Here is a 212,482-nt window from a genome sequence, read left to right as displayed (position 1 = left end):
ACCGGAAGGCCCTCACCTGTTCAAGATCCTTCAGCCGAGACCTGGCTCACCCGTCCACAACCTCCCCGGACAGAACAGCTAGTGCCACCGGTCGTCGGTAAACCGGGTGCGACGGCGGATCGGCTCCCGGCACACTGCCCGGATGAGATCGGACACCCTGGACACCGCGCGGGAACAGGCCCTTCGGCACGTGGGGGAGCTCTCGTCCGGTCCGCCACTGGATCCGGCGCTGCGGGTGACCCTCAACTTCCACCCGGACCGTGCGGCACAGGGCAAGCCCGTCCTGGACGCGTTGTCGGAGTCCGGCGTCTACCTCTCACAGTTCGTCACCGGGACGAGCAACGGGGGCCTGACCGCCTTTCCCGGCGGTGACCGGTGGCGGTGGGAGAGCCGGATCTTCGGTGGTGTGTACGACGAGGCGGCCGCTCGGGACCGGCCCGTCTACGGGGCGCTGAACTTCCGCCGCAAGCCGGTCGGCGCGGCGCCGCGGTTCGGCTCCGCCCACTTCCGCCTTGCGGCGCACACATCGGCGCGGACCACGTTCTGCTACCCGGACAGCTTTCTCGAACCCTCGGACTTCGGCGTGGTGGACCGCATGGGGCTCATCGAGCTCGCCCTCGCCGACCGCCAGGACGCTCTGGACGACTACATCGAGGCGCAGGTGCACGGGCCGGTCCGGCTGGACCGCGATGTGGAGGCGCTGGTCCTCGACCCCTGCTACCGGGGGACGGACGTCGAGGAGGCCGCCCGGTGCCTGCCGTGCCCCGTGGAGTGGCATCCCGGCTTCCGTCTCACGGTCGGAGAGCTGCGCCGCCATCCGTCCTACCGGGGCCAGGAGTACGTCGACCTGGGCGCGCGTATCGCGGTGGGCGGCCTCCTCGATCCGCGCATCGTCGGAGACGCCGTACGCACCGGCCGTCACGACCCGCAAGCGGTCAAGAAGGTGTGGCACTGCCTCGCCCGCTTCGGGGCGCCCCCGCAGTCCGCCGGCGCATCCGCGCCTTCCTCGCACAGCGAGGAACCCGTGCTCGACGGCCTGCACTGAGCGGGCCGGCCCCGGACACGACAAGGGCCCCGGTCCGAAGACCGGGGCCCTTGATCGATCAGGGTGAGTAACGGGACTCGAACCCGCGACATCCTGGACCACAACCAGGTGCTCTACCAGCTGAGCTATACCCACCACGACCGGTCTTTCTCCCGACCGGCCGAGAAAAAGTGTACAGGGTCCGAGCGGGTGCTCGCGCCAGGGTTTCGCGCCGGCGGGGAGCGCCCGTCGTTCCGGCGGCGACGGCCCGTCGTTACTGCGCGGGCATCACGTATTTGGCCGCGATGGTCTTCGCCGTCTCCGTGTCCGGGCCGGGCTGCGGGACGAAGACCGCCTCGCGGTAGTAGCGGAGCTCGGCGATGGACTCGCGGATGTCGGCCAGTGCCCGGTGGTTGCCGCTCTTCTCCGGGCTGTTGAAGTACGCCCGCGGGTACCAGCGGCGGGCCAGCTCCTTGATCGAGGAGACGTCGACGATCCGGTAGTGGAGAAAGGCCTCCAGCGTCGGCATGTCGCGCAGCAGGAAGCCGCGGTCGGTGCCGACCGAGTTGCCGCACAGCGGGGCCTTGCCGGGCTCCTTGACGTGCTGGCGGATGTAGGAGAGGACCTGCTCCTCCGCGTCCGCGAGGGTCTTTCCGTCCGCCAGGACGTCGAGGAGACCCGAGGCGGTGTGCATCTGGCGCACCACTTCCGGCATCGTCTCGAGCGCCGCGTCCGGCGGGCGGATCACGATGTCCACCCCTTCGCCGAGTACGTTCAGTTCCGAGTCGGTGACCAGTGCGGCCACCTCGATGAGTGCGTCGTCCGTCAGCGAGAGCCCGGTCATCTCGCAGTCGATCCACACCATGCGATCGTTCATGCGCCCTACCTTACGGTGGCGGCTGCGCTGCGTAACCGGCCTGGGGAAAGCCGGCTGCCCCGAGGGGACCGCCGTCGGACCCGGTGCCCGGACGGCGTCCGGCCCGGTCGGGGACGGCACCCCGTGGGGCGCCGTCCCCGACCGGGCCGGTGTCGAACTGTCCGCGGACGCCGCGTTACGGCACGCTCCGCTGGCCCGGCAGGCTCGGCCTGCCGTGACCCGCCGCATACGCCTCCGGAACCGGTTTGCCCAGCTCGGCGGCGGGCGCCATGGCGGAGGGCCCGCCGGGTCCCGCCTGAGGGCGTCTGGCGCCCGGCCCCGCCTGGGCGGGGACGACGGACTCCAGGATCGACGTCCGGTCAGGGTCGCTCTGCGGACGACGGGCCCGGTAGGCGGCCCGGTAGGCGGCCGGGGAGGACCCCAGCTGCCGCCGGAAGTGGCCGCGCAGCGCCACCGGGGACCGGAAACCGCAGCGGCCCGCGACCTCGTCGACCGAGTAGTCGGAGGTCTCGAGCAGCCGCTGGGCCTGAAGCACCCGCTGGGTGATCAGCCACTGCAGCGGGGCGGACCCCGTCAGCGAGCGGAACCGGCGGTCGAACGTACGCCTGCTCATGTAGGCACGCGCGGCCAGCGTCTCCACGTCGAACTGCTCGTGGAGGTGCTCCAGCGCCCAGGACACGACCTCGGCCAGTGGGTCCGAGCCGATTTCCTCTGGTAAAGACCTGTCGAGATAGCGCTCCTGACCGCCGGTGCGACGGGGTGGGACGACGAGCCTGCGGGCGAGCGCTCCGGCCGCCTCCGTGCCGTGGTCGGTGCGCACTATGTGGAGGCAGAGGTCGATTCCGGCCGCTGTTCCCGCGGACGTGAGCACATCTCCGTCGTCGACGAACAGCTCACGCGGATCCACGTGCACGGACGGGTAGCGCTTCGCCAGGGTCGGCGCGTACATCCAGTGGGTGGTGGCGGGGCGCCCGTCGAGCAGGCCGGCGGCGGCCAGGACGAACGCCCCGGTGCACAGGCCGACGATGCGGGCGCCCTCCTCGTGTGCCCGGCGCAGCGCGTCGAGCGCCTCGGGCGGTGGCGGCGAGGTGATCGAGCGCCAGGCCGGCACCACGACGGTGCCCGCTCTGCTGATCGCCTCGAGGCCGTATGGCGTGGTCAGTTCCAGGCCGCCGGTGGTCCTCAGCGGTCCGTCCTCGCCGCCGCACACGAGCAGGCGGTAGCGGGGAACTCCGGCGTCCTGACGGTCAATTCCGAACACCGAGAGCGGGATGGAACTTTCGAATATAGGGCCGCCGCTGAACAGCAGCACGGCGACGACTTCCCGGCGCCGGCGCCCGGACAGCTTCCGTGCCGTCTCCGGCGCGGCGGAGTCCTGACTCATGACGCTAAACCCCCCTCGAAGTACGCGTCTCCCCGTTCGTTTCGGGCCTTTCGCTCCTGCACGTTTCCCCTCGGTTCTGCACGAGTCCCCCGGCCTTCGATACTCATGATCGAATCTACTGCGTCCCGTGGCGCCGGCGTGACAAGTTCGGGATGCCCCGCTATGTCGACATGGCAACTTGGCGCGATGCATTCGATCACGAAGCGTTCCACTCGGGGGGCCCACAGGGAAGTGCGCATCGCAGGCATGGCCCGTCCCCGTAGGGTGCCAGAGGGGCCTTCAGCCCTTTCTTCCCTGGTGACAAGGGGGTTGGCAGGCCATTTCGACAAGGATCGGCCTGCGTAGTGAAGTTGGCTGAAAACATACGGGTGCGGGCGTGTAAAACCGTCAGCCGCCCGGTGTGCCTCTCGACCCGCGCCGCGCACCGCGCCGCGCACCGCGCCGCGCACCGCGCCGCGCACCGGGGACGGTACCGGAGTGCCGGCCTCCGGCCGGCCGCGCGTCCCCGGCGGCGCGACCCCGTGCGGCCGTCCGTTCCGAGTGGCGCAGCAGCACCCGGCACGCCGCCGTCACCGCGGCGAGCCCGAGGGCCGCGGCGGCCGCGCCACCGACGGAGGTGCCGTAAACGACGAGCACGACGGGGACCAGGAGGCAGCTGAAGGCGCCCCAGCGGACGACGTCACCGGCGGGGCTCGCGGAGCCCGCCGGGTCGTCCGGACGGGAGCGGGCGGTCGGGGCCGGTGCGGAGGGGGAAGTGGCGGGGCGGCGGCGGGACGGGGGGCCGGGGGAGCGGTGGGGGCCGGGCGGTGGTGCTGGCACAGAGGCTCCTGGGGGCGGCGGGGTGACCCACTGGCCAACGAGGACCGTGGTGGTCCGGTCACCCGGTGGCGCGCAGACGGCTGTAGTGGCCAAGCGGCATTGCGATCCTGGGCGCGCTCGGGCATGCTCCCTGGAACGTCGCGCATGGGGGCAGCAGGCCCTGGGCAGGAGAGGAGTGTCGCCGTACCCTTTGGGTATGGGGCGGGGAAGACGATTCCCGGACACAGCTCCACCGCCCCTCCAGCCGACGCGCTTTCCTCAATCGATCACTCCGAAGAGGACCTCCTTCGCCGAGACACCGATGGCCGGTCACGAAATCCCCGAACCCGCGGACCGCAAGCAGGTAGCCGATCCCCTGTCGGACCTGCGGGCGGCTGAAGAAGCACGCCATTCATGCGATCCCGCCTTCCGGCACGGAGTCGTCGTCGGTTTCGACGGATCGACGTCCAGTGAGCGAGCGCTCGCCTACGCCATCGGCATGGCGAGGCGGACCGGATCCGGTCTGATCATCGTCCATGTCGCCAACCGGCTGCCGACGACCGTCTGGGCCGGCTGCGAGCCGCCCGTCTTCGTCGACGTGCCCGATCACCGCACCGAGGTCCTGGGCCTCGAGCTGGCGTGCGCGGACTACCTCGCCGAGGTCCCGTGGATCCTGGTCGAGCGCGGCGGCGACATCTGTCATGAACTGGAAGAGGTCGGCCGCGAGTATTCGGCCGACGCGATCGTGGTCGGCTCCACGCACGGCATCGTCGGCCGGCTCTTCGGGTCGGTCGCGGGGCGGCTCGCGAAGCGCGCGCAGCGCCCGGTCGTCGTGATCCCCTGACGCGGACGTCCTGAACCGGGCCTGGACCGGATCCTCCGAACCGGATCTCCTGCACCGGATCTTCAGTGCGCCTTCCCGGATGACCGGCTCCGGGACCCGACTTCCCTGCCGCCCCGGTGGTCCGTTTCCTCCCCTCTTTCCCCGCCTGTCGGGTGAGGCTCCGTCAACTCCCCTGCACGCCAGGCATGTACGGAAATCTACCCATGCGTAAAGGTGGATTGTGCGCTTGTGAAGGGTAGATATCCGGTCGCTGGGATTGCAGCACATGGCGCAGCACAACTGCACAGGACAGGAAGGGAGCCCGCCGTGGACAACGGAGTCTCTGCGGGAACTGGTTCTACTTCGACTCTCGGCAACCTCGCCCTCGGGCTGACGCTGCTGGCCTTCGGTGTGGGCAACACCGGAGTGATCGACAACGTCTCCGCCGCCGATGCCGCCGCGCTCGCGACATGGGTCGGCGGAGTGGCGCTCTTCGTCGTCGGCCTGCTCGAGTTCCGCGCGGGCAACGGCGGTTCGGGAACCGCCTTCGCCGGTCTCGGCGCCTTCTGGTTCACCTGGGGGACCGCCGTGGGAGGCGAGACCTCGGCCGAGGCGGCGGGCCTGTTCATGCTGCTGTGGGCGCTGCTCGCCCTGACGCTGACCGCCGCCGCCTCCGGCAGCGGCGTCCTCGGCCAAGGGGTGTACGGGCTGCTGACCCTCGCACTGCTGCTGGGCGGTATAGCCGCCTTCGCGGGCAACGAGGGCCTGGCCAAGGCCGGCGGCTGGGTCGGCGCGGTCGCGGGCCTCGTGGCCTGGTACGGCGCGACGGCGGCGCTCGCCAAGTGGCCGACGTTCACGGGGCGTGCTGCCGGCCGGCGGGTGACGGCCACCGGCTGAGGCCCGCGGGCCTCACGGCAGCTCCACGGGCGGGCGCTCCGGGTGGCGCCCGCCCGGTGAAAGGGGAACGCCCCCTGTGTGCACGGTGGCACACACAGGGGGCGTTCCTCATGAACCGGTCCCGCGGCCGTCGCCTACTCGACGGTGACGGACTTGGCGAGGTTACGCGGCTTGTCGATGTCCCGGCCCAGCGCCAGCGCCGTGTGGTAGGCGAGGAGCTGGAGCGGGATGCCCATCAGGATCGGGTCCAGCTCGTCCTCGTTCTTCGGCACCACGATGGTGTGGTCGGCCTTCTCCTGCTCGCGGTGGGCGACGGCGAGGATGCGGCCGCTGCGCGCCTTGATCTCCTCGAGCGCGGCCCGGTTCTTCTCCAGCAGCTCGTCGTCCGGAACGATCGCCACGGTGGGCAGCGCGGGCTCGATGAGTGCGAGGGGGCCGTGCTTGAGCTCGGAGGCCGGGTAGGCCTCGGCGTGGATGTAGGAGATCTCCTTGAGCTTCAGGGAGGCCTCGAGCGCCACCGGGTAGCCGCGGACCCGGCCGATGAACATCATCGACTTGGCGTCCGCGTACTCCGCGGCCAGCTTCTTGATCTCGTCCTCGGACTCGAGGATCTCGCTGATCTGCGCGGGCAGCTTGCGCAGGCCCTCGATGATCCGCTTGCCCTCGGCGACGGACAGGTCGCGGATGCGGCCCAGGTGCAGGGCGAGCAGGGCGAAGGCGACGACCGTGTTGGTGAAGCACTTCGTGGAGACGACGCACACCTCGGGGCCGGCGTGGACGTAGGTGCCGCCGTCGGCCTCGCGGGCGATGGCGGAACCGACGACGTTGACCACGCCGAGGACGCGGGCGCCCTTGCGCTTGAGCTCCTGGACGGCCGCGAGGACGTCGTAGGTCTCGCCGGACTGGGAGACGGCGATGTACAGGGTGTCGGGGTCCACGACCGGGTTGCGGTAGCGGAATTCGGAGGCCGGCTCGGCGTCGGCGGGGATACGGGCGAGGGACTCGATGAGTCCGGCGCCGATGAGTCCCGCGTGGTAGGAGGTACCGCAGCCGAGGATCTTCACGCGGCGGATACCGCGGGCCTCGCGGGCGTCCAGGTTCAGGCCGCCCAGGTGCACGGTGTTGAACCGGTCGTCGATCCGGCCGCGCAGCACACGGTCGACCGCGTCGGGCTGCTCGGAGATCTCCTTGTGCATGTACGTGTCGTGGCCGCCCATGTCGTAGGAGGCGGCCTCCCACTCGACGGTCTCGGGGGTGGCGGTGGTGGACGCGCCCGTGGTCGTGTAGGTCCGGAAGTCGTCGGCCTTCAGGGTGGCCATCTCGCCGTCGTCGAGGGTGACGATCTGGCGGGTGTGGGCGACCAGCGCGGCGACGTCGGAGGCGACGAACATCTCCTTCTCGCCGATGCCGAGGACGACGGGGGAGCCGTTGCGGGCCACCACGATGCGGTCGGCGAAGTCGGCGTGCATCACGGCGATGCCGTAGGTGCCCTCGATCACCTTGAGGGCCTCGCGGACCTTCTCCTCCAGGGTGGTGGCCTGGGAGCGGGCGATCAGGTGGGTGATGACCTCGGTGTCGGTCTCGGAGGCGAAGACCACACCGTCCGCCTCGAGCTTGACGCGCAGCTCGGCGGCGTTGTCCACGATGCCGTTGTGGACGACGGCGACCTTGTTCTCCGGGTCCAGGTGGGGATGCGAGTTGATGTCGCTGGGGGCGCCGTGGGTGGCCCACCGGGTGTGGGCGATGCCGGTGGTGCCGGCGAAGCGCTTGGGGACGCGGGCCTCGAGGTCGCGGACCCGGCCCTTGGCCTTGACCATCTTCAGCCCGGGGGACTTGGGGCTGCTGATGACCACGCCCGCGGAGTCGTAGCCGCGGTACTCCAGCCGCTGCAGACCCTCCAGCAGCAGCGGAGCAACGTCACGCTTGCCGATGTATCCGACAATTCCACACATATATTTTCTGCCCCTCCATAGATCAGAAGTGTGCCCGGCCCCGGTGGGGCTGCTCAGCCGTAGACCATGCGGCGCAGCTGGCGGAGCGAGAGCTCCGGCGGCGCCACGGCGCGGTGCGGCAGTTCGGCCGCGATCCGCTCGAAGATCTCGGTGTTCACCGCGCCGCCGGACTTGAGTTCGCGATGGCGGCGGCGGACGAACTCCTCGGTCGTCTCGTCGAAGTACGCCAGTACATCGAGCACCACCCGGGCGGCTTCACCGCGCTGGAGCGCGGTGCTGCGCACCAGGTGGTCGATGAGATCGTCGTGCGACAGGCGCACAGACTGGCGAGGTTCGAGCACCCGTAGATATTGGAGGGCGGGCGCTGCTCTTCGCAAGAATCCTGCCCGATTCCGGGCAGGAGATAGCTCACACCCTCCCCGGAGCGGTCCGCTCCGCCGTGCCGCACCCGTCCTCGCCCGGTGAATCGGCGTCCGGCGCCGGCGCTACCGAGGCGATCGGGACGGGCGGCCCGTCCGTATGATTTCCGGCGACGGGGGATTTCTTCGCCGGTGGAACGAGTAAGTGGTCTACACCTTGACCGCCGTTGAGGTGCACGGTACGCATGTGTGATCGAGTGGTTGCTCTGCGCACAGACGAGAACCCCGTCGAAGGGACCCAGCCTGTGAGTCAGCCCAGACCGATTCCCCGCCTCCTCGGCTCGCTGTTGCTTGTGACGGCGGCCGCCCTCTCCGGAAGCGTCGCCTCGGGCCCGGCCGTGGCCTCCGGCGGCGAAAGCGCCGCCACCGTCCGGCCGCTCGGCCAGATCGTCCCCGCACCCGCGTCCGCCGAGCCGGGCGGCGCCCCCTACACCCTGACCGCCGGCACCAGGATCCGCACCGACGCCTCACCCGAGGCGCGCGCCGTCGCGGAGCGCCTCGCCGAGGTGCTGCGCCCCTCGACCGGTTACGCCCTGCCGATCACCACCCGGCCTGCGGCCAGGTCGATCAACCTGCGGCTCAGCGCCGGGGAGAGTGCCCTGGGCGACGAGGGCTACCGCCTGAAGTCCTCCCCCGGCGGGGTCACCATCACCGCGCACCGGCCCGCCGGCCTCTTCCACGGTGTGCAGACGCTGCGTCAGCTGCTGCCCGCCGAGATCGAGGCGGACTCTCCCCGCGGCGGCCCGTGGCAGGTCGCCGGCGGCACGATCACCGACGTCCCGCGCTATGCGCACCGGGGCGCGATGCTCGACGTCTCGCGGCACTTCCTCACCGTCGAGCAGGTCAAGCGCTACATCGACCACCTCGCCCTCTACAAGATCAACACGCTGCATCTCCACCTCTCCGACGACCAGGGCTGGCGCATCGCCATCGACTCGTGGCCGCGGCTGGCCACATACGGCGGCTCCACCCAGGTCGGCGGCGGCCCCGGCGGTCACTACACCAAGGCCCAGTACAAGGAGATCCTCCGGTACGCCTCCTCCCGCTATCTGGAGGTCGTGCCGGAGATCGACATGCCGGGGCACACCAACGCCGCCCTGGCCTCGTACGCCGAGCTCAACTGCAACGGCGTGGCCCCGCCGCTCTACACGGGCACGGCCGTCGGCTTCAGCTCGCTGTGCGTGCGCAAGGAGCTGACGTACGACTTCGTGGACGATGTGATCCGGGAGGTGGCCGCGCTCACGCCGGGCAGGTACATCCACATCGGCGGTGACGAGGCGCACTCCACCAGCCACGAGGACTACGTGGCGTTCATGAACAGGGTGCAGCCGATCGTCGCCAAATACGGCAAGACCGTCATCGGCTGGCACCAGTTGACCGGCGCGACCCCGCAGAAGGGCGCGCTGGCCCAGTACTGGGGCCTCGACGGCACCAGCCAGGCGGAGAAGGCACAGGTCGCGGAGGCCGCGAAGAACGGCACCGGGCTGATCCTGTCGCCGGCCGACCGGGTCTACCTGGACATGAAGTACAACAAGGAGACCAAGCTGGGCCTCGCCTGGGCCGGGTACGTCGAAGTGCAGCGGTCCTACGACTGGGATCCGGCGAACTACCTGCCGGGCGTACCCGCGAGCGCCGTCAAGGGGGTGGAGGCGCCGCTGTGGACGGAGACCATCTCCACCGACGCGCACATCGACCAGATGGCGTTCCCGCGTCTGCCGGGTGTCGCGGAGCTGGGCTGGTCACCGGCGTCCACGCACGACTGGGACACCTACAAGGTGCGGCTCGCGGCGCAGGGGCCGCGGCTGTCGGCGCTCGGCATCGACTTCTACCGCTCGCCGCAGGTGCCCTGGCCCGCGCAGTGAGCGGCGGGTGAGGAACCGGCGCCCGGCGGGAGGGACCGTATCCCGCCGGGCGCCGGCCGTTCTCGGGCGCCGACCCTGGGCGTTCCTAGGAGGCGAACCGTGCGATCGGGTTCGTCAGTGTGCCGACGAACTGGAGCGCGGCCGACGGGTCGGCCAGGTCCACCATCTGCCGGTTGTTGCGCAGCTGGAGCCGGTTCAGGCAGGACAGCGCGAACTCGTCCGCGAACATGTCGTACTGCGCGAACTTGTCCGTCAGTTCCGGCACCGACCGCTGGTACGCGCGGACGCACTCGGCGACCGTGCGCCAGAAGTCGTCCTCGGCGAGCACCTCCTCCTCGGCGAGCGTCGCGCCGAGGAAGCGGAAGAAGCAGTCGAAGACGTCGGTGAAGATCGAGAGGATCTTCGTCTCCTCCGGCACCTCCACCCGGATCCGGTCGACGGACGGCGGCAGCACCGCGTCCGGGTCCATCACCGCGATCTCCTCCGCGATGTCCTTGAAGATCGCCCGCCGGACGGTGCCGTTCTCGCCGAGCACCAGGATGACGTTCTCGCCGTGCGGCATGAAGACCAGGTCGTACGCGTAGAAGCTGTGCAGCACCGGCAGCAGATAGGCGTCCAGGTAGCCGCGCAACCACTCGGTGGGGGCCAGGCCCGACTCGGTGATCAGCGCGCCCGCGAACGACGCGCCCTCGTGGTCGACGTGCAGCAGGGACGCCATGGTGGCGAGCCGCTCGCCGTCCTCCAGGGACGACACCGGGCTCTCGCGCCACAGGGCGGCGAGCATCTTGCGGTAGGGGGAGTACCGGTCCGTCGCGGCCTCGTACTCGAGGTGGCGGTAGCCCACGGCCGCACGCTCGCGGATGATCGAGAAGCGGGCGGCCTTCAGCACGTCGTCGCCGTCGATCAGCCCGGCCAGCCAGTCGTTGATGGCCGGCGTCGCCTCCATGTACGCGGCGGAAAGGCCGCGCATGAAGCCCATGTTGAGGACGGAAAGGGCCGTCTTCACATAGTGCTTGGCCGGGGCGTCGGTGTTGAAGAACGTCCGGATGGACTGCTGCGCCAGGTAGCGGTCGTCGCCCTCGCCCAGGTACACCAGCCGCTGCTGGGCGATCTCGGCGGCGAAGGTCACGGACAGCTTGTTCCACCACTGCCAGGGGTGGGCCGGGATCAGCAGGTGGTCGGCGAGATCGAGGCCCTGGTCCGCGAGGGTCTTGGCGAAGCGGTCCACGGCGTCGTCGCCGAGCTCGGCCCGGATGAAGCTCTCGTAGTCGATGCCGTCGCCGGCGGTGAACGCGGCGCGGTCGCGGCGGGCGGCCAGCCACACCAGCCGGAGGGGGTTCGCGGCCTCCGGGGCGTAGGCGTGGTACTCGTCGATACCGAAGCCGAGCCGGCCGTTGTTGGCGACGAAGCAGGGGTGCCCCTCCGTCATGCCGGTCTCGACCGCCTGGAAGTCCGCCTTGGCCAGCTCGGCGGCCGCGACCCGCGGCTTCGCCGACTTGTACGCCGTGCCGGAGAGGGTGGAGGAGATCTCCTCCAGATACACGGGAAGGATCTCGTCGCTGAGGCCCAGGGAGCCCCGCATCTCGATGACGAACTCCAGCGCGTCCAGCGGCAGCTGCGCACCGTCGCGGTGACGGCTGATGGAGTCGGCGGCCACCTGCCAGTGGTCGAGGGCGAACCGGCGGGCGGTGAAGCGGTACTCGGTCGCACCGTCGTCCGCGACGAGGCGGTAGGCGCCGTCGCCGAGGTGCTCGGGCGTGAGCAGCCGCTCGTGGGTGAACTCGGCGAGGGCCTTGCGGACGAGGAGCCGGTTGGCGTGCGCCCAGCGGTCGGGCGTGAGGTGGGACACGGGGTTCATCGGGTCACCGCCGTGGCCGCCTCGAACTGCTCGCGGGTGCAGAAGCTCAGCAGAGCCTCTTTCTCGGGCTTCGCTATCTTCTCGGCGGCGACGAAGCCGACGGCCTCGTTGAGCCGGTGCACGGCCGAGTTGCCGACGTCCGGCTCGACCACGACCCGCTTCGTCGCCGGATCGGCGAACAGCTCCCGCATCACGGCGGTGATCACGGCGAGGGTGAAGCCGTGCACGGGCCGGTCGGTCGGCGCGACGAGGAAGTGCATGCCGACGTCGCCGGGCTCCGGGTCGTACAGCCCGACGAGCTCCACGTACCGCGGGTCGTAGCTCTCCATCAGGAAGGCGGGCTCGCCGTCGTGGAGGCCCATGAACGCGTGGTGGTGCTCGTGCGCCGCTATGCGCATGTACTCGCGCTCGACGTCCTGGAGTTTCGCGTCCTGCATCATCCAGAACGCGGCCTTCGGGTGGGTGACCCAGCTGTGCAGCAGCTCGGCGTCCGCCAAGGGGTCGAGGGGCCGGAACGTGAGGGAACCGACGGCGGTGGTGGTGCTCATACAGCGAACTCCTGGAACGCGATGGACTTCTCTACGGCGTAGTACTCGCTGCCCAGCAGCTCGCCGATGATGTAGGCGTTTCGGTAGGCGCCCATGCCCAGGTCGGGCGAGGTGATCGAGTGGGTGTGCACGCCCGCGTTCTGCAGGAAGATCTCCCGGCCGGCCGTGTCGATGGAGTAGTTGCGGGCGACGTCGAAGCGGCCGTGGCCGTCGAGCCGGATCCGGTCGGCGACGGGCTCCAGGAAGGCGGGGGTGACGTACCGGTAGCCGGTGGCCAGGATCAGGCCCTCGGTCCGCAGCTCGTAGTCCTTGCCCTGCTCCTCCTGGCGCAGTCCCAGGGTGTAGGTCCCGTCCTCGTACGAGGCGGTCCGCAGCGCCGAGTTGGTCAGCAGCCGGGTGGGGACCGGGCCCTTCAGGTTCTTCTGGTAGAGCAGGTCGAAGATCGCGTCGATCAGCTCCGAGTCGATGCCCTTGAACAGACCCTTCTGCTGGGACTCGAGTCTGTAGCGGGTCTCCTCCGGCAGTGCGTGGAAGTAGTCGATGTACTCCGGGGAGGTCATCTCGAGCGTCAGCTTGGTGTACTCCAGCGGGAAGAAGCGCGGGGAGCGCGTCACCCAGTTGAGCCGGTAGCCGTGCACGTCGATCTCGGACAGCAGGTCGTAGTAGATCTCCGCCGCGCTCTGGCCGCTGCCGACGAGAGTGATCGACTCCTTCTTCCGCAGCGCCTCCTTGTGGTCCAGGTAGCGGGAGTTGTGCAGCAGGTCCCCGCCGAGGCCCTGGCAGGCCTCGGGGATGTACGGCGGGGTGCCGGTGCCCAGGACGAGACGGCGGGCCGTGAATGCGTCGTCGGCGGTGCGCACCACGTACACCTCGCCCTCTTCGTCGTACGACACCGAGGTGACGGTCGTGTTGAAGCGGATGCTGCTCAGCCGGGCGGCGGCCCAGCGGCAGTAGTCGTTGTACTCGGTCCGCAGCGGGTAGAAGTTCTCCCGGATGTAGAAGGAGTACAGCCTGCCCTGGTCCTTGAGGTAGTTCAGGAACGAGTAGGGCGAGGTCGGGTCGGCGAGGGTGACCAGGTCCGACATGAACGGCGTCTGGAGATGGGCGCCTTCCAGGAACATCCCGGAGTGCCATTCGAAGTCCGGCTTGGACTCCAGGAACAGGCCGTTCAGCTCGTCGATCGGCTCGGTCAGGCAGGCGAGACCGAGGTTGAACGGACCCAGTCCGATACCGATGAAATCAAGAGGCGTGGACAAGGTTCTCTCCAAGGAACTGCTCGGCGTGGCCGGCGATCAGGTCGAGGACGGCGGCGATGTCTTCGGTCGTCGTCTCGGGATTGAGCAGGGTGAACTTCAGGTACTGGCGCCCGTCGACCTTGGTTCCGGCGACCACGGCCTCGCCCGACGCGAACAGCGCCTTACGGGCGTGAAGGTTGGCCCGGTCGATCAGGGCGGGGTCGGTGACGGACCGCGGGATGTAGCGGTAGACCAGGGTGGACAGCTGCGGCTGCACGACCACGTCGTAGCGCGGGTCGGCGGCGAGCAGCTCCCAGCCGGCCGCGGCGAGGTCGCACACCTCGTCGAAGAGCTGCCCCACACCGTCGGCGCCCATCACCCGCAGCGTCATCCACAGCTTCAGCGCGTCGAAGCGGCGTGTGGTCTGCAAGGACTTGTCGACCTGGTTCGGTATCCTCCCCCGCAGTCCTCCGGACGCGGGAGGTGCCCCCACGTCCACAGCGGGCCGCGGGTTGAGGTAGTCGGCGTGGTACGTGGCGTGGCGCAGTGTGGCCGCGTCCCGTACCAGGACCGCCGACGAACTCACCGGCTGGAAGAAGGACTTGTGGTAGTCGACGGTGACGGAGTCGGCGTGCTCGATGCCGTCGAGCAGGTGGCGGCGGGCGGGCGAGACCAGCAGTCCGCAACCGTACGCCGCGTCGACATGCATCCAGGTCTCGTACAGCCCCGCGAGCTCGGCGATCTCCGGCAGCGGGTCGATGGAACCGAAGTCCGTGGTGCCCGCGGTCGCGACGACGGCCATCGGGACAAGGCCCTCGGCGCGGCAGCGCTCCAGCTCCGCGGCGAGCGCCACGGTCTGCATCCGCTTGTCGCGGTCGACGGGTATCGAGACGACGGCCTCGGGGCCGAGCCCGAGGAGGGTGGCCGACTTCTGGACGCTGAAGTGGCTGCACTCGGAGCTGAAGATGCGCAGTTTCGCCAGGTCGGTGGTCTTGGCCTCCTGGCGGGCCAGCAACAGGGCCTGGAGGTTGGACTGGGTGCCGCCGCTGGTGAACACGCCGTCGGCGGCCGGGCCGAGACCGATCCGCTGGGCGGTCCAGTCGATCAGGCGGCGCTCGATGAGGGTGCCGCCGGCGCTCTGGTCCCAGGTGTCCAGGGAGGAGTTGACCGCGGAGAGGACCGCTTCGCCGAGCACGGCCGGGATGACGACCGGGCAGTTGAGGTGGGCGAGGTAGCGGGGGGAGTGGAAGTAGACGGCGTCCCGGAGGTACACGTCCTCCAGCTCGTCCAGGGCGGCGGAGGCGTCTCCGAGCGGCCGGTCGAGGTCGATCGCGGAGACGACCGGCGCGAGCTGGTCGGGGGTGACTCCGGTGAACGGCCGTCGGGTCGTGGCGAGTCGGTTCGCCACCCGCTCGACTCCTTCGGTCACGGAGCGCCGGTAACGCTCCGCCGTCATGTCATTGAGCAGGTGCGAGCGCATGCAATGTCCTCCCGTGGCGGGGACCTGGTCGCGCCTCAGGGGACAGGAAGAAGGGGGCGAGGGCGACGCCTTAAGTAAGGTAAGCCTAACCTAACTCAAGCCTCGAGAGTCCCTCGCCCCCCTTGGGGCACAACCGTTATGCTGTTGATCACACAATGACCGCGCACAGACGGTCGGTTGAGGCCGCGGCGCGGGTCACTCGGCCTCTTCGGCCGGCTCCTCGCGGAGCCCGTCCTCGCTCACGCCGCGCTTCCAGTAGCCGACGAAGGTGACCTTCCGGCGGTCGAACTCCCGGTCGTTCACCAGATGGCGCCGCAGCGCCTTGATGCTGCCGGACTCGCCCGCGATCCAGGCGTAGCCGACGCCCTCGGGCAACTCGGCGGCGGCGACGGCCTCCACGGCCGATGGCGCGCCCTCGTCCCGGACGAGCCAGGTGATGTCGGCGTCCGCGTCGGTCTTGAGCGGCAGCCGGTCACCGGCGTGCGGCACCTCCAGCCAGACCTTGGCCTTCCGGCCGGCGGGCAGCCACTCCAGGATCGCCGAGGTGGCGGGCAGCGCCGTCTCGTCCGCCCAGATCAGCACCCAGTCGGTGTCCTCGGGCGGCCGGCAGCGCACGCCGGTGTTGTCGGCGACCGCGGGGCCGAGCACCATCACCCGGTGACCGGGCTCGGCGGCCAGCGCCCAGCGACAGGCCGGGCCGCCGTCCTCGTGCACGGCGAAGTCGATGTCCACCTCGCCGTCCTCGACGCGCTGCTCCCGCACCGTGTACGAGCGCATCACGGCCCGCACGTCGTCGGGCAGCGCGCGCCACGCGGCGAAGATGGCGCCGCCGTCACCCGCGTCGACGGGGACGACGGGGGCCGGCTGGCCCGGGTGCGGAAGGAACAGCGACAGGGACTGGTCGCGGCCGCCGGCCACGAAGTCCCGCAGGCCGTCCTCGCTCTGCCCGGTGAAGGTGACGCGGACGAGCGACGGGCCGAGCCGCCTTGTCCGCGCAACCTGCAGGTCGAAGAAACGGAACGGGGCGATCTCGGCCTCGGTCGTCATGGTCAGGAGACCTTCTTCGCGTTCTCGATGGCCTTCGCGAGATCCTCGAGGATCGGCGCGCACTTGTCGTACGAGTAGATCGGCTCGGTGACACGCGGGACGACCTGACCGGCCTTCACCGCGGGGAGACCGGCCCAGGTGGGCTTGGCCTTCAGGGTGTCGGGCTGGAGGGTGCCGGTGCGGTTGTCCAGCATGATGATGTCGGCCCCGTACTTGCCGGCGTTCTCCCAGCTGAGCTCCTCGAAGAAGCCCTGGGCGTTCGGCTTGGGCTCGACGAACTTCACGCCGAGCTCCTGGAAGTAGAGCGTGTCCGCCGACATCTTGGGGACGGAGACGTAGAAGAGGTCCTGGCTGCCGGAGCCGATGAGAACCTTCAGGTTCGGCTTGGCCTTTGCGGCCTGGCGCAGCCGCTCCGCGGCCTTCTCGAAGCGGGCCTTGGCGTCGGTGACCTTCTTGGCCTTCATGTCGGCGCCCAGGGACTGTGCGAGGTCCGCGCGACGCTGGAGGGCGCCCGGCATGTTGATCTGGGCGGCCCACAGGGCGACGCTCGGGGCCAGCTTGAGGATCTTGTCCTTGGACTGGTCCGGCACGTACCAGAGGGCGTCCTTCTCCCACATGTCCGTCACCAGCAGCTCCGGCGCGAGCGCCGCGTACTTCTCGACGTTGAACTCGCCCCAGACGTTGCCCAGGATCTCGACCTTGCTGATGTCCATGTCGCCGGCCTGGACGTCGGCCTTGCCGTCGGCGGTCTTGGTCGGACCGAACACGCCGGTGACCTCGACCCCGTAGTCGTACAGGGCGGCGGCGGTGCCGGTGAAGGCGACGATGTTCTTCGGGGCGGCCTTCGACTCGGACTTCTGACCGCGGTCGTCGGTGAAGGACCAAGGGCCGGACTTCGCGGCGGCCTTGTCGGAGTCACCCGTTTTGCCCTTCGTCTCCTGGCCGCACGCGGCGAGCGCCACGCCGAGCCCGAGGGCGCCGCCGGCGGAGAGCAGGCCTCGTCGAGTGAGATGGGAAGCTCGGGCGTTGGGCATGGTGGTGTCCGCTTTCGTACGTGCCGAATAGGCCACTGGCAGGTTTTGAAGGTAGGTTAGCCTAACCTCAGAAGTTGTCCAGGGCTGGTCAGGCGCCCGGCGCGCGAGCGGAGCGTGACCTTGAACACGCGGCGGCGCGCGGCCCCGTCAGGGTGCCGCGCGCCGCGATGAGCCCCAGGTCAGCCGGTGAGGCCCAACTCCCTTGCGATCAGCATTCGCTGGACCTCGCTCGTGCCCTCGCCGATCTCCAGGATCTTCGAGTCGCGCCACATGCGGGCCACCGGATACTCGTTCATGAAGCCGTAGCCGCCGTGGATCTGGGTCGCCTCACGGGCGTTGTCCACCGCCACCGTCGACGAGTACAGCTTGGCGACGGCCGCCTCCTTCTTGAACGGCTCGCCGTGCACCAGCCGCGACGCCGCGTCCCGCCAGCCGACGCGCGCCATATGAGCCTTCATCTCCATGTCCGCGATCTTGAACTGGATGGCCTGGTTCGACCCGATCGGCCTGCCGAACGCGTGCCGCTCCCGCGCGTACTTCACCGACTCGTCCACACAGCCCTGCGCGAGACCGGTCGCCAGCGCCGAGATGGCGATACGGCCCTCGTCGAGGATGCGCAGGAACTGCGCGTACCCGCGCCCTTCTTCGCCGAGCAGGTTGGCGACCGGGACACGGACGTCGGCGAAGGACAGCTCGCGGGTGTCGGAGGCGTTCCACCCGACCTTGGAGTAGGGGGCGGCCACCGTGAATCCCGGCGTCCCGGAGGGGACGATGATCGCGGAGATCTCCGGACGCCCGTCCTCCTTGCGGCCCGTCACCGCGGTCACGGTGACCAGACCGGTGATGTCGGTGCCCGAGTTGGTGATGAAGCACTTGGAGCCGTTGATGACCCACTCGTCGCCGTCCCGTACGGCGGTGGTCCTGGTGCCGCCGGCGTCGGACCCGCCGTCCGGCTCCGTCAGGCCGAACGCGCCCAGCAGCTCACCGGAGCACAGCCGCGGCAGCCACTGCCGCTTCTGCTCCTCGGTGCCGAACAGGTGGATCGGCATCGCGCCCAGCGAGACGCCCGCCTCCAGCGTGATGGCCACGGAGGAGTCGACACGGGCCAGCTCCTCCAGGGCGATCCCGAGAGCCAGGTAGTCGCCGCCCATGCCCCCGTACTCCTCGGGGAAGGGCAGCCCGAACAGGCCCATACGACCCATCTCACGGACGATCTCGTAGGGGAACTCGTGCCGCTCGTAGAAGTCGCCGATCTTCGGGGCTATCACGTCGTGGGCGAACTGCTCGACCGTACGGCGGAGTTCCTCGTGCTCGGCTGACAGCCGGTGATCCAGGGACATCAGGGGTCACTCCTTGTGGGAGAGGGCGCGGACGGTACGGGAAGGGCTGGGGCGGCCCAGCTGTTCGGCCATCCACACGCTCGTGGCGGTGAGCCGGCCGAGATCGACCCCGGTTTCGATGCCGAGGCCGTGAAGCATCCACACGAGGTCCTCGGTGGCGAGGTTTCCGGTCGCGCTCTTCGCGTACGGGCAGCCGCCGAGGCCGCCCGCGGACGAGTCGACGACGCTGACGCCGTGCTGGAGCGCGGCGAAGGTGTTGGCGAGAGCCTGGCCGTACGTGTCGTGGAAGTGCACGGCGAGCCGGTCGGCCGGGACCCCGGCGCCGGCCAGCTCGGTGAGCAGGGCGGCGACATGGCCGGGTGTGGCGACACCGATCGTGTCGCCGAGGCTCAGCTCGTCGCAGCCCATGTCGGCCAGCCTGCGGCAGACGCGGACGACCTGGGCGAGGGGCACGGGGCCCTCCCACGGGTCGCCGAAGCACATGCTCAGATAGCCGCGCACCCGCAGACCGTGCTCCACGGCCCTGGTCACGACCGGCTCGAACATGGCGAGTGCCTCGTCGACCGTGCGGTTGAGATTGGCCTTGGCGAACGACTCCGTGGCGCTGGCGAACACGGCCACCTCGCGGGCGCCGAGGCCGAGCGCCCGGTCCAGGCCGCGGTCGTTGGGGACCAGGACCGGCAGCCGCACGCCGGCGAGGGAGCTCACCAGCGGGAACAGTTTCTCCGCGTCGGCCAGTTGGGGCACCCACCTGGGGTGGACGAAGCTCGTCGCCTCGATGGTGGTCAGCCCCGATCCGGCGAGGCGGCGGATGAACTCCGCCTTGACCTCCGTGGGCACCACCGACTTCTCGTTCTGCAGGCCGTCGCGGGGACCGACCTCATGGATGCGCACACGGTCGGGAAGTCCCTGGCCGCGGACGGCCATCGGCAGTCCTTCGGTGCCGGTCATGCGGTGACCTCCCCGTCGGTCGTTCCGGTCGTGCCGGTCTCACCGGTCTCTTCAGGGGTGACCACGGCGAGCACCTGGTCCATGGCGACGGTCGAGCCCGCGATGACGTCGAGCTCCGTGACGGTCCCCGCGTGCGGGGCCGAGATCACGTGCTCCATCTTCATCGCCTCCACCACGAGCAGGCTCTGCCCGGCGGCCACCACGTCACCCACGGCGACCTTGACCACGGTGACCGTGCCCGGCATCGGCGCCGCGAGGGTGTCCACCCCGGAACGGGCGGCGCCGCTCAGGGACGCCTCGACGGGGTCGTGGTCCATGACGTGCCAGGAGTCGCCGTCCCGGCCGAGCCAGTCGCCCGCCCGGTGGAAGGTGTGCGTGACGCCGTGCATCTCCACGGAGACCGTGTGCGCCTCCACCCGGGGTGTCGCCTGCCGGCGGACGGCGTGGTCGACCGGGTCCGAGCCCGGCACGCGCAACGGGAAGGCCAGGGAGGCCGGTTCGCCGCCCATCCGCCAGCCGGTCGGCACGGAGAACGGGTCGGTCCAGCCGGCGCCGTCCGGGCGCGGTGCCAGCGCGGCGGCGCGGACCGCCGCCGCGGCCTCGTACACCTCGTCCGGCACGCCGGCCGGGACCAGGCCCTCCGCCTCGCGCTCCACCAGGCCGGTGTCCATCTCGCCGGAGACGACAGCCGGGTGGGCCAGCAGCCGGCGCAGGAAGCCGGCGTTCGTCGGGACGCCGAGCGTCACCGTGTCGGCCAGGGCCGCGCGCAGCTTGCGCAGTGCGGCGGGGCGGTCGGGGCCGTAGGCGATGACCTTCGAGAGCATCGGGTCGTACAGGCTGCCGACCTCCGAGCCCTCGCTGAGGCCGGAGTCGGTGCGCACTCCGTCGCCCTGCGGCTCCTGGAGCCTCAGGACCGTGCCGCCGGAGGGAAGGAACCCGCGGGAGGGGTCCTCGGCGCAGATCCGGGCCTCGATCGCGTGGCCCGTGAGGGTGATGTCGTCCTGCGTGAACGTCAGCCGCTCGCCGGCCGCGACCCGCAGCTGCCACTCCACCAGGTCCAGTCCCGTGATCAGCTCGGTGACCGGGTGCTCGACCTGGAGGCGGGTGTTCATCTCCATGAAGTAGTACTGGGAGGGGTCCGTGCCCGGCACGATGAACTCCACCGTGCCCGCGCCGCGGTAGCCGCAGGAGCGGGCGGCCTGCACGGCGGCCTCGCCCATCGCGGCGCGCGTCGCCTCGTCCAGCAGGACGGACGGCGCCTCCTCGATGATCTTCTGGTGGCGGCGCTGGAGCGAGCACTCGCGCTCGCCGAGGTGGACCACATTGCCGTGGCCGTCGGCCAGCACCTGGATCTCGATGTGCCGAGGGCGGTCGATCCAGCGCTCGACGAGCAGCGTGTCGTCGCCGAAGGAGGCGCGTGCCTCACGCCGGGCCGCCGCGATCTCGTCCATAAGGGCGGACTCCACGCGGGTGAGGCGCATGCCCTTGCCGCCGCCGCCCGCCGAGGGCTTGAGCAGCACCGGCATGCCGATCTCGCGTGCGGCGGCGGCCAGTTCCTCGTCGCTCAGTCCGCTGCCGGACGATCCGGGCACGACCGGGACACCGGCCGCCCGCACCGTCTCCTTGGCGCGGATCTTGTCCCCCATGAGGGAGATCGCGGACGGCGGCGGTCCGATGAAGACCAGCCCCGCCTCCGCGCAGGCCTGGGCGAAGCCCGCGTTCTCCGCGAGGAAGCCGTAGCCCGGGTGCACGGCCTGCGCGCCGGTACGGGTCGCGGCGTCGAGCAGCCTCTCGATGGAGAGATAGCTCTCGGCGGCCGGCGCCGGGCCGATGCGAACGGCCGTGTCCGCCTCGCGCACATGGCGTGCCCCGGCGTCGGCGTCGCTGAAGACGGCCACGGAGCGTACGCCGAGGGACCGCAGGGTGCGGATGACCCGTACGGCGATCTCGCCCCTGTTGGCCACCAGAACGGTGTCGAACATCGTCATCGTGGAAGGTCCCTCACATCCGGAAGACGCCGAAGCCGGCGTCTCCCAACGGGGCGTTGGCACAGGCGGTCAGAGCGAGCCCCAGCACCTGCCGGGTCTCCATCGGGTCGATCACGCCGTCGTCCCACAGGCGGGCCGTCGCGTAGTACGCGTTGCCCTGCTGTTCGTACTGGGCGCGGATCGGGTCCTTGAAGGTCTCTTCCTCCTCGGCGGACCACTGCTCGCCGCGGCCCTCGAGCTGGTCCCGCTTGACGGTGGCCAGCACGGACGCGGCCTGTTCGCCGCCCATCACCGAGATCTTGGCGTTGGGCCACATCCACAGGAAACGGGGGCTGTACGCCCGGCCGCACATCGAGTAGTTGCCCGCGCCGTACGAACCGCCGACGACCACGGTCAGCTTCGGCACCCTGGTGCAGGCCACCGCGGTGACCATCTTGGCGCCGTGCTTGGCGATGCCGCCCGCCTCGTAGTCCTTGCCGACCATGAAGCCGGAGATGTTCTGCAGGAAGAGGAGCGGGATGCCGCGCTGGTCGCAGAGCTCGATGAAGTGCGCGCCCTTCTGGGCGGACTCGGCGAACAGGATGCCGTTGTTGGCGACGATGCCGACCGGATGGCCGTGGATCCGGGCGAAACCGGTGACCAGCGTCTGGCCGAACTCGGCCTTGAACTCCTGGAAGCGGGACGCGTCCACGACGCGGGCGATGATCTCGCGGGCGTCGTAGGGCGTGCGGGAGTCGACCGGCACCGCCCCGTACAGCCCCCCAGGGTCGACCTTCGGCTCCTCAGTTGGCTCGACCTGCCAGGGCAGCGGTCCGCGCGGGGGGAGTGTCGCCACGATGTTCCTGACGATCCGCAGGGCGTGCGCGTCGTCCTCGGCGAGGTGGTCGGTGACACCGGAGACGCGGGAGTGGACCTCACCGCCGCCGAGCTCCTCCGCCGTGACGACCTCGCCGGTCGCGGCCTTCACCAGCGGCGGACCGCCCAGGAAGATGGTGCCCTGGTTGCGGACGATCACGGCCTCGTCGCTCATCGCCGGGACGTACGCGCCGCCCGCCGTGCACGAGCCGAGCACCGCCGCGATCTGCGGGATCCCGGCGCCGGACATCCGGGCCTGGTTGTAGAAGATCCGCCCGAAGTGGTCGCGGTCGGGGAACACCTCGTCCTGCATCGGCAGGAAAGCGCCGCCGGAGTCCACCAGATAGACACAGGGGAGGCGGTTCTCCAGCGCCACCTCCTGGGCCCGCAGGTGCTTCTTCACCGTCATCGGGTAGTACGTCCCGCCCTTGACCGTGGCGTCGTTGGCGACGACAACGACCTCACGGCCGCTGACCCTGCCGATCCCGGCGATCACGCCGGCGGCCGGGGCCTGCCCTCCGTACATCCCCTCGGCCGCGAGGGGGGCCAGCTCGAGGAACGGCGACCCCGGGTCGAGCAGGGTGTCGACCCGCTCCCGGGGCAGCAGCTTGCCGCGCGCCGTGTGGCGGGCGCGCGCCTTCTCGCCGCCGCCGAGGCGGGCCGCCGCGAGACGGGACCGCAGACCGTCGGCGAGCTCCTGATGTGCCGCCTCATTGGCCTGCCAGGCCTCGGAGGCCGGGTCCGCGGCGCTCGCCAGCACTGGTGCCTGCTGCATTGATCGAGCTCCCTTGCTCGGTTAATGAGCGTTAACGTGTTGCGTCAAGGTTAACGACCGCTAACCGCCCTGTCTAGAATGAATGTTCATGAGCACCAGGACCGCGGCCCCGACCCGCCGCGAGCAGATCCTCAAGGAGGCCGCCCGCCTCTTCGCAGAGCGCGGCTTCCACGGCGTGGGCGTCGACGAGATAGGAGCCGCGGTCGGCATCAGTGGCCCCGGTCTGTACCGCCACTTCGCAGGCAAGGACGCCATGCTGGCGGAGCTGCTGGTCGGCATCAGTGAGCGCCTCCTGGACGGGGGGCGGCTGCGGGTCGAGGAGGCGGGCACCGGGCCGGAGTCGGTGCTCGCGTCCCTCATCGACGGTCACATCGACTTCGCCCTCGACGACCGCCCCCTGATCACCCTGCACGACCGGGAGCTGGATCGCCTCCGGGACAGTGACCGCAAGCGGGTGCGCCAGCTCCAGCGCCAGTACGTGGAGCTGTGGGTGACCGTGGTCCGAGAGCTCCACCCCGAAGTCGCGGAGTCCGAGGCGCGGGCGGCCGTGCACGCGGTCTTCGGTCTGCTGAACTCCACCCCGCACCTCGGGGCGAACGGCGGCGGCCCCCTGGGCCGCGCGGCGACGGAGGGCCTGCTGCGCCGTCTGGCACACGGGGCGCTGGCGTCGCTCGCGGGCTGACGGACGCACCGGCGCGCGGCGGACCCGCGGCGGACGGCGCAGGGCGGTCCGCCGGGGCCGGAGCTGCGACGGCGAGGGGGCGGGTCCGCAGGCCGCGAAGGAGCACCCACGCACCGGCTCACGGCGCGGGGCTGTGGGCACGTCCCAGCGGGCAATACGGTCGACACGCTCCGCTCACCCCACGGCACAATGGGTCCATGCCGATACCCAGCCGTGCCGCTCTCGTCGACCACCTCGTCCGCACACGTATCGCCGGAGACGTCGCCACTCCGCGCGACAACAACCTCTCCCACTACCGCAAGCTCGCCAACGGTGACCGGCACTACTGGCTCGGCCTCGAACTCGGGGACCGCTGGAGCGACGAGCAGGACGTGCTCGCCGTCATGGCGGAGCGCTGCGGAGTCAGCGACGATCCCGGACACCGGCAGGGACAGGACACCATCGACCCCGAGCTGACCGTCGACGCGCTCGAACGCATGGCCGCGCGACTGCGCAAGGCGGCCGACGCGAAGGAGCGGGTCCTGTTCGCGACCGGTCACCCCGGCGGGCTGCTGGACGTGCACCGGGCCACGGCTGCCGCGCTGCGGGCGGCCGGCTGCGAGATCGTGCGGATCCCGGGCGGGCTGATCGCGGACGAAGGCATGGTCTTCCAGTTCGCCGACGTCGCCATGCTCGAGCGCGGCGCGACCCTGTGGCACACCCACTCACCGGCCCCGATGGCCGCGATCCTGGACGCCATGGCGCACGAGGGCAGGCCGCTGCCCGATCTCGTGGTGGCCGATCACGGCTGGGCGGGCTGTGCGGGACAGCGCGGGCTGGACTCCATCGGATACGCGGACTGCAACGACCCGGCGCTGTTCATCGGCGAGGCGGAGGGCACGCTCCAGGTGACCGTCCCCCTCGACGACCACGTCACCGACCCGCGTTTCTACGACCCCATGACGGCGTACCTGCTCGACGCGGCGGGCCTCACCCACGAGCTGTGAAACCGGCGGTGGCCCCCTGCGGCCACCGCCGGCATCACGTCCCGGAACTCGCCGCGGCCCCCACCGCGGCCCCCCGCCGGGGTCAGCGGCGCCAGAGGCCCCGCACCACGCAGTACGTCCCGCCGAGCAGCAGCAGGGAGAGCGAGCCCCGCAGGCCCAGCGCCAGGACGTACCGCCATCCGGTCCCGAGGTCGATCAGCCGCTCACGCAGGATCAGGAACAGCACCACCGAGCCGACGATCAGTACCGCGCCGCCGGCGGTCCACACCGCCCGGACGCCGGGCGACGCCTTCGCCCAGGCCGCGGTGCCGGCCGCGTCGTTCGCCGGCTCATCGGCGTACGACGGTTCCTCCTCGGCCTGCGGCACCGCACTCACGGATCCCTCCCGGCAACGGTCCGGCGGCCCGGGCAGCGTGGTCCCGGGGGTTGGTCCAGCCCCCGGGGATCCGGACGGGCGCTTGTGGCGTCCTAGGATCTGCATCCAGGCTCGCAGCCGCAGGCACGCCATCGCTCAGACCACAGGACGACCTTTGCACTACGACTTGAGGCCGCCGGTGCGTGTGCTCGTCGTCGACGACGAGGAACTGGTACGCGCCGCGCTGCAACGGCTCCTCGACTCGGCCGACGACATCACCGTCGCCGCCACCTGCGACGGCCCCGACGCCCTCGAAACGGCCCGGCGGCTCGCCCCCGACGTGGTCCTGCTGGACATCGACATGCCGGGAGCCTCCGGCCTCGACGTGCTGCACGCCGTGCGGGCACTGCCCGCCCCGCCCGTGGTGGCCATGCTCACCGCCCTCGACCGCGCCGACCACGTCGAGCGCGCCCTGCGGGAGGGCGCGTCCGGGTTCCTGCTCAAGACCACGGAACCGCGCCTGTTCGTCGACGCGGTTCGCCTCCTCGCCGCCGGCGGGGTGATCTGCACACCGCCGGGCAGCGCCGCCGTACTGGCCCGGTACACGGCCGGTGCCCCCGCCCCCGCGCCGCCCCGGGCGTCCGACGACCTCGCGGGCCTCACCCGGCGTGAGCACGAGGTCCTCACCCTGATCGCGGCGGGACTGTCCAACACCGACATCGCCACCCACCTCGGTATGGGGGTGACCACGGTCAAGACACACATCGGCGCGCTGAAGCGGAAGCTCTCCGTCACCAGCCGGGTCGGCCTGGCCGCGGTCGTCCACCGCGCCACGGGCGGACAGGGAACGGGATGAGCGCCCGGTACTGGGCCGGTCAAGCCCTCGTCGTCGCCGCCGCCGTCGCGGAGGCGCTGGCCACCCGGGTCTGGCTGGAGGACTGGATGGCCGTCGGCGCGCTCGCCGCGGCCGGCCTGCTCGTCCTGCGCGGGCGCTTCCCCCGTACCGTCTTCGCCCTCACGCTGCCGACACTGGCCACCGGCGTGCTGTGGCTGCCCGCCATGTGCGCGCTGCACGCCCTCGCCGCGTCCCCGCGCCGTCGCGCCGAAGTGGCCGCCGCCTCGGCCGCCGTCGCCGTCGTGGCGTTCGTGCCCTGGCGGGACCTGGACGGATACGCCTGGTCGCTGCCGGAGACCACCCTCGGCGTCCTGCTCGCCGGGCTGCTCGCCGTCGCCCCCGCCGCCCTCGGCCTGCTCGGCCGGGCCCGCGCCGAACTCGCCGCCCGCCTCGCCGAACTGGCGCTCTCCCGCGAACGCGAGCGCCGGTACGCCGCCGAACAGGCCGCGCTACGGGAACGCGAACGGCTGGCCCGGGACGTCCACGACACGGCCGCCCACCACCTGAGCCTGATCAGCCTGCGGTGCAGCGGGCTCGCCGCGGCCGCCGACTCGGCCCCGTACCGGGAGGAGGCCGCCGCCCTGGGCGAGCTCAGCCGCCGCGCCGCGGCCGACCTGCGCCGGGCCATCCGCCACGACGGCCCGGGCCTCGCGCAGCTCCCGGAGCTCCTCGATGCGGCGCGCGACCTCGTCGAGGCGGTGCACCTGGACGCCGGCGACTGTCCTCCGGCGGTCGAGCACGCCGCCTACCGCATCGTCCAGGAGGGCCTGACCAACATCCGCCGCCACGCCCCGGGCGCCGCCGCCCGCGTGACGGTGCGCCGCAGTGGGCACACCCTGCTCGTCGCCGTCCACAACGCTCCGCCGCCGGGACCCTGCCCGCCCCCCGACCCCGGCGGCCACGGCCTCTCCGGCCTCCGCACCCGCACAGCGGCCCTCGGCGGCACCCTCACGGCCGGCCCGACACCCGCCGGCGGCTTCGCCCTGGCCGCGACACTGCCGGTGCCGACGACGCCCGGCCAGGGGGCGGAGTTTCCGGTGCGCGGAGAGACGTAGTCAACTGAGGGGCCGGTTTCACCCGGTTGGTGGACTTCCGCCGTCGAGATCGAACCCGAGGTCAGGCGGTGGCTCGCCAACCTCCCGGACCGCGACTACCTCATCGTCGTGCGCCTCGCCTGCAACGCGACGACGCTCGGTGAGCCGTACTCCCGGCATCTGGGCGGCCGCGTGCGCGAGTTGCGCTTCGACCTTGGGCACAATCGTGACGCCGTACGGCTGCCTTACTGGCTTGCGCCAGGGCGTCGGATCGTCCTGCTGACCGTGTTCCGCAAGAACCGGCAGCGGGAGGATGCCGAAGTTGCCCGCGCCCGGCGTGCTCAGGCTGTATGTCAGGCCGAACACGAACCGGCGCACGAGGAATTCACCCGCGTCATCACGGAGGGACGGTCTCGATGACAAGCCGCGCACGATGGAAACTTGCCCGCGACAAGGAGATCGCCAAGGGCATCAGCGAGAGCCCCGAGGTCGCGAGGCGGCGCGAGGAGATCCGCCTGGCATTCGATCTCGGGCAGGCCGTCTACGACCGGCGGACCGAGCTCGGGATCTCCCAGACCGAGCTCGCCAAGCGCGCCGAGATGACCCAGCCCCAGGTCTCCAAGCTGGAGCTCGGCGGCACCATGCCCACCCTGCCGCTGCTCGCCCGGCTCGCCCGCGCGCTCGACGCGACGCTCAGTCTGGAGCTCGACGGTGACACGTCGAAAGTGGTGTTCGCGGCGCACACCCCGGCCGCCTGACCGCCGGCCGGGGCGCGCGCCGCGCGTGGTCAGCGCGGGACGCGGACCACGCCTTCCTGGATGACCGAGATCGCCAGCTGCCCGTCCTGGGTGTAGATACGGGCCTGGCCCAGGCCCCGGCCGCCGGAGGCGGAGGGTGACTGCTGGTCGTACAGGAGCCATTCGTCCGCGCGGAAGGGCCGGTGGAACCACATCGCGTGGTCCAGCGACGCTCCCACGACGTCCCCGACCGCCCAGCCGCCCCGGCCGTGGGCGAGCAGGACCGAGTCGAGCAGCGTCATGTCGGAGACGTACGTCGCGAGGCAGACGTGCAGCAGGGAGTCGTCGGCGAGCTTGCCGTTCGCGCGGAACCAGACCTGGGAGCGCGGCTCGCGCGGCCGGCCCGCCGTGGCGTACGGCGGCTCGTCCACGTAACGGAGGTCGACCGCCGCCCGTGCCTCGAGGAGCCGGTCCACCACGCCGGGGTCGACGAAGCGGTCCGCGTAGCGCGGCAGCATCTCGGCGGCCGTCGGCAGCGATTCCGGGTCCGGCGCGTCAGGCATCTCCGCCTGGTGCTCCAAACCCTCCTCCGGCGTCTGGAACGACGCCGAGAGGTGGAAGATCGGCTGGCCGTGCTGGACCGCGACCACCCGCCGGGTCGTGAACGACCGGCCGTCGCGGATGCGGTCGACCGTGTAGACGATCGGGGCGCCCGGGTCGCCCATGCGCAGGAAGTACGAGTGCAGCGAGTGCGCCGTGCGGTCCGCCGGGGCCGTCCGGCCCGCGGCGACCAGCGCCTGAGCGGCGACCTGCCCGCCGAAGACGCGTGGGACCACGGCCGAACGGGAGCTTCCCCGGAAGATGTTCTGCTCGATCTGCTCCAGGTCGAGCAGATCGAGCAGTTCGTCGAGCGCTTGGTTCACGTCAGGGAACCTACAGGCCCATCGACTTGGCGATGATGGACTTCATGACCTCGCTGGTGCCGCCGTAGATGCGGTTGACGCGGTTGTCGGCGTACAGGCGGGCGATCGGGTACTCGTTCATGTAGCCGTAGCCGCCGTGCAGCTGGAGGCAGCGGTCGATCACACGGTGGGCGACCTCGGTGCAGAACAGCTTCGCGGAAGCGGCCTCCGCGGCGGTCAGCTCGCCGGCGTCGAGCGCTTCCAGCGCGCGGTCGGCGACGGCCTCCGCCGCGTCCACCTCGGCCTGGCAGGCGGCCAGCTCGAACTTGGTGTTCTGGAACGAGGCGACCGGCTTGCCGAAGACCGTACGGTCGGTCACGTACTGCTGGGCGAACCGGACGGCGGCCTTGGCCTGGGCGTACGCGCCGAACGCGATGCCCCAGCGCTCGGACGGCAGGTTCTGGCCGAGGTAGTAGAAGCCCTTGTTCTCCTCGCCGAGCAGGTCCTCGACGGGGACCTTGACGTCGACGAAGGCCAGCTCGGCGGTGTCGGAGGTGCGCAGGCCCAGCTTGTCCAGCTTGCGGCCGACGGAGTAGCCCTCGGACTTGGTGTCCACGGCGAACAGGGAGATGCCGAAGCGGCGGTCGTCCTCGCGCGGGGCGGACGTACGGGCGCAGACGATCACACGGTCGGCGTGCACGCCGCCGGTGATGAAGGTCTTGGCGCCGTTGAGGACGTAGTGCGTGCCGTCCTCGGAGAGCTTGGCGGTGGTCTTCATGCCCGCGACGTCGGAGCCGGTGCCCGGCTCGGTCATCGCCAGCGCCCACATCTCCTCGCCGGTGACGAACTTCGTCAGGTAGCGCTTCTTCTGCTCGTCGGTGGCGAGCAGCTTGATGTAGGGGAGGGCGAGCAGCACGTGCACACCGGAGCCGCCGAACTGGACGCCCGCACGGGAGGTCTCCTCGTAGAGGACGGCCTCGAACTTGTGCGTGTCCAGGCCCGCGCCGCCGAACTCCTCGGGCACGTTGATGCCGAAGATGCCCAGCTCGCCGAGCTTGTAGTAGAAGTCGCGCGGCGCCTGGCCTGCAGCGAACCACTCGTCGTAGACGGGGACGACCTCGGCCTCGATGAAGGCGCGGATGGTGTCCCGGAACGCCTCGTGGTCCTCGTTGAATACGGTCCGGCGCACGGACGCCTCCTCGGTGACTGTGACTGTGTGGGCACGCTGGCACATGGCTAAGCGCTTGCTCAGGCTAAGTTACCGGGGGGTTGTTGAAAGTGTCCATAGTGATGCTGAGCACGTACGGGCGTGACGACGCCCCCGTCGCGTGGACGGAGGCGTTGTCGATGGGCGGGCTGTGGGCGGTCTCAGCAGGCGATTCCCTGCGAGCGCAGCCACTCGCACTGCGTCTCGCCGGATGTCTTGCCGCCGTCGTAGGCGCGGGGGTCCTTGTACGCGGGGCCGACGGGCTCGTTGTCCTCGAACACGCCGTCTCCGTCGATGTCCCCGCCGTCGGGGTCGATCGTGCCGCCGGGGTTACGGCAGTTCTGGCGGTCGGCCGGGTCCGTGGTGCACTGCTCCTTCGCCGCGGCCTCCTCCGCCGCTGCGCTCTGGGCCGTGGCCTGGGTCGCCAGGGCCTTCCCCAACGGGGCGGTCCCGACCTGCAGGGAGACCTTGGGGAGGTCGGCCGGTGGTCGGGGCGCGGAGGCCTCGGCCCCGCAGGCGGAAAGCGTCGAGAGCAGGCAGGCTGCCAGAACGGTGGTGCCGGCGAGCGTGCCGGTCCTGCGGCGGGTTATGTGCATGGGCCCACACTCCGACCAATGAGCGATTTGTCCGCTTGTGCGACGAACGGTACGGCGGTTCCCCCCGACCGGTCAACGTTTCGGAGCCCGCCGTTCCGACCGCCCGGAGTGCGTCGGATCATGACGAACGTGGCCGGACCCGCTCACGCCGCAGGCGCCGCCGTGTTCATCCGAGACGCTCTCAAGGTCTACGCGGAGGAGCATCTGACCGACTGAGGAAACCGTGCCCGACGGCCTGCACCGGCAGCCTCTCGCAGGTGGCCCTGAACCGGCGGCAGAGGCGGGCTCAGCCAGGCAGTGCCGGCGGCGGGCCCGGTTGGGGGTCCTCCGCGTCGTAGGCGGAGAGCGCCGCCTGGCGGTGGTCGAGGAGTTCGGCGAGATCCTCCGGGGACAGGTTCTCGCGTGCCAGTTTCACCGTGGCTCGGCCTTCCAGGGCCGCCCACGCGTGGCGGGCGCGCTTGTTGGCGCGGCAGCGGGTGTCGCTGCGGAGGAAGCCGGCGCCCGCCGCGAAGCCGGCGGAGGCGAGGGCGAGCAGGGCGGCGGGGACGCGGGCGTCCGCCGTGGCGAGGCCCGCGGCTCCGGCGGTGCCGGCGAGGAGGGCGGCGGGGAAGCCGAGGGCGATATGGGCCTTGGTCCAGAACTCGGCACGGCGGTGGGCGAGTCCCTTCTGGTGCGCCGCCTCGTCCCGTAACCGCTCGATCTCGGCGCGCAGGCGGCGCGCCGGCCCGTCCGGGTCCGCGACCCTGGTTCCGTCAGCAGGAGTGACCATGCGGGAATTCCAACACACTTGCCGGGCAAGGGAATTGGTGCGAGGTGACAGCTTTCTGTGGCGTCGGTCGTGGGCTTGTCACGGAACCGTGGACGTCGGACCACCTACCCGTGCCGCAGTGCGAACCACAGCTCCATCCGGACGTCCACGTCGTCCAGGTCGGCGTCCAGCAGGGTCGCGCAGCGGCCGATGCGCTGACGGACCGTGTTGCGGTGGATGCCCATGGCGGCGGCGGTGCGGTCCCAACTGCCGTGCAGGGAGAGCCAGGTCCGCAGCGTCTCGACGAGCGCGGGGGAGTCGGCGAGCGGCGCCAGGCGTGCGCGGGCGTTGTCGGGGGTGAGCGGGCCGGACTCGCGGTGGCGCACCAGCGGTCTGCCCGTCGTGAGTGCACGGCGCAGGGCGCGTGCCGCGTGCGTGTCGGCGAGGGCGAGGTCCCGCGCCTCTGCGGGGGCGCTGACTCCGAGCGTCCAACCAGGCTGGACCTCGACGGCCGTACTCGCGGGCAGCAGCAGGCGTACCGCCGTGCCGTCGGGTGTCTCGACCAGGGAGGTGCCCAGCGCCGCCGCCAGCGCGGCCGTCGCGAACGGGGTCCCGTCGCCGCCCTGGGCGTGGACCACCGTCCAGGGGCCCGGGTCCAGGGAGCGCGCCGCCTCGGCCGGGGTCTCGCCGAGGAGCAGGCGGACCAGGGCCGCGTCGCGTACCGCGGAATCCGCGCCCCGTCGCGGGGCCGTGAGCAGGGAGAGCAGGACGACCGCCACCCCGGCGATGGTGTGGTTCCCCGGCTCGTGGTGCTCGGACGCGACGGCGAGCGTGAGTCCGTCGGCGCCGCCGAGCGCGTACGCGGCGAGCCGAAGCCCCCCGCCGTCCCCGCTCGCCGTCGCCGGTCCGCCAGGGCGTGGGCCCACCACCCCCGCCAGATCGGCGAGTGCACGGCTCGCCGCGTCGGGGATCGGGCGGCCCGCCGCCGCCGACTCCGTACCGTCCGGGGCGAAGAGCACCGCGCGTCCGCCGAGCCGCGAGGCCAGTGCGCCGAGCACCGCGGGGACAGGGGCCGGCCGGGCAGCCGCCGTCGCCAGCGACTGCTGCGCCTCGGTCACCCGACGCAACTCCTGGAGGCGGGCCTGGGCCATCAGTCGCCACAGCGCCCGGGCCACGGCCGTGAACGGCGTCTGCGGCGGCACCTCGACCAGCGGTAGGCCGTGGCGTGTGCACGCCGCGACGAGCTCCGCGGGCACGGTGTCGTACACCGGAGCCACACCGAAGCCGAGCGCCGCCGCACCCGCCTCGACCACACGTTCCACGTACCGCGACGGGTCGCTGAGCTGCACGCCCGCCGTCATCAGCAGTTCACCGCCGAGGAGGTACGGATAGGGGTCCGCCATCTCGGAGGTGTGCACCCAGTGGAGGGCGGCGTCCTCGGAGCCGGTGAGCAGGCGCAGCCCGAGGTCCCGGCGGGCGAGCAGGGCGGCGAGCGGGACGGCCGGCGCCGGTGGCGTGGATGCGGGCTCCTGAGCGGACATGACGGTGGACCCTTCGTACATCCATCGTGGGGCCGATGGATGAAACGTACACTTCAGCGTCGCTTTGCGGCCACCTACTGTCATGCCATCCAGCGGCAGCGGGTACGGGCGGATGTCCCCGCGATCGGCCCTGGCACTTTCCCCGCACGACACGCCACTGAGGTGAGCAGAGGAGGGCCCATGGCCGTCGACTACGCAGTCATCGTCCTGTACCTGGCCAGCATGCTGGCGATGGGCTGGTGGGGCATGCGCCGCGCCAGGTCCAAGAGCGAGTTCCTGGTCGCGGGCCGCAGGCTCGGCCCCTGGATGTACTCGGGAACCATGGCCGCGATCGTGCTCGGCGGCGCGTCCACCATCGGCGGCGTCGGACTCGGCTACAAGTACGGACTCTCGGGCGCCTGGATGGTCTTCACCATCGGCCTCGGCCTGCTCGCGCTGTCCGTCTTCTTCTCCGCGCGGATCGCCCGGCTCAAGGTCTACACCGTCTCCGAGATGCTCGACCTGCGCTACGGCGGCAAGGCCGGCGTGATCTCGGGCGTCGTCATGTGGGCGTACACCCTGATGCTGGCCGTCACCTCGACCATCGCCTACGCGACGATCTTCGACGTCCTCTTCGACCTGCCCCGGACCGCCGCGATCATCCTCGGCGGCACGATCGTCGTCGCCTACTCGACCCTCGGCGGAATGTGGTCCATCACGATCACCGACATGGTGCAGTTCGTGGTGAAGACCATCGGCGTGCTGCTTCTGCTCCTGCCCATCGCCGTCGTCAAGGCCGGCGGCTTCGCCGAGATGAAGGCGGCCCTGCCGACCGCGTACTTCGAGCCGCTCGGCATCGGCGGCGAGACGATCTTCACGTACGTGCTGATCTACACGTTCGGCATGCTCATCGGCCAGGACATCTGGCAGCGGGTCTTCACGGCCCGCACCGACAAGGTAGCCAAGTGGGGCGGCACCGTCGCCGGTACGTACTGCCTCGCCTACGCCCTCGCCGGCGCCGTCATCGGCACGGCCGCCAAGGTGATCTACCCCAAGCTGCCCAGCGCCGACGACGCGTTCGCCACCATCGTCAAGGACGAGCTGCCGATGGGCGTGCGGGGCCTGGTGCTGGCCGCCGCGCTCGCCGCCGTCATGTCCACCTCCTCCGGCGCGCTCATCGCCTGCGCCACCGTCGCCAACAACGACATCTGGTCCCGGCTGCGCGGCCTCACCGCCAAGGCCGAGGGCGAACACGACGAGGTCAAGGGCAACCGCGCCTTCATCCTGATCATGGGCGTCGGCGTCATCCTCATCGCCATCGCCCTGAACGACGTCGTCCAGGCCCTCACCGTCGCCTACAACCTGCTCGTCGGCGGCCTGCTCGTGCCCATCCTCGGCGGTCTGCTGTGGAAGCGCGGCACCGTGCAGGGCGCGCTCGCCGCGGTGACCGTCGGCGGCCTCTCGGTCATCGGCCTCATGGCGGCATACGGCATCCTGGCCAACCAGCCCGTCTACTACGGCCTGCTCGCCTCCCTCGCCGCGTACGTGGCCGTCAGCCTGGCCACCCGGCCCACCGACCCGGCCGTGCTCGCCGCCTGGCGTGAGCGGCTGGCCGGCCGCGGCGGCGACGAGACCGAACCGGAGGCCCCGGCCGCCGAGGCCGCACCGGCCCGCAGTTAAAGTCGTACAAACGCCATCAAAAGGCTGAATGCGCAACGAAGCGCAAGAAGGAAGGCATGTCACATGAGCAGCAACGAGCAGCCGCGCGGCCCCGTCGACTCCTCCCGCATCCCGCGGTACGCCGGACCCGCCACGTTCGCCCGGCTGCCCCGGCTCGACGAGGTCGGCCGTGCCGACGTCGCCGTGGTCGGCGTCCCCTTCGACTCCGGGGTCTCCTACCGTCCCGGTGCGCGCTTCGGCGGCAACGCCATCCGCGAGGCTTCGAGGCTCCTGCGCCCGTACAACCCGGCGCAGGACGCCTCGCCCTTCGCGCTCGCCCAGGTCGCCGACGCTGGTGACATCGCGGCCAACCCGTTCAACATCAACGAGGCCGTCGACACCATCGAAGCCGCCGCCGACGACCTGCTCGGAACCGGCGCCCGGATGATGACGCTCGGCGGCGACCACACCATCGCACTGCCGCTGCTGCGTTCCGTAGCCAAGAAGCACGGGCCGGTCGCCCTGCTCCACTTCGACGCGCACCTCGACACCTGGGACACCTACTTCGGCGCCGAGTACACGCACGGCACCCCGTTCCGTCGCGCCGTCGAGGAGGGCATCCTCGACACCGAGGCGCTGTCCCACGTCGGCACCCGCGGCCCGCTGTACGGCAAGCAGGACCTCACCGACGACGAGAAGATGGGCTTCGGCATCGTCACCTCCGCCGACGTCTACCGCCGGGGCGCCGACGAGGTCGCCGACCAGCTGCGGCAGCGCATCGGGGACCGGCCGCTGTACATCTCCATCGACATCGACTGCCTCGACCCGGCGCACGCCCCCGGCACCGGCACCCCCGAGGCCGGCGGCATGACCTCACGCGAACTCCTCGAGATCCTGCGCGGCCTCGCGTCCTGCAACCTCGTCTCCGCCGACGTCGTCGAGGTGGCGCCGGCCTACGACCACGCCGAGATCACCTCCGTCGCCGCGTCGCACACCGCGTACGAGCTGACCACGATCATGTCCCGGCAGATCGCCGACGCGAGGAAGACGCAGTGACCCACGACCACGACCTGGTGCTGCGCCCCACCGCGGCCCAGACAGAGGCGGCCCTGAACCCGCCGGCCGGCCGCAACGGCGGCGACCTCGTCGTCGAGACCCTCTCCGGGCTCGGCGCGACGACGGTCTTCGGTCTGCCCGGCCAGCACGCGCTCGGCATGTTCGACGCCCTTCGCCGCTCGTCCCTGCGGTACGTGGGCCTGCGCGTGGAGAACAACGCGGGCTTCGCCGCCGACGCGTACGGCCGGGTCACCGGCGAAGCGGCACCGCTGCTGCTGTCGACCGGGCCCGGCGCGCTGATGTCCCTCGCCGCGCTCCAAGAGGCGGCCGCGGCGTCGGCGCCCGTGCTGGCGATCGGCAGCCAGGTGCCCTCCGCCGGGCTCGGCGGCGGCCGCCACGGCTACTTGCACGAACTGCGCGACCAGCAGGCGTCGTTCCGCGACATCGTCAAGTCCGTGCACGTCGTGCGCACGGCCTCCCAGATCCCGTCGGCGATCGCGGCCGCCTGGGAATCGGCGCTGACCGCCCCGCACGGACCCGTTTGGGTCGAGATCCCGCAGGACGTCCTCCTGGCCGGGACCACCTTCCCGGTCGTCACCGCCATGGACGCCACACCCGACGACGTCGTGCCACGGCCCGAACTCACCGCCGTCGCGGCCGACCTGCTGTCGAACGCCGCCCGGCCGGCGATCATCGCCGGCGGCGGAGTCGTACGCTCCGATGCCTCCGGCAAGCTGCTCGCGCTCGCCGAGAAGCTCGACGCGCCGGTCGTCACCACCTTCGGCGGCAAGGGCGCCTTCCCCTGGGAGCACCCGCTCTCCCTCCAGTCCTGGCTGGAGGACCGCCACACCACCGACTTCCTGGAGTCGGCGGACGTACTGCTCGTCGTCGGCTCCGGCCTCGGCGAACTGTCCTCGAACTACCACACGTTCGCCCCGCGCGGCCGAGTGATCCAGATCGAGGCCGACCTCGGCAAGCTGGAGTCCAACCACCCGGCGCTCGGCATCCACGCGGACGCGCGCCTCGCGCTGTCCGCCCTGCTGGAGACGGTGGCGGAACGCGAGGACCCGTCGGCCGCCGCCTCCGTGCGGGACGTGCTCGCGGCGGTCCGGGCTCGCATCGACGCCCAGGAACTCACCCTGGAGCAGCGGATCCTCGCCTCCGTCCGGGAGGCGCTGCCCGACGACTCGCCAAGCTTCTGGGACATGACGATCCTGGCCTACTGGGCCTGGTCCGCCTTCGACGCCCGCAAGCCCAACACCATGCACTCGGCCCAGGGCGCCGGCGGCCTCGGCTACGGCTTCCCCGCCGCCCTCGGCGCGGCCGCCGCCGACCCCTCCCGGCCCGTCCTCGCCGTCTCCGGCGACGGCGGCGCGATGTACTCCATCGCCGAACTCGCCACCGCCCGCCAGTACGGCCTGCCGGTCACATGGCTGATCGTCGACGACGGCGGCTACGGCATCCTGCGCGAGTACATGACGGACGCGTTCGGCGAGGCCACCGCCACCGAGCTGGCCCGCCCGGACTTCGTGGCGCTGGCGGAGTCCTTCGGCGTCCCCGCTGTCCGCACGAGCCCGGAGTCCCTGTCGGAGGACCTGGCGAAGGCCTTCGCCCAGCCGGGCCCGTCGGTGGTCGTCCTCCCGGCGCTGCTGCGGATGTTCGCCCCGACGCACCTGTGACTGCAGGGGCCGTGGGGCGGTGACGGCCCGGCCGCGGCCGGGTGTGCCGGGGCCACGCCATGCCCGGCTGCGGTAACCGTCCTGGTCCCGCCGTCCTGCTCCCGCCACCTGGTCTTCGCCGGGCGGCGGGACCGGGTCAGGCAGGTGCGACGAAGCCCGACTCGTAGGCGGCGATGACCGCCTGCGTCCTGTCCCTCGCGCCCAGTTTGGCCAGCACCGCGCTGACATGGGTCTTGACGGTCTCCGTGCCGACGAACAGCTGCGCCGCGATCTCCGAGTTGGAGAGCCCGCGCGCCATCAGCCGCAGGACGGCGGCCTCCCGCTCGGTCAGCGCGGCCCGTTCCATCGCCGTGCGCGCCGCCGAATTGCCGTACTCGGCGGCCAGTGCGCGTACAGCCGCGGGGAACAGCAGCGACTCTCCCTCGGCGACCAGCCGCACCGCATGCACGATCTCCGCCGGGCGTGCCCGCTTGAGCAGAAAACCGTCGGCACCCGCGCGCAGCGCCTCGTACACGTACTCGTCGTTCTCGAAGGTCGTGACCACCAGGATCTTCGGTGGTGCGTCGACCGTGCGCAGCACGGCACGGGTCGCCTCGATGCCGTCCATCAACGGCATCCGCACGTCCATCGCCACCACGTCCGGCCGCAGTTGACGCACCAGCGGGATCACCGCGGCCCCGTCGGCGGCCTCGCCGGCCACCTCGATGTCCGGCTGGGCCTCCAGCACGGCACGAAGCCCCGCCCGTACAAGAGGTTCGTCGTCGACAAGCAGCACGGTGATCGGCACACGTTCAGCGTATGCCGTCGAGCGGCAGCCCCACCTTGACCCTCCAACTGTCCTCGTGCGGACCGCTCGTGGCCTTTCCGCCGAGCAGCGCCGCACGCTCCCGTATACCGCGCAGTCCACTGCCGCGAGCGGTGGGAGTGACTGGGCCGGCCAGCGAGTTGACGACTTCCAGGTCGAGCCGGCCGTCGGCGACGGCGATCCGCACCCGGGTGGGCACCGGGCCCGCGTGCCGCAGCACGTTCGTCAGGGCTTCCTGGACGATGCGGTACCCCTCCCGGGACACCGGCCCCGGTACGAGCGTCAGCGGACCCGTCACCTCGGCGTGCACCTCCGCGCCGGACGCCCGCGCCGACTCCAGCAGCCGGTCGGCGTCGGCGAGCGTGGGGCGGCTGCCGACCGGCTGGCCCGATTCGCGGAGCACTTCCAGCACGCGCTCCAGGTCGTCCAGTGCCGCGCGGCCGGTCTCCTCGATCGCGGCCAGCGCCCGCTCGGTGAACTCGCTGTCCCCTGCGGCCCGCGCCGCGCCCGCCTGCACCACCGCCACGGTCAGCGCGTGTCCGATCGAGTCGTGCAACTCCCGGGCGATGCGGTTCCGCTCCAGCAGCTGCTCCGTGCGCTCCTCCAGGGCGGTGAGCCGCTCCGCCGCCGACGTGCCCAGCAGGCGCAGGGCGACAACGGTGATCAGCTCCCCGAGGCCCACGACGGCGGCGAGGAGCACCGCGAGCGGCAGGGGCGTGAGCACCGCGTACCACCAGTGGCCGCCCGAGGGCAGCGGGACCATCGAGCCCGAATCGGGCTGCTCGCCCACGGCGAAGCCGGCCAGGTCGATCGACGCGCCGAGCAGGTGCACCGTCAGCATTCCGGTGAACAGCCCCAGGCCGAGGCGAATCTCCAGCCACAGGGCCGTCCGCCACCGGTCCGCCCAGGTGACAGAGGACGAGACGGCGATACCGGACGAGTCGTCCTTGTATCCGTACGGCGACAGCAGGAGCCGGGCCTGCAGACCTTCGACGAGCCGCATCGCCGGGACGAACCCGAGCAGACCGAGCGCGAGCACGGGCACGTACAGGTGCTTCGTGTCGATGAACAGCCACACGCCCATGACGACGGTGCCGATGAACAGGTGCAGCCAGCGGGTGTAGGTGATCCGACGGGTCAGCGGGCGGAGAAAGCGGAGCACGTGGAGCATTCCGTCATCGTGCCAGCGGCACCCGCCGTGACGGCTCCCTCTCACGGGGGAGACGGTCTCCTCCGGCGGGGGAGGCCGCCGGCCCTGCCCGGCGGCGAGGCTGATTGCCATGACCAGCATCGACGTCACACAACTCACGAAAGAGTACGGCGACAGGCGCGCCGTGGACGGGCTCACGTTCAGTGTCCGCCCCGGCAAGGTCACCGGCTTCCTCGGCCCGAACGGCGCGGGGAAGTCGACGACCATGCGCCTCGTCCTCGGCCTGGACCGGCCCACGTCGGGCACGGCCACCATCGGCGGCCGCCCGTACGCGGAGATCGACCAGCCGTTGCGCCACGTGGGCGCACTGCTCGACGCGCAGGCAGCTGTGGGTTCCCGCACGGGCCGGGACCATCTGCGCATCCTCGCCGCGGCGGCGCGGATACCGGCCCGTCGTGTGGACGAGGTGCTGGAACAGGCGGGCATCGCGAGTGCGGCGGGCCGGCGGATCAGGACGTACTCCCTCGGCATGCGCCAGCGGCTCGGCATAGCGGCGGCCCTGCTCGGTGACCCGGCGGTGCTGATGCTCGACGAGCCGTCGAACGGGCTGGACCCCGAGGGCATCATCTGGATCAGGGAGCTCGTGCGGGAACTGACCGGCGAGGGCAGGGCCGTCCTCGTCTCCAGCCATCTGATGAGCGAGACGGCCTCGTTCGCCGACCACCTGGTGGTGCTCGGCAGGGGCCGACTGCTCGCCGACACCGGCATGCGGGAGTTCATCGAAGCATGGACGACGCCAAGGGTCCGGCTGCGCACCACCGAAGCTGCCCGGCTGCGTGCACTCCTCACGGCCAGGGGCCTCCACCCGGCCGAGGGTGCGGACGGGCGGTGGACAGTCGAGGGTGCCCGGGTCGAGGACATCGGGCCGCTCGCCGCCCAGGAAGGCATTCCCATTCTCGAACTGGCCGGCGAGGAGCCCTCGCTGGAGCACGCATACCTCGCTCTCACGGCCGACGAGGCCGAGTACACGACCGCCCGGCCCGCCACTGCCGCCCAGGAGGCCTGACCATGCCGTCCGTCGTCCCCGTACTGCACTCCGAGTGGCTGAAGATCCGGTCGGTGCGCTCCCAGTGCGTCACGCTCGCCGCCGTCTTCGCGGCCACAGTCGGCTTCTCCGTCCTGATATGCGCGACACTCGGCGCCGAGGAGGCTGCCGAACGAGGATTCGACCCTGTCCGCACCTCGCTCTCCGGCCTCAATTTCGGTCAGATCGCGGCGATCTGCTTCGGCTCGATCGCCGTCGCCGGCGAATACCGGACCGGAGCCATCCGCGTATCGCTGGCCGCCGTCCCGCGCCGGGGCGTGTTCTACGCGGCCAAGCTCACGGTCGTGGGCCTGCTGGTGCTCGCCGTCGGTCTGATCACGAGCACGACGTGTTTCGTCCTGGGGCAGGCGGCCCTGGGCGACCGCGGCGTAGGCATAGGCACGCCGGGCGCTTTGCGGGCCGTGGTGGGATGCGGGCTCTACTTGGCGCTGATCACCCTGTTCGCGGCCGGGCTCGCGGCAGCGCTGCGCAGCGCGCCGGCGGTCATGGGCATCCTGATCCCGTTCCTGCTGATGCTGTCGTTCGTGCTGGGGGACGTTTCGCAGGGCGGCGGCTGGGTCGACTTCCTCCCGGACCGCGCGGGCCAGCAGATCCTGCTCCAGCACCCGGACGGCCCGCTGAACCCATGGACGGGGACGGGTGTCCTGGTCCTCTGGGTGGCGGCGGCGCTGTGGGTGGGCGGCCGGCGGCTGACTCGACGGGACGCCTGAGGCCGGTCACAGCGGCCGGTCACGCCCCGGCCCGCCGCGGTCGGTCACGACCTGGCCCGCCGCGGCCGATGAGGCCGCCGGACCGCCGTCCCTCACACCGCGCCGGAGTGTGGTGGGTGCGTACCTGCCCCGCCACGCCCCGTCGCAGCGGCGGAACGCTCTCACGTGCCACTGTCGGTGGTCGTGTCCGCGAACGAATGGTGTTCGTGCGCGACCACCCAGCGTCCCTTCTCCTTACGCAGCCCGACCGTCAGCCGCAGGCGGCTCTCCGGGTGCTCCGCCAGCTCCTTGGGCGTTCCGCAGCGCAGCAGCGCGTACGCGAAGGCGGCGTCCCCGCCGGCGGTGACGTCGAGCGACACGATCTCGAACGAGGCGCCCTGCGCCTGCCACTCGAAGAACGGCGGCCATGTCTCGCGGTAGGCCTCGATGCCCCGGACACCGTCGTGAGGCGGCGGCACGTCGAACATCACGATGTCGTCGGCGTGATCCGCCAGCACTTCCGGCAGGTCACCCCGGTGAACCGCTTCGGCCCACCGCTCGATCAGGCTCCGGATCTCTGCTTCGTCGTCGGCCATGGCTGCTCACTCCTCGTGCCTGGTGTACGGACCTGCACCAGGACAGACTCCTGAACAGAGCCCGACTCATCGGCCCCTGCGAGAACCGGCGCGCTCGGTGAGGCCGGGAGCGCGGGCGTGTCAGCCGTGGGTGGAGGGGCAGGTCCCCGCCAGTACCTCCCGCAGCCCGGCCATGCCCGCCCGCCACGCCGGACCGGCAGCGGTCTCGTCCCAGAGCTCCATCAGCTCCGACGGCTTCCTGAGCGTCCGGTCGAGTGCCTCGACCGCGAGCAACCGCAGGTCGGCGGGCAGCGCGGGGACGGGCTCGTCCGGGCCGTAGGGCGTCGTCACGGCCTCCCCGCCGGGACACTGCGCGGCGACCAGCGCCGCGGCGGCCACCGCTTCGGCCGCCTCGTCGCTGTCCAGGAAATCGTCGGTCCCGACGACGCGCAGCAGCGCCTCGCGCAAGAGGCCGGGACGCTCGCTCTCGGCCGCGTCGTCCAGCGTCCCGGAGAAGTCCGCGGCGGTGTCGTTGTCGAAGTGCCCGATGTCCCAGGTGCCCATGGTGTTCCCCGTCGTCCTGTTGATGGCTCGTGCCGTCGAACGCGTCGACGTACGCGTAGCGTGGCAGGGCCCACTGACAATGCGGCCGCCGTCTTCGGCCGGTACGCATCCCGGCCCGGCGGTGTCGGGACGAGCCGCCGATGTCGTCCCGCGACGCAGGGGCCGCACCTCGGCACCATGCCCGTACACCCCCGCCCCGTCGTCCGCCAGGTCCGGACGGTTGTCAGGGCGCTTCACCCGCCTGCTTCGGCCCCGACTCCACCGTCAGCCCCGACTCCACGTCGGGCGGCGTGCCCCGTGTCCACGCCACGCGCAGGGTGGTCGCCGAGATGCGCCAGCCGGCCGGGGTTCTGGTGAGCTCGGAGTCCGTGTGACCGGCGGAGACGAAGACGTCTTCAGAGCCGTCCGCCAGGACATGCGTGCTGAGCTGGGCGCCGCGGGCCGTGGCACGGTCCCCGTCGAGTTCGATGACCGTGTTGCTCCCCAGATGCACGGTCCTTTCGAAGAGGGCCATCGTCCGCCGGACGGTGGTCAGCAGCGCGTCCCGCCCGCGGACCGTGCCGACGGGCATCTCGGCGGTGACGTCCTCCGTGTGGAAGGCGCGGGCCCACTCCTCGTCGAGCGGCCCCTCGTCCAGGGACCGCAGATACCGGTCCAGCAGATCCGCGATCTCGGCACGGTCGGCCAGGGCGCGCAGCTCGCGCCGCATCTGTTCGATGTCGATGTCGGTGTCCATGCCAGCGAGCCTGTTACGTCAAGCGCGCTTGAGGTCAAGGCCGGGTCCTAGGACCCTGGACCGGTCTTTGGTGCCGTCGGGGCGCGGAGGGATGAAATCCGTCGGCTGCCGCGTTGGTGCCTTCCGGAAGATCAGGCCCGCGATCGGATCCGATGATCAGGTCGGACGGGCCGGCAGCGGTTTCGACGGGGAGGCATCACGTGGCGGCGGCACCAGCAGCGCAAGGGTGGGCACGGCGGCTGTCCGGGTACGCATGGCGGTACCGGCTCAACGTCGTGCTCGCTCTCGGCTCGTCGCTGGGCGGCATGGCCGTCATGGCGCTCGTACCGCTGATCATCAAGGTCGTCATCGACGACGTGATCACCGCGCAGACGCGCTCGCTGAACACCTGGACCGGGTTGCTGATCGCCGCCGCCCTCGCCGTGTACGTGATGACGTACATCCGGCGCTACTACGGCGGGCGACTGGCGCTCGACGTGCAGCACGACCTGCGCACGGACATGTACGGGACGATCACCCGCCTCGACGGGCGGCGGCAGGACGAGCTGTCCACCGGGCAGGTCGTCGGGCGGGCCACCAGCGACCTGCAGCTGATCCAGGGGCTGCTCTTCATGCTCCCGATGACCATCGGGAACTTCGTGCTGTTCGGCATCTCCCTCGTCGTCATGGCGTGGCTGTCCCTGCCGCTGACCCTGATCGCGCTGGCCGTCGCCCCCGCCCTGTGGGTCATCGCCAAACGCAGCCGCACCCGGCTGCACCCGGCCACCTGGTACGCGCAGAGCCAGGCCGCGGCCGTCGCCGGGGTGGTCGACGGGGCGGTCAGCGGTGTGCGCGTCGTGAAGGGCTTCGGGCAGGAGGAGCAGGAGACGCAGAAGCTGCGCGACGTGAGCAGGAAGCTCTTCGCGGGGCGCATGCGCACCATCCGGCTGAACTCCAAGTACACCCCCGCCCTGCAGTCCGTCCCGGCCCTCGGTCAGGTGGCGATGCTGGCGCTGGGCGGCTGGCTGGCCACGAAGGGCGACATCACGCTCGGTACGTTCGTCGCCTTCTCCGCCTATCTCGCGCAGCTCGTGGGCCCGGTGCGGATGCTGGCCATGGTGCTGACCGTCGCCCAGCAGGCCAGGGCCGGTGTGGAGCGGGTCTTCGACCTGATCGACACGCAGCCGGCCATCAAGGACGGCACGAAGGAGCTGCCGGCCGACGCCCCGGCCACCGTCGAGTTCGACGACGTGAGCTTCGAGTACGCGGAGGGCAGGCCCGTCCTCGACGGGTTCTCGCTGGAGATCGCCGCCGGTGAGACCGTGGCCGTCGTCGGTGCGTCCGGCAGCGGCAAGTCCACCGTCTCGCTGCTGCTTCCCCGCTTCTACGACGCCACCCGCGGCGCCGTGCTGGTCGGCGGCCACGACGTGCGGGAGCTGACGTTCGACTCGCTGCGGGCGGCCATCGGCCTCGTACCGGAGGACAGCTTCCTCTTCTCGGACACCGTCCGGGCCAACATCGCGTACGGGTACCCGGAAGCCACGCAGGAGGAGATCGAGACGGCGGCCCGCGCCGCCCAGGCAGACCGCTTCATCGCCGAGCTCCCCGACGGCTACGACACCAAGGTCGGCGAGCACGGCCTCACCCTCTCCGGCGGCCAGCGCCAGCGCATCGCGCTCGCCCGCGCCATCCTCACCGATCCGCGGCTGCTGCTCCTCGACGACGCCACTTCGGCCGTCGACGCCCGGGTCGAGCACGAGATCCATGAAGCGCTCAAGCACGTCATGGCCGGGCGTACGACGCTGCTGATCGCCCACCGCCGTTCGACCCTGAACCTCGCCGACCGCATCGCCGTGCTCGACGGCGGCCGGCTCGCCGACATCGGCACGCACCAGGAGCTGGAGCAGCGCTGTGCGCTGTACCGGCGGCTGCTGACCGACCCGGACGAGCTGGGCGGAGTCTCGCCCGGCCACATCGTCCGGCAGGCCGCCCCCGAACCGGACGAGGACCGCACCGTACGCGACGAGCTCGATGCCGAGTTCGACGTGGAGCGCGGCATCACGCCGCGGCTGTGGGCGCGGGACGAGAACGCGGAAGAGGCGAAGGAGGAGCCGGGCGCGACGCCCGAGCTGCTGGCCCAGGTCGAGGCGCTGCCCCCGGCCACCGACACCCCCGACATCGACGAGGCGCGGGCCACCCGCCCGGAGCCCGCGGGCGCGACCGCCGGCGAGGGCGGCAGGCTGCGGGCCGTACTGCGGGGTTTCGGACTGCCGCTGCTGGTCAGTCTCGGTCTGGTCGCCGTCGACGCCGGCATGGGCCTGCTGCTGCCGATCCTGATCCGGCACGGCATCGACGAAGGCGTCGAGCAGGTGGCGCTCGGCGCCGTGTGGGCGGCCTCGCTGCTCGCACTGGCGACCGTGCTGGTGCAGTGGGCGGCGCAGATCGGCGAGACCCGGATGACGGGCCGCACCGGTGAGCGGGTGCTGTACTCGCTCCGTCTGAAGATCTTCGCGCAGCTCCAGCGGCTCGGGCTCGACTACTACGAGCGTGAGCTGACCGGCCGCATCATGACGCGGATGACGACGGACGTGGACGCGCTGTCCACGTTCCTGCAGACGGGCCTGGTCACCGCGTTCGTCTCGGTCGTCACCTTCTTCGGGATCATGGTCGCGCTCGTCGTCATCGACGTGGAACTCGCCCTGGTCGTCTTCGCGACACTGCCCGTCCTGATCGTCGGCACGTACTTCTTCCGCAAGCAGAGTGTCAAGGCGTACGAACTCGCCCGTGAACGCATCAGCGTCGTCAACGCCGACCTTCAGGAGTCCGTCTCGGGTCTGCGGATCGTGCAGGCGTTCCGCCGCGAGCGCAACGGCCGGGAGAGCTTCGCGGCCCGCAGCGACAGCTACCGCCAGGCCCGGGTGCGCGGCCAGTGGCTCATCTCGATCTACTTCCCGTTCGTGCAACTGCTGTCGTCGGTGGCCACCGCCGCCGTCCTGATCGTGGGCGCGGGCCGGATCGAGGCGGGCACCCTGACGACGGGCGCGCTGGTCGCCTATCTGCTCTACATCGATCTGTTCTTCGCGCCCGTGCAGCAGCTCTCGCAGGTCTTCGACGGCTACCAGCAGGCGGCCGTGTCACTGCGCCGCGTGCAGGAACTGCTGCGTGAGCCGGCCTCGACGCTCACGCCCGCCGAGCCGCACCCGGTGCGGGCACTGCGCGGCGACATCGGCTTCGAGGAGGTGTCGTTCGCCTACGGGGACGAGGAGGAGGCCCTCACCGGCGTCGATCTGCGCATCCCCGCCGGGCAGACCGTCGCCTTCGTGGGGGAGACGGGCGCCGGCAAGTCGACGCTGGTCAAGCTCGTGGCCCGGTTCTACGACCCGACGAGCGGCCGGGTCACCGTCGACGGCAAGGACGTGCGCGAGCTGGACCTGACCGCGTACCGGCACCGCCTCGGCGTCGTCCCGCAGGAGGCGTATCTCTTCTCCGGCACCGTCCGTGACGCCATCGCCTACGGCCGCCCCGGCGCGAGTGACGCCGAGGTGGAGGCGGCCGCGCGGGCCGTCGGCGCGCACGACATGATCGCCACGCTCGAGGGCGGCTACCTCCACGAGGTCTCGGAGCGCGGCCGCAACCTCTCCGCGGGGCAGCGCCAGCTGATCGCCCTGGCCCGCGCCGAACTCGTCGACCCGGACGTGCTGTTGCTCGACGAGGCGACGGCCGCGCTGGACCTGGCGACCGAGGCCCAGGTGAACCAGGCGACGGACCGGCTGACCGGCCGGCGTACGACCCTCGTCGTCGCCCACCGGCTCACCACCGCCGCCCGTGCGGACCGCGTGGTCGTGATGGACCACGGCCGGGTCGCGGAGGACGGCACCCACGACGAACTGCTCGCCCTGGACGGCCGCTACGCCGCCCTGTGGCGCACGTTCGTCGGCGAGGGCACGGAGGACATAGGGGAGGACGAGCCGGCGACGGTGTGACGCCGCCGGCTCCGCCGGGCGACGCCCGCGGGCGTCGCCCGGCCCGGCCCGTCCGCGCGGACGGGCCGGGCCGCGTCCGAACGGGGCTCCCTGCCCCCGCGCCCTCTGCGTCCGCGCGGCTCCCCGCTCCCCGGCCGGTCCGCCGGGCTCCCGCCCCCCGGCCGGTCCGCCGGGCTCCCGCCGCCCGGCGCAAGGGCCACCACCGCCACCCCCGGCGCGGCGGTAGCAGTCCGTAGCGGCCCGTAACGCGCGCAACCGATCCCCCGGCCTCACGCGTCGTACGCAAGTACGGAGCGGTGGCAGTGGGGAGCAAGCGTGTTCGGTGGGGCGTGGATCAGGAGTACGGGGCGGCCGGGCCGTGTCGTAGGGCGGGTGCTCGCCGTGGTCACGGCGGTCGCGGCGTTCACCGTCGCCGCCCCGGGCGTCCAGCAGGCCGACGCCGCGGCGCCCTGCCCGGGCCGGCTGGCCAAGACCGTAACCTTCTCGACCGGCGAACTGCGCGTCTACGAACGCGGCGACTACGCCTGCGCCGTCACCCTCGCCAAGCGCCCCGGCGTCCGCCGGCCCATGTCGGTCTCCCTCCAGCCCCGGGGCGGGCGCGCGGACACGGACAGCGGGAGGTTCACCCGGCAGGCCGGCCCCGTCACCGTGCACGCCCTCAACCGCTGTGTACGCGCCACCGGTTCGGTCTCCGGGACCTCCCGTTCCACCGGATGGATTCTGTGCTGATGCGACGGTAAGGCTCAACCGGGTCTGGCGGGGCCTGTGTTGACACCGCTAGGTTCACCCGCGACCGCTTGATCTCAAGGGGAGATCTCCAGGGGAGGGTGAATGCGCAAGGCGCTCAGATGGCTGCTGTCGCTCGTGGTGCTCATAGGCACCGTGAGCGCGGCCGGCGTGACGGCGGGTGCGGCCACCGCCGCAGAGCCGGCGACCGGCACGGACATCAAGGACCGGATTCTGTCGGTCCCGGGAATGAGTCTCATCGAGGAGAAGCCGTATCCCGGTTACCGTTTCTTCGTCCTCAACTACACACAGCCGGTCGACCACCGGCACCCGTGGCGCGGCACGTTCAAGCAGCGGGTCACCTTGCTGCACAAGGACACCAGCCGCCCCACCGTCTTCTTCACCTCCGGCTACAACGTCTCCACCACGCCGCGTCGCAGCGAGCCGACGGCCATCATCGACGGTAACCAGGTCTCTCTGGAGTACCGCTACTTCACGCCGTCGCGTCCCGCGCCCGCCGACTGGTCCAAGCTGGACATCTGGCAGGCTGCGAGCGACCAGCACCGGGTCTTCAAGGCGCTGAAGAAGATCTACGACAGGAACTGGCTCTCCACGGGCGGCTCCAAGGGCGGCATGACCGCCACCTACTACGAGCGCCACTACCCGAACGACATGGACGGTGTCGTCGCGTACGTCGCGCCCAACGACGTCGTGAACAACGAGGACCGGGCGTACGACCGGTTCCTCGAGAACGTCGGCACGAAGGAGTGCCGCGACAAGCTGAACGCGGTCCAGCGCGAGGCCCTGGTGCGCCGGGAGCCGCTCGAGGCGATGTACGAGAAGTACGCGGCCGACGGCGGCTACACGTTCGACACCGTCGGCAGCCTGGACAAGGCGTACGAGGCCGTCGTCCTCGACTTCGTGTGGGCGTTCTGGCAGTACAGCAACGTGTCCGACTGCGAGACGATCCCGGCCGCGGCCACCGCGTCCGACCAGGAGATCTTCGACACCGTCGACGCCATCTCCGGTTTCTCCTTCTACGCCGACCAGGTGCTCGCCACCTACACGCCGTACTACTACCAGGCGGGCACCGAGCTCGGTTCGCCCGACATCACGCAGCCCCACCTGAACGGCCTGAGTCGCTACGGCTACCAGCCGCCGCGGAACTTCGTTCCGCGTGACATCTCCATGCGCTTCAAGCCGTGGGTGATGAAGGACGTCGACACCTGGGTGCGGCACAACGCCGAACGGATGATGTTCGTCTACGGCGAGAACGATCCGTGGGGCGCCGAGCCGTTCCGGGTCGGCAAGGGCACCCGCGACAGCCACGTCTACACCGCGCCGGGCGCCAACCACGGTGCGAACGTCGCCGGTCTGGTGGCGGACGAGCGGGCGGAGGCCACCGCCGCGATCCTGCGCTGGGCGGGCGTCGCCCCGGCCGCGGTCCAGGAGGACCCGGCGAAGGCCAGGCCGCTGGCCAAGGCCGACGCGAAGCTCGACAAGCGCGACCTGGAGCGCGAGCCGATGCTGCGCCCGTGACAGGGAGCGTCGCAAGGGCCGTGCCCGCAGCCTTCTCCGGCTGCGGGCACGGCCCCTTCTCTTGCGGTCGGCGGCGATCGGTCGGCGGCCACCGGTCCTCGGCTACCGGTACGACAGCCCGTGCCCGATCGGGAACAGCACCTGTGACGGGTCGTCGGCCCGCTGCACCGGCACCGGCAGACGGCCCTGCGGGTCCGCGTGGCCCGCGATCACCCGTACCGCGGCCCGCAGTTCGACATCGGTCCAGGAGTAGGCCGCCAGGGCGGCCGCGACCCCGTCGAGCCTGGCGATGTCGTACGGATTGCGGATGGCGAGCGCGACCACCGGCACGCCGGTCGCCACCAGCCGGGCCACGAGGGTGCGCTGTGAGCTGGTCGCGGAGACGTTGTACGTGCCGACGACGACCACGTCCTTGCCCTGGGCCGCGGCGACCGCCTCCGTGATCTTCGCGTTACTGGGGGCGGTGCCGGTCGACAGGGCGGTGGCCGTGAAGCCCAGCTCGCCGAAGGCGTTGGCGAGTACGGTCGTCGGCGGCCCCGTCGTGCCGCTGGGCGACGCCGGATCGGCGCCGACCACCAGGACCTCGTTGTGGCTGCGGCGGCTGAGCGGCAGCAGTCCGTCGGGGTTGGTGAGCAGCGTCGTGGTCCGCTCGGCGATCCGGTCGGCGGCGGCGAGATGCGCCGGCGTGCCCACCGTGCGCCCCACCTCCCGCTGCGGGACGAACGGGTCGCGGAACAGACCGAGCTTCTCCTTGAGCAGGAAGATCCGCAGGATCGATTCGTCGAGCCTGGCCTCCGTGATCTCGCCGTTCCTGACGGCGTCCAGGACACCGTTCCAGGCGACCGCCAGGTCCGGCGGGTTGAGCAACTGGTCCACGCCCGCGAGCAGTGCGAGCACCGGCACCCGGTGGTCGCCGTACTTCTCCCGCACGCCCTCCATGTTGAGCGCGTCCGTGACCACCACACCGTCGTAGCCCAGCTCCTCGCGGAGAATGCCGGTGAGGATGGGCCGGGACAGCGTCGCCGGGTCGTTGCTGGCGTCCAGCGCCGGGAACTGGATGTGCGCCGTCATGATCGAGTCGATGCCGGCGGCGATGGCGGCCCTGAACGGCGGTGCGTCGACCTCCTCCCACTCCTGGCGGGTGTGGGTGATCACCGGGATGCCGGTGTGGCTGTCGACGGTGGTGTCGCCGTGTCCGGGGAAGTGCTTGGACGTCGCCGCGATGCCCGCGCTCTGGTAGCCCTTGACCTGCGCGGCCACCATCCGGGCGACCGCGGCCGGATCCGCGCCGAAGGACCGCACGCCGATGACCGGGTTGGCGGGGTTGATGTTCACGTCGGCGACGGGGGCGTAGTTCTGGACGATGCCCATCGCGGCGAGCTCGCTGCCCGCGATCTGCGCCGCCTTGCGGGCTGCGTGCGCGGATCCGCCGGCGCCGAGGGCCATCGCACCAGGCATCAGTGTCGCCGGCTTGCCCACGCGGGCGACGATGCCGTGCTCCTGGTCGGTGGAGATCAGCAGCGGTACGGGGTTCCGCTGGGCGAGCGCGGCCCGCTGGATGCCGTTGGACAGACCGGCGATCTGCTGCGGGTCACGGGTGTTGTGCGCCCACGCGAAGTAGATGATGCCGCCGACGTGGTACTCGGCGACGAGTTCGGCGGCGTTGCGCACGCCCATCTCTTCGAGGTTGAGGTCGATGTCGGCCTGGTCCGGGTCCGTGGCGGAGTGCCCGTAGACCCGCATCACGAAGAGCTGGCCGACCTTCTCCTCGATGCTCATCCTCGAGATGAGCCGCGTGAGCCGGTCCTTGGTGCCGCGGGAAACGGCTGCCGGCGCCGCGAGAGCGGGTAGCGCGGTGGTGGCGACGGCGCCCGCGGCGACGGCGGTCGCGGTGAGAAGAGTGCGTCTGGAGAGGTTCCGGTCGTGCACTGGTGCTCCTTCCGGCCTTGCTCTACATGCTCGACATGGGTGTGGCACAAGGGGAGTTGAAGGAAACTGCCAAGGGGACACGGATATCCGGAAACTAACTGCCAGGTCAAGGCCCCGCGCACAACCGTCACCGGACCGGCGGCCGACGGCCCGCGCCGGAACGGCCCGCCCGGACGAGGGCGGTCAGCGCGCGGAGACCTCCGGCCACAGCTTCTGCAGCGTCCGCACCGTCTCCGTGATGGCGGGCCGCCTCGCCGCCCCCGTACGCCACAGGGCGTGCAGCCGCCGCGTCGGCACCGGGGCCAGCCGTACGGCTACCACCTGGGGCGGCAGCGCCCCGCGGCCCAGCCGGGGCACCAGCGCGATGCCGAGTCCGGCCGCCACCAGGGCGACCTGGGTGTGGTTCTCCTCCGCCTGATGGGCGATCAGCGGCTCGCAGCCGGCCGCCCGCAGGGTCCGCAGCAGCCAGTCGTGGCAGACCGTGCCGGGCGGCTGGGTGATCCAGCGCTCGTCCTTGAGGTCCTCGCGCCGCACGGAGTCGGCAGCGGCCAGGGCATGGCCGGCCGGGACCAGCACGTCGCACATGTCGTCGCCGATGACGGCCTGCTCGACTCCCGGCGGGGTCGGCAGCGGTGCGATGTCCCAGTCGTGCGCCACGGCCAGGTCGATCGCGCCGCGGGCGACGAGGTCGACGGACAGATGAGGGTCCACCTCGTGGAGCCGGGCGTCCAGGCCGGGATGGCGGCGGGCGAGGTCGGCGAGCACGTACGGCATCAGTCCGCGGGAGGCGCTGGCGAAGCAGGCGATCGTCAGCCGCCCGGCCGGCGCGCCGCGCCGCTCTTCGAGGCGCACCTCGGCCTCTTCGACCAGGGACAGCAACTGCTGTGCGGTCGCCGCCAGTTGCGTGGCCTCGTCGGTCAGCCGGACGCCACGGCCCTCGCGTTCGAGGAGCGTCGTGCGGGTCTCCCGCTCCAGTTTGGCGATCTGCTGGGAGACCGCGGACGGCGTGTAGCCGAGCGCGGCCGCAGCGGCGCCCACCGTGCCGTGGACGGACACGGCGTGCAGTGCGCGCAGTCGGCCGAGGTCGAGCATGTCTGTCCCCACTCACGCTTTCATCGACGGCAATCATCAGCAACGCTTCATCCAACCATGAAGAAATCCGCGCTGGTGCTACACGGTCCCGTGGCGGGATGCTCCCTGTCATGCGCCCCGCCCACATCGCCCTCGCCGCACTGGTCGCCGCCGTCTGGGGAGTCAACTTCGTCGTCATCGAGATCGGCCTGGACCACTTCCCGCCGCTGCTCTTCTCCGCCCTTCGGTTCCTGGCCGCGGCGCTGCCCGCGGTCTTCTTCGTCGGCCGGCCGAAGGTCGCCTGGAAGTGGATCGTCGCGGTCGGCCTGGTCCTGGGCGTCGCCAAGTTCGGCCTGCTGTTCACGGGCATGGACCTGGGGGCGCCCGCCGGACTCTCGTCCCTGGTCCTCCAGGTACAGGCGGTCTTCACCGCCGTGTTCGCCTTCGCCGCACTCGGCGAGCGGCCGGGGCGGACACGGATCGCCGGGATGGCCGTGGCTCTGGCGGGCATCGCGGTCGCCGCCGTCGACGAGGGCGCCTCCGGCCCGCTGTCCGGATTCCTCCTGGTCGTCGCCGCGGCCGCCTGCTGGGGCGTCTCCAACGTCCTGACCCGCAAGGCCGCGCCGCCCGACGCGTTGAACTTCATGGTGTGGGTCAGCACCGTCCCCGTCCTGCCCCTGCTCGGCCTCTCCCTCCTCCTGGAGGGCGCCGACCGCGATCTGGCCGCGCTGCGCTCCCTGGACTGGACGGGCGCCGGAGTCGTCCTCTACGTCGCCTGGGTGACCACGATCTTCGGCTTCGGCGCCTGGGGCCTGCTGCTCCGCCGCCACCCGGCGTCCTCCGTGGCCCCGTTCTCCCTCCTCGTCCCCGTCTTCGGGATGTCCTCCGCGTACCTCTTCCTCGGCGAGCCGATCGACCCCCTGCGCTGGTGCGCGGCGGCCCTGCTGGTCGGCGGCGTCGCGCTGACGTCCCTGCCGGGCCGCCGGCAGGCACGGCCCGCACCGGAGTCCCAAGAACCGCTGACAGCCGCTCGAACCTGACGTTCTAGGGTGATCCTTCCGATCGACCGACGGGGGGATCACCCATGTCCACGCCGCCTTATGGTCCGGGGCAGGCCGGGTACGACGCCACGACGCAGCAGCACCTTTACCAGGCGCACACGGGAGCGGGGCCAGGAGGCGCCGTGCCCTGCCAGGTGTGCGGCTCGCTGCCCGCCGTCCACGCGGTGATCCGCGGCCATCAAGGCATGTTCCTGGTCATGCGTTCGCGGAAGCGCGAGGGGTTCTTCTGCCGCTCGTGCGGAACATCGCTGCACCGCCGGATGACCACGGACACACTGTGGCAGGGCTGGTGGGGCGTGATGTCGCTCTTCATCACCCCGGTCACGGTCCTGATGAACCTCGGCCCGCGCTCCCGGTTCCGCAGGCTCGCCGCTCCGTACGGCGGCTGGCGGCCTCCGCTGGACCCGGGAAGGCGGGTGCTGGCACGTCCTCCCGCCCTGCTCGTCCTCACGCCGATCGTGCTGATGGTGGTCGTGCTGGCGACGGGCATCACGACGGCGGCGTTCGACAGCGGCCCCGCGGCGGCCTCCGTCCGGGTCGGTGACTGCGTGAGGAACCACGGCACATGGCCCGATCAGGACATCCGGCGGGTGGACTGCGGGTCGCACCTGGCGGAGTACCGCACGGCGCGGCTCGCCGACTGCGACGGCGACGAACTGCTGATGCGCCTCGAGTACGCGGCCGACGCGGAGGCCATGTGCCTCGAGCCGCTGGGGAGAGGGTGATCGCGTGACCGCCGCCGCGATGCCGTACGGATGGCAGGCGCCGACCGAGGTGGAACACCGGCTCCACGAGGCGAAGACGCGGGGTGACTGGGCATCGTTCTTCGACACGCTGTCCGGAACGGACCTCTACTACCCGGTCGGACGTGCGGACGCCGAAGCGGGCACGGGAACGCAGTACTCCTACCGGAGCCCCGTGACAGGCACATGGTGCTACGCCTTCTACACCGAGGGCGCCCTGCCGCTGCCCCAGCCCGACCCGGTCTTCAACCGCACGTCGTTCAAGAGTGTCGTACGGACCTGGGACAACGACCCCACCTGGCTCGCGGTCAACCCCGGCACGCCCGGCGAGGCGTACTTCCCGGCGAACCCGCAGACCCTCCACCTGTGGCGGCAGCACGCGGAACGGGTCACCCCGCGGAAGAAGGGCCTGCTGCGCACCCTGCGGGTGGGCGGGCCGACCCGGGGCCCGGTGGCCAGAGGCCTGGCCTGCGGCGCTCAACTCGCCGTGCACAGGGGCGACCTGTGGAACGCCCCGGCCTCGCACCTCGAAGGGTTCCGGCAGATGCGCGAGACGCTGGACGAGTCGTGGGACATCCACAGCGCCGACGACTGGCACCGGACCCAGGAGGACCTGCTGCAGGGCCGGTACGTGAGCCCCGTATGGGAGTTCGTCCTCTCCGTACGCCGCGCGATGGCGCGTGAGTACGGAGACACCGTCGATCCCGTGCAGTGGAGGGAGACGGCGGCGCACGTCATGCGCCGCCGCGCGGAGCCGGAGACGGTCTCGGAGGAGGACATCCACGCAGTCCAGCAGCTGATCGGGCGCATCACCCGCTACGAGGCGCGCTTCCGCGCCGACGGGGTCCTGTCCGAGGGCCGTTGCGTGAGGTCGGTCCTTTCCTGGGACTTCGGCCGCGCGGCCAACATGGCGCGCTGGGGCCTGGCCGCCCGGTACTGCGATCCGGCGAGGGCCGAAAGCGCCGTGGTCCGTGCCGGTGAGTTGAGCGCGACGGTGTACCGGTCCTGGGAGGACTTCGGAGCCGGGTATGCGCTCGGCCGGTGCCTCCACTTCGACGAGGAGGAGTTCGGCCCCTGGTACACGGAGGTCGTCGACATCCACAAGACGCTCACCACCGACCCGGAAAGCCCCTGGCTCACCGTTCCCTGGCAGTAGCCGGATCCTGCGGGAAGCGGGCGCGCATCGCGTCGATGCAGAGGTCGCGGGAGGTCGGACCACCGAAACGGAGCCGGTCGTACGGGGTGAACGCCGGCTCCAGCGCGTCCAGTTCGTCGATCGCCGCGTGCAGCCTCGCCGACCACCGGGGCGTGCCGGCGTCCGGGTCGTGCGGTGCCGCGGTGATCTCGGCGGTCAGCCGCTCCTTGCGCTGTATCGACGCCGGGGTGACGGAGTGCAGGCACACGTATTGGCCGCTCAGATACGCCTCCCACTCCTGGCGCCCCGCCGCCGGGTCGGCCCAGTGTGCGACGAACCAGGCTTCCAGGTTCTCCGGACCGCCGGCCGCCTCCGCCGGTGCGAAGAGGTCGTGCGGGACCATCTGGGCGCCGTCGGAGCGCAGATAGCCGGGCAGCGGCAGCAGCCCGGCCAGCATCATCAGCCGTACGGCGCCCGGGTCGCGGCCGGAAACCAGGCACAGGTCGTCCAGTACGGCGAACTGCGCGGTCACATAGGCGTCGTCCGCGGGTGACATCGGATGGTCGCCGTTGACCTCGCGGAAACGCGCCGCGATCTCGCGCTCGTACATGGGAGTCGCTCCTTCGTGAGTCGGTCCCGTGCACGCTAGAGCCGGGACGGTTCGGCGCCCGCCGAACCGTCCCGGCCGCAGAAGCAGCAGCTCAGAAGCAGGCTGCTCAGAAACGGGCGCTCGCAGAAGCGGGCCGCTCGGACCCGGCCCCTCAGAGCAGCGAGAGCAGATGCTCCCTGCCCTCGGTGAGCAGCCCCGGCAGCTCCGCGGCGGTCGGGTACCACCGCTTCTCGTACTCCCAGCACACCCAGCCGCCCGGGTCCGCGAGCGCGAGGCACTCTGCGAGCGGCAGCACGCCCTGGCCCAGGGGCAGCGGCGTCAGGTCCTCGCGGGAGGCCACGTCCTTGACCTGTACGTATCCGAGGAAGGGGCTCAGCGCCGCCTGGGTCGCCTCCGGCGCCTCGCCGCCCAGCCAGGTGTGCATCACGTCCCACAGGGCCCCGGCGTGCTTGTGACCGACCAGACCCAGCACCCGGGTGACATCGGCGCCCGTGCGGTGCGAGTCGTGCGTCTCCAGCAGGATGCGCACGCCGAGGTCGGCGGCGGTCTCCGCGGCGGCGGCGAGCCGGCGGGCGGCGATCGCGTCGGCCTGCGCCGGGTCCTGGTCGCCGCCGCCGGGGAACACCCGGACGAACGGCGCCCCGAGGTCCTTGGCCAGCCGGCCGAGCTCCTCCATCTCCTTGATCACGGGCTTGTCGTCACCCGGCGCGGCGATCCGCGCGTAGCCGGCGACGGTGAGGATCTCGACGCCCGCGCGCTCGAACTCCCTGACCGCCTCCGCCCGTTCGGTCGTGCCGATGCCGGGGTGCACCGGTTCCTCCGGATGGGCGCGCAGTTCCACGCCCTGGTATCCGCTGTCGGCGGCGAGCCTGGCCACCTCCGTCAGCGGCCTGCCCGGCACGCCGAGGGTCGAGAAGGCGAACTTCATCGATCCGTTCCTTCCTGGAGTGACAGCCGCCAGTCCTGGCCGACCAGATCCGCTCCGTACGAGCGGTGCGGCTTCTCGGCGACGAGCGTGAACCCGGCGCGCCGGTAGATCCGGCGGGCCGCGGTCAGTACGTCGTTGGTCCACAACACCATGTCCCGGTACCCGGCATCGCGCGCGAAATCCACGGCGGCGCGCACCAGCCGGTCGCCGAGGCCGTGCCCGCGTGCCTCGGGGTCGACGAGCAGCAGCCGCAGCCGGGCCGTGTCAGGGGCGTCGTCCCGTACGCACATCACCGAGCCGACCGGACGCCCGTCCGTCTCGGCGATCCACACCCGCTCCAGCCGGGGGTCGTGCTCCTGCGCGAAATCGGCGACGATCCGGGCCACCAGGCCCTCGAAGCCGGCGTCCCACCCGTACTCGGCGGCATAGAGCGCGCCGTGCCGCTGGACGATCCATCCCAGGTCACCGGGGCCGGGATCCCGCAGGACCGGCTCGGCGGCGGAGCCGGGCCTCGCCTGCGACAGCAGCTCCCGTACGGTGCTCAGCGCTTCCGCGAGCCGGTCCCGGTCCCGCTCCGGCACGTCGGCGACCAGCGCGCCGACGGCTTGCCGGGACCGTTCGTCGAGCAGTGCGGCGGCCTTCCTGCCGCGGTCGGTGAGCGTGATCCGCTGGCGTCGCGGGTCCCGCTCGGAGGGGCCGCGGGCGACGAGCCCGTCGCGCTCGAATTTCGCGAGCAGCCGGCTCAGGTACCCGGCGTCGATCGACAGTTCGCCGCGCAGGTCGGCGGCGTCGGTCCGGGGGCTGTGCGCCAGCTCGTACAGGACACGGGACTCGGTGAGCGTGTACGGAGTGTACAGATGCTTGCCGTAGTCGAGCGCGCCGATGAGGTTGGTGTAGAAGCGGTTGAACGCGCGGATCTCTTGTATCGGCATGATCGGCTCCGGGGTCAGCGTTGACTCAGTCAACGCTATGCCCGCCCGGCCTGCCCTGCAAGGCCCCGGCCGGCTCCGCCGTGCCCCGGATCCGCATTTCGGGGCGGCCGGTGACGATCAGCCACGCGGGAAGGATCGCCACACACAGCAGGGGCAGCAGGCGCGGGTCGGCGACGAGGACGGCGGCCATGAACAGGCTCAGCCGGCCCTGCCGGGTCACGGCGACCAGCACACCCAACACGGCGGCTCCCGTCGCCAGTGCCATCGGCACCGCGTCGACGAGGGCGTGGGCGAGCATCCCGAGAGCCACGCCCACGAACACCGCGGGAAAGATCCGTCCGCCCTGGAAGCCGCACGAGGCGGCGACGACGAGCACGGCCGGCTTCATCAGGGCGAGCAGCGCCAGGAGGCCCTGGGCCGGGCTGCGTTCCTGCACCTTCCCGGTGTCACCGAGGGGCGCGGTGTTTTCAGTGCGCGGTCGTGCGGTCGTGATCCGACCCGCGTCCGTGATGGGAGGTCAGGGACCAGATGACGAACACGGCGATCGCGATGGACACCACCGCCCAGATCGGCTGGTACGGCAGCCACATGAACTGAAGGACGACGACCAGCGCGGCCAGCCCCACACCGAGGCCCCGCGCCCAGGCGGCTCCCTGGAGGATGCCCCAGCCGGTGACCGCCACCAGGATGCCGAGGATCAGATGGATCCAGCCCCAAGTGGTGAGATTGAACTTGAAGACGTAGTCGCCGACGCGCGTGTACACGTCGTCCTCGGCGATCGCGGCGATCCCGGACAGGATGCCGAAGACGCCTTCCACCAGCATCAGGACACCGGCGAACACCGTGCCGCCGGTGGCCCAGGCGGACCCGCCGCCTGTACCGGGGGAGGCGGTTCGGGTGCTTCGAGCGCTACTGGTCATGCTCGTTCTCCGTCCTCAGGGGCAGGAACCTCAGCGTCTGGCGGCGCCTGCCGGGCGGCGAGCGGTGTGGGCCGTTCGGGTGGTGCGGGGCGGGACCGTCGGTACGACGGCCCCGGGCCGGGGCGGCCGGGCGCGGGACGTCCCGGCTGCCGGTGACCGAGAGCCGTGGGGACGGAGCCGCCGGGTCACGCCGGTGCCGTCCCCGTGCCGTCACGCCGGTGCCGTCTCTCCGTGCTGTCCCGCCCGTGGAGGCGCCGTCGAGTCCCGGGCCATCAGCTCCGCCGCGATCGAGGCGATGCCTCCGGGCGGCGGCGCCTCGTTGCCCATCGCCAGCCGGCCGGCGCGGGCCCCGGCCTCGAAGAGCGGGAGCCGGACGGTCGTGAGCGCCGGCACCGCGTCCACGGAGAAGGGCAGGTCGTCGAAGCCCGCGACCGAGATGTCGTGGGGGATCCGCAGCCCCTGGTCCCGCAGCGCCGCGCACGCGCCCAGCGCGACGGTGTCGTTCGCGGCGACGATCGCCGTCAGTTCCGGGTCCCTGCGCAGCAGTTCGAGGGTGGCGTCGTAGCCGGACCTGCGGTCGTACGGGCCGTGCACCGTGAGCCGTTCCTGCTCCGCCGTGTCCCCGCCCAGCCCGGCGGCGGCCATCGCCGCGCGGTGGCCCTCGAGCCGGTGGCGGGTCGTGGTGCGCTCCACGGGCCCGGCGACGTACCCGATGCGGCGGTGGCCGAGCGTGAGCAGGTGCTCGGTGAGCCGCCGCCCGCCGCCGCGGTTGTCGAAGGCCAGCGAGGCGAGGACGGCGTCGCTGCCGGGCAGCGGCGGGCGGCCGCACAGCACGACCGTGGTCCCGGCGTCCGCGAGCCTGCTGAGTTTCGCGGTCATGGCGGCGATGTGGTCGGGGTCCTCCAGGGCGCCGCCGGTGAGGATCACGGCCGCCGCGCGCTGGCGCTGGAGCAGGGTGAGATAGGTCAGTTCACGTTCGGGGGAGCCGCCGGTGTTGCAGACGACGGCGAGCTTCTCGCCGCCCGCCCGGCCCGTACCCTCCTGCCCGCCGATCTCCGTCTGCGCCGCTCCGGCCATGATCCCGAAGAAGGGGTCGGCGATGTCGTTGACGAGGATGCCGACGAGGTCGGACGTGGCGGCGGCGAGTGAGCTCGCCGGGCCGTTGAGGACGTAGTCGAGCTCGTCCACCGCTCGCAGCACGCGCTCCCGCGTCGACGCGGCGACCGGGTAGTTGCCGTTCAGTACGCGGGAGACGGTCGCCGGGGACACCCGGGCGCGGGCCGCCACATCCGCCAGGGTGACTGTCATCGCTTTCCTCCGCGGGAGATGGAGCGGCCCCCTTGTCCAGGCCGCTGTCGGCAGGCTAGCTTCATATCGCGTAGAAAGCGCTTGCTACGCTCATATCGAGGGAACTCGGAAGAACCGAGATGAAAGATGGAGGCACTTCGTGACACGCAGGACAGTGCGGATCGCCATGAACGGCGTCACAGGGCGGATGGGCTACCGCCAGCACCTGGTGCGCTCCATCCTGGCCATCCGCGAACAGGGCGGTCTCGACCTCGGCGACGGCGAGGTGCTCTGGCCGGAACCGGTGCTCGTCGGCCGGCGCGAGCACGCACTGCGCGAGATCGCGGAACGGCACTCGATCACCGAGGTCTCGACCGACCTCGACGCCGTCCTCGCGGACGAGAGCATCGACATCTACTTCGACGCGCAGGTCACCTCCGCCCGCGTCGGTGCGCTGAAGAAGGCGATCGCGGCAGGTAAGCACCTGTACACCGAGAAGCCGACCGCCACCGACCTGGCCGGCGCGCTGGAACTCGCGCGCCTCGCCCAGGACAGGGGAATCAAGCACGGCGTCGTCCAGGACAAGATCTTCCTGCCGGGCCTGCTGAAGCTGAAGCGCCTCATCGACGGCGGGTTCTTCGGGCAGATCCTGTCCGTGCGGGGCGAGTTCGGATACTGGGTCTTCGAGGGCGACTGGCAGGAGGCACAGCGCCCCAGCTGGAACTACCGCAGCGAGGACGGCGGCGGCATCACCGTCGACATGTTCCCGCACTGGGAGTACGTGCTGCACGAGCTGTTCGGCCGCGTCACCTCCGTCAGCGCACAGGTCGCGACCCACGTCCCGCAGCGCTGGGACGAGCAGGGCAAGCCCTACGCGGCGACCGCCGACGACGCCGCGTACGGCACCTTCCAGCTAGAGGGCGGCGCGATCGCCCAGATCAACTCCTCCTGGGCGGTACGGGTCAACCGCGACGAGCTCGTCGAGTTCCAGGTCGACGGCACCCACGGCTCCGCGGTCGCCGGTCTGCGCAACTGCCGGGCCCAGCACCGCTCCGCCACCCCGAAGCCGGTGTGGAACCCGGACCTGCCGGTCACCGAGTCGTTCCGCGACCAGTGGCAGGAGATCCCGGACAACACCGACTTCGACAACGGCTTCAAGGCCCAGTGGGAGCTCTTCCTGCGCCACGTCGCCCTCGACGAGCCCTACCACTGGGACCTGATGGCCGGCGCGCGGGGCGTGCAGCTCGCCGAACTGGGCCTGCGTTCGTCGGCGGAGGGCCGGCGGCTCGAGGTGCCGGAGCTGTCGCTGTGACCATCCGACTCCCGCGGGCCGACGGCTCCTTGACCGCGTACGAGCCGCGCACCGAACCTCTGAGCTTCACGACCTCGGCTCCGCTCACCTCCCGTACGGTCTTCTCCGCCGCCCATGTCGTGGCCGACCCGTACGCCGACATCACTCCCGACTCTCCCGCCGCCGTCGACTGGGACGCCACGCTCGCCTTCCGCCGCCACCTGTGGTCGCACGGGCTCGGCGTGGCGGAGGCCATGGACACCGCGCAGCGCGGGATGGGTCTCGACTGGGCGGGCGCGGCCGAGCTGATCCGGCGCTCGGCGGCCGAGGCGAAGGCGGTCGGCGGCAGGATCGCCTGCGGCGTCGGAACCGACCAGCTGACCGGGCCGGCGTCGCTCGCGTCGGTACGGTCGGCCTACGAGGAGCAGCTCGCCCTCGTCGAGTCCACGGGTGCGCAGGCGATCCTGATGGCCTCCCGGGCGCTGGCCGCGGCCGCGACGTCCGCCGAGGACTACCTGGACGTCTACGGCCACCTGCTTCGCCAGGCGTCGGAACCGGTGATCCTCCACTGGCTCGGCCCGATGTTCGACCCGGCGCTGGACGGCTACTGGGGCTCGCCCGACCTGGACGCGGCCACGGAGACCTTCCTCGAGATCATCGCGGCCCACCCCGACAAGGTCGACGGAATCAAGATCTCGCTGCTGGACGCGCGGCGGGAGGTGGAACTGCGCCGGCGCCTGCCGCAGGGGGTGCGCTGCTACACCGGTGACGACTTCAACTACCCCGAACTGATCGCGGGGGAGGGTCCGGCGGCGGGAGGACGTTTCAGCCACGCCCTGCTCGGCATCTTCGACCCGCTGGGGCCGCTGGCGGCGGAGGCCGTACGCGTCCTGGACACGGGCGACACGGAGGGCTTCCGCAAGCTGCTCGACCCGACCGTGGAACTCTCCCGGCACCTGTTCCAGGCCCCGACGCGCTTCTACAAGACGGGCGTCGTGTTCCTCGCCTGGCTGGCCGGCCACCAGTCCCACTTCACGATGATCGGCGGCCTCCAGTCGGCGCGCTCGCTGCCGCATCTGGCCCGCGCGTACGAACTCGCCGACAGGCTCGGCCTGTTCCCGGACCCGACGCTGGCCGAGACCCGGATGAAGTCCCTGCTGAACGTCTACGGAGTCCCGCAGTGAATCCTCTCTCGCGCTTCAGCATCAACCAGATGACGGTCAAGCAGCTGTCCCTGCCCGAGCTGGCGGAGGCGTGCGTCCGGCTCGGCGTCCCGGCCGTGGGCCTGTGGCGCGAACCGGTCGCCGAGTACGGGCTGGACGCCACGGCAAAGCTCGTACGGGACGCGGGCCTCGCGGTCACGTCCCTGTGCCGGGGCGGCTTCCTCACAGCTCTCGACCCGGCCGAACGCGCCCGCGCGCTGGACGACAACCGCGCCGCGATCGACGAGGCGGCGACGCTGGGCACGGACACCCTGGTCATGGTCTCGGGCGGCCTCCCGGCGGGCAGCCGCGACCTGGTCGCGGCCCGGGAACGCATCGCGGACGCGCTCGCCTCGCTCGCGCCCTACGCGGCCGAACGCGGTGTCCGTCTCGCCATCGAGCCCCTGCATCCGATGTTCGCGTCCGACCGCTGCGTGGTCTCGACGCTGGACCAGGCCCTGGACCTGGCGGAACGCTTCCCGGCCGACCAGGTGGGCGTGGTCGTGGACACGTACCACATCTGGTGGGACGACCGGGCTCCCGCGGCGGTCGCCCGCGCGGGAGCCGCGGGCCGCATCCACTCCTTCCAACTGGCCGACTGGACGACCCCGCTGCCCGCCGGCGTCCTCAACGGCCGCGGCCAGCTCGGCGACGGCGCGATCGACATGCGCGAGTGGCGCGAGCGGGTGGAGTCGGCCGGCTGGACGGGCTTCATCGAGGTGGAACTGTTCAACGACGGGTTGTGGGCCCGGGACGGGATGGAGGTTCTGGAGGAGGCGGCGGGGAGGTTCGCGTCGGAGGCGTTCTGAACGCCGGCCGCGGGGGCGTTGCGCCGGCACGTCGTCGGCCGACCGGCTAACGGCGGTTGAAGAGGCTGTCGAGCGTTGCTGCGGCAGAGTCGACCTCGTCTTTCATGAAGCCGGTCCTGAACCGCAGTTCCGGCTCGCCCAGGGAGGCGACTGCCACGTCGATCAACGGTCTCCACAGTCGTGCCGTCGCCTTGGGGAGTTCCCGTGTCGGCCGCTTCTGGCGGCCGCCACGAACGTCGACCAGCCGCCTGCCGCGAACACCACGGCGCGGATGAGCGGGGCGCCCGCGCGAGAGTGGTGAAGCTGCTGCCCTGACCGGTCCGGAGGGCAAGCCCGGTTGCGTCATCGGCGACAGCGCCGGCCACCTGAAGCCGGTGGCCCAGGGGACGCTGTGAGGGGGAGGCGGTCCGGCGTGGGCGTGGCGATGTGTTCCGTGGCACCGGGCGCGCCTGTGGCGCTCCGGGGGCCCGTCCGGAAAGAAAATTCTTCGACGCTGACATAGACGCGCGCGTCGTCCTCCGTCTGAGACGTGAAGGCAACACCGACCAGGCACACGACCAGCGGAGGACCGATGAAGACGAAGAGGCTCGTCATGGCAGGGGTCATGGCGATGGCTCTCGCGGGCGGCGCAGGGACGGCGCTCGCCCTGGGCGACGGCGCGGCGCAGACCACCACGGCCGCGGCCGACGGCACCGGCAGCGTGACGCCCGCCGCGACCGCGACCGAGACCGCGACCGCGGCCAACGGCACCGGCAGCGTGACGCCCGCCGCGACCGTTACCGCGGCCGAGACGGCGACCGAGACCGCGGCCGTGACCACGGCCGGGACAGGCCCGCGGGTCGTGCAGCCGTACCAGCCCGTGGAGATAGGCCAGGGCGCGAAGATGGGGCTGCTCCCGCAGGGCCGGCAGAACTATGTCGTGGCCCGGGAGGACTTCGAGGGATCCGTCGAGCGGGCCAAGGCGTACGTCGGGGACAGTATCCGCCCGAACAGTCTCAGCGGCGGGCTGCAGACCGACGGGGACGACGCCCTGTTCACGGGCGCCTTCCGCACCGACACGGTGCCTTCGCGCATCACCGTCCGCGTCGGCACCGGCCCCGAGCAGGCCGCGGGCATGCTGATGCTGCCGGGTGAGCCGGGCTGGGGCACGTACCACCTGGACGCGGCGGGCGCGGGGCGACCCGAGGAGACCGTCAAGGTGACCGCGTACGGGGCGGACGGTGAGGTGCTCGCCACTCTGTCGTTCGAGCCCTTCCTGGCCGGCCGCTGACGACAGTCCCGCCCGCAGGGCGGCCATGTAACGCTGTTGCGCCGGCGACGAGGGAGCGGCACAACAGCGTGGCGTGCGCCGCGCGCGGACGGCGAACAAGAGGACTCGCTTGAAGACGAGCGCGGAGGCGGAGTTCCGGGCGTTCGTGGTCAGCCGCTGGCCACGCATGCTCCGTACCGCCCATCTGTTGACCGGACATCACCACGACGCGGAGGACCTGGTGCAGGCGGCCCTGGCCAAGGCGTATGTGAAGTGGGAACGCGTACAGGGGGCCGACGACCCCGACTCCTACGTGTGGCGCATCATGATCAACGCCAATGTGGACCGGCTGCGGCGCACCCGGCTGCGCGAGTGGCTCACCACCCGCTTCCCGGAGACCGCCGCCCCGGACCGGACCGACGCCGTGACACAGCGGGGGGCCGTGATGGAGGCGCTCGGCCAACTGCCGCCGAAGCAGCGGGCGGTGGTCGTACTGCGCTATCTGGAGGATCGCAGCGAGAGCGAGGTGGCCCGGCTGCTCGGCACCGGGATCGGTACGGTGCGCAGTCATACGGCACGCGCGCTGAAGAAGTTGCGCGAGCATCCGGGCATCGTCCCGGCGCACATGACGGGGGAGCGGCTGCCGTGAACGAGGACGACATGCGACTCGTCGACGCGCTGCGCCGCGAGGCGGACGCCGTGCGCGTGGGCCCGCCGCCGGTGGAGGAGGTGCTGCGCCGGGGAAGGGCGGCGCGGCGGCGCCGTACCGCAGCCGTCGCGGGCGCGGTCACCGTGATCGCCGGCGTGCTCGCGCTCGTGCCCCTGAGCGGCCGGTCACCGCACCCTGCCCCGCCCCCGCCGGCGACGGCACCGCCGGTCACCTCCACTCCCGCGAGCATCCGGACGGTACAGCCGTACGAACCGGTGGCCCTCGGCCACGGCATCGGCATGGCACTGCTGCCGGACGGCCGGCAGAACTACGTCGTCGGCCCGGGCGACCTCACCGCCGCGATCGACGACGCCCGCTCCTACACCGGGGAGAGCATTCGCGACGACAGCCTCAGCTCCGGGAGGGACATCGACCCCGGACACGTCCTGTACCGGGGCGCGTTCCGCACCGACACGGTCCCTTCCCGGATCGAGGTCCGCCTCGACTCGGGCGAGCGGTTCGCGGCGTCCGTGCTCCGTCTGCAGGGCGACCCGGGCTGGGGAACGTACTACGCCTTCGCCGACCCTGCCCGGGGCACGGAGGGCTGGACGGTCACCGCGTACGCGGCGGACGGCGGCGTCCTGGTGGAGCAGCACTTCGCGCACACGGATGCTCCCTGAAGGCCACCGCACCCGGCACCGCGGGAGGAGCCGTCGTGGCCGGAACCCATCCCGGGAACATGGCGGAAATTACTCCGCGCGATCATGCAACCATCTTTGCGTCACCGGAGTCGTATGTGTCGTCAAGGCTTCGGGGGCGGCGCATCCGGGGGGACGGCGCCGGGCCTTGGCGGGGGGAGCGTATGGGGCCCGGTCATCGACCGGGCCCCCTCTTCGTGGCGGGCGAGCCGTCGGTCTGCTCGGCCGGAAGCGGGGTTGTCCACAGGCCGCCCGCGCTGTCGGAGCGCGGCGATAACGTCGGGGCATGTCCAATCCGGTCGCGTTCCAACCCGCTGTGCTCGAAGGCGTGCTCGAGCGGATCACTTACGCCAACGAGGAGAACGGCTACACGGTCGCCCGCGTCGACACAGGCCGTGGCGGCGACCTGCTCACCGTCGTCGGTTCGCTGCTCGGCGCGCAGGTCGGTGAGTCGCTGCGGATGGAGGGCCGTTGGGGCTCCCACCCGCAGTACGGCAAGCAGTTCACCGTGGAGAACTACACCACCGTCCTGCCGGCCACCATCCAGGGCATACGGCGTTATCTGGGCTCCGGTCTGATCAAGGGGATCGGGCCGAGGATCGCCGAGCGGATCGTCGACCACTTCGGCACGGACACCCTCGATGTCATCGAGCAGGAGCCGAAGCGGCTCATCGAGGTGCCGGGCCTCGGGCCGAAGCGGACGAAGATGATCGGTGTGGCCTGGGAGGAGCAGAAGGCCATCAAGGAGGTCATGGTCTTCCTCCAAGGGGTGGGCGTCTCGACGTCGATCGCCGTGCGGATCTACAAGAAGTACGAGGACGCCTCCATCTCGGTCGTGCGGAACCAGCCGTACCGCCTGGCCGCCGATGTGTGGGGCATCGGGTTCCTGACCGCCGACAAGATCGCGCAAGCGGTCGGCATACCCCACGACAGCCCCGAGCGGGTCAAGGCAGGCCTGCAGTACGCCCTGTCCCGGTCGACGGACCAGGGGCACTGCTTCCTGCCGGAGGAGCAGCTGATCGGCGACGCGGTGAAGCTGCTCCAGGTCGACACCGGTCTGGTCATCGAGTGCCTCGCGGAGCTCGCGGCGGACGAGGAGGGCGTCGTACGGGAGCAGGTGCCGGGACCGGAGGGGGGAGAGCCCGTGACGGCCGTATACCTGGTGCCTTTCCACCGCGCCGAGCTGTCCCTCGCGGGGCAGGTGCGGCGGCTGCTGACCGCGGAGGACGACCGGATGCCCGCCTTCCGGGACGTCGCCTGGGACAAGGCGCTGGCGTGGCTCGCGGACCGCACAGGCGCCAAGCTGGCGCCCGAACAGGAGGCGGCCGTCAGGCTGGCCCTGACCGCCAAGGTCGCCGTGCTGACGGGCGGCCCCGGCTGCGGCAAGTCGTTCACGGTCCGCTCCATCGTCGAACTGGCCCGCGCCAAGAAGGCCAAAGTGGTGCTCGCCGCTCCCACCGGCCGCGCGGCGAAGCGGCTCGCCGAGCTCACCGGCGCCGAGGCGTCGACCGTGCACCGGCTGCTCGAGCTCAAGCCCGGCGGGGACGCGGCGTACGACAGGGACCGGCCGCTGGACGCGGACCTGGTCGTCGTCGACGAGGCGTCGATGCTCGACCTGCTGCTGGCCAACAAGCTGGTCAAGGCCGTGGCCCCGGGCGCGCACCTGCTGCTGGTGGGGGACGTGGACCAGCTGCCGAGCGTCGGCGCGGGGGAGGTGCTGCGTGACCTGCTGGCGGACGGCGGTCCGGTGCCGAGTGTGCGTCTGACGCGGATCTTCCGGCAGGCGCAGCAGTCCGGTGTCATCACCAACGCCCACCGGATCAACACCGGTCTGCCGCCCATCACTTCGGGCCTCCCGGACTTCTTCCTGTTCGTGGAGGAGGAGACCGAGGACGCGGGCAGAGTGACCGTCGACGTGGCGGCCCGCCGGATCCCGGCGAAGTTCGGGCTCGATCCGCGCCGCGATGTGCAGGTCCTCGCCCCGATGCACCGCGGCCCGGCCGGCGCGGGCACGCTCAACGGGCTGCTTCAGCAGGCGATCACCCCGGCGCGGCCGGACCTCCCGGAGAAGCGGTTCGGCGGCCGGGTCTTCCGTGTCGGCGACAAGGTCACCCAGATCCGTAACAATTATGAGAAAGGGCGCAACGGCGTCTTCAACGGCACGGTCGGTGTCGTCACGGCGCTGCACATGGACGACCAGCGGCTGACCGTGCTGACGGACGAGGACGAGGAGGTCCCGTACGACTTCGACGAGCTGGACGAGCTGGCGCACGCGTACGCGGTGACCATCCACCGCTCGCAGGGCAGTGAGTATCCGGCGGTGGTGATCCCGGTCACCACGGGGGCGTGGATGATGCTCCAGCGGAATCTGCTGTACACGGCCGTCACCCGCGCGAAGAGGCTCGTGGTCCTGGTCGGGTCCCGTAAGGCGATAGGCCAGGCGGTCAGGACCGTTTCCGCAGGCAGGCGCTGCACGGGCCTCGCGCACCGCCTCGCCGTGTGAGCCGGCCGCCGGGCCGGGCACCGAGGGCGGCGCGGTTCGAGCGGCGACGGGCGTGGGAAACACCACCCCACCCCCACCCCGGCTTCCGGAAGCGGGGCGAAGGGGGCAAGATGAGCAGGTTGGCGGCACTGAGTGCCGCCGATAGGCCCAATGGTCGACCCCGAGTGCACTCTCCTGAGCCAAATGGGGGATGGTAGAGACAGTCAGGGCACCTCGAAGAAGAGGCACTACGTCGGTGAGGGATGACGTGAGCGACAACTCTGTAGTACTGCGGTACGCGGACGGTGAATACACCTACCCGGTGGTCGACAGCACCGTCGGTGACAAGGGCTTCGACATCGGGAAGCTCCGAGCCCAGACAGGTCTGGTCACCCTGGACAGCGGATACGGCAACACCGCCGCCTATAAATCCGCGATCACCTACCTCGACGGCGAGCAGGGCATTCTGCGCTACCGCGGTTACCCGATCGAGCAGCTGGCCGAGCGCTCCACCTTCCTCGAGGTGGCGTCCCTGCTGATCAACGGTGACCTTCCGACCGTCGACGAGCTCGCCACCTTCAAGGGCGAGATCACGCAGCACACGCTGCTGCACGAGGACGTCAAGCGCTTCTTCCAGGGCTTCCCGCGCGACGCCCACCCGATGGCCATGCTGTCGTCCGTGGTCAGTGCGCTGTCGACCTTCTACCAGGACAGCCACAACCCGTTCGACGAGACGCAGCGCCACCTCTCGACGATCCGGCTGCTCGCCAAGCTGCCGACGATCGCGGCGTACGCCTACAAGAAGTCGATCGGCCACCCCTTTGTCTACCCGCGCAACGACCTCGGTTACGTGGAGAACTTCCTGCGCATGACCTTCTCGGTCCCGGCGCAGGAGTACGAGCTCGACCCGGTCGTCGTCTCGGCGCTCGACAAGCTGCTGATCCTGCACGCGGACCACGAGCAGAACTGCTCCACGTCCACCGTGCGTCTGGTCGGCTCCTCGCAGGCGAACATGTTCGCCTCGATCTCCGCCGGCATCAGCGCCCTGTGGGGCCCGCTGCACGGTGGCGCCAACCAGTCGGTGCTGGAGATGCTCGAGGGCATCCAGGCCAACGGCGGCGATGTCGACTCCTTCATCCGCAAGGTGAAGAACAAGGAGGACGGCGTCCGCCTGATGGGCTTCGGCCACCGGGTCTACAAGAGCTTCGACCCGCGCGCGAAGATCATCAAGGCCGCGGCGCACGATGTCCTCTCGGCGCTCGGCAAGTCCGACGAGCTGCTCGACATCGCGCTGAAGCTCGAGGAGCACGCGCTCTCCGACGACTACTTCGTCTCGCGCAACCTCTACCCGAACGTGGACTTCTACACGGGTCTGATCTACCGCGCCATGGGCTTCCCGACCGAGATGTTCACCGTGCTGTTCGCGCTCGGCCGGCTTCCCGGCTGGATCGCCCAGTGGCACGAGATGATCAAGGAGCCCGGTTCCCGCATCGGCCGTCCGCGCCAGATCTACACCGGCGAGGTCCTGCGCGACTTCGTCCCGGTCGAGGCTCGCTGATCACTTTTCTGTCCGGGCGGGGGGCCATGGCCCCACCGCCCCGAACAGCGGAAAGCGCCCCGCCGCCGATCCCCCCACGGGTCGGCGGGCGGGGCGCTTCCCATATCCCCGACAGCGGATTCCCCCCACGGGATCCGGCCGGGCGTCTGCCGCGCGCAATGCTCCGCACGCGGTATGCCGGGGTACGTACGGGAGGGCCGCTCAAAGCTCCCCGGTGCACGTGCCCCGGCCAACGCTTGCCTCTGGGACGTCCCCCAAGACATCCCATGAACGTCCCCCAAGACGTTCTCGGCATCGACCACTTAGACTCGCGACGAGCCTGAATGGTTACCCCTAAATATCTGTGATCTAGGTCTCGTTGTGAAGGTCTTGTGACCTGTTTGTAGTCACGAGAAGGAGCGCAGCCGCAGGCTGTTGAACACCACAAAGACGGACGAAAAGGCCATGGCAAAGCCTGCGATCATGGGGTTGAGCAGGCCGGATGCCGCCAGCGGCAGTGCCGCCACGTTGTAGCCAAAGGCCCAGTAAAGATTGCCTTTGATCGTGGCCAGAGTCCGTCGTGCGAGACGGATCGCGTCAGCCGCGACACGGAGGTCACCCCTCACCAGAGTGAGGTCTCCCGCCTCGATGGCCACATCCGTCCCGGTGCCCATCGCGAGGCCCAGATCCGCCGTGGCCAGCGCTGCCGCGTCGTTCACGCCGTCGCCGACCATCGCGACGGTGCGGCCCCGCGCCTGAAGCCGTTCGACCAAGGACACCTTCTCCTCGGGCATGACCTCCGCGTACACCTCCTCCACGCCCACCTCGGCCGCCACCTTTTCGGCCACGGCCCTGGTGTCGCCGGTCAGCAGTACGGGGGTGAGGCCGAGGGCCCGCAGCTCTCGTACGGCCTCGGCGCTGGTGTCCTTGACCGCGTCGGCGACGGTGAGGACGCCGAGGGCCTTGCCGTCCCGCGCGGCGAACACGGCCGTGCGGCCGCTGTCGCCGGCCGCCGTGCGCAGGAGCTCCTGGGGCAGCTCGACCCCGGCCTCCTCCAGCAGCCGTGCCCGGCCGGCCAGCACCTCGTGACCCTCGACCACGCCGCGCACCCCGAGGCCCGGCACGTTCACGAAGTCCTCGGCGGCGGGCAGCCGGCCCTCGACGCGTGCCGCCGCGCCCTCGGCCACCGCCCGCGCGACGGGATGCTCGGAGGCCTGCTCCAGAGCGCCGGCGAGGCGCAGCAGTTCCGTGGCGTCGGCGGTTTCCGCCGGATGCACACCCTGAAGGGTCATCCGGCCCGTCGTGACGGTCCCGGTCTTGTCCAGGACCACTGTGTCGACCCTGCGGGTCGACTCCAGCACCTCGGGTCCCTTGATCAGAATCCCCAGCTGCGCGCCCCGCCCGGTGCCGACCATCAGCGCCGTCGGTGTGGCGAGCCCCAGGGCGCACGGACAGGCGATGATCAGCACCGCCACGGCGGCGGTGAAGGCGGCCGTCGTGTCACCGGTCGCCCCCAGCCATCCGCCGAGTGTGGCGGCGGCGATCAGCAGGACGACGGGTACGAAGACCGCCGAGATCCGGTCGGCCAGCCGCTGCACCTGCGCCTTGCCGTTCTGGGCGTCCTCGACGAGCTTCGCCATCCGGGCGAGCCGGGTGTCCGCGCCGACGGAGGTGGCCTCGACGACGAGGCGGCCGGCGGTGTTGAGGGTCGCGCCGGTGACCGGTTCGCCCGGCCACACGTCGACAGGTACCGACTCGCCGCTGAGCATCGAGGCGTCGACGGCGGAGGCGCCCTCCACGACGATGCCGTCCGTGGCGATCTTCTCCCCGGGCCGCACGACGAACCGGTCCCCGACGGCGAGCCGGTCGACCGGTACGCGTACCTCCGTGCCGTCCCGCAGGACGGCGACGTCCTTGGCGCCCATGTCCATCAGCGCCCGCAGAGCGGCGCCCGACTGCCGCTTCGAGCGGGCCTCGAGGTAGCGGCCGAGCAGGATGAAGACGGTCACGCCGGCGGCGACCTCGAGATAGATCGCAGACGCGCCGTCCGTGCGGCCGACTGTGAGGTCGAAGCCGTGGCGCATCCCGGGCATGCCCGCGGTGCCGAAGAACAGCGCCCACAGCGACCAGCCGAAGGCGGCCAGCGTGCCGGTGGACACCAGGGTGTCCATCGTGGCGGCGCCGTGGCGCAGATTGGTCCACGCGGCGCGGTGGAAGGGCAGGGCGCCCCAGACCACCACGGGCGCGGCGAGTGTCAGTGAGAGCCACTGCCAGTTGTCGAACTGAAGGGGGGCGATCATCGACATCAGCACGACCGGCGCGGCGAGCAGCGCGGAGACCACGAGCCGTCGCCGCAGGGCGTCCTGCGCGGTGGCGGGGCCGGTGCCGGGCTCCGGGCCGACGGGGTGCGCCGGATCCGGCGCGGGAGCGGGCGGCGGTGGCTCCTCGGCGGTGTAGCCGGTCTTCACCACGGTCGCGATCAGGTCCGCGACCTCCGTGCCCGCCGGGTAAGAGACGCGCGCCTTCTCCGTGGCGTAGTTGACCGTGGCGGTGACGCCGTCCATGCGGTTCAGCTTCTTCTCGACGCGAGCCGCACAGGACGCACAGGTCATGCCGCCGATGGTGAGCTCTACCTCGGATGTTTCCACGCTCAGGACTCCACGCGCTCGGCCGGGCCGTTACCCCACCAGTATCCGGCCCGGCCGGGGACCGATGGCGTGCGGCCCGGCCGTGACGGCGCCGGGGAGGCGGTGAGGCTCAGGCCCCGCCCACCAGCTCGTAGCCGGCCTCGTCGACGGCGGCGCGAACGGCGGCCTCGTCCAGCGGGGCCTTGGAGACCACGGTGACCCGGCCGGTGGCGGCGACGGCCGTCACGGAGCTGACGCCGGGGATCTCGGAGATCTCACTGCTGACGGCGCCTTCACAGTGGCCGCAGGTCATGCCGGTCACCTGGTAGACGGTGGTGATGCCGTCGGCCTGCGCCTCCGCTGCGGAGTCGTGGCAGGACCCGGTGGACGAGCAGCAGGAGCCGGTCGCCGCGGTGTCCTCGATCTCGAAGCCGGCCTTCGTCTCGGCGGTCATGGAGTTCTCCGTTTCGGTGGTTCGACGCACGCGCGGGTGCGTGCGTACGGACATGGTGCCCCGGAGGGTGCGGCGGATGTCGCAACCCCCGGCGTCATGACATCACTATACCCCTAGGGGGTATGGATGCGGTAGCGCCGCGCTGTGGAGGACGGTTCGGTTTCCGCGGAAGTGCGTGTTCGGTGGCACGGGAGCGGCCCCGCACCGTCACCGGTGCGGGGCCGAGTTCTCGTGCCGGGTGCCTCTCACTCCCTGCGGCCTCTGTTCCCGGGCCGGTTGGCCACCCAGCGGCGGACCGTGTCCGCGTACCAGTACGGCTTTCCGGCCTCCACGTGGTCGGGCGGCGGCAGCAGGCCGTGCTTGCGGTACGAGCGGACGGTGTCCGGCTGCACCTTGATGTGCGCGGCGATGTCCTTGTAGGACCAGAGCCTTCTGTCCGTCATGTGGGGCACCTCCCTGCGTGCGCAGCAGAGGCGGTCGGTATGCCGTCGGGGGAGCTGCCGCGCGGACGCTGGCGATCACTGAGCCTGTGCCCGTTGAACGACGTGGAGTGGCGGAGAGAGTGCGGCTGTTGACGGTCTGTGACGTAGGGCGCGCGTAATCGAGACATGTGTGATGCGACGGCGACAACAGTGACAGATGTGATGCGGAGTTTCAGACGCCGCAGGAGCGGAGGAAACCGCGCGTGCGTTCGGCGATCGGGAACGGTTTGTCCGGCGGGCACGGGTACATGTCCTGCTCGACGATGGCGAACAGGTCGACGCCCAGCGACTGCGCGGCGGCCAGTACCGGTTCGAGGGCGGGCACCCCGGCGGGCGGCTCGCACATCACCCCACGTCCCACCGCGGGTCCGAAGGGCACCTCCTCGGCGACCACTTGGGCGAGGACCGCCGGATCCACCTGCTTGAGATGGAGGTAGCCGATCCGCTCCCCGTAGGTCTCGATGAGCTTGACGCTGTCGCCGCCGCAGTAGGCGTAGTGGCCGGTGTCCAGGCAGAGCGAGACCCGGTCGGGGTCGGTGGCGTCGAGGAAACGCGTGACGTTCTCCTCGGTGTCGATATGGGTGTCCGCGTGGGGGTGGACGACGATCCGCAGGTCGTAGCGCTCACGCACCTCGTGGCCCAGTCGCTCGGTCTGGGCCGTCAGGTCGCGCCACTGCTCCGGGGTGAGCGTGCGGTCCTCGAGCACTCGGCCCGTCTTGTCGTCGCGCCAGAAGGACGGGATCACGACCAGATGCGAAGCGCCCATCGCCTGTGTGAGGGCCGCGATGTCGGACACATGGGCCCATGTCTCGTCCCACACGGCCGGACCGCGGTGGAGCCCCGTGAAGACGGTCCCCGCCGAGACCTTGAGGCCGCGCCGCCGGGTCTCCTCGGCCAGTCGGGCCGGGTCGGTCGGCAGATAGCCGTAAGGGCCGAGCTCGATCCACTCGTAACCAGCGTCGGCCACCTCGTCCAGGAAGCGCTGCCAGGGGACCTGACGGGGATCGTCGGGGAACCACACCCCCCAGGAGTCGGGGGCCGAGCCGACCCGGATGCGGTTCAGGGCGGGGACGGATGAGGTCATGGCGGCCAGCTTTCCGGCCGCCGGAGAAAGGTGTCAAGGCTTGGTCCGAATGTAAGGACAAAATGTTGACAGGGTTCGCGGGAGAGGGCTAGACCTGAGTCACGCCGGCGGTTCGAACCGAAGGGACGCGCATGCCTCAGCCGTATGACGTGATCGCGATGGGCCGGATCGGGGTCGACCTCTATCCGCTGCGCGCCGGGGTCCCGCTGGCGCAGGTCGACACGTTCGGCAAGTTCCTCGGCGGTTCGGCGGCGAACGTCGCCGTCGCCGCGGCCAGGCTGGGCCGGCGGACCGCGCTGATCACCCGGACCGGGCAGGACGCCTTCGGTGAGTACCTGCACCAGGCGCTGCGGGAGTTCGGCGTGGACGACCGCTGGGTCACACCCGTGGACGCGTACCCGACGCCGGTCACCTTCTGCGAGATCTTCCCGCCGGACCACTTCCCCCTCTACTTCTACCGACAGCCGAAGGCCCCCGATCTGGAGATCCGCACAGGCGAGTTGGACCTGGAGCGGATCCGTGACGCACGGGTCTTCTGGGTGACCGGTACGGGGCTGTGCGCGGAGCCCAGCCGGTCGGCCACGCTCGCCGCGCTGGCGCACCGGGCCCGCGCGGGGACGACCGTGTTCGACCTCGACTGGCGGCCCATGTTCTGGCAGGACCCGGACGAGGCGCGGCCCTACTACGCGAGGGCTCTCGCCCACGCCACCGTCGCCGTCGGCAATCTCGAGGAGTGCGAGGTCGCCACCGGCGAGCACGAGCCGCTCGCCGCCGCACGCGCGCTGCTCGCCGCCGGCGTCGAACTCGCGGTCGTCAAGCAGGGCCCCAAAGGCGTGCTCGCACTGCACCGCGACGGCACCCTGGCCGAGGTCCCGCCCGTGCCGGTCGACGTCGTCAACGGCCTCGGCGCAGGTGACGCGTTCGGCGGGGCACTGTGCCACGGGCTGCTCGCAGGCCAGGAGTTGGAGCAGACGATGCGGTACGCCAACGCGGCAGGGGCGATCGTCGCGTCCCGGCTCGCCTGCTCGACGGCGATGCCGTACGCGCGGGAGGTGGAGACCGTCCTCGCGGGCGGCCCGCCACCGCCTGACCCCAGCCCGCCCCCGGCCCCGCCGGGCACGGCCCCGTCCCCGTCCGCTCCGGGCACGACCCCGCCGAAGGCCGCCCGGGCCGAGGCGGAGCCGTCGTGAGCCGGGTCGACATCGCCGAGCTCGTCGGCATCCGCACCCGCCACCCGGAAGCGGTTGCCGAAGCGGCCGTCCGCAGACGGCGTCGGCCCGCGCTCCTCGGCGACAACGGACGGCTGATGATCATCGCCGCCGACCATCCCGCCCGCGGAGCACTCACCGTCGGCGACCGCCCCCTCGCCATGGCCAACCGCCTCGACCTGCTGGAGCGTCTCTGCCTCGCGCTGTCCCGGCCCGGCGTCGACGGCGTCCTCGCCACCGCCGACATCCTCGACGACCTCCTCCTTCTCGGCGCCCTCGACGACAAGGTCGTCATGGGCTCCATGAACCGCGGAGGACTGGCCGGCGCCGCCTTCGAACTCGACGACAGATTCACCGGGCACCGCGCGCGCGACCTCGAACGGCTCGGCTTCGACGCGGGCAAGCTGCTGCTCCGCATCGACTACGACGACCCGGCCTCCCTCGACACACTGGACGCGGCCGCCCGCGCCGTCGACGAGATGGCCGAGCGTCGGCTTCCCGTCTTCATAGAGCCGTTCATCTGTCACCGCACCGACGGCCGGCTCCGCAACGATCTCAGCGCCGAGGCCGTCACCCTGTCCATCGCCATCGCCTCCGGGCTGGCCGGCACCTCCGCGTACAGCTGGCTCAAGGTGCCCGTCACCGACGACCCCGACGACATGCGGACGGTGCTGGAGACCTCCACCCTGCCGGCGGTGCTGCTCGGCGGTGAGATAGGCGACGACCAGGACGGCGCGTACGAGAAATGGCGCGGCGCGCTGCAACTGCCCACGGTGCAGGGACTGGTGGTGGGCCGATCACTGCTCTATCCGGTCGACGGCGACGTGGCGGGCGCGGTCGACACGGCCGTCGGACTGCTCTAGGGGGTACGCAGAAGGCATGGACGACAACATCAAGCAGCAGGGTCTCCACGTCCCGGCCGACAGCGCCGCGAGCGCGCCGTACGCCCTGAGCATCGGACCCGACGAGGCGGGCTGGGAGTACTCCGCCCTCCGGGTGCTCGAGCTTCCGCCGGGCGGGTCGCATCTGTTGACCGCCGGCGACAGCGAGTGGATCGTGCTGCCGCTCACCGGCGGTTGCACCGTGCACACGCAAGGCGAGATCTTTGAACTGCAGGGGCGGGAAAGCGTGTTCGGCGGAGTGAGCGACTTCGCCTATGTGCCGCGAGACGCCCATGCCCAGATCGCCTCCGGCGCGGGAGGCCGCTTCGCCCTGGCAGGAGCGAGGTGCGAGCGCCGACTCCCCGCTCGCTACGGCCCCGCGCCGGAGGTACCCGTCGAGGCCCGCGGCAGCGGCAGTCAGGCCCGCGAGGTCCACAACTTCGCCGCGGCGGACACCTTCGCATGCGACCGCCTGATCGCCGTGGAAGTGCTCACCCCGGGCGGCAACTGGTCCTCCTACCCGCCGCACAAGCACGACGAGCACCGGCCGGGAGAGGAGAGCGAACTCGAGGAGATCTACTACTTCGAGATCGACCGCGGCGGCCTCGGCTACCAGCGCGTCTCCCCGTCCCGTCCCGGCGGCGCCGACCTCCTCGCCGAGGTACGCACCGGCGACGCCGTCCTCGTGCCCGACGGCTGGCACGGCCCGTCCATCGCGGAACCGGGCCACACCATGTACTACCTCAATGTGATGGCGGGCCCCGGCGACGACCGCCAGTGGCTGATCCGCTTCCACCCCGACCGCTCGGAGGGCTACCGGTGACCACCCGACGGCTGACCACCGCCCAGGCCCTCGTCGCGTTCCTCGCCCGCCAGTACACCGAGCGCGACGGCCGCCGCCACCGGCTCATCGGCGCCACCTGGGGCATCTTCGGACACGGGAACGTGGCGGGCGTCGGCCAGGCGCTGCTCGAGAGCCACCAGGACATGCCCTATCTCCAGGGCCGCAACGAACAGGCCATGGTCCACGCGGCCGTCGGCCACGCCCGCCAGTCGCGCCGGCTCTCCGCGCAGGCCGTCACCACGTCCATCGGCCCCGGCGCCACCAACCTGGTCACCGGTGCCGCGCTGGCCACGATCAACCACCTCCCCGTCCTGCTGCTCCCCGGCGACACCTTCGCCACCCGGCCCGCCGACCCGGTCCTCCAGCAGCTCGAATTGCCCTACGCCGGCGACGTGTCGGTCAACGACTGCCTGCGTCCCGTCTCCCGCTGGTTCGACCGCATCGTCCGCCCGGAGGCGCTGGTGCCCGCCGCGCTCCAGGCCGTGCGGGTCCTGACCGACCCGGCGCAGACCGGCGCGGTCACGCTCGCGCTTCCTCAGGACGTGCAGGCGGAGGCGTACGACTGGCCCGAGGAGTTCTTCGCCGAGCGGACGTGGCGGATCCGCCGGCCGCGCCCCGACGCGGAGGCACTGGCGCAGGCGGCGGCCGCCGTGCGCTCCGCCCGCCGGCCGCTGCTCGTCGCGGGCGGCGGCGTGCACCACTCGGAGGCGGAGGAGGCGCTGCGGGCGTTCGCCGACGCGACCGGCATCCCGGTCGCCTCGACCCAGGCGGGCAAGGGATCGCTGCCGTACGACCACCCGTGCGACATCGGCGGCATCGGTCACACCGGCACCGCCACGGCCGACGACCTGGCCCGCACCGCGGACCTGGTGATCGGCGTCGGCACGCGCTGGTCCGACTTCACCACGGCTTCCTCGACGCTGTTCCGTCATGAGACGGTCCACTTCGTCAACCTCAACATCACCGCATTCGACGCCCACAAGATGGCCGGCCTCTCGGTCGTCGCCGACGCGCGCGCCGGCCTCGAGGAACTCACCGCGGCGCTCGGCGACCACCGCGTCGACGCCGAACACCGGGCGCGCTACACAGCGGCGAAGGCGGCCTGGGAGGAGCGGGTCACCGCGGCCTTCACCGCCCCCGACGCCGACGCCGCCCCCACCCAGGCACAGGTCCTCGGCGCGCTCGACGCCCTGGTGACCGGCGACGACATCCTCATCAACGCGGCCGGCTCCCTCCCTGGCGACCTGCACAAACTGTGGCGCAGCCGGTCCGCCGACCAGTACCACGTCGAATACGGCTACTCCTGCATGGGCTACGAGATCCCCGCCGCCATCGGCGTCGCCATGGCGGCACCCGGCCGGCCCGTGTGGGCGCTCGTCGGCGACGGCACGTACCTCATGAACCCGACCGAGATCGTGACCGCCGTCCAGGAGGGCGTCCCCATCCGGATGGTCATCCTCCAGAACCACGGATACGCCTCCATCGGCGGCCTCTCCGAGTCCGTCGGGGCGGAGCGCTACGGCACCGCCTACCGTCACCGGGCCGCCGACGGGTCCTTCACCGGCCCGCCGCTGCCCGTCGATCTCGCCGCCAACGCCGAGTCCCTCGGGATGCGGGTGATCCGCGCGCGCAGCGTGCGTGACCTGCGTGAAGCTTTGGCCGAGGCCCGCGCGGCCGACGTGCCCACATGTGTCTACGTGGAGACCGGAACGGCAGACACTGTGTCGGGCCCGCCCGGCGCACAGGCGTGGTGGGATGTTCCTGTGGCCGAGACCGCGACCCGCCCGTCGGCGGTGAAGGCCCGTGAGGAGTACGACCGGCAGGCCGCCGCCCGACGCCGCCATCTCTGAAGGAGCTTTTCGTCATGACGAAGACCGTCAACCACTGGATCGGTGGCAAGACCGTCGAAGGTGCGTCGGGGAACTGGGGCCCGGTCACGGACCCGGCGACGGGAGCCGTCACCACCCGTGTCGCCCTCGCCTCCGCCGACGAGGTCGGCACGGCCGTGGCCGCGGCCCGCGAGGCGTACACGACGTGGGGCACCTCGTCGCTGGCCCAGCGCACCGCGGTCCTCTTCCGCTACCGCGCCCTGCTCGACGCGCGCCGCGACGACATCGCTGCCCTGATCACCGCCGAGCACGGCAAGGTGCACTCCGACGCGCTCGGCGAGGTGGCCCGCGGCCTCGAGATCGTGGAGCTGGCCTGCGGCATCACCACCCAGCTCAAGGGCGAGCTGTCGACCCAGGTGTCCAGCCGGGTCGACGTGTCCTCGATCCGCCAGCCCCTCGGCGTCGTCGCCGGCATCACCCCCTTCAACTTCCCGGCGATGGTGCCGATGTGGATGTTCCCGCTGGCCGTTGCCTGCGGAAACACCTTCGTCCTCAAGCCGAGCGAGAAGGACCCCTCGGCCGCCAACCTGCTCGCCGAGCTGGCGGCGGAGGCCGGTCTGCCCGACGGCGTGCTGAACGTCGTGCACGGTGACAAGGTGGCCGTCGACGCGCTGCTCGCGCACCCGGACGTGGCCGCGGTCTCGTTCGTCGGCTCCACCCCCATCGCGCGCTACATCCACACCACCGCCTCCGCCAACGGCAAGCGCGTCCAGGCGCTGGGCGGTGCCAAGAACCACATGCTCGTGCTGCCGGACGCCGACCTCGACGCCGCCGCGGACGCCGCGGTGTCGGCGGCATACGGCTCGGCGGGCGAGCGCTGCATGGCGATCTCCGCGGTCGTCGCCGTCGGCGCGATCGGTGACGAACTGGTGGACAAGATCCGCGAGCGGGCCGAGAAGATCAAGATCGGTCCGGGCGACGACCCGACCTCCGAGATGGGCCCGCTGATCACGGCCGCCCACCGCGACAAGGTCGCCTCCTATGTCACGGGCGCGGCCGCCCAGGGCGCGGAGGTCGTCCTCGACGGCACCGGATACACGGTCGACGGCTACGAGGACGGCCACTGGATCGGGCTGTCCCTGCTCGACAAGGTCTCCACGGACTCCGACGCCTACCGCGACGAGATCTTCGGCCCGGTGCTCTGCGTTCTGCGCGCGGAGACCTACGAGGACGGCGTGGCGCTGATCAACGCCTCGCCGTTCGGCAACGGCACCGCGATCTTCACCCGCGACGGCGGCGCGGCCCGCCGCTTCCAGCTGGAGATCGAGGCCGGCATGGTCGGCGTGAACGTGCCGATCCCCGTGCCGGTGGGCTACCACTCCTTCGGTGGCTGGAAGGACTCGCTCTTCGGCGACCACCACATCTACGGCAACGACGGCGTGCACTTCTACACCCGTGGCAAGGTCGTCACCACTCGCTGGCCCGACCCGGCGGACGCCCCGGCGGGTGTGGACCTGGGCTTCCCGCGCAACCACTGACACGCGTGCGACGCGGCCCGTGCGGATCCCGCGCGGGCCGCGTCTCAGTACCGGTCGTCCAACGCCAGGACGACGGCCCGCAGTTCACGCGCGGGGCGACGGGGAAGGGCCAGCACGGCGCCCTCGAGCATGTCGCGGGCGCGGAGGGGATCACCGCAGCAGAGCCACTCGGTGCAGCCGCTCTCGTCGTCCTGCCACAGTCGCCGGTCGGGCCGGCCGACGAAGCCCCGCCACAGCGCGAGGGACTCGCCGACGGCGCCGGTCCACAGATAGTTGCGGGTCTCCTCGATGCGCACGATCTCGTACAGCGTGCGCCGCGAGACGCCCGAGATCGGCCGCACCCGGTTCTTCCGGCACCGCTCCCGCACCCGTAGCTCGGCACGAACGTGCCCCGGCCGCCTACGCGGCATGACCTCCGAAGGTGTTCATGTTCATGGGCGTGAGCCTAAGGCGTAATCCGTTGGCCCGGCAAAGGGGTTCGGGCGCACGCTGGGCACCATGACCGACGAACCCCGCTACCGCATACGCGCCCGGTACACCGACGACACCGTCACCGTCTACCAGGCGTACCACCCCGCCATCGGCGTGCCCGCCGCCCGCGACGGGCGGTTCCCGGCGGCGTGGAAGCGGGAGCGGATGACGTGGATCAAGCCGTCGTTCCTGTGGATGATGTACCGCTGCGGCTGGGCGACCAAGGCCGATCAGGAGACCGTGCTCGCCGTCGAGATCCGGCGGGACGGCTTCGAATGGGCGCTGCGCAACGCCTGCCTGTCGCACTGTCAGGCCGGTGTGCACGAAAGCCGGGCGGCGTGGAAGCGGGAGCTGCGGCGGGCGCCGGCGCGTGTGCAGTGGGACCCGGAGCGGGATCTCGGGCTGAACGCGCTGCCCCATCGGTCGCTGCAGCTGGGACTCGGCGGCGAGGCGGCAGGCCGCTACGCGGACGAGTGGACGGTGGGCATCACCGACGTGACCCCGCTCGCCCACGAGGCGCACCGGCTTGTGCGCGAAGGGGACCGGGAGGGGGCGGCACTGCTGCTGCCCGAGGAACGGCCGTATCCGGCGGACACGGGGCTCCTCGGGCATCTGGTGCCCTCCGCGGGCTAGAACAGCGAGTGGAGCAGCTTGTTCGGGGAACCGGTCAGCGGGCTCTGGACCTTGCCCGTCGTCGCGTTGTTCACCAGGGCGTCCCGGACCTGCGCCGGGGTGGCCGTCGGGTTGGCCGAGAGGTAGAGAGCGGCCACGCCCGCGGTGTGCGGGGTCGCCATCGACGTGCCCGAGATGGTGCTGGTGGCGGTGTCGCTGTCCTTCCAGGCCGAGGTGATGTCCACGCCGGGCGCGAACAGGTCGAGGCACGTTCCGTAGTTGGAGAACGATGCCCTGCGGTCGGAGCTGTCCGTCGCGCCGACCGTGATCGCCTCGGGGACGCGGGCGGGGGAGTAGTTGCACGCGTTCGCCGGGATGCCCAGGATCGGCAGGCCGTTGCCCGCCGCGACGGAGTAGCTGACGCCGGAGGCGATCGACTTCTTCACCGCGTCGTCCAGCGACGCGCTCGCGCTGCCGCCGAGGCTCATGTTGGCCACGGCCGGCTTCTTGGCGTTGGCGGTCACCCAGTCGATGCCGGCGATGACGCCGGCGGTGGTGCCGGAGCCCTGGCAGTCGAGGACGCGTACGGCGATGAGGTTGACGCTCTTGGCGACCCCGTAGTTCTTGCCGCCGACCGTGCCGGCGACGTGGGTGCCGTGTCCCTGACAGTCCTGGCCGTTCTGGCCGCCGCCCACCGTGTCCGTGCCGACGCTCGCGCGCCCGCCGAACTCGCTGTGGGAGGTCCGGATGCCGGTGTCGATGATGTAGGCGTTCACGTTCGACGCCGGGGTGTTGTAGGTGTACGTCTTCGACAGCGGCAGGTTCCGCTGGTCGATGCGGTCGATGCCCCATGTGGCGTTCGGCTGCGTGTCGTTCAGCCGGACCGTGGAGTTCTGCTCGACGTAGGCGACCCGGGGGTCGGCCGCGAGCGCCTTGGCCTTCGAGGCGGGCATCGCGGCGGAGAAGCCCGACAGGACGTTGTTGTAGGTGTGTTTCGGTGCGACGCCGAGGTCGGCGGCGCGGGTCGTGCCGTCCTTGAGGACGACGATCCAGCTGTTGTCGACGGCAGTTGCAGTGGGAGCGAGACGAAGATCGCCGATGGACGCGCTGTGCGCGGTGGGGGATACGGCGAACTGGAGACCGGTCGCGGCGGCGGCGGCTGATATCAGCGCCCCGGCGCGACGGGCAGTTGCTCTCATCTCGTGCACCTGACCTTTCGTTGACCGGTTGTTACGGGCAAGTACGGGCGTGCATGGTGCCAGGACGTGCGGTTGCGAGAGCCAGGGTCCCGTGGTGTGACCTACGACACAAGAGCGCGACTGATGAGTAACTGGCCGGATAAATACCCCTTCTGAAAGGGGTTCAGTACGTGTGGATCTTGTGTGCCCGTCGTCACGAGTCCGGAATGTCCGGTGTGCGGGGTCGCCGCCGTTCCCGGCCCCACAGGCCCGCGCCGTACCGCGTCCGGTGTACGAAGACGGCAGCGCGTACTACTTCAGGAGGCGCACCGGTTCCACCCGGCGGCAGCCGACGACGGACCGCCGTGCGCTTAGGGTTTCCACCATGGAGATCCGACTTCCCCGGCCGCGGGGCCGATGGTTCGCGGGCGTCGTCGCCTTCGCCGTGCTCGCCGGCGCCGGCACGTGGACCGCCGTCGCCGACGACGCAGCGCCCGCCGTGCACCGCGAGGACCGGGTGCACAGCATGCCCGGAGCGAAGATCGACACCTCGTACTTCACCAGCGGCGGCGACGAGCGACGGCCCGCCGTCCTGCTCGGGCACGGCTTCGGCGGCAGCAAGGAGGACGTCCGCGCACAGGCCGAAAAGCTGGCCCGCGACGGGTACGCCGTACTGACCTGGTCGGCCCGCGGCTTCGGCCGCTCCACCGGGCAGATCGGGCTCAACGACCCCGACCGCGAGGTCAAGGACGTCTCCCGGCTGATCGACTGGCTGGCGAAGCGGCCGGAGGTGACGCTGGACGCCGACGGCGACCCGCGCGTCGGCATGAGCGGCTCCTCGTACGGCGGCGCGATCTCCCTGCTCGGCGCCGCCCACGACCGCCGGGTCGACGCGATCGCACCCCAGATCACCTACTGGAACCTCGCGGACGCCCTGTTCCCCGACGGCGTCTTCAAGAAGCTGTGGGCCGGGATCTTCTTCTCCACCGGCTCCGCCGCCTCCCTGGACACGGCGCCCGGAAGCGGCCAGGTCCGGCCCGACACCCCCGAGGAGCCGCCCGCGGGCGAGGCCCCGGCCGGCCGGGACCAGGCAGCCGACGCACCCGGCGGGGCCGCCACCCCCGCCCCCGCGAACCCGGCCGGATGCGGACCCTTCGAGCCGACTCTGTGCGCGATGTACGAGCGGGTCGCCGTGGCGGGCCGGCCCGACGCGGAGGCGCGCGAGCTCCTCGAGAGCCGCAGCCCCTCCGCGGTCGGCGACCGCATCAAAACGCCCGCGCTGATCGTGCAAGGTCAGTCCGACTCGCTGTTCCCGCTCTCGCACGCCGACACCATGGCGAAGACGATCCGTGCCAACGGCGCACCCGTCGCCGTCGACTGGATCGCCGGCGGCCACGACGGCGGCGACCGGGAGACCGGCCGCGTCGAGGGCCGCATCGGCGACTGGTTCGACCGGTACCTGAAGCAGGACAAGAGCGTGGACACCGGTCCCGCCTTCCGCGTCAGCCGCACCGGCGGTGTCGACTCCACCGACGGCCAGGCGCTGCTGCGCGGAGCGACCGGCCCCGCCTACCCCGGCCTGACAGACGGCACCCGGCAGTTCGCGCTCACCGGCCGCGAGCAGCGGTTCTCCAACCCGGCGGGCGGCACCCCGCCCGCCATCTCCGCCGTCCCCGGCCTCAGCGGCGGCGCCGGCGCGCTGTCCTCCCTGGGCGTCGGACTGTCCCTCGACTTCCCCGGCCAGTTCGCGAGCTTCGCGTCGAAGCCGCTCGACACATCCGTCCGGATCACCGGTTCGCCCACGGTCCGGGTGAAGGTGGCCTCGGACAGCGGCGAGGCCGTCCTGTTCGGCAAGGTCTACGACGTCGGACCGGACGGCAGGCAGCAGGTGCTGCCCTCTCAGCTCGTCGCCCCCGTACGGGTCGACGACGCGAAAGCCGGCAAGGAGGTCCGGCTGACCCTGCCGGCCGTCGACCACGAGGTCGACGCCGGGCACCGGCTGCGTCTCGTGCTGTCGGCGACCGACCTCGGCTACGCGTCCCCGGCCGCCCCCGCCACCTACACCGTCTCCCTCGCCGGGGATCTCACGGTGCCCACCGCGCCCGCCGTGAAGACGCAGGCGGCCGGCCTGCCGTGGTGGGTGTGGGCGATGCCCGCCGCGGGCGCGGTGGTGGCAGCGGCGCTGCTGCTCACCGCCCGCCGCCGCGCCCTCGCACCGCCCCCCGACGCGGAACGCGCCGACGTGCCGCTGGAGATCACCGGCCTGTCCAAGAAGTACTCCCGCTCCGCCGACCGGTACGCCGTGCGGGACCTGTCCTTCCGCGTCGAGAAGGGCCAGGTGCTCGGCCTCCTCGGCCCCAACGGCGCCGGCAAGACCACCACGCTGCGGATGCTCATGGGCCTGATCCGGCCCGACGAGGGCGAGATCAGGGTCTTCGGCCACGCGATCAGGCCGGGCGCGCCCGTCCTCTCCCGTGTCGGCGCGTTCGTCGAGGGTGCCGGATTCCTGCCGCACCTGTCGGGGCGCGACAACCTGGAGCTGTACTGGCAGGCCACCGGCCGGCCCGCGGCCGACGCGCACATCGAGGAGGCACTGGAGATCGCCGGCCTCGGCGACGCCCTGGCCCGCGCGGTGCGCACCTACTCCCAGGGCATGCGCCAGCGGCTCGCCATCGCGCAGGCCATGCTCGGCATGCCGGATCTGCTCATCCTCGACGAGCCGACCAACGGGCTCGACCCGCCGCAGATCCGCGAGATGCGGGACGTGATGATCCGCTACGCCGAGGGCGGACGGACCGTCATCGTCTCCAGCCACCTCCTCTCCGAGGTGGAGCAGTCCTGCACCCACCTGGTGGTCATGGACCGCGGCCGGCTCGTGCAGGCCGGGCCGGTGGCGGAGATCACCGGCGAGAGCGACACCCTGCTCGTCACCGTCGACGGCGAGGTGCCGGAGCCGCTCGTCGAGAAGATCGCCGCTCTGCCCGGGATCGGTTCCGCGGTCCGCGCGGGCGACGGACTGCTCGTACGGCTCGACGGAGCGACCGCCACCGAGATGATCACCGAACTGGTGCGCCTGGACGTGCCCCTGACGGGCGTGGGCCCGCACCGCCGCCTGGAGGACGCGTTCCTCACCCTGATCGGAGGTTCCGCATGAGCGCGCCCGTGGAGACCGGCACGACGAGGCCCGTGCCCGTCGGGTCCGCGCCCGGCTACCGTGCCCGCCGCACGCTGCCGCTGCGGGTCGAGGCGATGCGGCAGCTGAAGCGACGGCGGACGCTGGTGATGGCCGGGGTGCTGGGCGCGCTGCCGCTCGTCCTGATCGCGGCCTTCGCGATCGGCGGCACACCGGACGGCCGGGACAACGGCCGGATCACGCTGATGGACACCGCCACGGCGTCCGGCGCGAACTTCGCTGCCACCTGCCTGTTCGTGTCGGCCGGCTTCCTTCTCGTGGTGCCGGTGGCGCTGTTCCACGGCGACACCGTCGCGTCCGAGGCCAACTGGTCGTCCCTGCGCTATCTGCTGGCCGCACCGGTACCGCGCACCAGACTGCTGTGGTCCAAGCTGGCCGTGGCGCTGGGCTTCAGCGCGGCGGCGATGGTGCTGCTGCCGCTGGTGGGCCTGGTCTCCGGGACCGTCGCCTACGGCTGGGGACCGCTGGAGCTGCCCACCGGCGGATCGCTGGCGGCCGCCGACACGCTGGCGCGGATCGGCCTGGTCGTGGCGTTCGTGTTCGTCTCCCAACTGGTGACCGCCGGGCTGGCGTTCTGGCTCTCCACGAAGACCGACGCCCCGCTGGGCGCGGTCGGCGGAGCCGTGGGCCTGACCATCGTCGGCAATGTGCTCGACGCCGTCACCGCACTGGGCGGCTGGCGCGAAGTCCTCCCCGCACACTGGCAGTTCGCCTGGATCGACGCCCTTCAGCCGCAGCTGGAGTGGAGCGGCATGCTCAAGGGCTCCGCCGTCTCCCTCACGTACGCGCTGGTCCTGTTCGCGCTCGCGTTCCGCAACTTCGCCCGCAAGGACATCGTCTCGTAGGGGCGATACGGGGCGCAGCGGGCAAAAGGCCCGGCCCGTTGCCGCATTGAGACTCTTCCGCAACTCTGCCGACTGCTCCCGCCGGCGCTCTCGGACGTCACATTCACAAGTGCCGACGAACACGAGGGGGAGTCCGGATGACATTCCGAACAGCGACGCGTACGAGGTTGGGCAAGGCGGTCGTGGCGGCCGCCCTGGCCGGCGGTGTGCTCCTCACCGCGGGCTGCAGCGGCTCGGAGAACCTGGCGACCGACTCCTCCGAGGGGTACGCGCCGGCGCCGGACGGCGCGCCGGCTCCCCTCGTACCGGACGGCGGCAAGGGCGGGCCGGACCGTGACACGCCGGGTGAGGAGAAGCGGGACATCGCGCCGCCCGCCGACTACCTCTCGACATTCGCGCTCGACGTGGACACCGCCTCGTACGACTACGCGCGCCGCCTGCTCAAGGAGGGCGGGGCGCCGGGCCGGCACCAGGTCCGGCCAGAGGAGTTCATCAACAGCTTCCGGCAGGACTATCCCCGGCCCAAGGGCGACGGGTTCACCGTGACGGTCGACGGCGCCCGGCCGGGCGGCGGCGCCGGCGGCGGTGAGGGCGAGATCAAGCCGCAGACCCAGGACGCCGAGGGGTACGAGGACGGCAACTGGTCCCTGGTCCGTGTGGGGCTCGCCACCCGGCCGGTCGGCCGTGAGGCCGACCGGCCCCCCGCCGCGCTCACCTTCGTGATCGACATCTCCGGCTCCATGGCGGAGCCCGGCCGGCTCGACCTCGTGAAGAAGTCGCTCGGAACCCTCACCGACCAGCTGCGTGACGACGACTCCATCGCCGTCGTCACTTTCAGCGACGAGGCGGAGACCCGGCTGCCCATGACCCGCCTCGACGGCAACCGCGACCGCATCCGCTCCGTCGTCGACGAGCTGGAGCCGACCGACTCCACCAACGTGGAGGCCGGCGTCACGACCGGCTACGACGAGGCCGTGGAGGGCCGCCGGAAGGGCGCCACCAACCGTGTGGTGCTGCTGTCCGACGCCCTCGCCAACACCGGCGAGACGGAGGCGGAGGCGATCCTCGAGCGGATCGACGACGCCCGCCGCGAGCACGGCATCACCCTGTTCGGCGTCGGCGTCGGCAGCGACTACGGCGACGACCTCATGGAACGCCTCGCCGACAAGGGCGACGGGCACACCACGTACGTCTCCACCGACGAGGAGGCACGCAAGGTCTTCGTCGACGAGCTGCCCCGCCACGTCGAACTGCGCGCGCGGGACGCCAAGGCGCAGGTCGCGTTCGACCCGCAGACCGTCCAGCAGTTCCGGCTCATCGGCTACGAGAACCGGGAGGTCGCGGACGACGACTTCCGCAACGACCGGGTGGACGGCGGCGAGGTGGGCCCCGGCCACACCGTGACCGCGCTCTACGCGGTACGCCTGCGGGACGGCGCGCAGGGCCACGTCGCCACCGCGACCGTGCGCTGGCTCGACCCCAAGACCCGGGCGCCGCACGAGGAGAGCGGCACGGTGGAGACCGACGCGATCGACGGGGCCCTGTGGGACGCACCGTCGAAGCGGCTCCAGATCACGGCGGTCGCCGCGTACTTCGCCGAGTCGCTGCGCGGAGGCTCCGTGCCGGGCGCACCGGGCCTCGGCGCGCTGGAGGACCGGGCCCGGGCGCTCGCGAGGTCCACGGAGGACAGCGCCGTGGAGGAACTGGCCGACTCGATCGAGCAGGCGCAGCGGTCGGGGCGGTACTGACCTCCGGCGAGGGGGAGGGCGAGGCGGGCGGGGCGGCCCGGCGGTGCGGTCGGGGCGTGGCTCACGCCACCTGACCGGCCGTCGGACGCGCCCCGCTCGCGGACGGTTGGCGAGCGGTTCGAGGATGGTTGGAGACCCGGGGGAAACCGGCCTCCAACCACCGCACGCCGTCCGAAAACACGGCGCGCCGCCCTCCGCGTCAGGCCATCATGAACGGCATGGCCACCCTTCTCCTCGCCCTTGCCGTCGTGTCCACCGGTCTGTACGCCGGCTTCTTCGTGATCTTCCAGACGGGCATCATGCCCGCGCTCGCGACCCTGTCCGACGAACAGTTCGTGCCCGCCATGCGCCGCATCAACGAGAAGGTGCCACGAGGCACGTTCATGCTGGCCTTCCTCGGAAGTCTGGGATTCCCCGTCGCGGCGCTTTTCGTCCCCGTCGACGGCCGCACCGCCACCGACCGCTGGCTGGTCATCGCCGCCCTCGTCTGCGCGTTCGTCGGCCACGTCATCACCAGCGCCGGGAACGTCCCGCTGAACAACGCCCTCGCGTCGGCCGAGAACTCGCCGCGGCCCGCCCGCGAGGTCCGGGCCGCTTTCGAGGGCAAGTGGAACGCCCTGCATCTGGTGCGCACCCTGTTCGCCCTCGCCGCGTTCGTGCTCATGGTGTGTGCGGCGACGCCTTGAGGCGTGCGACGCGGTGACTTGGCGCGACCTGTGACGCAGCGGGGCCCGGGGTGAGGCAGCGCGCCCGTCAGAAGCTGCCGGGCGCCGCCTCGAGCCGCAGGAACGGGATCGACTCGCCCGCCCGGCGGTAGCCGGCCTCGCTGCCGTCGACCTCGTACCCCATGAACCGGCAGAGCCACCGGGCGGCGAGCGGATGGCGGGGCGCGTAGCGGGCCATGAGCCGGCCGCCCTCCTCCGGTGTGACCGGCTGCGCCGTCACCGGGTAGTAGCGGCGGCCGACCTGGATGGTGGCCTGCGGGGTGTGGAGGAGGTTGCGGTACCACTGGGCCCGGGGTCCGAAGCCCGATGCCACCGTCCACCATCCGCCGGCCCGGTCGGATTCCACCACCTCGACGACCGTCTTGCGGGTCAGCCCCGACGTACGGCCGGTGTGGATCAGCAACAGCAGGCGCCGCCCGAACAGGGGTCCGAGGCCGATCCGGTAGAGGTGGACCGGCAGCCTGGCCACGAAGCGTGTGACACCGGTGGGGAGCGGGGGACGCTGCGGCGCGCGGTGCGGAGACGTCACGTTCCTGCCTCTCGTGAGCGGTGCGGGGGCTTGGCGGCGATCCGGGGGCTGAGAGTTCTCTGAGAGCGGCTTCGATTCGGTAACGGGGGCGGACCGGGACGATTCGACTGTGCAACCTTTGCATAGTCTAAAAGTGAATGGCGAGGCCGACGGGGGCGACCGCGCCGCTCTTCCGCGCGCCCGGCTGCCGCGTGGCCGTGCCGTCGACGGAGACCGTTTCCCCGCCAGCCGATCAACCGCGGAGTCCGACTTGGCCGAGCAGATCCCGTCGCGCTCCCGACTGCTGTCCGCCCTCCCGTTCGTGGTGATGGGCATAGTCGCCCTGGTCGACGTGACAGCCGGGTCGAGCGTGGGGTTTCTGGCCCTCGTCTCGCTCGGTCCCGCCTTCGCCGGACTCGTCGGCGGATGGCGGCGTACGGCACTGATCGGCGTACTGTCGCTGGGCTTCTGCTTCGGCCTCGGGATCTACGACGGGGTGCTCGGCGAACGCCGCTGGTACTCCGCCATGGCCTCGGTCGCCGGGGTGACCGGAGCGGGTGTGGCGGCCGCGGTGATGCGGCAGCGACGCGAGGCCGAGCTCGCCAGCGTGCGTTCCATCGCGGAGGTCGCGCAGCGCGTGCTGCTGCGACCCGTGCCGCGAACGGCGGGCCATCTGCGGGTGGCCGTCTCCTACACCTCGGCGGTCGCGGAAGCCCGTATCGGCGGCGACCTCTACGAGGTGGTCACGTCACCGGGCGGCGTGCGGGTCATCGTCGGCGACGTGCAGGGCAAGGGGCTCGAGGCGGTCGAGACGGCGGCCGTCGTCCTCGGTGCCTTCCGGGAGGCGGCGCACGAGGAAGAGGACCTGGCAGGCGTCGGCGAGCGGCTGGAGAGGGCCCTCGAACGGGAGCTTCAGGGCGGGGAGAAGTTCGTCACCGCTGTGCTCGCGGAACTGGAGCCGGGCAAGGGGGTGACCCTGCTCAATTACGGCCATCCCGCGCCGATGGTGGTGCGGAGCGACGGAACGGTCTCCTTCGCGGAGCCGCCCAGACGTGCCCTGCCGCTCGGGCTCGGTCTCCATGGGACGTCCGCCCCGGAGCCGTTCACCGCCGACTTCGCGCCCGGCGACCAGATGTTCCTGTACACCGACGGGGTCACGGAGACCCGCGACCGGGCCGGCCGGTTCTACCCGCTCGGCGAGCGCGGCCATCTGCTGAGGACGCAGGACCCGGAGGCGGCGCTGGCGGAACTCCGCGCGGACCTGGAGCAGTACGCGCAGGCGCCGCCGCACGACGACGCCGCGATGCTGCTGATCCGCCACCGCCGGGAGTGACGGCGGCGGGGCGGGACGTCTGCGCGGCGGTCGACGACCGGGTGAGGGGCGGCGCCCGGCCAGGGCGCTGGATGCGAGGCCGCCGCACGGCACCCGGGCGGCGCGCGGTACAAAGAAGAAATGACCGAACCAGCGCACTCCTCGTACTCCTCGCGGGGGATGGACGACGTCGACGCCGTGACCCGCGCGGTGCTGACCGCGTCCCGGCTGCTCGTCGCCCTCTCGGCCCGCTCGCTCGCCGCGGTCGAGGACCGGGTGACGTTGCCGCAGTTCCGGCTGCTGGTCGTGCTGTCGCTGGAGGGGCCGGCCAAGCTGGTCGTCCTCGCCGACCGGCTCGGTGTGAACCCGTCGACGGCCATGCGCATGATGGACCGGCTGATCGCGGCGGGTCTGGCCGACCGGCAGGTCAACCCGGACAACCGACGCGAGACGGTGCTGCGGCTGACGACGGAGGGCCGGCGCATCGTCGAGGACGTCACGGCCCAGCGCCGTAAGGAGATCGCGGCCATCGTCGAACGGCTCGACCCGTCGCAGCGGGCCGCGCTCATCGGCGCCCTGGCCGCCTTCACGGAGGCCGGCGGCGAACCGGCGGTGCCCGAAGAGGACGGCGAGCTGTATCCGCTGGGCTGGTCGGACATGGGGCCTCGCCCCGGCCGCTGACGCCGCGAACGTCTGGCGGGGAGGACCCGGTCGACATCGCCGGCGTGCGGTGGTCGAGCTGCGTCACCGTGCCAGTGCCGCTCCCGGGCAGAGGCCGGCGAGCAGCCGGGTCCTCCACCACGAGAAGCATTGCACAGTGCAAGGGATTTTACTTCCCCTTGGCAGGACCGGGTCTTGGCACCGTCCGGGTCTGCCGGACCGGCCGAGGCGGAGCGCCGGTCACTTCGGCGCGACCGCCGTCTCCACCTCCGCGAAGGTGGCGGCGTCGACGAGCCCGGTGTCCTCGAGGACCTCCATGTGGTCCAGCACCGTCTGGTTCGCCTGACGGGCATGACGGCGGATCAGGTCGTTCTGCGTGGCGGCCCTGACCTCGGCGATCGTGGCGAAGATCTTGCCGTGCGAGGAACGCAGCAGGTTCGCGAAGAGCCGGTCGAACTCGGCGCCCTGGGCGTTCTCCAGCTGCGTCACGAAGCCCTGCTGCTCCTCGGTGGCCTCGTTGGGCAGCTGCACCCCGAGGATCTTGGCGTCCTCCCGCACGAGCTGGTCGAGCTTGCTGTGACCGTCGAGGAGATGCAGCCCGGCCCGTTTCACGGCCTCACTGGACGCGTGGGTCTGGGCCAGCCGTCCTGCGGGGATCTCCCAGAGTCCCGCCTGCCGCACCTTCACCAGGAACGTCCGGTCGACTTCGGTCACCTGCTGCGGACCCTGCGCCTCGGCGGCAGTCGCCCCCGAGAATCCGGCCCCCGCGTGACCGGCGCCGTGCTGGGCGGACCCGCCCGTCGCGGTGGTCCCCGCGGTCGCCTCCCCGCTGCCCGTCTGCAGCGACACGACCACCAGCGCGGCCGCGGCGACGGCAGCGGTGACCATGGCGACGACCCGCACGGAAACCTTGGAGCGTGCTGCACGTCGGTTCGAACGCATTGATGCCTCCCGGCTCGGCATTGAGAAAATGGCACATGACATTCGGGAGCTGTTGTGGCGGCTGGCACGGCACGCAGAGCTGAGTACGGACGCGCGAGCCGGGATGTTCAACGCGCGCCGTACGTAAGGGCCGTGCGGGGTGTGGCGGGAGGGCGGGGTCCGAGGTGTGTGGCGGGTCGAGGGGGCGCCCGGTGGCGCCCCTGTGGATCCGCCCGTGTCAGTCCGCGACTTCGACCCCGTATCCGCGGGCCAGCGCCGCCAGCCCGTGGTCGTAGCCCTGCCCCACGGCCCGGAAGCGCCACAACGGTCCGCGGCGGTAGAGCTCGGCGAGCAGCAGCGTCCGCTCCGTGGTGGCGGCGTCGAGGGCCGCCTGAGCGAGCGGAGCGGCGCTCCCGCCCGGGCCGGTGGTCACCTGCACGGCGCCGACGTCGCCGAACGTCGGCGTGCCGTCGATCGCCGCCGCGACGACGACCCGCCTGACCGCCGGCGGCAGCGCGCCGAGATCGGCGGTGACGGTCTGTTCCGTCGGACCGTCGGTCAGCAGCCGTACGGCTCCGTCCGGGCTTTCCGGCGCTCCGTAGAAGACGAAGTGCTCGTCGCAGGACACCTGGTCGTCCTCGTCGACGAGGAACGCGACGAGGTCGATCTCGCACGTCGTCTGCTGCGCCCATGTGGCGCTGACGCTCCACGGGGACCCGGCCCGGCGATCGGACAGATCGACGACGCCACCCCTCGGCAGCACTTGCGGTCCCGGCCGCCGCTCGCTCCAGGTGGGCACGGGGGCGACGACGGGCGCGTCCAGCCACGCTTCCTCGTACGCAGGGATCCGGAGCGTCGTGATCCGCCGCATCCGGCGGTCGGCCTCCGCACCGGCCAGCAGGACGACATCGGTGACACCGGAGGACAGGTTGATCGCCGCGGCGCCTCCGAGCTCGACGACACGGACACGAGCGGACGCCGCCTCGGGGTGTGTCCCGCCGAGCACCAGCACCCGCCGCCCGCGCAACGGCCTGGCCGGGTCGGCCGCCGGGGCGTCGGGGGCGGGCGCGTCGGGGGCGGGCGCGGTTGGCGCGGGCTCGCGGGGCGCGGGGACGGGCGAGGTGGTCACGGGCTCGCGGGCGGCGGGTGCGGGTGTGGCCAGTGCGGGAGCGGCGGGTGCGGAAGGGGTGGTCGCGGGGGCGGGAGCGGCTCCTGCCGACGTCTCGTGCGCCGTGCCCGGCCGCACATCCTCGAGCAGCCTCAGGAACTCCTGCTCGTCGATGACGGGCACACCCTCGGCGACGGCCCGCCGTGCCTTCGCCGAACCGGAGGACCGGTCGTTCGTGACCAGAACGCCGGTGTGCCGGCTGACGGAGCCCATCACATTGAGCCCGGCGGCCACGGCCCTGGCCGCCAACTCGGCGCGGGGCGTCGCCGTCGCGCCCGTGACAGCGATCTTCATGCCCTGCACGAGCGGTCCGCCCATCGCCATCCGGCCGGGATTACGGAAGGCGCAGGGGGTCTTCGGCGGGCTGGGAGTGAACCGCGCGTCCTGCCGGGGCGGACAGGCGACGAACGGCAGCGGCAGGTCCAGCCGCGCGGCCTCCTGGAGGGACGCGCGCAGCACGCCGGCCAGCACCCGCGTGTCGTCGAGGGCGTCGTGCGCCTGTAGTTGAGGCACGCCGTAGTGGGCAGCCAGTGTCCCGAGCCGTAGATCCGGCGTCGGCGGGTCGACCCGCCGGTTCAGCGCCAGGGTGCACAGCCGCCTGGCGACCGGCAGCAACACCCCGGCTCGGGCGAACTCGTGGGCGAGGAAGTCGTAGTCGAACTGCGCGTTGTGAGCGACGAGCACCCGGCCCTCGAGCATGCTCGCGATCCGCTGAGCGACCTCCTCGAAGGCCGGAGCACCGCGCAGCCGCTCGGCCGTCAGCCCATGGACGTGGACCGGGCCAGGGTCACATTCCGGATCCAGCAGCGTCGAGAACTCGGCAGTCTGTTCCCCGTCCGGCCCGACGGTCACCACCGCGACGGACAACACCCGGTCCCGCCGCGCAACGAGACCAGAGGTCTCCACGTCGACGAGCGCCCAATCGTGGGCGTATGCGGGCACGTTGGACAGATCGAGATCCGCGGCGGCGAGAGTCATGGCGGAAGGATGGTCCGACCTTCACAATTTCTTCAACCTGGATGATGATTTCTCCCGTTATGCGGAGCGTGCGGATGCCCTAGTCCGAAATCTCCGACCCCGCGTGCGCCCCCTGACCGATCAGCCAGGCGACGACGTCCCGGGCTCCCTGCGCCTGTTGGTCTTGCTGCGCCTGTTGTGCTTCCTGTGCGCGGGCGATGTCGAGGGGCGTCATTCCGCCGTGGCCCACGTGGTCGATGTGCGCGCCTCGCGCCAGCAGGTACCGGGCGGTGGCCAGTTGTCCGCCGTGGCAGGCGCCCCAGAAGACGCGGGTGATCCCGTCGGTCGTGGGTGCGGCCGGGCCCGTGACGTAGCTCTCGACACGGTCGAGCAGCCCGAGGGTGGCCGCCTCCTCGAGCGTCGTACGCGCCCCGAGCTCGACGAGCCGGTACGCGGCCTCCCACTGCCCGAACCCGCAGGCGTCGGCGAGCGGCGTACCGCCCCCGATGGCGGCCCCGTCCGCCTCGATGTCGGCCCCGGCCGCGACGAGCGCCTCCAGGACGGCGACGTCGTTGCAGGACGCCGCCCAGTGCAGCGGCGTCTCGGCGTGTGCGCCGCTGAACCGCGCCCCGGGATCGGCGCCGGCGGCGACCAGCGCCGCGACCGTTCGCGGCCCGTCCGGGAAGTGCCCCGGCCAGTCGGCGACGACATGCAACAGACTCCGCCCACCCGGCCCACACCCCTCGCGCGCCTCGACGATCCGGGCCCGGGCAAGCCCCGGATGCTCCTCGAGCAACCGCCGGAGCAGCCCGAGATCACCGCCCCGGACGGCACCGGTGACGGCGACGGCGAGCGGGTCCTGCGAATCGAGGGTCAGCATGGGAACAGGGTCGCTGACGCGGGGCGGTGGGTGAAGCTCTGCGGACCTGGATGCGCGCACCGTGCTCCCACTCGAAGACCTGCGCGACACCATCGGTCTCCACCGTGACCTGCATGCTCTCGGCAGGGACGCTGCCGGGTTCGATGCTCATGGCGTGCATCATGCCGGTCACGGCACGCGATTCCGGAAGGGGTTCCACTGCCAGGCCCAGGCGCGGCCAGCCGCCCGCGAAACTTCGACGCGTATTCGGCACGGCCACCCGCAGAAACCCGGTGACAGCCGGATCCCCTCCCGATCGCCAGAGGCCGGTGCGGCGCTTACCTGTCCGCTACGCGACACCCGCTAATGTGCCGCTGGCCGACGAAAAGGCCCTCCCGGCGGGAGGGCCTCGAGGTTGTGCGCGTTGTGCGCCCCCGGCAGGACTCGAACCTGCGGCCAAGCGCTTAGAAGAGACTGATCTTGTGCGGCGTGATCACGTCCGTGACCAGGGACAACCTGTGCTAAGTGATAGCGAGATCGCCGTCACCACCGCGCATTCACCGGAAGGCTTCACTCCGGTGCATCGCGATCAGCACTTCAAGGATGATCGAACGCCTTTGCGACGGTTTAGCGGGTGCAGTGCGCGGCGTGACGATGGCCACACCAGGGAGCGCGCCCTACGGCCTCGGCCAGACGGCTTCTTCTTGTGAACCGGCAAGCAGCCGGCCGCATCAAGTCCGACCCGCTGTCGGTCTGTCGCCCTGGGAGTACTTCGCATGGACCCCGTCCAGCAGCTCTACCGCATCTTGCTGATCTTGATCATTGCGGGGTTGGTCACCTACGTGGCCTTCCTTAACCCGCTGCTCGGGGTTGCGCTCCTCGCGGGTTTCGGTGTCGCGATGTTCATTCATCAGATCTTCGGCTGACGAGTCCACCAAGGCCACATTTGCTTCCTGAGCCTCGTCGAGCACGTCGACGAGGCTCAGCCCAGAACATCACCCAAAGTTACAGAGTTCAAATGCACCACAGGCGCCCATCCTCACGGCATAGCTGGGTGAGAGTCGCGAACTACGACGTCTCAGTGTCGAGTTAATTGAGTTACGGGAAGGATTGGTCCAGATGCGCAACGCCCCCGATGTTCGAGGGCCGACGGACCCGCACGACCTACCGAGTACGCCGCAGCGCCCGGTCCCTGGGGCTCGTACCACCTCTGAATCCAAGCGCCGCCGTCGTCTGACGGAGGAGCAGGTTGGGGAACTGCAGCGTCTGAAGCCCATGCTCGAGGGCATGGTGCGCCAGGCGTGCATGGGGTACTTGATGGAGGATTTAGTGCAGACCTGCGTGTACCAGTTGGTGCGCGCATGGTCGAAACCGGACTTCGTCCTGGACCGACAAGACGGCGGGCGGGCCTTCGCGCGCAAGGTGATGCAGGACGTCATCGCAGACGCAGCGCGGAACAATGATCGCGACTTGTCGACCCCGGTGGACGCACTCCCCGAAGTCTTGGTCGCGCCCGACGAGGGTACGCACGTCCATGCTGATCGTCTCCAGTCCATCGAAAGATTCCTCGTGGACAAGCTCCCGGAGAAGCTGTTTCAGGTCGGCCGCCTCGCGATCGTTGAGGGACTCAATCAGGGGCAGATCGCCAACGTTCTCGCCATCGAGCGGCACACAGTGGCGCGTCGCCTCAAAAAGGTGTGCGAAGCACTGGAGCCCTACAAGGACACGATCCACGACGAGGTGCTGGGCGACGTGACGAGCTAGTGCCGCTACTCGGGCTCACGGGAGGGCCAGCAAGTCGCCTCCCGTGAGCCCAGGTTGGGTCCTAGCGACCCTGACAACGACAAGGAAGCGCGCTCAAAGGATGGCAACCGATAAGCGTCCACACGCACACGTGCAGGAGGCACACCGAATGTTCAACACTTACGAGTTACTCCGCAATTGGGCGGAGGAAAGCCGAGAGGCTGTCCGGCAACGACGTGCCGGAATCGAACCAGCCAGCTGGGAAGCGTTGCTTGACCGTGTGGAGGACAAGCTAGACGAGGACGACCGCGATGATGAGGGCGCCTCGGAGGCCAATGACTCTGCCTCGCTGCAAACCTGCACATGCTCGGTGCCTCCACTGCCGCGCCTCGCGGGTGGAGCGCTGAGTGCGGCCTTAATGCAACCCGCGCTCGGCACGGCCAACAGTGGAAGTCAAATCGTTCGATGCCTTGCAGCCTGGGCTGCATTGGCTGGATTAGGCATCGCAGCCTTGCCGGAGCGGAGCGGGAATTCATCTAGGTCCAAGGGGGTGGGGTTATCTCTGTAACGGAGAGTCGACCCGAGGGCTCGTCACTCTCATAGAGCATCGCTTGGGAGGCTGCACAGAGGAAGTTCAATGCCAGATCTCGCGGGGGATGGATGGGCATTGGATGACAACCGCCTTGAGAGCGCGCCAGTCCCGTGCGATACACGCTGCCCCCTCCAAGGCTTTGAGGGGGCAGCGTCCTCGCTCTGAAGTCGGGTATAGGGACGACGGGGTCGGTACTAGGTCCTTCTCCGCGGGTCGCGACAGGCGAAAGTCGTCGACACGTCCTGTCGCGCAGATCATGCGCAGCATCAAGCTCGTTGATTCGCTTGCGTTTCAACCTTGGACAGCGTTCCGCCAAGCGAGTTTCTGATTTGCCGCGACTCATCGCGCCTCAAAGCGCGACTCAGCCTAGAAACGCCGAAGAGACCACCACGCGGGGCGGTGGTCTCTTCCCGGCTACGTCAGCAGCTGTCATCGTCGGGCCGATACGGTCCCAGTGACAAGTTGGCGTCGTAGCGGCCGCCCGCCCCATCAGGCAGCGACCGAGGGCTCGTCCGCGTTCCGGGGCGGGGGTACAGGGGACTGTGGCGTGCTGGAGGGCAGGTTGACGACGGTGTAGGCCGTGTTGACGAACTCCTGCAGGAGGCGATTCATTTCGCGCACCGCGTCCTGCCACTCTCTGAGCATCTCGCTGCGCTCGTTCCGCCTGGCGGCTCGGAACCGTTCGTTGCTGTAGGTGACGTACTCCGTCATGGTGTCGCCGAGGCTCTTGGCACAGTTGGCAACACCATCCGGCCCGGTCAGGCGGACGACCTGAGCCCGTTGGAACGCCTCCTCATAGAGGCTGACGATGCTCCTCTCGAGGCGTTCTAGATCGTGCAGTTCTGCTTCCGAGAGTGGTGCGGGTAGGGGCCATGTGCCGGCGAGTAGCTGGCCACCCGCAGCGATCGTTTCGCGCAACTTTTCGACAGCAACAACGAAGTCGACGTAGGTCTCGCGGCGGGTCTCCAGTTGCCACTTTCGTAGCTCGGATTGCTGTCCCTCGCGGTCCCTGACGTGGTTGGCGTCGTTATTCATCTCGGCGATCTTGAGCTGAGCATTCAACTGCTCCGCCATCTGGCCCCGCTGGGCTTCGAGCTGCCGCTCAAGCATCGCCTGCTGAGCCGCGAGCTGTTTGTCGAGTTGCTTACGGTTGGCCCGGTTGTTGATGTAAGCAACGGATGCCGTGACGACACCGGCTCCGAGCGCTCCGACACCGGCGCCCAACGCCGTACCCCACCAAGGGGCTATGGCCGCGGTGGTGGCGGCCGCGTGGGTGAGATTGAGGGACATGAAGGACAGTGTGCAAGGGGTGCTCAGCGTTCGTCAGGCAAACGAGCACGCCAGTATGCCGACAGCGTCGCGCTGCACTAGTGAAGCACCCACTACGCACTTCATCCGGCTCACCTCCGACGCCCTGACCTGCGAGGCTAGGTCCGTCCGGGTACTGCGCGCAGCGTTCGCCTCCTACAGGGCCGAGGCACCCTCGGTACGAAGCCCCTTACTGAGGGTATGCCGTAGGCCTCCATCCCATCTACGCTGCAAGCGGGAGGGGGTGGGTCGATTGGTGCAGTCTGCTGACGCCCGAGGAGTTAAGCGCGTCCCGGTAAGTCGCATCGAGGCGGTGAACAGGGACACCTTCACCGCATGCATGGAGCAGCTCCAGGAAGGCTACGTGGCGAGCGTCGCAGCAACGGCCGGCTGTGCGATGACCGCTGTCAGACGTGACATCTATGGTATGGACGCACTGCTAGCCCGGCCTGCGATGGTCCCTGGCAAGCAAGAGGCCAGTGTCTATGTGCAGCTCAAAAACACCACTACGATTCGCCCAGATCCGGCCAAGTCCGAGTTTAGCTATCAGCTAAAGAAGCGCGAGTACTTCGAGCATCTCTCACTCGTGCGGAGTACGCCCAAGGCGATCTTGATCGTCATGGTTACGTCACATCGGCAATTGGACTGGACTAGGGCCAGTCACGACCGGTTGGAACTCAGTTACTGCTGTTATTGGACTTCGCTAGAAGGTCAGACGGTGAAGGCGGGCGTGGCGAGCCCCACCGTGAGGGTTCCCACGGCTAATGTCTTTGATGCGTCGTCGTTAACGTTGATTCTCGATAAGCTTGACAGGGGTGAGTCGTTAAATGGTCGGGTCTAATTCCCTCCCCGCCCCCCAAAGCGTTGACCCCTACAGGCTTGCAAACATCCTTGAGGAAGCCGGTTGGAGAGTCGCGGGAGGACGGGAAGGTGCCTACAATCGCCTCACTCCACCCGGTGCCGGTGCCTCTGCCGCCGAGTCCCTGCTCGTTCCGCTCGACCCGCAGGCGTCGGATTTCACTTTCATGATGAATGCCGCCCTGCGGCAGTTGGCTGACGATCGTGATCTATGGACGCGAGTACTTTCTCCGCGACTTATCGTACGCACCGCGGACGAGTTCAGGTTCAGGAAGGAGTCCTCTGCCCCCAGTGGAATGATTGCTTGGCGCGAAGGCGAGCAGCTGATTCTCTCGGCCAGAAAGGCTCTTCTTGCCGGAGCCAAATCATTCGTTGATCCCGTGCGGCATTTCAGCAACAAGTTCGGGCAATTCGCCAATCGCTATCTTGAGAGCATCTTGATGGGACAAACGGCGCCCGGCAGCTACATCGTGACGGCCTACGCGCCGACGGATTCTGAAGTCCCTCTGCGCGGAGGATTGCAAGCAGCAAGTCCTGACCTGATGTCCTCGAACGTTGCTCAATCCCGTGACATCAATTTGGCAGTTGTGCGCGCAGTCGGCGCAACCGTTGAAGCTCTTGACCACTACAGGGCCCATCATTCAATGACGGGGTTCGCCGCTGGCGTACAGCAGGGTGTCTCCTACGAAATGACCGTTGCCCTCTTGGGTATGGCTTCCCATTCCGATGGTGCAGATATTACGGTTGACTGGGACCCGAGTGCGCCTGTTCCTGGAGACTCTGCGTCAGTTACCTTTGATCTGCGGGGAAGCGATGCGGCAGTTTTGGAAAAAGCGGCTAATGAGCTTGCGTCAGACAATCGATCGGAACGCAAGACAATTGTTGGCCGTGTCCACCTCCTCGCCAAGAAGGAGGCAAGGAGTCCGGGAGTCTTCGGTGTTGATTCGCTTGAGAGTGGGCAACCCAAGAAGGTTCGAGTTCGACTAGCGTCGGACGAGGACTATCACGAGGCAGTCAGGGCCCACGAGGAGGATCTCGCAATTCGAGTTACTGGAAACCTCGAACGTGAAGGGACATTGCATTGGCTCTACAATGCTGCGGTCGTTGAGACTCTAGGGCCCATCGAGGAAGTAACTCAGCGCAGGGGGCGCGGCTCGGCCGGTAGAGCCGAACCCCCCAGCCAGTCCGGACTCTTCGAATAGATCCAGAAGGGCATCTGGCGGGCGTTGCCTGCTGCTACGCGGCGATGCGCTGAGCGCGTCTACGCGTAGGGCACGCAAACGGCGCGACTGGCGCAGACGTCGTCCACGCCCGCTCGCCTACGGCCGGCCGTTGTTTAACCGTAGTGGGTGCGGAGGTGGTGGGGGCGCGCTCGTGCGCCTGAGGCGACGCCGACGGCTCAGGAATCCGCTGTGTTGACGTCAACTGGAGCCCTGCCGACGGCCAGTAGGTGCGAGCTAGCGGCGAGGAGTTCCGGGTACGGCTCTGCCAGGCGCGCTGCGTCCATGGCCGACGCAATCAGCTCATCTGTTGGGCCGTCGCCCGGCTGCTGTTCGGCGACCTTCACCAGTGACCAGGCAGGGCCCTCAATACCGAAGACTTGCACGTCCCTTAGGCCTGAGGCTACCAACTCCGCCACAAGCTCTTCGGCGCGATGGAAGTAGGACAGGGTGAACCCTCGTGCCCCGTCGTAGACGGCCGTCTCAAGGATTTTGGAGACGGAGTTGCGAATCCGCTCTGTATGCAGGTGAGCGTACGTAACGTGCTCGAATAGTGACGCGTAGCGATTGATTGCAGCTGCAGCGACCAGCCCGCCTGGCTTCACTACGCGGAAGGCTTCCGCCAGGGCTTTCCCGCGGTCCTGGGGATCTGGCAGGTGGTAGAGCGGCCCAAGGAGCTGCACAACGTCGAAGCTGTTGTCCGGCTCGTGCAGTTCGCGTGCGTCCCCTACGGACGCTGAACACACGGCCGCCGCGCTCGCGACATGGCGGGGCACCGGGTCTACCAGGGCGACGTCGTAGCCGTCCTTCACTAGCCACTCAGCATGAATCCCAGACCCTCCGCCCACGTCGAGCACACGCGCCGGCGGGGGCGGCAAGAAGCGTCGGAGGAGCTCTTGGGTCCTAACCAGCTCCATACGTCCGTCTGCCGAGCTACGCAGGCGGCTGTCCTCGTTCACTGTCTCGCCGTAGAACCGCATCACGGAGGGATCCAATTCGAGATTCGACATGCCCGCAGTATCGTGTGTACCGGTGGACCAGTCCAGCGTGCGGAAAAGGTGAAACCATGGCTGTTCTGAAGTACGAGGAGATCGCTGAATCTCTGCGCGCCCGCATCGCCGCTGGTGAGTTCGCCCCTGGGGCCACGATCCCATCGGGCCGCGACTTGGCCGAGCAGTGGGACGTGTCACGGGCCACCGCCATCAAGGCCGTGGATGTGCTGCGCAACGACGGTGTGGTCGTCGCCAAGCAGGGCACCGGTTTCGTCGTCACGGAGACACCTGTCGCACGTCCCGCCGGCGCCCGCCGGGCAGGATCGGCTCGCATCCTGGGCGGGATGCCGTTCCTGCGCGTTGGTACGCCCGACTGGGCAGAGCCTCCCTCACGTGTAGCCGTCGCGCTCGGACTCTCTCCCGGGGCGCTGGCGCTCCGACGCATCCGCATCCTCCAGCTCCCGGACGGAACCCCGAATAGCTGTGTGGAGGCGTGGTTCCCCCCAGAGATCGGGGAGGCGGCACCCCGCCTTGCCGACACTGCACCCATCGCCGAAGGCACCACACGCTATGTCCGGCGGCAGACCGGACGATTCCCGGTCGAAGGAGTGGACGTCACCACGATCCGCCTCGCTTCGGACACGGAGGCGGAGCGCTTGGGCGTGCCCGTAGCGACCCCCGTCGCTGTACTCCTGCACACGGCGTATGACCAGCAAGGTCACCCATTGGTATGTGAGGAAGGCGTCACCCCCTCCTCGCTGTTCGAGCAGGTTGACACCTACGCGATGTAGGTAGGCCGCCCATTTGGAGCTGGACTGGTCCGCCGGTCCAGCTTTTTTGATGGCTCGTCACGTCGACTGACCTGCCACTTTCCGACCTATGGCCTCCCAACTTCAAATTCAGAGGTTGACTGGACCGGTCCACCGGTCCAGTCTCTTGGTGTGGTCATCGCCTCATCCGGAACTTTCGGAGTGGGCCGATCGCGTCATGCCGACAACTCCACAGCGTGATCCACCGCAGCAGTACGACCGTGAGGACGCCGGCCGAGGCGAGTGGAGACCAGCCGACCGAGACCGGGCCCGCGTCACAACCGGGCCCCACACCCCAGACGGGGGACACGCCATCGGCTCTAAAGAACCGCGTGGCCGACATTGAGGCCGCCTACGCCCCGGGAACCAGACCTCCCCAGGGTCAGCGGCACCACGCGAATCGGAGGTCTGAACGACCGCGCAGCGCTCGCTGCGGCCGGTTGCCTCCGCTGCTCGTCTCGTACGGCAGCGCTGAGGGGAGCCGGATCTACCGACTTCAACGGCGTGCGGCCCCGGTGGTAGGACACCGGGGCCGCTCTGTTGAGCCGTTCCTGCGTGAGAGGAAGACGACTCATGAAGCACATCGCTGCTGCTCAGGCGCTTGTTACCGGCGCCGACTTCGACCGCGAGCCCACGGCCGCGGAGCTGGACGCGATCGAGAGCGAGATGCCCGTCATCACGGCGGAGCTCGAGCTGCTGGACGCGCAGATCACCGCGCTCGACCGCACGCCGTCGCCGCTGGACGTGCGCCGGATCCGGCGGGCCCGCCGGCGGGTGCTGGCCGCCCGTCGGGAGCTGACCAACCGGACCGTCGCGGGTGCGCCGGAGGTGGCGTGATGGCGGCGACGTTCACAGCGCAGGTGTCCCGCTCCACGGTGACCGGTCGCTGGCGGCTGTATGTGGTGCTGCTCGGAGTACCGGGGTCGCAGTGGCCCGAATGCGACCTGAATCCCGGTCCCGAAGTGCCGAGTGTTCAGGAGCGTTCACGGGCGCTGGACGCGCTCGGTTACGTGTTCACGGACGGTGCCGAATGGCAGTGGGCCGAGATCGGCTCGGTGCCCGATGACCCGGACGCGCCGGTCCGTCTGTTCGCCACGGCCGAGGTCCGGGAGACGAGCGAATGAGCAGTGTTCAGATCCGTTCAGCCGAGCGTGCGTTGTCGGTCGGGACGTGGATGATCGTGGCCGGGGCGATGCTCTACTCGATCCTCACCGTCACCCCGCTCGCCGCCGCCCACACCCCCGACGAGTGGGACTGGACCGCGCCGATCCTGCCGCTGGTCGTGGACGCCGCAGTCGTCATCGTGGTCCGTCTGGACGCCGTTCTGGCCCGTCTGGGCGGCAACGGCGGCCGGTGGCCGGTCGTGCTGCGGTGGATGACCGGCTGCATGACCCTCGCGCTCAACGTCGCGGAGTCCGCACTCAGGAAAGACCTGGTCGGCGTGGCCGTGCATGCGGTCGCGCCGCTGCTGCTGATCGTCACGGCAGAGACCGGTCTCGCCTACCGCCGTGCCATCACCGCCGCTCTGGACGCGCAGAAAGCGCAGCGGAAGGCCGAGCAGGCCGAGCGTGAACGGGCGGCACAGGAGCGGCGTGAGGCGGTCGAGCAGCGGGCCCGCGAGGAACGGGAGCACGCCGCCGCGCTCGCCCGTGAACAGCGCGAGCACGAAGCCCGCCTCGCCCGTGAACAGACCGAGCGGGAGGAGGCGGCACGGCGCGAGGAACGCGAGCAGCGGGAGGCGCGCGAGCGTGCGGAGCGGGAGGCCCGTGAACGCCGTGAACGCGAGCGTGAACAGAACGAGCGGGACCGTGAACGCCGTGAACGAGAGGCCGCTCAGCGCCGCCAGGAGGAGCAGCGGCAGCGCGAGGAAGCCGCCCGCCGTGAACGTGCCGCATTGCTCGCCGGTGGGCCGGTGAACGAGAAGCTGCCCGAGGACCGCGCCCGCGCCATCGTGCACGCCGCGTTCGGTGAAGGGCTGCCGGTGCGGTCGGCTGTGGAACTGTGCGGCTGGTCCATCGGCTGGGTCTCCACCCGCTACCAGGAGCACCGCGACGCGGTGGCCGGCCGGACGCTCGAAGGCGCGTCGTCGTGAGCACGCTGCCCACCTACCGGTGGCGGCTCGCCCCGGACGGCTACGCCACCTACCGCCAACTGCGCGCCCTCGGGCTGCGGCCGGGCGGGCAGGGCGTCGCCGCCGAACTTCAGCGCCCGCGCCGCCGTCGCGGGCCGCTGGTCGCCTACCTGTACCGCATCGACCGCGCCAAGCCCGTGCGGCCGATGACCCCGGCCCGCTGGGCGGCTCTCGCGAAGGCGAACGCCGCACAGCGGGTCTGCCCGATCTGCCGCCGGGACGCCGGATACCGCATCCCGCGCTCGCTCGGCATGTGCGTGACCTGCCACGACTCACCCACCACTCTCGCCGCCTGACCCGACAGGAGAACACCGCATGAGCAGCACGACCGAGCAGACCGCCGCCCCGGCCGCCACGGGCCAGGGCAGTCACCACTACGTGCTCACCCTCGACATTCCCGGCCGCCTCTCTGGCTCGTGGTTCGGCACCTTCACGCCGTCGCCGACCGCCACCCGGCAGGACGTGCTGGTGCACCTGCTGGCGCAGATCCGCACGGACAACCCTGAGTTCGCCCGCGCCAACGTCGCCTTCTTCTCGCTGGAGTCGAACCGGCTCTGACCCGCACCACCACATACGGAAGGCCCGGACGCAGTGCTTTGGCCGGCAGCGTCCGGGCCTTTGACCTCCCGAAGGGAGTGCACACAGCATGACGGACACCACCATCGCTCCGGGAGCGGGCACCGAGGCCCCGCCGGACACCACACCGTCCCCGCTCGAGCAGAGCGCGCCCGCCCCGGCCGCAGCCGAGGTGGAGCACACGCCGGGCGGATGGCCGGTCGTGCCGCTCGCGGTGACCGGCACCAACGCCACCACGTCCCTGATGGCCGCTGCCGCGCTGGCGGGCGGGCCGGTCGCGCTCGCCCTCGCCGCTACCGGCGCTGTCGTGCTCGGCACCGCCGCCGCAGCCACCCGCCACCGCCGCGACCGCAAGGGCAAGGGCAAGGCGGCCACTGGCCGTCCGGCCCGCAGTGGCATGGCAGCCGCGGCCGCAGCGAGCCGCCGCCCCGGTTCGGTTCGAGTGCCGGGCCAGTCCCGTAACGGGAACGCCGGCACCACTAAGGCCGCTGGTCGCGGCCGGGGCAAAGCGTCCCGGGGCACCGCCAGTTCAACCCCCTCCACGGCCAAGGCCGGTGGGCTGAACCGCCGCCGCACCGGGGCTGCGGCGTCGCTGTCCGCAGCGTCGGGCAAAGGCCGCAGCAAGGTCGGGCAGGTCAAGGCCCTGCGGGAAGCCGCGCGGCAGGCGTCGCCGTCGCGGGCCGCCCGCCGCAACGACACGACCGGCGCCCGCCGTTCACTCGCGGACGCTCGCCGTCAGGCGAGGGCTGACCGGCGGTCTGCCGGCCTGGGCGGCAAGGGCGCGGTCGGTCGGGCCGTGGGCAAGGCCGCCGGGCGCATCGGCAAGGCCACGGGCGCGGCGATAGAGCGGGCCCGCAAGGCACGCGATGCGCGGACCGCCGGACAGGTCGCCGGGCAGCGTGACCAGGTGCGCAAGGCACCGGCCCGCAAGGAAGCGCGCAAGGCCCTGCGCAAGTCCGCCGCCCGGTTCCAGCGTCGCCGCCTGCTCGCGGCGCTGCTCGCCGGTGCCCTCGGCATCGTCGGGCTCATCACCTCCCCGATCGGGCGCAAGCTCGGGCTGCCGTGGCTTGTCCACCCGGGCCGCCGTCTCTACGCCCGGATGATGCGCACCGCCGACGAGCAGCGCAGCGAGCGGGATGAGGCGATTCGGGCCGCTCTGCAGGAGGCCGAGGACGCCGTCGACGCCGAGGCGGCCGAGGACGGTACTGAGCAGATCGGGGACCAGGTCGAGCGCCCGGCCGGTCCGACGCCGGCAGCACCCACCAGCAGCGAGAGCAGTGAGGGAGAGATCGTGTCCGGTTTCCGGTTCGAGGAGTACGCGGCGGAGATGGAAGCCGCGGCCAACAGCTACGACCCCGAGGACGCCATGGAGATCCTGGCCATGGTCGAAGGGCTCCCGGCCGCGCTCACGTCGGTGGCGAACGTGATGAAGATCCTCGCCGAGCGGGCCGACTCGGAGTTCCCGCTGGAGAAGGAAGTCGCGGACGGCTTCAACGACATCTTCGGCGCGCTCATGTCGGCGGTCGCGGTCGCGGAGGACATGGGGCCGCTGTTCCGCCAGGCCCACGAGCAGGACATCGCCCGCCACGAGGACCCGCGCAACGGGACCGAGGCCGAGAAGGGATGGAACGTCTGATCATGACCACCAACACCGCCTCAAGCGGGCCGGTGTGGGACTGGGCTGCCGGTCACGGACCCGTGACCGGCGCTCTGTCCGCCACCACCGGATGCCTCGCCGTCGCCACCACCGGAGCCGCCACCGGCATGCCGCCCGGCTGGGCCCTCGCGGTCGGCGCGGCCGGGGCGATCGGCCACACCACCACGTCCCTGCGCGACCGGCTCTCTGCCCGCACGATCGGCATGCGCGCCGCTTCTTGGCTGCTGGGTGCCGGGTGGACGACGTGGGCCATGACCACCGGCCCGCTCACCTGGGCCGCCCTCGGATCGCTCACCACCCTCGGAGTCGGGATGGGTGCCGCCGCCCGCGCCACGCTGCTCCACGAGGAAGCCCGCGAGCTGGAGGCCATCGCCGCCGCTGAGCGGCAGGTCTCCCAAGAGCTGTCCGCCGAACGCCGGGCGATCGCCGCCGAGTGGGTGGATCGGATCCAGCGCGTGTGCGGCATCACCGTGCGCGTGCTCGCGGTCGAGCAGTGGCCCACCGGGACCGGCTTCACCATCGACGCCGAACTGCCGCCCGGTGGCACCACCTACGACAGGATCGCGAAGGAGTCCGCGCGGCTGTCAGCCGATGCCCGGCTGCCGCACGGCTGCACCGCATCCGCCTCGCAGGGCATCGACCAGGGCCGCGTCCTCATCGACGTGACCACGGTCAACGTGCTCGCCGCAGAGGTGACCTACCCCACCGACTACGGGCCGCTGTCCCTGCATACCGGCATTCCGTGGGGGCTGCGCACGAACGCGGACGAGATCCGCGCCTACCTGCGCGAGCAGTGCGCGCTGGTCGTCGGGCCGACCGGTTCCGGCAAGACGAACATGGTCCACACGATCCTTGCCGGGTTCGCCCGCGCCACAGACATCGTGACCTGGGTGATCGACCTGAACGCCGGATCGGCCGGCCTCCCGTGGGTACGGCCCGCCCTCGACAGCAGCGGGCAGACCACCGACGGCATGCGGCCCGGTATCGACTGGCTCGCCGCCTCGCACGAGGAAGCCGCGGTGATGCTCGATGCGGCGGTGCGGATCGCGAAGCACCGGAAGATGGCCTACCAGGACCTGATGTCCAAGGCGAACACGGACCTGCTGCCGATCAGCGACCGGATCCCGCAAATCGAGATCGTGATCGACGAGGGTGCGGAGATCCTGGCCAGCAGCGACAAGGAGTCCCGCAAGCTCGCAGCCAAGATCCTGGAAGTCATCAGGATCGCCCGCGCCATGGGCATCCGCACCGTCCTGACCGCCCTCGGAGCCACCGGCGCGGTGCTCGGGAACCTGATGATCCGCCGGGAGGCCAAGGTCCGCGTTGCCCTGACCGGCGGGGAGACCGAGGGCATGGACCTGGGCAAGCAGTTCCCCGGATCCCGTGGCCTGCGCGTCGACCAGGCCCCCTACAAGGGTGCCGGGTTCATGGGCACCCCCGAATCCCCGGCCGCGCTGTTCAAGTCCTGGCGGATCCTGCCCAACCAGATCCGCGACATCGTCGCCGCCACCTCCGACCGGCACCCCATCCTTGATGCCATCTCGAGCAAGGCGGCCGGGCCGGACTACGCCCGCCGCTGGGACAGCGCCCGCACCGCATGGATGCGCGACGACCACCCCGCCACCGGCAATCCGCAGCAGGAGACCGGCACCGGGGCCGGGCTGAACCTGTCCGCGCTGCGCCAGCAGCCGCCCGCCCCCGAGTCGAACGAGGATGCGCTCGCCCGGAAGTTCCGCGAGCAGATCGACGCCCAGTTCGCCACCGCCCCCGAACCGGACGGCACCGGACCGGACACGGGAACGGGGACGGGGGAGCCGCCCGCGGCGGCCGGGCTGAACCTGTCCGCCCTGCGGAACGAGGACAACGCCGCGCGGACTGCGGCGCTCGCGCTGCTGCTCGCCGCCGGACCGGAGGGAACCGGGGCGTCCGCCATCGCCCGCGCGCTCGCGGATGAGCACGGCACCACCCGGCAGACCGTCGTCGGATGGCTCAAGACATGGACCGACGAGGGCACCGCCGTACGTGTCGGAGAGGGCACCAAAGCCCGCTACGTCCACCACCGCCACGCCCCCGGAACAACCCCCGAGGTGTGAGCGCTTGTCGCCTGTCGCCCATCCCCACGGGAGGGGCCCTGGGCGGCTCTGTGAGGGCCGGAGACGGCTTGTGACCTGCAAGGCGACAAGCGACAAGACAAGCGACAAGCCGCACGGCAAGGCAGACGACAAGCGACACGACAAGCACGGCACCGGGCAGCACCCCGCATCACGGGTGCTGCCCGCCGTCGTTGAAGGGACCCCGTTGTGCACTCCCAGACCCCGTACGAGATCACCACCGTCCCCCAGATGCCGACCACGGCGCGGGCCGAGATGCTGCCGCACGAGATCCCGCCCGGCGTCCAACTCGTCACCCTGCCCGGCGGCATTCGCACCCTCGCCTACACCCAGGCCCCTGCCGCACCCGAGCCGCAGCCGGTGCCCGGCGCGGCCCCGATACCGACCTGGGCCAAGACCACCGCACTCCTCACACCCACGATCGGGGGCGGCGTCGCCGCCGCCGGCACCGGACTCTCCTACGCAGCACCGGGACTAATCGCCATGAGCCAAGCCCTGTGGGCCACCGTCGCGCTCATCGCCGCCGGAGCCATCGCCCTGCCCCTGCTGCTCGGCATCGGCCGCAGCCGCACCGGCCGGGCCGCCCCCACCCAGATCACGCAGAACATCACCGCCACCGGCCTATTCGGCCGCGCCAACGGAACCATCACCAACCGCTGACACACCAAGGGCGGCCCGCCGTATTCAGCGGGCCGCCCTGCAAACTGGTGGAGGAGGCACTCCTGGGCTCCTTGGCAGTCTTGCCCTTCCGAGCGGTGATGCGATGGCCACGCTCTACGCTGCGGTGGCCTTCACCTTCTTGCGCTTCGGCACGCCGAAGATCGCGCCATGCCGCTCACCGAACAGGCCGGTGTACTCGTAAGCGATGTTGTTGGCGAGGGGGATGGAGCGGGACTGCGAGCCCCCGCCACTGATCGTGTCGTTCATCGCCGTGTCCTTCCACTTGCCCACCGGTTCCTGCTTGAGGGTGAGTGAGAGGGAGTCCAGGTCGACGGTGTCCCAGTTCTTGTGGATGACGAGGGCGACCGCGCGGAGCATCATTCCGTCCCACGAGGTGGGGTCGTGGCCCCAGGCGTTGAGGACCGTCGTCAGCGTCTTGGGGAGGAGACCGTCCTGGGGATCGCGCATTCCGTGGATGACCTTGAGCGCCTGGATGGCCGCGATGCCTTCCTTGGAGGTGCCACTCGACACGTGGAGACCACAGCTCTTCACGTCCGCGTTGATCTTCACGGCCTCGATCTCCCCGGCGGTGACCGCCACGGAGAAGTTCTCGTACGGCTTCACGGCGCGGCGGTCACGGTTAGCCGCGAGGAACAGCTTGGCCTCCTGCTGTTTGGTGAGCCCCTCGTACACCATGCAGTCGCGCTTGAACTCCGGCCCCTCTTTGATCCGAGCGACCTCGTTGGAGTGCTGGCCATCGAGCACGTAGTCGCCGTCCGGACGGCGAGAGACGATCGCCGGGAGCAGCACCTCGCGGTCCCAGATCTTCTGCAACTTGTTCGCCCACTTCGGCTGGAACTGCCTCTGGGCGTCCATCGTTGCATCGACCTTCATCTCGCCAACGGCGATGGCCTCGTAGAACTTTCGGATCTTAGGCATGCTGGTATCCCCCCTGCAGGCAAAAGTCGCTGAGTACCCATCACCGTACGCGGAGATTTTTCCGCGCGTATGGATTTCTCGCGGATTGCGGATTCTCGCGGGACACGATTCCTCGCGGATATCGTGCTGCTCGACGTCTTGGGGCTCTGCTCTCGACCGAAGACCCCATCAATTTGCCCACCAGCGACGTCATCGCCATCGACGACCTCCAGAGGCACGCAGGCGGCCACCGCTCGCCAGCGGTGGCCGCCTGCGACGAGCACTACGGGACGAGCGCCTGATCGCCGGACTTCTGGGCCGGGATACTCGCCCCGGCGTTCAGGCGGTGCATGGCCCAGTGCTGGGAGATCCACTTCCTGTGGGCCGGCTTCACATTCACCGCGAGTGGCTGACCGTGAAGCTGCGCGTAGACCTCGTAGGCACGCGTCATCGGCGCGACGTCGAGGAGAAGCGTCTGCGGATCGATCGCGATCTCGCCGAGGTCGAACAGCCTGTGCACGTCGCGGCGCAGCAACAGCCCGCCGCTGATCTGGTGCTTGGCGTTCTTGGCGTAACTGTAGAGGTGGGCCGCCTCGAGGACGCTGGCGGGCATGCTGCCGGTGAAGGCACACGTCTCGCCGAACTCGGCGAGCAGTGCAGCGCGGAAGGCGGGCTGGCCCTTGCGGACCCGGACAGTGGCCTTCGTGTGGCCGCCGACGATCAGGTCGTGGGCGCTGTCGACGACGCTGAGCGACGTGGCGTTCTTCCCGGTCTCGACCCGGGTGCGGAAGTCGTCCCAGCGCAGGCGACGCAGCGCGTTCTGCGACTTCGGTTCCACGCACAGCTGGCGCAGCTCCGCCGCGGGGAGGTGGCCGTGCAGGTCGACCCAGCCGGCCTCGTAGCGGGCGCGGTAGGTCATGACGTCGACGGTTTCCACGGCCGGCAGGTTGAACTCGGCCTTGCAGGTCGTGGTCCAGCAGCGGTACTTGGGCGTCATCGTCTTGCGTTCGGCGATGTCCGCCTTCCCGCACTTCGGGCAGGAGCTCAGGTCCTTCGTCCCGGTGCCGGTCTCGATGTCCTCGATGACCGACAGGCCCAGCGACGTGTTCCCGTCCCACAGGACGATCTCGTCACCGACCCGCACCGCGGTGGAGTTCGGTACCCGGCTGTCCCAGCTGTAGTGGCTGGAGCTGTTGTCGTCGTACCCGCCCCCCACACGCTTGGGGTCCTCACCCAGGTACATCAGCCAAGCCGTCAACTTGCTTCCTCCCGTCAGCCGAAACCGTGCCCCGAGAAGCCCGTGGGCGCGGCGCTCCGCTGATCAACGTATCGGGAGCTACTGACACTCCCGTCCGGCGCGACGACTAGACCTGGCGGGAGCACATCACCACTCGGTGATGACGGGAGCGGCCGCCTCTCGCCAAAGACCGCGGCCACTCCCTCTCCCCAGCCCTGTCAACAGACCTGCGGAGGTCTCCCAGCATGACCAATCCGATCCCGATCCGGCGAGATGGCCGGCGCCCCCGCGTCCTTGACCTGTTCTGCCACCGCGGCGGTATGGCCATGGGCTACCACCAGGCCGGGTTCGATGTAGTCGGCGTCGACATCGACGCCGACTGCGCCAGTGAGTACCCGTTCCCGTTCATTCACGGCGACGCGATCGACTACCTCTACGCCCACGGCCACGAGTACGACCTCGTCCACGGCTCCCCGCCGTGCCAGGCCTACAGCCCGCTCAACGCCTACAACCACAAGACGTATCCGGACCTCATCGCACCCACCCGCGACGCCATGCTCAAAGTCGGCCGGCCCTACGTCATCGAGAACGTCGAAGCCGCCCGCCCGGAGCTGCGCGACCCGATCATGCTCTGCGGCCCCATGTTCGGTCTGCGCATGTATCGCCACCGCCTCTTCGAGACGAGCTTCCCACTCACCGCGCCCAGGCACCCCAACCATCAGGCGCTGTGCGCCAGGAATGGCTACCTCCCCTCTCCTGAGAAGCCGTTCATGACCATCACCGGCGGCCGCCACTCCAAGGCTTGGCAGCGCGCCGCCGCCGAAGCCATGGGCGCCCCATGGATCACCACCATCCGCGGCGTCTGCGAAGCCATCCCACCCGCCTACGCGGAGTGGATCGGCCACGCCTACCTCGCCACGCCTCCCGCCCTGGGGGTGGCGGCGTGAACGCCCACCTGCACACCGCCCTCATCCTGGCGGAGACAGCCGTACCCGTGCTGCCTTTGCGGGCGGGCAAGATCCCGTTCGGCAACTGCCCCGACTGCGCGGGACTCGCATGCGGCGGGCGGCCGACCATGAAGACGGTCGGGGGCTGCCGGTGCCCGCGCGTGTGCCACGGCTGGGCAGCCGCGACCACCGACCGCGCCGTCATCATGTCCGCCGCATGGGCGCCGATGTGGCGCACGGCCGCCTCGGTCGCCTACCACCCCGCCGGGGCCGGGCTCACCGTCGTGGACTTGGACGACACCGACGCCGTCGCCTGGGCCCGGCAGACCCTGCCGCCGACCCGGACCCTGGTTACCACGCGGGGCGAGCACTGGATCTACCGAGGCACGATGCGGTCCGTGAACGCCGTCCGCGACGGCGTCGACATCAAGTCCACCATGGCCTACGCCCGCTGGCTCGGGTTTGGTACCGGCACAATGACGGCGCTGCCGGACGCCGTGCGCGAGCTGGCAGTGAAGAACACCCCCACGGTCCAGCCCGCACAGCATGCCGTCACCGTGCCCGCACTCGCCGCAGGCGGGGATTGCCGCCACCGCACACCCACCTACCTGGACCGTGGCATCTCCATGGCAGAGCGGCGCATCACCGACGCCCGCAGCCAGGTCCACGCCACCGTCTACCGCACGTTCCTCGCCGTGCTGTCCGCCCATGGCCGATGCGGCTGCCTCACTGATGACCACGTCGCGCGACTGTTCACCGCCGCGCAGGCCAAGGGCGAAACCGCTCGGCACTGCACCGACGCGTGGACCAACGCCCGCACCAGGTTGGGACTGTGACCATGTCCGACGACGAAAAGAATCCCGCCCGCGAGGTCATCACCGACTACGCGCAGGCCCACTTTCGGTACTTCCGCAACGCAGACGGGACCGTCTACGCGCAGAAGAACGGCCACCCCGTCGCCCGCCCGATCCGCTCCCAGGGCACCTCGGGCAGCCACCGCCAGGAACTCATGGTCGGCCTCTTCAACGACTGGCACGGCGTGTTCAACGGAACCGCACTCAAGGAGGCGCTCGACTTGATCGAAGCACTCGCGATGAGCGAGGACGTGCAGCCCGTCCACATCAGGGTCGCTCCGGGATTCGACGGGGCAACGTGGCTGGACCTGGGCCGCAACGACGGACAGTCCGTCCGCATCCACCCCACCGGCTGGGACATCCTCACCCCCGACCCGCGCGAGGTGTGCTGGCGACGCACCCAGCTCACCGGAGAACTCCCCCTGCCTGCCAGGGACACCGACGGCAAGGGCATCGACCTGCTGCTGAGGCTGTGCAACTTCGCCAACGCGGAAACCGAGTGCCTGGCCATCGCCTGGCTCATCGGCTGCCTCGGACCGTCCGTGCCCGTCCCCGCCCCGTTCCTCACCGGTCCCCAGGGCGCCGGCAAGTCCACCGGCGGACGGATGCTCGTACGGATCATCGAAGGCATGAGCGGCGACCTGCGCCGTGCACCGAAGGACGAAGAAAACCTGATCGCCGCAGTGGCCGCCGGATGGGTCACCGCCCTGGACAACCTCTCCCACCTGGCCCCCGACCTGTCCGACCTCATGTGCTGCATCGTCACCGGAGCCGAGACCATCAAACGCGCCCTCTACACCGACGGCGACGTCGTCCGCGCCCGCTACCGCCGCCCCCTGCTCCTGACCGGCATCGACGTCGGCGTCATCCGCCCCGACCTCGCCGAACGACTCCTCCCGCTCCGCCTCGAACGCCCCCGCGTGCGACGCACCGAGGCCGAACTCTGGGCGGAGTTCGAAGACGTCCTGCCCGTCGTCCTCGGCTCCCTCCTGGACCTCACGGTCAAGGTCCGCGCCGCCGAGGCCGACATCCCCACCGACCTGCGCATGGCCGACTTCGCCCACCTGTGCGCACAGCTCGACGCGGCGACCGGCCTCGGAGCGCTCAATGCCTACCGAGCCAGCCTGGACGACCTCAACGACGACGTCATCGAAGGCGACCTCCTCGCACAGACCGTGCTCAAGCACGCCGCCGGCCTCGCCCCGGGCGCGGAGACGCGGATGACCTCCACCGAGTGGCTCCACTGCCTCACCGGCCTCTACAGCGGCGAGGACTGCCGTCCCCTGCCCAAGGGCTGGCCCACCACCGGCAAAGTCCTGTCCGACCGCCTCAAGCGCCTCCAACCCACACTCGCCGCCCGCGGCGTACTCATCGACTGGGGCCGCACCAAAGAGAGCCGCTACATCGAAATGATCCGACGCCCGACTCCGCCACCACACGAGCAAGAACCGATGCACTGACCGGCGACCTGGCCGCCCGGAACAGCAAGAAGAGCACCACGTCCCGCCAGGCGCGGGGTGCTCTTCTTGCTGTTCGGCGGCACGCCGCTCGATGGTCGCGCCGCGAAACGGCTCCTTCTTCGCGCTTTGAGGCGCACTGCACCACAACAGACACCCCCCTTCTTTTTCCTAAGGGAAGGGACGCTGCGTCACCTGCGTCTCCCGAGGGTCGAAACCGGCTTCTGACCTGTAGCTACAGCGATGACGCAAGACGGCCGTCGCTGCGTCATCTCGCGTCACCTGCGTCACCGGTGACGAAAAGCCTGCGTCACCGGTGACGCACCCCAAACCCTCTGCGTCACGCAAAATCGCAGGTCAGGAACATGAATGACACGGATGACGCGGTGACGCAGAATCCCGCACTTCGGACACACGCGGCCCAGCGGCCCGAGGCCAAACCCGACTAGCAGGACTGTCACGCCCGCCCGTGACGGCCCAACCCGCCAACAACCGCTCCCCGCCACACGCTCGAGGCTCTGCCCGCGATGCAGCGGCGTAGCGGAAGTAGCGGACCCGACAGGAAAGGGGCCATGGCCCCTTGCTGCCCCAGGAGGGACACCATGCCTAGCCACATCGGGCCCCGCCGGATGCTCACGCTTCCCGAGGTCTGCGCAGAACTGCACGTATCGCGGTCCACCTTCTACGACTGGCGCCAGAAGGGCCGCGCCCCCCGCTGCATCAAGCTCCCGAACGGCGACCTGCGCGTACGGCGGAGCGACTTGGACAACTGGCTCGACGATCACGAGGACGCCGCCTGATGGAAACGACGTACAACGTCAAGGTCTGGAAGACCGCGACGTACAAGGGTGCGCGAGGCACCACGTATACCGTGCGCTGGACCGTGGACGGCAACGAGCAGCGAGCCCCGTTCGGGACGCGAGCGCTCGCGGATGCTTTCCGCTCCGAGCTGGTCAGCGCGACCCGACGCGGTGAGGCGTTCAGCCTCAGCACCGGACGGCCCCTCTCCCATAAGTCGGGCGCGACCGCGGTGAACTGGTACGACTTCGCCGTCCAGTTTGCCGATGTCCAGTGGGACCGAACGGCCGGCAACAGCCGGAAGAACACCGCCAAGGCGCTGACCGCTACGACCATTGCGCTGCTCCGAACGCCGCCAACCGGCTTCAAGCCCGTCGACGTACGCACCGCGCTGCGTGAGTTCGCCTTCAACACCAAGCGGCGCGAGGAGGCACCGCCGGAGGTGGCGGCCATCCTCAAGTGGGTGGCCCGGAACACGCTGTCCATGGCGGCCTGGGAGGACCCGGCCAACGTGGATGGGGTGTTGCGCGCGTTCGATGTCCGGCTGGACGGCACACGCGCTGCTGCCAGTTCCATGAAGCGCAATCGGCGCGTCCTCAATGTCGCCATGGAGCACGCCGTGAAGCGCAAGGTACTGCGGGCGAACCCCCTACCGAAGGGCAGGGGGACCGCGCCGAAGACATCGTCTGCGGTGGACAAGCGGGCGCTTCTGAACACCAGTCAGGCGGCCCGACTGCTGGGGTGGGTCCGTAGCCGTCCCCGTGGCGGTCCCCGGCTGCATGCGTTCTTCGCGACGCTCTACTACACCGGGCCGCGCCCCGAAGAGGCGGTGGCAATGCGCGTGAGGGACGTTCGGCTGCCCGCCGCAGACGCCGCAGACCAGTGGTGCGAGCTGCTGTTCCATACCGCTCAGCCGGAGGTCGGCTCGAACTGGACCGACACGGGAGCCATTCACGAGGAACGCGGACTGAAGGGGCGAGCCGCGGGCGACACCCGCGTCGTCCCGGGACATCCGTCGCTCACGAGGATTCTGCGCGAGCACATCAAGGCCGACGAGCTGAAGCCTGGCGACCTGCTGTTCCCGGGCGAGAAAGGCGAGCTGCTGGCAGGCTCCGTCATTCGACGGGCCTGGCGATCCGCTCGCGACAAGGTCCTCACGCCTGATGAGTTCGCCTCACCTCTGGGTAAGCGGGTGTACGACCTGCGGCACACCCGGCTGACCAAGTGGCTCAACGACGGCATTCCGCCGGCACAGGTCGCGGAGTGGGCGGGCAACAGCGTGCCGGTCCTACTGGCCATCTACGCCCGCTGCGTGTCCGGCCAGCTCTCGGAGCTGAAGAAGCGGATGGAAGCCGGGGAAGACCTCCCCGACCTGCCCGACGAGGGCTGACGGGGCGCGGAGAACTTCTCCGTGCATTCTCCGTAGCCACCCGCAGAAACCCGGTGACAGCCGGACAGCGCCGGACCGTCCTCGTGATCACATGAGGTCGGTCCGGCGCTTACGTGTCCGCTACGCCCTGCCCGCTAATGTGCCGCTGACCAGCGAAAAGGCCCTCCGGGCCGGAGGGCCTCAAGGTGGTGCGCGTTGTGCGCCCCCGGCAGGACTCGAACCTGCGGCCAAGCGCTTAGAAGGCGCCTGCTCTATCCACTGAGCTACGGGGGCCGGTGGTGGCCTGGAGCCCCCCTCGGGTGGTCCGTGACCTTGCCGGGCACAAGGATAGGGCTCCGATCGCCTTGACCCGGTTGCTTCGCCTGCGTGGCACGATGTGGAGGTTCGGTGAAGCGAACCGATAATCGCAGGCAGGTGCGATTCGTGCATCGCTTTTGACGTCTCACGTGCCGGGTGTTGTGCACTCGTTATGCCTGCGTCCCACTCGTCCCGTGTGTCCCATCTGTCTGATCGGCGCGCAGAGATCGTCATACGCTTCAAAAAGTCACCAAAATTGGGCATTCTTCGCATGTGGTGACCTTGGATGCACGGCCTCAGCTGATCGACGCACTTTCCGCCCTGCGCGACCGTGTCGCCGCCGTGCGTCTTCCACTTCCTCTCGCGGGCGCGCCCCGGGCCCGGCAGACGCGGGCCGAGCTGCTCGACCAGCTCGATGACTATCTGGTGCCCCGTCTCAAAGATCCCGAAGCACCCCTGCTCGCCGTCATCGGCGGGTCCACCGGTGCCGGGAAGTCCACGCTCGTCAACTCCCTTGTGGGGCGACGGGTCAGCGAGGCGGGGGTGCTGCGGCCGACGACCCGGACGCCCGTGCTGGTGTGCCACCCCGATGACCACCACTGGTACGCCGGGATGAGGGTGCTGCCGCGGCTCACCCGGGTCTGGATGCCCCCGCAGGAGGATGCCGAGGAGGAGCACCTGCTGTCGGCCAGGGCCGGGGGCCGTACCGCCGGGGGCCGCAACGTCGGCGGGCGGACCGGCGGCGGGCGGGCCGTGGAAGAGAAGGCGCTGCGGATCGAGACGGCCTCCCTGCTCCCGCGCGGCCTGGCGCTGCTCGACGCTCCCGACATCGACTCGCTGGTCGTGGAGAACCGGCTGCTGGCCGGGGAGTTGCTCTGCGCAGCCGATGTGTGGGTGATGGTGACGACCGCCTCGCGCTACGCCGACGCCGTCCCGTGGCACCTGCTGCGCACGGCGAAGGAGTACAACGCCACGCTGGTGACCGTGCTCGACCGTGTACCGCACCAGGTCGTCGACGAGGTGTCGCGCCAGTACGCGGCTCTGATGACCAAGGCGGGGCTCGGCGACGTGCCCCGGTTCACGATCCCGGAGCTGCCCGAGTCGGCCGGTGGCGCGAACGGGCTGCTGCCCACCACGGCCGTCTCCGGCCTGTTCTCCTGGCTCGCCCACAGGGCGCAGGACCCGGCGGCCCGCCAGCAGGCCATCAGCCGTACGGCAGGGGGCGTGATCGACTCGCTCAACATGCGGATGCCGGAGCTGGCGAGCGCCGTCGCGGCACAGTACGCGGCGGCCGTGCGGCTGACGAGCGCGGTCGAGGAGGCGTACGAGGCGGAGCGCGACCGGGTGCGCAGGCAACTGCGGGCGGGCGCCGTACTGGCCGGCGACGCGCGTACACGCTGGCGCGGCTATCCCCGCGACAGCTCGGCCGCCGAGCTGCTCGACTCCCTCGTCGCCAGCCTGTCCGCGCTGCTGCAGTGCGCCGTCGCCGCCGCCGACGAGCAGGTCGAGAACGCCTGGCGGCGGGAGCCCGCGTCCGCCGGGGTCGCCCGCAGCGGCCGGCGCGACCTGGAGGCGGGGGAACGGATCGGGATGGCCGTGCGGCGCTGGCGGCGGGTCCTGGAGGAGCTCGCCGAGGAAGAGGTGCGGGGGATGGAGCGCAATGCCGCACCCGACCCCGAGACGGTGGCCGCGCTGCTGGCGACCTCGCTGCTCGGCGGGCGGCGGGCGCGCAGCGCGGGTGAGCGGCTCGCCGAGCGGATCGGTGCGCAGAGCGCGCTGCGGCTGCGCGACAAGGGCGCCGAGCTGGCGACGACGTACATCGACGACGTGCTGAACAGCGAGCGGGAGCGGCGGCTGGCGCCCCTCGACGCGCTCGAGGTGAGCCCGGAGCCCCAGGCCGAGCTGATCGCCGCGCTGTCCCTACTGCAGAAGGAGAGGTGACCGCGGGTGACCGCCATCACCGACGACGAGAACGAGACCGGCGGCCGCTGGGACGACGGACTGATCGCCCGCCGGGTCGGTCAGCGGAACGAGGACGGCACGGTTCACGAGGACGGCACGGTTCACGACGACGGCACGGTTCACGACGACGGCGCGGGACACGGGGACGGCAAGGGAGACGTGAGAGGCGAGGGCGAGGGGGACCACATCGGCGACGAGCAGCTGCCCGTCGGAGGAACGTACGGCGGCCCGCTGCGGAGCCGGCTCAACGCCCTGCGCGAGCTGCTCGGCCTGTCCCAGACCCGGCTGGACGGCAGGACCCTCGCGGAGGCCGGCCGGGTCCTCGACGAGGCCGCCGCGCGCCAGCGGCTGTCCTCGCGCCACACCGTCGTGGCCATCGCCGGCGCGACGGGAAGCGGCAAGTCCACGCTGTTCAACGCGCTCGCCGGGGTGCGCATCGCGGAGACCGGGCTGCGCAGGCCGACCACGTCCGCGCCCATCGCGTGCACCTGGTCGGAGGGGGCGGCCGGGCTCCTCGACCGGCTCGCCATCCCCGGGAGGCTGCGTCGCAAGCCCCTCGCGGGCGGTGACGGCGACGAGACGCTGCAAGGGCTGGTGCTGGTGGACCTGCCCGACCACGACTCGGCCGTCGTACGGCACCGGGAGCAGGTGGACCGGATCCTGGCGCTGGTCGACGCGGTGATCTGGGTCGTCGACCCTGAGAAGTACGCCGACGCGGCGCTGCACGAGCGCTATCTGCGGCCACTGGCCGGTCACGCCGAGATCACCTTCGTCGTGCTCAACCAGATCGACCGGCTGCCCGGCGAGGCCGCCGACCAGGTCCTGGACGATCTGCGCCGGCTGCTCGACGAGGACGGCATGGCGGTGGGGGAGCACGGTGAACCCGGCGCGACCGTCCTCGCGCTGTCCGCCCTGACGGGGGAGGGGGTGGGCGAACTGCGCGAGATGGTCGGCGCGTTCGTTCAGGATCGCAGCGCGGCGGCGCGCAGACTGTCGGCCGATGTCGACGCGGCGGCGGCGAAGCTGCGCCCGGTGTACGTCGCCGACGGCAGGACCGGTCTGGACGAGCGGGCCCGTGAGGACTTCTCGGCACGGCTCGCGGAGGCGATCGGCGCGACCGCGGCGGGAGAGGCCGCCGAGCGCGAATGGCGCAGGAACGCGGGACGCGCGTGCGGGACGCCGTGGCTGCGGCTGTGGCGCTGGTACGAACGCAAGCGCATGCCCGGGGCGGCGAACGCCGAGCCGCAGGTTCCCGTGGAAGAGGAGCCCACCGCACGGCAGCGGGTCGAGCAGGCGGTCCGCACGGTCGCCGACGAGGCCGCGCACGGCCTGCCCGCCCCGTGGGGCCAGGCGGTGCGCGAAGCGGCCGTGCGGGGCGCGCAGGGGCTTCCGGAGGCGCTGGACGAACTGGCCGCGCGTGAGGCGGCGGAGACCAAGGGGCGGCCCCTGCGCCCTGCGTGGTGGCCGGCCGCGGTGCTCGCGCAGGCGTCGATGACGCTGCTGCAGATCTACGGCGGGCTGTGGCTGGTGGGCCAGATCGTGGGCGTACTGGAGCCGGGGCTCGTGCCGCCGGTGCTGGTGATGCTCGCCGGCATCGTGGGCGGGCCGCTGGTCGAGTGGGCGTGCGCGGCCGCGACGAAGGGCCCCGCGCGGCGGTACGGGCAGGATGCCCGGCGTCGCCTACAGGAGGCGGCGGCCGCCTGCGGGCGCGCGAAGGTGCTCGATCCGGTGGCGGCGGAGCTGATGCGGTACCGGGAGGTGCGGGAGCAGTACGCGACGGTGTCGGGATCGGCGAGGCCCGCGTCACCCGGACCAGGAGCGCTGCAGGTGCGGATGCGTTCCCGGATCGGGTGACGGAGTTGTCCACAGCGGGGCGTCCGTCCACAGGCGTCGGCGCGATCTTTCCGTCCGGTCCAGCATGGAGACCGGTCCACAGCGACCGGGCAAATGCAACCGGACGGGGAGGTGACCGTCATGAACGACACCATGGTGACGGTGGTGGGGAATGTGGCCACGAATGTGGAGTACCGGGAAACGGCCACGGGCGGGATGGCGCGATTCCGTTTCGCCGTTCCTTCGCGACGCTGGGATCGCCGGGGCGGTAACTGGACGGACGGGCCGACAAGCTTCTACACCGTCTTCGCCTGGCGTTCGCTCGCACAGAATCTGGCCGGTTCCGTTTCGGTCGGCGAACCGCTTCTGGTGCACGGCCGGCTGAAGGTGCGTGAGGAGGAGACGGACGGCAGACGGCGGACGTTCGTTGACATCGACGCGCTGGCGGTGGGGCACGACCTGACCCGCGGGACCTCGGCGTTCCGGCGGGTGGTGAAGAGCCGGGACGCTGACGAGAGATCCGCGGCGGCCGTGGGGACGGCGCCGTCGAGGGCGGGCGCGGAGGCCGTGGGGGCGGTGCAGCAGCGGACCGACGCGGGCGAGGCCGTGGCGCGCGGAGCGCCCGTTGTCGCCGTCTCCTGACGGGAGTTGAGGCAAAACGGTTCCACCGCTCCGGGAGTGCGGGCGGGCGGAAAAGGGCGATCAGGGGGTGAACTCGCCGACGGTGGTAACGATTTCGAGTCGGAATGGTTATCTGACGGCATGACCGGGCATCGCGCTGCGCGCCGTCCATAGGATTCCCGGGTACTCACGGGGCACTTGAGTCTGCTGGCGAGACACTCCCCCCACGCGTCGCACGCCTCTCACGCGTCGCACGCGAAAAGGTCTCGCCCGGAGGGGAATTCTGCTGTGTTTGCTGTGTTCTCTACGTCTGCCGTACGCAGGCGGCGCGCCGCTCGCCGTCTCGCCGCCGCGGCGGTGGTGTCCGGCCTGATGGCCGCCGGATCCGTCGCCGGCGCCGGCACGGCAGTCGCCGACGACGCCGTCCAGCATCAGGGCGGTGCGGTCGCCACGCTCGACGGGCTGCAGACGTACGACCAGGCGGTGCTGCACACCAACGGCAAGGACCAGGAGATCCTCGCGGGTCTCTTCGAGATGACGGTCGACGGCGGCGGCCAGCTGCAGACGTACTGCATCGACATCCACAACCCGACCCAGGACCAGGCCAAGTATCTGGAGACCCCCTGGAACCAGACGTCGCTGGGCGCCAACGAGAACGCCGGCAAGATCCGCTGGATCCTGCAGCACTCGTTCCCCCAGGTCAACGATCTGGCGGCGCTGGCAGAGAGCGCCGGGCTCGACGGGCAGCTGACGGACAGGACCGCCGCCGCCGGCACCCAGGTCGCCATCTGGAGGTTCTCGGACGGCGCGGACGTCACGGCGGCCGACCCGCAGGCGGAGAAGCTCGCCGACTGGCTCCAGAAGTCCGCGGCGGACGTCAAGGAGCCCAAGGCCTCGCTGAGCCTCGAGCCGAACGCGGTCTCCGGCAAGCCCGGCAGCCGGCTCGGCCCGGTGACCGTGCGCACCGACGCGGGCCAGGTCGCCGTGGCGCCCCCCGCCGACGCGGCTTCCAGCGGAATCAAGATCACCGACGAGGCCGGTAAGCCCGTGACCTCCGCGGTCGACGGCAACAAGCTGTACTTCGACGTCCCCGAGGACGCAGCGGACGGGACGGCCACGCTGAGCGTCCAGGCCAGCATGTCGGTGCCGGTCGGGCGGGCCTTCGCCAGCGCCACCAAGAGCCAGACGCAGATCCTGGCCGGTTCCAGCCGGTCCACCGTCTCGGCGCAGGCCACGGCGACCTGGGCGAAGGCGGGGGCGATCCCTTCCCTGTCGGCGAAGAAGAACTGCGCCAAGGGCGGCGTGGACATCACGGCCGGCAACAAGGGTGACGCACCGTTCACCTTCTCGCTGGCCGGCTTCAAGCACACGATCAAGGCCGGGGAGTCCCGGACTGTGACGGTGCCGGTGGCCGAGGACCAGGCCTACGACTTCACGATCACCGGGCCCGGCGGGTTCGAGAAGAACTTCAAGGGCGTGCTCGACTGCAAGACCGCGAGCGCCCCCGCACAGCCCGGCACCGAGACCCCGTCGTCCCAGCCCAGCCCCGCGTCGGCGGGCGGCACCTCCGCGGGACTCGAGGGCGGCCTCGCCGCGACGGGTGGCTCCAGTGCCACGCCGATGATCGCGGGCATCGCGATCGTGCTGGTGCTGGCCGGCGGCGGCGCGGTCTTCTTCCTCCGCAAGAAGAAGTCGACCGGCGGAGAGTGATCATGTCGCCACGCGCTGTGGCGCCGTCATGAGGTGATCGAGGAAGGGGCCCGGCACGGGGACGTGCCGGGCCCCTTCTGTCGGTTCACGCTCCGGCCGCTCGACGTGCCCCGTCTTGTCCGGTTCGCGCCGTCGGCCGTCCGGTCCGGGGGCAAGCGGGCGGAGTGGGGGCGCCGGGCCGCCCCGGGCACACGCGGGCGCAAGGACGCGGTTTCCGTCCGGGGGGCGCCGTACGGCAAGATGGGTGTATCTGCCCACCCACTTCCTGCCGGACGGTTTCTCTTGGCTGAGTACATCTACACGATGCGCAAGACGCGCAAGGCGCACGGCGACAAGGTCATCCTCGATGACGTGACGCTGAGCTTCCTGCCCGGTGCGAAGATCGGTGTGGTCGGCCCCAACGGCGCCGGTAAGTCCACGGTGCTGAAGATCATGGCCGGGCTGGAGCAGCCCTCCAACGGCGACGCCTTCCTCTCCCCCGGCTACAGCGTCGGCATCCTCATGCAGGAGCCGAAGCTGGACGAGTCGAAGACGGTCCTGGAGAACGTCCAGGACGGCGCCGCGGAAATCATGGGCAAGCTCAAGCGCTTCAACGAGGTCGCCGAGCTCATGGCGACCGACTACACGGACGCGCTCATGGAGGAGATGGGCAAGCTCCAGGAGGACCTGGACCACGCGAACGCGTGGGACCTGGACGCCCAGCTGGAGCAGGCCATGGACGCCCTGGGCTGCCCCCCCGGCGACTGGCCCGTCGTCAACCTCTCCGGTGGTGAGAAGCGCCGAGTCGCGCTGTGCAAGCTGCTGATCGAGGCCCCGGACCTGCTGCTCCTCGACGAGCCCACCAACCACCTCGACGCCGAGTCGGTGAACTGGCTCGAGCAGCACCTGTCGAAGTACGCGGGCGCCGTCGTCGCCGTCACTCACGACCGGTACTTCCTGAACAACGTCGCCGAGTGGATCCTCGAGCTCGACCGCGGCCGTGCGCTGCCCTACGAGGGCAACTACTCCACGTACCTCGACAAGAAGGCCGCCCGCCTCAAGGTCGAAGGCCGCAAGGACGAGAAGCGCGCCAAGCGGCTGAAGGAAGAGCTCGAGTGGGTCCGGTCCAACGCCAAGGGCCGGCAGAGCAAGTCCAAGGCCCGTCTCGCCCGCTACGAGGAGATGGCCGCCGAGGCGGACAAGATGCGGAAGCTGGACTTCGAGGAGATCCAGATCCCGCCGGGCCCGCGCCTGGGCTCCGTCGTCGTCGAGGTCGAGAACCTCTCGAAGTCCTTCGGTGACAAGGTCCTCGTCGACGACCTGTCCTTCACACTGCCGCGCAACGGCATCGTCGGCATCATCGGTCCGAACGGCGCCGGCAAGACCACGCTGTTCAAGATGATCCAGGGCCTGGAGCAGCCCGACTCCGGCACGATCAAGATCGGTGACACGGTCAAGATCTCCTACGTCGACCAGACCCGCGCCAACATCGACCCCAAGAAGACCCTCTGGGCGGTCGTGTCGGACGAGCTGGACTACATCAACGTCGGCCAGGTCGAGATGCCGTCCCGCGCGTACGTGAGCGCCTTCGGCTTCAAGGGCCCGGACCAGCAGAAGCCGGCCGGTGTCCTCTCCGGTGGTGAGCGCAACCGCCTCAACCTGGCGCTGACGCTCAAGGAGGGCGGCAACCTGCTGCTCCTCGACGAGCCCACCAACGACCTCGACGTCGAGACGCTCTCGTCCCTCGAGAACGCTCTGCTCGAGTTCCCCGGCGCGGCCGTGGTCATCTCCCACGACCGCTGGTTCCTCGACCGGGTCGCCACGCACATCCTGGCCTACGAGGGCGACTCCAAGTGGTACTGGTTCGAGGGCAACTTCGAGTCGTACGAGAAGAACAAGGTCGACCGTCTCGGCCCGGACGCGGCACGCCCGCACCGCGCCACGTACAAGAAGCTCACCCGGGGCTGATGCGGCGCATGGCCCGTCACATCTACCGCTGCCCCCTGCGCTGGTCGGACATGGACGCCTTCGGGCACGTCAACAACGTGGTCTTCCTGCGGTATCTGGAAGAGGCGCGGATCGACTTCATGTTCCGGCTGGCGCCGGGGGACGGTTCGCCCTCCTTCTCCGGCGGCTCGGTGGTCGCACGGCACGAGATCGACTACGTGCGGCCGCTGGTCCACCGGCACGAGCCGGTGATCATCGAGTCGTGGGTGACGAAGATCAGCGCCGCCTCCCTGACCATCGCGTACGAGGTCAAGGAGGAGGACGATCCGTCGACGGTCTATGTGCGGGCCTCGACGGTCGTCGTGCCCTTCAACCTGGAGTCGCAGCGGCCGCGCCGTATCAGCGCGGAGGAGAAGTCCTTCCTCGAGAAGTACCTCGACAAGGCCGCCCTCGCCGCATGAGCGTTCCCATGTCCGTGCCCGTGCAGAGTCTGCGTCTCGCCGACATGAGGGAGGCGGAGGACCTCTCCGCCTTCCTCGGCCGGCTGATCCACTACGACCGCGCCGCCGCGGTCAGGCTCCAGGCCGGGCGCGGGGCGCTCGCGGTGTTCGGGCGTCCGCCGTCCTTCGAGGTGCTCGCCATCCGTACGGCGCGCCTCGCGGAATCCGTCGAGCTGGACGTCACCGTCTCCGCGGGGCAGTTGCTGGAGTCGCTGGAGGGCGCGGAGTTCGCCGTGCCCGCGGCGGTCACCGGTCCTCCGTGGGCGGGTGTGCTCCCGCCGCGCGGCGGCTGGCGGGAACTGCCGGGACTGCCTGACGTCTCCGCGATGCGGGCGGCCGTGGCAGCTGCCGTGGCCGAGTTCCGCCGGCGTGACGAGGCGCTTCCGGAGGAGCGGCGCACCCGCGCGGAACGGGACCGCATCGGCCGCGAGATCTGGTCGCGCACGGTCGGCGCGACAGCCCTTCCCCTGCGTGCCGTGCACGCCGCGCAGTCGCTCGGGTTCCTGCGACCGGGCATGCCCGTGGCGCTCCTGTCCGCGGGGGCGTGGCTGAGGCTGCGGACGCCCTTCGGGTCGATCGCCCTGCGCACCAACGGTGTGGGCGGCCTGACGGTCACCCCGGCTTAGCCGCCGCGGAGAGGCCACTCACTCCGAGGGGCCGCGGCACGCCCCGCCACGTCAGCGTTCCGCCGCGTCGTCCGGCCAGATCCCGATGTGGTCCTGTTCGAGCTCCAGCATCACGCGGTGCTCCATGCCGAGCGCCGCCGTGTAGTCGGCCGGCAGCTGAAGGCGTCCGGCCCGGTCCAGCATCGCGTATTCGCGTGCCACCACCGACTCCTGCCCCTCCGCGTCGATCTCGGTGCGCCGCAGCACCTCGGACGACGTGCGGCCGTCGCGGATGGCGACGGTGCGGCGGACCTCGCCCGCGACGGCCTGGTCGTGGGTGACGATCACGATCGTCGTGCCCAGCTCCTCGTTGGCCCGGCGGAACGCCGCGAAGACCTGCTCACCGGTCGCCGAGTCCAGTTCTCCGGTCGGCTCGTCGGCGAGCAGCACCGCTGGCGAGTTGGCGAGGGCGACGGCGATCGCGGCGCGCTGCTGCTGCCCGCCGGACATCTGGTGGGGGCGCCGGTCGCGGCAGTCGTCGACGCCGAGCATCGACAGCAGTTCCCGCACACGCTCCGCCTTCCGCTTCTTGCCGCGGCTGCCGCCGCGCAACTGCATGGGCAGGGCCACGTTCTGGGCCGCGGTGAGGTACGGCAGCAGGTTGCGGGCGGTCTGCTGCCACACGAAGCCGACGACCTCGCGGCGGTAGCGCAGCCGCGCCTTGGCGTCCATGGAGAGCAGGTCGCACCCGGCGACCCGGGCCGCGCCGGCGGACGGCACGTCCAGCCCGGCCAGGATGTTCATCAGGGTCGACTTACCGCTGCCGGACGCGCCGACCAGGGCCATCAGCTCGCCCTCCTTGACCAGCAGGTCGAGTCCTTGCAGCGCCTGGACCTCCACCCCGTCGGAGGCGAAGATCCGCACCAGCCGGTCGCAGGTGATCAGCGCGTCGTGCCCGTAGGAGGGCCGGTCGCGGTGGGCAGCGGCGCGTTCCTCCAGCTGCTCCAGGGTGGTGTCGGTCATCGCGTGTCTCCTGCCCTGAGTTCGGTGATCGATCCGCGGCGCCCCGCCCACCACGCCTGGACGGCGGCCACCGTCCCCGCCAGCAGCACCACGGCGGCCGCGGGCAGTGCCAGCGACCACGGATCGGCCCGCAGGGACGCGCTGTCCAGGGGTGCGGAGCCGGGCGCGGCCGCCAGGGCGAGGCGCACCAGGTCCACGCCGGGCGCGAGGAGCCGGATCGTGGCCCAGCCGACGAGGATGCCGCCGACGGCGGCCAGCAGTGCCTGGGGGAGCGCTTCGAGGCCGAGCAGCTGCCGGCCCTGGCGGGTGGTGAGGCCCATGGTGCGCAGCCGGGCCAGCAGGGTGGCGCGTTCCGGCGCGGCCTGCATGAGCGAGAGCAGCAGGGCCAGCACGGCGTAGCCGGCCCCGGCGGCGATGGCGGCCGCGTAGATCCGTTCCGCACCGGCCTGGAGCGGCGAGTCGGTGAAGGTCGCCCGCGCCTCGTCGCGCAGCCGCACGGTGAGGTCGTCGTCCATGCCGTGGACGGCCGCGCGCAGTGCCTTGCCGTCGATGCCGGTGCCGGTGGCCAGCAGCGCGGTCGGCACACGGTGGGTGAGCCGCGAGCCGTCGACGACGAGGAACTCCGCGGACGACACGGCGGGGGTCCGGGACCGTACGGCGGCGACCTTGACGGTGAAGGGGCCGGCTGCCGAGGGGATCCGGTGTGTTCCCTCGCCGAGCTGCTTGGCGACGCCGGGTGAGGCGACGGCGTGCAGCACGGGCTCCCCGGAGGCGTCACCCGCGGCCGGTGAGGTCCTGAGCGCGTCCGCGGGGAAGGCGCCGAGCCCCGTGTGCCGGGCCAGCGTCGCGTACGCGCCGGGGTCGGCGCCGACGAGGGAGACGGCCAGCGGGTCCGACCGTTCGGCCTGGTTCCGGGCGGGCAGGTTCAGCGCGTGCTCGATCTGCACGGCCGTCACCTCCCGTACCCCGGGCACGTCCCGCACGTCCCGCTCCGCCCCCTTGGGGAGCGGCACCACGTCGCCGGGGCTCGAGACGCGTGCGTCCGCGCCCGTCGCCAGCAGCGCCGCCCGGTCCCGCGCGTCCGCGACGCCCGCCAGGACCGAACCGCCGAACGCGGCCGTCGTGAGCGCGACCAGCAGGGCCAGCAGCGGCAGGGCGCCGGCCGCGGAGGAGCGACCGGTACGGGCGAGTGACAGGAACCCGACCGCGCCGCGCAGCCGGCCGGCGGGACGCGCCGCCCAGCGCAGCGGCAGCGGATAGAGCCGTACGAGGACGAGCGCGGCGATCAGGCCGACCAGCACGGGCGCGGCGCTGACGAGATGGTCGGCACCGTCGGAGGTGCCGCGCCGCCGCAGTGCGACGACCGCGCCCAAGGCCAGGACCAGCAGAGTGAGCTCGGCGACCGTGCGGCGCCTGGACGGCCGGGCGAGCACCACGTCGTCGCGTTCACCGGGCACACGGGGCCTGCGGTGCTGCGCCACGGCGCGCACCGGCAGCGCCGCGCAGGCCATGACCGCCACGGCAGCCGTCCCGATCACGGCAGGCAGCAGTCTCGCGTCGTCGACGACCAGGACGGCGAGGAGCAGACCGGTGGCCGCGGTGGGCAGGGCGACGACGGCGGTCTCGCCGAGCAGCCTGCCGCCGATGCCGCGCAACGAACCGCCGCGGGAGCGCAGCAGGGCCAGTTCGGCCCGGCGCCGCGCCGCGAACAGCCCGCCCGTCATCGCCACCACGACTGCGGCCACGGTGCCGATCCCGAAGGCGGCCACGGCGACGACCGGGGTGATGGCGTCCCGCATCGTGGCGTAGGAGGCGAGGATGCCGTCCATGTCCGTGGTGAGCATGGCGTTCTTGTCGACGGCACCCTTGATCTCGAGCAGCTCGGGGCCGCCTTCGAGGGAGGCGATCCGGTCGGTGAGGGCGGTCACGTCCTGTGCGGTGAGGTGGCCGGTGAGCGGCGCGAAGCGCCAGTACGGCTCGGGCTCGCCGAGGGTACCGAGCAGCGCCGGGGCGGCGTCCGGGGCGATCAGCAGGGAGGCGTTCCAGTAGGTCACCGGTGGGCTGGTCCCGGGCGCCACGAGAAGCCCGGGGGCGCGCAGCCGCGGGTCGGCGGACCAGTAACTCCCGTGCGGATCGCGCGGGTCCACGATGCCGGTGATCCGTACGGACAGCGCCCCCTCCCCGGGGTCGCCCAGGTGCAGCACGGAGCCGGTCCTGATCTTCAGGGTCTTCGCGGTCTCCGCGGTGACCGCGGCCTCCAACTCCTTGGTGGTGGACGTGACCCGTCCGTCCGTCTTCGGCAGCCGTCCCTCCCGCATGGTGGAGTGCGCCTCGAGCCCGCTCTGCGCCACGACGGAGAACTCCGGCGACGCGCCCTCGGGGCGCGGCAGCCAAGGGTCCGTGCCCTCCAGGGGCTTGGCGGTCTCCACACCGTACGCGGACTGCGCGGTGTCCACGCGCAGCGGCTCCGGCAGCAGCCCTGTCACGGCCCGGTGGGCGTCGGCGAGGCGCTCGGGGAGCAGCGACTTCTCCCGGGCCGGTTCCGGCAGTTCGAGCGGCGGCTGCGGGGTGCTCACCTCCAGCACGCTGCGGGACGGCTGGGCATCGCTCAGGTCGTGTCGCAGGCCGTGGTTCTCGTACGAGTCGACGGCACGGGGGAACGCGGCCGCGAGGAACGCGGTGAGCAGCACGAGCACACCGAACGCGAAGGCCGCCCCGGGAGCCGTGCGCAGCCGGGTCCTGACCCACGGGGCCACCGTGCGCCGGGCGTGGCCCTCGGGCTTGCTGGAGCGCGGATTCATGTCAGTTGTCCCCCCTGTGGCGCAGAGTCACCGCGGGGTCCGCGCGACGCAGGGCGATGACGGCGACGATCAGAAGCGGCAGCGCGGCGACACCCGCGAGGAGCAGACCCACCTGGCCCACGGGCAGTTCGATCAGCACATGCGGAACGGGTTTGGTGGCCTGCCCGGTCAGGACGATCAGAGGCACGACGGCCCGGGTCAGTACGGCACCCAGGCCGATGCCCACCAGCAGGGCGATGCCGATCAGCACCGTCTGCTCGGCCGCGACCAGCCGGGCGAGCTGTCGGCGTGGCGCGCCGAGGGCGCGCAGTACGGCGAGTTCGGCGGATCGTTCCCGCAGCGAACCGGCCGCGCTGACGGCGAAACCGACCGCGGCGAGCGCCGCCGCGGCCAGCGCCACCGCCATCAACGCGGAGCGGGGACCGGCACCGAGCGGGTCACCGAGCAACTCCTCCGCGGCCTCGTCTCGTACCAGCACCTGGCCGGGGTCGGCGGCGGGGCGGTCGCGCAGAGCCTTCGCGACCTCGCCTGCCCTGCCCGGCTCGGTGCTCAGCCACCATTCGGTGGGCGTGAGCGACGAACCTCCCCGGGAGGCGATCTCGATGTTGACCGTGGGCAGGTCCAGCAACAGGGCTCCGCCATCGGCGTTCTGCGGGCCGGTGGCCGCTCCTTCGCCGTCCGCGGCAACGGTCTCGGCGCCGGGTCCGGTCGTCGGCAGGGCCCGCGCCGTCCCGGCGATCCTCACCCGCAGCGACTCGCCCGACAGCATCACATCGATGACGTCGCCGCGCTTCGCTCCGGCCGCGCGCAGGAACTCGTCCGTGGCGACGGCGGCGATCTGCCCGGGCCGGGCCGGCCGCGCGGCGGTGACGAGGACGCTGAACTCCGATGTGACGGGTTGCCCCCACGAGTCCACGGCCCCCGGGTCCGGTCCGATGCCGTAGCCGAGGTCCAACGGACGGGAACCGGAGGCGGCGGGGTGGAGCGGCCGCGGCTTCCCGGGCTCACCGGCCTGGATCTCGGTGTAGCTGCCCTCCCAGCGCGAGTCCTGACCTGCCGTGACCGTGTTCGAGGTCCCGTCGGCGTCCGTGGTGCTCAGCCGGTCGACGCTCAGGCGGTGCGCCGTGGCGGGGCCGTCCGGGATCGCGCCGTCGAGCCGCAGCCCGGTCAGGGCCAGCGGACCCGCGGGGGCGGTGCGTCCTCCGGAGGAGGACTCGTCGAGGTCGACGGCCACCGGATGGACGCGGCCGTCGGCCGCCACCTTGCCGGCGGACATGCGGTAGGACAGGCCGTAGCGGTCCTCGACGATGACGGTGACCTGCGGCGCGAGCCCGGAGGGGGACGCACCTGCGCGGGCCCTCTCCTCGGTGATCCGCAGGTCGAGGGTGAGGCGGCGGGCGTCGTCGGGCAGCAGCACGCCGGGGCGGGCCCGCTTCGTGGCAGTGGCCGTTCCGAGCAGCGAGCCGGGCGGCCCGTCCGCGAGGTCGTCCCGCAACAGGAGCTGTTCGTCGGCGCGGGCGGTGTCGATCGCGAGCACGGTCGCGGTCCGGTTGCCGGAGAGCCCAAGCGGAGCGCGGTGGGCGGGAGCGGCTTCGCGCACGCCCGGGAGGGACCCGTACAGGCCGATGTCGCCCGGCCGGCCCGCCCCGCTGTCCGTCACCCGCACCGACGCGCCGGCCCTGAAGTCGGCCTGGTCGCTCTGCGACCGGTCCCAGGAGGCGCTCTGCCCGATCGCCAGCATGCCCATCGCCACCGCGAGCACCAGCAGCAGCACCGGTCCGGCGCCGCGCAGCGGCCGGCGGCTGAACTGCCAGCCCGCGAGGGCGGCGGGCAGGCCGCGGCCGCCGGCGGCGCGGCGTTCGGCGAGCCGGGCCGCCGGCGGCAGCAGACGCAGCGTCAGGACGGTGCCGGCCAGCAGGGCCAGGGCGGGTGCGGCGACCAGGAGTGGGTCGATGCCCAGGTCTCCCTCGCGGTCACCGCTGATCGCCCCACCACCAAAGGAGCCGGTCTGCCGGTCCAGCTGCCAGTAGGCGACCGCCGCGACGGCCAGCAGCCCCACGTCCGCACCGGCACGAACGGGAGCGGGCAGCGTGCCGCCGCGGCCGCGCCGCAGCCGCAGCGCGCCGGACGTCGCGGCCAGCGCGGGTGCCACGACAGCCGCCGCGCAGCACACCGCGACCCCCGCGGCCACCAGCCACACCTGCGCCGTCGGCGCCTCGCCGAGCCGCAGTCCGCTCCTGGCGAGCGTGGAGTGCTCGGCCAGCAGACGGGTCAACGGCCCCGACAGCAGCGGCGCGCAGAGCGCCGCCGGCAGGGCGAGGAGCAGGGCCTCGACGGCGGCGAGCGAGATGATGCGCCGGCGTGACGCGCCGCGGGCGCGCAGCAGGTCGGTCTCGCCGGTCCGCTCCGAACTGAGCAGCCGGGCCACCAGCAGCAGCGCGTACGCGGCGAGCAGTACCAGCTGCACGGCGACGATCATCAGGGTGGAGCGGGCGACCAGCAGGGCCCGCTCGCTCTGGGCCAGCACGGTCGGCAGGGAGGTGCCGACCGTCGCGCCGGACGCGAACGCCGGGTCCTTGCTCAGCGACTTGGGGCCGCTCGTCGCCGTGGCGCGCAGCGCGGCGATGCGGTCGGTGGTGACGGTGCGGAAGTCGGCGGTGGCCAGCCACGCCGCGTCTCCGGCGGCGACACGGTCGGAGGCGAGGACCGAGGGGTGGGCGAGGAGCGGGCCGTACGTGGTGAAGACCAGGGACCGCACACCACGGCCGCCGAGGCTGTCGAGCTGCCAGTACGGATCGTTGCCGTCCGCCGGCCGGTAGAGACCGGTCAGCCGGACGGTGACCGGTTTGTCGGAGAGCCGGTCGGTGAGGGTGAGGCGTGCGCCGGGCTTCAGGCCCAGCTGCTTCGCGGCGACTTCCGGCAGGGCGACCGGCACGGCCCCGGCGCCGGCGGGGCCCGGGCGGGTACCGGACACCATCGCGACCCGGCTCTCGTCGAGAGCGGCGAAGTGGGTGAGGTCGGGCTCCCCCTTGCGTGCCTCCGGGTCCTGGAGGGACCGGGGGAGGGCGTACGTCCCCGAGCGTTCGAGCCTGTGCACCGTCACGGGCAGTCCGTCGAAGGACCGCGCTGCCCCTCGGACGACGGCCTCCTCCGCCGCCTCGCGGCGCTCCGGCGGGATCTTGGCGGTGACGGTCAGCGCCGCGGCGGCCGCGTCCCGCCCGCCCAGGGTCTGCCGCAGCGCGGCGTCCCCGACGGAACCTGAGAAGGCGGCGAGCGAGGCGAGCACACAGGTGGTGAGCAGAACCGCCAGGAGTGCCGCGGCAAGCAGCAGCCGGTGCGCCCTGACGCGCAGTAGTACGAACCCCGTCACCCGTCCCCCACCCCACAGCGTTACCTGGCGGCGCCCCGACGCCACCGTCCATGGATGCTGTCAGAGCACACGGGTCCGTGGAAACCGCTTGCATCACGACCTTCACCTGATCGTGACCGTTATCCGGCGACGGAGTACCGGATTCCGTTGGGGTGCCGCGACGTGGGAGGACCGGCGGGACGGCCCGAGTGCGAGGCCCGGCCCGGTGAAGGGACCGCCGGGGAAGCGGGTCAGTCCGGGGTGTTCACCATCGAGGCGGCGGCGTACGTCAGGTAGTCCCACAGCTGCCGCTCGTGGTCCTCGGCAAGGCCCAGCTCGTCCAGCGCCGTGCGCATGTGCTTGAGCCAGGCGTCGTGGGCCGCCCTGTCGACCGTGAACGGCACATGGCGCATCCGCAGGCGGGGGTGGCCGCGGTTGTCGCTGTAGGTGCGGGGCCCGCCCCAGTACTGGATCAGGAAGAGCGTCAGCCGCTCCTCCGCCGGTCCGAGGTCCTCCTCCGGGTACATCGGCCGCAGCAACGGGTCCTCGGCAACGCCCTCGTAGAAGCGGTGCACGAGGCGCCGGAAGGTCTCCTCGCCGCCGACCTGCTCGTAGAAGGTCTGCTCCTGAAGCGTCCCGCGCCGAATCTCATTCACGCCCCCATGCTCTCAGACCGACCCGCCCAGGGCCGAGGCCCTTGGGATCCCTGAGGCTCCAGGCGGCGCCCGGCATGGAGGCTCGCCTCATGTGCATCTACGCAGCAAAGTGAACATATGGGTCAGAACGGGGATCGATTCGCCGAGGCCGCCACCGAGGCGAGGCGGGCGATGGTGCGCGAGATCGTGGCCGACGGAGGGCTGACCGATCCGGCCTGGCGGGCGGCGTTCGACGAGGTGCCGCGGCATCTGTTCGTGCCGTACTACTTCACGCCCCGGGGCGGATCGTGGGAACGCCTGTGGCGCGAGGACCCCGACCCCGGCCGGCGCGCCCGCTGGCTGCGCGGTGCCTACACGGACGAGCCGCTGGCCACCCGCCTGCGCGACGGGGAACTGCTGTCGTCGAGCAGCCAGCCCTCCCTCATGGCCCTGATGCTGGACGCGCTCCAGGTCACCGACGGGAATCGGGTCCTCGAGATCGGGGCGGGCACCGGCTACAACGCCGCGCTGCTGGCGCACCGGCTGGGCGACGCCGCCGTGACGACCATGGACATCGATCCGGAGGTCACCGAGGCCGCACGCGCACACCTGTCGGCCGCCGGGTACCGCCCCGCGGTCGTCACCGGCGACGGCGCCCGCGGCTGCCCGGAGCGCGCCCCGTTCGACCGCGTCATCGCCACCTGCACCCTGGCGGCGGTGCCCTACGCCTGGCCCGCCCAGTGCAGCGACGGCGCACGGATCGTGGCGCCGCTGTCCACCGGGATCATCGCCCTGCGGGTCCGTCACGACGCGGGCGGCCGGACGGCGGAGGGCCGCTTCCTGCGAACATCGGCGTACTTCGTGCCGCTGCGGGGCACGGCCGTGCCCGAGGAACCGGAGACCGGCGGACTGTCCGGGAGCGCGGTCGAGAACGACCTGTTCCGCTTCATGCTGAGTCTGACCGCGGGAAGCCTCGACCCGGAAGAGGCGCTCGCCCTGTGGTACGGGGAGCGCCGCCCGGATCGCAGCCGCTTCGGGGTCACCGTCGGCGACGGCCGGCAGTGGGCCTGGCTGGACGATCCCGAGGGGCCCTACGTCTGGCCCCTCGGGCCGTCCGGCGACTGAACGCGCCCGCCGCGCCGCCTCCCGTCCCGCTGCCCGCTCTCGTGCCGCGGGCTGAACGCTCGCGCCCGGCGCCACGTATTCATGGCTGTCGGCAGGATCGCCGTCCGGCGCGGTGAGGCTCCCCGGCGGGGTCGCTCAGCCGCGGCGGACGGTGATCGTCGTCCAGGCGCCGACGTGCACCCGGTCGCCGTCGTTCAGCGGGATCGGGACGTACGGCTGGATCGGGTCCTCCGCGCCGTTGAGCGTGGTGCCGTTGGTCGAGTTCTGGTCGACCACCGCCCAGGAACCGTCCGGCTGCTGCACCAGCACCGCGTGCTGGTGCGAGACGCCCGGGTCCTCCGGAGGCACCGACAGGTCGATGTCCGGCGACTCGCCCGTCGACTGCCGGCGGCGGCCGATGGTGATCTGGCTCCCGGTGAGCGGCAGGTGCTGCTCGGGGGAGTAGGCCGGCAGGTTGAGACCGGTGGCCTCCGGGCCGCTGCGCTGCATCATCGCCATGAAGTACTCACGGTCCGGGCCGACGACCGCCGTCCAGCCCGCCGGGGCGGCCTGATGCTGCGGAGGCTGCTGCTGACCCGGGTGCATGCCGCCCTGCATGCCGGGGCCCTGCTGGTGCTGCGGCGGCATGGACTGGTGCGGGAACGGCGGCGGCCCCTGATGCTGCTGACCCTGATGTCCCTGTGGCCCTTGCGGGCCCTGGTGCCCCGGCGGGGGCGGGGGCGACTGGGTCCGGGAGGGCGGCGGCAGCATCCAGTCGTCGCCGCCGGTCTGCTGGGGCTGCGGCGGCGCGGGCGGACCGGGCTGCTGCTGCTGGAACGCCGGTGGAGCGGGCGGTCCGGGCTGCTGCTGCTGGAAGGCGGGCGGCGCCGGGGGACCGGGCTGCTGCTGGAACGGAGACGGCGGGGGCGGCGGACCACCCTGCTGCTGGAACGCCCCCGGCTGCTGCTGGTGCTGCGGCGGTTGCTGGTGCTGCGGCGGCTGCTGCTGGTGGTGGCCGGGTGACTCCTGCCCCAGCGGCTCGGCCGGCCGGTTCATCTGCGAGGGGCGCGAGCCCTGGTACTCGAACGGGTCACGCTGCTGCTGCGGGGGCGGCGGCGGGGGCCCGTGCTGCGCGGGCGGCCCGGGGGGACCCGGCTGCGACTGGAAACCGGGCGGGAGGTTCAGGCCACCCTGCTGCTGCGGCGGCGGTGCCACGGGCGTGTACGACGTCGCCGTGTGCGTCAGGAAGTTGTAGCGGCACTCCTCGCAGAACGGGGCCATGGCCTCGCGCGGGGTGCGGCACTGCGGGCAGAGCTCCGCCTGGGCCGTGGCGTTCGGATCGGCCGGGCCGGGATAGCCGTAGCCGGGCGGCGGCGGTGGAGGCGGCGGTACGGCACCCGCGGGAGCACCGGGAGGAGCCATGCGGTGGCCGCAGACCTCGCACCAGTCGTCGGAACCCGACTGGTGTCCGTTCGGGCAGGTCGGCATGTCGGCGCGTCCCCCTCTCCTCATCCGGCCCGAGGGCCGTTCACTCGTGTTCGTACGTGCTACTTCTTGACGCGAACCGTCTTCGTGGAGCGCGTTTCGAGTGTCATCTCGTCCGCGTCCGCGACCTTCGCCTTCAGTCGCACAGTACCCGTCGCCGCGTCGACGACGTCCACCACCTTCGAAAGCAGCTTCGCGGTGTCCTCGTTCCCGGAATGCGCAGCGAGCTGCACGGCGCGCCCCAGTTTCGCGGTCGCCCCGCCGAAATCACCCGCCTTGCGGGCCTCGAGTCCCTGCTGGATGACCTGCGCCAGTTCCGCCTGGCCCGTGTAGTGCGCCACCTGCGGATTGATCGAGGTGGACGCTGCCATGTCGTCCGTCCAGACGGCCCGCACGAGCCCGTGCGACAGCACGGCGGGAGAACCGCCGTCGGCGGCCGGGACGATCAGCGAGACCCGCGTCGCCAGCATCTCCTGGCCGATCGCGGCTTCCGGCACCTGCACACATATGTGGTAGTCGCGGGACTCGTCGCCCCATGACCCGGTCGGGTAGTCGCCCGCGCGGGGGCCGGCCTCCGTGCGCCGCCCGGTGAGGTCCTCCACGGTCGGCGCGACCTGCTTCACGAACTTGATCTCCACGCCGACCGGCGTCCAGAGCCGCAGCGCCACGTCCGCGACCTCCTTGCCCATCGCGTTCTCCATCATGCTGGTGAAGTCCGCGGCGAGGCCGCCGGGGTCGGCGACGATGTCGGCCGTGCCGAGGAGCGCCGACGCGATGCCGGTGACCTCCTTGACCTCCCAGTCCGTGCCGACCCCCCGGGCGTCGCAGGTGAAGCGGCCCGCGCAGGCGTCCAGGGCGGCCCGCAGGTCCTCCGGCGATTCGTGCTCGTTGCGTCCGTCGGTGAGCAGGATGCCGTGCCGTATCGCCACGTCGGAGGAGGACAGCAGGCGGTCGGCCAGCCGCAGCCACGTGCCGATCGCGGTGCCGCCGCCGGCCGTGAGGGTCCGCAGCGCGTCCTTGGCCTGCGCGCGGGTGGCCGGGTCGGCGACGGCGAGCCGGCCACCGCCCGGATAGACCTCGAGCGCCTTGTGCGTGCCGGCGACCACCGCGAAGGCGACGCCGTCACGGAGTGTGTCGACGGCTGCGGCCGTCGCCTCCCGTGCGTTGCGCAGCTTCGTCGCCGGGTACTCCATCGAGCCGGAGCAGTCCACCATGAGCACGACACCGGCGGCGGGCACCTGGTCCGGCACGGCGGCAGCGGAGGCGGACGCTCCGCGCAACGGGGCGCCCCCGGTGGTGCCGCCCCCGGTCGAGGTGACCGTGACGATCGCGTTGACCTCTCGGCCGCCCTCGGGAAGGTATTCGTTCTGGTACACGTCCACCGAGAACTGCGGCACCTGGGACTTGGAGAAAACAGCCATCTGATCGGCTCCTTGTGGGCTCCACACGACTGCGCCTGCTGCGGCGGAGCGGCAGCACGGGCGGCGGGTCGTTCGAAGGCGGCAGGGACAGCGGACGGTTGCGGGTGGTGGCGGCCGCCGGGCAGCGGAGGCCGGCCGGGGGCCGTCGGCGGGGCGACGGCCGCGAAGGGGTCGTATCAGGCCATGTCCTGAGCCGATCCTGCCCCTTGGCGCGGTACGGCGAACGGCAGGACCGCCACCGTTACGTTGTCGTGGCCGCCGCCGTCGAGGGCGTGACCGACGAGCATCTGGGCGCTGTGCAGCGGACGTTCCGCCGCGTCCACGGGGACGGCTCGGGCCATGTCCTCCGCGCCCTCCGCGTAGTTCCACAGGCCGTCGGTGCAGACCACGACCACGCCGGAACGGTCCGGCTTGAACGCGGCGGTGTGCGGCTCGAGTTCGTAGGCGTCGGCGCCGAGCCAGCCCGTGATCGCGTGGGCGCGCTCGTCCGCGTAGGCCTCCGCCTCGTTCATCAGGCCGGCCGCCACCATCTGCGCCGCCCAGGAGTCGTCCTCGGTGAGCCGGGCAGGCGGCCCCGAACGGTCGTCGGGGACCCAGTAGGCGCGGCTGTCACCGACCCAGCCGACGACCAGCAGGCCGGCGGCTGCCACGGCTCCGACGATCGTGCAGGCGGGCGCGTTCTGGTGGCGGTGCTCCTCGCCCGGGGCGTGTTCGGGCTGCCCGGCCAGGGAGTTGACCGCCTCGGAGGCCGCCACGATCGCCTCGTGCATGGCCTGCTGCGGGTGCGTGCCCAGAGGCAGTGCGGCCAGCAGCCGCTCGTTGGCGGCGCTCGCGGCGGCGGCCGACGCCTCGTCGGGGCGGGTCGCGGACGAGACACCGTCGCAGACGACCGCGACGACGGCCGGTGAACCGTCCGGCAGGGCGGTGGCGGAGACGGCGAACGAGTCCTCGTTGCGGTGGTGCCGCAGGCCCCGGTCGCTGACCGCGGCGACCGGACCGAGCTCCTGCTCCATGTGGTCGCGCTCGCGGGGCTGGGCGTGGCCGCAGTTCTCGCAGTAGCCGTCGGTGTCGACCCGGCCGGCCCGGCAGGCCACGCAGAGCTTGGCGCCGGACGGTGCGGCGGCTGCCGGCGGCGCGGCCGGCGCCCGGGGGTCGGGTGCGGCGAGCTCGAAGTCGCCGGACGGCGGGTCGTCGAACCGCACACCGGAGGCGGGCTGCCCCGCTCCGGCGACCGGGTCCGCGGCGCCCGCGCCGGGCGCGGCGGAACCGTGGCCGTGGGCGGTCCCGCTGCCGGGACGCTCATGGCCGTGGTCCCCGGCGCCCGCACCGGGTTCGGCGTGGGCGTGCGAGGGTGCGGGCGAGCCGGGTCCACCGGCCTCCTTACCGTGCGCGGACCGCGACGGTACGGGGGCGCCCTGCACGCCGGTGCCCCGTGCGGCTGCCGCTTCGGCGGCAGGATCGCCGGGCGCGCCCTGCGGCGGCAGTTCGCCGCCGTCGGAGTCCGTGCCAGGCACGTCCGCGGCGCGCTGCGTCGGCGTCGGGGTGCCCATCGTGTCGGTGCCGGTGGCCGCCGGCCATTCGACGGGCGTGCCGATGGCCACGGTGGGGCGGTCCTTCGGCACCGCGGACACGGCCGACAGGTCGTAGCCGCACGCTCCGCAGAACCGGTCACCCGGCTCCAGAGGTTCGTCGCAGCCGGGGCAGGTCGATCCGGCAGCCGACCGGTGCTTCTGCGCCATCAATCACACCCACGTCCGGGGGCGGTAGCGGTTCGCCCGCTCCACCAGCTCTATCCGCTCCTCGCCGCGCTGGGCGAGCCGGGCGAGCACCCGGTAGGAGCGTTCCAGCCCGAAGCGCAGACCGCGTTCGTCCAGCGTGCTGCCGAGCAGTGCGCTCGGTGCGTGCGGAACGGACGGCCCGCTTCCGGGACTTCCGGAGAGTACCCAGTCCAGCGCCGTGCCGAGTACCTCTGTGGACAACCGCTCGCGCCGTACGGCGTCCAGACCGAAGCCCGCGAGGGCGGCGACCTGCGAGGCAGCCGCCGACAGGTCCTCCAGCAGCGGTTCGTGCACGGCGCGCCGACGGAGTCTCGCCCGTACGGCGGCCACCCGTGCGGCCGTGTAGTGGATCGATGCCTCCGGCACCGACTCCAGCGTCCGTACGGCTCCGATGCGGTCGCCCGCCGCGAGTTGGACCCTGGCCAGCCCGAACGCCGCGCTCACATGGCTCGGGTCGGTCGTCCACACGAGACGGTAGTACTCCGCCGCGTTGTCCAGCTGGCCGAGCACCTCCGCGCACAGTCCGAGGGCCAGCTTGGGCGCCGGCTCGCCGGGGAACGCGTCGTAGACCGCGTCGAAGGACAGCGCGGCGGCCTGGTGGTCGCCGGTGACCAGGGAGGTGACACCCCGGTACCAGACCACCCGCCAGTCGTCGGGCTGCTGCTGCTCCATGGTGGTGAGCGCCGTCGTCGCGGCCGTCAGGTCGCCCATCTCGAGACGGGCACGCAGTTCACGCAGTCGCGTCTCCGGCGAAGCGGCCGCCGCCGTGTGCAGTGCGGCGATCAATTCGGCGGGAGCGGAGGCCATCAGCCCGGCCAGGAAACCCGCGTTCGGGTCGTTCGGGTCGACGCGGGGCACCGGGAGCGCCAGCGAGGCCGCCCTCGTGTCGAGCACGGCGAGCTGCGGGGCGAGGTCCGTGCCGGGCGGCGCCAGGCCCGCGGGTGCCGCGCCCGGCAGCGGCCCGCCGGGCGCACGAGGTGCCGGAACCGCGGCGTACGGGGCAGGCGCGGGGGCATGGCCCGGGGCGGACGGCAGTTGCGCCCCGGCCGCCGCCGCTCGCCTGCCGCGCTTGGCGTCGCGCGCGCCCAGCCGGGACACGTCCTCGGTCTGCTCCGCGAACAACTCCGTGTCCGTCACGCGCAGTTCCGGGCCGAACAGCGTCGACACGGCCGGGCGGGGGCGGCCCGTCTGCATCGCGACGACCTCCCTGAGCACCCCCGTCAGCTGCTCGGCCATCTCCTGCGCCGAGGCGAACCGCCGCCCCGGGTCCGGGTCCGTGGCCCGCACCAGCAGCCGGTAGAAGGACTCGTACGTCCGGAAGACCTCGATGTTGTCAGGGTCCGGCAGGCAGTCCACGAACACGTTCGTGTAGCCCTGGAAGTCGAAGGTCAGCACGGCCAGCGTCCGCGCCACCGTGTACAGGTCGGAGGCCACCGACGGGCCGACCTCCGCGACCTCCGGCGCCTGGTAGCCGACGGTGCCGTAGATGGCGGACTCGTCGTCGTCCATCCGGCGGACCGCGCCCATGTCGATCAGCTTGAGCTGGTCCTGCTGCTGGATCGCGTTGTCGACCTTGAAGTCGCAGTACAGGAGGTTTCTGCTGTGCAGGTGCCCGAGCGCCTCCAGCGCCTCGATGCCGTACGCGCACGCCTGCTCCACCGGCAGCGGGTCGCGCCGGCCGTCAGGGCCGCGCCGCTCGTTGGCGATCTCCTTGAGGGACTTGCCGCCCACGTACTCCATGACGATGTAACCGTCGAGGGAGCCGGTGCGCTGGTCGAGGTGCTCGACGAAGTTGTAGATCCGGACGATGTTGGAGTGCTCGATCTCGGCGAGGAAGCGCCGCTCCGAGATCGCGGCCGCCATGGCGTCCTGGTCGCCGGTGTCGAGCAGGCCCTTGAGCACCACCCACCGGTCCGACACGGCCCGGTCCACGGCCAGGTACACCCAGCCGAGGCCGCCGTGCGCGAGGCAGCCCACGACCTCGTACTGGCCGTGCACGATGTCGCCGCCGGTCAGCTTCGGCACGAACGAGTACGGGTGGCCGCACTTGGTGCAGAAGCCCTCGGTACGTCCCGGCCGGTCGCCACGGGCTCGTCCCACCGGCGCTCCGCAGTCGGAACGCGAGCAGAACCGCTTGCGCTCCGGCACCTCCGGGTTCGCCATGACAGCGCCGCGCGGGTCGGGCCGCGGGACGTCCGGCACGGACACCAGCCCCGCACCCAGCCGGTTGCGCGCGGACGAGGCCGCCGACGCTCCGGAGCTGCGGACGGAGACCGACCGCGCCGAGGGCTGCCCGCTCAGGGAAAGCGACAGCCGTCCCGAGACCGACCGGCGCGACGACGACGAGCGTGAGGACGCACGGGAGGAACGGGAACTGCTGCGCGCCGAAGAGGAGTCCCGGCCGCCGCCGGCGATGCCGGTGGCCGGTGAGGACACCATGCCGGTGGGCGACACGACCGGGGCCAGCCCGCAGGTGTCGCAGTACAGCTCGCCGCCGCCCATGTCCTCGTACGAGCCCGCGCAACCGGGGCGCTGGCAGTTGTCGTTCCCGCTCATGAATCCCCCCTGCGGTCGGTGGGCCCCGACTCCGGTCCGTCCTGTCGCTGCGCCAGGGCCTCCGCCGCCGCGTGCTGGTAACGCAGAACCGCCTGCTCCGCGGCGCGCAGATCGCACGGCGCGCTCCACAGCATCCGGCGCGCCGCGTCGTACCGCTCGATGAGCATCGGGTCCTCGGCCGAGCCCTGCCGTGCGACCTTCGCCTTGTACGCGTCGAGACGGCCGCGCAGCTCGGCCCGCACCGCGAGCGGCGCCGTGACGGCGGTCAACGACTCGCGGGCACGCATCAGTTCCTCCTCGGCCTCGCGCTCCAGCGACTCGAGCAGCGGCGAGAGACGGTGCCAGCGGGCGTGCCTGCGGTGCTCTGCGGCCGTGGCCAGGCGCTCCTGGAGCGCGGTCGGCGGGCCGCTGACCGCGGGCACCTCGGACGCGGCGATCTTCGCCAGCACCTCGCCGCGCGCCGCCCGTGCCTCGGTCAGCGTCCGGTCGGCGCGGGAGAGCACGTCGCGCAGCCGCATCAGCCGCTCCTCCGAGTCCTGCCGGACCTGGAGCACCGCCTCGATCTCACGGCGCACGTCCTCGAGGGCGCGGGCCGCCCGGTCGTAGCGATCGGTGTCGGGCCTGCCGCCACCGGGTGCCGCGCTGCCCGGCCCGGGCCGCCAGAAGGCGAGCGGGTCGGACACCACCTGGGCGCGCAGTATGGACAGCTCCTCGGTGATGGCCTCCAGTTCGTCGCCGGAGGGGTGCTCCCCGGGACGCACGCCGACGGAGTGAGCGAGTGAACGGGTGCGCCGCAGTTCCGCGGAGAGCAGGTCGATACGGGCGGGCAGCGCCGACCAGACCGCGTCGGCGGTCACCACCACGTCCAGCGACGCCGCGTAGAGGTCGTTCATCCTGGCGACGAGCTCCTCGAGGGTGAACTCCTCGGACAGCCTGGCCGGTCCGGTGATCCCGGGGGTGGTGTGGGCGGCCTGGCTCGCCACGGTGACGCTGCGGCCGCGCAGCCGCTCGGTCAGTTCCGCGAGGTCCTCGCGACTGGACCAGCGCCTGCGGGCACGGAGCTCACGGATGCCGTTCAGCGCGGCGGTGTAGGCGTCGAAGTAGCCCCAGAGCAAGGTGATCTGCTGCTCGGCGGTCGCCCAGCGGTCCTTGGTCACACCCGTCAGCTCCGCGCCTTCGAGCAGCCTGCGGCCCGCGTGGTCCTGCAACGCCAGCAGCGAGGTCTCCACCGCCTCGTGCTCGGCGCCGAGCCGTGCCAGAGCACGGTCCACCTCGTCCCGGTCCATCACCGGCCCGTGCGGTCGCCCCGCAGGGCCGGGGAAGGGTTCCGCGACGCCCATCGATCACCTCTCCGTTCTTGCCCGCTGCCTGTGGTGCGTTCGTTCCTGCAGTGCTGTCGCGCCGGCCGCGCCCGCGCTCCGGTGGGCCTACCCGGCCCGGTACTTGGGCTGCGGCGGCCCTGTGATGCCCGGCAGGTCGGCCGCGAGCCACTTGTCGTACGCCTTCTTCCAGGCGCCCTTGCGGTACTCGACCAGGACCTGGTTCACCCGGCGCACCAGGTCGTCGTTGCCGAGCTTGGTGGCCACTCCGTAGTACTCGGTGGTGAAGGGGGCGTCGCCCTTGAGCTCGACGGCCGGGTCCTGGGCCGCCTGGCCGGCCGCCAGGGCGTTGTCCGTGACGATCGCGTCGACCAGGCCCTGCTGGAGCCTGACCAGGCAGTCCAGCTGGTTGGGCACCGTGTAGAGGTCCTCGTCCTCGGGCTGCCCGTCGTGCTTGTCCTTGAACGTCGCGCCGAAGCTGTTGCGCTCCATCGCCTCGTACGCGGTCGAGCCCTCCGCGGAGCAGACCCGCTTGCCCGTCAGTGACTTGTCGTAGCCGGTGATCGACGAGCTCTTGGACGCCAGCACCTGCTGGCCGGCCTGGAAGTAGGCGGTGGAGAACGCGACCTGCTTGATACGGCTGCAACTGATGGTCATCGTGCGCACCACGATGTCCACGGTGCCGTTTTCCAGGGCGGCGATGCGCTGGTTGGTGGGTATGGCGCGGAAGATGACGGCGTCCGGGCTGCCGACGATGTCGTCGGCGATGGCACGGGCGAGATCGATGTCGAAGCCTTCGAGTCCGCCGCCGACCGGGTTGCGGTAGCCCCAGCGGTAGCTGTTCTGGTCGACGCCGACGATCAGCTTGCCCCGCTCCTTGATCGCGTCGATCGTGGGGCCGCCGGCACCCGACGGGGTGAGCGAGGCCTCGGGGTCCTCGCAGGTGTCGTCCTTCACGGGCAGGGTGGATGCCACGCCCTGGCCGGTGCCGGGCGTCAGGGCCTCACCGCCGTGGGACAGCGGCAGCAGGGTGACGGCGGCGGTCAGCGCGCAGGCGGCCGCCATTCCCGCGACGCCGCCCCAGCCGCGCAGAGTGCGCCGGCGTCCCGGGCGTGCTTCCGAGTCCGTCATCGCTCCCCCTCTCACCGGTACTCCGAAAGCCTGCGGTTGATGCCGAGCACGGCGCCGGCCGCGCCGAGGACGCCGAGCACGGCCGCCCCGAGGGGCAGGCCCGACAGCGCGCCGCGTGCGTCCTTCGCCGCTGCCGTGAACTCGCGCTGCTCGTGCGCCAGCGCCTTCTCCAGCGCCGCGTCCACCTTGTCGAAGGACTCGCCCGTGGAGCCCTTGGCGCCGATGACCTTGCGGACCACGCCGTCGTAGTCGCCGGCCCGGTCGGTACTGGTGACGTCCTTGTGGCGCTCCTGCCACTCGGACACGGCCGTGACCGCGGCGTCGACCGGGCCGCGGCCCTCGCTGTCGTCGGCCAGACGCTGGGCCAGGTGCAGTTGTTCGCCGAGCCGGTTCATGCCGGCGGTGTAGTCCGTCTCGTACTTGTCGCTCTTGCCGTCGTCGGTGAGCACGGCGCCCCGTGCCACCACTGTCAGGTTCTCGTTGGCGCGGGCCATCAGGGAGTTGATCCGCGCGTCGCCCAGCACCTTGAGGGACTGCTGGCCGTGCCGGTCGGCGTCGGCCAGCTGGGTGCGCGTCACGGTGTGCCCCACCGCGAGCCACAGCAGCAGCACCGTGGACGCCGCCGTGGCGACGAGCAGGCCGTGGTTGAACACGCGGTTCGTACGGCGGTAGTTGCGCCGCTGCGCCCACAGCAGGGCTCCGATCGCCACCACACCGGCCGCCGTGGACAGCACGGGCCAGAACCGGGCGTCGTCGTCGTCCTGCTGGAGCCGCGCCGTCTCCGCGTCGTACAGCTTCTGGGCGGCGGGCAGCAGGTCCCGTGACATCTGCTCGTTGGCGAAGCGGAGATACGCGCCGCCCAGCGGCCGGCCGAGCCGGTTGTTGGCCCGGGCGGTCTCGATCAGGGCCGTGTAGCGCGGCAGCCCCTCGTTCAGCTCGGCTATCTGCTGCCCGGACTCGCTGGAACTGCCGGCGTTCGTCGCGGCCTTGACGAGCAGGCGGGAGGCGAGCGCGATGTCCCTGTCGTACCGCTCGGCCACCTCACGCGGCTCCTCGGCACCGGCCAGGAAGCCGCTGGAGGCCGCCGTGTCCGCGTCGGCGAGCGAACGGTAGATCGAGGCGGCGTCGGCGGTGAGCGGCTGACTGCGGGTCACCACGTCGTCCGCGGCGGTGGCGCGCGAGGAGACCTCGAACACCGTCACCGCGCCGAACGCCACGACCAGCGCTGCCAGTGCGGCTCCGATGATCTGAAGCCGCCCCGGCTCCGTCGTCGCCGCGGCGCGCAGCCGCCGGCGGCCCTCCGCCCAGGCACTGCTCCCCGCCGGCCCGGCGGGCGCCTGCGCGGGCGGGAGTACGGGCGCATGGGCCGGAGCCGACTGAGGCGCTGTGCGCACATTCGGCGGGTGTGTCACGTGACCTCCCCCTTGGTCGCTGACGTCGGCCCGCTCCCCGGCGGGTCCCTGGGACTACTCCCGGCCAGCAGTATGGCCGCAGGGGACCGCCTCACACCACAATTGACCCGATCTTGGTACCGGCGTGGACGCCGGACCCCCGTCAGCGTGACCTCCCCCGATGAAGTCCCCACCATGAATACGCTCCCCGGCCTTGATCGGTTCCCTCCCGCCGCCGCCAGAAGGGCACATGAGGCACCGCCCGCGCACCGTTCCCCACGAAGCGCGTCCGCCCCGGCACACGGAGCGCCGCCCGCACCCGCGAGGGTGCGAGCGGCGTCGTCGTGTGCCGGGCGACGCGCTACGCGTAGTGCGCGCGCAGCGCCGCCCGCGCCCCGGCGGGGGCCCCGATGTGGTCCAGTCCCAGCAGCGCAGCCCCCAGTACCGGCGCTGCCGTCACCACCTCGACGACGGCCTTCGGCGCCCTGGCCGCGAGCAGTTCGCGGATGCGCCCGTCGAGTTCTGGGTGACGGGCGGCGAGCACGCTGCCGCCGAGGAGCACCGGCACCTCCTCGTCGAGCAGCCCGAGGCGGTCCAGTGCCACCGCCGCCATCGCCACCACCTCGTCCGCCTGCCGGTGCACCAGCGACCTGGCCACCGAGTCACCGGCGGCGCTCGTCGCGAAGAGCACCGGCGCCAGTTCGTGCTTGCGCGCGGGGGCGACCTCGCCCAGGTGCAGCGCCTCGATCAGGGCGTACACCGTGTCCAGCCCGAAGTGCGCGGGCAGGGTCGCGGCGAGCGCGGTGGGCTCACCGCGGCCGTCCTCCGCGCGTGCCGCGTACCACAGCGCTTCCTCCGCGAGACCCGCGCCGCCGCCCCAGTCGCCGGAGATCTTCCCGAGCGCGGGGAAGCGCGCGGTGCGGCCGTCGGGCAGCATGCCCACGCAGTTGATGCCCGCACCGCACACGACGGCCACACCCCGTGGCTCGTCCACCCCCGCCCGCAGGATCGCGAAGGTGTCGTTGCGGACCCGGGTAGTGCGCCCCCAGCCGCGCCCGTCCAGTGCCGCGGTCAACTCCCTTTCCTCGACGGGGAGGTCGGCATTGGCCAGGCAGGCCGACACATGCTCGACGTCCCCGGTGACGCCGCCCGTGGCCCTGGCCTCCTCGACCGTGGCGGCGAGGGCGTCGATCGCGGCCCTGACGCCGACCTTCGGCGGCTGGAAGCCGGGACCGCGGCCGGAGGCGAGCACCATGCCGTCGGCGCCGACGAAGGCCACGTCGGTCTTGCTGTTCCCCGCGTCGATGGCGAGGACGGTCCCGGCGGGTCCGGCAGCAGGTCTCCGCCCGGAGAGATCGGTCACGCCCACGCGAGGTGCTCCCGGTTGTGCGCGATCAGCTGCTCGGTGAGCTGCTGCGCGTACTCGTACTGGCCGACGAGCGGGTGTGACAGCAGCGCCTTGAAGACCCGGTCGCGCCCGCCGCGCAGCGCGGCCTCCAGCGCCAGGTCCTCGTACGCCGTCACGTTGGCGGTCAGCCCCGCGTACAGCGGGTCGAGTTCCGCGACCGCCAGCGGTGTCGCCCCCTGGGTGCCGACCGCCGCCTGCACCTCGATCACGGCGTCGTCCGGCAGGAAGGGGAGCGTGCCGTTGTTGTACGTGTTCACCACCTGGTAGGGGGAGCCGGCGCCGCTGAGCAGCGAGGCGGCGAGGTCGACGGCAGCCTCCGAGTAGAAGGCGCCGCCGCGCTCGGCGAGCAGCTCCGGCTTCTCGTCGAGCTGCGGGTCGCCGTACATCTCGAGGAGCCGCTTCTCCATCTGCGCGACCTCCGCGGCCCGCGACGGTTTCGTCCGCAGCTCCCGCACGACCTCGTCGTGGCCGTAGTAGTAGCGCAGGTAGTACGAGGGCACGACGCCGAGGCGGTCGATCAGTTCGCGCGGCATGCGCAGATCGGCCGCCACCGCGTCACCGTGCTCGGCGAGCAGCCGCGGCAGCACGTTCTCGCCCTCCGGGCCGCCGAGCCGGACGGCGGTCTCCCAGGTGAGGTGGTTGAGCCCGACGTGGTCCAGGTGGACGTCTGCGGGCGCGACGCCCAGCAGCCCGGCGAACTTCCGCTGGAAGCCGATGGCCACGTTGCACAGCCCGACGGCCCTGTGGCCGGCCTGCAGCAGCGCCCGGGTGACGATGCCGACCGGGTTGGTGAAGTCGATGATCCACGCGCCGGGGTTGGTGCGGCGCACCCGCTCGGCGATGTCGAGGACGACGGGGACGGTCCGGAGCGCCTTGGCGAGGCCGCCCGCGCCGGTGGTCTCCTGGCCGACGCAGCCGCATTCCAGCGGCCAGGTCTCGTCCTGCTCGCGGGCGGCCTGCCCGCCCACCCGAAGCTGGAGCAGCACGGCGTCGGCGCCGTCGACGCCCGCGTCGACGTCGGAGGTGGTGACGATCTTTCCGGGGTGGTCCTGCCTGGCGAAGATCCGCCGGGCGAGACCGCCGACCAGTTCGAGGCGGTCGGCCGCGGGGTCGATCAGTACGAGTTCCTCGATCGGCAGGGTGTCGCGCATCCGCGCGAAACCGTCGATGAGTTCGGGGGTGTAGGTGGAACCGCCCCCCACTACAGCGAGCTTCATGAACGGGCCCTTCTCGGTCCGGACAGGGCCTAGCCCTTCACTCCGGTCAGTGTGACGCCTTCGATGAAGGCCTTTTGTGCGAAGAAGAAGACGACGATCACCGGCGCCATGATCATGACCGTGGCGGCCATGGTGAGGTTCCAGTCGGTCTGGTGGGCGCCCTTGAAGGACTCCAGGCCGTAGCTCAGGGTCCAGGCGGCCGGGTTCTCCGACGCGTAGATCTGCGGTCCGAAGTAGTCGTTCCAGCAGTAGAAGAAGTGGAAGAGGGCCACCGCCGCGACGGCCGGCTTCGCCATCGGCAGCACGATCCGCACCATCGTGCGGAACTCGCCGCAGCCGTCGATCCTGGCGGCCTCCGTGTACTCCTTCGGGATGGTCAGCAGGAACTGCCGCAGCAGGAAGATGGTGAACGCGTTGCCGAAGGCGAACGGGATGATCAGCGGCCACAGGGTGCCCGCGAGGTCCAGCTGTTTCGCCCAGAAGAGGTACATCGGTACGACGACGACCTGCGGCGGCAGCATCATCATCGCGATCACCAGCATCATCGCCAGATTGCGGCCGCGGAAGCGGAACTTGGCGAGCGCGTAGGCCACCGGGATGCTCGACGCGACGGCGAGCACCGTGCCGAGGCCCGCGTACAGCAGGGTGTTGCGCCACCAGGTCAGGAAACCGGGGGTGTTCCAGACGGTGACGAAGTTGCCCCACTCCCAGGTCTGCGGCCACAGGTCGCGAGTGAGCGCCTGGTCGTCGCTCATCACGGCGGTCAGGAACACGAAGACGAACGGGAGCAGGAAGAACAACGCGGCGGCGATCGCCAGCGAGTGGACGGCGATCCATTCCAGCGTCGCGCGACGCCGCGCGGACCGCCGGGCGGCTGTGCCTCCCCGGCCGGGGGCGGCCGGCCCGTACGCGGTCCGGGCAGGGGACGGGGTCATGGTGGTCATCGTTCAGTCCTCCGCCGACATGAAGCCGGAGCGCCGCCGCATCAGGATCGCCGTGAAGGCCATGGCCAGGGTGAACAGCACCAGGGCGACCACGCAGGCCGCGCCGGTGTCGAAGCGCTGGAAGCCGAGGTTGTAGATCGTCTGCGGCACGGTCAGCGTGGTCCGGTCCGGATAGCCGGGCTCGAACTGCTGCCCGGAGCCGCCGATCACCCCGCTCGCCACCTTCGCCGCCACCAGCGGCTCCGTGTAGTACTGCATGGTCGCGATCACTCCGGTGACCACGGCGAACAGCACGATGGGGGAGATGTTGGGGAACGTGACGTAGCGGAACCGCTGCCAGGCTCGGGCGCCGTCCAGTTCCGCCGCCTCGTACTGCTCCTTGGGGACGTCGAGGAGCGCCGCCATGAAGATCACCATCAGGTCGCCGATGCCCCACAGGGCCAGGACCGTCAGCGAGGGCTTCGACCAGGCGGGGTCGGTGAACCAGCCGGGTGCCGGCAGCCCCACGGATTCGAGGATGGTGTTGACGGGCCCGGTACCGGGGTTGAGCAGGAAGACGAACGACATGGTCGCGGCGACCGGCGGAGCCAGGTACGGCAGGTAGAAGAGCGTCCTGAAGACCCCGGCACCCGTTTTGATCTTCGTGATCAGCAGCCCGATGCCGATCCCGAACAGCACCCGCAGCGACACCATCACGGCGACCAGCCACAGGGTGTTGCGCAGGGCCGGCCAGAAGAAGGCGTAGTCGTTGAAGACGTACGACCAGTTCTTGAGGCCCACCCACACCGGCGGGGCGAACCCGTCGTACTCCATGAAGGAGAAGTAGACGGTCGAGACCAGCGGGTAGGCGAAGAAGACCGCGAACCCGATCAGCCAGGGGGAGAGGAAGCCCAGGGTGCGCAGCGCCGACCTGCGGTGCTTGGCCCGCAGAGCGCGGCTCGTCGGCGGACGGAGTAGGGTGGCGGCCATCAGCGTGCCTGCTCGTTGTCCTTGTCGATCTGGGCGTCGGTCTTCTTCAGGCCGGCGTCGAGATCCTTCTCCCGGCCGGCCTCGTAACGCACGCCGAGGTCCTGGGCCGTCAGCAGGAACGCGCCGCCGTTGACGGACGACGGGGCGTGGGAGCTCTTCGGGTGCTGCGCGATGTCGACGAACGTGCGGTACAGCGGGTCGTTGTTCAGTTTCGGGGACTTCAGCGCCGCGGCGGTGGAGGGCACGTTGTGGATGGCGTTGGCGAAGGAGACGACCGCGTCGGTGTCGGTGGAGAGGTACTTCACCAGCTCCCAGGCCGCGTTCTGCTTCTTGCTCACACTCGCGATGCCGAGGATCGTGCCGGACAGGTAGCCCTTGCCGTAGTCGGCGACCTGGTCGTCCGGGACGGGGAAGGGGGCCGCGCCGATGTCGAAGTCCAGATCGGCGTCCTGGGCCATCTTGCCGCGCCACTCGCCGTCGAGCTGCATGGCGACCTGCCCTGTGTGGAAGGGGTGCTTGGGTCCCCACTCGTCGCCGAGGCCGGTGCGGAACTTCTCCAGCTTCTTGTAGCCGCCGAGCTTGTCGGCCAGGTTCTTCTGCCAGGTGAACAGCGCCTTGGCGGCCGGGTCGTCGGCCAGGTCGGACCTGCCTTCCGCGTCGAAGTACCGGACGCCGAACTGTGAGGCGTAGTGCTCGAACGTCGTCTCGTAGCCCTGGAAGTTCGGCATGAAGCCGAGCTGCTCGTAGCCGGCGCCCTTGCTCTTGGTGAGCTTCTCCGCGACCTTGTCGAACTCGGAGAGCGTCTTGGGCGGCGCGGTGATCCCGGCCTCCGCGAAGGCCTTCTTGTTGTAGTAGAGGCCGTACGCGTCACCCAGCAGCGGCACGGCGCACCGTTTGCCCTCGTGCTGGGTGTACTTGGCCATCTGGGGCAGGAAGGTCCGGGCCGGATCGATCTTCGACTTCTCGAGGAACGGCTTCAGGTCGGCGAGCGCGTCGGTGGAGCAGAACCGGCCGACGTTGTCGGTGGTGAACGAGGAGACCACGTCGGGCGCGTTCGAACCGCCCGCCCGCAGGGCCTGGTTGAGCTTGTCGTCCGTGATGCCCTTGACGACCTTGACCTTGATGTTGGGGTGCTTCTTCTCGAACGAGTCGATGTTGGCCTCGATCGCCGCGACCTCGCCGGGCGCGGACCAGCCGTGCCAGAAGGTGAGGGTCGTCTTCGCGTTCGGGTCGTCCGTGGCGCCGCTCCCGGCGGATCCCGTACAGGCCGTGGCGAGAAGCGATATCGCGGCGGTCGCGGCGAGCGCGGCGCCCTTGGTCCGGCGGTTTCTGGGCATGACGGTGCCTCCCTGTGACAAGGACGGGGGAAGGAAAGGGCAGAGCGAACGGTGGGAGGGCCGGGCCCCGCGACGGCGAGAGGCGCAGGGCCCGGGGCAGGGATCAGCGCGAGGTGTCGAACACCTCGTCGCGGGTGGTGGCCAGCGCGCTCTCCAGCGCACCGCGCAGCACCGGATGCCGGCGTACGGCGCCGAGCACGAGACGCGGACGGGACGCGGCCAGCTCGGTCAGTTCCGCCTGCACCCGCGTCCGCAGCGGCTCGCCGCCGGCGGCGATGACCTCGCCGGAGAGGACGACCAGCTCCGGGTCGAGCACGGCCACCATGGAGGCCAGACCGGTGGCCAGCCCGGTCGCGAACGCGTCGAGCAGCTCCCCGTACGGTCCGCTGTCGTTCTCCGCGGCCCTGGCCACGAGCGCGGTCGCGACCTCTGCGTGCGGGCCGCTGCCGACGTCGTCCAGACCGAGCTCCCTGGCCAGCCGGGGCAGCGCCTGCGCGCCGGCGAGTTCCTGGAAGCCACCGCTGTTCGCCTTGGTCACCTGGCGGACCAGCGGGGTGCCGGGCACGGGCAGGAAGCCGACCTCGCCGGCGCCGCCGGTGAAGCCTCGGTGCAGCCGGCCGCCGATGACGACGGCCGCGCCGAGTCCTTCCTCGTTCCACAGCAGGACGAAGTTGTCGTGGCCGTGGGCGGCGCCGAGGCGCTGCTCGGCCACGGCGGCGAGGTTGACGTCGTTCTCGTACTCGACGGGCATCGGCAGCGCGGCCGCGAGCTCGTCCAGCAGGGTGGGGGAGTGCCAGCCGGGCAGGTGGGACGCGTACCGCAGCCGGCCGGTGGACGGGTCGAAGGCGCCCGGGGTGCCGATGACGAGACGGTGGACGTCCGTTCGGGTCAGCCCGGCAGCCTTGACGGCCCCTTCGAGCGCGTCGGTCACCTGCCGTACGACCCTGTCGGCGCGCCGTCCCGGGGTGGGGAGCTCGAATTCACCGACGGTCGCGCCGGTGATGTCGGCGACGGCGGCGCGGATCCGCTCGGGGGTGACGTCGAGTCCGGCGGCGTGGGCCACGCCGCCGTTGATCGCGTACAGCTGGGCGCTCGGGCCCGGCCGTCCCTCGGTGGTGCCGGTCACGACGACGAGCCCCGCGGCCTCCAGCCTGGCGAGCAGCTGGGAGGCGGTGGGTTTCGACAGCCCGGTGAGCTTGCCGATCCGGGTGCGGGAGAGGGTGCCGTGCTCGAGCAGCAGATCGAGCGCGGCCCGGTCGTTCATGGCGCGCAGGACGCGCGGGGTACCGGGCGTGGTTCCGGCCACGACGCTTGCACCTGCCTCTCGGCCCGGGCCTCTCGACCTGGACTGTTAGGAAAGTTTCCTATTCCGTGGGGACGAAAGTAGGCCGCCCGTCGGGCGGCGTCAATGGCAAACGCCCCCTGGGCAACCAAAGCGTTACCCAAGGGGGCGTCGTGCGGGGGCTACTTGCCCGAGTGATGACCGGAGCGATCAAGCGCCGGATGACCCGGGGCGGCTCAGGATCACCCGCGGATCGTGCCGGCGGGCCGCCGTGGTCCGGCAGCCCGCGGCCGCGGCTTCCTACTTCGAGAGGTTCGCCGGCGGCGTTATCGGCGACGCTGCCATCGACTGCGGCGAGACCGAGGAGGAGAACGCCGACGGGGCCGCCATGCCCGCCGTCAGGTCCGGCGTGGCCTCCTCCGCCTGCTGCGGCAGACCGCCGACGATGCGGATGCCCGCCTCGTCGAACGCGCGCTTGATCCGCCAGCGCACCTCGCGCTCGACGCCCAGCGCCTTGCCCGGCATCGTCTTGGCCGAGACCCGGAACGTCATCGAGTCGAGCAGCACCTCCGTGAGACCCAGCGTCTCGAGCGGGCCCCACAGCTGCTCGTTCCACGGCTCGGCCTTCGCCAGATCGTCCGCGACCTCGCCGATGACGGACTTGACGTGGTCCAGGTCCTCGGAGGAACGGACCGTGACGTCGACGGCGGCCGTCGCCCAGCCCTGGCTCAGGTTGCCGATCCGCTTGATCTCGCCGTTGCGCACGTACCAGATCTCGCCGTTGTCGCCGCGCAGCTTGGTGACACGGAGTCCCACCTCGATCACCTCGCCCGACGCGACACCCGCGTCGATCGAGTCCCCGACCCCGTACTGGTCCTCCATGATCATGAAGACGCCGGAGAGGAAGTCCGTGACGAGGTTGCGCGCGCCGAAACCGATCGCGACGCCGGCCACACCCGCGGAGGCGAGCAGCGGAGCCAGATCGATCTGGAACGCGCCGAGGATCATCAGACCCGCGGTGCCGAGGATCAAGAACGACGCGATCGAACGCAGGACCGAACCTATGGCCTCGGAGCGTTGCCGGCGCCGCTCCGCGTTGACCAGCAGACCGCCCAGCGCCGTACCCTCCACGGCCTGCGCCGAGCGGTTCATCCGCGCGATCAGCTTCGTCAGCGCCCGGCGCACCAGCATCCGCAGCACCAGCGCGACGATCAGGATCAGCGTGATGCGCAGTCCGGTGTTCAGCCAGGTGGACCAGTTCTCCTCGACCCAGCCGGCCGCGCTCTCGGCGCGCCTGGCGGCCTCGTCGAGCGTGACAGGACCGGGAGAGGGATCAGCGTCCATCAGGGCGGACGACCAGAAGGCGGTCACAGGAGGAACCTCCAGCTTGCGGTGGGAGCCCAATAACCCTAACGGGGCATCCGGCGTGATCCGGCTCCTTTCACGGCCAAGAGACGAGGCTCACCGGACGCCGGAACGGGGTCCGCACGAGGCTCCCAGGCGGCGTCGGGGACCCGGTGTCGCCCTTGTGGCGGAAAACACCTCGAGCCCGTTACGCATACGTGGTGGCGCAGGAAGCGGCCATGAGGACAAACTGATGACAGATCGTCCCGGCGCGAGCCACGCGCCGCCGGCGTACAAGGAGGCATCCACGTGCCGCACGTCCTGGTCCTCAACGCGTCGTACGAGCCCCTCGGCGTCGTACCGCTCCGCCGCGCGCTCGTCCTCGTCCTGGAGAACAAGGCTCTCTGCCTCGAGGAGTCCGGCGCCTTCATGCATAGTGAGAGCCGCGTCATCGCCGCGCCCAGCGTCGTGCGTCTCAAACGTTTCGTGCGGGTCCCCTATCGGGGGCCCGTTCCTCTTACCCGCAAAGCCCTCTTCGCCCGCGACGGCGGGCGCTGTATGTACTGCGGTGGCGTCGCAACCAGCGTCGACCACGTCGTTCCGCGCAGCCGCGGGGGGCAGCACGCCTGGGACAACGTGGTCGCCGCCTGCCGCCGCTGCAACCACGTCAAGGCCGACCGCCATCTGCGGGAACTGGGCTGGCGCCTGCGCCACCAGCCCGCCCCGCCGAGCGGTCTCGCCTGGCGCATCATCGGAACCGGCCACCGTGATCCGCGCTGGCTGCCCTACCTCCAGCCGTACGGCGCCGACGACGCGATCACCCGCATCGACGGCATCTCGGCGTAGCGCGATTCCTCCCACCGGGCTTCCGTCCGGTGGGCCACCCGCCGGGCGGGCCGGCTCCGTCGGCCCCGCCGGCGTCCTAGCGCGCGCCCTCCGCCACCGCGTACGCCTCGACCGAGAACAGCGAGTAGCCGAACTCCGTCGCCCGCTCGTCGCCCTGCACGCGCACGAACCGCGTCCCCTGCGCGTCCATCCGGACCGACTCCCGGCCGCCCCTGCCGTCCGTGACCGTCGCCGCGGTGCGCCAGACCCTGCCGTCCGCGGAGACCTGTATGCGATACCTGGTCGCGTACGCCTCCTGCCAGTGCAGCGTCACCTGGCCCACCCGGGCCGGCCGGCCCAGCTCCACCTGCCACCACGCGCTCGGTCCGACCGGGGACGACCAGCGGGTTGCCGTGTCTCCGTCGATCGCGGCGGCGGCCGGGAAGTCGGCGGTCTCGTCGCCGGACGCGGACGCCTTCGCGCCCGCCTCGCGCGCCAGGTCGCCGCCGCCGGTGGGCGGGAAGGCGCGCACGGTGAGCGTGCGCTCCTGTCCGGCGAAGGACAGCGGCACCCGGTACTCGCCCGCGGGGGTGTCGTCGGGGACGGTCACCTCGACCGGCACCGTGGTGCGCACGCCGCGCGGCACGGTGGTCTGCTTCGGAACGGTCACCTTGATGCCCGCCGGCGCCTTCGCGGTGAGCGTGCCGCGGACCTCGCCGGGGCGCTGCGCGGTCAGCCGGACGTCCGCGCGCTGCGGCCTGCCGCCGATCTCGGCGCTGGTCGTCTCGCGTACGAGGTCGAGGCCCGCCGCCGGTTCGTCCGCGAACCAGGGCACCAGGGAGCGTACGGCCGGGCTGTCACCGCCGCCGGTCGTGACGCGCACGGCGTCCACCCGCAGCCCTGCCGTGTCGGCCTGGGTCCAGCCGCCCGCGGACAGCGGGCCCAGCTGACGCCAGCCCTCTCCCGGGACATGCACCTCGAGCCGGCCGGCGGACTCGGCGGAGCGCGGCGAGCCGCTCGAGGGCGCCGTCATCGCGGTCACGGCCATGAGGGGCCGGGGCCTTGCCAGCCGCACGATGTCCTGGCCCGGCCGGCCGGCCGCTGCCTGGTCGGCGCCGGTCCAGGCGCGTGACTCCTTCACGGCCCGGTCCAGGAAGGGCGTGAGGACACCCTTGCCGACCGTGGCCCGGCTCGCGCCCACGTCCGTGCGCAGCGGCTCGAGGGCCAGCGAGGCGCGCCACGCGGCCGCGCCGTCGCCGCGGCCCTGCGCCTGGAGCATGTCGACCGCCAGTTCGCCGGCCTTCCCGTACCGGGCCAACTGGTCGAGCCAGGGCCCGACCTCGGCCACGAGCCGGCCGTCGGCGGTGCCCGCGAGCTGTTCCGGCGCCCGGCGCATCACGGTGAAGGCCGCGCGCAGGGCGGCAGCGGCACGGTCCCTGGCCCGCGTGTCGGCCGTGGTGCGGGAACGCCAGAACTCGTCCAGCAGCGGCCGCAGGTAGGCCGACTCGTCGTCGGGGTCCAGGATCGAGGACGCGTCGTTCCCCGCGAGGGCGCGCAGCGCCTCACGTGCACCGGCGTCGCCGCCGGCCAGGTCGTCGAGCGCGGCCTGCCAGGACTGCTCGGGCCGGTAACCCTTCGGGTTCCAGGCGTAGTCGGCGGCGGTGAACAGCGGTACGCGGGAGGCGGTGGCCTGTTCCATCGCGTTGGCGAGCAGCGCGGCGGACCCGGTGGCCACGGCCGGCTCACGGCCGGTGTAGGGGCCGAGGAACAGCCGGTCCTGCGCGTAGTCGTTGACGGGGTAGTTGTCCATGGTGACCAGGGGGTGGCCGAAGGCGTCCCGGGCGCCTGCCAGTTCGCGGCCGGTGATGGTGCGCGGCACCACGCCGACCCCGGTCCACGCCACCCGGACCGTGCCGTCCAGCTGCTCCGCGAGCGCCCGGCGGTAGTCGGTCGTGCCCTCCTGGTAGAACTCGGTCGGCATCACGGAAAGCTCCGCCCCCGGGTGACGCTCCGCCAGGTGGCGCGCCACCTCGCCCGCGACCAGGGCGTGCGCCTCGGCCGCCGCGCCGGGCCCGGAACCGAAGGTCTCCGCGTCCTTCGAGCAGTGCCATTCGCTGTAGCTGACGTCCTGGAACTGCAGTTGGAACGCCCGGAACCCCAGCGCCCACATCGCGTCGACCTTGCGGGTCAGGGCCTTCACGTCGGCCGGGTCGGCCAGGCACATCGACTGGGCGGGCGCGACGGCCCAGGCCAGGGTGACGTGGTTGCGCCGTGCCCGCTCCGCCAGTTCACGCAGTTCCGCACGCTGGGCGGCCGGATACGGGTCGCGCCAGCGGGTCTGCCGGAAGGGGTCGTCGCCGGGGGCGTAGAGATAGCGGTTCTGCTTGGTGCGCCCCATGAAGTCGAGCTGCGCCAGGCGCTGCTCACGGTCCCAGGGGCGTCCGTAGAAACCTTCCGTCGTGCCGCGCACGGCGGTTCCCGGCCAGTCGCGTACGACGACTCCGGCGACCGTTCCCGCCCGGACCAGCTGGCGCAGGGTCTGCACCCCGTGGAAGAGGCCGTCCTCGCCGACGCCGTCGAGGGCGACCGTGTCACGGTCCGCGACGCGGCCCACGGCGAGCCGGTAGCCGCCCGGGGGCAGATCGGTACGCTCCGGCGCGCGCAGGGCACGCAGCGCCGACACGGCGTCGCCGCCCCCGAGGCGGATCACGGGCCCACGGCCGGGCAGCCCCTTGTGCAGGGTGCGTACGCCCGACGCGCGGAGCAACTCCCCGAGCAGCTCGACCGCGTACGGGTCGGCGGACGGGTCCGCGACGACGGTCACCTCGTCGCCCAGGCGTACGGGCTCCCCTCGGGTGCGCAGGGATTGGGGCCGCGGCCACACGGACGGGGTCCCGGCGGTGTCCTTGGGGTCCTGCGCGGTGCCGGCGGGGGAGCCGGGCTCCTGCGGCTGGGCGGTCGCGCCGTGCGCGGTTCCCGCACCGCCGAGCAGACCGCCGATGACGGCGACCGCGACGGCTGCCGCGGTACGTCTCCTGGCCCCGAGCCGCACGGCTGTCTCCCCTCGTCCGACCCCTGCCATTCCGGTCGGTTTCGAGCCCACCACCACCACCGTCGGAGTGTCAATGTGCGTGGCCGTTGTGCGCCTTTTGCCTGGCGTGGTGAATGATCGGGGCAAGTGACAAACGGGGAACGGAATGTGACACGGAACACGTTGACGGGACGGACACGTCTGCCGTTCCGCGCGCTGGGTAGGGCTGCTGTGACCCCTCACGTCCCATTGGAGTGATAACCGTGGCCGCATCTGCGCACCTGCTGCTCTCCGCCTTGTCCAAACAGGTCCCGGGCCGGGTTCCGGGACCGTCCAAACCGGCCCCGACCGCGTGCCCGCTCGCCCACGAGGCCCAGCTGACCGGCGAGCCGCCGCTCGCCTATGAAGTCCCCCTCACGAGCGAGCCGCCGCTCGCTCACGCCGCCCCGCTCACCAGCGAGCCACCGCTCGCCGACATCGCGCCCCTGACGAGCGAGCCGACCGCCCACGGCACGGCGGGCGGTACGGAGTCGCCGGGGGTCTGAAGGAGTCCGCATGGGCCTTGCCCGGCTTGCCGAGCTGCACGGAGTCGCCACCACCTTCTCGCCCGCCAAGGGCGTCACCGTCGCAGTCCCGGACGCCACCGTCGTGGCCGTTCTCGCCGCGCTGGACATCGACGCCTCCACGCCGGAGGCGGTACGCGCCGCGCTGGACCGCGCCGAGCGGGCCGCGGCGACCCGGCTGCTGCCCCGCACGGTGGTCGTATGGCAAGGCCCCGGCGGCGAGAGGGCCGGCGTCCCGCCGGTACTGACCGCCCTCCCCGCCGGCACCACCCTCCGCGTGACCACGGAGGAGGGCCGCGAGCTCAGTTGGACCACCCCGCGGCGCACGGACGCGGGGAACACGGACGCCGGGACCACGGGCGGCACTCAGCAAGCCGGCGGCCCTGCCCCCGCGCGCGGCGCCGGAGGCCCGGACAGTGCCCGGGTCTGGCAGCAACTGCCGCCCGGTGTGCACCGGCTGCACGCCGTCGCGCCGGACGGCCGCGGCACCGACGCCGGCCTGGTCGTCGCTCCCGCACGGGTGCCCGGCCCGGAAGGACGCTCCCACGGCTTCCTCGTCCAGCTCTACTCCCTGCTCTCGGCGCGTTCCTGGGGCATGGGCGACCTCGGAGACCTCGCCGAGCTGGCCACGTGGTCGGGCCGGTCGCTCGGCGCGTCCTTCGTCCAGGTGAATCCATTGCACGCCGCCGTACCGGGCGCCCCCACCGACCCCTCCCCGTACCGCCCTTCCTCCCGCCGCTTCCCCGACCCCGTCCACCTGCGCGTCGAGGACGTGCCCGAGTACGCGTACGCGGACGCGGCGGACCGGCAGCGGCTGGAGGAGCTGCGCGACCGGGCGGCGGAGCTGCGTGAATCGGTGCTCGACAAAGGCGCGTTGATCGACCGGGACGCCGTCTGGGAGCTCAAGGCCCAGGCGCTGGAGATCATCCACCGCATTCCCCTCGGCCCCGGACGCAGCGCCGCCTACCGCGACTTCGTCGCCGACCAGGGTCAGGCGCTGGAGGACCACGCCACCTGGTGCGCGCTCGCCGAGGTGTACGGCTCCGAGTGGCACGACTGGCCCGACGGCCTGCGCGACCCCCGCTCGCCGCGGACGGCCGAGGCCAGGGCCCGGCTGGCCGACCGGGTCGACTTCCACAGCCGGCTGGTCTGGCTGACCGACGAGCAGCTCGCCGCCGCGGGACGCGCCGCCCGTGAGGCGGGCATGGGGGTGGGGGTCGTCCACGACCTCGCGGTCGGCGTGCATCCGGGCGGCGCCGACGCCTGGGCGCAGCAGGACTCCTTCGCCGCCGGGATGTCGGTCGGCGCCCCGCCGGACGCGTTCAACGCACACGGCCAGGACTGGGGTCTGCCGCCGTGGCGGCCGGACGCCCTGGCCGCGTCCGGCTACGCGCCGTACCGCGGGCTGCTGCGCGGGCTCCTGCGCAACGCGGGCGCGCTCCGCATCGACCATGTGATGGGCCTGTTCCGGCTCTGGTGGGTGCCGGTCGGCAGCCCTCCCACCGAAGGCGCCTACGTCCGCTACGACGCGGAGGCCATGCTCGCCGTCCTCGTCCTCGAGGCGCACCGGGCGGGCGCCGTCGTCATAGGAGAGGACCTCGGGACGGTCGAGCCCGGTGTGCGCGAGGCCCTCTCCCGCCGCGGCGTGCTCGGCACCTCCGTGCTCTGGTTCGAAAGGGACTGGACCGGCGACGGACGTCCGCTGGCCCCCGCGAAGTGGCGCGAAGGCTGCGTCGCCACCGCCACCACCCACGACCTGCCGTCCACGGCCGCCCGGCTCACCGGCGGCCATGTGGAGCTGCGCCACCGGCTCGGTCTGCTGGCCCGCCCCCTGGAGGAGGAGCGCACGGAGGACACGGCCGATGTCACCGAGTGGCTCGGCGTCCTCGGCGACCTCGGCCTGCTGCCGGAGGGCCCCGGCGACGAGGAGGGTGCGATCCGGGCCGTCTACCGCTATCTGCTGCGCACCCCTGCGCGGATGGTGGGGATCTGGCTCCCGGACACGGTGGGCGACCGGCGCCCGCAGAACCTGCCGGGCACCTGGGACCAGTACCCGAACTGGCGGCTGCCCGTCTCGGACGCGGAGGGGCGCCCCATGAGCCTGGAGGAGCTGGCCGGCTCACCCAGGCTGCACCGTCTGCTGGAGGTCTTCGCTGCCCGTACGGCACCCCCGGACGCGCGGCCGTCATAGCCGTTCGCTACGTTGGGCACCGTGGACAAGAAGAACGCCTTGCGCGCCGGCGCCGTAGCGGCCGGTACGACGCTGATGATGCTGCTCATGTCGTCCCCCGCGCTTGCGCTCACCCCGGACGACGGCGACGACCCGGGTCCGGGCCTGAGCGTGGCCGAGACCCTCGGCCTGTACGTGGCGGCGCCGCTCGTCCTTTTCGCGGTGATCGCCGGTCTGGTGATGGTGCTCGACAAGTCCAAGAAGCAGAGCTGACCCAGGACTGATCCGGTCCGAAGGCGCCCGGTGTGCGACGCACCCGGGCGCCTTCGCCGTGCCCGGACACCCGCACATCGTTCAGATTTGCTTCAAAGAACCGTCGAAAACTTTCGATGGACCTGATGTTTCTCCGCGTGTGACCGTTGGCCCACATGCCGGCGAGGCCCGTTGAGGGCGGAGGAGACACAGGATGACCGTGACGCCAGAGGTTCGGACAGGAGCGGACGCGCACGACCGGAAGAGGCCGTCGGACGGCGGCGTCCGTCACGAGAGGGCGGCCAGGTGGGGGCGCGGCGCCATGGGGCCCGGCCTGCTGCTCGCCGCGGTCGCGACCGTCGTCTGGTCGGGGAGTTTCGTCACGTCCCGCGCTCTGCACGACTCCGTTCCTCCGGTCCAGGCGGCGTTCTGGCGCTGGGTCGTCGCGATCGCCGCCGTCGCCCCGTTCGCCCTGCGGCAGACCTGGCGGCAGCGGGCGCTCGTCCGCCGTCACCTCGGATTCCTGATCGCCGCCGCACTCCTCGGCGTCACCGTCTACAACACCCTCGTCAACCAGGCCGGGCTCACCACCTCCGCGGCCAACATGGGCATGATCATGGCCGCGTCGCCCGTCCTGATGGCGCTGTACGAGCGGCTGTCGGGCACCCGGCTCGGAGCCCGCCGCGTGGTCGGGACGGCCGTCGCCTGCTGCGGTGTCCTGCTGCTCGTCGGCGACGGGTCGCTGTCGTTCCGGTTCGCCCCGGGCGATCTGTGGATGTTCGCCGCGGCGCTCAGCTTCGCCTCGTACAGCGCCCTGCTGCGTCGCCGTCCGGACGGACTCGGCGGACCGGTGCTGCTGTTCACCACGTTCGTGCTCGGTGCCGTGATGCTGCTGCCGGCGCATCTGGTCAGCGTCGCCGTGCAGGGCGGCTTCGAGCCGGCGGTCGGCACCGTCGGTCCGCTCGTCTACGTCGGCGTCTTCTCCTCGGCCGTCGCCTTCTTCGCATGGAACAGGGCGATCGCCCTCATCGGGGCGGCCAGGGCCGGAGTCGTCTACTACCTGCAACCGGTGTGTGTGGCGCTGCTCTCCTACGCGCTGCTGGGCGAGACGATGGGGAGCGCGCAGGTCGTGTGCATGGCGCTGATCCTCGGCGGGGTGGCCCTCGCCGCCGCCGGAAGGCCCGCCCGATAGCGTGCGGCGCATGATCGAGTGGGACATCAAGAAGCTCCGGATCCTGCGCGCCCTCGGCGAGCACGGGACCGTGACGGCCACCGCGGAGGCGCTGTCGATGACCCCCTCGGCCGTTTCGCAGCAGCTGTCGAACCTGGCCAGGCAGCTCGGCGTGCCGCTGCTGGAGGCGCAGGGACGGCGGGTGCGGCTCACCGACGCGGCGCATCTGGTGCTGCGGCACGCGGAGGCGGTGTTCGCACAGCTGGAGGGGGCGGAGGCGGAGCTGGCCGACTACCTGCGGGGCGAGGTCGGGGTGGTGCGGGTCGGGGCGTTCTCGACGGCCGTGCCGGCTCTGGTCGTCCCGGCGGTGCGGCGGCTGCGGACCGGCCACCCGGGCCTCGACATCCGGATCAGGGAGGCGGAGGCGTCCGCGGCGTACGAACTCCTCTCCTGTGGCCGGGTCGACCTGGCCCTGTCCCTCGCGGCGCACGCGCCCACGGCCCGCGACCCGCGGTTCGCCCTGGTGCCGCTGCTCGCCGATCCGTTGGACGTGGCACTGCCGGCCGGTCATCCGCTTGCCCGGTCCGAGGATCTGCGGCTGGCGGACCTGTCCGGCGAGCCGTGGATCTTCGGCGGCAGCGGCCCGTGGTCCGAGATCACGCTCGCGGCGTGCGAGGCGGCGGGCTTCGTGCCGGAACAGGCGCACTCCGCGGCCGGCTGGCGGGCGATCCTGGCGATGGTCGAGGCGGGGATGGGCGTGGCGCTGGTGCCCCGGATGGCGGCCGAGCGGCGGGACGGCGTGCTGATGCGCCCCCTCGGGACGGACCGGCCCCGCCGCCATGTGCTGGCGGCGGTCCGGCGCGGCTCCGAATCGGCACCGGGAGTGGCCCGGGTTCTGGACGCCCTGCGGGAGGTGGCGTCACAGCGGACGGCGGTGACGCCGGACCCGCTCCCTGATCAGGCCTGATCCGAAGACCCGGCCTGATCCGGACGGAACGGCCTAGGCGGAACGCTGGGCCGGCACCTGCCTGCGGACGGACCGTGCGTCCTCGGCGAGAAGCCCCCACCACCAGGAGACCGCGGGAATGTCCAGCGGCTCGGTACTGTCGTCGGTCGGGACGTCGGTGAACACCGACGGCATGCTCGCCGGGTCGTCCGGCGTCGTGTAGCGGACCGAGCTGATGCCCCAGTCCTGGGCGCCGCGTATGAAGCAGCGCAGGCTGTGGAGGTACTGCCGCAGCTGGGGGCTGCCCTGCTCGGCCAGCTGCTCGCTCACGGTCGTGAACAGGCACATCACCCGGTCCCGCTGCGAGATCGCCACGTCCAGCGCCTGGGCGGGGGTCAGGCCGCGTTCGTGCTCGAGCACGCGCAGGGCGTTGAGGTAGTACCCGGAGCCCCTGCGCTCCTTGTGGTACGAGAAGATGTCGTTGTCCCAGGTGATGATGAACGACGCCATCTCGGCCACGGCCCGTACCGCGGTCCGGTCCCGTTCGTGCGGCTGGAGTTCGTAGCCGTGGCCCATCTCCAGCATCGGGAGCACCACGGACGTCGCGCCGTCGTAGAGGCGCATCAGGGTGTAGTCGTTGAGGTCCGGGACCGTGCCCGCGCGCCGGTGGGCGGCCTCCCACACGACGGAGAAGAAGTACTCACGCAGCGCGTCGACCCACCGGGCCGTCTGGCCGGCCGTGCCGAAGCGGTCCACGCGCATCCGCAGGTCCCGCAGGCCGGCCGCCAGCGGATCGTCCTGCATCATCGGGGCCTCGGGGTTCTGCGCCACGCGGATCAGGCGGTGCAGGAGCCCGGCCAGGTCGCCCGGCCGGTGGCCGAGCTCCCCCTCCTCGCAGTGGCCGTCGTCGACGCCGAAGAGCCAGAGGATGAAGTCCGCGAGCAGCGACACGACCTCTTCGCGGCCTTCGGGGAGGATGCGTGCGGAGAACGTACCGATGTCCTGGGTGACGAGTTTGCCGCGCAGTTCCTCTGATCCGATGCGGAAGGTTTCCGCCCACGCCGCAGTCTGGACGTCGATGTCGGCGTGCTTCGGATGGATCGCTTGTCGGATCGGAGAGAAGAGCGGCGGAACGGTCAGCTCGGGCTCCACTGCGGCCTGCCTCTCGATGCGGGGGTGCAGTGCGTCAACTTCGACGAAAAACGCGCAACTTGCACCCCTCAATGATCAACTAAGACGCATCGTACTCAGCCAGAGTGGCCGATCCAACAGGACGATGTCCATACAAACCGGCCACTCGGGCACTTTTGATGGCCGGAACGGAACAGCTACTTCCGCACTGAAGCCCGCGCGGACGCCGTCAGGACGCCTCCTGCGACATGGCAAGGGTCTGGAGATAGCGCATCAGCGTCATCAGGACGTCCCGGCTGGAGCTGCGCATGCGCGCGTCGCAGAGGACGATCGGCACGGCGTCCGGCAGGTCCAGCGCGGCGCGCAGCTCGTCGACCGAGTGATCGGGCGCGTCCGGGAAGGAGTTGACGGCGACAACGAACGGCACGCCGCGTTCCTCGAGCCGCCCGATGACGTCGAAGCTGACCTCGAGCCGCCGGGTGTCGACGAGCACGACGGCGCCGAGCGCGCCCTCGAACAGGCCGCGCCACAGGAACCAGAAGCGCTCCTGGCCCGGGGTGCCGAACAGGTACAGCACCAGCTCCTCGTTGATGCTGATCCGGCCGAAGTCCATCGCGACGGTCGTGGAGGTCTTGCGCTCCACTCCCTGGGTGTCGTCGACGCCGACCCCGGCCTGCGTCATCGTCTCCTCGGTCGTCAGCGGCCGGATCTCGCTCACCGAGCCGACCAGGGTCGTCTTGCCGACGCCGAAACCACCCACGATGACCACCTTGACGGCGGCCGTGGCCGTCTCAGGCAGCACGTCCTCGCTCCGCGGCCCGATGGCCTGCTCAGAGCTTTTGAAGTCCATCGATCACTGCCTCAATCAAAGCGCGGTCGGGGAGACGGGCGGCCCGGACGGGTGCGCGTGCCAGCACCTTGTCCTCGGCCAGAAGATCGCTGAGCAGCACGGTCACGACGCTCACCGGGAGGCTCAGATAGGCGGAGATCTCGGCCACCGAGAGCGGTGCGTGACAGAGCCGGATGATCGCTGCGTGCTCCGGCTGCATGCCGGGTTTGGGACCCGACCTGGCCACGATCAGGGTGACCAGGTCGAGCGCGGTGGGCGCGGACGAGCCGCTGCGGCCGCCCGTGATGACGTAGAGCCGCTCGGGACTGGTCTCTTCCCAGTCCCCGCCCGCGTCGCTCACGCGGTCTGTCCTTCATGCCGCGGCGGCGTGCTCAGGTGCTCTCCGATCCGCAGCACGAGGTCCCGCATCCGCTGGCCCATCAGCCCGGCGTCGACGCCTTCGTCGGCCAGTACCGCGAGATACGCGCCTGCGCCGGCCGCCATCAGATAGAAGAAGCCGCCGTCCATCTCGATGACGACCAGGCGCATCTGGCCGTCACCGTGCGGTAGTTCGGACGCGACGGCGGCCGCCAGACTCTGCAGTCCCGCGCAGGCGGCCGCCAGGCGGTCGGCGGTGTCGGTGTCCGCGCCGTACTGGGCCATGCGCAGACCGTCGGCGGACAGGACGACGACGTTGCGCGTCTGCGGGACGCCCTCCGCCAGGTCCTTGAGCATCCAGTCCATGTTGGTCTGGTTGGACTGCCGCTGAATCATGGCTGCTCGTTCCCCTTGCTTGGCTGGGTGGTGTCACCGGACAGGCCGCTCTGGAACGCGGCCAGCCACATGCCGGGCTGCACCGCCGGTGCGGACTCCGTCTCCGAGGCGGCCGAGGGTGCACCGCCGTCGGGCGCCGTCGGGCCGGCGGACTCGCGGGGCGCGGCCGGCGCGGCCGGTGCGGGCACGGTCGCGCGTGCCTTGCGGCGGCGCTGGGGCAGACCGGTGGGGGTCCGCTCTGTCACCACCGGCAGGTCGTCCGCGGGCGGGGCGGCCGACAGCGCGGCCGTCGGCCCGCCGGCCGGCCTGGGAAGCCGTTCCTGGGTCTCCGAGCCGGCCGGGCGCGGACCGGAGGAGGCGCCGATACCGTGCGCGAGGCCGGTCGCGGACGAGGCGGTGGTGATGAGGTCCTGCGGTACGACGAGGACGGCGCGGACACCGCCGTACGCGGACGAGCGCAGCGAGACCTGGAAGCCGTAGGCCTGGGAGAGGCGGCCCACGACCGCCAGGCCGAGGCGGGGCGTCTCACCGAGGTCGTTGACGTCGATCCCCTGCTGGGCCTGGCGGAGCATGCGCTCGGCCCGCAGCCGGGCCTCCTCGCTCATGCTGACGCCGCCGTCCTCGATCTCGACGGCGATGCCCGACTGCACGTCCACCGCGGTCAGGTGGACCTTGGTGTGCGGCGGCGAGTAGCGGGTGGCGTTGTCGAGGAGCTCGGACAGCGCGTGGATCAGCGGCTCGACGGCGGTGCCGACGACGGCGACCTCGGAGACCGAGTGCAGCTCGACCCGCTGGTAGTCGATGATCCGCGACATCGCGCCACGCATGACGCTGTACAGAGGTACGGCCCTGCTCCACTGGCGGCCCGGGCGGGCGCCGCCGAGCACGGCGATGGAGTCGGCGAGGCGGCCGATCAGGGCCGTGCCGTGGTCGATGCGCAGGAGGTCGCCGAAGACGCTGGGGGTCTGACCGTGCCGGTCCTCCATCTCCCGCAGTTCCTGCGCCTGCTGGTGGACGATCGCCTGCACGCGGCGGGCGATGTTCACGAAGGCGCGCTGGGCGGACTCGCGCAGGTCCTCCTCGGCGCTGACCGCGCCGACGACCGAGCGGAGCACCGCCTGGTGCTCGGCCGACGCGTCGAGCGAGGCCAGCACGTCCTCGGGGAACTCGCCCTTGCGGAGCCGTTCCACCACCTCGGGCAGCAGCTCGCCGGCGAGCCGGGTGGTCTCGGCGGCCTGTCGCGCGAGGGCGGCGTCCTGCGCCGCGACCGTGTGCCGCAGCTGGGCCACGAGTCTGCCGCGCCGCATCACCTCCGCGCAGGCGGTGGCGACCGCGACGACCGCGACGACGCAGATCACGACCACGGGGGTGCGGGCCGAAGCGGAGACCAGGGACACGGCCGCGATCGCGGCCGCAACGGTCGCGGCTACGGGCAGCTGCCAGACAAGGCTGGCCGGGGGCCGCGGACTTCCGGTCGACGTTCCCTGTCGAACCATCAGCATCCTCAGAATCGAACGTGGAAGATCATATGACGACGGGCGGGAGCATATCCCGCTTGCGCTAGATCGTTTGACGGTGGGTCATTCCACTGTCGTGATGTATACGGCCGAAATGGCAAACGGGCGCGCCGAGTTCACTCGAAAATGTTTGAACGGTGTGTCTTCTCGTCGATGTTGGTATGGCGGTGTCACCCGGCCGGGCCGCCGGCCGGGTTGTGCGGCGAGCTCCGCGCGCCGCCCCTGTGCTTCGAGCTCCGGCGCGGGACCGGGTGCGCGCGCCGGGCAGCCCGTGCCGCCCGCCGGCGGACGGACCCCGCGCCCGGATACGCCAAGGGCGCCCAGGGACGACCGTGAGTGGTCCCTGGGCGCCCTCCGGCGGGTCAGCCGGTGGCCGCCGCCGCGTCCGCCGCCTGGGCCTTCAGCGCGCGCTCGACGCCGGCGCGCGACTCGGAGACCAGCCGGCGCAGTGCCGCGTTCGGCTCGGCGGAGGAGAGCCACTCGTCCGTCGCGCCCAGCGTCTCCTCGGAGACGAGCAGCGACGGGTAGAGGCCGATCGCGACCTGCTGCGCCATCTCGTGGCTGCGCGACTCCCACACGTCCTTGACCGCCGCGAAGTACCTCTCCGCGTACGGAGCGAGCAGCTCACGCTGGTCCGTCTGGACGAAGCCGGAGATCACCGCCTCCTGGACGGCGTTGGGCAGCTTGTCCGACTCGACGACCGAGGCCCAGGCCTCCGCCTTCGCCTCCGGGGTCGGCCGCGCCGCCCGCGCGGTCGCCGCGTGGCGCTCGCCGGCCGCGGTCTTGTCCCGCTCGTACTCGCCGGCGATGTCGTCCTCGTCGAAGACGCCGGTCGCGGCGAGCCGCTCCACGAAGGCCCACCGCAGCTCGGTGTCGACGGCCAGGCCCTCGATCGTCTCCGTGCCGTCGAGCAGCGCCTGGAGCAGGTCGAGCTGCTGCGGGGTGCGCGCGGTCGCGGCGAACGCCCGCGCCCACGCCAGCTGGTGGTCGCTGCCCGGCTCCGCCGCCCGCAGGTGCGCGAGCGTGGCGTCCGTCCACCGGGTCAGGCCGGTCTCACGCCAGGCGGGCGCCGCGTACAGGTCGACGGCGAGCTTGACCTGGCGGTGCAGGGACTGGACCACGCCGATGTCGGACTCCTTGCCGATCCCGGACAGCACCAGCGACAGGTAGTCGCGGGCGGCCAGTTCGCCGTCGCGGGTCATGTCCCAGGCGGAGGCCCAGCACAGCGCGCGCGGCAGGGACTCGGTGAAGTCGCCCAGGTGCTCCGTGACGTTGCGCAGGGACTCCTCGTCGAGGCGGACCTTCGCGTACGAAAGGTCGTCGTCATTGAGCAGGACGACGGCCGGGCGCGCCTTCCCCACCAGCGACGGGACCTCGGTCAGCCCGCCGTCGACGTCGAGCTCGACCCGCTCGCGGCGCACCAGCTTGCCCGCGTCGTCCAGGTCGTACAGGCCGATCGCGATGCGGTGCGGGCGCAGCGTCGGCTCGCCCTTCGCCCCGGTCGGCAGCGCCGGGGCCTCCTGCCGCACGGCGAAGGAGGTGATGACACCCGAGTCGTCCGTGCCGATCTCCGGGCGCAGGACGTTGATGCCGGCCGTCTCCAGCCACGCCTTCGACCAGGTCTTCAGGTCGCGGCCGCTGGTCTCCTCCAGCGCGCCGAGCAGGTCGGACAGACGGGTGTTGCCGAACGCGTGCGTCTTGAAGTACGCCTGCACGCCGCGGAAGAACTCGTCCATGCCGACATAGGCGACCAGCTGCTTGAGAACCGACGCGCCCTTGGCGTACGTGATGCCGTCGAAGTTCACGAGAACGTCATCGAGGTCGCGGATCTCGGCCATGATCGGATGGGTCGACGGCAGCTGGTCCTGCCGGTAGGCCCACGTCTTCATGGAGTTCGCGAACGTGGTCCACGAGTGCGGCCACCTCGAACCCGGCGCCGAGGCCTGGCAGGCGATCGACGTGTAGGTGGCGAACGACTCGTTCAGCCACAGGTCGTTCCACCACTCCATGGTGACGAGGTCGCCGAACCACATGTGGGCGAGCTCGTGCAGGATCGTCTCCGCCCGCACCTCGTACGCCGCGTCCGTCACCTTCGAACGGAAGACGTACTGGTCGCGGATGGTGACGGCGCCCGCGTTCTCCATCGCGCCCGCGTTGAACTCCGGCACGAACAGCTGGTCGTACTTGGCGAACGGGTAGGCGTAGTCGAACTTCTCCTGGAACCAGTCGAAGCCCTGACGGGTGACGTCGAAGATCGCGTCCGCGTCCAGGTACTCGGCCAGCGACGGCCGGCAGTAGATGCCGAGCGGCACCGACTGCCCGTCTTTCTCGTACGAGCTGTGCACACTGTGGTACGGGCCGGCGATCAGCGCCGTGATGTACGTGGAGATGCGCGGCGTCGGCTCGAAGCGCCACACGGTGTCCTCGTGCGTGGCCCCCTCCGCCTGCTGCCGCGGCGAGTTCGAGATCACCGTCCAGCCCTCGGGCGCCTTCACGGTGAACCGGAACGTCGCCTTGAGGTCCGGCTGCTCGAAGCTCGCGAAGACGCGCCGCGCGTCCGGCACCTCGAACTGCGTGTAGAGGTACGCCTGCTCGTCCACCGGGTCGACGAACCGGTGGAGGCCCTCGCCGGTGTTGGTGTACGAGCAGTCGGCGACGACCTTCAGCTCGTTGTCGCCCTCACGCAGATGCTTCAGCGTGATCCGCGAGTCGCGGAAGACCGCGGCCACGTCGAGCGACTTGCCGTTCAGCACCACGTCGTGCACGGCGGGTGCGACCAGGTCGATGAACGTCTGCGCGTTCGCGTCGGCGGACGCGAAACGCACGGTGGTCTCGGACCGGTAGGTCCCGCCCTCCTGCGCCCCGGAGAGATCGAGGTCGATCTCGTACGAGTCAACGGTGAGCAGACGCGCACGCTGCTGCGCCTCTTCACGGGTCAGGTTTGTGCCAGGCACCCGGTCATCTCCTCGGTATGCGATGTTTGCGCTCATCCTTCCACGCGACGGTCGCCCTTCGCCCAGGAGAATCGGCCCGGTGACGGGCGGCGCCGCGCGCGGTGTCAGCCGCCGGCGGTGATCCGCCAGCGGCCGCCGCCACGCACCTGGATCGGGCCCGGCCCGATCTCGTGCCGGCCGGGGCCGGTGGCGATCCTCCGGTCCGGCGCGAAGTGCTTGTCCAGCAGCCACAGTTCGACCGGGCGGTCCTCACCGCACTCGACACGGACCTCGCCGGGGCGGCCCGTGTAGCGGACGATGTCGTACCCGTGGCCCTCGATCGACTCGGCGAACGGCCGCGGTCCGTCCGTCCCTGTCAGACCCAGCGTCCAGCCCATGCCCTCGCAACGGACGGTGACGTACGCGGGCACGCCCGGCTCGCCGGGGACCGGGCCGCGCGCGGGACGGCTGCCGGCCGCCTCCAGCACCGGTGCCGGAGCCATGGCGTCGGCGGCCCCCGCCTCGACCCGGTAGTACGGGGCACGCCCCGCGCTGCCCGTCAGGGAGACGACGGACGCGCCGCCCCGGTGCACCAGCACGTCCGTGCCCTTGCCGCGGACGCCTTCCGCCAGTGGCCGGGCCGACTCCAGCGGCAGCAGCCGCAGGACCCATCGCGCCACGGACCGGATACGTACCCGGGTGCCGGCCCGGCCGTCGGTGAACAGCAGCACCCGTCCGCGCATGCCGTCCCGGTGCGGGAACAGCAGCGCGCGCTCCTCCCCGTACTCGTCGGTCTCTGTCGCCTCGTAGAAGCGTGATGTCAGGCCCGCGACCAGGTGGTACTCGAGGATCACCGGTGAGCCCGGAAGCGGGTTGACGATCTCCACCGGGGCGCCGGAGCGCCGGCCGCTGCCGTACTCGGCGAGCACGGGCGCACCGGACGCGGCGTTCAGCGACCAGAAGGCGCGGCCGCGGACCTGGAGCAGCGCGGGGCCGGGCAGTCGTACGACCCCCGCCGCGGTGCCGCCGGCGGCCTCGGGGGCGGGGGCGGGTCGGGGCGTCATCGGGTCCTCGCCGGGGAAGACGGCACCGAGCGAGAACGCGGCGTCGGCTCCGTCGGTGGCGTCGACGCGGTAGTGCAGGTCGTCGGCGGGGCCGTCGTAGCGCAGGACGTCGAGGTCGTGGCCGTGGGCATGGCCCGTGAACGGCTCGGCGTGCGAGACGGGCATCAGCTTCACCGCCCACCTGCGGCTCGCCCGTATGCCGAGGCGCAGCGGCCGGCCCTCCGGCACGTGTACGAGGAACCGGGCCCTGCTCCGGGTCCGGTCACCGCGCCACAGCTCCTCGCCCCGGTCGCCGGTCTCCCCGAGCAGCTTGACCTGCACCCGCCCGTTGTCGTCCTCGAGCTCCACCTGCAACAGCGCGGCCCCCGCCGGCACGGTCCGGGGCACGGCGAAGGTCTTGTGCGCATGGCCTTTGAGGACGAAGGGCACGAAGTCGGGACCGAAGCCGCCGTCGGCCCCGCCGTCCGGCGGCGCCGTCCGCGCCGGCCCGGGGTGTGGTGAGGGCAGGGCGGGGCCGCGGGCGCCGTTCGGGGGCGGGCCCGTGTCCGCGACCTCGACACCGAAGTCCGTCGCAAGGCCGTGCAGTCCCGTCGTCCAGCCCTGGCCCACCGCCCGGAACTTCCACCCGCCCCGGTGCCGGTAGAACTCGCCCAGCACGAACGCCGTCTCCGTCGTCGCGTCGTCGACACCGAAGTACGCGACCGGCGCGCCCGTCATCGTCGTCACCCGGATGTCCAGACCCGGCACCCGGCCGAAGGGGCCGCCGTCCGCCGACGCCGCGACGACCACGCGATCGACCCCGGGCTCGACTCCGGCGAGGTCCAGCCACAGCCAGTCCGCCAAGAGCGGTCCGCCGTCGTCCGGCGCCGTGCCCAGGTGGCGTACCGCGCCGCTCGGGTGGTGCGGCCGGCCGGCGAGGACGAGGTCGGCGTCACCCCGCACCCTGCCGTCCGCGGCGACGAGCAGTGCCGAGACGTCCACGACGGGAGCGCCGGGGGCCCTGCCCCGGCACACGGCGATCTGGAGCGGCTCGACCGGCGCGGGCACGTTGGCGCCCTTGACCATGCGTGTCATGCCCGGCAGCCTGCCATGTCACGCACAAGGGGGCGATCACCTTCCGGTGATCGCCCCCGAGGCACTGATCGAGTGGGTCAGCCGCGCAGCTCGTCCGCGACCAGCTCCGCGATCTGCACCGCGTTCAGCGCGGCGCCCTTGCGCAGGTTGTCGCCTGAGACGAACAGCGACAGGCCGTTTTCGACGGTCTCGTCCACGCGGATGCGGCCGACGTACGAGGCGTCCTTGCCCGCCGCCTGGAGCGGCGTGGGGATCTCGGAGAGCTCGACGCCCGGGGCGTCCTTCAGCAGCTCGTAGGCACGCTCGACACCGAGCTTGTCGGCGAACCGGGCGTTGACCTGGAGCGAGTGCCCGGAGAAGACCGGGACGCGCACGCAGGTGCCCGAGACCTTGAGCTCGGGGATCTCGAGGATCTTGCGGGACTCGTTGCGGAGCTTCTGCTCCTCGTCGGTCTCGTGGGAGCCGTCGTCGACGAGGTTGCCCGCCAGCGGGATCACGTTGAAGGCGATGGTGCGCTTGTAGACGCCGGGCTCGGGGAAGGCGACCGCCTCACCGTCGTGGGTGAGCTCCTTCGCACGGTCCGCGGCCGCTCTGACCTGGTCGTCCAGCTCGGCGACGCCCGCGAGGCCGGAGCCGGAGACCGCCTGGTAGGTGGTGGCGACCAGCGAGATCAGCCCGGCCTCCTGGTGCAGCGGCTTGAGGACCGGCATGGCGGCCATCGTGGTGCAGTTCGGGTTGGCGATGATCCCCTTGGGGCGGTCCTTGACCGCGTGCGGGTTGACCTCGGAGACCACGAGCGGCACCTCGGGGTCACGGCGCCAGGCGGAGGAGTTGTCGATCACGACGACGCCCTGACCGGCCACCTTCTCGGCGAGCGCCCTCGAGGTCGCGCCGCCGGCCGAGAACAGGGCGATGTCGAGGCCCGTGAAGTCGGCGGTGGAGGCGTCCTCGACCGTGATCTCCCGGCCTTCCCATTCGATCGTGGAGCCCGCGGACCGGGCCGAGGCGAAGAGCCGCAGCTCGTCGACCGGGAACTTCCGCTCGGCGAGGATCTTGCGCATGACCGTGCCGACCTGCCCGGTGGCTCCGACGATTCCGACCTTCACGGGGACTCCTCCGTACGTACTTGCGGCCCTGATGCCGTTCCATGATGCGTATGTCCGGGTCCGCCTTGTCCAATCGATTGTCCGAGTGGCGGGACGTGTGACAAGGAACATGCAGGCGGGGCGGGCGCCCGAAGAGCGCCCGCCCCGCCGTCCTACTGTCTTCTGCGACTACTCGGTGACCTTGCCGATCACCACGCTGCCGGCGCCCGCGACCGTGCCGCGGTTGTTCAGCAGCTGCACCTCACCGAAGAACTGGCGTCCCTCCGGAGCCGCTCCACCGACCACGACCTCGGCGCTGACCTGCGCCGACGCACCGTTGGCGAGCTGGACCGAGGATCCGGCGTCGATCTTCACGGAGCCGAGCGACGGGGAGAAGAACACATCGCGGTAGTCGTACTCGGTGGTCCCGGCGGGGACCGAGTAACCGTCGACCACGATCGTGTAGGTACCGGCGGCCGGCTTCAGCAGGCTCACCGCCTCCTCGGAGTCGCCGTCCGCGGCCTGGCCGACCACGGCGCCGTCCTTGAGGACCAGCAGGTCCAGGTCCGCGCCGTTGTCGGCGGGCGAGCCGATCGCCACGTCGAGGCGCTCCACGCCCTCGCCGATGGTGACCGTGGACTCCTGGGACTCACCGTGCGCGATGGACGGACGGGCGACCTTCGCCGAGCCCAGGGAGCCGCCGGCCAGCTTGCCCTCGAGAGAGGCGAAGCGGTTGGTGACGTTCCACTCGACGGGGGCCGGCGTGCCGACCTTCGCCTCGGGGAGCGTCTTGACGGCCGGGTCGAAGTCGGCGCCCAGCACCGTCACGTCCAGCTCGAACGGGTTGTCCAGCAGCGGGGACGTGCGCCGCGACTCGACCTCGATCTCCCAGACGCCCGGCATCGGCTCCGGGTAGGAGCGCACGTCGGGACGGCAGGTGTTGGCCGGGTTCGCGTAGTTCGGGTAGCAGTTGACCGTCGAGGTCGGGTCGACCGGCAGCCCGTACGGGTGGAGGCCGATGAACCGGGTCTGGCTGCCCTCGGCGAGCCCGCCGATGGCGACCTCGAGGTTCTTGGCGCCCTCGGGGACGGTGATGAAGTACGACTTGTGGCTGTTGCGCTGCACCGTGTCCGCCTTGGAGACGGTGTACCCGGGCTTCGCGAGGTCGTCGGAGGCGACCACGGTGGCCAGGATCTGCTTGTCGACGCCCACGGTCGAGCGGTCGTCGGCCTCGAGGACGGCGCTGTGCACGCCGGCCGTCTTCGGCCGCGCCTGGACGGTGACGGTGACCGGCTGGTTCAGCGGGAGCCTGACCTCGGACCCGCTGAGCAGACGGAAGGTGCCGTCGTTGTTCTTCCAGCGCAGGGTGTGCGCGACGGCCTTCTTCGGGCCGGTCGTGCGGGTGACGGTGATGTCGTAGGTCCGGCTCTTGCCGGCCTTCAGGCCGCCCTCGCGGTCGTAGAGACCGGTGCCGAAGCCCGGGGTCTTCAGCGCGAAGTCGATCGCGGTGTCGACCGGGGCCTTGACCGAGTACTCGTGGGCGCCCACGCCGTCCTTGATCTGCTCCCAGGCGTCCACGACGTCGATCAGGCCCGCGCCCTGCTCGTGCGCCTGCTCACCGCTGATGCGGTGGGCGGTGCTGGTGAGGGCCGTGCGCAGCTTCGCCGGGGTCAGCTCGATGCCGCGCTGCTTGGCCGCGGAGAGCAGCAGTGCCGCCGCGCCCGCCGCCTGCGGAGAGGACATCGAGGTGCCCTGCATCATCGAGTAGCCGGGCGGCAGCTGGTAGCCGGCCTCGGCGACCGGGCCGCCGGGCGACCAGGTCTGGGTGGTGTTGACCGCCGCGCCGGGCGCGGTCAGCGTCGGCGTGAAGCCGCCGTCCTCACGCGGACCGCGCGAGGAGAAGGGCAGCATCGCGTACTTCTTCTCGACGCCGGAGCCGTAGTTGGACGCCCAGGTCTCCTTGGAGATGGACGCGCCGACGGAGATCACCTTGTCGGCGACGGCGGGGTCGCCGAGCGTGTTGGTGCCCGGGCCCGAGTTGCCGGCGGAGATCACCAGCTGGACGCCGTAGGTGTCTATGAGCCGGTTGTAGAGCTCGGCGCGCGCGTTGTTGCCGTCGTTCAGCGGGGGCAGACCGCCGATGGACATGTTGACGATGTCCACGCCGCGGTTGATGACCAGGTCGGCCATGCCCTCGGTGAGCGCGATGTTGGTGCAGCCGCCGCTCCAGGTGCAGGCGCGCGAGGAGACGATCTTCGCGCCGGGCGCGGCGCCGTTCATCCTGCCGCCGAAGAGGCTGTTGGCGGCGGTGATACCGGCGACGTGCGTGCCGTGCGACCCCTCGATGACACCGATGTTGACGTAGTCGGCCTTCGCGCCGGCGGCGTTGTAGACGACGTCGGTGCGGACCTCGATGACGAACGGGATGCGCTCGGCGATCTCGGTCTTCGGGTCGTCCTTGCCGAAGTAGCCGACCTGGAAGCCGTTCTTGTACGGCTTCATCAGGGTGTCGTTGGTGAAGTCGGCGTCGTTGTTCAGGTCGACGCGCGCGGTCCGGGTGCCCTCGTCGTAGAGGACCGCCCAGACGTCGGTGGTGTCGCCGTCCCGGTTGAGGTCGCCGGCCATGTCGCCGCCCTTGGTGGCGGCCTCCGCGAAGAGGTTGAAGCGGTATGCGCCGGCCGGGGCGGAGTAGGTGCGTCCGCCCGCGGTGAAGGTCGGACCGTTGACGGCCGTGTTCATCCGCAGCCACGTGCGGTCGCCGTCGGCCACCGGGTCCGTCGCCGTGACCCAGTCGACGATCTTGCGCTCGCCGGTGGTGGTCTTCTGGAGCGCCGGGTGGCCGAGGTCGACGCCGGAGTCGAGGATTCCGATGGTCACGCCGCGGCCGTCGGCCTTGGGGTGCGCCTTGACGAAGTCGACCGCACCGGTCTCGAAGGACGGGTTGTACGGGTTCTTCGCCGGGGTCGACGCGTCGGGCGCGGGGTACTGCTGGACCTGCGCGTCGGCGGTGCCTGCGGCCTTCACGGTGTCCGCCGCCGGGGTCGGGTCGTCCAGCTCGATCTCGTGCTTGAGGTCGATGCCGTGCACGCTGGACAGCTTGGCCGCCGACTTGAGGGCGGCCTCGGCCTTGCCCGTGGGCAGGGTGGCACTTACGTAGCCGAGCTCGTCGAAGGTCCTGCCGACGGTTGCGCCCTTGACGGCGTCCAGCTGGCCGGCGACCTGCTCGGTCGCGCCGGGGGCGGTGGCCACCATGACGGTGACGGTCTTCTCGCCCTTGGCCTCGGCCTCCGCGAGCAGCTCGGCGTCGGCCGAGCCGATCTTGTCGGAGGACGACTTGGCGGCCTTGACCGCGTTGGCGCCGGCCGGGTCGTCGGCGGGCGCTGTGGCGACGGCCGGAGCGACGCCGGCAGCGACGAGCGCGGCCACCATCGAGGCGGCGGCCGCGACGCGTGCCACGCGTCTGTGACCTGGCGTCGAACGTCCCGTTGTGGAGCTCTCGGGTTCGGGGGTCATCAGCATCCCTGTTTGTGAAAGAGAGGGTCCGGAATACGGTGCCGGATGACCGCTCAGCCTGTCGTAAATGACAGGGGTTTGTGGAGAGTTGATCGAGACGGGATGTGTGCATGGCGGAAACCCGCCACCGCGGATCGTGCGCCATCGCGGACGAACGGGTTCTTATCGACCTCGATGAGCTGACGCGCCGGTAATCTCACCGAATGAACAAGGAGTTGAGGGTCGCGGCGTACGCCGTCTGCATACAGGACGGACAGATCCTGCTGGCCCGCTGGGTCGCGCGCGACGGCGCGAAGAAGTGGACGCTGCCGGGCGGCGGCATGGACCACGGGGAGGACCCCCTCGACACCGTCGTCCGCGAGGTCGAGGAAGAGACCGGCTACATCGCCGAGATGACCGCGCTGCTCGGCCTCGACTCGGTACGCCGCCGCTACCCGCGCAAGCTGGGCGCCTTCGCGGACTTCCAGGGCTTGCGGATCGTGTACGAGGGCCGGATCACCGGCGGCGAGCTGCGCAACGAGACCGGCGGATCCACGGACCTCGCCGCCTGGCACCCGCTGGAGGCGGTGCCGGCGCTCCACCGCGTCGAACTCGTCGACGTGGGCCTGGAGCTGTGGCACTCCAGGCCGGTTCTCGGCAGGGTCGCTCAGCGGGGCAGCACCACCACATAGGCGGCGGGCTCCCGGTCCGCGGCGGCCATCAGCGCGGTGCGCACCACGGTCGCCTGCTGCTCGGGCGACTCACGGAGCCTGCGCGGGGTCAGGTGCACGACGGTGATGCCGAGCCGCTCCAGATGCTCCCGCTTGCGCGCGTACCGGGACCACTGGGCGTCCTCGTCCTGGCGGGGCGCGCGCGTGTCCAGCTCCACGGCCACGGCCTGCTCCGGCCAGTACGCGTCGACCCGGCCGAGACGAGGGCCGCCGGGGAGACGGAGGTCCACGTTCCACAGGGGGTCGGGCAGACCGCCGTCGCGGACGAGCCCGTACAGCCTGCCCTCCGCCAGCGCACGGCCCTCCGCGAGCAGTTCGTCCACGGCGCTCACGACGTGCGGGCGGTCGAGCAGCCGCGCGTCGTTCAACTCCCGCACCAGCGCGGCGGGCTCGCAGTGCCCGCCCCGCACGGCCTCCGTCAGCAGCCGGCCGATCAGTCCCGCGTCGTCGAGCTGCGCCACCGCGTCGGCGAGGGCGCGGGACGCGGGGGCCACGGGCACGCCGCCGACCTCCTCCGCCCGGGGCATCGAATGCCCCCGCACCAGCCGGGCGAACCCGGTCGACCGCAGCCGCCGCGTCCGCGGCACGAGCACGTCGATCGGCTCGATCGAGGTCAGCGGCGGAGCCGCGGTGAAGCCGTGCAGCGCGAGCGCGGCGAGCCCGGTGGCCATCGCTTCGCCGTACGGCGCCGATTCGTGCCGCTGGGCCGGCAGCACGGGCCGGCCGGCGTACAGCAGCGCGGCGTGCAGCCGCTCCTCGCCGGTGGCCGGTCCCGGATGCAGCAGGTACACCCCCGGAAGCAGCAACTGCCAGTCCCCGCCGGGCCGGCACTTCTCGGCGACCCGCGAGGGCGTGTAGCCGTGCGTACGCAACTGCGCCCCGGACACGACCCGTCGGCGCACGTCGCCGTCGGGCCGGCTGAGGGGGAGGGGGAGGGGAGAGAGGGGAGCGTTGGACTGGTTCATGCCGATGAGATGCCCGCGTCGTCGGACCGGGCTAACCGCTGTTACAAGCTCGTCGACAATTCAGGACAACCGCGTACTAAAGTACGCACGTTCGAGTGCCGATGTGGGGCGGGTGTTGTGACCACCCCGGCCCGCTGTTGTCGGTGTGCGGCTCGGCCACGTACGGGGCCCCGCCTGTGCCGGGCCCGGCAGCCGGGTGCCGCGTGCCGGGCGCGGCCCGAACCCCGTTACGGCCTTCGGCCGTGTCCTCAAGCTGCCCCTACGGTGGCAGCCGTGGCACGTGCCGGGCGGGCCCTGCCTGCCTCCGCACGCTCGGCCTTGCCCGCGCGGCCGAGGCCCCGGCACGGGGCAGGTCCAGCCCCTATCGGCGATCGAGGCGCGGGGGTCCGGGGGCGGGGCCCCCGGAACACCGTGCGGAGCGCGGGGCGGGGTCCGGGGCCCCGGTTTCGGGAAGGGGTGAGGGGCGCGGCCCGCCGCAGGCGGACCTCGCGGGCCGCGCCCCGACCATCACGCCCCGTCGCGCTCCTGCGCCCGCAACGCCCTCGCCAGATCGTCGCGGGACTCCGCGACCAGCCGCCGCAGCGCCGGCGCCGCCGACTCGTGCGCGGCCAGCCACTCGTCCGTCGCGTCGAGCGTGGCCCGGGAGTCCTGGAGGGACGGGTACAGGCCCCGCACCACGTCCATCCCGATCTGGATCGACCGCTCGGACCACACCCGCTCGATCGCCTCGAAGTACTTCTCGGTGTACGGGGCGGTCAGTTCACGCTGCGACGGCTGGACGAAGCCCGAGATCGTCGCCTCGACGAGCGCGTTGGACAGCTTGTCCGACTCCACCACCGCCGTCCACGCCTGGTCCTTGACCGCGGCCGACGGCCGCGACGCCAGGCAGCGCACCTCGTGCCGCTTGCCGGAGGCCGTGTCGTCGCGCGCCAGTTCCGCCGCGATCGCCGACTCGTCGGCGACCCCGTGCGCGGCCAGCGGTTCCAGGAACGACCAGCGCAGTTCCTGGTCGACGTCCAGGCCGTCGATCTTCTCGGTGCCCGCCATCAGCCCGGAGAGCAGCCGGAAGTCCGAGTCGTCCGTCGCCACCGAGGCGAAGAAGCGGGCCCACGTCAGCTGGTGCTGGCTGCCCGGCTCCGCGCGCCGCAGTTCGTCCAGCGCGCCGGACGCGAGCAGCCGGCCGCTCTCCTCGCGCCACTGCGGGGCCACGTAGTGCACGAGGGCCGACCGCGTCCACGCGTGGAGCATCTGCAGCACACCGATGTCGGACTCGCTCCCGGCGAACTTCAGTACGAGTTCCACGAAGTCGCGCGCCGGCATGAGCGCGTCCCGTGTCAGGTTCCACAGCGCGGACCAGCACAGCGCCCGCGCCAGCGGGTCGGTGATGTCGCCGAGGTGCGCCCGCAGCGTCGCCAGCGAGTCCTCGTCGAAGCGGACCTTGCAGTAGGTCAGGTCCTCGTCGTTGACCAGGACGAGTCCGGGCCGCTCCTCGCCCGCGAGTTCGGGCACGACCGTGCGCGCGCCGGTGACGTCCACCCCGGCCTGCGCGTACCGCACGAGCTCCGCGTTCTCGATCCGGTAGAGGCCGACGGCCACCCGGTGCGGCCGGAGCGTGTCACCGTCCTGCGAGATCGCCAGCTCGGCGATGCGCCCGTCGGCGTCGTACGCCACCTCGGGAGTCAGCGCGTTCACGCCCGAGGTCTCGAGCCAGGTCCGGGACCAGTCCTTCATGTCACGCCCGGACGTCTCCTCCAGCACGGACAGCAGGTCACCGAGCCGGGTGTTGCCGTACGCGTGGCGCTTGAAGTAACGCCGGGCGCCCTCCATGAACGCGTCCCGGCCCACGTAGGCGACGAGCTGCTTGAGCACGGACGCGCCCTTGGCGTACGTGATGCCGTCGAAGTTGAGCTTGGCGTCCTCGAGGTCGCGGATGTCGGCCGTCACCGGGTGCGTCGACGGCAGCTGGTCGGCGCGGTACGCCCAGGCCTTGCGGTTGTTGGCGAAGGTGACCCATCCGTTGGTGAAGCGCGTCGCCTCGACCATCGAGAAGGAGCCCATGAAGTCCGCGAAGGACTCCTTGAGCCACAGGTCGTCCCACCACTGCATGGTGACGAGGTCGCCGAACCACATGTGCGCCATCTCGTGCAGGATGACGTTGGCCCGGCGCTCGTACGACGCCTGTGTCACCTTGCCGCGGAAGACGAACTCCTCGCGGAACGTCACGCAGCCGGGGTTCTCCATGGCGCCGATGTTGTACTCGGGCACGAACGCCTGGTCGTACTTCCCGAAGGGGTACGGGTAGTCGAAGTGCTCGTGGAAGAAGTCCAGGCCCTGCTTGGTGACGAGGAAGATGTCGTCGGCGTCGAAGTGCTTGGCGAGCCCCTTGCGGCACATCGCGCCCAGCGGGATCCGCAGGACCGTGCCGTCGGCCAGTTCACGCTCGTACAGGTCGGTCTCGTAGTGGTACGGCCCGGCGACGACCGCCGTGATGTACGTCGAGATCGGCGCCGTCTCGGCGAACCGCCAGGTCCCGTCCTCGGCGCGGGCGCCCTCGCGGTTGCTCCACACCGTCCAGCCCTCGGGGGCGGTCACCTCGAAACGGAACGGCGCCTTGAGGTCGGGCTGTTCGAAGTCGGCGAAGACCCGGCGCGCGTCGGCCGGCTCGTACTGGGTGTAGAGGTAGACCTCGCCGTCCTCGGGATCGACGAAGCGGTGCAGTCCCTCACCGGTGCGGCTGTAGGCGCACCGGGCGTCGACGACGAGCACGTTCTCCGCCGCCAGGTCGTCCAGCGCGATCCGGGAGCCGTCGAAGACGGTCGCGGGGTCCAGCTCACGTCCGTTGAGGGTGACCGCCGTCACGGACGGGGCGAGCAGGTCGACGAAGGTCGAAGCACCCGGCTCGTTCACCCGGAACCGGATCGTGGTCACCGACCGGAAGGTGCGTGGCCCTGAGGCGTCCTCGGGCTCCCCGACCGCGGACCGCACGTCGAGGGCCACCTCGTACCCGTCGACGGACACCAGTCCGGCCCGGGAGCGGGCCTCGTCGCGGGACAGATTCTCACCGGGCACAAGCACTCCTTCGTGTCTCGTTCGAACACCAGCGATCCTCCCACGGGAATCGGCGGAGCCATCGGCGGCGTTGCCCGGGCAGGCGCGCAGGGCGCCGATCCCTTCCGAGGAGTGATATGTCGCACAACGGCAAGACGCCCGTGGACTTCTGGTTCGACCCGCTGTGCCCCTGGGCCTGGATGACCTCCCGCTGGATGCTCGAGGTGGAGAAGGTCCGTGACGTAGAGGTGCGCTGGCATGTGATGAGCCTCGCCGTGCTCAACGAGGACAAGCTCGACGAGCTTCCCGAGGAGTACCGGGACATGCTGGAGAACAAGGCCTGGGGCCCGGTGCGCGTCGTCATCGCGGCCCAGCAGGAGCACGGCGACGAGGTGGTCGGCAAGCTCTACACCGCGCTCGGCACCCGCTTCCACAACGAGGGCATGGGCCCCGGCCGGGAGGCCGTCGTGGCGGCGCTGAAGGACGTCGGTCTGCCCACGTCCCTCGCCGACTTCGCCGACAAGGGCACGTACGACGCCCAGCTGCGCGCCTCCCACAAGGAGGGCATCGAGAAGGTCGGCCAGGAAGTCGGCACGCCGGTCATCGCGGTGCCGGGTTCCGACGGCGAGCAGATCGCCTTCTTCGGTCCGGTCGTCACCCCCGCCCCCAAGGGCGAGGAGGCGGCCCGGCTGTGGGACGGGACGCTCATGGTCGCGTCGATCCCGGGCTTCTACGAGATCAAGCGCACGCGGACCCAGGGCCCCATCTTCGACTGAACCGCCCACCGGACGGCAGCGCCCGCGTCCCGGCGTCAGCCGCATCCCGGACAGCACAGTGCCCCCGCGAGTACATGACTCGCGGGGGCACTGTGCTGTCCGGGATGTTCCGTGCGCTGCCGCGCTCAGTCCGTCGCGCCGGCCCCGGCGGCGGACCGGGACTCACGCGTCTTCTGCAGCACGAATCCGACGACGGCGAGGACCAGCGTCAGGACACCGGTGCCGAGCAGCTGCATCCGGGTCTCCTCCTCGCGCAGCATCAGCGCGAAGACGGTCGCCATGCCGGCCAGGGCGAGCAGCGTGAGGCCGGGGAACAGCCACATCTTCACGACCAGCTTCTCGGGGTTCTCCCGCTCGGTGCGGCGGCGCAGCACCAACTGCGAGACGGCGATGAAGAACCAGACGACCAGGATGATCGCGCCGATCGTGTTGAGCAGCCACATGAAGATGTCGTCCGGCCGCCAGTACGACAGCAGCACGCACAGGAAGCCGAAGACGGAGGAGACGAGCACGGCGGTCCGCGGCACGCCGCCGGAGATCCGGCCCAGCGCCGTCGGACCCTGACGGCGGGCGACCAGCGAGCACGCCATCCGGGAGGCGCCGTAGATGTTGGCGTTCATCGCGGAGAGCAGGGCGATCAGTACGACCACGTTCATGATCTGGCCCGCGCCGTCGATCCCCAGGTGGTCCAGGGTCGCGACGTACGGCCCCTTCTCGGCGACCGCCTTCTCGTGCCACGGCACGAGCGTGACGATGACCGCCATCGAGCCGATGTAGAAGACGGCGATACGCCACATCGCGGTGCGAACGGCCTTGGCGACGCCCTGCACCGGGTGCTCGGACTCGGCGGCGGCGATGGTGACCGTCTCCAGACCTCCGTAGGCGAAGACGGAGGCGAGGAGGCCGACGATCAGGCCCTCGCTGCCGTTCGGCATGAAGCCGCCGTCACCGGTGAGGTTGGCGGTGCCCGGGGCCTCGCTGCCCGGAAGGACGCCGGCGATCGCGAGGACGCCGATGCCCAGGAAGAGCACGATCGCGCCGACCTTCAGCGCGGCGAACCAGAACTCGAACTCGCCGAAGTTCTTCACCGCCGCCAGGTTCGTACCGCAGAACACGAGCATGAACAGCGCCACCCAGGCCCACTCGGGAGTCCCGGGGAACCAGCCCGTCATGATGCCCGCGGCGCCGATGGCCTCCAGGCCGACGGCCACGCACAGCAGGAACCAGAACGCCCAGCCGGCGGTGAAGCCGGCCCACGGCCCGATGGCCCGCTCCGCGTGCACGGAGAAGGAGCCGGAGGCGGGGTTGGCCGCCGACATCTCGCCCAGCATCCGCATCACCAGCATGACCAGCAGTCCGGAGAGGGCGTACGCGACGACGATCGACGGTCCGGCCGCGGCGATGCCGGCGCCCGATCCCACGAAGAGCCCGGCACCGATGACACCGCCGAGGGCGATCATCGACAGGTGGCGTTGTTTGAGGCCGTGCGTGAGCGTGGCGTCGGCCGGCTGGTCGACGGGCGCGGGCGCGGTGGTCCGAGACATGGGCGTGCCCTGTTCATGAGCTGAGACGGGGGAGCGGCCCAGTGTGGGCATGGTCGCCGCTCACAGGGAACAGATGTCCGCTATACGGTCACGATCTTCACGGAACGTCAACAACCGCACACGGGAACCCCGCGATTCAGCGGCGTCGTTCGCGCAGCTCCCGGACGGCCGAAACCAGCAGTACACCGGCGGTCGCGCCGCTCGACCACAGCACCTGAGGCCGGGCTGCGTCATCGGTGAGCATCAGCCCCAGCACCGCCGCCATCGCGGCGAGCGCGACCCAGGTGAGCCACGGGAAGCCCCACATGCGCAGCGTCAGCTTCTCCGGCGCCTCGCGCTCGAGGCGCCGGCGCAGCCGCAACTGCGACACGGCGATCAGTGCCCAGACGAACAGCAGTACCGCGCCGACCGAGTTGAGCATGTAGAGGAAGACCGAATCCGGCCACTTCAGATTGAGCAGCACGGACACGAAGCCGAACGCGACGGACGCGAGCACCGCCTTGCGCGGCACGCCGCCCAGGCTCAGCTTCAACAGCCCCTTCGGCGCCTCGCCGCGCTCCGCGAGCGAGAACACCATCCGGGAGGCGCCGTACAGGTTGGCGTTGAGCGCGGACAACAGCGCCACGAAGACGACGATCTCCATGATCCGTCCGGCGCTCGGCACCCCGATCGAGTCGAGAACGGAGACATAGGGGCTGAGGCCCGCCTTCTGCGCCGTCCAGGGCATGACGGTCACGATGACGGCCATCGAGCCCACATAGAAGAAGAGGATGCGGACCACCGCGCTGCGCACGGCGCGGCCCACCGCGCGTGCCGGGTCCGCGGTCTCCGCGGCCGCGATGGTGACGACTTCGAGGCCGCCGAAGGCGAAGACGACGGCGAGCACGCCGGAGATCACGCCGGACCAGCCGCCCGGCAGGAAGCCGCCCTCGCCGGTGAGCCGGGTGAGGCCGACCGGGTCCGTGTCCGGCAGCAGCCCGAAGATCGCCAGAGTGCCGAGTGCCAGGAAGAGCACGATCGCGACGACCTTGAGTGCGGCGAACCAGAACTCGAACTCGCCGAAGTTCTTCACCGCGGTCAGGTTGGCGGCGGTGAAGACCACCATGAACACCAGCACCCAGCCCCACTGGGGGACGGCGGGTGCCCAGCCGTGGGCGATCGCCGCGGCGGCCGTCGCCTCCGCGGCGAGCACCACCACCAGCAGGAACCAGTACAGCCAGCCGACGCTGAACCCGGCCCAGCGCCCTAGCGCGCGTTCCGCGTGCACGGAGAACGAACCGGAGGCGGGCATCGCGGAGGACATCTCACCGAGCATCCGCATCACCAGCATCGCGAGGGCGCCCGCGATCAGATACGAGAGCACGATGCCGGGGCCGGCCAGGGCGATGCCTGCGCCCGATCCCACGAAGAGTCCCGCGCCGATCACCCCGCCGAGGCCGAGCATCGTCAGATGGCGCTGCTTGAGCCCGTGGCTCAGGGGTTCGGCCTCTGCGGCCAGGGGCGTGGGCGGCGCGTCGTGCATGTGCTGGAGAACTCTCGGATCACTCGGTACGAGTTATGGGGTCCCTACAGTCTTCCCGAGTTGGCACCTCCTGTGCAAAACGGACGCCTAAGCCCCGGACCTCAGTGACGAGCATCACGCCATCGCCGGCATGATCGAGATTCTTTGTGCGAACCCAACCAAGCCGTCAACCGCCGCTTTGTGGGCGGCTGCTGGTGATCGAGCGATTCTCCGTGGGCTACGGTCACCCTGTCCCGAACTGCCCTCACCCTCGCGGAGTCCCGATGAGCACTGCTGCCGCCCCCGTCCGATCGGGGCTCGTCCTCGCCGACCTGCTGCCCGCGTCCCGCGTCCGGGACATCACCCTCGTCGTCGGCGGCGCCGCGCTCACCGGCATCGCGGCGCAGATCGCCGTCCCGGTCCCCGGCTCCCCGGTCCCCGTGTCCGGCCAGACCTTCGCGGCCCTCCTCGTGGGCACCGCGCTGGGCGCGCGCCGCGGCTTCCTCTCCCTCGCCCTGTACGCGGTGGCCGGCATGGCGGGCATGCCGTGGTTCGCGCAGGCGACGTCCGGCTATGCGATGCCGTCCTTCGGCTACATCCTCGGCATGCTGCTCGCCGCGACCGTCGTCGGCCACTTCGCCCGTCGCGGCGCCGACCGTTCCGTGCTGCGCATGGCGGGCACGATGGCGGCCGGCTCGGCGATCATCTACGCGGTGGGCGTCCCCTACCTGGCGCTGGCCACCGGCATGTCCCTCGGTGAGGCGGTCGCGGCCGGCCTGGTGCCGTTCCTGATCGGCGACGCGCTGAAGGCGGCCCTGGCGATGGGCGCGCTGCCGACCGCCTGGAAGCTCATCGGCCGCCGCGGCTGACGCACACGGCCCCCGGCCGCAGAAGAGGCCCGCCCCGGTTCTCGGCCTCCTGAGACCGGCGGGCCTCTTGCGTTTCCCGGTTCGCACCAGAGACGGGAAAAGTAGGGAGGCTCTCCGTCCGTCCCTCGCAGGACCGACGGAGAGCCTCCCTTCCGACGTCACTCGGCCTGAGGCGTCGGGTTTCGCTCAGGCTCCGGAGACCGGCTCCACCTCTTCGTCACGGGCGGCCGTGACGGGTGCGGCGGCGGGCCGCGGGGAGAACTTCTCGCGGGTCACGGCGATCGCGACCACCACCGCGGCGACGGCGATCGAGAGCAGCGCGACCTGCCGGTTGGCGTCGTCGATGACCATGTAGACGAGCACGAAGGTGATCATCGCGGCGGTCGCCCAGGTGAGGTACGGGAAGAGCCACATCTTCACCGTCAGCTTCTCCGGCGCCTCGCGCAGCAGGATGCCGCGCATCCGCAGCTGGGTGAAGCAGATCACCAGCCAGACGAACAGGGCCACCGCGCCGGACGAGTTGAGCAGGAACAGGAAGACCGTGTCCTTGAAGGCGTAGTTGAAGTACACGGCGGCGAAGCCGAAGACCACAGAGGCGAGGATGGCCGCCGTCGGCACGCCCTTGGCGTTGACCTTGGCGAACGACTTGGGCGCGTCACCGCGCTCACCGAGCGAGAAGGCCATGCGCGAGGCGGTGTAGAGGCCCGAGTTGAGGCAGGAGAGGACCGCCGTCAGGATGATCACGTTCATGATCTGACCGGCGTTCGCGATGCCGATCGAGTCCAGGGCGGCGACGTACGACCCCTTCTCCTCGATGGACTTGTCGTTCCACGGGAGCAGCGTCAGCACGACGAAGATCGAGCCGAGGTAGAAGAAACCGACACGCCAGATCACCGAGTTGGTGGCCCTGGTGACCGCGCGGCGCGGGTTCTCCGACTCGCCGGCCGCCAGGGTGACGATCTCGCTGCCCATGAAGGAGAAGACGACCAGCAGCACACCGGCGAGGATCGCGCCGGCGCCGTTCGGCATGAAGCCGCCCGCGTCGGTCAGGTGGGCGAGGCCCGCCCCGGGATTGTCGGAGCCCGGCAGCACACCGAAGACGGCCAGCAGACCGACGATGACGAAGGCGCCGATGGCGACGACCTTGATGCCGGCGAACCAGAACTCGAACTCGCCGTACGAGGAGACGGAGACCAGGTTGGTGGCCGTCAGTACGACCATGACGATCAGCGCCCAGCCCCACTGCGGGACGGCCGGCATCCAGCCCTCGAGGATCTCGGCGCCGGCCGTGGCCTCCACTGCCAGCACGACGACCCAGAAGAACCAGTAGAGCCAGCCGATGGAGAAGCCCGCCCAACGCCCGAGCGCGCGGTCGGCATAGGCGGAGAAGGAGCCGGAGTTCGGGCTCGCGGCGGCCATCTCGCCCAGCATCCGCATCACGAAGACGACCAGCATGCCCACGAGCGCGTACGACAGCAGGATCGCCGGGCCGGCCGCGGCTATGCCGGAGCTCGATCCGACGAACAGGCCGGCGCCGATCACACCGCCGATGGCGATCATGGAAAGGTGGCGGTTCTTGAGACCGGCCTTGAGACCGTCGGGGGAAGGCGACTGTCCCGGGGTGCCGGGCATGTCGCCTTCCTTTGTGAGGGTCGACTGCGACGTCATGGACGAATCCTTATGTCTTGGTGCCGCTCGGGTTACGAACTTCGGAATTAGAACCCAGTACGTGCCAGTACGGAAGAGTCGATTCCGTTTCGTTGCACTCGTCACTCCGGCGCGCCCCGAGCCCGGCCCCGCGCCGGACTGCGCCTGCCCCGCATGCCACACTCGAACCATGCGCGTGTACCTCGGCTCGGACCATGCCGGCTTCGAACTCAAGAACCACCTCGTCGAGTGGCTCAAGGCCCATGGCCACGAGCCCGTGGACTGCGGTCCCCACATCTACGACGCCCAGGACGACTACCCGCCGTTCTGCCTGCGTGCCGCGGAGCGGACGGCCGCGGACGAGGGCAGCCTCGGCATCGTGATCGGCGGCTCGGGCAACGGCGAGCAGATCGCCGCCAACAAGGTCAAGGGCGTGCGTGCCGCGCTCGCCTGGAGCGAGCAGACCGCCGCGCTCGGCCGTGAGCACAACAACGCCAACGTCGTGGCCATCGGCGGGCGGATGCACACCCTTGAGGAGTCGACGAAGTTCGTCGAGATCTTCCTCAGCACTCCGTACTCGGGTGAGGAACGTCACACCCGCCGTATCGAGATGCTCTCCGCGTACGAGACCACCGGCGAGCTCCCCCCGATCCCGGCCCACCACCCGCAGCAGGGCTGAGCCCCGCACCCGCATCCGCTTCCATGTGCCGCCGGGTCCGTCCCGGCGGCACGGTCATGCCGTCCAGGAGGACCGACCCCATGCCCGAGGGGCACACGATCCACCGCCTCGCGGAGGACTACCTCCACCGCTTCGCGGGGTGGAACGTCCGGGTCAGCAGCCCCCAGGGCAAGTTCTCCGACAGCGCCGCGCTCCTCGACGGCCGCGTGCTCGACGGCGCGGACGCGCACGGCAAGCACCTGTTCCTCGGCTTCGAGGACATCGGCTGGGTCCACATCCACCTCGGCCTGTTCGGCAAGCTCGGCTTCGGCACGGCCCCCGCGCCGCCGCCCACCGACACGGTCCGCCTGCGCGTCCTGAACGAGGACCACTACGCCGACCTGCGCGGCCCGACCACCTGCGCGCTGATCACCGAACCCGAGAAGCGGGCGATACACGACCGGCTCGGCCCCGACCCGCTCAGGCCGTCCGACGACCCCGACCGGGCATGGGCGCGGATCTCCCGCTCCCGCACGACGATCGCCGCGCTGCTGATGGACCAGAAGATCATCGCCGGCGTCGGAAACGTCTACCGCGCGGAGGTCCTCTTCCGCCACGGCATCGACCCCTACCGGGCCGGCAAGGACCTCACGCGCCGCCAGTGGGACGCGATCTGGGAGGACCTGGCAGCGCTGATGCGCGAGGGCGTCCGCAACAACCGCATCGACACGGTCCGCCCGGTACACACTCCGGAGGCGATGGGCCGCGCACCGCGTGTGGACGACCACGGCGGCGAGGTCTACGTGTACCGCCGGGCCGACATGCCGTGCCATGTCTGCACCACGCAGATCCGCACGGCACCACTGTCGGCCCGCAACCTCTTCTGGTGCCCGACCTGCCAGCCCACCACGGCCTGAACCGGAACCCTTCGGGAAGGGGCGGGTAGGGGAAGGAGACCGCCGCAGGCGCCCAAGCCCCCGCAGCGGTTCGCCCCGCTAGAACCCGTGCGGCAGCCACGGCGCGACGTCGGAGCCGAACCCCACCGACGCCTCAGCCAGCGCCCCTTCCCGCAGTTCCCGCACCCGCCCCGCCCCCGCCAGCGCCGACAGCGACACGCCGCCCAGATACGCCGCCCCCAACTCCCGTACGGACAGCGCCAGATCCGCCTCGTCTTGGGTCCGCTCGCACGACGCGCCCTTCGCGTCGCCCGTCAGCCGCCAACGGCCGGTGTTCCAGGGGCAGAACGTGTCCTCGACGTCGAACACCACGTCGACCGGCGCCGTGTAGCGCCGGGCCTCCAGCGCGGCCCCCACGTCGACCAGCCGGACATGCAGCGAGTCCCGTACCCGCACGCCGCAGCGGCGGATGTCCGTGACCAGCTGGAGCAGCGGGTCGTCCACGGGACGGTTGCGGGACCGTACGGTCGTCGTGAGGTCGATGCCGCACAGGAAACGCCACAGCGCCGCGTACGCCACCGGGTCCAGCGCGTCGATGTGCCGTACCGAGATGGAGCCCTCGGGGCCGGCCGCCGACCAGCTCGGCTTGTTGTGGAAGCGGGCGTACCCCACCACCTGACCGTCCCGTTCCGCGAGCACGCACTGCATGGCGGACCCACCGTCCCGCTCGCTCGGCGGGTCCAGCAGCGGCAGCCGCTCCCAGCCGGGCCGGCGGGTGAGCATCCCGGGCCGTGTGCCGATCGTGCGCAGGTACACCTCCTCGCATGCCTGGGCGCCCTCTGCGACCGGCACGAAGCGGATCCGGACGTCGTCGGCACCGGGCGGCGCGGTGATCCGCGTCCGCGAGGAGTCGATCTCCACGGACATCTGGTGGGTGGCGACTCCGTAGCCGAACCGGCCGTAGATCTCCGGCTCGGAGGCCGTGAGCACGGCGAGCGGTTCGCCCCAGGAGCGGACGTCGTCGAGCTGGCGCCGCATCATCGAGGTGAGGATCCCGCGCCGCCGGTGGGTCGCCGCCACGCTGACCATGGTCACGCCGGCCGCGGGCACGAACTGGCCGCCCGGCGCGGACACGGAGAAGGTGAACGCCCCCGCGGTGCCGACGCAGTCGTCTCCGTCCCAGACGCCGATGGAGCGTTCGGTCTCCGTCAGGTCGGCCCAGAGTTCGCGCTCCGGCCGGGTCTCGGGGACGCCGCCGAAGGCGAGCTCCAGACTCCGGTACCACCGGTCCCACTCGGACTGTCGCAGCACCCGCAGATCTGTCGTCATATGCCATCCCTACCAGCCGTGCACGACCCGTCGCGACCCGATTTCGAACGCAATGTCGTGGGGGTCCCCCTGCACGCCGGGGCGGCGGGTGGATAAGGTCCACGGCAATGGCCCGCGGCTCTGCAGCAGACTCGTCCACGGCCCGGTTGCGGAAGGCGGTGCACCGGGCACGCATCGCGCTGCGCAAGTCCGGGGTCGACTACTTCCGAGGCGACGGCTCCGACCGGCTGGCCCTGGCCGGACTCTTGCTGACGATCCCCGCGATCACGTGGGGCACGATCGCCGCGCCCGTGTGGTGTTCACCGGTGGCGCTGGTCCTGCCGATCGTGGCGGGCGGCCTGCTGTTGCGGCCGGCGAGTCTGCTCGCCCTCTACGCGGCCGCGGCCGCGGCCCTCATCGTGGAGTCCATAGCGCTCGGTCCGTACACGGACGGCCCGGCGAGGGTCACCCCCGGCACGGTCCTGGTCGTCGCGGCGTGCGGCATGTTCGGCCTGCTGATCGCCCAGTTCAGGGCCAGGGTCGGCGTGCCGTGGCGGCGCGGCGGCACCATGCTCTTCGACCTGCGCGAACGCATCCGGGTGCAGAGCGCCCTGCCGCGGCTGCCGAAGGGCTGGCACCAGGAGATGGCGCTGCGCCCGGCCGGTGGCCAGTCGTTCTCCGGCGACTTCGTGGTCGCCGCCCGCACCAACGGCGGCCGCACCCTGGAGGTCGTTCTCACGGACGTGTCCGGCAAGGGGATGGACGCGGCGTCGCGGGCGCTGCTGCTGTCCGGTGCGTTCGGCGGACTGCTCGGCTCGCTGCCGCCGCACGGCTTCCTTCCCGCGGCCAACGGCTATCTGCTGCGGCAGGACTGGGACGAGGGCTTCGCCACGTCCATCCACCTCGTGCTCGATCTCGACTCCGGCGACTACGAGTTGCTGTCCGCGGGACATCTGCCCGCGCTCCAGCTCCACGCGGGCAGCGGCCGCTGGGAGGAGATGGCCGCGGAGGGCCCGCTCCTCGGTGTCTACGACGCGGCCCAGTTCGACCCGGTCAAGGGCTCTTTGCGCCCCGGCGACGTGCTGATGCTGTTCACCGACGGTCTCGTGGAGGCGTCGGGCCGGGACATCAGCGAGGGCATCGACCGGCTGACCGGTGAGGCGGACCGCTATGTGGCCGCCGGCTTCGAGGGTGCCGCCTGGCATCTGATCGAGGCTGTTGCCAAGGACGTCAACGACGACCGGGCGCTGCTGCTGCTGTGCCGCCAGGCGTGAGGGCGACCGGGCCGCCCGTTCCCCCTTCCCCGCCTTCGCCGCGACCCGGCAGGATCCTGGCCAGCCAGTGCGACCGTCCCACCGCGAGCGGCGCGAGGACCGCGAGGATCAGGACGTACCCGGCGATGAACGGCGAGAGCCGGTCGTCCAGCCCGGCGCCCGCCGCCATCGTCGCGAGGATCAGGGCGAACTCCCCCCGGGCGAGCAGGGTGGTGGAGATGTTGGCGGCCTGAAGGGTGTCGAAGCGGTGGAGCCGCGCGGTGATCAGACCCGAGGCCACGTTCATCAGGATGGTCACGGCGACGGCCGCGAGCACCGGCCACAGGACGACCGGCAGATCGCCCGGGTCGATGGACAGACCGAACGCGAAGAAGAAGATCGCGCCGAAGGCGTCGCGCAGCGGATGGACCAGCTTGCGGATGCGCTCGCCCGACGTGGTGCTGCCGAGCATCAGACCGACCATGAACGCGCCGATGGCGTCCGCGACGCCGAACCAGTCGGAGACGCCGGCCACGAACACGGCCGCGCCGAGGAACGAGATGACGAGAAGTTCGTCGTCACGGGTATCGATCAGGCGGCCGACGACGCGGGTGCCGAAGCGCGCGGCGAGCGCGAGCAGCAGCAGGAAGCCGAAGGCCTTCCCTCCGTCCATGACGGCGGCGGCCGGACTGTCCGCGCCGGATAGGATGGGCTGGAGCGCTGCCAGGTAGAGGGCCAGGAAGATGTCGTCGACGACGATGATCCCGAGGATCGGCTTGGTCTCGCTGTTGCCCAGCCGGCCCAGGTCGACGAGGACTTTGGTCACGATGGCCGAGGACGAGATGCCGATGACCCCGGCGAGCACCAGCGCCTCGGAGGTTCCCCATCCGAGTGCGAAGCCGAAGGCGAGCCCCGCCCCCACGTTCAGCGCCAGATAGGCCGATCCCGCCAGCACCATCTTGCGGCCGCCCGCTTTGAGGTCGTCGAGATGGAACTCCAGGCCTAGGTAGAAGAGCAGCAGCACAAGACCGAGCGCGGACAGCATCTCGAGATCGTGCGGGTCGGAGACGAGGACGACTCCGGGAGTGTGCGGGCCGAGGAGGATCCCGGCCAGGATGAACAGGGGGATGGTCGGCAGTCCGATACGGCCGCCGAGGCGGGCGAGGACGGCGGCGGCGAGGAAGGCGCCGCCCATGGCTATGAGCGTGTCTGCGTGGCCGATGAGCCCAGTCCCTTCGGGTCGCGCAGCACGACGGTCTCCAGGCACGCCGCGTTGCGTCAAGAGATGGTCAAGAAAGCGTCAGTAATTAGTTTACCAAACGATTACTTGGTGACCCCCTGGACCGCTCCGGGTGCCTGCCGCCGCGGCGTACAGTCGTGCCATGTCCGAGCAGATGCTGACCCTGGCCGAGGTCGAGGCCATCGCCCGCGAGGCCCACGCCGCCCAGCGGGACAAGGCGGGCCGGCCTTACGTGAACCACATCGCGGCCGTCGCCGAGGGGGTACGTGCCCGGGGCGGGAGCGAGGAGCAGGTCGCCGCCGGCTGGCTCCATGACGCGGTCGAGGACGACGCGTTGAGCCGCGAATGGCTGGAACGGGCCGCGCTGCCGCAGCCCGTCAAGGAGATGGTCCTCGCGCTCACCAAGGGCGAGGGCGAGGACTTGGAGACGTACACCCGGCGCATCCTGGCAACTCCCGGCGCGCTGCTGGTCAAGCAGGCCGACCTGGCCGACAACGCCGACCCCGCGCGCCTGGCCCTGCTCGACGAGGCGACGCGGAACAGGCTGACGGAGAAGTACGCCAGGACCCGTGAACTGCTCGGCCTGGCAGCCGAAAAGGGACCGGCGGCCGGCTGAGAGCCGGCCGCCGGTCCCGGCGGGTCGTCGCGGGCGCTACCGGCGCGGTCCCGCCTCGGTGGCGTCCTGGCGGAACGCCCACTTCATCTCGGGCTCCGTGACGCACTTCAGCGCCCGGCGCACCGGCGGCGAACACAGCACGGTCACCATGCCCGTCGCACAGATCGTCACCACCACCAGGCCGACCGGGCTGCCGAGCCACTTCTGGCTCTCGAACAGCCCCCAGTAGTCACCGGCCTTGACGACGAAACCGTGCAACAGGTACCCGCTGATGGTCCCTGCGCCCAGCACCGTGAACCACGCCCGGCGACCGGGCACCAGCGCGAGGAACGCGGCGCTCAGCAGCACCGCGCACCCGAAGAACGCGATGATCACCACGAGCCCCGACCACCACGGCCAGCCCAGGTCCTGCACGCTGCTGGAGCGGTAGAACCAGCCGAGGTTCATCCGGGGTGCCACCCAGTACGCGAAGACGAGCGTCGCGGCGAAGAACGGAACGGCCAGCAGACGCACCTCCCGCCGGCGCACCAGCTGGAAGTGCTCCGGCTTCAGGCACAGTCCCAGCACGAAGAAGGGCAGGAACTGCAGCACACGCGCGAGGTTGAGGTCCGCCCCGATGTCCGGGGTGAGAGTGGCCAGCGCGCCGATGGCCAGCGCGATCGGCAGCGGCCACCGCACGATCCGCCACAGCGGCGTGGTGAGCCGCCAGATGAACAGCGCTGCCAGGAACCACGTGAGGTAGTACGGGTCGAGCAGGCTGATCGGATGGGACGGATCGTCGTTCCCGTACCGGGCGAAGAGGGAGTAGGCCACCTCGAAGACGACGTACGGCAGCGCGATGCCGGTGAGCAGTCGTCTGAGCTGGTGCGGCTTGCCCTGGTAACTCCGGGAGAAGTAGCCGGAGACGATGATGAAGGCCGGCATGTGGAAGGTGTAGATCACCATGTACAGGGCACGCGTTGCCCTGCTGCCCTCCATCACCGGTTCCCAGGCGTGGGCCACGGCCACGAGCACGATGGCCAGATACTTCGCGTTGTCGAAGTAGGCCTCCCGTCCAGTGGACTTGGGGGCCGTCCGCGGAGCGGACTTCAGGCCGCTCGTGGCAGGGGCGAGAGCGGTCGCCGCCCGGCTCGTCGGGGTGGTCTCGGGCTCCTTGACCTCGGGTGCCGGAGCCCTCTCGTATCCATGCGCAGCGTGGAACATTCAAGGCACCCTAGCCGCGCTTATTCGATTTCGTAAAACACGCCGGGCATCTGCCCTATTCGAATCTGACACGGGTGCCAACAGGCCCGTATGCCCTGGTTAATCCCCCTTAAACGGGGCATACCACCCAGGCTCCGCGATGAAGTGAATTACCTCACGGAGCGTCTTCGAATTTCTGGTGACCGAAGTGTGGGGACAGTGAAACGATCACGTTGAATTCTCTCCGGCATTTCACCCGGCCGGCCGCTCGGTACGGGCCGGGCCGCGTTGCCCGGGCCGGAGAAGCGCGGAGTCCCCGCCGGGGCGGGGACGAGGACGTGAGCCGTGCGCCGGTCCCCGCGGAAGCGCCCGGGGAGCGGAGGTCTGATCGGTGCGTGTCGGGCGGCGGTGATGCCCGTCTGCTCAACCGCGGGGCTTCGGCTCCGTCGCATCCCGGCGGAAGGCCCACTTCATCTCGGGCTCCGTCACGGACTTCATCGCTCGGCGCACGGGCGGTGTGCACAGGAGCGTCATGACCGCGAGCATGGCCAGGGTCACCGCGATCCTGCCGGGCGGAGTGCTCAGCCATGGGTAGGAGTCGAAGACTCCCGTATAACCGGCGCCGCGGATCAGGAACCCGTGCAGCACGTAGCCGCAGATGGTCCCGGCGCCCAGCACCGTGAACCAATGCCTCCGGCCGGGCACCAGGGCGAGGAAGAGCGCCGTCAGTACCAGCGCGCAGCAGAACAGCACACTCGCCCGGATCAGCCCCGGCCACCACAGCAGCCCGAGCTCCTGAACGCTCCTGGACCGGTAGAACCAGTTCATGGGAATGCTGGGGGTCACCCAGTAGGTGAAGGGGATCGCGCCGGCGAACACGAGCACGGCGAGTGCTCTCGGTCCGCGCCTCCGCAGGAACCGGAAGTGCTCGGGCGTCATGCACAGGCCCAGTACGAAGAACGGAAGGAACTGCAGTACCCGCGTGAGTTCGAGGGCAGGGCCGATGCCCGGCGTGAGCGTCGCGAGCGCGGCGATGCCCAGTGACACCGCCAGCGGCCACCGCATGACCCGCCACAGCGGAGTCGTCAGCCGCCATATGAACAGCGCGAGCAGGAACCACATCAGATAGAAGGGCTGGAGAAGGCTGATGGGCTTCTCGGGGTAGTCGGTCCCGTACCTGGCGAAGACCGTGTACGCCACCTCGAAGACGACGTAGGGCAGCGCCACTCCGGTGAGCAGCCTTCGCAGCTGATCGGGGCGTCCGGTGTAACTGCGGGACAGATAGCCGGAGATCAGGATGAACACCGGCATGTGGAAGGTGTACAGGAACATGTAGAGGCCCCGGGTGGCCCGGCTTTCCTCGATCACGGTGGGCCAGACATGACCCAGGGCCACCAACAGGATGGCCAGGTACTTCGCGTTGTCGAAGTACGGGTCTCGACGGGTGGACCTGGCGGCAGGCTGCGTGGGGGGATTCAGGCCAGTGGTCGTGGGGACCGAAGTGGTGCCGGCCTGTCTCGTGGTGAGTGACCCTGTCTCCTCGGCCTCGGGAAGAGGGGTCCTTACGTATCCATGCGCAGCGAAGGACATTCGAGGACCATAGCCCGGCCTTTTCTTGGTGGGAAAAGGTTGTGCATTCGAGAGTAACGATTCTATATAGCAGGCAAGTTGCGTGGGTATGCCCCTGCGTGGACCAGGGCATACCGGGGCGATCTGGTTCCTCACTCCGAGGCCTGTTGGCCGCCCGAGGCCTCCCGATCTCCTTTTGTGACCAAGATGTGGGGACTATGAAACGATCCCTCTGAATTTCCTTCGGCATTTCACTGCGTACGAAAGAGTGCGGCGGCCGCGCATCACGGGAGCCCGCACCGAGGTGGCGTGATCTTGTCCACGACGATTCGTCACCACGCAGCAGGGGCAGGTGGGTTGGTGGCACGATGGTGCAGACGGGAGAGTGCCGGCCGCGCGCTCCCGGGCCGGCAAGGCGGGACCGACCGAGGGTGTGATCAGTTGTGGCCATTTCACTGTCAGTGGTGCTTCTGTTGGCGATCGTCCTCGTGGTGCTGATCCGCGGCGGCTCAATCAAGGCCGGACCCGCGATCGTGGCGGTCCTCTTCGGCTTCTTCCTCGCCTCGACGGGCATGGCGCCGTCGATCAACAGATTCATGAACTCGATAGCCGAGACGATCAACCAGATCAGTTTCTGAGACCACCATCGGGCGCCGCCTCCCGCGATCAGCTCTGCTGGATCTCTTCGGGGCACTTCCGGGGGCCGCGCCGCTCTCCTCACGGAACGACCTCGGGCCCGGCCCGGTGAATGATCACCGGGCCGGGCCCGAGCCGTGCACAGAGCGGGCGACGGGAATCGAACCCGCGTAGCCAGTCGGAAGACGCCGTATGCGGATGCCTGCTGACCTGCAAGAGAGCTTGGCTGTGGCTGCCGTTCCCCGTGGTTCCCCCTCGACACCTCACCCTGTTCGCCGAGCCGGGCCCGGACGGCCGGGTCTTCATCGGGGCCAAGCAGGTGACGCCTCGCAGGAACCACTTCGGCAAGCTGTGCCGCAAGCCGTCCGATCAAGTCGTGATCAAAAGCCTGCCCTTTCATGGTCTCCGCCACACGGGCACACCCTCGCTGCCGCGACCGGTGCCAGCGCGCGTGAGCTGATGGATGGGCCACAGCGCGCCGCTCGTGCCGCGCTGATCTACAGCACGCCACGGCCGAGCGGGAACGGCTGATCGGCCAGGCCGTGAGTGCGGTCGTCGAGCAGGCTCGGAAGCAAGATCTCGATCCGAACGGGCACGCAGCGGGCACGTAGGCGGAAACGAAGATTCGAAACGCATCAGGGCCAGGCTGGAGGATGAACCTCCGACCCGGCCCTGAGCCATCAAGAGCGGGCGACGGGAATCGAACCCGCGTAGCTAGTTTGGAAGACTAGGGCTCTACCATTGAGCTACGCCCGCAAGCTCGCACCGCAGGTCACGAGGGCCGCGGCACGAGAAGCATCGTAGCGGGTCCGGGGCCCTCGCCGCACACCCCGTTTCTGTGCGCCCGTAAAGGTGGCGGTCCACGCTGCCGGGGCATGTACCCTACGGTTCGCACCGACGGGGTGTGGCGCAGCTTGGTAGCGCGTCCGCTTTGGGAGCGGAAGGTCGTCGGTTCGAATCCGGCCACCCCGACCACCAGCAAGATCGCGTTGTGAGGCGCCTCCCGCTTGCCGTTACTATGCAGGCTGTGTGCCCGTGTGTCTGATGTGCCGGGCTCCATCCGCTGAATCGCCGAATCCGGCGCCAGCAGTACCCCAAGATGTCAGCCACCAAGGAGACCGAACCGTGAAGAGCGCCGTGGAGACCCTGAACCCGACCCGGGTTCGGCTCACTGTCGAGGTGCCCTTCGAGGAGCTCAAGGACAGCCTCGACGCGGCGTACAAGAAGATCAACCAGCAGGTCACGGTCAAGGGCTTCCGTAAGGGCAAGATCCCGGCCCGAGTGATCGACCAGCGGTTCGGCCGTGGTGCGGTGCTGGAGGAGGCTGTCAACGACGCCCTTCCCAAGCTCTACACCGAGGCGGTCACCGAGGCCGAGCTGAACCCGCTCGGCCAGCCCGAGGTGGACATCACGGAGCTGAAGGACGGCGAGACGCTGGCCTTCACCGCCGAGGTCGACATCCGCCCCGAGATCCAGATCCCGGACTACTCCGGCATCGAGGTCACGGTCGACGCCGTCGAGGTCACCGACGAGGACGTCGAGAAGTCCGTGGAGCAGCTCCGTGAGCGCTTCGCCTCCACGAACCCGGTCGAGCGCGCCGCCGCCGAGGGCGACGTCGTCACGATCGACCTCGAGGCCAAGGTCGACGGCGAGGTCCTGCCCGACGGTGTCGCCGAGGGTGTCTCCTACACCATCGGTTCCGGCGAGCTCCTCGACGGCATCGACGAGGCCGTCACCGGCCTGGAGGCCGGCGGCGAGGCCACCTTCACCTCCCAGCTGAAGGGCGGCTCCGCCGAGGGCAAGGACGCGGAGGTCACCGTCAAGGTCACCGCCGTCGCCGCCCGTGAGCTCCCCGAGCTCGACGACGACTTCGCTCAGATGGCGAGCGAGTTCGACACCCTCGAGGAGCTGAAGGCCGACAGCCGCAAGCGCCTCGAGAACATGAAGCAGTACGACCAGGCCACCCAGGCCCAGGAGCGCGTCCTCGACGAGCTGCTGAAGCTGGCGGAGGTCCCGATCCCCGAGAAGCTCCTCGAGGACGAGGTCAAGACCCGCAAGCACAACCTTGAGCACCACCAGCTCGGCCAGATGGGCCTCGACCTCGCCAAGTACCTGGAGATCCAGGGCAAGACCGAGGAAGAGTTCGACGCCGAGACCAAGGAGCAGGCGGTCAAGGGCATCAAGACCCAGTTCATCCTGGACGAGCTCGTCAACAAGGAGAAGCTGAACGTCAACCAGGAGGAGCTCACCGAGCACCTCATGCGGCGTGCGCAGTCCTCCGGCATGAGCCCCGACCAGTTCGCCCAGGCCGTCGTCGAGGGCGGCCAGGTGCCGATGCTCGTCGGCGAGGTCGCCCGCGGCAAGGCGCTGGCCGTGGTCGTCGAGGCCGCCAAGGTCGTCGACACCAACGGCGAGGTCGTCGACCTCGAGGACGAAGAGGACGAGGCCGAGGTGACCGAGGCCGCCGCCGAGACGGTCGAGGACGCCGTCGAGGGTGAGACCGGCGAGAAGAACGAGGCCTGAGCCTCGCGCTGACGCCGCTACGGGCTCCGGACGCGACCACGCGCCCGGAGCCCGTATGCGTACCACAGGCCTTCCACAGGTCCGTGCACGGCCTTTCCCGGCCCGCTCGCGGTCTTCCCTCAGGGCCCGTTCAGGGCCTTCGCCGGTGCCTCGCGAGGAGTGTCGACCTTGCGCTCCGAGCGAACAGTTCGGGAAGCGGGATGGCTCTGTCCGACCTGCGCGTTAGGGTCCATGAATACGAGGGCAGGGGAGTCCCCGCCCCCGGTTACGAAGACGCTGAGACGGTCGAAGCCGTCAGAGACGAGCAGGTGGACACGTGACGAATCTGATGCCTTATGCCGCCGGCGAGCCCTCCATCGGTGGTGGCCTCGGCGACCAGGTCTACAGCCGGCTGCTCGGCGAGCGGATCATCTTCCTCGGCCAGCAGGTCGACGACGACATCGCCAACAAGATCACCGCACAGATGCTGCTCCTTGCCGCCGATCCGGACAAGGACATCTACCTCTACATCAACAGCCCCGGCGGTTCGGTGACGGCCGGCATGGCGGTCTACGACACCATGCAGTACATCCCGAACGACGTGGTGACGATCGGCATGGGCATGGCCGCGTCGATGGGCCAGTTCCTGCTCACCGGCGGAGCCGCCGGCAAGCGGTTCGCGCTGCCCAACACCGACATCCTCATGCACCAGGGTTCTGCCGGCCTCGGCGGCACCGCCTCGGACATCAAGATCCAGGCCGAGTACCTGCTCCGTACGAAGAAGCGGATGGCGGAGATCACCGCCCAGCACTCCGGTCAGACCGTCGAGACGATCATCCGCGACGGTGACCGCGACCGCTGGTTCACCGCCGACGAGGCCAAGGACTACGGCCTCATCGACGAGATCATCTCCGCCGCCTCGGGCGTCCCGGGCGGCGGCGGCACCGGCGCCTGAGCGCCTGCCGCACCGAGCCCCCGCCCGCCGAACGCCACCAGGATGGTGAACACCCACATGAGCAACTTCCCCGGCATCCCCGGTCTGTCCGGAAACTCCGGCGCCTCCGCGAGCGGCCTCTACACGGGCCCCGCGGTGGACAACCGCTATGTCGTCCCGCGCTTCGTCGAGCGCACCTCGCAGGGCGTGCGCGAGTACGACCCGTACGCGAAGCTCTTCGAGGAGCGCGTGATCTTCCTCGGCGTGCAGATCGACGACGCGTCCGCCAACGACGTGATGGCGCAGCTGCTGTGCCTGGAGTCGATGGACCCCGACCGTGACATCTCGATCTACATCAACAGCCCCGGTGGGTCCTTCACCGCGCTGACCGCGATCTACGACACGATGCAGTTCGTGAAGCCGGACATCCAGACGGTGTGCATGGGCCAGGCGGCCTCCGCCGCGGCCGTGCTGCTCGCCGCCGGTACGCCCGGCAAGCGGATGGCCCTGCCGCACGCCCGTGTGCTGATCCACCAGCCGTCCTCGCAGACCGGCCGCGAGCAGCTCTCCGACCTGGAGATCGCGGCCAACGAGATCCTTCGTATGCGTGAGCAGCTGGAGGAGATGCTGGCCAAGCACTCCACGACGCCGATCGAGAAGATCCGCGACGACATCGAGCGCGACAAGATCCTCACGGCCGACGGTGCTCTCGCCTACGGCCTGGTGGACCAGATCGTCTCGACCCGTAAGAGCACGGCCGCAGCGGCCGCCTGACCGATCCGGCGCCCTTGGCGCGGTACACGACAATGTGTGAACCGCGCCAAGGGGGGCCCGTACGGGGGGCTCGGCAAGGTACCGTCGAATATGAGGCACCAGGAGCCGGCTGAACCAAGCCGCTCCCAGGCGAAGGGGAAGCACCTCGTGGCACGCATCGGTGATGGCGGCGACCTGCTCAAGTGCTCGTTCTGCGGAAAGAGCCAGAAGCAGGTGAAGAAGCTCATCGCAGGCCCCGGTGTGTACATCTGCGACGAGTGCATCGACCTCTGCAACGAGATCATCGAGGAGGAGCTCGCAGAGACCTCCGAGGTGCGGTGGGAGGAACTTCCCAAGCCGCGCGAGATCTATGAGTTCCTCGAGGGATACGTCGTCGGGCAGGAGCCCGCGAAGAAGGCCCTCTCGGTCGCGGTGTACAACCACTACAAGCGCGTCCAGGCCGGCGAGAACGGCGGCGCGCAGGGCCGGGACGACGCGATCGAGCTCGCCAAGTCCAACATCCTGCTGCTGGGCCCCACGGGCTCCGGCAAGACGCTGCTCGCCCAGACGCTCGCCCGCATGCTCAACGTCCCGTTCGCCATCGCGGACGCGACCGCGCTGACGGAGGCGGGCTACGTCGGCGAGGACGTGGAGAACATCCTGCTCAAGCTGATCCAGGCGGCCGACTACGACGTCAAGAAGGCCGAGACCGGGATCATCTACATCGACGAGATCGACAAGGTCGCCCGTAAGAGCGAAAACCCGTCGATCACGCGTGACGTCTCCGGCGAGGGCGTCCAGCAGGCCCTGCTCAAGATCCTGGAAGGCACCACGGCCTCCGTGCCCCCGCAGGGCGGCCGCAAGCACCCGCACCAGGAGTTCATCCAGATCGACACGACGAACGTGCTCTTCATCGTGGGCGGCGCGTTCGCCGGCCTCGAGAAGATCATCGAGTCGCGTGCGGGAGCCAAGGGCATCGGCTTCGGCGCCACGATCCGCTCCAAGCGCGAGATCGAGGCGAGCGACCAGTTCCAGGAGGTCATGCCGGAGGACCTGGTCAAGTTCGGAATGATCCCCGAGTTCATCGGCCGTCTGCCCGTCATCACCTCGGTCCACAACCTGGACCGCGAGGCGCTGCTGAAGATCCTCGTCGAGCCGCGCAACGCACTGGTCAAGCAGTACCAGCGCCTCTTCGAACTCGACGGCGTCGAGCTGGACTTCGACCTCCCCGCCCTCGAGGCCATCGCCGACCAGGCGATCCTCCGCGGCACCGGCGCGCGGGGTCTGCGCGCCATCATGGAGGAGGTCCTCCAGTCGGTGATGTACGAGGTCCCGTCCCGCAAGGACGTGGCCCGCGTCGTCATCACGCGCGACGTCGTCCGCAACAACGTCAACCCGACGCTGGTCCCGCGCATCGTCAAGGACGAGGGCAACGGCCGTCACGAGAAGAGCGCGTAGCGCCTTCGTTCCTGAACGCCGAAGGGGCGCCCGGTCGTTGACCGGGCGCCCCTTTCGCGTACGCGGTGCCGCTACTTCGCGACACGCACCTCGTTGCGCACGTCGGAAGCGAGCTTCGCCGCCTCGTCGAGCGTGGTGCCCTTCGCGCCCTGGACCGGCTCGACGACGCCGAGGGTGCTGTAGTCGGACCACAGGCACATGTAGGTCTTCTGGGTCATGCCCGTCTTCTGGTTCTTGCTCTCGGCCTCCTGGCACTTCATCAAAGCGCCGTCCAGGCCGTCGGGGTTCACCTCCTGCGGGTCCCCGATCATCTTGGTCTCCGTGTCCTTCGTGTTCTTGCTGAACTCGGCGAAGGCCGCGTCGAGGACCTTCGCCGGGTCCTCGATCTTGCCGTAGAAGCCGATGAAGACCAGGTTCTGCGCCTTGGAGACCTTCTCAAGTGCCGTGGGGTCGCTCGGGTCGAGCTTCGTCAGGTCGATCGTCGAGTAGGTCGAACCGATGGACATGGCATCGGTCACCCCGCTCGCGGCGAGCATCTTCGAGGAGTCCTCGTCGGCCGGCTTCGGCTCCGGATCCTTCTTGTCGGCGCGCATGTACTTGCCGCCGATGATGGTCTTCGGCGCCGTCAGCTTGTGCGGGCCGTCGTCCTCGAGGCCGCCACCGCCGCCGCCGAAGACGAAGTACCCGCCCACGCCCAGCGCGGCCACCAGCACCGCCGCGCCGATGATGAGACCGGTCTTCTTGCCGCCACCGCCCTGGGCCGGCGGCGGGGGCGGATAGCCGCCCGGCTGCTGCGCGCCGTACTGGGGCTGCTGGCCGTAAGGGCCGGGCTGACCGGGCTGTCCGGGCTGCTGCGGGTATCCGTAAGGCTGCTGCGGCGGCACACCCTGCGGGGCCTGCTGCGGGTACCCGTAACCGGGCTGCGGGGCCTGCGGCTGCTGGCCGTAAGGGCCGGGCTGGCCCTGCGGCTGGCCGTAAGGCCCCGGCTGGCCGTACGGTCCGGGCTGCTGCGGCTGCTGCCCGCCGTACGGGCCCGGCTGGTTGTAGCTCATTACGGGTTTTCCCCTCGTGATGTCTGTGTGTCCCGAACATCCTGGCCCAAGCCCCGGCCCGATGGGGCCCCGGGGGGCACACCGTTACCGAAGCATCGAGTTTCGGAACGGCTCCATGACACCTCTAAACTGGCCCCGTGACCGAGAAGACTCAGCAGCAGACAGCGCCCACTCCCGAACTGCCGACCCAGTACGCGCCGGCCGAGGTCGAGGGGGCGTTGTACGAGCGCTGGGTAGAACGCGGGTACTTCGAGGCGGACGCGCAGAGCGACAAGCCGCCGTTCACGGTCGTCATCCCGCCGCCCAACGTCACCGGAAGCCTCCACCTGGGCCACGCCTTCGAGCACACGCTGATCGACGCGCTCACCCGCCGCAAGCGGATGCAGGGTTACGAGACGCTGTGGCAGCCCGGCATGGACCACGCCGGCATCGCCACGCAGAACGTCGTCGAGCGTGAGCTCGCCAAGGAGGGCAAGTCCCGCCACGACCTCGGCCGTGAGGCGTTCATCGAGCGGGTCTGGCAGTGGAAGGGCGAGTCCGGCGGGCAGATCTCCGGCCAGATGCGCCGCCTCGGCGACGGTGTCGCCTGGTCCCGCGAGCGGTTCACGATGGACGAGGGTCTGTCCCAGGCCGTCCAGACCATCTTCAAGAGGCTCTACGACGACGAGCTGATCTACCGCGCCGAGCGCATCATCAACTGGTGCCCGCGCTGTCTGACCGCCATCTCCGACATCGAGGTCGAGTACCAGGACGACGACGGCGAGCTCGTCTCCATGAAGTACGGCGACGGCGACGACACCATCGTCGTCGCGACGACGCGCGCGGAGACGATGCTCGGTGACACGGCCGTCGCCGTCCACCCCGACGACGAGCGCTACAAGCACCTCATCGGCAAGCAGATCAAGCTGCCGCTGACGGACCGTTCGATCCCGGTCGTCGCGGACACGCACGTCGACCCCGAGTTCGGCACCGGCGCCGTCAAGGTGACGCCCGCCCATGACCCGAACGACTTCGAGATCGGGCAGCGGCACAACCTGCCCTCCCTCGCGGTCATGGACGAGCGCGCCGTCATCACCGCTCACGGCCCGTTCGAGGGTCTCGACCGCCTCGAGGCACGGTCGGCGATCGTCGGCGCCCTGCGCGCCGAGGGCCGGATCGTCGCCGAGAAGCGCCCGTACGTCCACTCCGTCGGCCACTGCTCGCGCTGCAAGACGACCATCGAGCCGCGGCTGTCCATGCAGTGGTGGGTCAAGGTCGGCCCGCTGGCCAAGGCGGCCGGTGACGCCGTCCGCGACGGCCGGGTCAAGATCCACCCGCAGGAGATGGAGAAGCGCTACTTCGACTGGGTCGACAACCTGCACGACTGGTGCATCTCGCGCCAGTTGTGGTGGGGCCACCGCATCCCCGTCTGGTACGGCCCGAACGGCGAGATCGTCTGCGTCGGCCCCGACGAGCAACCGCCGAGCGGCGACGGCTGGACCCAGGAGACCGACGTCCTCGACACCTGGTTCTCTTCGGGTCTGTGGCCCTTCTCCACGCTGGGGTGGCCGGAGCAGACCGAGAGCCTCGCGAAGTTCTATCCGAACTCCGTCCTGGTCACGGGCTACGACATCCTCTTCTTCTGGGTCGCCCGGATGATGATGTTCGGCCTCTACGCGATGGACGGCACGCCGCCGTTCCACACCATCGCCCTGCACGGCATGGTCCGGGACCAGTTCGGCAAGAAGATGTCGAAGTCCTTCGGCAACGCGGTCAACCCGCTGGACTGGATGGACAAGTACGGCTCCGACGCGCTGCGCTTCACGCTCGCCCGGGGCGCCAACCCGGGTGTCGACGTCCCGATCGGCGAGGACTGGGTCCAGGGCTCCCGGAACTTCGCCAACAAGATCTGGAACGCCACCCGCTTCGCGCTGATGAACGGCGCCACCGTCGAGGGCCCGCTGCCGGCACCCGAGGAGATGTCCTCCACGGACCGGTGGATCCTGTCGCGGCTGAACAAGACCGTCGCCGAGGTGGACGCGTACTACGAGGACTACCAGTTCGCGAAGCTGTCGGAGACCCTCTTCCACTTCGCCTGGGACGAGGTCTTCGACTGGTACGTCGAGCTGTCCAAGACGACGTTCTTCGCGGGCGGCGAGCCGGCCAAGGTCTCGGCCCGGGTCCTTGGCGAGGTCCTCGACGTCATGCTGCGGCTGCTCCACCCGGTGGTCCCGTTCGTCACGGAGACGCTGTGGACCGCGCTGACCGGCAAGGAGTCGCTCGTCATCGCCGACTGGCCGGCCGACAGCGCCTTCCGCGACGAGGCCGCCGAGCGGGAGATCGAGCTCGTCCAGCGGGTCGTCACCGAGGTCCGCCGGTTCCGCAGCGACCAGGGACTGCAGCCCGGCCAGAAGGTCCCCGCCAGGCTCACCCTCGACGGCACGGCGCTCGCCCCGCACGAGGCCGCGATCCGTCAGCTGCTGCGCCTCCAGCCGGAGGGCGAGGGCTTCCACGCCACCGCGTCGCTGCCCGTCGCCGGTGCCACCGTCGCGCTCGACCTGTCGGGCACGATCGACGTCGAGGCGGAGCGCAAGCGGCTGACGAAGGACCTGGGCGCGGCGGAGAAGGAGGTCGCCCAGGCGACCGCCAAGCTCGGCAACGAGGCGTTCCTCGCCAAGGCTCCGGACAACGTGGTCGACAAGATCCGCACCCGGCTCGCCAAGGCCGAGGAGGACATCGCGCGGATCAACACCCAGCTCGCCAACCTGCCGGCGAGCTGAGCCGCGGGAACGCGATACGGCCGAGGCCCCGGGGACGCCCCCGGGGCCTCGGCCGTATCCGTCGGCGCTCCTCCGTAGACTGGACCCGTGAGTGAGCAGCCCGACGCCTTCGACGAGTCCGACGCCTTCGACGAGATCGTCGACGCAGAGACCGACCGCGACCCCGACCTGGCGGTGATCGAGGCCGGCAGCCGCACCCTGCGCGCACAGGCCGGATCGCCGCAGGCCGACCAGGTGCCGTCCCGCCCGGCGGATCCGGAGGTGGACAGGGCGCTGCGCGAGGTCGAGGCGGATCTCGCCACGCGCTGGGGCGAGACGAAGCTGGAGCCCTCCGTCGCCCGTATCGAGGCGCTGATGGACGTGCTGGGAGAGCCGCAGCGGGCCTATCCCTCCGTCCACATCACGGGGACGAACGGCAAGACGTCCACGGCCCGGATGATCGAGGCCCTGTTCTCCGCCTTCGACCTGCGCACCGGCCGCTACACCTCGCCGCACGTGCAGTCGATCACCGAGCGGATCAGCCTGGACGGCGCTCCCATCGACGCCGAGCGCTTCATCGAGACGTACAACGACATCAAGCCCTACGTCGAGATGGTCGACGCGCGCCAGGAGTACCGGCTGTCGTTCTTCGAGGTGCTCACGGGCATGGCGTACGCGGCCTTCGCCGACGCCCCCGTGGACGTGGCCGTCGTCGAGGTCGGCATGGGCGGCAGCTGGGACGCGACCAACGTGATCGACGGCTCGGTCGCCGTCGTCACCCCCATCGACCTGGACCACACCGACCGGCTCGGCACCACTCCCGCCGAGATCGCCGCGGAGAAGGCCGGGATCATCAAGCAGGGCGCGACCGTCATCCTGGCGCAGCAGCCGGTGGACGCCGCCCAGGTGATGCTGAAGCGGGCGGTCGAGGCGGACGCGACCGTCGCCCGCGAGGGCATGGAGTTCGGCGTCGTCTCGCGCGAGGTCGCGGTCGGCGGACAGCTGCTGACCCTGCGCGGCCTGGGCGGCGAGTACGAGCAGATCTTCTTGCCCCTCTACGGCGCGCACCAGGCGCACAACGCGGCGGTGGCGCTCGCGGCGGTCGAGGCGTTCTTCGGCGTCGGCGCGGGTGACGCGCGCACGCTGGACGCCGACACGATCCGCAGGGCATTCGCCACCGTGGCCTCGCCCGGCCGGCTGGAGGTCGTGCGCCGCAGCCCCACCGTCGTGCTGGACGCCGCGCACAACCCGGCGGGCGCGCGGGCGGCGGCGGCAGCCGTCACCGAGTCGTTCGGCTTCTCCCGGCTGATCGGTGTGGTGGGCGCGAGCGACGACAAGGACGTCCGGGGCTTCCTGGAGGCCTTCGAGCCGATCTTCCACGAGATCGTCGTGACGCAGAACTCCAGCCACCGTGCGATGAACGCGGACGCGCTCGCCGCTGTCGCCGTGGAGGTCTTCGGTGACGAGCGCGTGGTCGTGGAGCCGCGGCTCGACGACGCGCTGGAGGCGGCGATCACGCTCGCCGAGGAGGAGTCGGAGTTCGCCGGCGCCGGCGTGCTGGTGACCGGTTCCGTGATCACGGTCGGCGAGGCCCGGCTGCTGCTGGGGAGGGGCTGACATCGTGCGTACGCTCTGTGCGTCGACCCTGATCGGCGAGTTCTTCGTGATCGGCTTCGCCGGACTCGTGGCCATGAAGTCGGACGACGTCTCGATGGCGGCGGTCTGGACGGTCTGCGGCGTAGCGATGCTGCTGTCGCTGCTGCTGTGCGGCATGATCACCCGCCCCGGCGGGACCCAGCTCGGCTGGGCGCTGCAGATCGCGCTGATCGCCGGCGGTTTCGTCGTTCCGGCGATGTTCTTCCTCGGAGTCCTCTTCGGCGGCCTGTGGTGGGCCTCCATCCACTACGGCCGCAAGATCGACGAGGCGAAGGCCCGGTGGGCCGCGCAGTCGGCGGAGGCTGACGCCGGGTAGCCGGCCGAGGCCCTTGGCGCCGGGGATACGGGGCGGGTGCCGCCCCCGGCGTCACACCCGGTAATCTCGGCCCGACCGCACACATCCAGGCCTGCAAGGAGCCGCACACCATGACTCAGCGCACCCTCGTCCTTCTCAAGCCGGACGCCGTCCGTCGCGGACTCGTGGGCGAGGTCATCGGCCGCATCGAACGCAAGGCCGACTGGAAGATCACCGCGCTGGAGCTGCGCACGCTCGACCGGTCCACCCTGGAGCAGCACTACGCCGAGCACGTCGGCCGGCCCTTCTACGAGCCGCTGGTGGAGTTCATGCTGTCCGGCCCGGTGGTCGTCATGGCCGTCGAGGGTGAGCGCGTGATCGACGGCGTACGCCAACTGGCGGGTCCGACCGACCCGATCGCCGCCGCTCCTGGGTCCATTCGGGGTGACTTCGGCACGATCGTCCGGGAGAATCTGATCCACGCCTCGGACTCCGAGGAGTCCGCCGTCCGGGAACTGAAACTGTTCTTCCAAGAAGGCTGAGGCCTGCCCCTTTCCAGGCCTTTTCTGACAGCACGTCAGCCATACAGCGCTGTTGTCCTGGGGCGACCGATGGAATTTCGGTCGCCCTTCGGCATACGCAAGGGCATTGCGGGAACGCATCGCTCCGACGCATCGTCACCATAAACAAGAGGTGGACCACCGCGCGGTGTCCGTGCAGGCGGCACTACGATGTAAGCCTCCACGCCACAGCACTCACCTCGCCATCCTGAAAAGCCATCAACGCTCGATTTGGGAAGGCCAGACGCATCCTCATGGGGAACAACATGTCGTTCATCGGCCGTGACATGGCTGTCGACCTCGGGACCGCCAACACGCTGGTGTACGTCAGAGGCCGGGGGATCGTTCTCAACGAGCCGTCCGTCGTCGCCATCAACACCAACACGGGCGGCATTCTCGCGGTCGGCGCCGAGGCGAAGAAGATGATCGGCCGGACGCCGGGCAACATTGTTGCCGTCCGGCCGCTGAAGGACGGCGTCATCGCCGACTTCGAGATCACCGAGCGGATGCTCCGCTACTTCATCCTCAAGATCCACAAGCGCCGTTATCTCGCCCGGCCCCGCGTCGTCGTCTGTGTGCCTTCCGGTATCACGGGTGTCGAGCGCCGCGCGGTCATCGAGGCGTCGACCCAGGCGGGCGCCCGACAGGTGCACATCATCGAGGAGCCCATGGCCGCGGCCATCGGCTCCGGCCTCCCGGTCCATGAGGCCACCGGCAACATGGTGGTCGACATCGGTGGTGGCACCACAGAGGTCGCCGTGATCTCGCTGGGAGGAATCGTCACGGCACAGTCCATCCGGGTCGCCGGCGACGAACTCGACAACGCGATCATCCAGCACATCAAGAAGGAGTACTCCCTCCTCCTCGGTGAGCGGACCGCGGAGAACATCAAGATCACCATCGGTTCCGCGTACGAGATGGAGACGGAGGAGCACACGGAGATCCGCGGCCGCGACCTGGTCTCCGGTCTGCCCAAGACCGTCGTCATCTCCGCCGCCGAGGTCCGCAAGGCCATCGAGGAACCGGTCAACGCGATCGTCGACGCCGTGAAGACCACCCTCGACAAGTGCCCGCCCGAGCTCTCCGGCGACGTCATGGACCGCGGCATCGTCCTCACCGGCGGCGGCGCCCTCCTGCGCGGCCTCGACGAGCGGCTCCGCCGGGAGACGGGCATGCCGATCCACATCGCGGAGAACCCCCTGGACTCGGTGGCGCTCGGGTCCGGCAAGTGCGTCGAGGAGTTCGAGGCGCTCCAGCAGGTGCTGGACGCCCAGCCGCGTCGTTAGACGGTCGGACAATACGCCGTACGGGGGCTGTGAGGCCCCCACATGGGGTCCTCCC

Annotated in this window: 175 protein-coding genes, 4 tRNA genes and 1 pseudogene; 91 read left to right on the top strand and 89 right to left on the bottom strand. The window is 71.0% G+C overall.

All coding sequences use genetic code 11. The annotated features are described in order from the left end of the window. The first annotated feature begins 142 nt into the window (after positions 1–142). A complete protein-coding gene (locus ACTMTU_RS10240; RefSeq protein ID WP_441263147.1) occupies positions 143–1,045 on the top strand; it encodes a DUF3626 domain-containing protein in 903 nt (300 codons plus the stop codon). Positions 1,046–1,107: 62 nt separating this feature from the next. Here the strand turns inward: ACTMTU_RS10240 and ACTMTU_RS10235 are convergent. The 4 genes from ACTMTU_RS10235 to ACTMTU_RS10220 all read right to left on the bottom strand — a co-directional run bounded on the left by ACTMTU_RS10235 (position 1,108) and on the right by ACTMTU_RS10220 (position 4,104). Continuing rightward, a tRNA-His gene (locus ACTMTU_RS10235) sits at positions 1,108–1,180 on the bottom strand. 118 nt (positions 1,181–1,298) lie between these two features. Further along, the gene (orn, locus tag ACTMTU_RS10230; protein ID WP_441263146.1) at positions 1,299–1,901 is read right to left on the bottom strand and encodes an oligoribonuclease; all 603 of its coding nucleotides are present in this window, start codon (positions 1,899–1,901) and stop codon (positions 1,299–1,301) included. A 175-nt stretch (positions 1,902–2,076) separates the two neighbouring features. After that, positions 2,077–3,285, bottom strand: a complete 1,209-nt coding sequence (locus ACTMTU_RS10225; RefSeq protein WP_441263145.1) for a helix-turn-helix domain-containing protein — start codon at positions 3,283–3,285, stop codon at positions 2,077–2,079. A 387-nt stretch (positions 3,286–3,672) separates the two neighbouring features. Further along, positions 3,673–4,104 carry a hypothetical protein gene (locus ACTMTU_RS10220; RefSeq protein WP_441263144.1) on the bottom strand — a complete coding sequence of 144 codons (432 nt, stop codon included), beginning with the start codon at positions 4,102–4,104 and terminating at the stop codon, positions 3,673–3,675. A 301-nt stretch (positions 4,105–4,405) separates the two neighbouring features. Here ACTMTU_RS10220 and ACTMTU_RS10215 point away from each other — a divergent pair, with 301 nt between their 5' ends. After that, positions 4,406–4,927 (top strand): universal stress protein, encoded by a 522-nt coding sequence (locus ACTMTU_RS10215; protein ID WP_005317245.1) that lies wholly within the window; start codon positions 4,406–4,408, stop codon positions 4,925–4,927. 306 nt (positions 4,928–5,233) lie between these two features. Beyond that, a complete protein-coding gene (locus ACTMTU_RS10210; RefSeq protein WP_037774602.1) occupies positions 5,234–5,803 on the top strand; it encodes an acetate uptake transporter in 570 nt (189 codons plus the stop codon). Between the two features lie 134 nt (positions 5,804–5,937). On the opposite strand, the gene glmS is transcribed toward ACTMTU_RS10210, so the two are convergent. Together glmS and ACTMTU_RS10200 are read right to left on the bottom strand one after the other, a co-directional pair. Continuing rightward, positions 5,938–7,755: a glutamine--fructose-6-phosphate transaminase (isomerizing) gene (glmS, locus tag ACTMTU_RS10205; RefSeq protein WP_441263143.1), complete on the bottom strand. Its 1,818-nt coding sequence runs from the start codon at positions 7,753–7,755 to the stop codon at positions 5,938–5,940. A 53-nt stretch (positions 7,756–7,808) separates the two neighbouring features. After that, positions 7,809–8,075 carry a hypothetical protein gene (locus tag ACTMTU_RS10200; protein ID WP_005317253.1) on the bottom strand — a complete coding sequence of 89 codons (267 nt, stop codon included), beginning with the start codon at positions 8,073–8,075 and terminating at the stop codon, positions 7,809–7,811. A 344-nt stretch (positions 8,076–8,419) separates the two neighbouring features. On the opposite strand from ACTMTU_RS10200, the gene ACTMTU_RS10195 reads away from it, so the two are divergent. Then, positions 8,420–10,036: a beta-N-acetylhexosaminidase gene (locus tag ACTMTU_RS10195; RefSeq protein WP_441263142.1), complete on the top strand. Its 1,617-nt coding sequence runs from the start codon at positions 8,420–8,422 to the stop codon at positions 10,034–10,036. A gap of 85 nt (positions 10,037–10,121) precedes the next feature. Here the strand turns inward: ACTMTU_RS10195 and ACTMTU_RS10190 are convergent, their stop codons facing one another. The 10 genes from ACTMTU_RS10190 to ACTMTU_RS10145 form a co-directional block, all read right to left on the bottom strand. Then, positions 10,122–11,894 carry an IucA/IucC family protein gene (locus ACTMTU_RS10190; RefSeq protein ID WP_441263141.1) on the bottom strand — a complete coding sequence of 591 codons (1,773 nt, stop codon included), beginning with the start codon at positions 11,892–11,894 and terminating at the stop codon, positions 10,122–10,124. Continuing rightward, positions 11,891–12,442: a GNAT family N-acetyltransferase gene (locus tag ACTMTU_RS10185; RefSeq protein WP_441263140.1), complete on the bottom strand. Its 552-nt coding sequence runs from the start codon at positions 12,440–12,442 to the stop codon at positions 11,891–11,893. Before ACTMTU_RS10185 ends, ACTMTU_RS10190 begins: the two co-directional genes overlap by 4 nt. After that, positions 12,439–13,698 carry a lysine N(6)-hydroxylase/L-ornithine N(5)-oxygenase family protein gene (locus ACTMTU_RS10180; protein ID WP_441263139.1) on the bottom strand — a complete coding sequence of 420 codons (1,260 nt, stop codon included), beginning with the start codon at positions 13,696–13,698 and terminating at the stop codon, positions 12,439–12,441. Before ACTMTU_RS10180 ends, ACTMTU_RS10185 begins: the two co-directional genes overlap by 4 nt. Beyond that, positions 13,682–15,157, bottom strand: coding sequence for a pyridoxal phosphate-dependent decarboxylase family protein (locus ACTMTU_RS10175; RefSeq protein ID WP_441263138.1), 1,476 nt, complete (start codon positions 15,155–15,157; stop codon positions 13,682–13,684). Before ACTMTU_RS10175 ends, ACTMTU_RS10180 begins: the two co-directional genes overlap by 17 nt. Positions 15,158–15,352: 195 nt before the next feature. Then, positions 15,353–16,204: a siderophore-interacting protein gene (locus ACTMTU_RS10170; protein ID WP_441263137.1), complete on the bottom strand. Its 852-nt coding sequence runs from the start codon at positions 16,202–16,204 to the stop codon at positions 15,353–15,355. Between the two features lie 2 nt (positions 16,205–16,206). Then, positions 16,207–17,238 (bottom strand): ABC transporter substrate-binding protein, encoded by a 1,032-nt coding sequence (locus tag ACTMTU_RS10165; RefSeq protein ID WP_441263136.1) that lies wholly within the window; start codon positions 17,236–17,238, stop codon positions 16,207–16,209. A 179-nt stretch (positions 17,239–17,417) separates the two neighbouring features. Then, on the bottom strand, positions 17,418–18,578 hold the full coding sequence (locus ACTMTU_RS10160) for an acyl-CoA dehydrogenase family protein (protein WP_189467650.1): 1,161 nt from the start codon (positions 18,576–18,578) through the stop codon (positions 17,418–17,420). Between the two features lie 6 nt (positions 18,579–18,584). Beyond that, positions 18,585–19,529, bottom strand: a complete 945-nt coding sequence (locus ACTMTU_RS10155) for a hydroxymethylglutaryl-CoA lyase (RefSeq protein ID WP_441263135.1) — start codon at positions 19,527–19,529, stop codon at positions 18,585–18,587. Continuing rightward, on the bottom strand, positions 19,526–21,511 hold the full coding sequence (locus ACTMTU_RS10150) for an acetyl/propionyl/methylcrotonyl-CoA carboxylase subunit alpha (protein ID WP_441263183.1): 1,986 nt from the start codon (positions 21,509–21,511) through the stop codon (positions 19,526–19,528). Before ACTMTU_RS10150 ends, ACTMTU_RS10155 begins: the two co-directional genes overlap by 4 nt. Positions 21,512–21,530: 19 nt before the next feature. Beyond that, on the bottom strand, positions 21,531–23,147 hold the full coding sequence (locus ACTMTU_RS10145; RefSeq protein ID WP_441263134.1) for a carboxyl transferase domain-containing protein: 1,617 nt from the start codon (positions 23,145–23,147) through the stop codon (positions 21,531–21,533). A gap of 88 nt (positions 23,148–23,235) precedes the next feature. Here ACTMTU_RS10145 and ACTMTU_RS10140 point away from each other — a divergent pair, with 88 nt between their 5' ends. Beyond that, entirely contained in the window at positions 23,236–23,829 is a 594-nt protein-coding gene (locus ACTMTU_RS10140) for an SACE_7040 family transcriptional regulator (RefSeq protein WP_441263133.1), read from the top strand. A 197-nt stretch (positions 23,830–24,026) separates the two neighbouring features. Next, positions 24,027–24,815, top strand: coding sequence for a phosphatase (locus ACTMTU_RS10135; protein WP_441263132.1), 789 nt, complete (start codon positions 24,027–24,029; stop codon positions 24,813–24,815). 82 nt (positions 24,816–24,897) lie between these two features. On the opposite strand, the gene ACTMTU_RS10130 is transcribed toward ACTMTU_RS10135, so the two are convergent. Next, positions 24,898–25,191 (bottom strand): hypothetical protein, encoded by a 294-nt coding sequence (locus ACTMTU_RS10130; protein ID WP_441263131.1) that lies wholly within the window; start codon positions 25,189–25,191, stop codon positions 24,898–24,900. Between the two features lie 154 nt (positions 25,192–25,345). On the opposite strand from ACTMTU_RS10130, the gene ACTMTU_RS10125 reads away from it, so the two are divergent. From ACTMTU_RS10125 to ACTMTU_RS10110, 4 genes are read left to right on the top strand one after another with little or no spacing between them, the layout of a single operon-like run. Beyond that, positions 25,346–26,026, top strand: coding sequence for a response regulator (locus ACTMTU_RS10125; protein ID WP_441263130.1), 681 nt, complete (start codon positions 25,346–25,348; stop codon positions 26,024–26,026). Continuing rightward, positions 26,023–27,120: a sensor histidine kinase gene (locus ACTMTU_RS10120; RefSeq protein WP_441263129.1), complete on the top strand. Its 1,098-nt coding sequence runs from the start codon at positions 26,023–26,025 to the stop codon at positions 27,118–27,120. The genes ACTMTU_RS10125 and ACTMTU_RS10120 overlap by 4 nt, the downstream gene beginning before the upstream one ends. A gap of 48 nt (positions 27,121–27,168) precedes the next feature. Next, the gene (locus ACTMTU_RS10115; protein ID WP_441263182.1) at positions 27,169–27,519 is read left to right on the top strand and encodes a type II toxin-antitoxin system RelE/ParE family toxin; all 351 of its coding nucleotides are present in this window, start codon (positions 27,169–27,171) and stop codon (positions 27,517–27,519) included. Further along, positions 27,516–27,857, top strand: coding sequence for a helix-turn-helix domain-containing protein (locus tag ACTMTU_RS10110; RefSeq protein WP_441263128.1), 342 nt, complete (start codon positions 27,516–27,518; stop codon positions 27,855–27,857). Before ACTMTU_RS10115 ends, ACTMTU_RS10110 begins: the two co-directional genes overlap by 4 nt. A 29-nt stretch (positions 27,858–27,886) precedes the next feature. Here ACTMTU_RS10110 and tesB read toward each other — a convergent pair whose 3' ends face one another. From tesB to ACTMTU_RS10085, 5 genes are all read right to left on the bottom strand, one after another. After that, entirely contained in the window at positions 27,887–28,759 is an 873-nt protein-coding gene (gene tesB, locus ACTMTU_RS10105) for an acyl-CoA thioesterase II (RefSeq protein WP_307706536.1), read from the bottom strand. A gap of 10 nt (positions 28,760–28,769) precedes the next feature. After that, complete coding sequence (locus ACTMTU_RS10100) at positions 28,770–29,927, bottom strand: acyl-CoA dehydrogenase family protein (protein ID WP_441263127.1); 1,158 nt, start codon at positions 29,925–29,927, stop codon at positions 28,770–28,772. Between the two features lie 179 nt (positions 29,928–30,106). After that, positions 30,107–30,541, bottom strand: coding sequence for a hypothetical protein (locus tag ACTMTU_RS10095; protein WP_441263126.1), 435 nt, complete (start codon positions 30,539–30,541; stop codon positions 30,107–30,109). A 286-nt stretch (positions 30,542–30,827) separates the two neighbouring features. Further along, entirely contained in the window at positions 30,828–31,310 is a 483-nt protein-coding gene (locus tag ACTMTU_RS10090; protein ID WP_441263125.1) for a hypothetical protein, read from the bottom strand. Between the two features lie 104 nt (positions 31,311–31,414). Then, positions 31,415–32,830 (bottom strand): PucR family transcriptional regulator ligand-binding domain-containing protein, encoded by a 1,416-nt coding sequence (locus tag ACTMTU_RS10085; protein ID WP_441263124.1) that lies wholly within the window; start codon positions 32,828–32,830, stop codon positions 31,415–31,417. A 180-nt stretch (positions 32,831–33,010) separates the two neighbouring features. On the opposite strand from ACTMTU_RS10085, the gene ACTMTU_RS10080 reads away from it, so the two are divergent. From ACTMTU_RS10080 to ACTMTU_RS10070, 3 genes are all read left to right on the top strand, one after another. Continuing rightward, positions 33,011–34,489 carry a sodium:solute symporter gene (locus ACTMTU_RS10080; RefSeq protein WP_441263123.1) on the top strand — a complete coding sequence of 493 codons (1,479 nt, stop codon included), beginning with the start codon at positions 33,011–33,013 and terminating at the stop codon, positions 34,487–34,489. Positions 34,490–34,552: 63 nt separating this feature from the next. After that, entirely contained in the window at positions 34,553–35,524 is a 972-nt protein-coding gene (gene speB, locus ACTMTU_RS10075) for an agmatinase (RefSeq protein ID WP_441263122.1), read from the top strand. Continuing rightward, positions 35,521–37,203: a thiamine pyrophosphate-binding protein gene (locus tag ACTMTU_RS10070; protein WP_441263121.1), complete on the top strand. Its 1,683-nt coding sequence runs from the start codon at positions 35,521–35,523 to the stop codon at positions 37,201–37,203. Before speB ends, ACTMTU_RS10070 begins: the two co-directional genes overlap by 4 nt. Positions 37,204–37,339: 136 nt before the next feature. Here ACTMTU_RS10070 and ACTMTU_RS10065 read toward each other — a convergent pair whose 3' ends face one another. Together ACTMTU_RS10065 and ACTMTU_RS10060 are read right to left on the bottom strand one after the other, a co-directional pair. Then, the gene (locus ACTMTU_RS10065) at positions 37,340–37,990 is read right to left on the bottom strand and encodes a response regulator (protein WP_441263120.1); all 651 of its coding nucleotides are present in this window, start codon (positions 37,988–37,990) and stop codon (positions 37,340–37,342) included. A gap of 4 nt (positions 37,991–37,994) precedes the next feature. After that, positions 37,995–39,170: a sensor histidine kinase gene (locus ACTMTU_RS10060; protein ID WP_441263181.1), complete on the bottom strand. Its 1,176-nt coding sequence runs from the start codon at positions 39,168–39,170 to the stop codon at positions 37,995–37,997. A gap of 118 nt (positions 39,171–39,288) precedes the next feature. Here ACTMTU_RS10060 and ACTMTU_RS10055 point away from each other — a divergent pair, with 118 nt between their 5' ends. Together ACTMTU_RS10055 and ACTMTU_RS10050 are read left to right on the top strand one after the other, a co-directional pair. Next, positions 39,289–40,224 (top strand): ABC transporter ATP-binding protein, encoded by a 936-nt coding sequence (locus tag ACTMTU_RS10055; RefSeq protein ID WP_441263119.1) that lies wholly within the window; start codon positions 39,289–39,291, stop codon positions 40,222–40,224. A 2-nt stretch (positions 40,225–40,226) separates the two neighbouring features. Then, entirely contained in the window at positions 40,227–40,973 is a 747-nt protein-coding gene (locus ACTMTU_RS10050; protein ID WP_441263118.1) for an ABC transporter permease, read from the top strand. A 161-nt stretch (positions 40,974–41,134) separates the two neighbouring features. Here ACTMTU_RS10050 and ACTMTU_RS10045 read toward each other — a convergent pair whose 3' ends face one another. The 3 genes from ACTMTU_RS10045 to ACTMTU_RS10035 form a co-directional block, all read right to left on the bottom strand. Continuing rightward, a complete protein-coding gene (locus ACTMTU_RS10045; RefSeq protein ID WP_441263117.1) occupies positions 41,135–41,548 on the bottom strand; it encodes a YybH family protein in 414 nt (137 codons plus the stop codon). 120 nt (positions 41,549–41,668) lie between these two features. Continuing rightward, a complete protein-coding gene (locus ACTMTU_RS10040; protein WP_441263116.1) occupies positions 41,669–42,091 on the bottom strand; it encodes a DUF4259 domain-containing protein in 423 nt (140 codons plus the stop codon). A gap of 223 nt (positions 42,092–42,314) precedes the next feature. Continuing rightward, complete coding sequence (locus tag ACTMTU_RS10035) at positions 42,315–42,827, bottom strand: nuclear transport factor 2 family protein (protein ID WP_441263115.1); 513 nt, start codon at positions 42,825–42,827, stop codon at positions 42,315–42,317. A gap of 152 nt (positions 42,828–42,979) precedes the next feature. On the opposite strand from ACTMTU_RS10035, the gene ACTMTU_RS10030 reads away from it, so the two are divergent. The 3 genes from ACTMTU_RS10030 (at position 42,980) to ACTMTU_RS10020 (ending at position 49,054) form a co-directional block, all read left to right on the top strand. Further along, entirely contained in the window at positions 42,980–46,789 is a 3,810-nt protein-coding gene (locus ACTMTU_RS10030; protein ID WP_441263114.1) for an ABC transporter ATP-binding protein, read from the top strand. Between the two features lie 372 nt (positions 46,790–47,161). Further along, positions 47,162–47,518 (top strand): hypothetical protein, encoded by a 357-nt coding sequence (locus ACTMTU_RS10025; RefSeq protein ID WP_441263113.1) that lies wholly within the window; start codon positions 47,162–47,164, stop codon positions 47,516–47,518. 102 nt (positions 47,519–47,620) lie between these two features. Further along, a complete protein-coding gene (locus ACTMTU_RS10020; RefSeq protein ID WP_441263112.1) occupies positions 47,621–49,054 on the top strand; it encodes a S28 family serine protease in 1,434 nt (477 codons plus the stop codon). Positions 49,055–49,156: 102 nt separating this feature from the next. Here the strand turns inward: ACTMTU_RS10020 and ACTMTU_RS10015 are convergent, their stop codons facing one another. Next, positions 49,157–50,983 carry a glycoside hydrolase family 3 protein gene (locus ACTMTU_RS10015; protein ID WP_441263111.1) on the bottom strand — a complete coding sequence of 609 codons (1,827 nt, stop codon included), beginning with the start codon at positions 50,981–50,983 and terminating at the stop codon, positions 49,157–49,159. Between the two features lie 183 nt (positions 50,984–51,166). Next, complete coding sequence (locus ACTMTU_RS10010) at positions 51,167–52,075, bottom strand: LysR family transcriptional regulator (protein WP_441263180.1); 909 nt, start codon at positions 52,073–52,075, stop codon at positions 51,167–51,169. Between the two features lie 110 nt (positions 52,076–52,185). Between ACTMTU_RS10010 and ACTMTU_RS10005 the strand changes: the two genes are divergently transcribed. Genes ACTMTU_RS10005 through ACTMTU_RS09995 form a run of 3 tightly spaced genes read left to right on the top strand, consistent with a single transcriptional unit; the run spans position 52,186 to position 55,014 of the window. Beyond that, a complete protein-coding gene (locus ACTMTU_RS10005; RefSeq protein WP_441263110.1) occupies positions 52,186–53,094 on the top strand; it encodes an EamA family transporter in 909 nt (302 codons plus the stop codon). 44 nt (positions 53,095–53,138) lie between these two features. Beyond that, the gene (locus ACTMTU_RS10000) at positions 53,139–53,840 is read left to right on the top strand and encodes an LppU/SCO3897 family protein (protein WP_441263109.1); all 702 of its coding nucleotides are present in this window, start codon (positions 53,139–53,141) and stop codon (positions 53,838–53,840) included. A 4-nt stretch (positions 53,841–53,844) separates the two neighbouring features. Next, positions 53,845–55,014 (top strand): DUF1266 domain-containing protein, encoded by a 1,170-nt coding sequence (locus tag ACTMTU_RS09995; RefSeq protein ID WP_441263108.1) that lies wholly within the window; start codon positions 53,845–53,847, stop codon positions 55,012–55,014. Here ACTMTU_RS09995 and ACTMTU_RS09990 read toward each other — a convergent pair. The 6 genes and pseudogenes from ACTMTU_RS09990 to ACTMTU_RS09965 form a co-directional block, all read right to left on the bottom strand. Then, complete coding sequence (locus ACTMTU_RS09990; protein ID WP_441263107.1) at positions 54,995–55,603, bottom strand: DUF6058 family natural product biosynthesis protein; 609 nt, start codon at positions 55,601–55,603, stop codon at positions 54,995–54,997. The genes ACTMTU_RS09995 and ACTMTU_RS09990 overlap by 20 nt on opposite strands. 151 nt (positions 55,604–55,754) lie before the next feature. Next, a complete protein-coding gene (locus ACTMTU_RS09985) occupies positions 55,755–56,531 on the bottom strand; it encodes a sugar phosphate isomerase/epimerase family protein (RefSeq protein WP_441263106.1) in 777 nt (258 codons plus the stop codon). Next, positions 56,528–57,463 (bottom strand): bifunctional helix-turn-helix transcriptional regulator/GNAT family N-acetyltransferase, encoded by a 936-nt coding sequence (locus ACTMTU_RS09980; RefSeq protein WP_441263105.1) that lies wholly within the window; start codon positions 57,461–57,463, stop codon positions 56,528–56,530. Before ACTMTU_RS09980 ends, ACTMTU_RS09985 begins: the two co-directional genes overlap by 4 nt. Before the next feature lie 25 nt (positions 57,464–57,488). After that, positions 57,489–57,875: pseudogene (locus ACTMTU_RS09975) on the bottom strand (ion channel protein); the annotation flags it as partial. A 55-nt stretch (positions 57,876–57,930) separates the two neighbouring features. Beyond that, positions 57,931–58,383: a DUF7144 family membrane protein gene (locus ACTMTU_RS09970; protein ID WP_441263104.1), complete on the bottom strand. Its 453-nt coding sequence runs from the start codon at positions 58,381–58,383 to the stop codon at positions 57,931–57,933. A gap of 210 nt (positions 58,384–58,593) precedes the next feature. Continuing rightward, a complete protein-coding gene (locus ACTMTU_RS09965) occupies positions 58,594–59,691 on the bottom strand; it encodes a LacI family DNA-binding transcriptional regulator (protein ID WP_441263103.1) in 1,098 nt (365 codons plus the stop codon). 139 nt (positions 59,692–59,830) lie between these two features. Here ACTMTU_RS09965 and ACTMTU_RS09960 point away from each other — a divergent pair, with 139 nt between their 5' ends. The 8 genes from ACTMTU_RS09960 to ACTMTU_RS09925 all read left to right on the top strand — a co-directional run bounded on the left by ACTMTU_RS09960 (position 59,831) and on the right by ACTMTU_RS09925 (position 69,608). Further along, positions 59,831–60,982, top strand: coding sequence for a Gfo/Idh/MocA family protein (locus ACTMTU_RS09960; protein ID WP_441263102.1), 1,152 nt, complete (start codon positions 59,831–59,833; stop codon positions 60,980–60,982). Then, on the top strand, positions 60,979–62,145 hold the full coding sequence (locus tag ACTMTU_RS09955) for a dihydrodipicolinate synthase family protein (RefSeq protein WP_441263101.1): 1,167 nt from the start codon (positions 60,979–60,981) through the stop codon (positions 62,143–62,145). Before ACTMTU_RS09960 ends, ACTMTU_RS09955 begins: the two co-directional genes overlap by 4 nt. Beyond that, entirely contained in the window at positions 62,142–62,972 is an 831-nt protein-coding gene (locus ACTMTU_RS09950) for a sugar phosphate isomerase/epimerase family protein (RefSeq protein WP_441263100.1), read from the top strand. The genes ACTMTU_RS09955 and ACTMTU_RS09950 overlap by 4 nt, the downstream gene beginning before the upstream one ends. A 571-nt stretch (positions 62,973–63,543) precedes the next feature. Continuing rightward, a complete protein-coding gene (locus ACTMTU_RS09945) occupies positions 63,544–64,242 on the top strand; it encodes a hypothetical protein (RefSeq protein WP_441263099.1) in 699 nt (232 codons plus the stop codon). Between the two features lie 109 nt (positions 64,243–64,351). Then, positions 64,352–64,870, top strand: coding sequence for a SigE family RNA polymerase sigma factor (locus ACTMTU_RS09940; RefSeq protein WP_441263098.1), 519 nt, complete (start codon positions 64,352–64,354; stop codon positions 64,868–64,870). Then, on the top strand, positions 64,867–65,550 hold the full coding sequence (locus ACTMTU_RS09935) for a hypothetical protein (protein WP_441263097.1): 684 nt from the start codon (positions 64,867–64,869) through the stop codon (positions 65,548–65,550). Before ACTMTU_RS09940 ends, ACTMTU_RS09935 begins: the two co-directional genes overlap by 4 nt. Positions 65,551–65,854: 304 nt before the next feature. Then, complete coding sequence (gene recD2 / locus ACTMTU_RS09930; protein ID WP_441263096.1) at positions 65,855–68,071, top strand: SF1B family DNA helicase RecD2; 2,217 nt, start codon at positions 65,855–65,857, stop codon at positions 68,069–68,071. A 247-nt stretch (positions 68,072–68,318) separates the two neighbouring features. Continuing rightward, positions 68,319–69,608: a citrate synthase gene (locus tag ACTMTU_RS09925; RefSeq protein ID WP_441263095.1), complete on the top strand. Its 1,290-nt coding sequence runs from the start codon at positions 68,319–68,321 to the stop codon at positions 69,606–69,608. 386 nt (positions 69,609–69,994) lie between these two features. Here the strand turns inward: ACTMTU_RS09925 and ACTMTU_RS09920 are convergent, their stop codons facing one another. The 4 genes from ACTMTU_RS09920 to ACTMTU_RS09905 all read right to left on the bottom strand — a co-directional run bounded on the left by ACTMTU_RS09920 (position 69,995) and on the right by ACTMTU_RS09905 (position 74,234). Then, positions 69,995–72,199, bottom strand: coding sequence for a heavy metal translocating P-type ATPase (locus ACTMTU_RS09920; protein ID WP_441263179.1), 2,205 nt, complete (start codon positions 72,197–72,199; stop codon positions 69,995–69,997). Between the two features lie 145 nt (positions 72,200–72,344). After that, positions 72,345–72,668, bottom strand: a complete 324-nt coding sequence (locus ACTMTU_RS09915; RefSeq protein ID WP_441263094.1) for a heavy-metal-associated domain-containing protein — start codon at positions 72,666–72,668, stop codon at positions 72,345–72,347. 245 nt (positions 72,669–72,913) lie between these two features. Then, entirely contained in the window at positions 72,914–73,111 is a 198-nt protein-coding gene (locus tag ACTMTU_RS09910) for a helix-turn-helix transcriptional regulator (RefSeq protein WP_037774626.1), read from the bottom strand. Positions 73,112–73,322: 211 nt separating this feature from the next. Then, a complete protein-coding gene (locus tag ACTMTU_RS09905; RefSeq protein WP_441263093.1) occupies positions 73,323–74,234 on the bottom strand; it encodes a sugar phosphate isomerase/epimerase family protein in 912 nt (303 codons plus the stop codon). A 131-nt stretch (positions 74,235–74,365) separates the two neighbouring features. Here ACTMTU_RS09905 and iolC point away from each other — a divergent pair, with 131 nt between their 5' ends. The 5 genes from iolC to mmsA are packed head-to-tail and all read left to right on the top strand — an operon-like array spanning position 74,366 to position 80,534. Then, positions 74,366–75,424, top strand: a complete 1,059-nt coding sequence (gene iolC / locus ACTMTU_RS09900; protein ID WP_441263092.1) for a 5-dehydro-2-deoxygluconokinase — start codon at positions 74,366–74,368, stop codon at positions 75,422–75,424. Further along, the gene (locus ACTMTU_RS09895) at positions 75,421–76,305 is read left to right on the top strand and encodes a Cgl0159 family (beta/alpha)8-fold protein (RefSeq protein ID WP_441263091.1); all 885 of its coding nucleotides are present in this window, start codon (positions 75,421–75,423) and stop codon (positions 76,303–76,305) included. Before iolC ends, ACTMTU_RS09895 begins: the two co-directional genes overlap by 4 nt. Before the next feature lie 16 nt (positions 76,306–76,321). Then, positions 76,322–77,146 carry a 5-deoxy-glucuronate isomerase gene (iolB, locus tag ACTMTU_RS09890; protein ID WP_441263090.1) on the top strand — a complete coding sequence of 275 codons (825 nt, stop codon included), beginning with the start codon at positions 76,322–76,324 and terminating at the stop codon, positions 77,144–77,146. Beyond that, positions 77,143–79,017, top strand: a complete 1,875-nt coding sequence (iolD, locus tag ACTMTU_RS09885; RefSeq protein ID WP_441263089.1) for a 3D-(3,5/4)-trihydroxycyclohexane-1,2-dione acylhydrolase (decyclizing) — start codon at positions 77,143–77,145, stop codon at positions 79,015–79,017. The genes iolB and iolD overlap by 4 nt, the downstream gene beginning before the upstream one ends. A 14-nt stretch (positions 79,018–79,031) precedes the next feature. Beyond that, positions 79,032–80,534 carry a CoA-acylating methylmalonate-semialdehyde dehydrogenase gene (mmsA, locus tag ACTMTU_RS09880; protein ID WP_441263088.1) on the top strand — a complete coding sequence of 501 codons (1,503 nt, stop codon included), beginning with the start codon at positions 79,032–79,034 and terminating at the stop codon, positions 80,532–80,534. Positions 80,535–80,578: 44 nt separating this feature from the next. On the opposite strand, the gene ACTMTU_RS09875 is transcribed toward mmsA, so the two are convergent. Next, complete coding sequence (locus tag ACTMTU_RS09875; protein ID WP_441263087.1) at positions 80,579–80,875, bottom strand: hypothetical protein; 297 nt, start codon at positions 80,873–80,875, stop codon at positions 80,579–80,581. 157 nt (positions 80,876–81,032) lie between these two features. Here ACTMTU_RS09875 and ACTMTU_RS09870 point away from each other — a divergent pair, with 157 nt between their 5' ends. Next, positions 81,033–81,638, top strand: coding sequence for a DUF4291 domain-containing protein (locus tag ACTMTU_RS09870; protein ID WP_441263086.1), 606 nt, complete (start codon positions 81,033–81,035; stop codon positions 81,636–81,638). Here the strand turns inward: ACTMTU_RS09870 and ACTMTU_RS09865 are convergent. Further along, complete coding sequence (locus tag ACTMTU_RS09865) at positions 81,635–82,825, bottom strand: S8 family peptidase (RefSeq protein ID WP_441263085.1); 1,191 nt, start codon at positions 82,823–82,825, stop codon at positions 81,635–81,637. The two genes, ACTMTU_RS09870 and ACTMTU_RS09865, sit on opposite strands and share 4 nt — an antisense overlap. Positions 82,826–83,180: 355 nt before the next feature. Here ACTMTU_RS09865 and ACTMTU_RS09860 point away from each other — a divergent pair, with 355 nt between their 5' ends. The 4 genes from ACTMTU_RS09860 to ACTMTU_RS09845 all read left to right on the top strand — a co-directional run bounded on the left by ACTMTU_RS09860 (position 83,181) and on the right by ACTMTU_RS09845 (position 89,267). Then, positions 83,181–85,949 (top strand): alpha/beta fold hydrolase, encoded by a 2,769-nt coding sequence (locus tag ACTMTU_RS09860; RefSeq protein WP_441263084.1) that lies wholly within the window; start codon positions 83,181–83,183, stop codon positions 85,947–85,949. Then, on the top strand, positions 85,946–86,833 hold the full coding sequence (locus tag ACTMTU_RS09855) for an ABC transporter permease (protein ID WP_441263083.1): 888 nt from the start codon (positions 85,946–85,948) through the stop codon (positions 86,831–86,833). The genes ACTMTU_RS09860 and ACTMTU_RS09855 overlap by 4 nt, the downstream gene beginning before the upstream one ends. A 137-nt stretch (positions 86,834–86,970) precedes the next feature. Continuing rightward, positions 86,971–88,581, top strand: coding sequence for a YfbK domain-containing protein (locus ACTMTU_RS09850; RefSeq protein ID WP_441263082.1), 1,611 nt, complete (start codon positions 86,971–86,973; stop codon positions 88,579–88,581). Between the two features lie 218 nt (positions 88,582–88,799). Then, positions 88,800–89,267: an anthrone oxygenase family protein gene (locus ACTMTU_RS09845; RefSeq protein ID WP_441263081.1), complete on the top strand. Its 468-nt coding sequence runs from the start codon at positions 88,800–88,802 to the stop codon at positions 89,265–89,267. Positions 89,268–89,334: 67 nt separating this feature from the next. Here ACTMTU_RS09845 and ACTMTU_RS09840 read toward each other — a convergent pair whose 3' ends face one another. After that, positions 89,335–89,835: a nitroreductase family deazaflavin-dependent oxidoreductase gene (locus ACTMTU_RS09840; protein ID WP_441263080.1), complete on the bottom strand. Its 501-nt coding sequence runs from the start codon at positions 89,833–89,835 to the stop codon at positions 89,335–89,337. A gap of 307 nt (positions 89,836–90,142) precedes the next feature. On the opposite strand from ACTMTU_RS09840, the gene ACTMTU_RS09835 reads away from it, so the two are divergent. Together ACTMTU_RS09835 and ACTMTU_RS09830 are read left to right on the top strand one after the other, a co-directional pair. Then, the gene (locus tag ACTMTU_RS09835) at positions 90,143–91,147 is read left to right on the top strand and encodes a PP2C family protein-serine/threonine phosphatase (RefSeq protein ID WP_441263178.1); all 1,005 of its coding nucleotides are present in this window, start codon (positions 90,143–90,145) and stop codon (positions 91,145–91,147) included. 159 nt (positions 91,148–91,306) lie between these two features. Beyond that, positions 91,307–91,807, top strand: a complete 501-nt coding sequence (locus tag ACTMTU_RS09830) for a MarR family winged helix-turn-helix transcriptional regulator (protein WP_441263177.1) — start codon at positions 91,307–91,309, stop codon at positions 91,805–91,807. Between the two features lie 219 nt (positions 91,808–92,026). On the opposite strand, the gene ACTMTU_RS09825 is transcribed toward ACTMTU_RS09830, so the two are convergent. The 3 genes from ACTMTU_RS09825 to ACTMTU_RS09815 all read right to left on the bottom strand — a co-directional run bounded on the left by ACTMTU_RS09825 (position 92,027) and on the right by ACTMTU_RS09815 (position 95,712). Continuing rightward, positions 92,027–92,728 carry a DUF4142 domain-containing protein gene (locus tag ACTMTU_RS09825; protein WP_441263079.1) on the bottom strand — a complete coding sequence of 234 codons (702 nt, stop codon included), beginning with the start codon at positions 92,726–92,728 and terminating at the stop codon, positions 92,027–92,029. Between the two features lie 217 nt (positions 92,729–92,945). Further along, positions 92,946–94,853, bottom strand: a complete 1,908-nt coding sequence (locus tag ACTMTU_RS09820; RefSeq protein WP_441263078.1) for a TerD family protein — start codon at positions 94,851–94,853, stop codon at positions 92,946–92,948. Positions 94,854–94,932: 79 nt separating this feature from the next. Beyond that, the gene (locus ACTMTU_RS09815; RefSeq protein WP_441263077.1) at positions 94,933–95,712 is read right to left on the bottom strand and encodes an ankyrin repeat domain-containing protein; all 780 of its coding nucleotides are present in this window, start codon (positions 95,710–95,712) and stop codon (positions 94,933–94,935) included. A gap of 755 nt (positions 95,713–96,467) precedes the next feature. Here ACTMTU_RS09815 and ACTMTU_RS09810 point away from each other — a divergent pair. After that, the gene (locus ACTMTU_RS09810) at positions 96,468–96,617 is read left to right on the top strand and encodes a hypothetical protein (RefSeq protein WP_441263076.1); all 150 of its coding nucleotides are present in this window, start codon (positions 96,468–96,470) and stop codon (positions 96,615–96,617) included. A gap of 193 nt (positions 96,618–96,810) precedes the next feature. Then, positions 96,811–97,455: a sigma-70 family RNA polymerase sigma factor gene (locus tag ACTMTU_RS09805; protein WP_441263075.1), complete on the top strand. Its 645-nt coding sequence runs from the start codon at positions 96,811–96,813 to the stop codon at positions 97,453–97,455. Between the two features lie 1,060 nt (positions 97,456–98,515). Here the strand turns inward: ACTMTU_RS09805 and ACTMTU_RS09800 are convergent. Continuing rightward, positions 98,516–99,316 (bottom strand): hypothetical protein, encoded by an 801-nt coding sequence (locus ACTMTU_RS09800; RefSeq protein ID WP_441263074.1) that lies wholly within the window; start codon positions 99,314–99,316, stop codon positions 98,516–98,518. Positions 99,317–99,674: 358 nt separating this feature from the next. Between ACTMTU_RS09800 and ACTMTU_RS09795 the strand changes: the two genes are divergently transcribed. Then, positions 99,675–100,175, top strand: coding sequence for a DUF4365 domain-containing protein (locus ACTMTU_RS09795; protein WP_441263073.1), 501 nt, complete (start codon positions 99,675–99,677; stop codon positions 100,173–100,175). Positions 100,176–100,359: 184 nt separating this feature from the next. Next, the gene (locus ACTMTU_RS09790) at positions 100,360–101,394 is read left to right on the top strand and encodes a hypothetical protein (RefSeq protein WP_441263072.1); all 1,035 of its coding nucleotides are present in this window, start codon (positions 100,360–100,362) and stop codon (positions 101,392–101,394) included. Positions 101,395–101,591: 197 nt separating this feature from the next. Here ACTMTU_RS09790 and ACTMTU_RS09785 read toward each other — a convergent pair whose 3' ends face one another. Continuing rightward, positions 101,592–102,422, bottom strand: a complete 831-nt coding sequence (locus tag ACTMTU_RS09785) for a class I SAM-dependent methyltransferase (RefSeq protein ID WP_441263071.1) — start codon at positions 102,420–102,422, stop codon at positions 101,592–101,594. A 56-nt stretch (positions 102,423–102,478) separates the two neighbouring features. Between ACTMTU_RS09785 and ACTMTU_RS09780 the strand changes: the two genes are divergently transcribed. From ACTMTU_RS09780 to ACTMTU_RS09740, 9 genes are all read left to right on the top strand, one after another. Then, positions 102,479–103,195, top strand: a complete 717-nt coding sequence (locus ACTMTU_RS09780; protein ID WP_441263070.1) for a GntR family transcriptional regulator — start codon at positions 102,479–102,481, stop codon at positions 103,193–103,195. A 591-nt stretch (positions 103,196–103,786) separates the two neighbouring features. After that, on the top strand, positions 103,787–104,050 hold the full coding sequence (locus ACTMTU_RS09775) for a DUF6284 family protein (protein ID WP_441263069.1): 264 nt from the start codon (positions 103,787–103,789) through the stop codon (positions 104,048–104,050). After that, entirely contained in the window at positions 104,050–104,337 is a 288-nt protein-coding gene (locus ACTMTU_RS09770) for a DUF6303 family protein (protein ID WP_441263068.1), read from the top strand. The genes ACTMTU_RS09775 and ACTMTU_RS09770 overlap by 1 nt, the downstream gene beginning before the upstream one ends. Beyond that, complete coding sequence (locus ACTMTU_RS09765) at positions 104,334–105,305, top strand: DUF2637 domain-containing protein (RefSeq protein WP_441263067.1); 972 nt, start codon at positions 104,334–104,336, stop codon at positions 105,303–105,305. The genes ACTMTU_RS09770 and ACTMTU_RS09765 overlap by 4 nt, the downstream gene beginning before the upstream one ends. After that, entirely contained in the window at positions 105,302–105,640 is a 339-nt protein-coding gene (locus ACTMTU_RS09760; RefSeq protein WP_441263066.1) for an RRQRL motif-containing zinc-binding protein, read from the top strand. The genes ACTMTU_RS09765 and ACTMTU_RS09760 overlap by 4 nt, the downstream gene beginning before the upstream one ends. Positions 105,641–105,659: 19 nt before the next feature. Next, positions 105,660–105,902 carry a hypothetical protein gene (locus tag ACTMTU_RS09755; protein WP_441263065.1) on the top strand — a complete coding sequence of 81 codons (243 nt, stop codon included), beginning with the start codon at positions 105,660–105,662 and terminating at the stop codon, positions 105,900–105,902. Positions 105,903–105,990: 88 nt separating this feature from the next. Further along, on the top strand, positions 105,991–107,556 hold the full coding sequence (locus tag ACTMTU_RS09750) for a hypothetical protein (RefSeq protein ID WP_441263064.1): 1,566 nt from the start codon (positions 105,991–105,993) through the stop codon (positions 107,554–107,556). 2 nt (positions 107,557–107,558) lie between these two features. Beyond that, positions 107,559–109,670 carry a hypothetical protein gene (locus ACTMTU_RS09745; RefSeq protein ID WP_441263063.1) on the top strand — a complete coding sequence of 704 codons (2,112 nt, stop codon included), beginning with the start codon at positions 107,559–107,561 and terminating at the stop codon, positions 109,668–109,670. A gap of 207 nt (positions 109,671–109,877) precedes the next feature. Beyond that, the gene (locus ACTMTU_RS09740) at positions 109,878–110,348 is read left to right on the top strand and encodes a hypothetical protein (protein WP_441263062.1); all 471 of its coding nucleotides are present in this window, start codon (positions 109,878–109,880) and stop codon (positions 110,346–110,348) included. Between the two features lie 114 nt (positions 110,349–110,462). Here the strand turns inward: ACTMTU_RS09740 and ACTMTU_RS09735 are convergent, their stop codons facing one another. Both ACTMTU_RS09735 and ACTMTU_RS09730 read right to left on the bottom strand, forming a co-directional pair. Continuing rightward, positions 110,463–111,287 carry a DUF6551 family protein gene (locus ACTMTU_RS09735; protein WP_441263061.1) on the bottom strand — a complete coding sequence of 275 codons (825 nt, stop codon included), beginning with the start codon at positions 111,285–111,287 and terminating at the stop codon, positions 110,463–110,465. A 262-nt stretch (positions 111,288–111,549) separates the two neighbouring features. Further along, positions 111,550–112,524, bottom strand: a complete 975-nt coding sequence (locus ACTMTU_RS09730; protein WP_441263060.1) for an HNH endonuclease — start codon at positions 112,522–112,524, stop codon at positions 111,550–111,552. Between the two features lie 224 nt (positions 112,525–112,748). Between ACTMTU_RS09730 and ACTMTU_RS09725 the strand changes: the two genes are divergently transcribed. From ACTMTU_RS09725 to ACTMTU_RS09705, 5 genes are all read left to right on the top strand, one after another. Beyond that, positions 112,749–113,450 (top strand): DNA cytosine methyltransferase, encoded by a 702-nt coding sequence (locus tag ACTMTU_RS09725; RefSeq protein WP_441263059.1) that lies wholly within the window; start codon positions 112,749–112,751, stop codon positions 113,448–113,450. Then, positions 113,447–114,286 carry a DNA primase gene (locus ACTMTU_RS09720; RefSeq protein WP_441263058.1) on the top strand — a complete coding sequence of 280 codons (840 nt, stop codon included), beginning with the start codon at positions 113,447–113,449 and terminating at the stop codon, positions 114,284–114,286. The genes ACTMTU_RS09725 and ACTMTU_RS09720 overlap by 4 nt, the downstream gene beginning before the upstream one ends. A gap of 2 nt (positions 114,287–114,288) precedes the next feature. Beyond that, positions 114,289–115,764: an ATP-binding protein gene (locus ACTMTU_RS09715; RefSeq protein ID WP_441263057.1), complete on the top strand. Its 1,476-nt coding sequence runs from the start codon at positions 114,289–114,291 to the stop codon at positions 115,762–115,764. Positions 115,765–116,363: 599 nt separating this feature from the next. Beyond that, positions 116,364–116,561 carry a helix-turn-helix transcriptional regulator gene (locus ACTMTU_RS09710; RefSeq protein ID WP_441263056.1) on the top strand — a complete coding sequence of 66 codons (198 nt, stop codon included), beginning with the start codon at positions 116,364–116,366 and terminating at the stop codon, positions 116,559–116,561. Then, on the top strand, positions 116,561–117,949 hold the full coding sequence (locus ACTMTU_RS09705) for a tyrosine-type recombinase/integrase (RefSeq protein WP_441263055.1): 1,389 nt from the start codon (positions 116,561–116,563) through the stop codon (positions 117,947–117,949). Before ACTMTU_RS09710 ends, ACTMTU_RS09705 begins: the two co-directional genes overlap by 1 nt. Positions 117,950–118,149: 200 nt before the next feature. Here ACTMTU_RS09705 and ACTMTU_RS09700 read toward each other — a convergent pair. Next, positions 118,150–118,222: transfer RNA gene (locus ACTMTU_RS09700), tRNA-Arg, on the bottom strand. 306 nt (positions 118,223–118,528) lie between these two features. Between ACTMTU_RS09700 and ACTMTU_RS09695 the strand changes: the two genes are divergently transcribed. The 7 genes from ACTMTU_RS09695 (at position 118,529) to ACTMTU_RS09665 (ending at position 127,424) form a co-directional block, all read left to right on the top strand. Then, positions 118,529–120,187, top strand: a complete 1,659-nt coding sequence (locus ACTMTU_RS09695) for a dynamin family protein (RefSeq protein WP_441263176.1) — start codon at positions 118,529–118,531, stop codon at positions 120,185–120,187. Between the two features lie 6 nt (positions 120,188–120,193). Then, positions 120,194–122,062, top strand: coding sequence for a GTPase (locus tag ACTMTU_RS09690; RefSeq protein ID WP_441263054.1), 1,869 nt, complete (start codon positions 120,194–120,196; stop codon positions 122,060–122,062). 120 nt (positions 122,063–122,182) lie between these two features. Beyond that, positions 122,183–122,683 (top strand): single-stranded DNA-binding protein, encoded by a 501-nt coding sequence (locus ACTMTU_RS09685; RefSeq protein WP_441263053.1) that lies wholly within the window; start codon positions 122,183–122,185, stop codon positions 122,681–122,683. 276 nt (positions 122,684–122,959) lie between these two features. After that, positions 122,960–124,372 carry a Cys-Gln thioester bond-forming surface protein gene (locus ACTMTU_RS09680; RefSeq protein ID WP_441263052.1) on the top strand — a complete coding sequence of 471 codons (1,413 nt, stop codon included), beginning with the start codon at positions 122,960–122,962 and terminating at the stop codon, positions 124,370–124,372. A gap of 282 nt (positions 124,373–124,654) precedes the next feature. Further along, on the top strand, positions 124,655–126,319 hold the full coding sequence (gene ettA / locus ACTMTU_RS09675) for an energy-dependent translational throttle protein EttA (RefSeq protein ID WP_441263051.1): 1,665 nt from the start codon (positions 124,655–124,657) through the stop codon (positions 126,317–126,319). Positions 126,320–126,327: 8 nt separating this feature from the next. Further along, the gene (locus ACTMTU_RS09670) at positions 126,328–126,759 is read left to right on the top strand and encodes an acyl-CoA thioesterase (RefSeq protein ID WP_053557288.1); all 432 of its coding nucleotides are present in this window, start codon (positions 126,328–126,330) and stop codon (positions 126,757–126,759) included. A gap of 8 nt (positions 126,760–126,767) precedes the next feature. Continuing rightward, the gene (locus ACTMTU_RS09665) at positions 126,768–127,424 is read left to right on the top strand and encodes a hypothetical protein (protein WP_441263175.1); all 657 of its coding nucleotides are present in this window, start codon (positions 126,768–126,770) and stop codon (positions 127,422–127,424) included. Between the two features lie 51 nt (positions 127,425–127,475). Here the strand turns inward: ACTMTU_RS09665 and ACTMTU_RS09660 are convergent, their stop codons facing one another. From ACTMTU_RS09660 to ACTMTU_RS09645, 4 genes are all read right to left on the bottom strand, one after another. Continuing rightward, positions 127,476–128,426, bottom strand: coding sequence for an ABC transporter ATP-binding protein (locus tag ACTMTU_RS09660; protein WP_441263050.1), 951 nt, complete (start codon positions 128,424–128,426; stop codon positions 127,476–127,478). Continuing rightward, positions 128,423–131,227, bottom strand: a complete 2,805-nt coding sequence (locus tag ACTMTU_RS09655; protein WP_441263049.1) for an FtsX-like permease family protein — start codon at positions 131,225–131,227, stop codon at positions 128,423–128,425. Before ACTMTU_RS09655 ends, ACTMTU_RS09660 begins: the two co-directional genes overlap by 4 nt. A 1-nt stretch (position 131,228) precedes the next feature. Further along, a complete protein-coding gene (locus ACTMTU_RS09650; RefSeq protein ID WP_441263048.1) occupies positions 131,229–134,597 on the bottom strand; it encodes an ABC transporter permease in 3,369 nt (1,122 codons plus the stop codon). A gap of 230 nt (positions 134,598–134,827) precedes the next feature. Further along, positions 134,828–135,232, bottom strand: coding sequence for a globin (locus ACTMTU_RS09645; RefSeq protein ID WP_441263047.1), 405 nt, complete (start codon positions 135,230–135,232; stop codon positions 134,828–134,830). 117 nt (positions 135,233–135,349) lie between these two features. On the opposite strand from ACTMTU_RS09645, the gene ACTMTU_RS09640 reads away from it, so the two are divergent. Beyond that, a complete protein-coding gene (locus ACTMTU_RS09640; RefSeq protein WP_441263046.1) occupies positions 135,350–136,336 on the top strand; it encodes a methyltransferase domain-containing protein in 987 nt (328 codons plus the stop codon). Between the two features lie 135 nt (positions 136,337–136,471). Here ACTMTU_RS09640 and ACTMTU_RS09635 read toward each other — a convergent pair whose 3' ends face one another. From ACTMTU_RS09635 to ACTMTU_RS09570, 14 genes are all read right to left on the bottom strand, one after another. Further along, positions 136,472–137,803: an FHA domain-containing protein gene (locus ACTMTU_RS09635; RefSeq protein WP_441263045.1), complete on the bottom strand. Its 1,332-nt coding sequence runs from the start codon at positions 137,801–137,803 to the stop codon at positions 136,472–136,474. Between the two features lie 59 nt (positions 137,804–137,862). Next, positions 137,863–139,221, bottom strand: coding sequence for a vWA domain-containing protein (locus ACTMTU_RS09630; protein ID WP_441263044.1), 1,359 nt, complete (start codon positions 139,219–139,221; stop codon positions 137,863–137,865). A 176-nt stretch (positions 139,222–139,397) separates the two neighbouring features. After that, a complete protein-coding gene (locus ACTMTU_RS09625) occupies positions 139,398–140,960 on the bottom strand; it encodes a PP2C family serine/threonine-protein phosphatase (protein ID WP_441263043.1) in 1,563 nt (520 codons plus the stop codon). Between the two features lie 3 nt (positions 140,961–140,963). Further along, positions 140,964–143,555 (bottom strand): tetratricopeptide repeat protein, encoded by a 2,592-nt coding sequence (locus ACTMTU_RS09620; protein WP_441263042.1) that lies wholly within the window; start codon positions 143,553–143,555, stop codon positions 140,964–140,966. Further along, positions 143,552–144,895 (bottom strand): hypothetical protein, encoded by a 1,344-nt coding sequence (locus ACTMTU_RS09615; protein WP_441263041.1) that lies wholly within the window; start codon positions 144,893–144,895, stop codon positions 143,552–143,554. Before ACTMTU_RS09615 ends, ACTMTU_RS09620 begins: the two co-directional genes overlap by 4 nt. An 87-nt stretch (positions 144,896–144,982) precedes the next feature. Then, positions 144,983–146,005 (bottom strand): glutamate ABC transporter substrate-binding protein, encoded by a 1,023-nt coding sequence (locus ACTMTU_RS09610; RefSeq protein WP_441263040.1) that lies wholly within the window; start codon positions 146,003–146,005, stop codon positions 144,983–144,985. A gap of 11 nt (positions 146,006–146,016) precedes the next feature. Then, positions 146,017–147,417 (bottom strand): hypothetical protein, encoded by a 1,401-nt coding sequence (locus tag ACTMTU_RS09605; protein WP_441263039.1) that lies wholly within the window; start codon positions 147,415–147,417, stop codon positions 146,017–146,019. 340 nt (positions 147,418–147,757) lie between these two features. Then, complete coding sequence (locus ACTMTU_RS09600) at positions 147,758–148,765, bottom strand: N-acetylglucosamine kinase (RefSeq protein ID WP_441263038.1); 1,008 nt, start codon at positions 148,763–148,765, stop codon at positions 147,758–147,760. Next, positions 148,756–150,021: a 6-phospho-beta-glucosidase gene (locus ACTMTU_RS09595; protein ID WP_441263037.1), complete on the bottom strand. Its 1,266-nt coding sequence runs from the start codon at positions 150,019–150,021 to the stop codon at positions 148,756–148,758. The genes ACTMTU_RS09600 and ACTMTU_RS09595 overlap by 10 nt, the downstream gene beginning before the upstream one ends. A gap of 29 nt (positions 150,022–150,050) precedes the next feature. Continuing rightward, positions 150,051–150,956: a carbohydrate ABC transporter permease gene (locus ACTMTU_RS09590; RefSeq protein WP_441263174.1), complete on the bottom strand. Its 906-nt coding sequence runs from the start codon at positions 150,954–150,956 to the stop codon at positions 150,051–150,053. A gap of 12 nt (positions 150,957–150,968) precedes the next feature. Further along, positions 150,969–151,934: a carbohydrate ABC transporter permease gene (locus ACTMTU_RS09585; protein ID WP_441263036.1), complete on the bottom strand. Its 966-nt coding sequence runs from the start codon at positions 151,932–151,934 to the stop codon at positions 150,969–150,971. Next, positions 151,934–153,271: an ABC transporter substrate-binding protein gene (locus tag ACTMTU_RS09580; protein ID WP_441263035.1), complete on the bottom strand. Its 1,338-nt coding sequence runs from the start codon at positions 153,269–153,271 to the stop codon at positions 151,934–151,936. Before ACTMTU_RS09580 ends, ACTMTU_RS09585 begins: the two co-directional genes overlap by 1 nt. A gap of 103 nt (positions 153,272–153,374) precedes the next feature. Beyond that, the gene (locus ACTMTU_RS09575) at positions 153,375–154,577 is read right to left on the bottom strand and encodes an ROK family transcriptional regulator (protein ID WP_441263034.1); all 1,203 of its coding nucleotides are present in this window, start codon (positions 154,575–154,577) and stop codon (positions 153,375–153,377) included. Positions 154,578–154,853: 276 nt separating this feature from the next. Continuing rightward, entirely contained in the window at positions 154,854–155,897 is a 1,044-nt protein-coding gene (locus tag ACTMTU_RS09570) for a mechanosensitive ion channel family protein (RefSeq protein ID WP_441263173.1), read from the bottom strand. A gap of 309 nt (positions 155,898–156,206) precedes the next feature. On the opposite strand from ACTMTU_RS09570, the gene ACTMTU_RS09565 reads away from it, so the two are divergent. Next, positions 156,207–156,743 carry an HNH endonuclease gene (locus ACTMTU_RS09565; protein ID WP_159695201.1) on the top strand — a complete coding sequence of 179 codons (537 nt, stop codon included), beginning with the start codon at positions 156,207–156,209 and terminating at the stop codon, positions 156,741–156,743. Between the two features lie 76 nt (positions 156,744–156,819). Here the strand turns inward: ACTMTU_RS09565 and ACTMTU_RS09560 are convergent, their stop codons facing one another. Next, on the bottom strand, positions 156,820–159,774 hold the full coding sequence (locus ACTMTU_RS09560) for a beta-N-acetylglucosaminidase domain-containing protein (RefSeq protein WP_441263033.1): 2,955 nt from the start codon (positions 159,772–159,774) through the stop codon (positions 156,820–156,822). A 242-nt stretch (positions 159,775–160,016) separates the two neighbouring features. Here ACTMTU_RS09560 and ACTMTU_RS09555 point away from each other — a divergent pair, with 242 nt between their 5' ends. From ACTMTU_RS09555 to ACTMTU_RS09535, 5 genes are all read left to right on the top strand, one after another. Then, positions 160,017–160,298 (top strand): hypothetical protein, encoded by a 282-nt coding sequence (locus ACTMTU_RS09555; protein WP_441263032.1) that lies wholly within the window; start codon positions 160,017–160,019, stop codon positions 160,296–160,298. A 10-nt stretch (positions 160,299–160,308) separates the two neighbouring features. Further along, a complete protein-coding gene (gene malQ, locus ACTMTU_RS09550; RefSeq protein ID WP_441263031.1) occupies positions 160,309–162,507 on the top strand; it encodes a 4-alpha-glucanotransferase in 2,199 nt (732 codons plus the stop codon). A gap of 21 nt (positions 162,508–162,528) precedes the next feature. Beyond that, on the top strand, positions 162,529–162,759 hold the full coding sequence (locus tag ACTMTU_RS09545; RefSeq protein ID WP_159691996.1) for a hypothetical protein: 231 nt from the start codon (positions 162,529–162,531) through the stop codon (positions 162,757–162,759). A 193-nt stretch (positions 162,760–162,952) separates the two neighbouring features. Beyond that, positions 162,953–163,930, top strand: coding sequence for a DMT family transporter (locus ACTMTU_RS09540; protein ID WP_441263030.1), 978 nt, complete (start codon positions 162,953–162,955; stop codon positions 163,928–163,930). Positions 163,931–163,940: 10 nt separating this feature from the next. Continuing rightward, positions 163,941–164,876, top strand: a complete 936-nt coding sequence (locus ACTMTU_RS09535) for a LysR family transcriptional regulator (protein WP_441263029.1) — start codon at positions 163,941–163,943, stop codon at positions 164,874–164,876. A gap of 33 nt (positions 164,877–164,909) precedes the next feature. On the opposite strand, the gene ACTMTU_RS09530 is transcribed toward ACTMTU_RS09535, so the two are convergent. The 9 genes from ACTMTU_RS09530 to ACTMTU_RS09490 all read right to left on the bottom strand — a co-directional run bounded on the left by ACTMTU_RS09530 (position 164,910) and on the right by ACTMTU_RS09490 (position 178,781). Further along, positions 164,910–166,007 (bottom strand): selina-4(15),7(11)-diene synthase, encoded by a 1,098-nt coding sequence (locus ACTMTU_RS09530; protein WP_441263028.1) that lies wholly within the window; start codon positions 166,005–166,007, stop codon positions 164,910–164,912. 208 nt (positions 166,008–166,215) lie between these two features. Then, positions 166,216–166,836, bottom strand: a complete 621-nt coding sequence (locus ACTMTU_RS09525) for a GTP-binding protein (protein ID WP_441263027.1) — start codon at positions 166,834–166,836, stop codon at positions 166,216–166,218. Beyond that, entirely contained in the window at positions 166,817–167,176 is a 360-nt protein-coding gene (locus ACTMTU_RS09520) for a DUF742 domain-containing protein (RefSeq protein WP_189467830.1), read from the bottom strand. Before ACTMTU_RS09520 ends, ACTMTU_RS09525 begins: the two co-directional genes overlap by 20 nt. After that, a complete protein-coding gene (locus ACTMTU_RS09515; RefSeq protein WP_189467833.1) occupies positions 167,173–167,589 on the bottom strand; it encodes a roadblock/LC7 domain-containing protein in 417 nt (138 codons plus the stop codon). Before ACTMTU_RS09515 ends, ACTMTU_RS09520 begins: the two co-directional genes overlap by 4 nt. Then, entirely contained in the window at positions 167,586–169,085 is a 1,500-nt protein-coding gene (locus tag ACTMTU_RS09510) for an ATP-binding protein (protein WP_441263172.1), read from the bottom strand. Before ACTMTU_RS09510 ends, ACTMTU_RS09515 begins: the two co-directional genes overlap by 4 nt. Before the next feature lie 383 nt (positions 169,086–169,468). After that, complete coding sequence (gene pepN, locus ACTMTU_RS09505) at positions 169,469–172,060, bottom strand: aminopeptidase N (protein WP_441263026.1); 2,592 nt, start codon at positions 172,058–172,060, stop codon at positions 169,469–169,471. A gap of 104 nt (positions 172,061–172,164) precedes the next feature. Continuing rightward, entirely contained in the window at positions 172,165–174,177 is a 2,013-nt protein-coding gene (locus ACTMTU_RS09500) for a TerD family protein (RefSeq protein WP_441263025.1), read from the bottom strand. A 77-nt stretch (positions 174,178–174,254) separates the two neighbouring features. Next, entirely contained in the window at positions 174,255–175,283 is a 1,029-nt protein-coding gene (locus ACTMTU_RS09495; protein WP_441263024.1) for an aspartate-semialdehyde dehydrogenase, read from the bottom strand. A 168-nt stretch (positions 175,284–175,451) separates the two neighbouring features. Next, positions 175,452–178,781 (bottom strand): S8 family serine peptidase, encoded by a 3,330-nt coding sequence (locus ACTMTU_RS09490; RefSeq protein WP_441263023.1) that lies wholly within the window; start codon positions 178,779–178,781, stop codon positions 175,452–175,454. A gap of 197 nt (positions 178,782–178,978) precedes the next feature. On the opposite strand from ACTMTU_RS09490, the gene ACTMTU_RS09485 reads away from it, so the two are divergent. Then, on the top strand, positions 178,979–179,446 hold the full coding sequence (locus tag ACTMTU_RS09485; protein WP_441263022.1) for an NUDIX hydrolase: 468 nt from the start codon (positions 178,979–178,981) through the stop codon (positions 179,444–179,446). Here ACTMTU_RS09485 and ACTMTU_RS09480 read toward each other — a convergent pair. Together ACTMTU_RS09480 and pepN (ACTMTU_RS09475) are read right to left on the bottom strand one after the other, a co-directional pair. Then, on the bottom strand, positions 179,422–180,450 hold the full coding sequence (locus ACTMTU_RS09480) for a hypothetical protein (protein WP_441263021.1): 1,029 nt from the start codon (positions 180,448–180,450) through the stop codon (positions 179,422–179,424). The two genes, ACTMTU_RS09485 and ACTMTU_RS09480, sit on opposite strands and share 25 nt — an antisense overlap. Before the next feature lie 507 nt (positions 180,451–180,957). After that, positions 180,958–183,519, bottom strand: a complete 2,562-nt coding sequence (pepN, locus tag ACTMTU_RS09475) for an aminopeptidase N (RefSeq protein ID WP_441263020.1) — start codon at positions 183,517–183,519, stop codon at positions 180,958–180,960. Between the two features lie 116 nt (positions 183,520–183,635). Between pepN (ACTMTU_RS09475) and ACTMTU_RS09470 the strand changes: the two genes are divergently transcribed. Then, positions 183,636–184,274, top strand: a complete 639-nt coding sequence (locus ACTMTU_RS09470) for a mycothiol-dependent nitroreductase Rv2466c family protein (protein WP_441263019.1) — start codon at positions 183,636–183,638, stop codon at positions 184,272–184,274. 125 nt (positions 184,275–184,399) lie between these two features. Here ACTMTU_RS09470 and ACTMTU_RS09465 read toward each other — a convergent pair whose 3' ends face one another. Both ACTMTU_RS09465 and ACTMTU_RS09460 read right to left on the bottom strand, forming a co-directional pair. Next, a complete protein-coding gene (locus tag ACTMTU_RS09465; protein ID WP_441263018.1) occupies positions 184,400–185,818 on the bottom strand; it encodes an amino acid permease in 1,419 nt (472 codons plus the stop codon). Between the two features lie 136 nt (positions 185,819–185,954). Further along, positions 185,955–187,340 (bottom strand): amino acid permease, encoded by a 1,386-nt coding sequence (locus ACTMTU_RS09460; RefSeq protein WP_441263017.1) that lies wholly within the window; start codon positions 187,338–187,340, stop codon positions 185,955–185,957. 263 nt (positions 187,341–187,603) lie between these two features. Between ACTMTU_RS09460 and ACTMTU_RS09455 the strand changes: the two genes are divergently transcribed. Continuing rightward, positions 187,604–188,188: a biotin transporter BioY gene (locus ACTMTU_RS09455; protein WP_441263016.1), complete on the top strand. Its 585-nt coding sequence runs from the start codon at positions 187,604–187,606 to the stop codon at positions 188,186–188,188. Positions 188,189–188,374: 186 nt separating this feature from the next. Here the strand turns inward: ACTMTU_RS09455 and ACTMTU_RS09450 are convergent, their stop codons facing one another. Next, a complete protein-coding gene (locus tag ACTMTU_RS09450) occupies positions 188,375–189,856 on the bottom strand; it encodes an amino acid permease (protein WP_441263015.1) in 1,482 nt (493 codons plus the stop codon). Between the two features lie 169 nt (positions 189,857–190,025). Here ACTMTU_RS09450 and ACTMTU_RS09445 point away from each other — a divergent pair, with 169 nt between their 5' ends. Both ACTMTU_RS09445 and ACTMTU_RS09440 read left to right on the top strand, forming a co-directional pair. Then, the gene (locus ACTMTU_RS09445; RefSeq protein ID WP_307706432.1) at positions 190,026–190,514 is read left to right on the top strand and encodes a ribose-5-phosphate isomerase; all 489 of its coding nucleotides are present in this window, start codon (positions 190,026–190,028) and stop codon (positions 190,512–190,514) included. 80 nt (positions 190,515–190,594) lie between these two features. Then, positions 190,595–191,410: an Fpg/Nei family DNA glycosylase gene (locus ACTMTU_RS09440; protein ID WP_441263014.1), complete on the top strand. Its 816-nt coding sequence runs from the start codon at positions 190,595–190,597 to the stop codon at positions 191,408–191,410. A 78-nt stretch (positions 191,411–191,488) separates the two neighbouring features. On the opposite strand, the gene ACTMTU_RS09435 is transcribed toward ACTMTU_RS09440, so the two are convergent. Continuing rightward, on the bottom strand, positions 191,489–192,718 hold the full coding sequence (locus ACTMTU_RS09435) for a GNAT family N-acetyltransferase (RefSeq protein WP_441263013.1): 1,230 nt from the start codon (positions 192,716–192,718) through the stop codon (positions 191,489–191,491). A 107-nt stretch (positions 192,719–192,825) separates the two neighbouring features. Here ACTMTU_RS09435 and ACTMTU_RS09430 point away from each other — a divergent pair, with 107 nt between their 5' ends. Continuing rightward, positions 192,826–193,971, top strand: coding sequence for a PP2C family protein-serine/threonine phosphatase (locus ACTMTU_RS09430; protein WP_441263012.1), 1,146 nt, complete (start codon positions 192,826–192,828; stop codon positions 193,969–193,971). Here ACTMTU_RS09430 and ACTMTU_RS09425 read toward each other — a convergent pair. After that, positions 193,928–195,145 (bottom strand): cation:proton antiporter, encoded by a 1,218-nt coding sequence (locus ACTMTU_RS09425; RefSeq protein ID WP_441263011.1) that lies wholly within the window; start codon positions 195,143–195,145, stop codon positions 193,928–193,930. The two genes, ACTMTU_RS09430 and ACTMTU_RS09425, sit on opposite strands and share 44 nt — an antisense overlap. A gap of 187 nt (positions 195,146–195,332) precedes the next feature. Here ACTMTU_RS09425 and ACTMTU_RS09420 point away from each other — a divergent pair, with 187 nt between their 5' ends. Further along, positions 195,333–195,806 (top strand): HD domain-containing protein, encoded by a 474-nt coding sequence (locus ACTMTU_RS09420; RefSeq protein WP_441263010.1) that lies wholly within the window; start codon positions 195,333–195,335, stop codon positions 195,804–195,806. Between the two features lie 36 nt (positions 195,807–195,842). Here ACTMTU_RS09420 and ACTMTU_RS09415 read toward each other — a convergent pair whose 3' ends face one another. Beyond that, positions 195,843–197,009 carry an acyltransferase family protein gene (locus ACTMTU_RS09415; protein WP_441263009.1) on the bottom strand — a complete coding sequence of 389 codons (1,167 nt, stop codon included), beginning with the start codon at positions 197,007–197,009 and terminating at the stop codon, positions 195,843–195,845. 402 nt (positions 197,010–197,411) lie between these two features. Further along, the gene (locus ACTMTU_RS09410) at positions 197,412–198,578 is read right to left on the bottom strand and encodes an acyltransferase family protein (RefSeq protein ID WP_441263008.1); all 1,167 of its coding nucleotides are present in this window, start codon (positions 198,576–198,578) and stop codon (positions 197,412–197,414) included. Positions 198,579–199,000: 422 nt separating this feature from the next. On the opposite strand from ACTMTU_RS09410, the gene ACTMTU_RS09405 reads away from it, so the two are divergent. Continuing rightward, entirely contained in the window at positions 199,001–199,195 is a 195-nt protein-coding gene (locus tag ACTMTU_RS09405) for a hypothetical protein (protein WP_005317603.1), read from the top strand. A 683-nt stretch (positions 199,196–199,878) separates the two neighbouring features. On the opposite strand, the gene ACTMTU_RS09400 is transcribed toward ACTMTU_RS09405, so the two are convergent. Then, positions 199,879–199,949 (bottom strand) — tRNA-Gly (locus ACTMTU_RS09400). A 142-nt stretch (positions 199,950–200,091) separates the two neighbouring features. Here ACTMTU_RS09400 and ACTMTU_RS09395 point away from each other — a divergent pair. From ACTMTU_RS09395 to clpX, 5 genes are all read left to right on the top strand, one after another. Beyond that, positions 200,092–200,168: transfer RNA gene (locus tag ACTMTU_RS09395), tRNA-Pro, on the top strand. A gap of 150 nt (positions 200,169–200,318) precedes the next feature. Beyond that, positions 200,319–201,716, top strand: coding sequence for a trigger factor (gene tig, locus ACTMTU_RS09390; RefSeq protein ID WP_441263007.1), 1,398 nt, complete (start codon positions 200,319–200,321; stop codon positions 201,714–201,716). Positions 201,717–202,044: 328 nt separating this feature from the next. Next, a complete protein-coding gene (locus ACTMTU_RS09385) occupies positions 202,045–202,650 on the top strand; it encodes an ATP-dependent Clp protease proteolytic subunit (protein WP_441263171.1) in 606 nt (201 codons plus the stop codon). Positions 202,651–202,692: 42 nt separating this feature from the next. Continuing rightward, the gene (locus tag ACTMTU_RS09380; protein ID WP_441263006.1) at positions 202,693–203,403 is read left to right on the top strand and encodes an ATP-dependent Clp protease proteolytic subunit; all 711 of its coding nucleotides are present in this window, start codon (positions 202,693–202,695) and stop codon (positions 203,401–203,403) included. A 147-nt stretch (positions 203,404–203,550) separates the two neighbouring features. Beyond that, positions 203,551–204,840, top strand: a complete 1,290-nt coding sequence (clpX, locus tag ACTMTU_RS09375) for an ATP-dependent Clp protease ATP-binding subunit ClpX (protein WP_441263005.1) — start codon at positions 203,551–203,553, stop codon at positions 204,838–204,840. Between the two features lie 71 nt (positions 204,841–204,911). On the opposite strand, the gene ACTMTU_RS09370 is transcribed toward clpX, so the two are convergent. Continuing rightward, positions 204,912–205,892 (bottom strand): hypothetical protein, encoded by a 981-nt coding sequence (locus tag ACTMTU_RS09370; protein WP_441263004.1) that lies wholly within the window; start codon positions 205,890–205,892, stop codon positions 204,912–204,914. Positions 205,893–206,029: 137 nt separating this feature from the next. On the opposite strand from ACTMTU_RS09370, the gene ACTMTU_RS09365 reads away from it, so the two are divergent. From ACTMTU_RS09365 to ACTMTU_RS09345, 5 genes are all read left to right on the top strand, one after another. Continuing rightward, positions 206,030–208,651 (top strand): valine--tRNA ligase, encoded by a 2,622-nt coding sequence (locus ACTMTU_RS09365; protein ID WP_441263003.1) that lies wholly within the window; start codon positions 206,030–206,032, stop codon positions 208,649–208,651. 87 nt (positions 208,652–208,738) lie between these two features. Further along, a complete protein-coding gene (gene folC / locus ACTMTU_RS09360; protein ID WP_441263002.1) occupies positions 208,739–210,247 on the top strand; it encodes a bifunctional tetrahydrofolate synthase/dihydrofolate synthase in 1,509 nt (502 codons plus the stop codon). Positions 210,248–210,251: 4 nt separating this feature from the next. Next, on the top strand, positions 210,252–210,602 hold the full coding sequence (locus ACTMTU_RS09355) for a DUF4233 domain-containing protein (RefSeq protein ID WP_441263001.1): 351 nt from the start codon (positions 210,252–210,254) through the stop codon (positions 210,600–210,602). A 110-nt stretch (positions 210,603–210,712) separates the two neighbouring features. After that, positions 210,713–211,123, top strand: a complete 411-nt coding sequence (gene ndk, locus ACTMTU_RS09350) for a nucleoside-diphosphate kinase (protein WP_441263000.1) — start codon at positions 210,713–210,715, stop codon at positions 211,121–211,123. A 284-nt stretch (positions 211,124–211,407) separates the two neighbouring features. Further along, entirely contained in the window at positions 211,408–212,427 is a 1,020-nt protein-coding gene (locus tag ACTMTU_RS09345; protein ID WP_364588898.1) for a rod shape-determining protein, read from the top strand. Positions 212,428–212,482: the final 55 nt, after the last annotated feature.

Origin of the sequence: Streptomyces sp. OZ13 (assembly GCF_052068155.1) — a bacterium.
GTDB lineage: Bacteria > Actinomycetota > Actinomycetes > Streptomycetales > Streptomycetaceae > Streptomyces.
Note: the sequence above shows the minus strand (reverse complement) of the source record. Positions and strands in the feature narration are given on the sequence as shown.

Excerpts from the sequence above, each read along its gene's own strand:
- ACTMTU_RS10240 (WP_441263147.1), top strand. The coding sequence starts at position 143 with ATGAGATCGGACACCCTGGACACCGCGCGGGAACAGGCCCTTCGGCAC.
- orn (WP_441263146.1), bottom strand. The coding sequence starts at position 1,901 with ATGAACGATCGCATGGTGTGGATCGACTGCGAGATGACCGGGCTCTCG.
- ACTMTU_RS10225 (WP_441263145.1), bottom strand. The coding sequence starts at position 3,285 with ATGAGTCAGGACTCCGCCGCGCCGGAGACGGCACGGAAGCTGTCCGGG.
- ACTMTU_RS10215 (WP_005317245.1), top strand. The coding sequence starts at position 4,406 with ATGGCCGGTCACGAAATCCCCGAACCCGCGGACCGCAAGCAGGTAGCC.
- glmS (WP_441263143.1), bottom strand. The coding sequence starts at position 7,755 with ATGTGTGGAATTGTCGGATACATCGGCAAGCGTGACGTTGCTCCGCTG.
- ACTMTU_RS10190 (WP_441263141.1), bottom strand. The coding sequence starts at position 11,894 with ATGAACCCCGTGTCCCACCTCACGCCCGACCGCTGGGCGCACGCCAAC.
- ACTMTU_RS10185 (WP_441263140.1), bottom strand. The coding sequence starts at position 12,442 with ATGAGCACCACCACCGCCGTCGGTTCCCTCACGTTCCGGCCCCTCGAC.
- ACTMTU_RS10175 (WP_441263138.1), bottom strand. The coding sequence starts at position 15,157 with ATGCGCTCGCACCTGCTCAATGACATGACGGCGGAGCGTTACCGGCGC.
- ACTMTU_RS10170 (WP_441263137.1), bottom strand. The coding sequence starts at position 16,204 with ATGACGACCGAGGCCGAGATCGCCCCGTTCCGTTTCTTCGACCTGCAG.
- ACTMTU_RS10165 (WP_441263136.1), bottom strand. The coding sequence starts at position 17,238 with ATGCCCAACGCCCGAGCTTCCCATCTCACTCGACGAGGCCTGCTCTCC.
- ACTMTU_RS10160 (WP_189467650.1), bottom strand. The coding sequence starts at position 18,578 with ATGTCCCTGGATCACCGGCTGTCAGCCGAGCACGAGGAACTCCGCCGT.
- ACTMTU_RS10155 (WP_441263135.1), bottom strand. The coding sequence starts at position 19,529 with ATGACCGGCACCGAAGGACTGCCGATGGCCGTCCGCGGCCAGGGACTT.
- ACTMTU_RS10150 (WP_441263183.1), bottom strand. The coding sequence starts at position 21,511 with ATGTTCGACACCGTTCTGGTGGCCAACAGGGGCGAGATCGCCGTACGG.
- ACTMTU_RS10145 (WP_441263134.1), bottom strand. The coding sequence starts at position 23,147 with ATGCAGCAGGCACCAGTGCTGGCGAGCGCCGCGGACCCGGCCTCCGAG.
- ACTMTU_RS10140 (WP_441263133.1), top strand. The coding sequence starts at position 23,236 with ATGAGCACCAGGACCGCGGCCCCGACCCGCCGCGAGCAGATCCTCAAG.
- ACTMTU_RS10135 (WP_441263132.1), top strand. The coding sequence starts at position 24,027 with ATGCCGATACCCAGCCGTGCCGCTCTCGTCGACCACCTCGTCCGCACA.
- ACTMTU_RS10120 (WP_441263129.1), top strand. The coding sequence starts at position 26,023 with ATGAGCGCCCGGTACTGGGCCGGTCAAGCCCTCGTCGTCGCCGCCGCC.
- ACTMTU_RS10110 (WP_441263128.1), top strand. The coding sequence starts at position 27,516 with ATGACAAGCCGCGCACGATGGAAACTTGCCCGCGACAAGGAGATCGCC.
- ACTMTU_RS10095 (WP_441263126.1), bottom strand. The coding sequence starts at position 30,541 with ATGCACATAACCCGCCGCAGGACCGGCACGCTCGCCGGCACCACCGTT.
- ACTMTU_RS10090 (WP_441263125.1), bottom strand. The coding sequence starts at position 31,310 with ATGGTCACTCCTGCTGACGGAACCAGGGTCGCGGACCCGGACGGGCCG.
- ACTMTU_RS10085 (WP_441263124.1), bottom strand. The coding sequence starts at position 32,830 with ATGTCCGCTCAGGAGCCCGCATCCACGCCACCGGCGCCGGCCGTCCCG.
- ACTMTU_RS10080 (WP_441263123.1), top strand. The coding sequence starts at position 33,011 with ATGGCCGTCGACTACGCAGTCATCGTCCTGTACCTGGCCAGCATGCTG.
- speB (WP_441263122.1), top strand. The coding sequence starts at position 34,553 with ATGAGCAGCAACGAGCAGCCGCGCGGCCCCGTCGACTCCTCCCGCATC.
- ACTMTU_RS10055 (WP_441263119.1), top strand. The coding sequence starts at position 39,289 with ATGACCAGCATCGACGTCACACAACTCACGAAAGAGTACGGCGACAGG.
- ACTMTU_RS10050 (WP_441263118.1), top strand. The coding sequence starts at position 40,227 with ATGCCGTCCGTCGTCCCCGTACTGCACTCCGAGTGGCTGAAGATCCGG.
- ACTMTU_RS10045 (WP_441263117.1), bottom strand. The coding sequence starts at position 41,548 with ATGGCCGACGACGAAGCAGAGATCCGGAGCCTGATCGAGCGGTGGGCC.
- ACTMTU_RS10040 (WP_441263116.1), bottom strand. The coding sequence starts at position 42,091 with ATGGGCACCTGGGACATCGGGCACTTCGACAACGACACCGCCGCGGAC.
- ACTMTU_RS10035 (WP_441263115.1), bottom strand. The coding sequence starts at position 42,827 with ATGGACACCGACATCGACATCGAACAGATGCGGCGCGAGCTGCGCGCC.
- ACTMTU_RS10030 (WP_441263114.1), top strand. The coding sequence starts at position 42,980 with ATGATCAGGTCGGACGGGCCGGCAGCGGTTTCGACGGGGAGGCATCAC.
- ACTMTU_RS10020 (WP_441263112.1), top strand. The coding sequence starts at position 47,621 with ATGCGCAAGGCGCTCAGATGGCTGCTGTCGCTCGTGGTGCTCATAGGC.
- ACTMTU_RS10010 (WP_441263180.1), bottom strand. The coding sequence starts at position 52,075 with ATGCTCGACCTCGGCCGACTGCGCGCACTGCACGCCGTGTCCGTCCAC.
- ACTMTU_RS10005 (WP_441263110.1), top strand. The coding sequence starts at position 52,186 with ATGCGCCCCGCCCACATCGCCCTCGCCGCACTGGTCGCCGCCGTCTGG.
- ACTMTU_RS10000 (WP_441263109.1), top strand. The coding sequence starts at position 53,139 with ATGTCCACGCCGCCTTATGGTCCGGGGCAGGCCGGGTACGACGCCACG.
- ACTMTU_RS09990 (WP_441263107.1), bottom strand. The coding sequence starts at position 55,603 with ATGTACGAGCGCGAGATCGCGGCGCGTTTCCGCGAGGTCAACGGCGAC.
- ACTMTU_RS09985 (WP_441263106.1), bottom strand. The coding sequence starts at position 56,531 with ATGAAGTTCGCCTTCTCGACCCTCGGCGTGCCGGGCAGGCCGCTGACG.
- ACTMTU_RS09980 (WP_441263105.1), bottom strand. The coding sequence starts at position 57,463 with ATGCCGATACAAGAGATCCGCGCGTTCAACCGCTTCTACACCAACCTC.
- ACTMTU_RS09970 (WP_441263104.1), bottom strand. The coding sequence starts at position 58,383 with ATGACCAGTAGCGCTCGAAGCACCCGAACCGCCTCCCCCGGTACAGGC.
- ACTMTU_RS09965 (WP_441263103.1), bottom strand. The coding sequence starts at position 59,691 with ATGACAGTCACCCTGGCGGATGTGGCGGCCCGCGCCCGGGTGTCCCCG.
- ACTMTU_RS09945 (WP_441263099.1), top strand. The coding sequence starts at position 63,544 with ATGAAGACGAAGAGGCTCGTCATGGCAGGGGTCATGGCGATGGCTCTC.
- recD2 (WP_441263096.1), top strand. The coding sequence starts at position 65,855 with ATGTCCAATCCGGTCGCGTTCCAACCCGCTGTGCTCGAAGGCGTGCTC.
- ACTMTU_RS09920 (WP_441263179.1), bottom strand. The coding sequence starts at position 72,199 with ATGACCTGTGCGTCCTGTGCGGCTCGCGTCGAGAAGAAGCTGAACCGC.
- ACTMTU_RS09915 (WP_441263094.1), bottom strand. The coding sequence starts at position 72,668 with ATGACCGCCGAGACGAAGGCCGGCTTCGAGATCGAGGACACCGCGGCG.
- ACTMTU_RS09910 (WP_037774626.1), bottom strand. The coding sequence starts at position 73,111 with ATGACGGACAGAAGGCTCTGGTCCTACAAGGACATCGCCGCGCACATC.
- ACTMTU_RS09905 (WP_441263093.1), bottom strand. The coding sequence starts at position 74,234 with ATGACCTCATCCGTCCCCGCCCTGAACCGCATCCGGGTCGGCTCGGCC.
- iolC (WP_441263092.1), top strand. The coding sequence starts at position 74,366 with ATGCCTCAGCCGTATGACGTGATCGCGATGGGCCGGATCGGGGTCGAC.
- iolB (WP_441263090.1), top strand. The coding sequence starts at position 76,322 with ATGGACGACAACATCAAGCAGCAGGGTCTCCACGTCCCGGCCGACAGC.
- mmsA (WP_441263088.1), top strand. The coding sequence starts at position 79,032 with ATGACGAAGACCGTCAACCACTGGATCGGTGGCAAGACCGTCGAAGGT.
- ACTMTU_RS09870 (WP_441263086.1), top strand. The coding sequence starts at position 81,033 with ATGACCGACGAACCCCGCTACCGCATACGCGCCCGGTACACCGACGAC.
- ACTMTU_RS09860 (WP_441263084.1), top strand. The coding sequence starts at position 83,181 with ATGGAGATCCGACTTCCCCGGCCGCGGGGCCGATGGTTCGCGGGCGTC.
- ACTMTU_RS09855 (WP_441263083.1), top strand. The coding sequence starts at position 85,946 with ATGAGCGCGCCCGTGGAGACCGGCACGACGAGGCCCGTGCCCGTCGGG.
- ACTMTU_RS09850 (WP_441263082.1), top strand. The coding sequence starts at position 86,971 with ATGACATTCCGAACAGCGACGCGTACGAGGTTGGGCAAGGCGGTCGTG.
- ACTMTU_RS09845 (WP_441263081.1), top strand. The coding sequence starts at position 88,800 with ATGGCCACCCTTCTCCTCGCCCTTGCCGTCGTGTCCACCGGTCTGTAC.
- ACTMTU_RS09835 (WP_441263178.1), top strand. The coding sequence starts at position 90,143 with ATGGGCATAGTCGCCCTGGTCGACGTGACAGCCGGGTCGAGCGTGGGG.
- ACTMTU_RS09830 (WP_441263177.1), top strand. The coding sequence starts at position 91,307 with ATGGACGACGTCGACGCCGTGACCCGCGCGGTGCTGACCGCGTCCCGG.
- ACTMTU_RS09825 (WP_441263079.1), bottom strand. The coding sequence starts at position 92,728 with ATGCGTTCGAACCGACGTGCAGCACGCTCCAAGGTTTCCGTGCGGGTC.
- ACTMTU_RS09820 (WP_441263078.1), bottom strand. The coding sequence starts at position 94,853 with ATGACTCTCGCCGCCGCGGATCTCGATCTGTCCAACGTGCCCGCATAC.
- ACTMTU_RS09815 (WP_441263077.1), bottom strand. The coding sequence starts at position 95,712 with ATGCTGACCCTCGATTCGCAGGACCCGCTCGCCGTCGCCGTCACCGGT.
- ACTMTU_RS09810 (WP_441263076.1), top strand. The coding sequence starts at position 96,468 with ATGGACCCCGTCCAGCAGCTCTACCGCATCTTGCTGATCTTGATCATT.
- ACTMTU_RS09805 (WP_441263075.1), top strand. The coding sequence starts at position 96,811 with ATGCGCAACGCCCCCGATGTTCGAGGGCCGACGGACCCGCACGACCTA.
- ACTMTU_RS09800 (WP_441263074.1), bottom strand. The coding sequence starts at position 99,316 with ATGTCCCTCAATCTCACCCACGCGGCCGCCACCACCGCGGCCATAGCC.
- ACTMTU_RS09795 (WP_441263073.1), top strand. The coding sequence starts at position 99,675 with ATGGAGCAGCTCCAGGAAGGCTACGTGGCGAGCGTCGCAGCAACGGCC.
- ACTMTU_RS09790 (WP_441263072.1), top strand. The coding sequence starts at position 100,360 with ATGATGAATGCCGCCCTGCGGCAGTTGGCTGACGATCGTGATCTATGG.
- ACTMTU_RS09785 (WP_441263071.1), bottom strand. The coding sequence starts at position 102,422 with ATGTCGAATCTCGAATTGGATCCCTCCGTGATGCGGTTCTACGGCGAG.
- ACTMTU_RS09780 (WP_441263070.1), top strand. The coding sequence starts at position 102,479 with ATGGCTGTTCTGAAGTACGAGGAGATCGCTGAATCTCTGCGCGCCCGC.
- ACTMTU_RS09775 (WP_441263069.1), top strand. The coding sequence starts at position 103,787 with ATGAAGCACATCGCTGCTGCTCAGGCGCTTGTTACCGGCGCCGACTTC.
- ACTMTU_RS09770 (WP_441263068.1), top strand. The coding sequence starts at position 104,050 with ATGGCGGCGACGTTCACAGCGCAGGTGTCCCGCTCCACGGTGACCGGT.
- ACTMTU_RS09765 (WP_441263067.1), top strand. The coding sequence starts at position 104,334 with ATGAGCAGTGTTCAGATCCGTTCAGCCGAGCGTGCGTTGTCGGTCGGG.
- ACTMTU_RS09755 (WP_441263065.1), top strand. The coding sequence starts at position 105,660 with ATGAGCAGCACGACCGAGCAGACCGCCGCCCCGGCCGCCACGGGCCAG.
- ACTMTU_RS09750 (WP_441263064.1), top strand. The coding sequence starts at position 105,991 with ATGACGGACACCACCATCGCTCCGGGAGCGGGCACCGAGGCCCCGCCG.
- ACTMTU_RS09745 (WP_441263063.1), top strand. The coding sequence starts at position 107,559 with ATGACCACCAACACCGCCTCAAGCGGGCCGGTGTGGGACTGGGCTGCC.
- ACTMTU_RS09735 (WP_441263061.1), bottom strand. The coding sequence starts at position 111,287 with ATGCCTAAGATCCGAAAGTTCTACGAGGCCATCGCCGTTGGCGAGATG.
- ACTMTU_RS09725 (WP_441263059.1), top strand. The coding sequence starts at position 112,749 with ATGACCAATCCGATCCCGATCCGGCGAGATGGCCGGCGCCCCCGCGTC.
- ACTMTU_RS09715 (WP_441263057.1), top strand. The coding sequence starts at position 114,289 with ATGTCCGACGACGAAAAGAATCCCGCCCGCGAGGTCATCACCGACTAC.
- ACTMTU_RS09710 (WP_441263056.1), top strand. The coding sequence starts at position 116,364 with ATGCCTAGCCACATCGGGCCCCGCCGGATGCTCACGCTTCCCGAGGTC.
- ACTMTU_RS09705 (WP_441263055.1), top strand. The coding sequence starts at position 116,561 with ATGGAAACGACGTACAACGTCAAGGTCTGGAAGACCGCGACGTACAAG.
- ACTMTU_RS09685 (WP_441263053.1), top strand. The coding sequence starts at position 122,183 with ATGAACGACACCATGGTGACGGTGGTGGGGAATGTGGCCACGAATGTG.
- ACTMTU_RS09670 (WP_053557288.1), top strand. The coding sequence starts at position 126,328 with ATGGCCCGTCACATCTACCGCTGCCCCCTGCGCTGGTCGGACATGGAC.
- ACTMTU_RS09665 (WP_441263175.1), top strand. The coding sequence starts at position 126,768 with ATGTCCGTGCCCGTGCAGAGTCTGCGTCTCGCCGACATGAGGGAGGCG.
- ACTMTU_RS09660 (WP_441263050.1), bottom strand. The coding sequence starts at position 128,426 with ATGACCGACACCACCCTGGAGCAGCTGGAGGAACGCGCCGCTGCCCAC.
- ACTMTU_RS09655 (WP_441263049.1), bottom strand. The coding sequence starts at position 131,227 with ATGAATCCGCGCTCCAGCAAGCCCGAGGGCCACGCCCGGCGCACGGTG.
- ACTMTU_RS09640 (WP_441263046.1), top strand. The coding sequence starts at position 135,350 with ATGGGTCAGAACGGGGATCGATTCGCCGAGGCCGCCACCGAGGCGAGG.
- ACTMTU_RS09635 (WP_441263045.1), bottom strand. The coding sequence starts at position 137,803 with ATGCCGACCTGCCCGAACGGACACCAGTCGGGTTCCGACGACTGGTGC.
- ACTMTU_RS09630 (WP_441263044.1), bottom strand. The coding sequence starts at position 139,221 with ATGGCTGTTTTCTCCAAGTCCCAGGTGCCGCAGTTCTCGGTGGACGTG.
- ACTMTU_RS09625 (WP_441263043.1), bottom strand. The coding sequence starts at position 140,960 with ATGGCGCAGAAGCACCGGTCGGCTGCCGGATCGACCTGCCCCGGCTGC.
- ACTMTU_RS09620 (WP_441263042.1), bottom strand. The coding sequence starts at position 143,555 with ATGAGCGGGAACGACAACTGCCAGCGCCCCGGTTGCGCGGGCTCGTAC.
- ACTMTU_RS09615 (WP_441263041.1), bottom strand. The coding sequence starts at position 144,895 with ATGGGCGTCGCGGAACCCTTCCCCGGCCCTGCGGGGCGACCGCACGGG.
- ACTMTU_RS09610 (WP_441263040.1), bottom strand. The coding sequence starts at position 146,005 with ATGACGGACTCGGAAGCACGCCCGGGACGCCGGCGCACTCTGCGCGGC.
- ACTMTU_RS09595 (WP_441263037.1), bottom strand. The coding sequence starts at position 150,021 with ATGAAGCTCGCTGTAGTGGGGGGCGGTTCCACCTACACCCCCGAACTC.
- ACTMTU_RS09590 (WP_441263174.1), bottom strand. The coding sequence starts at position 150,956 with ATGACCCCGTCCCCTGCCCGGACCGCGTACGGGCCGGCCGCCCCCGGC.
- ACTMTU_RS09585 (WP_441263036.1), bottom strand. The coding sequence starts at position 151,934 with ATGGCCGCCACCCTACTCCGTCCGCCGACGAGCCGCGCTCTGCGGGCC.
- ACTMTU_RS09580 (WP_441263035.1), bottom strand. The coding sequence starts at position 153,271 with ATGCCCAGAAACCGCCGGACCAAGGGCGCCGCGCTCGCCGCGACCGCC.
- ACTMTU_RS09570 (WP_441263173.1), bottom strand. The coding sequence starts at position 155,897 with ATGGACGCTGATCCCTCTCCCGGTCCTGTCACGCTCGACGAGGCCGCC.
- malQ (WP_441263031.1), top strand. The coding sequence starts at position 160,309 with ATGGGCCTTGCCCGGCTTGCCGAGCTGCACGGAGTCGCCACCACCTTC.
- ACTMTU_RS09540 (WP_441263030.1), top strand. The coding sequence starts at position 162,953 with ATGACCGTGACGCCAGAGGTTCGGACAGGAGCGGACGCGCACGACCGG.
- ACTMTU_RS09535 (WP_441263029.1), top strand. The coding sequence starts at position 163,941 with ATGATCGAGTGGGACATCAAGAAGCTCCGGATCCTGCGCGCCCTCGGC.
- ACTMTU_RS09525 (WP_441263027.1), bottom strand. The coding sequence starts at position 166,836 with ATGGACTTCAAAAGCTCTGAGCAGGCCATCGGGCCGCGGAGCGAGGAC.
- ACTMTU_RS09515 (WP_189467833.1), bottom strand. The coding sequence starts at position 167,589 with ATGATTCAGCGGCAGTCCAACCAGACCAACATGGACTGGATGCTCAAG.
- ACTMTU_RS09510 (WP_441263172.1), bottom strand. The coding sequence starts at position 169,085 with ATGGTTCGACAGGGAACGTCGACCGGAAGTCCGCGGCCCCCGGCCAGC.
- ACTMTU_RS09500 (WP_441263025.1), bottom strand. The coding sequence starts at position 174,177 with ATGACACGCATGGTCAAGGGCGCCAACGTGCCCGCGCCGGTCGAGCCG.
- ACTMTU_RS09490 (WP_441263023.1), bottom strand. The coding sequence starts at position 178,781 with ATGCTGATGACCCCCGAACCCGAGAGCTCCACAACGGGACGTTCGACG.
- ACTMTU_RS09485 (WP_441263022.1), top strand. The coding sequence starts at position 178,979 with ATGAACAAGGAGTTGAGGGTCGCGGCGTACGCCGTCTGCATACAGGAC.
- ACTMTU_RS09480 (WP_441263021.1), bottom strand. The coding sequence starts at position 180,450 with ATGAACCAGTCCAACGCTCCCCTCTCTCCCCTCCCCCTCCCCCTCAGC.
- ACTMTU_RS09470 (WP_441263019.1), top strand. The coding sequence starts at position 183,636 with ATGTCGCACAACGGCAAGACGCCCGTGGACTTCTGGTTCGACCCGCTG.
- ACTMTU_RS09465 (WP_441263018.1), bottom strand. The coding sequence starts at position 185,818 with ATGTCTCGGACCACCGCGCCCGCGCCCGTCGACCAGCCGGCCGACGCC.
- ACTMTU_RS09460 (WP_441263017.1), bottom strand. The coding sequence starts at position 187,340 with ATGCACGACGCGCCGCCCACGCCCCTGGCCGCAGAGGCCGAACCCCTG.
- ACTMTU_RS09455 (WP_441263016.1), top strand. The coding sequence starts at position 187,604 with ATGAGCACTGCTGCCGCCCCCGTCCGATCGGGGCTCGTCCTCGCCGAC.
- ACTMTU_RS09450 (WP_441263015.1), bottom strand. The coding sequence starts at position 189,856 with ATGACGTCGCAGTCGACCCTCACAAAGGAAGGCGACATGCCCGGCACC.
- ACTMTU_RS09445 (WP_307706432.1), top strand. The coding sequence starts at position 190,026 with ATGCGCGTGTACCTCGGCTCGGACCATGCCGGCTTCGAACTCAAGAAC.
- ACTMTU_RS09440 (WP_441263014.1), top strand. The coding sequence starts at position 190,595 with ATGCCCGAGGGGCACACGATCCACCGCCTCGCGGAGGACTACCTCCAC.
- ACTMTU_RS09435 (WP_441263013.1), bottom strand. The coding sequence starts at position 192,718 with ATGACGACAGATCTGCGGGTGCTGCGACAGTCCGAGTGGGACCGGTGG.
- ACTMTU_RS09430 (WP_441263012.1), top strand. The coding sequence starts at position 192,826 with ATGGCCCGCGGCTCTGCAGCAGACTCGTCCACGGCCCGGTTGCGGAAG.
- ACTMTU_RS09425 (WP_441263011.1), bottom strand. The coding sequence starts at position 195,145 with ATGGGCGGCGCCTTCCTCGCCGCCGCCGTCCTCGCCCGCCTCGGCGGC.
- ACTMTU_RS09420 (WP_441263010.1), top strand. The coding sequence starts at position 195,333 with ATGTCCGAGCAGATGCTGACCCTGGCCGAGGTCGAGGCCATCGCCCGC.
- ACTMTU_RS09415 (WP_441263009.1), bottom strand. The coding sequence starts at position 197,009 with ATGTTCCACGCTGCGCATGGATACGAGAGGGCTCCGGCACCCGAGGTC.
- ACTMTU_RS09410 (WP_441263008.1), bottom strand. The coding sequence starts at position 198,578 with ATGTCCTTCGCTGCGCATGGATACGTAAGGACCCCTCTTCCCGAGGCC.
- ACTMTU_RS09385 (WP_441263171.1), top strand. The coding sequence starts at position 202,045 with ATGCCTTATGCCGCCGGCGAGCCCTCCATCGGTGGTGGCCTCGGCGAC.
- ACTMTU_RS09380 (WP_441263006.1), top strand. The coding sequence starts at position 202,693 with ATGGTGAACACCCACATGAGCAACTTCCCCGGCATCCCCGGTCTGTCC.
- ACTMTU_RS09370 (WP_441263004.1), bottom strand. The coding sequence starts at position 205,892 with ATGAGCTACAACCAGCCGGGCCCGTACGGCGGGCAGCAGCCGCAGCAG.
- ndk (WP_441263000.1), top strand. The coding sequence starts at position 210,713 with ATGACTCAGCGCACCCTCGTCCTTCTCAAGCCGGACGCCGTCCGTCGC.
- ACTMTU_RS09345 (WP_364588898.1), top strand. The coding sequence starts at position 211,408 with ATGTCGTTCATCGGCCGTGACATGGCTGTCGACCTCGGGACCGCCAAC.